This window comes from Pseudomonas lijiangensis, assembly GCF_018968705.1.
Lineage (GTDB): Bacteria > Pseudomonadota > Gammaproteobacteria > Pseudomonadales > Pseudomonadaceae > Aquipseudomonas > Aquipseudomonas lijiangensis.
On sequence record NZ_CP076668.1, the window covers coordinates 2,338,445 to 2,569,130 of the forward strand.

Sequence of the window (230,686 nt, forward strand, 5' to 3'; positions counted from 1 at the left end):
TCTTAAAGACAAGATCGCAATCATCACCGGCGCCGCCTCTGCACGAGGCATCGGCCGAGCCACTGCCGCTACGTTTGCCCAGCAGGGCGCTCGCGTGGTCATTCTGGACCTGGACGAGTCAGCCGCCCGTGACGCCGCCGCTTCTCTGGGTGAAGGTCATCTGGGACTGGCTGCCAACGTGGCGGACGAAGCTCACGTCAGCCAGGCGGTGGCCCGCATTCTGGAACACTTTGGCCGTATCGATGTACTGGTCAACAACGCCGGTATCACTCAGCCACTCAAGACTCTGGACATCGGTCGCAGCGATTACGACAAGGTGCTGGATGTCAGCCTGCGTGGCACATTGCTCATGTCTCAGGCGGTGATCCCGGCCATGCGCAAGCAGGCCAGCGGCAGCATCGTGTGCATGTCTTCGGTTTCCGCCCAGCGCGGTGGCGGTATCTTCGGCGGCCCTCACTACAGCGCGGCCAAGGCCGGTGTACTGGGGCTGGCCAAGGCCATGGCGCGTGAGCTGGGACCTGACAATGTGCGGGTCAACTCCATTGCGCCAGGCCTGATCCATACGGACATCACTGGCGGTCTGATGCAGGATGAGCGTCGCCACGCGATTATCGACGGCATTCCCCTCGGACGTCTGGGCGTGGCTCAGGATGTGGCCAATGCGGCACTGTTCCTGGCCAGCGATCTGTCTTCGTACCTGACCGGCATTACCCTGGATGTGAATGGCGGCATGCTGATTCACTAAACCGGGCGGGCCCATCCTGCCCGTACTGTTCTGTATCGATGATACCGCCGGGTCACGAGCCTGGCGGTCAATAAAAACAAGAGATCAGACCATCATGACAACGACCACCTTGTCTGCGGACGCGGTCACCACCGTGCGCTCCAACGCTTATCGCAAGACCGCCTGGCGGCTGATGCCCTTCCTGATGCTGTGCTACCTGTGCGCCTATCTGGATCGGGTCAACGTCGGCTTTGCCAAATTGCAGATGATGAACGACCTGGCCCTCAGTGAAGCGGTCTATGGCCTGGGTGCCGGCATGTTCTTCATCGGCTACTTCCTGTGCGAGGTGCCCAGCAACATCATCCTGCACCGTGTCGGCGCAAGGATATGGATCGCCCGCATCATGATCACCTGGGGGATCATTTCGGCGCTGTTCGCCTTCGTCGAAACCGCCTGGCAGTTCTATGTGCTGCGCTTCCTGCTGGGGGTTGCCGAAGCCGGCCTGGCTCCGGGACTGCTGCTGTACCTCACCTACTGGTTTCCGTCCTATCGTCGTGCGCGCATGACGGTGCTGTGGTTTGTCGCCATTCCTCTTTCCGGAATGATTGGTGGGCCGCTGTCCGGCTGGATCATGAACAGCTTTGCCGGTTACCACGGCTGGGCGGGCTGGCAATGGATGTTCGTCATCGAAGCCATTCCCACCGTGGTGGTCGGCTTGATGGTCCTGGGCTATCTCAAGGACGGCGTGCATCAGGCCACCTGGCTGAATGACGAGGAAAAAGCGCTGGTCCAGCGTGAGCTTGAAGAAGACAACAGCCAGAAAGTCGTCCATGAATCCACAGGTGCCTTTATTCGCGACCGACGTCTGTGGCTGCTGGCGGGCATCTACTTCTGCGTGGTCATGGGCCAGTACGCGATCACCTTCTGGTTGCCGACGCTGGTGCGTAATGCCGGGGTGTCCGATCCCTTGCACATCGGCCTGCTGAGCAGCGTGCCTTATATCTGCGCCATCGTCGCGATGCTGCTGATGGGGCGCAGCGGTGACAAGCATCGCGAGCGGCGCTGGCATCTGGTGATCCCGATGATCGCCGGGGCGGCAGGCCTGAGCCTGGCAGCCTTGATGGGCGGCAATCTGCTGCTGTCGATCATGAGCCTGTGCCTGGCAGCCGCCGGAATCCTGTCCGCGTCATCGCTGTTCTGGATGCTGCCCACCACCTTGCTGGGTGGCGTATCGGCAGCGGCTGGCATCGCGGCGGTCAACAGCTTCGCCAACCTTGCCGGCTTCTGTTCCCCCTATCTGATCGGCTGGATCACGACCACTACAGGCTCCAGTGCCATTGGCATGTACCTGATTACAGGCGTGCTGATCTTTGGTGCCTTTCTGGTACTGCGTGTCCCGGCTGCACTGGTCAACCGCTAAGTTGAGGAGTTTCCCGAATGACTGCTATTGATACATCGACCGGCGCCCTGACCCTGGCGCAACGTGCTCTGAATATTCGCCGTAATGCTTTGCTCATGGGGCAGGTTCAAGGCCAGGGCTATGTCGGCCAGGCGCTGGGTGCTGCCGACCTGCTGGCGGTGTCCTACTTCCACTCCATGAACCATCGGCCCGAAGACCCGGAGTGGGAGGGCAGGGACCGTTTTTACCTGTCCATCGGCCACTATGCGATTGCTCTGTATGCCGCATTGATCGAGGCCGGAATCATTCCTGCCGATGAGCTGGAAACCTACGGTTCCGATGACAGCCGCCTGCCCATGTCGGGAATGGCGGCCTATACACCGGGCATGGAAATCACCGGTGGTTCACTGGGCCACGGGCTGGGTATCGCGGTAGGAGCCTGCCTGGGCCTCAAGCGCAAGCAATCCTCGTCCTTCGTCTACAACCTGCTGTCCGATGGCGAATTGAATGAAGGCTCAACCTGGGAAGCAGTGATGTCCGCCTCTCACTGGAAGCTCGATAACCTGATCGCCATTGTCGATGTGAACAACCAGCAGGCCGACGGCTATTCCAGCGAAATTCTGGCCTTCGAACCCATTGTCGACCGCTGGCAGGCCTTTGGCTGGTTCACCCAACGGGTGGATGGCAACGATCTTGACGCGCTGGTCAAGGCCTTCGATGCAGCGCGCAACCATAGCGGGACACAACCGCGGGTCATCATTTGCGATACCCGCATGGGCAAGGGCGTACCGTTTCTGGAAAACCGTGAAAAGACCCACTTCATTCGTGTGGATGAACATGAATGGAATATCGCACTGGATAATCTGGACGCTGGGCTGGAAGCCGGGAGAACCGTATGAGCACTTTGAAAAACACCACGCCTGGCAGCGAAGCGCCGAAGAAACGCCTCACCACCTCGGCCATGATCGCCTCGATTGCCTCCGAAGGGCAGGCGACCCGTTCGGCTCCTTTCGGTCATGCCCTGGCGGCCCTGGCCGATCAGCGTCAGGACATCGTCGGGCTGTCTGCCGACCTGTCGAAATACACCGACCTGCATATCTTCGCCAAGGCGCACCCCGAGCGTTTCTACCAGATGGGCATGGCCGAGCAGTTGCTGATGAGCGCCGCAGCGGGCATGGCCCGGGAAGGCTTCGTACCGTTCGCGACCACCTATGCGGTGTTTGCCTCGCGTCGTGCCTATGACTTCATCTGCATGGCAATTGCCGAAGAGAACCTGAACGTCAAGATCGTCTGCGGTTTGCCGGGCCTGACCACCGGCTATGGCCCAAGCCACCAGGCCACCGATGATCTGGCGATCTTCCGTGCCATGCCGAACCTGATGATCGTCGACCCTTGCGATGCCCTGGAGATCGAACAGGCAGTACCCGCCATCGCCGCGCATCAGGGCCCGGTCTATATGCGTCTACTGCGGGGCAACGTGCCTCTGGTGCTGGGCGAATATGGCTACACCTTCGAACTGGGCAAGGCGAAAACCCTCAGGACCGGTAATGATGTGTTGATCATTTCCACAGGCCTTATGACCATGCGCGCCCTGGAAGCGGCCAAGCAGCTTCAGGCCGATGGTGTGGACGTGGCGGTATTGCATGTTCCGACCATCAAGCCGCTGGACGAGCAGACCATCCTGGCCGAAGCCCGTAAACCGGGTCGACTGGTGGTGACGGCTGAAAACCACTCGATCATCGGTGGTCTGGGCGAAGCGGTGGCGGGTGTGCTGCTGCGTAACGGTGTGACCCCGACCTTCCGGCAGATTGCATTGCCGGATGCCTTCCTGGATGCCGGCGCCTTGCCGACCCTTCATGATCGTTACGGGATATCAACCAACGCTGTCAGCCAGCAGATAAAAGCCTGGCTCTAGGCACAAAAAAGGGGCGCCTGTTGAAGGCGCCCCTTTTTGTTTTCGGTGTCTGGTCAACTGCAGGCTTCGGCATGAATATCTTCAGCCGTTGAGTCTCGAATGATCGGGCCCATGCCGCTGACCGGGCGCGATTGTTCCAGGATCTCCAGCGTTGCTCCGGTACCCACCAGATTCACCGTACGGTTCTGGCAGTCATAGACGCGCTTTGAATACATCACGCCCAGAAAACCTTCACGTTTGGTGACGACTACACGCTTCCCGGCGTTTCCGCTTTTTTCTACCAGAGCGTAGTTTCCGTTCGGATCGCTGGGAACGATAATGTTTTTCTCGGCGGCATGGGCAGAGAAAACGGGGATCAAGAGTGCCAGCAAACAAGATTGAATTTTCATCGGTGCTCCTGCGGATGAACTGCACTTTCATTGGATCCAAAAGTACTCCTGCGGAACTTTTCTGAATAGCACCTGACTAGACCTTTCGTCGCTTTGAGGGGGAACAGAGGCTGCCGTTTGTCGCTTTTGGGTGTCTGGCGTTCAGATGTGGAAAGCTGGCGGCTCAGTGAGTACCGGTCTCACGACCTGTGCCCACTGAGCCCGATGAGATTTTTCAAGTCTCTTTCGAGGTATCCGGCAGTGCTGATTCAGGGCTTCGCTTGCCATGGAACAGTTGCGACACCATCACGTAAAACAGCGGAACGAAGATGATCGCCAGGATCGTCCCGGACAGCATGCCGCCAATCACCGCTGTTCCCAGGGCATTTTGTGCGCCTGATCCGGCACCGTTGCTCATGACCAGAGGCACACAGCCGAGGATGAAAGCAATCGATGTCATCAAGACCGGTCGCAAGCGCATGCGGGCGGCTTCGAGTGCGGCTTCCACAAGACTCTTTCCGGCCTCGTGCTGCTCTTTGGCAAACTCGACGATCAGAATGGCGTTCTTTGAAGCCAGGCCGATGGTAGTAAGCAGGGCGACCTGGAAATACACGTCATTGAGCTTCCAGGTCAGCATTGCGCCCAGCAGTGCGCCGAATACGCCCAAAGGAATCACCAGAAGCACCGAGACCGGGATCGACCAGCTTTCATAAAGTGCTGCCAGACAAAGGAACACGATCAGGATCGACAGGCTGTAGAGCAGTGTCGTCTGGCCGCTGGAGGCTTTTTCCTGAAGGGAAATGCCGGTCCACTGAAAACCTATACCTGCTGGCAGCTTTGCGATTGCCGCCTCGACGATCTGCAGGGCTTCGCCGCTTGAGGCGCGTCCGGGCATGCCCATACCGAGAATTTCCACCGACGGTACGGCGTTGTAGCGTTCGAGGCGTGGAGAAGCCAGCATCCACTCGCCTTTGGAAAAGGCATCGAACGACACCATGGTGCCGGCACTGTTTCGCACATACCAACGGCGGATGTCTTCCGGCAGCATCCGGTAAGTGGCTTCACCTTGCAGCATCACCTTCTTGATGCGGCCCTTGTCGATAAAGTCGTTTACATAGCTGCTGCCCCAGGCATTGGAAAATACCGTATTGATGTCATCAATCGAAACGCCCAGGCTTTCAGCCTTGTGCGTGTCTATCTCCAGTTTGAATTCCGGAGCATCTTCCTGACCGTTGGGGCGTATGGCGACCAGTCGATCATCCTTGCTCAAGTCGGCCAGCAACTGGTTGCGCGCCTGCATGAGTGCTTCGTGACCGAGGTTGGCCTTGTCCTGGAGCATCAGATCGAAGCCCGATGCGTTGCCCAGTTCAGACACGGCAGGTGGCGCGAAGGCAAACACCTTGGCGTCACGGATGCTGGCAAAGAAAGCACCGGCCTTTGCCGCCACAGCCGTGACGCTCTGATCCTTGCCGGTTCGCTGGTCCCATGGACGTAGCTTGACGAAAGCAAAGCCGACGTTCTGCCCGCTGCCGGCAAAGCTAAAGCCCATGACGGCAAACATGCCCTCGACCGAGTCTTTCTGATCCACCAGGAAATGGTGTTCGACCTCTCGCAGGACCTCGTTGGTACGGGTCTGTGTCGCGCCTGGTGGCAATTGGACCAGAGCGAACAAGGTGCCCTGGTCTTCTTCAGGGAGAAAACCGCCCGGAAGCTTGCTGAATCCGAACACGACAGCGGCCAGCAGCACCGCGTAGACGAGCATATATCGGCGTCCCTTGCCCAGCATGTGCGTCACGACGCCCTGGTAGCGCTTGTTGCCCCGGTCGAATGTGCGGTTGAACCAGCCAAAGAATCCTTTGTTGGTCAGGCCGTGAGAGGGTTTGAGCATTGTCGCGCAGAGTGCGGGAGTCAGTACGAATGCCACCAGCACCGACAGGGTCATGGCCGAAACGATGGTGATGGAGAACTGGCGATAGATCACGCCGGTCGAGCCCCCGAAGAACGCCATCGGAACGAACACCGCGGCCAGAACCAGAGCGATGCCGACCAGCGCACCGCTGATCTGTGTCATGGATTTGCGTGTGGCCTCCTTGGGAGGCAGGCCTTCTTCCTCCATGACCCGTTCGACGTTCTCCACCACGACAATGGCGTCATCCACCAACAGACCAATGGCCAGGACCATGGCGAACATGGTCAATGTATTGATGGTGAACCCGAAAACCGCCAGTACACCAAAGGTGCCCAGCAACACCACAGGCACCGCGATGGTCGGGATCAATGTGGCGCGCAGGTTTTGCAGGAACAGAAACATCACCAGGAAAACCAGCGCCACGGCTTCGACCAGCGTCTGGACGACCTGCTTGATCGAGATCCTCACGAAAGGCGTCGTGTCATAAGGCTTCTGCACTTTCATGCCGGGCGGAAAAAACTTCTCCTGCTCTGCGAGGCTGGCATCGATTGCCTTGACCGTGTCCAGTGCGTTGGCGCCCGGAGCCAGCTTGATGGCCAGACCTGTCGCCGGTTTGCCGTTGTAACGACTGGAGGTCGTGTAAGACTCGGCTCCCAGCTCGATTCGGGCAACATCCTTGAGGCGTACCTGAGAGCCATCGGTCTGGGTGCGCAGCAGAATGTTTCTGAACTCCTCGGCGGTCTTCAGCCGGGTCTGGGCGGTGATGGTCGCATTGATCTGCTGGTTCGGAGCCAGTGGCAAGCCGCCCAACTGGCCCGCCGAGACCTGTGCGTTCTGTGCCTTGATCGCATTGGAGACATCAATGGGTGTAAGCCCGAAGTTGATCAGTCTGTTCGGATCGAGCCAGATGCGCATGGCGTATTGAGAGCCGAAGAGGGTGGTGTCGCCGACCCCATCCAGACGACTGATCGTTTCCTGCACGTTGGCCGCGACATAGTCGGCGAGGTCCGTATCGCTCATGCTGCCGTCTTCGGAAGTGAAGGCGAGCACGTTGAGGAAGTTGGTTGCCGACTTGGCAACGGTGACACCCTGTTGCTGGACTTCCTGTGGCAGCAGTGGCGTTGCCAGCGAAAGTTTGTTCTGCACCTGGACCTGTGCGGTGTCGGGGTCGGTGCCGTTTTCGAATGTCAGGGTAATGGTGGCAGTGCCCGAGGATTCACTGGTCGACGCCATATAGCTCAGTCGATCCAGGCCCTTCATCTTCTGCTCGATGACCTGGGTGACGCTGTCCTCCAGGGTTTTCGCCGACGCGCCGGGGTAGGTGGCAGTGATGGCGATTGCCGGCGGGGCAATGCTGGGGTACTGCGCGATGGGCAAGGTGAGGATCGACATGACGCCCGCCAGCATCACGATAATGGCAAGCACCCAGGCAAAAATGGGGCGGTCAATGAAAAAACGCGACATAGGGGACCGTCCGGCTTAGTTCGAGGCGCTGGCTGGCGCTGATGAGGGAGCGTTCGCAGTAACAGCCTTGGGCTGCCAGGGCGTCGTCTTGACTTCGGCACCCGGCTGGGCACGCGGGATGCCGTCCACCACAATCTGCTCGCCAGGTTGCAGGCCTGACCGGACCAGCCATTGGTCGCCAACGGTGCGATCGGTATCCAGGGCACGGAGTTCGAGTCTGCTGTCCTTGCCGACGACATAAACAACGGGCTTGCCTGCACTGTTGCGCGAAACAGCCTGTTGCGGGATCAGGATGCCGTTTTGTTGAGTGCCTTCCTGCAGCACCGCACGCACATACATGCCCGGCAGCAGTTCTGCCTGAGGGTTGGGGAAAACGGCCCGCAAGGTGATGGAGCCGGTATTCTGGTCCACTGTGACGTCCGAGAACTCCAGTCGCCCCTCGAACGGATACTGACTGCCGTCCTCCAGCATCAACCGGACTCTGGCAGCGGATTCACCGGACTTCTCCAGTTCGCCACGTGCCATGGAGCGCTTGAGGCGCAGCAGCGACATGCTGGGCTGAGTCACGTCTACATAGATGGGATCGAGTTGCTGAATGGTGGTCAGCGCCGTGGTCTGACTGTCGGTCACCAGTGCGCCGGGGGTGACGGCCGATTTACTGATGCGCCCGGATATAGGGGCTGTGACTCGGGTATAGGCGAGCGTGATGCGAGCACTTTCGACGTTTGCCTTGGCGGCATTGACCTCGGCATTGGCCTGTCCCAGCTCGGCGTCGGTGTCATCGTATTCCTGCTGACTGACGGCCTTGATGGTAATCAGCTCCTTGTAACGTTCTGCCTTGAGGCGCAAGGAACGCTGATTGGCCTGGGCCTTGCCGAGGGTGGCCAGGTAATTGTCGTAACTGGCCTTGTAGGTGGCCGGGTCAATCCGGTACAGCGTTTCGCCTGCCTTGACGTCAGCCCCTTCGCGGAAAGTACGTTCCTGAATGATGCCGTTCACCTGAGGACGAACTTCTGCGATCAGGTACGGAGTCGTGCGTCCGGGAAGCTCTGTGGTCAGGTCGACGGGCTGGGACTTGACCGTCGTGATGCCCATCACCGGAGTACCTTCTGCGGGTGGAGGCCCGCCGGGCGGGTTGCCGCACGCCGTCAGCAGCAAGGGTGATGCAAGCGCAAAAACAATACAAAGACTCAGGCTGTGACGGCTGGCTACAGGGCGCAAGGGCGTTCTCCGGGCGAGTGAGGAGGCGGTTGATTTTTAAAACGGTACTGGTCGGTATACTAATAATGGCTTTTCGGGGCGTCAACCTAAACTGCCCAGTCTGGTGTACTATTGGCGACCGTTTATCAGGAGTCTCATATGCGCGTCAGGACAGAAGCCAAGCGCGAAGCCATCCTTGAAGCGGCTTCTCAGGTTTTTCTGGAGGCCGGTTTCGAGGGTGCATCGATGTCGCAGATTGCTGCCCGGGTCGGCGGCTCGAAACGCACGCTTTACGGTTACTTTGCCAACAAGGAAGAGCTTTTCGTCGCGGTTGCACACAGCGCTGCCGAGAGTCTGCTAGGCCCGCTGTTTGATTCGCTGGGGTCTACCGAGGAACCGCTGGTAGTGGTTTTGGCGAGAGTCGGCTACAGCTTGAGCAGGCTGATGACCGATGAGCAGACATTGCAGATCATGCGAACGATGATTGCCATCTCCGGGCGAAGCGACATCGGTGAAATGTTCTACGCGACGGGGCCGGCCAAAGGGCTGAAGGCGCTTGCCTCTTACCTGGAAGGGCAGATGGAAGCAGGCACGCTCACCCGCAGTGATCCAATGATCATGGCCCAGCACTTCCATGCGTTGCATCAGGCTGAAATCCTGTTGCCGGGCTTGCTCGGGGTCCTCAAGAGCCCCACCAGTCAGTATCTCTGCGAGTCAACAGCCCGGGCATTGGGGGCTTTTTTCAATGCCTATGCGGTACTCGATCAGCCTTTGTCGGATGAGGAACTGGCGCAGGTGCTCAAAGGGGTTTCGCAGGCATAAGGAATAAATTGTGGTGTCGGTCTGGTTCGGTTTCTTCCCGTGCGATTTAACTACATAGCACTACAGGTGTAGGACTCGCACCGTGTTATGAGTCTCTGCCTGCCTGTATAGTGCGCGAAACTGCCCCCTGTTACGGCCTCTTCAAGGAAGATCCATGCTGGATATCACTGGCGATCATGTCGCCGCACTTAACGACACTGACCTCAGGGCGTTGGTTGGTCTTTTGTGTGAAGCCGAATTGGATCTGACAGGGCATTCAACTGCAGCGGTGACATGGGGAGGCTCCCAGACAGCCCCCGATGGCGGGATCGATGTGCGGGTTGAGTTACCTGTTGGTGCGCTCGTCGATGGCTTTATCCCTTCGGTCTCGACAGGTTTTCAGGTCAAGAAGCCTGATATGCCAAAAGGTGAAATCATCACCGAAATGCGGCCCAAAGGTGTCATCCGTGAATCCATTGTCAAGTTGGCGGCTGTGGGCGGTGCTTACATTATTGTGAGCAGTAGCGGCTCGACAGCCGATAGTGCTCTTACCGAGCGCAATGACGCTATGCGTGATGCGCTTTCCGGTGTGGCGAATGCCGATCAGCTCACAACGTTGTTTTATGATCGAGGCCAGCTCGCTACTTGGGTGCGTAGGCATCCTGCGCTGATAGTCTGGGTTAAGGAGCGAATCGGTCAGGCGGTTTCTGGCTGGCATCCCTTTGGTTCATGGAGCGCCAGCGATCGGGACGTGAAAGAGGAGTATTTGCTTGATGACGAACCCAGGGTGACGATTAACGACCCTGAGGATGCTTCGGCTTTGTCGGTCATGGAGGCGATCGCGAGGCTTCGGACTGCCTTGGGTACGCCGCGCAAGGTTTTGCGGATGGTGGGTCTTTCAGGGGTAGGCAAGACCCGCTTGCTGCAGGCGCTATTCGATAAGCGGGTCGGGCAGGATGCTCTTCCAGCATCGCGTGTGTTCTATACCAACTTCTCGAATCATCCTGATCCACATCCACTGCGGGTGATATCGGACTTGATCGCCCGTCGCCGTTCGGCAGTGGTTATTGTCGATAACTGCCCGCAGGATGTGCACCGTGGCCTATCCGCCCTTTGCCAGGCCCCAAATGGTCTAGTCAGTATCATCACGGTCGAATATGACGTGCGTGATGATCAGCCCGAGCATACTCAGGTCATCAAGCTGGGGCCTGCGTCATACCATCTGACGGCACAGTTGGTACGGCTTCGCTGCCATAACATCAGGCAACAGGGCGCCGCGACCATCGCGCAGGCTTCCGGCGGCAATGCAAGGATTGCACTGGCCCTTGCGAGCACCTTTAAGTCGTCCGAGCATATTGCCGGGATTTCCGATGATGAGCTTTTTCAAAGGCTGTTCGTGCAGAAACACCAGCCTGACGTAGCGTTGTTTCGCGCCGCCCAGGCGCTTTCAATAGTCTACTCGTTTCAGTGGGAGTCATTGGCTGGGGAGGAGTCCGAAATCCCTTTACTGGCTGAGCTGGTCGGGCAATCCGCTCAAGAAATTTACCGGCATGCCCAAGAGTTGCTAAGGCGCGATCTGATTCAGAAACGAGGCAAATGGATGGCGGTGTTGCCCCATGCTCTGGCCAATCGGCTGGCGTTAGGTCTGCTCCGGGATACTTCAGCGCCAATTCTTGAGCAGCAAATGAGTCGTTTCAGTGCGCGGATGCTTGTATCGCTCTCCACACGATTTTCGTTTCTTCACGCAGATGCTCAGGCGCTCGGAATCATCAAGCGCTGGTTAGGTACGGGCGGTTACCTTGCAGACCTGACAGCGTCAACGGACGAGCAGCTAGCAATGTTTCTCAATGTTGCGCCACTGATGCCTTCACTGGCCATACGTGTGCTTGAGCGAGGCGATTATTCGCCCCGCATCTTGGGGCGATATGCCGCCTCTATTCACCGGCTGGCCTGTTGTGACGGGCTTTTTGAGCGCGCTTTCGATTTGCTGAAAAACGTTGCGGTGGACTCTTCTGATGCTGAGGTGGCAAAAAACGCTGCAGAGCTTGCTGCTTCGTTATTTTTCATGGGCCGAGGAGAAGTGTCTGTCCCTTGTGCGGGAAGGCTGCTGGTCGTCGAGCCCCTACTGATGTCTCAGGTGGTTGAATTCCGGACTCTGGGGTTTAAATGTCTGGATGCCATGTTGGGTAGCGTAGGCCCTAGCACAACTGCTGCTATGAATTTCGAGGCATCATCCGTGAGCGAGGGGTTTGTCCCTCTGAGTGAAAAGGATCGTCAGGGCTGGCTGGACTCAGTGTTGGGATTCATATGCCAGTGCGCAGAAAACGAGGTGTTGAAGGCGGGATTGCAGGATTGTTTCGTTTTTGCGTTGCGCCGGCTATGTGGTCGGGAGCAATTGCTAGACACACTATTTTCATCCGTGAAAGTACTGCTTTCAGGGCGCTTTCATCGTGACGCTTGGGTCGCCGGCGAGCGGGCTCTGTTGAATGATGGAGAAAGCTTCAGCACAGCTCATCGAAAAAAACTGCGAGCGCTCATCGATGAAATGGGGCCGGTTACGCTGGAAGATCGGCTGCTTGCGATTGCTGGCGACGAGTCGATTGAGTTTTTTTGCGTTATGAAAGATGCCGGGCGTGGGCCTGATCCCTTGCAGGTCGGCGCTGATTTGGCAATGCATAGCTCTGCATTTACTCGCCTATCTTCAATGTTGTTCAGCGGTGGTCTGAGCACTTGGCAAGTCGGTGAGGGTATTGCAGGGGCTTCTACGGATTTACCCGCGACATGGAGCGCGCTTGTCGAGAGTTTCAAGCTCGCGCCGGTGGCACCTGTCAGCGTTCGACTGCTGAAAGGCTTTTTGCATAAGGTAGAGCTTAACGACAAATCGCTTGTTCAGGATCTACTGGACGGTGCTCTCCATGAACCGGCGTTACTGCCATTCATAGCGCAACTGCAAAACGCCAACAGTTTTGATGAGCGTGAGTTTCAGCGGATTATGACTGGGCTTGCAACGCACGGCATTCCGGTATCGAACCTAGCGCATCTAGCGCATTCACCGGTTGTTCTATCTATGTGGGCGGCAGATTTGAGTCGTCTGTTGCTGGCGCTCATCAAACAACCCGATAGCTTTCTTTTGGCGATGCAAATTCTCTCCTTGCGCGTCAATTTTGATTTAGGGAATGACAGGCAAGTTGACCCGTTGCTGCTGGAAGCCGGTCGCACGGTTCTCGACCACAGCCAGTTCGTGAGCAATGCAGACTACAGCGATGCGCCGTTAAGCAGGTTGATCAAGCTCTGCCTGTCGCAACCGGAGCATGCCAGTACCGCCAGGGTTGTGTTCGAGCGCTTGAAGTGTGCTGTCATGCACAAAATCGTTCATCCACTTGCTTACAGGCAGACAATAAGCGCCCTGATAACAGCGTACCCACACGTCACTCTGGATGTTTTGTTTGAAGGGGGAGCAAGTGGGCGTGATGAACACGCCTCAATACTGTATGTCTTCGATGAGGCCGAAAACACTCCGACTGACGGGTTTGCTACTGATGATGTCATTGATTGGTGTCAGCACGAGCCTGTTTCTCGATATCCCTTTGCAGCCCTGATCGTTCCGTTATTTCAGTATTCTGCCCTCAGTCAGCCAGAGTCATGGACGCCGCTCGCGTTGAGAGTTTTGAATCGTGCACCCGACCAGATCGCAGTGTTAAAAGCGTACGGGTTACGTTTAGGGCCACGTGGTCTGTTCTTGCGTGATGAATTGATGGGAACGTACGCATGCCTACTTGGCAAACTTTCACTCCAAGTGAAACCCGAAAGCCACTCAACGATCCGCACGTTGCAGTTGCATTTACAGCAATCTGCGCAAGACCAGCGAGATGAGGAGGAGCAGTATCGTGAGTCTGAGGAGGGATTCGAATAACCTGATGTAGGGTCGTACACCTATACCCAAATGCGCCAGATCCATCGACCTGGCTCATCCAGCCCTTACCACTGCAGGTTTGTCGCGACTCAGCATACGGGCACCAACCAGCTCCAGAACCAGCACGAGCACAAGTGCGACATAGGCGACCATCAGCAGTGGCGCATGATGACCGACTCCACCGAAGTGCGCACAACTCGGGCCTCATCAGGTGCTGGCAAAAAAGGAAGTCTGAAGAACCCGAAGATCATGCGTGAAGGCATAGTCGCGGAGGTTTGACGACCAAAATCTACATGCTTTGCGATGCAAGCGGTATACCGCTCTACTTCGAGCTGTCGGTTGGTCAGCCAGCGATATTGCTTATGCTCATCTACTAGTCGCTGTGGTCGCCCTCGTAGACAACGAAAGCAAAAAAACGCGCTTCCCCGGCTGTTCGATAAGCCCAAAATACATACAGCGCAACATCATTGGACGCATGTTTGGCTGGCTCAAAGAGAGCAGAAGGGGTGGGACACGTTATGACAAGCTGGCGAAAAGTTTTGAAACAATGACATCACTCGCCTGCGCCATGAGATGTTTGCGACTTTACTTTTCGTAAAGAGCCTAAGCCGCCAGGCACTCCTGCCAGAGTTCACCGACCAGGCGTTTGAGCAACAGCGCTTCGGCCCAGCGGTCGGTGATGTCGCGTCCGTCTGCGCCGGTGATGGCGTAGGGCGGCGGACCCAGTTCGCAGGTGAAGGACAGGCTGCCTGTTTCGTTGACCGGGCGGCTCAGCCAGTCCTCCATGCCGTAGCGCCAGAGCTTGAGGAAGTAGTCCAGCCAAGGCTGATGCTGGGCGAAGGTGATGGGAATCTGCACCTGTTCACTGCTGGCAACCCGGCCATGAAACCCCCAACTGTGACGCAGGATGGTCTGCAAGTGTTCTTCATCTTCCGGGGCAGGCGGTACGGGCAGTTCCCGACCCACCACGTAATGGGACAGGTCGGCCAGAAGTTTGAGATCCGGCATTTCGGCGAGGATATCCAGGGTGAACAGCAAGTCGCTGGTGATGCGATAGCGATGGGTTTCCACCAGAATCGGGAAGTCTGCCTGTTCGGCCAGCCGCTGCCAGCCTTCGAGCAGGTCGATGGCCTGGCGCAAGGTGCGTGGCTGTACATCCGCTTGCAAGGTGAGGTGATGGCAACCATAAGGTGAAATCACATCGATTGCCCTGGCCAGATCATCCACGGTTCGCGGGAACAACTGGCCTTCGATCTGCAAACCCTGAGCCCTGGCTGCCGATGACAGGCGCTGGACATGCTCGGTTACCCAGAAGTGATCGGTCACTCCGTCGAATCCGGCTGCCGCTATTTTCTCCAGTTGTGCCTCCAGAGAGAGGTCGCACCGGCCTCTGTGATCGAGCATTGCCCAGAGCGACTGGAAGATCAGGAATTCACGCATGTCAGCTCCTCAGCAGTTGCTTGAGCGGGGTCTCGGGATTGGCCAGTTGCCCGGCATCCAGACGAATCCGGCTGCCGATCAGTCGTTCGCAGATCTTGATGTCTTTGGCAACACTATTGCCCGGTCCCCAGCCGCAGGCTCCTGTCAGGCATTGGTGTTGATCGAGATAGAACAGCACGAAGCCACCTGTCGATATCAGGCGCGTGGCGTCGGGCCGGGCATTTGAAACCTGGCCGATGGTCTGCAGTCCCCAGTCGTACTGATCGGACCAGAAGCCGGGCGTGTCCTGAAAGGGCAGTTCGCGGCCCAGCAGATTCAAGGCCGCATGCCGTCCCTGGGCTTCGGCATTGCGCCAGGTTTCCTGACGCTGGAAGTCGCCATCGGGCTGCAAGCGAAACTCGCAGACATCCCCCGCGGCATAGATATCCGGGGCGCTGGTGCGCAGCGTGTCATCGACACGTATGCCTTGACCGACTTCGAGACCGGCAGATCTGGCCAGTTCGATATTGGGTTGCATGCCGATGCCGACGACCAGCAGATCGCAGGCAAGCTGTTCGCCGCTGACCAATTGCACGGCTTCGGCACGGGTCTCGCCTTGCAGGGCTTCAATGCTGACGTTCAGACGGACGTCCACACCGTTGCGCACATGCAGTTCCAGCAGGGCAGCGGACAGTCTTTCCGGTAGCACACGTCCTGCCAGCCGCGGGCCGGCTTCCAGCAATGTCACCTGACAGTTGAGTGCGCGTGCAGTGGCCGCGACCTCCAGACCAATGAACCCGCCGCCGATGACCACCAGCCGGGTTCCGGGCTTGAGCGCTGAACGCAAGGCAATGGCTTCGTCATGGGTGCGAAGGTAAAGCACATTGGCAAGCCGGGACGATACGTTGGGCAGCAGTCGTGCCCGGCCACCGGTGGCGATCAGCAGACGGGCATAATCCAGCCATTGCCCGTCGGCCAGTTGCAGACGGTGCCCGGCTGGGTCCAGCACCGTTACCGGATTGCCTGCCATATGCTCGATATCCAGCTCGGCCAGCCGCAGCGGATCACAGAGGCTGCAAGCCGCAAGATCCATGCTGCCTTTGAGCAATTCCTTGGACAGCGGCGGGCGCTCGTAAGGCAGGTGGCGCTCATCACCGATCAGCACCAGGCGCCCGTTGTATCCCTCGGCCCGCAAGGTCAGGGCCGCACGACCACCGGCATGACCGGCACCTATTATCACCAGTGGAGCAGACATGACGGACGCTCCTTTCACTGGCCGAGGTCGAGCAGAACACGTCCCGCTTCGACCCTGACCTGATAGGTCTTGAGGTTGATGCAGACCGGAGCCCCGAGCGCCTTGCCGGAGCGGTAGTCGAAGCGTCCGTTGTGCTTGGGGCATTCGATCACATGATCCATCACCAGACCGTCGGCCAGGTGAATGGCTTCGTGGGAACACAGCCCGTCGGTGGCAAAGAACTCACTGTCGGCAGAGCGGTAAACGGCGTAGGTACGCTGGGCGTGGTCGAAGCGAATGACATCTTCTTCATCTATATCGTCCACGGCGCATACATCGATCCATTGTTCGGTCATGGCAATCTCTCTTGTTATTTTTGAAAGCTGGAACCTTTCAGGACTCGGCAAGCACCTGTTCGGTGGCTGGCGGTTGGGGGCGCAAGGGGCGACGAACGAAGTAGGTCGGGTCCTTGCGCTGCTTCAGGACCGTGGGAATGATCTCTTTGTAGGCCTCGAACAGGGAACGATAGGGCGGCGGGCAGTCGTCGATTATTTCGGCATGAAGTTGGGCAAGTGCGTGATAAGGCACCATCGGGAACATATGGTGTTCCAGGTGATAGTTCATATCCATGTATAGGAAGCGAAGAACCGGATTCATATAGATGGTTCGGCAGTTAGTTCGATGATCCAGCGTATCTTCAGCCAGCCCTACATGTTGTGTAATACCGAAAATATAGGAGAGCCATCCGCCATAAATGGACGGAAGACCGATAAACATCAACGGCAGCCAACTGTGCAGATAGAGCGCGGACATGATGACCAGTGCATAGATCACCAGCCAGATGCGGGCTGTACGAAAGACCTTGTGCAGTTCGGACTCGGGGATGAAATCCCGTTCCTCGTCACTCGCCCGGCCCTGAGCGTGACGCAGGACGGCACGCAGGGTATCCAGCGCACGGGGCAGGCTGCACAGGTTCAGAAACATCTTCAACAGACTGGGCGGACGCGGTTCGACGATTTCCGGGTCCCGGCCGACAATGATGGTGTCGGTGTGGTGCCGGGCATGACTCCAGCGCCAGACATGGGGTTCGAACAGGCACATGAAACTGGAGACATGATAAAGGGCATCGTTCATCCAGCGGGTCTTGAAGGCCGTGCCATGCCCGGTTTCATGCCAGCGGGCATTGGAGGCGGAGCCATACAGCACGCCATAGACAATGAAGAACGGTACGCAGGCCCAGCTACCCCAGAACCAGTAACCGCCCAGGCCGGACAACCCCAGCGTCAGGAACCACAGCGCGGTATCGCGCAAGGCAGGGCCATCGCGGCGTTGCATCAACTCTTTCATGCGCTTGCGAGAAACAGGGCATTGATACCAGGTGGCCGATACCAGGCCTTTCTCTGCAGCAAGTGCTGCTTCGGGGCCGGTCAATCGATAATCCCGACGCCGGTATTGCAAGTCCTGCTCAAAGGCCGAATCGTGTTCAGGCATTTTATTATTCTCCGCAAGTATGTCTATTGTTGGAACTTGCCGCGATATGTGCTGGACAGCATCGCTGGAGAAAAGAGTAGGCAGTTGCAATAAGTCACTCAATCCCTTGAATACATTCTCTATCAAGCTATCATCCAGAGCCTGAGTGGCATGATAGTTTTCTATCAAGGGATCAACGATGAATAACAAGAAACGTCCTACCATTGCCACCGTGGCCGAACGCGCCGGATTGAGTGTTGCCACCGTTGACCGGGTGCTCAACGATAGGGCTCCGGTCAGCCCGCAAACCGCCGAACAGGTGCTGCAGGCCGCCGAGGCCGTCGGTTATTTCGCGGCCCGGCTGATCGGCCAGCGGCTGCGCGAGCGTCGTCCTCACTACCGTTTCGGCATTCTGCTGCTGGGCACCGCCCAGGAGTTCTACGCCAACCTTGCTGCTGCCATTAATGAAGCCGCCCGTGCCTGGACCGATGCCAATCTCAGCTGCCACTTCGAGTACATCACCGACCGTACCCCGGCTGTTATTGCAGGCCAGATCGAACAACTGGCAGTGAAATACGACGGGCTGGGTGTCGTCAGTTTCGCTCATCCGCTGATCAACCAGACCATCCTGCAGATACGCGCAGCGGGTGTGCCGGTGGTGGCCCTGTTGTCGGACTTTCACGATACCCCGCAAGGGCCTTATGTCGGCCAGGACAACCATGCATTCGGGCGCACCATGGGCTGGCTGGTCGCCCATATCTCGGGTGCCCGCGAAGGATGCGTCGGGGTGCTGATGGGCGGCCATCGCTTTCTCGGGCATCAGGCCCGCGTCGACGGCCTGCGCAGCTACCTCACGCAACACGCACCGCACCTCCGCCTGCTGGAGCCGCTGGTGAACATGGATAACGACGACATCACCGAAGAAGCCACCCTCGACCTGCTGGCCCGCCATGACGACCTGCGCGGACTGTGCGTAGTGGGCGGGGGCGGCGACGGCATCATCAAGGCACTGGCCCAGTTACCCGAACGGCCGTCGATCTGCAGCATCCTGCTGGAGTCGACGTCCAGCTCGCATCGGGCGCTTGAGCAGGGTGTAGTCAGTCTGGTGATCGATTCGCAGCCACTGCTGATCGGTACTTCCCTGATCCGGCTGCTGGTTGAGTTGCAGGAGGCCCCCGTCTTTGATCCAAAGCGGCATTGTGTTCATGTGCCTTTGCAGATAGTGACGAGTGAGAATAGTGGGGTTTTGGGCTGTTGAGGTATGGCCGATGCTTTTGGTTTTTGGAGTGGCATCGGCGTTTTTGCTGGCATACCAACCTGACTAGGTTCTGTACGAAAAGTCGTCGAGCGAAGGTCAGGCAAGGCAAAAACAGGCGAGGAACGGTCGGAGTCGCGCCCGACTTTACTTGAGTAAATGAGCATTCCGATCGGACTCGCGCACGAGCCGGTTTTTAACGCAGCATGGCCGAGCGCAGGCACTTTTCGTACAGAACCTAGAGAGCCGAAACTCGGGTCCACACAGTAGCCGCCAAGATAGACAGCTCTAAACCATGATGGCATTGGTAGCGGAAGCCGCTAGCGCACTTTCACGCTATGCCTGCTAGCGGAATTCGCGCCATGGGCTATTGTTCGTACTGGCATATTGGAATCGCCAGCTGAAGCGCATGCTGATTTCGAGCCATTAAGGATGGGCTGCGGTTTTTTCAAAAGCTGATGGCTCGGTACAGCTGCTGCTTAACCTTCTTGGGCGAGCAGCTACAAATGTAAGGTTTACGACATGTCTAGATGTACAGCACCGGTACATGGTCATCGTTCGGCAAGCGCCAGAGCAGCGTGTCCCGCATGTGGCGGCGGATATAGCGGTTACGGATCGCGATCATATTCTTCCTCGTCCTACGCTCCGTCCTATTCGTCAGCGTCTCATGGTGGGGGTAGTCGCAGCAGCGGCGGTTCATCCGGCAGCGCAAAGCCGCGCTGGTCGAAACCCGGATCCGTTGTGGTCTACACCTCCGCCGAGGTACGGACACTCACACCGGTACGCGAAAATGTCGAGCGACGTGCGACTGTACCTGATCTACGTGACATCTTTCTTTGTCACGCTTGGGACGACCGGAAAGGATGCGCGAAGGAACTGCATGATGTGCTCGAGTCAATCGGCGTTTCAGTTTGGTTCAGCGAGAAAGACGTCCTTCTAGGTTCTTCGTTACTGCGAGAAATTGATAAGGGGTTAGTGAAGTCTCGAGTAGGGATTGTGCTGGTAACCCCCGCTTTGCTGCGCCGTCTAGCAGCCGAAGGCATCGCCGACAAAGAGCTTTCCGCGCTCCTAGCAAGGGATCTGCTGGTTCCCATCATTCACGATACAACATACGAATCGCTGCGCGAGGTCAGTCCTCTACTCGGTTCGAGAAGCGGCCTGAGCACTGCTGAAGATACGTTTGACGATATCGCGGCCAAGCTTGCCGAGTTGGTCGCCCCGTAACTTCACTGTCCACGAATACGGCTTTACTAACAGACCTGTTATCAATCAAATGAGTTGAAATCATGAGTATTAAACCCGGCCCCAAACCGATTGCCGAATCCACTGGAAAAAAGGACCAGCGTCGTCGTGTTACTGAAGAAAATAAAGGCAAACATCCTGATCTGGAGGTTCATAAACACAAGAAAGGTGACTGACCTTAAACGAAGCGAGAGGGGGCGAGTCACGTTAATTAGGCTGCTTCTTGGCCGCTAGCTGCCCTCCCCAGAGGGCGGTATCCACTTGTAATGCTTCAACCAATTCGCAGCGGATACCGTGGGTCTCTATTTAAAGAACTTCAGGCATGCGAACCCGGTCTTGATTTTCAGTTGTTGAATGGGTTCGATATTTTCCTTGTCGCCGACTTTCTTGATGACGCCTATGCCGCAGAAATGTTGCTCGCGGTTGAAGATCGGAAAAATGCCTGTCTGGGGCTTGCTCCAGAAGCCTTGAGTCAAGGTATAGGTGGCGCCGTTCTCGGGCGTAAAGGAGAACGGTATCTTGCAAACGCTGCCTCCTACGGTCTGCCAATAGGTCAGGATCAGATCCTTGTTCACGGCAACTCGGGATTCGATTTAGTCGCCGTCAGAGGGCTGGATTGTGTAACCCGCATGGCATCCATTGTCGCTGAATGTCATGGCATATAGTCTCGCGCCATTGCCAGCCTTGAGGTGAGCCGTTGCAGAGGGTTCTTCATTCCTAATCACATTTTCAGTCTTTGCTCTCTTACCCCAGCCTTGCCAGGCATTGGTTCGGTGTCTTTAAGATTTGCTGTACGGACCGGAAACATTTTCGTCGTCGGACCGGATAAGCAGCGCATTACCTAATCCGGTCCCACACTTTCACTACAGCTTCAACGCAGCTCCACCCGCTCCAACGATCGATCCAGTTCAGTCCTGGCCATGCCGATCAGATGCACGACTGAAAAAGCCAGATCACGTTTCGGTCCATTGAGGCTGTCGCCGGATTCGTAGGCGGTGGCGGCTGCGCAGCGCAGCAGTTCGGAGATGTGCAGCAGGGATTCTTCGAGCGATGGAGCAGGTGAGGCGGGTGTTAGCTTTTTCATGGTAAGTATTCCTTATGGGGCCACCTTTCACTCGCTGCTAAACGAATGAGGGTGGCGGCTTTGTCGCGGGTTAGCAGACCGGGAATACTCACCAAAAACCGGCGCACCCGAAGGTGCCCCACGCAAAGCCGCCATAAGCAGTACCTTGCATGGTGAGTAATTAACGCAGGCTGCTAAACCCGATCACTGATGAGCAGTGACCGGCACAGCCTAGAGAGCCAAAAACACCCACGCAAGGGGCTGGAATTTTCTAGGAAACTTCGTGCGGATGATAGGGACAAGTCCGTAAGAAATGCCCTGCAAGCAGGACATTTTCGTTAGCTCAAGTAACACCGATCACCCACAAAGCCATCAAACCATCACGGAATCCTGAACCGCGCACTGACCTTTGTCTTGCCATCCGCCAGGGTCAGCAGGGCGCTGATCCGTGAACCCGACTGGTAACTCACACCCTTGCTTTGCAGTTGATTGCCGCTGAGCGCGACGATGTCGGTTTTAACCCGTTTATGGCGGGTGGTGATGGTCAGTACCCCGGTGACATTCGCGGCACTGACGGGCTCATCATGGTCGGTCAGGTACAGATCGACCGTATCGCCCCGGGCAACCATTTCAATGGCGACCAGCCCGGCATCTTCGATCAGGCCGCCGTGCTGTGACTGAGGAACGCCATGGGCACTGGCTTGGCTCATGAGCAGGGCGCAGGTGGCGGCCAGAAGGGTCTGGAAAAAGGCTTTCATCACAAAACTCCCTCTATCACTTCTTGTTCAGACGAGCGATTTCCGACGCTGGCAGAGTTGATTGCGCGCGGGGCAAAGGTGCCAGACCGGTTGCCTTGTGGAACGAGAGCGACGAGCTGTAGGCCAGGATGTCGTATTTTTCCTTGTTGCCATCGATCCCGACACGCTCACCGCCCTCCGAGCGGTCGCGATATTCGATGCCCAGCACATAGGTGCCTTTCCACGGCAGCTTGAAGCTGACCTTGCCTTCGCCATCGGTATTGGCCAGTAGCACCCATCCTGAGCCGGAAGACAGTTTCACCGGAACATTGCCCAGCGGGTCGTGCAGGTGAAAGACCTGGAACTCCACTTCATCGCCCTTTACGACACCGGTCGGCACGATATCCAGGTCCAGCTCGGGCTCGCGGGCACGAAAGTCACTGACCCAGCGGGTGGCTGGCGTCCAGTAGGCGCTGACGGTCTTGCCTTCGTCCTTGACCTGAAAGATCGGGTACTGCTTGTCGAAGGCCAGCCATGAATCATTCTTGCCTGGCTTCTGAGCAACCGAAAAATGGTCGCGTTCGAGTTTCATTTTCAGCGGAGTCGTGCCTGAAGCGCTTGTCCACTGAGCTTCCAGGGCCTTGAAACGATCCATGCCGCCGGGAGTGACCTCCAGCATATTGCTGTCATATTCGCCGTAGTAGAAAGTCATGCTGCGGTCCGGGGCCTGCTCGAACCAGATCTGGTGAGCCTGTGCCGAGTGGGCTGCAAGCAGCAGTGCCGAGGCGGTAAACAAGGTGCTCAGGGTTTTCTTCATGACGGTTTCATGTCCATTGGGTCAAGCCGGCCAGAATACCCAGCGAAAGCTTCGGTGTCAGGCTTGTGGGAGCTTTTTCGAAGGCAAGGTCATGATCCGATTTCCCGTTTTTTTCGTATGGGCTCAAAGGTTTTTCCGTTCAAGGTCGGAACACGTCTACTGTTCCCATAAGGAAATATGGACACGGGATGCGAGCAAATCTTGGAAATGATGGCAAAAGAGTGGTACAGGGTGGGGGCAAATCATGAGTACACAGGTTCAATGATGAATCCGTGTGCGTCGAACATGTTTTCAACCTGCCTTGGAGGCTGCCTTTGAAGAGTGATCTTCGACTTGCCTCGTTACTGATTTTTGTTGTGTGTCTGTGCGTTGTGTTACTGACGGCATGGCAGATAGTGACGGTGCGCCAGAACACGCTGGTGAATATCGAAACCAACACTGTCAACCTCACCAGCGCCCTGAGCAACTACACCGAGGGGATGTTCAGACAGAGTGAGCTGATGCTGGTCGGCCTTATCGAAAGGGTCGAGAAAGAGGGCGTCGGCGAAAAGCAGATCGAACGCCTGAGGTCGGTGGTTGCCCAGGAAATGGCCACACTGAAACCCTTGAACAGCGTGGTGCTGTATGACGCGCAAGGCAATGGCATTTTCCTGAGTAACCGGCATATTCCGAGAATGGGAGGTGAAGACCGCGAGTTCTTCATCTACCACAAGGAAAACCGTGACCGCGGAGTGTTCATCGGGCCTGCCTTTCGCAGTCGCGTCACCAATGCCTGGCTGGTTTCGATCAGTCGGCGGATCGACAATCCTGACTCGAGTTTTGCCGGCGTCATGCTGATCACCATCAGCATCGATCATCTGCTCAAGTTCTACTCCAATATCGATGTTGGCCATACCGGTGTCATCAGCCTGAGTTCGTCCCAGGGACGACTGTTGGTCAGGTATCCCTTCCGCGAGGCGGATATAAACCGCGACCTGTCCTCGGCACCGATCTTTGCCATGATCCGCAAGGAACTGTCAGGTACGGCCGAGTTCATTTCCAATGTGGATGGCGTCAATCGTCTTTATGCGTTCAAGAGAAGCGAGCATTACCCGCTGGTGACCACCGTTGCCGTGGGACGAGAGGAGGCCATGCAAGTCTGGTGGAACCAGGCCCGCCAGTCGATAGTGGTGGTGCTGGTGCTATTGGGATTGCTGGTTACGTTGGGTGTTCGCCTGATCAGTCATCTTCATCGTCGCATACGGGCCGAAAACGAATTGCTGGTTTCCCAGGCCGCGCTGATCGAACTGAACCAGAGCCTGGAGCTTTTGGCTTCCCAGGACAAACTGACGGGCCTGGCGAACCGCAGGCGCTTCGATCAGTTTCTGGATATCGAATTCAAACGGGCCCGGCGTGACCGGCGCGACTTGTCGCTGATCCTTATCGATGTGGATTACTTCAAACTCTATAACGATCATTACGGCCATCTGGCGGGTGACGATTGCCTTAAAGCCATCAGCCGGATCATCGAGCAATGCATAAGACGTCCCGGCGACATGGCGGCCCGTTATGGGGGAGAGGAATTTGCGGTGGTGATTCCGGATACTGACGAGGCGGGTGCCTGCGCGGTGGCGCAGGCCATTCTGGAGCAGATCCGTACTCGGTGCATCGAGCACATCTCCAGTCCGTTCGACATCGTGACCATCAGCCTGGGTGTTGCAACCCTTGGGCATCGCAACGAGCCTGTGGACCAGAAAGGTCTGATCGAACTGGCCGACCGGGCGCTCTATTCGGCCAAGTCCCAGGGCAAGAATCAGGTGAGCGTGGCGTCGAAATTCCTTCTCGACGCCAGTCCGGCCTGGTCACAGATCACAAAACACAAGTAGGAATAATGCCGATCAGTCAAGGCCGATGAATCACTTTGTGGGAGGCAGCTTGCTGGCGACTTTCACGTACAGACACAGAATATATGTCGTTTTCAAGGCCTTTTTCGCCAGCAAGCTGCCTCCCACTTCCCTTACTCCTTCTCGATTGCATCAGGCTTGCGACGCAACACCGACAGCACCCAGACGAAGAAGATCGGCACCAGAATCACCCCCAGCAGTGTCGCGCTGAGCATGCCGCCGATCACGCCGGTACCGATGGCACGCTGGCTGGCAGCACCTGCACCGGTGGCGATGGTCAGCGGGACGACGCCCAGGATAAAGGCCAGTGACGTCATGACGATCGGGCGGAAACGCAGGCGTGCAGCCTGTAGCGCCGACTCGCGCAGGGAATGACCCTGTTCCCACAGCTCCTTGGCAAACTCGACGATCAGGATCGCGTTCTTCGCTGCCAGACCGATGATGGTGATCAGGCCAACCTTGAAGTACACATCGTTGGGCATGTCGACCAGGGTTACAGCCAGCACGGCTCCCAGGGCCCCGACCGGCACGATCAGCATGACCACCAGCGGAATCGCCCAGCTTTCATAAAGCGCAACCAGCAACAGGAACACCACCACCAGCGCCAGGGCGAACAATACGGTTGCCTGACCGCTGGCAACTTTTTCCTGGTAGGAGAGGCCGGTCCACTCATAGCCAATGCCCGGCGGCAACTCGGAAACAATCCGCTCGATCTCGGCCATCGCCTCGCCGGTACTGACACCCGGTGGTGCATCGCCCGATATCTTGAACGCCGGGTAGCCGTTGTAGCGGGCGATCTGCACCGGGCCTTCTTCCCAGTGAGTGGTGACGAAGGCGCCCAGCGGAACCAGTGTGCCGCTGCTGTTGGGGACATGCAGTTTCAGGACACTTTCAGGTGTCATGCGCGACTCTTGATCGGCCTGCACCACGACGCGCTGCTGACGACCGGCGTTGGCGAAGTCACTGATGACCGAGGAACCGAATGCCGTGGACAGGGCATTGTTGATCGACTCGAAACTCACACCCAGGGCGCGGGCTTTTTCCCGGTCGATGTTCAGGCGCAACTGGGGCGCTTCCGCCAGGCCTTCCATCATGGCGTAGAGGATTTTCGGGTTGCCGTTGGCCTTGCCCAGCAATTCGTTGCGTGCGGCCAGCAAGGCTTCGCGGCCCAGACCGGCACGGTCCTGCAAGCGCAATGCGAAACCGCCCGAAGTGCCGAGGCCTTCGATCGGCGGTGGCGTGACCGCCATGACCGTACCGTCGCTCAGGCCTGCGAAATGCTGGTTGAACGCTGCCGCTTCGTCGCCGGCCGACTGCCCCTTGCCGCGCTCGGACCAGTCCTTCAGGGTCGGGAAAGCCAGACCGGCGTTTTCGCCCATGCCGGAGAAACTGAAACCCAGCAGCATCGTCACCGAGTCGGTGCTCTCGCGGGACATCAGGTACTTTTCCAGTAACTGTGCCGTTTCATCGGTCCGCGCACGGGTCGCACCGGGCGGCAGTTGCACGTCGACGATCAGGTAGCCCTGGTCTTCGACCGGCACGAAGGATTCCGGCAGGCGCAGATAAAAGAAGCCCAGCAGGCCGACGATGCCGACATACACCAGCATGTAGCGGCCTGCACGCTTGAGCATGCTTGAACTCAGTCGCTCGTAGCGGTGGGTCAGCTTTTCGAACAGGCGGTTGAAGCCACCGAAGAAACCGCGTTTTTCGTGATGCCCGGCCGGAATCGGCTTGAGCAGGGTGGCGCACAGCGCGGGTGTGAACGTCAGGGCCAGGAAGCCGGAGAACAGGATCGACACCGCCAGCGACAGCGAGAACTGCTGGTAGATCACGCCGACCGAACCGCCCATGAAGGCCAGCGGCAGGAACACGGCAGCCAGTACCAGAGTGATGCCCAGAATTGCCCCCGACACCTGACCCATCGCCTTGATCGTCGCGGCCGCCGGGGAAAGGCCTTCTTCGGCCATGATCCGCTCGACGTTCTCCACCACCACAATGGCGTCGTCTACCAGGATACCGATGGCCAGGACCATGCCGAACATGGTCATCATGTTCACCGAGAAGCCCAGCAGGTACATGATCGCCAGCGTACCGGCCAGACAGACCGGAACCACGATGGTCGGAATCAGGGTGTAGCGGATGTTCTGCAGGAACAGGAACATCACCAGGAACACCAGCACCATGGCTTCGATCAGGGTGTAGATCACCTTGTCGATGGCCACATCCACAAAGCGCGAAGTGTCATAAGGAACGGAAAATTCGACGTCGTCCGGGAAGTTGACCGACAGCTCGGTCAGGCGCTGCTTGACGGCCTTTACCGTTTCGATGGCGTTGGCGCCCGGCGAGAGCTGGATGGCGGCTGCCACGGCACGCTTGCCGTTCAGGCGCGACTCGAAGTTGTAATCCTGGCTGCCCACGGCAAGGCGTGCGACATCGGCCAGATGCACGGTGGAGCCATCCTGATTGGCGCGCAGCACGATACGTCCGAACTCTTCGGGGTTGTCCAGCGTGCCCTTGACCGCCAGGGTTGCCGTCAGCTCTTGCAGCGACGAGCCGGGCGTACTGCCGAAGCTGCCGGCAGGCACCTGAACGTTCTGACCTTGAATCGCCGTATTCACGTCATCGATGGACAGGCCGAAACCCACCAGTTTCTGCGGGTCGATCCAGACGCGCATGGCCGCTTCTGCGGCAAAGAACTGCAGCTTGCCGACGCCGTTCACACGGCTGATTTCATTGTTGACGTTACGCGCCGCATAGTCGGCCAGGGCAACGGTGTCCTTGTTGGTCGAGTCGCCCTTGTAGCTCAGGGCGAAAATCATCAGGAACCCGGAGCTGGCCTGTTCCACCTGCAAACCCTGGCTCAGCACCGGCTGCGGCAGGCGCGCTTCGGCTTTCTTGATGCGGTTCTGCACTTCGACCTGAGCCATGTCCGGGTTGGTCCCCGGATTGAAGGTCACGTTGATTTCGGCAGAGCCGGTGGAGTTGCTGGTCGACTCGTAATACAGCATCCCCTTGGCGCCGTTGAGTTCGTCCTCGATGACGCTGGTGACCGAATCCACCAGCACCTTGGCGGAAGCGCCGGGGTAGGTGGCGGTCACGGTGATCTGCGGCGGCGCCACGACCGGGTATTGCGCCACCGGCAACGACGGCAGCGCCATCAGGCCCGCCAGCAGGATGAACAAGGCAACGACCCACGCGAAGTTGGGGCGCTTGATAAAGAACAGTGACATAGAAAGTTATCCTTGATCGCGCTGAGGTCGGCCTTACTGGGCCTTGGCCTGCTGTTGAGCGGGTTGCGATTTGGGGACTACCTTGTCACCAGGATTGAGACCGGTCATGTTGCCGACAATGATCTGCTCGCCCGCATTCAGGCCCTCGGTGATCTGCCAGCGCGAGCCCTGCATCGCACCGGTTTTCACCGGTCTGGATTCCACTGTCCCGTCCTTGCCGATGACCAGCACCTGAGCCGCGCCGTCGCTGGAGCGCTTGATGGCGCGCTGAGGAACAAGGATGGCGTTATCGTTCGTGCTCTGTGGTGTACGAACCCGCACATACATGCCCGGCAGCAGAATGCCGTCAGGGTTGGGGAAGCGGGCACGCAGGGAAACCTGTCCGGTGGTGGGGTCTACGGCGATATCGGTGAACAGCAGGGTGCCGCGGCTCTGGTAATCGGTGCCTTCGACACTCAGGGTCAAGGCGTCTTCACCGCCCTTGGGCAGGTTGCCGTTCTGTATGGCGGTACGCATGCGCAGGGCATCGGCCACCGGCTGGGTGAAGTCGGCATACACCGGGTCCAGTTGCTGGATGGTCGCCATCAGCGTGGTTTCGCCCTGTCCGACCAGCGCGCCTTCGGTGACGGTGGCGCGGCCGATACGACCGGAGATGGGCGCCTTGACGGTGGCATAACCCAAGTCCAGCCTGGCTGTTTCGACATCGGCCTGGGCCGAGCGTCTGGCGGCGCTGGCGTTCTGCAGTGCGGCTTTGGCGGTGTCGTAATCCTGCTGGCTGACCGCTTCGATTTTCACCAGGGGTTCATAGCGTTTGACGGTGGCCTGAGTCTCGTAAAGCGTGGCTTCGGTACGTGCCAGCTCACCTTGGGCTTTGGACAGTGCGGCCTTGAAAGGGGCAGGGTCGATCTGGAACAAAACATCGCCAGCCTTCACATCAGCCCCTTCGACGAAGTTGCGACTGAGCACGATGCCCGCCACCCGGGCCCGCACCTGGGCAACCCGAACCGGCTCGATGCGCCCCGGCAGTTCGTTGACCAGCGTGAACGCTTCGGCCTTGACGGCAACGGACTCCACTTCTCGCGGCGCGCCTGACGCTCCCCAGCCTTCCTGGGCCTTTTGATCACAACCTGCCAGACCCAGAGCTGCCAGCAGCGTGACAACCGGAATAACACGCCATTCGCGCAACGTACTCATGCTTTCACCCGGGCAGCGCCCATTAATCGCTAAAGTTGCGAATGATCTGTTTTGTACTAATGTGAGTCAATATTGCCTCATATGAATCTTTTGTGAGCAATTGTTAATGTTCTTTGAGGACACGGGCTTTTTCTGCACAATGCCCGCCATGCAATCTTGACGAGTGAAAGAACACCCAATGGATTTACCCGCTGCTGATGAAAAACTCCTGAAAGCCCTGGCGGTTGCGCTCGTCGAGCATCCGGCGGGTACGTTCAAGGACATCGCCCAGGCTGCAGGCGTGAGCAAAGCCACCCTCAATCGCTTCTGTGGAACACGCAGCAACCTCATCGAAATGTTGCTCAACCACGGCTCGTCCCTGATGAATCAGGTCATTGACGCGTCCGATCTGGAGCATGCTCCACCGCTGGAGGCATTGGGCCGCTTGATCGAAGGGCACCTGACTCACCGTGAAATACTGGTTTTCCTGTGCTTCCAGTGGCGTCCGGATTCCATGGACGAACGCTGTGGCGGCACCCGCTGGATGCCGTATTCGGGGGCGCTGGACGCCTTCTTTCTGCGCGGCCAGCGCGAAGGTGTTTTCCGGATCGATATCGGCGCGCCGGTGCTGACAGAAATCTTCGCGTCCCAGTTGTTCGGGCTGGTGGATGCAGAGCGACGCGGCCGGGTGGCACGTTCTGGGATGGCTGCGTTGTTGCAGCAGTTCTTCCTGCAAGGGGCAGGTGTGAAGTAAAGCTGGCTGAATCACAATCCGTGGGAGGGGCCTTGGCCGCGACAGCCGACTTTCAGGCGCTGAAAATATGCTGCTTGTAAGCAGGTCGTCGCGGCCAAGGCCCCTCCCACACGTGACAGGTATCTCCTGCCGCTTGCCTATCCTTGTAACGCCTCACGCATGGTCTGCATCTTCAGATCACTCTCCCGATACTCGCTCTCCGGCTCCGATTCACTGACCAGCCCGCACCCGGCAAACAGGGTCGCTCTGTGGCCATCCAGCAGCGCAGAGCGCAAGGCGACGGCAAATTCGCAACTGCCTCGATCATCCAGCCAGCCCACCGGTCCGGCGTACCAGCCACGGTCCAGATGCTCGTGATTGCGGATGTAATCCAGCGCCTTGCTTCGCGGCAAACCGCCCACCGCCGGGGTGGGGTGCAGGCTTTCGGCGATGCCCAGCAGGCTGGTGGTGGGTGCCAGCGTGCCCTGGACCGGTGTCAGCAGATGCTGAATATGCGGCAGCTTGTGCAGGCGCGGCTGCGGGGCGATATCCAGTTCCAGGCAATGCTGGCTCAGACACTCCTTCAGGCTGGCGACCACCATCGCATGCTCGGCATTGTCCTTCTGACTGGCCAGCAATTGCTCGCCCAGCCTTGCATCGTCAGCCGTGTTCCGACCGCGAGGTGCGCTGCCGGCCAGGGCCATGGTTTGCAGCCTGTTGCCCTGCACGGTCAGCAGGCATTCGGGCGAGGCACCCATGAAGCAACTGTTCTGCCGGGCGAATGCAAACAGATAGGCATTGGGCTGTTTGTGCAACAGACGCTGCATGACCTGATGCAAGGGCTGTGCTGCCGGTATGTTCTGCGAGCGGGCCAGCACGACCTTTTTCAGATCGCTGCGCCGGATCTGACTGACGGCATTGCTCACGTCCTGTTTCCAGAGGTGCGCCATGGACAGGCGCACATAGTTATCGACCGGCACAGGGTCGCCCGGCACCGGGCGGGCGAGCACCGCAGTCCATTCCTCTACCAGCCTTTCAGCCAGTTGCTCACAGGCTGTGCCTTGCTCCACCAGCACATTGACGATCAGGCGTGTCCGGCCTTCGTTTTCGTGCAGTTCGAAACGCGGGAGGGTCATCGCAGCATCGGGAAAGTCGCGCCACAAACGGGTTCGGTGATGCTGCCGGTCGAAGGCAAAACCACCGAACAGCACCGGCCGGTGGGGACCATGCACAACGGCATCGGCCGCCAGACTTTGCCAGCGAGTTTCGAGCGTTTGCCAACTGTCGGTGCTGTCGGCATTGAACTCATGGGCAAGCCCCAGCCCAAGGCGGTATTGCGCCTGAGCCTTGACGTGCCACAGGCTGGCCGGTTGCAGATGCTGCCGGTTGGCGCTGAACAAGGTCAGCGGTTCGACTTCCGGTGAAGGCGTGGAGAACGACGCCAGCACCCGAGGCCGCTGCGGGCTGACCCGCTGCCGGGCTTGCTTCAAACACTCCAGAAGCCCGTCGAACGAGGGAAGTGAGTTCATTGTTCACCAGCCTCCGGATGCAGGGTGCGCCAGTGAGTGATCTGCTGATTGATGAACCAGTGGATCAGGTCCTTGAAGAAATCTTCGGTCTGATCCACCGGCAGGCCGACTTCTGCAGCCCATTGCCGCCGTTCTTCAAGCATGGCCGCGACCCGCTCCGGGGCCGGAATGCTCTGTTCGTCGGCCTTGAAACGGGTCGCGGCCTTTACATAGGTCAAGCGTCGGGCAAGCAGGTTGACGATCTGCTGGTCAATGCTGTCGATGCCCAGGCGTATGTCGCCCAGGTTCTGACAATCGGGCGCGGACTTGATGGCATTCATGGAAAACTCCGGATTCACTGAGCCATGACGGCGAGTTGGCGTTTGTCGATCTTGCCCACGGCGGTCAGGGGCCAGGCCCCGATCCACTCGAACTGATCGGGCAGCTTGTCTTCGCCCAGCCCGCATTGACGCAACTGTTCACGCACCTGTTGAGCCGCGCCCGGAGGTTGTTCGCCAAGAATGAAGGCACAGATGCGCTCGCCCAGCAGAGTGTCCGGCACGGCAACCACAACGGCTGCCTCGACTTCAGGCAAGGTATTGAGATGGGATTCGATCAGTGCGGCAGAGATCTTTTCCCCGCTGCGCTGGATCTGCTCCTTGATCCGGCCTTCGACGATGATGTTGCCTCCCGGCGTCCAGCGCGCCAGGTCGCCGCTGCGGTAAAAGCCATCCGGGGTAAAGCTGACGGCGTTGTGAGCATCGGCCCGGTAGTAACCGGAGATGGTGTAAGGGCCGCGGGTCAGCAGCTCTCCGGTCTGGCCTGGTGCGACGTCCTGCAGATCGGCGTCCACCAGCCGCACTTCATCGAAGGGCGACAGCGGACGACCCTGGGTGTTGATCACCACATCCAGCGAGTCCGAGGGACGGGTGTAGCACAGCAGGCCTTCGGCCATGCCGAATACCTGTTGCAGCCTGCAGCCCAGAGCATCCAGCAATTGCTGCGCCAGAACCGGATCGAGCCGCGAACCGCCGACCTGCAACAGCTTCAGGCTCGACAGGTCGCTGTCCTCCCATTCCCGGCCCTGTGCCCAGAGTTGCGCCAGTGGCGGTACCAGCGCCACATGGGTGACACGCTCGCGCTCGATCAGCGGCATCGCCTGATCGCAGCTGGCGCTTTCTCCCAGAATGACTGTCGCGCCTGCCGCCAGACTGCCCAGTATGCCGGGGCAGGCCAGGGTGAAGTTGTGGGCGGTCGGCAGGACTGCGAGGTACACGCTGCTGCTGTCGATTTCGCACAATTGTGCCGAAAGGGAAAAGTTGTAGGCATAGGCCGCATGGCTGCGCGGGATCAGTTTGGGAGTTCCTGTGGTGCCGCCGGAAAGCAGCAACAGCGCCGTGTCTCGCGGATCGATGACTGGCCATGGCGGGCAGGGCGCATCCAGGGAAGACAAGGCAGTGAAGGCTTCCGCCTCGCCATCGACAATGACATGGCGCAGCGAGGGCTGGCGTTCGACGATGCCTGCGGCCATTTCCCGGTAATCGAAGTCACGGATGCGATCGGGGATCAGGTAGGCCACCGGCTCGGCCAGTTGGCACAGCGCCTCGATATCCTGGGCTCGCTGGGTGGGCATGGTCAGGATCGGCAGCGCACCAAGGCGCATCACGGCGAAAAAGGCGCTGACAAAGGCCAGGCTGTTGGGCAGTTGCAGCATGACCCGGTCACCGGCCTCGATGCCCAGTGCCGCCAGCCCGCCTGCCAGGCGTTCGACCCGTTGCTGGAGTTGCGTGTAACTCACGCGCAGCTCGCCCGCGACCAGAGCGGTGCGCGAGCCGTTGGCCTGAGCCCAGTGTTGCAGGCGCTGGGGAAGCGTCAGGTCGAGATAGGGTTGCAGCGGGTCATTGGCCAATCTGTGTTCTGTGTTCATGTCCGGTTCCCGTTAATGATGGAAAAGGCTGATGCTGTTCTCGATGAAGCCGAGAATCCGGGCCGCAAAGGCCCTGGGACGCTGAGTCAGATAAAAGTGATCGCCTGCCATTGCATGTTGCTGGTAGTCGCCACACAGCCATTGGCTCCAGGCGGCGACTTCTTCGGCATTTGCCTCGGGGTCATGGCTGCCGTGCAGCAGCAATGTCGGGGTTCGTAGCCGCTGGCGCTGTGGGTCAAGCGGGCGGTGATAGCTTTCGGTGGCCTGGAAGTCGGCGCGTAGCAACGGCATGAACAGCATCAGCAGGTCGCGGTCGGCCAGCAGCGCTTCGCTGCAACCCCCAATGGCGACCAGTTGTTCGATGAAGCGCTGGTCATCCAGATGGCTGAGCAGGCGTCTGCCGCTCAGATGCGGTGCGTGGCAGGCAGACAGCACCAGTCCCGCAGGCGGTTTACCGGCTTTTTCCAGTAACAGGCAGGTCTCGAAAGCTACCTGGGCGCCCATGCTGTGCCCGGCCAGAATCAGCTTCTGGCGCTGCGGATTGGTCAGTGCCTGGATTTCCTCGGCAAGACTTTCGGCCAGTGGCTGGACCTGACGCACACAAGGTTCGTGCATGCGCTGGTCGCGTCCCGGATAGACCGCCAGCGACAGGTCCATGCCCGGCTCATCCAGGCCGCGCCAGCTGTGGAACGCACCACTGCTGGCCCCGGCGAACGGGCAGAGCAGCAGATGAGTGTCGCAGTGGTCGGCCTGAATATAAGGTCGCAACATCCCCATGACGTCAGACCTCCGCCCGCAATTGTCCGGCATCGATGATGCGCGGCGGCGCAGCCGAACGCTGCTCGGCAGGCCCGGCGCAGCGCAGGGTTTCCTGCCAGAGCCGGGCCAGCGCCAGTTGGTAGTCGCCGCTCAGGCCGGCTGCGACAGGCTCGCCCTGAATACAGGCTTTCAGGCGCTGCAACAGCCAGGCGACGCCCGCCGGTCCTTCGATTTCATGGGCACTGCGCCAGTGGCTGGCCGCCGGATGCAGCGGCAATGCTGTAGCCCGCTCCAGATAAGTTGCGGTGCTGGCATAGAGCGTTTGCCGATCATCGCCATGGCTGTCGTCATGCAGCGTGGGTGTCCAGTTGACCGGGCCATAGCTGGCGTCCAGCGACAGATAACCGCTGCTCCAGGCCAGGTTCAACTGGTGCATGACCAGGCTGTGCAGGTCCGGGTCGTCGGGGTCCATCCAGCTTTGCAGGCGCAGCAGCACACGGCTGCCGGGCAAGTTGAGCGACAGGGTGTGGAAGTCCGAATCGCGATCCAGCAGGCTGACGCTGGCCTGGGCCGCCAGCTCACAACCCACGGCTTGCAGCAACAGGTCCAGGCTCGAATAGAGCAACTGGCGACTGGTGGTCAGTTGCGCCAGTTGCGGTTTCTGGCCGTCGAGCAACTCACTGACACGTTGCGCCGCACCGGTCCAGCAACGACCGGCTTCAGTGTGCGGGTAGAAGCTGTTGACGATGTAATGCAACCCGGACTGCGCGGCCAGTTGCTGGTGACGGGCGATTTCATCCGGGTGAACCGGGTGTTCCTGAATGACATGCAGGCCACGGCGCAACAGTTTTTCCGTGAGCTGACCGCCGACACCGCCAACAATGGCCGATCGCACCACGACACAGGCAATGTCCAGATCGCCGGGCAATTGCCCGATGTCGGTGTACAGCGGGATGCCGAAGGCATTGGCCAGCGACCGTGAGCGCGGGCTGCCATTGGCCAGCAGGCCAGCCAGTTGCAGGCCCGGCTGTTCGTCCAGAAAACTATTGAGGTACAACTCGCCGAATTTGGCCCCGACTATCAGGACCTTCAAAGGTGTACTCATTGCTGATGCTCCTTGTGGGTCGCGGCCAGCCAGGCGTTGATGGCGGCAGCGGTGCGCTCGACCTGTTGCGGTTCGAGCAGCAATTGCCAGTGATCGCAGGCCATGGATTGGCGACTGGCCTGTGCAGCCCAGTCCTGCCAGTCCTGTTCGGCGGGTTGCCAGTGCTGCGGGCGTCCTTCGGCGGTCAGCCACAGGCACGGCAGGTTGAGGTGCTGAGGACGCGAATGGCGGGTGAGCAGCTTCATCAGGTGCTCGATGCGTTGCAGCCACTGTCGGGCCTGCTCCGGCTCCGGTGGGTTCTTCAGGACTCCGGCCTGTGTGGCGTTGCCCATGAACACTTCCAGTTGTCTGGACGGGGAGAGCTGTTCCAGATCATCCGGCAGTTCAACGGTCTTCGCGCCCTGGGCCATCAGGCGCAGAAGTCCCGAACGGTTCTCGAAGTGGAAGTCCTCACGGCAGACCGGATCCAGCAGGATCAGGCGCACCTGTTGACCCTCACGCTGCAACAGATGAGCTGCGGCCTCGGCCACGAAGGTCCCGTAGGACCAGCCCAGCAGCACGTACGGCCCGCTGGCCTGTTGACGGCGAATGGCGCGTACGTAATTCGCCGCCAGCTCCTGCAATGACTGAGCGCCCAGCGCATCGGCGGCCTGAAGGCCGAAGACCTGCAGATCCAGCGCCTGAGCCAGCGACAGGTAAGCCCCTATCTCGCCATCGGACGCATGGAACACAAACATCGGCAGCGTGTTGCGCCCACGGGCCAGGGCCAGCGGATTGTCGTCGGAGCGGATTTCGGTGGTCTGCAAGGTGGCGCAGAAATCGCCCAGGCGCGGGTTGTCGAACAGATTGCGCAGGCTGCTGCCGGGGTAACCCATGCGGTTGAGGCGCGCGATCATGCGGGTCGCGATCAGGCTGTCGCCGCCACTCTGGAAGAAGTCGCTCTCGGCATCCAGGGTTTGCCCGAGCAGTTCCTGCCAGAGCTGGGCGACCGCATTCAACGTTTGCGGGCTCACGACGGCGGCGGGACGGGACTCGCTGCTGTCTGCTTCGGCTCGCTGGTTTTCAGCTTCGGTCAACAGGTGTTCTACCTGCCGCAATGCCAGTGGCCAGCGTGTCTGTTGTGCGAGATCGGCCTGCATGGCTGCCAGATCCAGATGACTATTGCCTTCGGCACGGGCCAGCATGAAGTGCTGACGCATGCTGTCCTGTGCCTGTTGCGGCCAGTTCATCACCCAACTGAAACCCGACTCCTGCACGGCATTGCGCCAGCGCGGCAGGTCCAGCATGGCCTTGTCGTCCTCGCTGCGCTCGTCTTCAAAGTTGCTCAGGCCTTCGATGAACCCGATGCTTGCCAGTTGCAGGGCGCTGTCGCGCTCGGTGGCCTCCAGCAGCAACAAGTGCCCGCCACTGCGCAACAGGCTGTGCAAGCGCTTGAGTGAGCGCTTCACATGGGAAGCGTCGTGCATCACGTTGACGGCCACGACCAGGTCGTAGCCTTGTGCCGGATGCTCGCTGAAGTCCACGGGCCTGTTCAGGTCCAGAATCGAGCTGGTCAGTTGCGGCCAGGCTGCGAAGCGTTCCTGCGCCTGCTTGAGGAACAGACTGGAGACATCGGTAAAACGGTATTCGCTCAGATGGCTTTCCAGCATCGGCAGCAAATGATGGGTGGTGGCGCCGGTACCGGCACCCACTTCCAGCACCCGCAGGTCCCGACGGTTTCCGGCCAGGGCCTTGGCGGTCAGTGCCAGTGTGCTGTTCAGGCAATGGAGAACCGGGTTGTTGCTGTACAGGGCTTTCACGACCTCGTCACTGTTGCCGAACAGCAGGCTCAGCGGTGAGCGATCACCACGCAGCAGTTCCCCGTGCAACTCGATACAGGCATCCAGATAGGTGGAAAGTGTCTGGCTCCAGTCAGCAGCTGGCAGCGTCTGCACTGTGGTTGGTGTGACTTCCGGGTGCAGGGTCTGGAAGTGTTTGCCTTCTTGTCTGATCCAGCCTTGCTGGCAGAGCATGGCCAGCCATTGGCGCAGCAGCCCGCCAAATTGCGGCAGTGCTCCCAGGCGGGCCATCACCTGAGCCAGATCATGGGTCTGGCCGGCTTCAGTGAACAGCCCGTGCTTTTGCAGTGTCGCCAGGATCCCCTGACGGGCGCGACTTTCAAGGGCCTGCCAGGTCAGGTCCACTTCCTGGCGCTGAGCCTCGCTCAGGTCCGGCAACTCGTTCAGCGGCAGTGGCAGCGGGGCGAGGATGCTGTCATCGCGTGCAGCCGACTCCCGGGCGACCAGTTCGCCCAGCAGGGTGCGGCCGTCGCTGTCCACCGTGACTCTTGCCGTCTGCACGCCGGGAGCCAGGCGCAACTGCGCCTCAAGGGCTTGCGGATCGAAGCGTTCGCCGTCCAGATTGACCGACCAGTCGTGACGCGGTAGATCGGGCTGGCCATCGAAACCCTGGGGCTGGCTTGCCAGCTTCTGCAACAGCTCGCCATAGGCCTGGAACAGGTTGTCGATCAAGCTGTCGGCCAGCACGTCTTCCATGCAGTACCAGCTGAACACCAGCTCACCGTCGATCTCCATGACCTGATGGTCGAGCCAGACCTGTGGCGTCTGGGTAAAGACATGCACCGGGTCGCCCAGGGTCGAGGTCATGGCCTGATCGATGGCCTTACCGTCCAGAGACAGGCCGAGCATGCTGGTGAACACCACCGGCATGGCGGGTTGACGACTCTGGCCCTGACGGCGTCCTAGCTCGCGCATCAGTTCCACGCCGTTGACGCTGGTGTGGGCCAGACGCTGCCAGAGACGTGCCTGGGTACTTTCCATGACCTGGCGCAGGCTGTCGCCGCGTCCCAGCTGGAAGTCGATCAACAGCACCGACGTAAAGTCGCCGATCAACTGCTGAACCTGCGGATGCAGCGGACGGCGGTTGAAATAGGTCAGGTTGAGGGTGAAATCCGGCGTGCGGCTGACGCTTTCCAGGGTCTGGGCGAACAGCGCCAGCAAGGCGGCCGAGGCGGTGACGCCCGATTGCTGGCATTGCGTCTTGAAGCGGCTCCAGTGCCCGGCACCCAGAGTGGCCTGCAGGGTACGGAAACGTGGCTGACCCTGTTGCGGCACGGCGGCCATGGGCAACTGCGGTGCAGGCGGCAGGTGCTCCAGGGTGTCCTGCCAGTAACGCCAGGACTGCCGCCATTGCAGGCTGTCGCGCTGGGCCAGATCGGTCAGCACGTAGTCGCGGAAGGTCAATTGCAGAGGCGCGAGGTCCTGACCGGCATACGCGGTGGCCAGATCATCCATCATCACCTTGAAGCTCTGTACATCGAACAGCAGCAGATCGAGGTTCATGTGCAGGCGGCAGTTGCCGGCATCCAGTTCGCTGACCGTGACTTCGAACAGCGGCCAGCGGTCGGCGGGCAGTACCCGATACGACATCTCTTCGCGAATGCCCAGCAAGCGTTCCTGCTGTTGCGCTTGAGGCAGGTCGCGCAGGTCATTGCGTGGCAGTCTGTACCAGGGCGTCTGCTCCAGAATGCGTTGCCGACCGTCACTGTCCACTACCATGCGCAGCATGTCGTGGCGTGCGATCAGCGCATTCCAGGCCCGCTCGAAACGGTTCAGGTCAAAGTCGGCATAGGCCTTGTCCCACTCGAACAGCACATGGCAGGCCACGCCGCCGTATTCGATCAGGTCGGTACGGCCCAGCCAGTAGGCGTGCTGAATCGGTGTCAGCGGGAAGGGTTCAAAGCGGGCCTTCGGATCGGGCACGATTTGCAGATCGTTCGAGGCCACTTGTGCTTTTCCGGCATCGGCCAGCAAGAGGGCGCTCAGGCCGCGGATGCTCAGGTCGCGATAGGCCTGTTCGGCGTCCAGGCGGATGCCCAGCTGGCGCTGGATATCGCTGCTCAGTTCCAGAAACAGCAGAGAGTCCAGGCCCAGTTGCATCAGGTCCTGATTTTCCGCCGGTGCAGAGTCGGAACCCAGGCGCAATTGTCGGCAGATCGATGCGCTCAGCCACTGGCTCAATGCCTGACGATCGGCCTGCGCTTCGCCGGTCAGGATCGGTGCCGCAATGGCATCGGTCTGCCGCGTGTTCCTGGCCTGTGGTCGGGCCGCAGGTTGCTCGTCCTGCTGCGCGAACAGCTTGCGACGTGGATCGATGCGTGCCTGATTCACACGCATTGCCAAGTGCCATGGCGCACCGCGCATGACCGCCTGTTCCAGATGCCAGAGGCCTTCGCCGGTTTGCAGCGTGCCCATTCCGCCTTCAGCCAGCCTGGCATGCAGGTTGTCTTTGGCGGCGCGACCGATTTCACCCCAGGCGCCCCAGGCAATGCTGATGGTGCGCAGGTTCGAATCTGGGGTAGCCTCGGCCAGACCGTCCAGATAGGCACTGGCCAGTGCATGGGCACCTTGGCCCGGCGCACCGAGGCTGGCGGCGGCCGAGGAGTAGAGCAGCAGGTAGCGGCCCTGATCGGCCAGCGCGGTCTGGAGCTGGCGGGCGGCCGAACATTTGACCTGCAACAGCGGTTGCATGCGGCTGTTGTCGAGGTTGGCCAGCGGCGTATCGTCCAGCAGTCCGGCGCTATGAATGGCACCGTTCAGGCCGCCGTCCAGTTGCAGGTCTTCCAGGCACATGCCCAGTGAAGCCGGGTCGCTGACATCGCAGTCGAGCCAGCGCAGTTCGCAGTTGTGCTGTTGTTGCAGGCGGGCGAACCATTGCCCGGCATCTTCAGGGCAACGAGGGGCGAGCAGGGCGATGCGGCGGGCACCATGATGAGCCAGCCACTCGACACTCAAGCGACCCAGCCCGCCAAAGGCACCGGTCACGATATGCCAGCCATTGCCGGTAAAGCTTTGCGCGGGCAGGTTGGCGGTACTCTGGGGCTGGATGGCCAGTGTCTGGATTTGTAGCTGGCCATTGCGTATTGCGAACCATGAGGCACCGCCGTCGCGGGCAAGCCCCCTCCCACTGGGAGCAGAAACGGCGCTCAGTGCAGGCAAGAGCTGTTGCCATTCCTCACGGCCCTCCAGATCGATAGCTGCCAACGCCCGCTCCGGTTGCTCGGCACTGGCAACCTTCAACAGGCCCCAGATTGCACGTTGCTCCGGATTCACGGAGGTCGTTGCCCAGGCATTGCGGGTGACCACCAGCAAGGGTTGATCCGTGTTGCTGTTCAGGGTGTCGAGCACGTCGGTGGTGATGGTTTGCAACTCGCCGTTTTCCACGATCAGCAGGCAGGCCTTGGCGTCAGGATCGTGAGCGATGCCCACGGCGGCCAGCGCCGGTCGTGCGCTGGCCGGTTCAATGCGCAGCGACGGTATCGCGGTGTCCTGCACCTTCAGGGGTTGCCACTGCCAGGCGTAATGAGTGCCGGGCGCTGCCTTCAATGCTGCCTTCAATGCTGGCAGAGAAGCGTTGGCGGATTGCTGGTTATCGGCACTTGCCAGCAGGAGCCATTGCCCTTGCTCATTGCGCTGCTTGAGTGTCACGCGAGCGATGCCGAACGGGCTTGCACACCATTCCAGCGACAGACCGTCCAGCCGTTCCGGCAGCGCGACAGGCTGAGTGAATACTGGAACCTGACGTGTATCTCCATGCCGGGCGGCCAACTCATTGCATGCCTGCTGAAGACGCGTCTGCCAGCGCTCGGTTTGTCCGGCGCAGTCTCTCCAGTCGGGCTGATAGAGGCTTTCACCCAGTTGCCGACCCAGAACGGCGCTGCCACTGTCGTGTCCGGCACTGGCCGTGCTGGCAATGACGCTGGAGGCCTCGGTGCGGGCCAGCAAAATATGTTCGCTGATATTGGCGGTGGCGCTGCCATCGTCCGGCAGCCAGTCCAGGCGTTCGAAACCGCTTTCCCGGCATTGCTGCTGCCAGTGCTCGGTGGACAGGAACAGTTCGCCGCCACGGGCCTGTTCGTCGTGCAGCGGCAGTACCAGCGGGCCGAAGACGAAATCGAAAAGCCGCATCGGGCGGGTGATTTCACGCATCAACAGACCGCCACCGGGTTTGAGCAACGGGCGCAGGTTCTGCAGCGTCTGGCCCACATGCTGGGTGGCGTGGATCACGTTGGCGGCGACGATCAGGTCATAGTGGCCGGCCTGGAAACCTTGCTCGCTGGCGGGTTTTTGCAGGTCGAACTGGGCGTAATCGACAAAGTCGTATTCGCTGAATTTTTCTTCGGCACGGCGGCTGAACAGCGCGGAAATATCGGTGAAGCAATACCGCACATCCGCCACGTCCTTGAGTTCCGGCAACAGCCAGGCGGTGGTGCCGCCTGTACCGCCACCGACTTCCAGAATGCGCAGCGGGCCACCACCGTTCTGCCGGTTCTGGTTGATCAGCCCGGTTATCACGCCTGCGGCGATCTGGTTGAAATAGCGACCGAAGCTGAATTGCTGATACAGCACTTCCACGCCGCTCGATGCACTTTCCGGGAAGATCACTGCCACGGGTTCGACGGAGCCGTTCATCATTGCGAAAAGCTGCTCGCCAGCGCGCTCGACCGTTTCGGCGATCACGTCCAGGCCTTCGCAGCAGTCGCGCAGCTCCTTGAGCAGGGCTGCACGTTGCTCGTAAGGCACGGGAATGGCAGTGCGATAGCGGCCTTGTTCCAAGGTGTAGTAACCGTCCTCCACACAGGCATTGAGCAGGCGTACCAGCAGTTGCCGGTGACGAGGCAGCAGGCGCCCGCCACGCAGGATATCCAGCGCGGGAGCGCCGGCATCGATGCGTTCACCCATGCACTGACGAACCATCTGATCGACATAGATCGCGTGCAGCCTGGTCACGCATACATAAAGGCGTTCCAGACGCGGCATGTCCAGGCTCGCGCCTTCCTGCACGACGACCTTGCGACCGGCTTCCAGCAATGGGTCCTGTTGCTCCACCGCCAGTGCCCGGGTCGGGGTATCGCACCAGTAGCGCTGTTCATCGAAGGCATAAAGCGGTGCCTGGATGCGTTGCCCGCTGGCGGGCAACAGTTCGCGCCATGGCAGGCTGGCTCCGGCGGCGAACAGGCGCAGCAGGCTGTCCTGCAACACCGTCTGCGCAGGCTTGTGGCGTCGGGCGCTGGCGATCCAGGACACGCCCGGTTGTTGCAGGCGAGTGCCGATGCCAGTCAGCGGCGCATCGGGGCCCAGTTCGAGGCTGATGCCGACGCCGGTTTCCAGTGCCTGTTGCAGCGCCTGATGGAAACGCACCGGCTCGCGCATGTGCCGACGCCAGTAATCGCCGCTTTCCAGTTCGGCCTGAGTCAGTGGCTGGCCGGTCAGGGTCGAGATCAGCGGGGTTTTTGCGGGGTTGGCGTGTAGGCGGGCGCAGGCTTGCTGGAACTCGTTGAGGATCGGGTCGAGCAGGCGGGAGTGCGCTGCACCGGCCACGCTCAGGCGGTTATGGCGAATCTGCTGCTCTTGCAGCGTCTGGGTCAGCGCCTCGATGCCATCACGATTGCCCGAAGCCACCAGATGCTGTTCGGCGTTATGCACGGCAATTTCGACGCCATGCTGGCGAGCCAGAGGTTCCAGGGTTGCGGCGTCGCAGAAGACGGCAAGCATCGCGCCGTCGGCGGCGCTCTGGTTCATCAGGCGACCACGGGTAATGACCAGCGGCAGCACGTCTTCCAGACGATAGATCCCGGCGATCACCACGGCCGCGAACTCACCCACCGAATGACCGATCAGCAGATCCGGTGTCAGGCCTTGTTCACGCCAATGGGCAGCCATGGCCACGGCAAAGGCGACGATGGCCGGTTGCGCGTAATCCATGCGGTCGATCAGTGCCTCATGCTCGCCGAACATCACCGATTGCAGTGAAGGCTGAAGGTGCGCGGCGCAGGCTGCGAAGCTGCGGTCCAGACTTTCGGTAAAGGCCTTGGACTGGCCGTAGAGACTTTTGCCCATGCCTGCCCATTGGCTGCCCTGGCCACTGCACAGCCAGAGCTGTGCGGCCTGTCGGGCATGGCCTTCATGCAGCAATGCATCGCTGTTGCCCTGGGCAAAGGCTTCGAGTGCCGGTGCCGTTTCATCGTGCAGCGGCACGGCAAGGCGGTAAGGCAAATCCAGCTGGCGGCCATGCAGTGCGGTATGGGCCAGATTGGCCGCAGCGTCGCTGTTCTTGAGTTGCAAGGCGTAGCGGCCGGCCAGTTGCCGCAGCGATGCCTGGCTGGCAGCACTGAGCAGCAGGGCGCTGGCTTCTGGCTTCGGGCGGGTGTTGCGCAAGTGTTCGGGTATGGCTTCGACGACCACATGGCAGTTGGTGCCGCCGATCCCGAAGGAGGACACACCGGCTCGACGTGGTCCGGCTGGCCACTCACGAGCCTGGGTCGGGACCCGGAACGGGCTGTTTTCCAGTTGCAGTGCAGGGTTGGCCTGTTCGAAGTTGATGCTGGGCGGAATGCGCCCATGGCTGACGGCAAGTACGGTCTTGATCAGGCTGGCGATACCGGCTGCCGTGTCCAGATGGCCGAGGTTGCCCTTGACCGAACCCAGGGCACAGCCACCGATATCGCTGCGCTGGGCGAATACGTCGCGCAGCGCCTGCACTTCGATGGGGTCGCCCAGTGGCGTGCCGGTGCCGTGGGCCTCGATCATGCCGATGCTGGAGCATTCGATATCGGCCAGCAGCAGCGCATCGCTGATGACTTCACGCTGACCGACCACCGATGGCGCGGTGTAGCCGACCTTGTGATGACCGTCGTTATTGATCGCACTGCCGCGCAGCACCGCAAGAATCGGATCGCCGTCGCGCAGGGCATCTTCCAGGCGGCGCAGGGTCACTGCACCGACGCCGTTGCCGGCAAAGGTGCCCTGGGCGCTGGCGTCGAAAGGGCGACAGCGACCATCCGGCGAGAAAATCATGCCCGGCTGATAGAGGTAACCGGCCTGTTGCGGAAACGACACCGCAACACCACCGGCAACGGCCATGGAACATTCGCCGCTGCGCAGGCTTTCACACGCCATGTGCACGGCGACCAGGGAGCTGGAGCAGGCTGTCTGCACCGTCATGGCCGGACCGCGCAGGTTGAGTTTGTAGGCGGCGCGGCTGGCCAGGTAATCCTTGTCATTGCCCATCAGGGCTTGCAGCCCCTTGACCTGCGCCACTTCGGTCACGCGGATGTTTTCGCGGCCCGGATAGGTGCTCATGCGCCCGGAAGCGAACACCCCGGTTTTGTGAGGTACGTCGCGAGGTGCAAAACCGGCATGTTCCAGAGCGTGCCAGACGGTCTGCAGAAACAGGCGCTGCTGAGGATCGATGGACTCGGCTTCCTGACGCGAGTAGCCGAACAGCGCAGCATCGAACCGGTCAGGGTGGTCGATGGTGGAGGCCACATTGACGAAGTCAGGGTTGTCGATCAGCGCCGGGTCCAACCCGGCGGCCAGCAGTTCTTCGCGGCTGAAACGACGGCTGCATTCGCGACCGTCCAGCAGGTTTTGCCAGTACTCGGTACTGTCACTGGCTCCAGGGAAACGGCAAGCCAGACCAATGACTGCAATGGGTTCACTGGTGCCGTAGAACTCTTCAACGGTGTGCATGAATGACCTCTTGGGCAGGAGTGGCAGAAGTAGAAGAAGTGGATGAGGTGCGTTCAAGGCGGTGGCGCAGTCGCAGCGCGGGCCACAGACACAGGCAGGCAATGGCCGACAGAATGGTCAGCAGCGCTGGATAGCCCAGGTAGTGGGCGACTTGCAGGGCGGCCATTGAGCCGAGCATGGCGATGGCCGCATCCACCGATTGCAGCAGGGCATAGTCGGAGGCCGGTTGATGGGCACGCACAACGCCCATCAGCAGGTTGTAGAGCGTGACGAAGCTGATGGCCGCTGCGACATTGACCAGCGCGAACAGCGCCAGCCAGGCCGTGAGGTTGTAGAGCGTGGCACCCAGAGCGGCTGCAACGGCAATCGCGGCGTGGATGCCCATGGCAGGCAACAGGCAGTGCCAGGCACCGAAACGCCTGGCCATCCAGCCTCCGAGGAATACGCCAATCGCGCTGGCAACGGTGCCGTACAGTGCTGTTACAAAGCCCAGATCCCCGAGGTTCAAACCCTGATCCAGCAGCAGAACGGTTTGCACGGCCATCAGTCCGCGCATGGCCAGGTAGTAGATCGCAGTCAGGCACAGGGCAGGCCACAGGGCGGTGAAGCTGCTGAGGTCCAGCCTCGGGCGCCGTGTCGGCTCGGTCCCGGCCTTGCTGGCAGGCAGCAGGCCCACCGGCAGCAACAGCAGCAATGACACGGCTGCCATCCCGATGAAACCCGCACGCCAGCCCCAGCCCTCGGCCAGATACAGAAACACGAAAGAGCCGAACACCACGCCCAGATAACTGCCGCCCACTTGCGCGGTATTGGCAAACGGGCGGCTGGCAGCATCACAGGTGGTAATGGTGATGCCGTCTGCATAGATGTCGTGACTGGCCGACAGCAACGCCAACAGCATCAGGCCTGCCATGATCGGGTAGATCGAGTGTTCCGGTGCCAGAAAACCGAGCACCAGCAGGGTCACCGCCATGCACAGTTGCAGGATCACCAGGCTGCCCAGATAGCGATTGCCACGCAGCGCAATGCTGTGGCGTTCACACCAGGGTGCCCAGAGAAACTTGCCGACCCAGGGCAGGAACGTCAGCGACAGCAGACTGAGGCTGGCAAGGTCCAGCCCCTGATGACGGAAGTAGCCGACCACCCCTTGCAGCATCAAGGCAGTGAGCATGCCTTGATGCAGGTAGTAGCACCAATAAGGCAGATAGCGGGTCATGAAACACTCCCGATGCGGCGCAGACGCCTGGCATTGCGCTGGGTCAGTTGCGAGCGGCGGGCCTGTTCCAGATCCTCGATGACCGGTGCGCTCTGGCTCAGGTGCAGGGCCAGCGCGTGGGCATTGGGGTAGCCGAACAGGTCCGTGACCTGCAATTGCGGATAACCCTGCCGGGACAGACGGACATGCAGTTGCACCAGCTTCAGAGAACTTGCGCCAGCATCGAAGAAGTTCTGCCGGGCATCGTGCAGTTTCAGCCCGGTGACTTCGCTGAAGCTCTGGCGGATCTGCTCGACGATCCGTTCATCCACCTGGCCGCCGGTGTCCACCGGTTGCTGCACAGGCAGTGCCCGGGGCAGGGCGCTGACCGAATCGCTTGCCTGTTGGCGGATGACCAGTTGCTCCAGAGGCAAGGCCCAGGCCTGTGGCTGTTCGGCCAGTTGACGCAACAGACCAACGTACTGCGCGAACATGGCGTTCAGCATGGCGGGCTCGAACAGCGCCTCGACCGCGTCCCAGTTCAGGCACAGATCGCCTTCCGACTCGTAGACCTGATGGTCCAGCCAGATCTGCGGCGTCTGGGAAATGCCCCAGACCGGCTTGAGCCAGGACGATTCGGCCATGAAGCGGCCTTTGTCGAAGCCCAGCGCACTGGTGAACACTACCGGCATCTGCGCGGCGGCCATGCCGTTGCGTCTGGCCAGTTCACGCATCACCCGGATCGCCGAATGATCGCGCTGGGCCAGGTCGCGCCAGAGTCGTTGTTGCAGGCGCTGCGCACTGCCAAGCCATTGGCCGGTGGGTTGCCAGGCCAGTAGCAGCAGGGAAGTGAAGTCGCCCAGTACCCGGTCGATGTGCGGGTGCAATGGCTGACGGTCGAAGAGCGTCAGGTTCAGGGTCAGCTCGCGCTCGCTGCTCCAGGCCGACAGCACGGCGGCAAAGGCACTGAGCAGCAGGCCCGAAGGGGTCAGCTGATGCTGGTGCGCCTGAGTTTTCAGGCATTCCCAGGTGGCTGCCGGAATCCGTTCGGCCAGACGCACGAAACGCGGTGTACCGACTTCGCTCGGGTCACGGCGCAACGGCAGGCGTGGCGCTGGTGGCAGGCTGTCCAGGCGACGCTGCCAGTAAGCCTGAGCATTGACGGCCTCGGGTTGTGTGGCACGCAGGCACTGGTAATCCCGGAAACCGATCTCGATGGGCTCCAGTTCACGGTCGGGTTGCTGATACAGCACTTCCAGCTCGGCCAGCAGAATCTGCATGCTCATACCGTCCAGCAGCAGGTTGTCCAGACTGATGAAAATGCTGCTGTGGGTGCCGCCATCTTCGGCAATCTGTACATCGAACAGCGGCCACTGTTCCGGGTCGAGCACCTGATGGGACAGACGATCACGCAATGCCAGGGTTTCGGGAGCCTGCAACGAGCTGACGCGGTGACGCCGCGGCACAAAGGCCGGAACCTGCTCCAGGACTTGCAGGCGACCGTCGCGCACCACCGCGCGCAGGATGTCGTGGCGGGTAATCAGCTGTTGCCAGATTGCCTCGAAACGCGGGATATCCAGATGCTCGACACTGAACTCCACAAAGAAATGTGCGCCCACGCCACCCAGCACGAAGCCGGGCTGCCGGCCTACCAGATAGGCTTCCTGCACATCGCTCAACGCAAAAGGTCGATAGCGGCCTTCGGGATCATGTTGCAGCTGTGTCGCGGGTGCGCCTTGGTCGGCCACCAGTGTGGCGGCGAAGGCTTGCAGGCCGGGGAAGTTGAACAGGTCATCGAGTCGGGCACGATAGCCATGCTTGCCCAGTTCGCCGATCAGTCGGGTGGCCAGCAGTGAATCGCCGCCAAGCTGAAAGAACTGGCTCTGGCAATGCACCGGGCCGGTCTGCAACAGCTCTTCCCAGAGACGGGCCAGCAATCGTTCTCTGTCGGTGCCGGGTGCCTGGGTGTCATCGAGGGTTTCGACGGCTGGCTTGCACAGTTGGGCCAGCGCCTTGTGGTCGATCTTGCCATTGGCGGTCAGGGGCAGGGCATCGAGAAAGTACAGGCGCTGGGGGACCATATAACCGGGCAGTTCGCTGGCCAGGGCTTTGGCCAGTCGTGCAGCGTCGGGTTTTTGCAGCGTGTCGCTGGCGCGCAGCACCAGCCGTTGCATGTCGCCCAGATGATCGGCATGACCGTTGCTCAGTCCGGCCTGAGCCAGCAGGGTTTGCCAGTGGTCCGTATCGCGCAGTTGTTGCGCGGCGCTCTGACCTTCACTGAGCAGGTCGGCACTGACCAGCGCCAGCGGGGATGCCTGGGCCAGCTCCAGCACACAGACGGCGGCGCCCGGTGCACAGAGTTTCAGCCAGCGCTGGAGCGCCAGTTCCGGCTGCTCGATGCGATGCAGCTGGTTGTTGATCAGCAGCACATCGGCGCTGTGGCGCAGGGTCTGGAGTTCGGCATCGGTGTCGCGACAGACTTTGCCATGGGCAAAGCGGGCCAGACGTTCCCGGGCTTTGAGGACCAGCGCCTGTGACGCCTCGACAGCCGTGTAGTGGACCAGGTCGGCGCTCAGTCGCTCCAGCAGATGAACGGCACCCACCGCGCTGCGGGCACCGGCTTCGATCAGGCGCACCGGGCGTTGCAGGCTCTGGCTCAAGCTGGCAATGGACGTCGCCAGATGTTCGAGGGCTGCGTGGCTGCCAGCGCTTTGCATCAACAGGTGTTCGGGCGACCAGTACGGATGATCGAGCAGGGTCCGGGCATTCCGCTGGCCGCGCAGGATATCGCCGAGTGCGTCGTGGTGAGCGTTCAGTGCTTCCTTGAGTGTGTAAGTCGAATCGTTGTCGGCGCTGCCGAGCGATCCGGCAGCCTCTGCGCGCTGCCATAGCCCATCGGCGTTGCAGCGCAAGTGGCCCTGGGCACTCAGCCAGTCCAGCCAGCGACCCATCAGCCCGTGCCATTGTTCCTGAGCACCATAGGCTTGCAGCGCAGCGTCAAGGCTGACCGGTGTGCTGAAATCCAGACCGTTGAGTGCCAGATGCTGGATCAGGAAGTCAGCCAGTAGAGCGTCTGGCGATGCCGACATGTCAGTGGCCCAGGAAGACGCCAGCCAGTGCGCATAGTCAGCCGGTGTGCGCGGGTCGGCTTCTACCGGGCTGCACAGGCTTGTGCCCTGAGGCACGACAAAGGCCACCAGGCTTTTTTCCCGCTCGCCCAAGGCCATGCTGATGGCGCTCTTGACGCCATCCAGCCGATTGAACGCGGCGTCGATCTCGCCCAGTTCGATGCGATAGCCGCCGACCTTGACCTGCTTGTCGCGACGGCCGAGAAATTCCAGGGTGCCATCGGGCCAGTAGCAGCCCATGTCGCCGGTGCGATACCAGGGCTCGCCGTTCACTTCGACAAACTGCCGGGCGCTGCGCTCGAGGTCGTTGAAGTAGCCCTGGGCGACGCCGATCCCGCCGATCCACAGTTCGCCTGCAACCCAGTCCGGGCAGTCGCGACCCAGTTCATCCACCACGCGATAGCTCTGGTTGGCCAGCGGCGTGCCGTAGGGAATCGAACGCCAGTGGGGCTCGACACGGGCCACGGTACAGGTGTTGGACCAGATCGCCGCTTCCGTCGCACCGCCCATGGCCACGAACTGGCCGTCGGCACGGTACTGGTGATAACGATCCGGCAGATCCAGGCCGATCCAGTCGCCGGACAGCATGACCACCCGCAGATGCGCCGGGCTGTTCAGCTCGAAACCTTCGCTGTAGGTCAGCAGCATGTCGAACAGTGCCGGCACGCTGTTCCAGAGCGTGATGCCATGCTTCACGATCAGGTCGCACCACAGCGCCGGGTCGCGACGTTGCTGCTCGTTGACCAGCACGATGGAGGCGCCTGAACCGAGTACCCCGAAGATGTCATAGACCGACAGGTCGAAATGCAGCGCCGAGAGGGCCAGTACCCGGTCGTTTGTGCCGACCTCATGACGCTGGCTGATATCCACGCAGGTGTTCAGGGCGCTGCGATGGCTGATGACCACGCCTTTGGGTTCGCCGGTGGAGCCCGAGGTGTAGATGATGTAGGCCGGTTGTTGCTCATCGACCGGCACTTGCTCCAGCAGCGGTTCGCCAAGGATTGCCTGTTGCCAGTCGAGACGATTGTCGATCTCGGTTTCCCGGGCTTCTTCGGCGCTGGTCAGCACGCATTTTACCCCGGCACCTTTATAGATCCCCAGGCGTCGCGCCAGTGGTTGATCGGGCGGGACGGGCACGTAAATGGCGCCGGCCTTGAGGATGCCCAGCACGGCGATGATCTGGCCGATGTCCTTGAACATGCTCACCGCGACCGTATCGCCTGCCTTGACGCCTCTGGCCTGCAGGCTGCCCGCCAGGCGGCTGGCCTGGTCGATCATCTGCGCGAAGCTCAATTGGCGTTCGCCCTGAATCAGCGCGATGGCGTCAGGTGTGGCTTGAGCCTGAGCGAAAACCGCGTCGTGCAGCAGACCTTCGGGCACCGGTTGCGCCGTGTCGTTCACCTGCTCGCGAACTTCTCGTTGCGTGGCGGGCATCAGCTCCGGCAGCGGACGTGACCAGCCAGCCGGGTCTGCAATCAGGGCCAGGACCTGTTCGAAATAGACCTCGAACAGCGTGTCGGTCAGTCCTTCGGGGAACAGGTCGTTGTTGCTGTCCCATTGCAGCATGATCTGGCCACGGTGCTCGAACGCCAGGTGGTCGATCCACACTTGCGGGGTCTGGGAAATGCCCCAGCCCAATTCACCGATGGAGGTTTCTTCGGCTTCGCCATACAGCGGACGTCCCAGGTTGCTGGTAAACACCAACGGCGCGCCGTGGGGATGGCGCTGATGCTTCTTGAGTTCGCGCAGCACCTCGACGCCGGACCATGCGCTGTGCTCATGGACTTCGGCAAAGGTCCGCTGGTTGGCCAGTGCCAGTTCGGCAAAGGTCTGGCCGTGACAGGCCACAGGCAGCGGCAGGATATTGGTGAAGTCGGCAATCATGCCGGATACCGCCGGATGCAGCGGCTGGCGGTCGAACAGGGTCAGGTTCAGCAGCAGTTTCTGTTGGCCGCTCCAGCGACCCAATACCGCGCTGAACAGCGTGGCCAGGGCCATGGTCGGGGTGACGCCGTGGTGGCCTGCATGTTCTTTGAATATTTGCCATTGCCCGGCGTCCAGTTGCCCGCGACGGCGACTGATACGGACCTGCTCGATACGCTCGGGCTCCTGGGCCAATGGCAGGATCGGCGCCAGCGGCAAGTCATCCAGACGCGCCATCCACCAGGCTTTGGCCTGTTCGATTCGGGTCTGATCGTTGCGCCCGACTTGTGCCAGATAACTGCAGAAGTCGTAGTCGGTGGAAGAGGGCGGCAGCGGCTGCTCGCCGATCAGGGCAATCAGTTCCTCGAACAACTGGTTGAAACTGGCGGCATCGCAGACCAGCAGGTCGATATTGACTAACAACCGGTGCTTGCCTTCGGGCAGCAGGCACAGCTGGAAGTCGAAGGTTTCGCCAGTCTCGACCTGCAGACGGCGATGGCCCAGTTGTTCACGCAATTGCAGCAGGCTTTGCTGGCGCGAAGCTTCGTCGTGCTGACGCAGGTCGTGAACCTTCAGGCCCGGCCACGAAGAGTGCGGCTGCCATTGCTGAAGACCATTGGCCAGAAAGCGGGTCTTGAGCATCGGATGGCGTTCGATCAGTTGATAGATCGCAGGCTCCAGCACCTGTGCGGTCAGCCCGTGACCATCGAACTCCTGATACAGATGGCAACCCACGCCGCCCAGTGGCTGCTCGCTGGAGCGACCGACCAGATAGGCGTGCTGCACGGCGGTCAGCGGGAATGGCTGGCCATCGCTCATGCGCGGCAGGGGTTCGGCTGTCTGGGGTGTTGTCGTCGCAGCCCTGGCGCGGGCATTGGCCAGCAGGTTTTGCCAGCCTTGCAGCGTCGGCTGGTCGTAAAGCTCGCTCAGGGTCACCTTGAAGCCCAGGCGCCGAAAGCGATTGAGCCAGGCCATCAGGTGCATCGAGTCAAGGCCCAGCCGCAGAAGGTTTGCATCGCCTGGCAGCTGTTCTACAGGCAGGCGAAGTTGCTTGGCGATGTCCTCGACCAGTGCTGCCGGGTCGAAGTCTTCAAGCGTTGTGCCGCGCGTAGTCGAGGCTTTTCTGGTCGATGTGTACATGGTAAGACTCCATCCAGACAAGTACTCGTGCCGCGCAGGGTTTGCGCGGCGCGTAAGGGTTCAGGTGTTCAGGTTCCAGTGCCGTGCCCGGCTCTGCTGATGCCATAAATGTGCGTAGAGACCGTTGAGCTCCAGAAGCTCGTCATGGCGGCCTCGTTCGGCGATGCGCCCGCGATCCATGACCAGAATCTGGTCGGCGTGCTGGATGTTGTGCAGGCGGTGAGCGATGACCAGCACCGTGCGGTCACGGACCAGCGCATCGAGCCCGCGCTGGATAGCGGCTTCCGAGGACGGATCGACGCTGGAAGTGGCTTCATCGAGCAGCAGGATCGGGCTGTTCTTGAGCAGGGCGCGGGCGATCGACAGGCGTTGGCGTTCGCCACCGGACAGCCAGCCGCCACCTTCCCCGATCCGCGTGGCATAGCCGTCGGGCAGGGCTTCGATGAAATCGTGGGCCTGGGCAAGACGTGCGGCATGGATGACTTCCTGCTCGCTTGCGTCGGGCTTGCCCACCAGCAGGTTGTCGAGCACGGTGCCGGAGAACAGCGTGACGTCCTGGAAGACCATGGAAATGTGTTCCTGCAGGTACTGGCTGCCGATGTCACGGGCTTCGATGCCGCCAATACGCAGGTGACCACTGTCGATGTCCCAGAGCCGGGCGACCAGATGCGCCAGTGTGCTTTTGCCGGCTCCGCTGGGGCCGACCAGCGCGGTCAGGGTGCCAGCAGGTAGATGGCAGGAGAGGCCGTCGATAACCGTTGCTTCGCGCTCGGCATAGCTGAAATGCACATTGTCGAGTTCGATATCGAAGTAGCCGGGTTTGCGTGGTGCCGATGGCTCCGGCATGGGAGCCTGTTCCAGCAACTGCTCGGTGCGGGTCAGGGCCAGATGACCGAAGCGCAGCAGCAGCGTGGAGAAACCCAGGTCGATGGCCTGGCGGTAGAGCGGCAGAGACAGCACGGTAAAGATCAGCAGGTTCTCGATACTCAACTGCCCGTTGAGCAGCAGGTTGCAGCCCAGCAACACCATCAGGATGTAACCGGCTTCGATCACCAGCCCGAACAGCCCGACCCAGGGTGCCGGTTTGAGTTCGATGCTGACCATCGCCTGATGTTGAGCATCCATGACCTTGTTCAAACGCTGCAGGGCGCTGCCGAAACGACCGAAGCTGCGAATCACCGCAATGCCCTGGATATATTCCTGTAACGCCGCCTGGGTGCGGTTGTGGGTGCTGAGCATGCGGCCGGCATGGACCAGGGTCTTGCGTATCGCTACATAGATTGCAAGACAGGCCAGTGGCAGCATGGCCAGCACGGCGCAGGCCAGCACGGGTTCCAGCCAGAACAGGAAGATCAGGAGAAAGGCCAGCTTCGCCAGCGAAAGGGCAAAGACGCCGAGAAAGTGCGACCAGAGATGCTCCACCAGGGCCAGGTCACCGGTGACACGGGCGCTGATTTCGCCGCTGTGGGTCTTGCCGAACCAGCCCAGAGGCAGCTTTTGCAGATGGTCCACGAGGCGAATGCGGGCGTTGGCCATCATGGCGTAGGCCCCGGTGAAAATCAGCGGCGTGCCGATTGCGCCTGTAACGATTCGGGCAATCAGGCAGGCGAGCATCGCCAGTGCCAGCCCGGTCACGCTCAAGGTGCTGGCCGTGCCCTTGAGCAGGCTGTCGAGCAGCCAGTACAGCAAGGGATAAGGCGCGGCGCTCAGCAGGCCTTCCAGCACGGCCAGGCGCAGGCCTTGATTCAGGTGAGGGTCGCGCTGGCCGGCCAGGCGTTCACCGGCGCGCATCAGATGGGCGATCATGCCGATACTCCTGTACTGCTCAGTTGCCATTGGCGAATACGTGTGTGGTCCTGCCAGAGCTGTTGATACAGCGGGCAGTCTGCAAGCAGCTCTTCATGACGACCGATCCCGCGCACCTGACCCTGGTCCAGCACGACGATGCGCTGGGCGGCGGTCACGGTATGCAGGCGGTGGGCGATCATCAGAACCGTGCGGCTCCGGCACAGATTGGCCAGCGCTTCCTGGATCAGCGCTTCGTTTTCGCTGTCGGCATAGGCGGTTGCTTCATCCAGAATCAGCACCGGTGCGTTCTTGAGCAGGGCACGGGCAATGGACAGGCGCTGGCGTTCGCCACCGGACAGTTGCGCGCCGCCTTCCCCGATCCGGGTCTGATAACCCTGGGGCAGACGCTGAATGAAATCGTGAGCGCAGGCGGCGCGGGTTGCGGCTTCGACGCTGGCCTGATCGGCATCGGGCCTGGCCAGCAGCAGGTTGTCGAGCACAGTGCCGTCGAACAGATGAACCTGCTGGAAAACCGAGGCGACCCGTTCCAGCAAGGGCTCCAGTGGCCAGTCACGCACATCCGTGCCGCCCAGGGTGATACTGCCGCTGTCGGCATCGAACAGGCGGCAAACCAGTTGCGCTATGGTGCTCTTGCCGGAGCCGCTGGGGCCGACCAGCGCTGTCAGCTGGCCTGCCTGGGCGCTGAAGCTGACCTGATCCAGCGCTTTTCTTTCGCCATAGGCGTGACAGACGTTTTCCAGGCGCAGGTCCAGCGGCGCATCGGGGATGCGGGCATCCGGGTTCTCGCTCATCGCCGGGCTGAGTAACACCTCGTTGATACGGGCCAGCGCCGCATTGCGCTGCACCTGATCGCCGAGCATGTAGGTCAGGCGCAGCAGGGGCATCAAGACCGCCGGCGCCAGAAGCAGAAACAGCAGCAGGGTTTCCAGGGTGATCTTGCCTGCCAGCAGCAACCCGGCGCCCAGCGGCGCAACGATGATCAGATTGGCGCTGAGCAGGCCCGAGAACACCACCCAGAACAGTGAGCTCTTGCGGGCAAAGCCGGCGACCCATTCAGCGGCACCGCGAATGTCCTTGCTCAGCGTGCCGAAGCGCAGGCTGGTCAGGCCGAAGCTTTTCACGACCTGGATACCTTGCAGGTACTCGCTGAAGCTCTGGGAAATCTGCTGTTGCAGGCTTTGCCATTTGGCCATGCGTTCGGCCGAGCCCTTGACCATCAGCATCTGCGCCAGAAAAGCCAGGGGCAGCGGGGCAATACAGGCCAGCGCCAGTCGCCAGTCGATGCAGAACAGCACGATCAGGGTCAGCGGCGGCATGACTGCGGCGGCTATGGAGTCGGGGAGCGAGTGAGCAAAAAAACCTTCCAGAGAGCCGACGTCGTCGTTGATCGTGCGACGCAGGTCCGTGCTGCTGTGGCGGTTGAAAAAGCTCAGGGGGACTTCGCCCAGATGACGGGCAATGCGGCTGCGCAACTGGCGCAACAGCTCGAAGGCTGCCAGGTGGGCTGTCACATGGCTGACGGTCATGATCAGCCAGCGCAATATCACGGCTCCAAGTGCTGCCAACCCCCAGTTCAGGGCTGTCAGGGCATCGGGTTCGGTACTCAGCAGTGTCTGCGCGATCTTGTAGATGCACCACAGCGGCACCAGGCTGAGCAGGGTCGAGACCACGGCGCAACCGATGGCGATGGCAAACATGGCAGGTGCCAGTTTCAGTAGCCCGGTATGGCTCAGGGGCTCGGCTGTGGTGGTGCCGACAGCATCATGTTGTGGGTTCATTCAGAACTCCTATGGTTTTCCGTGCCTTTCAGGAGGGTGCACGGGGCCGGGCTGACGGCTGAAAGGCCGTGGCCGTGGATGATTCCGTTGAAAGAGCGAAGCGCTTTTCGGCTTCGCCCGTTACACCTGTCCCGACGTGTCTCGCGTCAGAAGGTTATTTTGGTGCTCACGCCCAGCTCGCGGCCTTGGCCGGGTTGACTGAACTGGGCACCGGAGGTGATGTAGGAGTAGGTGCGATAATCCTTGTCACCCAGGTTGTTGCCGTACAGCGCCAGTTCCAGGTCAGGTTTGGGCAGCCAGGAAAGGCGGGCGTCCACCAGGCTGTAGCCGCCTTGTGAAACTTCGTTGTCCACATCGAAGTAATGCTGGCCGGTGTAGCTGATGCCGACACTCGGGCGCAGCTCGCCCAGCAGGTTATCGAAGTAGAAACTGCGTTCGGCCGACGCGCGCAAGGTGCGACCGGGGGTGTAGGTCAGGCTGTTACCCTGGCGATCGGAATCCAGCAGGCGGTTGCGGTTGACGGTACCGGCCAGACGAATCAGGGTGGCTTCGTCGGCGCGCCAGTCCAGAGACATTTCCGCGCCTTCGCTGCGGGCCTTGCCGATGTTGCTCAAGGCCTGAGTACCGGTGCCGGCAGCGCCGATGAACTGTTGCACATCATCGATATCGATGCGGTACAGCGCGGCATTGAGCCAGACACGTTTGTCCAGCAGGCTGGATTTGACGCCGACCTCCATGTTCAGGGATTTTTCCGGCGAGTAGGCCACGGAGTCTGAGGTGATCGAACCGATGCGGTTGTAGCCACCGGCCTTGAAGCCTTTGCTGACCGACGCGTACAGGCGCGTATCTGGCGTGGCCTGAAAGCCCAGGGCCACTTTGGGCGTGGTGCTGGTGAAAGTGTCATTGCCTTTATAGACGAAGCCCGGCGTGAACAGCGCGTCCACTTGGTTGTAGGTGGTTTCGGCCTTTTCCTCGCTGTGGCGTGCGCCCAGTGTCAGGTCCCAGCGCGGTGCCAGGTGCCAGATGAATTCGCCGAATACGGCTTTTTCGGTGTTCTCGATACGGCTGTCGGCTGCGCCATATACGCCGAACAGCGGGGCGCCCGCGTCCGGGGTTCGTTCTGAATGGCTGCGGCTCTTCTGCCAGTACAGGCCGCCGACCGCATCCCAGGCACGGTCTTCACCCTGGGTGGAGAGGCGCAGTTCCTGGCTGACGGTGCGCTGGGCTTCCGGCCAGAGAAAACCCATGTCGCCGAACAGGCGCTCATGACGGTAATTCTGCAGGGAAGTGATGGACGTCAACTTCAGCGAATCGCTGAGGTTCCAGTCAATGCTTGCGCTGCTGGTTTCCACCCGTCGCACATAGACCGACTCCATGAGCGGCACGCTGGCACGGTGTTTTTCATAGGTTTCGTCGGCCAGGTATTGCTCGTTATAGGAGGTCAGCCGGTCGCGGGCATAGGCCAGTTTCAGGCTGAAGTCTTCGTTGGGCCTGAAGGTCAGCGCCACATTGCCGCCACCGTTGTCGCTGTCGCCATGGTGCTCGCTACGGGTCAGTTCGCCGTCAGTGTCATCGTGGTAGACCGTGCCCTGAATGAACAGCTTGTCCGCAACCAGTGGTGCCGAGCCGCTGGCGGCGACCTGTTGATGCAGATTGCTGAAGCGGCTTTGTAGGGTTGCCGTCGGCGTGTTGTCCGGCTGGCGGGTGATGATGTTCAGCGCACCGGCGTGGGCGTTGCGGCCGTACAGGGTACCTTGGGGGCCTTTTAGCAGCTCGATGTGTTCGACATCCAGCAGTTGCTGATTGAAGGTGCCCAGGTACTGCGGGACGCCATCGACGTAGATCGCTACCGGGGCGTTGTAAGGGTCCGAAGACGAAATGCCGCGCATGCTCAGGCTCGGGAATACACTTGCACCGGTATTACGCACCAGCAACTCGGGGAATACTCTTTCCAGCTCGCCACTGTTGTAGACGTTGGCGCGCTCAAGGTCAGCCTCGCTGGCAACCGAAAGCGCCAGATCGGTCTGATCCTGGGCCTGGGTTCGTTTGCTGGCGGTCACTTGCATTTCCGGCAAGTTGAGAACATCGTCCGCCAGAACCTGGCCGGATGTGGCGATCATGATCGCCAGGCTGAGGATAGAGCGCTGCATGGGAAGACTCGGCTGTAAGTTGAGCCGCTATCTTCTGGTTATGGTTATGTTGTTGCGCGTGCGATCGGGGTATAAATGCGCGCAATCGGCACTATAGTTGATAAGTGTTATCATTTGAGTCTGATTCCCAAAAGAGTGTGTGCCCATGAGCCTTAATCATTACCGCGCTGATTATGAATTGCCCAAGGTGCTCACCGAGGAGGTAGGGGACGAACTCGATATCCGCCTGATCGAATGGCAGGTCGATGAAGACCGGCATCTGGATGCCTCATGCGAAGCGTCGCTGACGGTGTCCTATCACGCCAATTGCGCGGGCTGGCGAAGTTTTGCCGATACCTCGCCCTTGAGCTGGCGCGAAGATCATTGCTGCCTCTTTCACTCTACGGTGCCGCTGCAGGGCGTGGGTTTTGTACCGGCGGGGACGCGCTGGCGCGGGGTGAATATCAGCTTCGCCGCTCACCGGCTGGGCATGCTGGACCTGGCCACGCAACTGTTCGAGTACGACGGCCCGTGGGAGAAAACCCGCACGGTGGACAGCGCTGCACGCCTGGCACAGTTTCCGGCACCTCACGTCGTCAGGCGTATCGGCCAGGAAATGCTGGGCTGCCGGCTGGAGGGTGTTGCCAGGGACTTGCTGTTGCGGGGCAAGGCCTATGAAATGCTCGGCCAACTGACTGCGCATATCCAGGATCTTGCGCGCTTCACCGGGCTCAGTGCCGGAGGCCGTGACCTGGCTCGCGTGGAACGGGCGCGCAAACTGCTTGAGGCTCATCCTGAACAGGAGTGGACCATCGAGTCGCTGGCCCAGTGCGTCGAACTCAACACCAAGAAACTCAAGCAGGGTTTTCGTGACGTCTACGACAGCGGCGTGTACGGCTATCTGCAGAAAGTCCGTATCGAGCGGGCTGCGCAACTGCTCAAGCAGCGGGGATCGGTCAGCGAAGTGGCTGCGGCAGTCGGGTATTCCAACGCCAGCCACTTCGCCAAGGTTTTTCGCCGTTACTACGGCATCAACCCGCTGCACTTCAGCACGCTGGCTGCCAATGGCATCGATGAAGTGGCGATCCGGGCCGGTGTCGATCCATTCTGATCTGCACGACGCTCCTCAGAAGTCATAAGCGATCTTGCTGTACCAGAACCCGCCACCCGGATAGAACGGTGGGTTGCTATAGAGGTTCAGGCCATTGGCCGACGGGATTGCGTTCTTGTCCGGGCGCACATTGAAAATGTTCGTGCCGCCCAGGCTGACCGTGATGTTCTCCTGAAGGGTGTAGGACAGGTCCAGATCGGTAATCCATTTGGCGCCGAAACTGCGGTCGCCACTTTCCAGTTGTTGCAGCGTCTTGACCTTGCCGTAACGGGTGGTCTGCAGGTTCACGCCCAGGTCGCCGAGGGTCCAGTTGGCACCCAGTACCCATTTGGTTTTTGGTTGCGCGTCGGTCAGGTCGCCTTCCCGGGCACGGCCGACCCAGGTCAGGCTGCCGCCGGCGTTGTCGCCCAGGCCTTGCAAGGCTGAGGGCTCGCTCTTGACGTCGGTGATGATGGTCTTGTTGTAGTTGAACCCGGCGCTCCAGCGCACATCGCCAAAGGCACCATAACGGCTGGAGTGATCGAGCACGATATCCAGGCCACGGGTGCGGGTGTCGAAAGCGTTGGCGTAATACGAGGTCCAGGTGCTGGTGTCGACGTTCTGGGCGGTGAGAATCGGAGCCAGTGCCGGGCCGTAAAGGCTTTCGGTGCGGGCGATGCGATCGGCGATCTCGATCCAGTAGGCATCGACGGTCAGGCTGGTGCGCGGCGCCGGTTGCCAGGTCAGGCCCAGGCCCAGGTTGCGGGACTTTTCCGGGTCCAGAGGGGTGGCGCCCAGTGCCTGGGCCAGAGACGAATTGACCGGCGCGATGCGGGTCACGGCGGGCACGACGGTCCCGTCAGGGGCTGTACCCACCCGATTATCGGAGATGCTGTAGCCGATCTGGGTCAGGGAAGGCGCCCGGAAGCCGGTGCCGACAGTGCCGCGCACCGCGAAGGTGTCGGTGAGTTCATAGCGGGAGTTGAGTTTGGCGCTGAGGGTGTTGCCCGAGTCGTCATCGAAGTGCTCTGCGCGCAGGGCCAGGTCAATGAACAGGGGCTTGATGGGCGTGATGCCGAAGTCCACATAGGCTGCATAGTTGTTGCGTTTGATGCTGGTTGCATCCTGAGGCGAGATGACCGCCGCAGCCTGGGCGGCAATCGAAGCCAGTTGGCCTGCCAGAGGATTGGGCTGGCCATTGGGCAGCGTGGCCGGGAAACGATAGCCGCCCACCTGATAGGCCTGTGCATCACCGGCGAAGGTCCGGAAGCGCTCCCAGCGATGTTCCAGCCCTGCGGAAACCTGCAACGGCACACCGAACACGCCGTCGAAGGCGCGTGTGATATCCAGGTTGTTGACCCACTGCTCGAAGCGGTAGGTCGCCAGGTCATCGAACGACGTCGGTGAGGCCGGTCCCAGTGACGGGTTGATGGTCAGGTCACTGTATTGATGATTGTTGTTGCGTCCGTAGGTGGTGCTCAGGTCCCAGTTCCAGCCCAGGGATTCGCCTTTGGCACCGATCAGGTACTGGTAGTCGGTGTCGTCCAGGTTGTTCAGCGGGTAGTAGCCGTCGGGGAACAGTTCCGGGATGTTGGCGTTGCCATTGGGGTAGCGGAAGTAGTTATTGATGATGGCGTCGCGTTGGCCATAGGTGCCGTAGGAATACAGCCGGGTCTGATCATCCAGTGGCAGTTCGGCGTTGTAGGCCAGGTTGAAGGCTTTGATCTGCGGATCGCCATTCTTGACGCCAACCCGGTCCCAGGTCGCTTCACGAGGGTCGCCGGGGAAATAGGCCGTATTGGTGGCTTTCTCATTCCAGCTGGCATCGCCGCGTTTGCGTGCATCGGCGGACAGGTGCAGGAAACCTCCATCCCCCAGCTCAAAGCCCTTGTCGCCCTCAAACTTGGTCACTTCACCTTCGCCACTGTAGAGCTTGCCGTAGGTCACGCCCAGATGGCCGCCTTGTGCGCTGGACTTGAGGATCACGTTGATCACGCCTGCGATGGCATCGGAGCCATATTGAGCGGCGGCGCTGTCTTTGAGGACTTCGATGCGCTCCACCGCGCTGACGGGGATCATGTCGATGTCCACCGAGTTGGCGCCGCTGCTGTCGGTGGAGCCGTTGGCGGGCAGGGCGCTGTTATGGCGTCGCTTGCCGTTGACCAGCACCAATGTATAGGCCGGTGCCAGGCTGCGGTTGGACAGCGGGCGGATGGTGGAGTTGTAACCGGCGACGTTGGTGCCGTAGTTGAACGAAGGCAGCAGCTTGGCGATGGCTTCGGTCAGATCGGCGCGGCCGGTCTTGAGCAATTGTTCGCTGGTGACGATATCGATGGGCGCCGGGCTGTCGGTCACCGTGCGTTCGGTGCCGCGAATCCCGGTGGAGATGACCGTGACCTTGTCCAGGCGGGTGTCATTGCCGGCTTCTTCTGCTGCCTGGACGGGCGTTATCAGACCCAGGCCGGCAAAGGCGATGCCTTTCAACAGGTGAGGGGGCAGGGGCTTTCTGGCTGCGCGAGCAGTGGAGGCCATGGTGAGCGATCCTTGTCAGTTTCGGGAAGTTTTTCTGAGCCTCCACTGGTAAGGGTCGGTCTGTAAGCGGGAATATATGGTTATGAAACAATCCTGTGAAAGTTCTTTTAGGTATAAGCTAATTATGAATTATTTGAATTTATTAATTGATATTAGATAAATAAATTGCATTTTAGTCGTAGGGAAAGAATCCTTCCCGAACGGTTCTGGCACCCCAGTTGCACTGCCTGCGCCACTTTGTCGCACCTCGGGCTGTGGCCCGTAACCGCACGCTTCATGCCTTTGCCTGCATGCCGTCCGTGGATTCGCGGTGTTCGAGAGAGCGTGAGAGTGGTAGATTCGCCGCCATGAAATTCGTCCGAACCCACCGCTCGCTCATTGCCTGGATGCTGTATGGCTTCATCCTGTTCAATGGGTTCATGTGCAGCATCAGCCATGGGCAGATGCTGGGGACGTTTTCCTCTGTAGCCGCCGCCGATATCTGTGGCGATAACCCGGACACTTCCATGTCGATGGAAGGCCCGGACGAGGCCAGGCATTCGCTGGTCATGCAACTGGCCATGCTGGACTGCACCTTTGCCGGCAAGCTGACCGGTTTCGTGGTGTTCTTCATCGGACTGGGCTGGCTGCTGCGCTCGCGCAATGTCAGGCTGCGTATCCCGCCGGGCCTGATGCGCGAGTCCTCCCGTCACACTTCGCCGGGGCTGGTGCCGCAGGCGCCCTGAAACCCCGTCTTGCGTTCACTGGTTGTCTGCAGCGCATCCGGCATGTGACGTGCTGCATGCCTTGCCTGTTTTCCTTCAAAGGACCGTAATGCATGACTCAATACCTGACCCGTCGCGAAGTGGTCGCGGGCCTCTCCTTGCTGAGCCTTGGCGTTCTGACCGGTTGCGATAACTCCAATGCCTTGCCGTTCAAGTACGGCAAGGACCTGAGCAACAAGATCATCGGGCGCAACTTCAGGCTGCGCAACGCTCATGGCGACGTGCTGACCCTGTCGAGTTTCCGGGGCTACATGCCGATGGTGTTTTTCGGCTTCACCCAGTGCCCGGCGGTCTGCCCGACTGCGCTGGCCCGTGCCGCGCAGATCAAGAAGCTGATGGGCGCCGATGCCGATACCTTCCAGGTGGTGTTCATTACCCTGGACCCTGAGCGTGACACGCCGCAAGTCATCGAATCCTATGTAAAGGCCTTCGATCCAAGCTTTGTGGCACTGTCCGGCACTCTGGAAGAAACCGCGGCCACGGCCAAGGAATTCGGCGTGTTCTACGAGAAGGTGCCGCTGGGCGACACTTATACGATTTCCCACACCTCCACCAGCTATGTGTTCGATACCCGCGGCGTGTTGCGCCTTGGCCTGTCTCACTCGCTGTCCGCGCAGCAATGCGCAGAAGATCTGCTCACTTTGATGGAAGTATGCTGATGACTACTCTGATCCGTAATGCCCTGATCGCTACCCCGTGCAAAAGCCTGCTGCTGGCCCTGTCCATCCTGGGTGTCAGTCTTCAGGCCCATGCGCAGACCACCGTGGACGATGCCTGGGTACGTGCCACGGTTGCCGGTCAGCCAGCGACCGGCGCTTTCATGAACATCACTTCGACCACTGGCGGCAAGCTGGTTGAAGTCAGTTCGCCTGTCGCGAAAGACGTGCAGATCCATCAGATGAGCATGAAGAACGATGTGATGAACATGCAGCAGGTCAAATCCATCGATCTGCCGGCTGGCAAGACGGTGGTACTGGACTCCAACGGCTATCACGTGATGCTCATGGGTCTGGTGGCTCAGGTGAAGGAGGGCGATCAGGTGCCTCTGACCCTGACCGTCGAAGACGAAAAGGGCGTCAAGGAGTCGATCAAGGTCAGTGCGCCTGTCAGGGCTCTGACGGCTCAGGGGCATTCCGGCCACGGTGACCATAGCGGTCATTGATTGAGGTTTACTCCAGTCTGCTCCAGGCCCCGCCATGCTCGTGCATGCCGGGGCTTTTTAATGGATGCGGTTTTATATTCAATTTATGAATAACAGGAGAACTAAATATTCTTTTCAGGAACAAGCGCGATCATGGATGATTGCCTGGCGCTATCAACTTGGAAAGGTGACTGATACCAACAGAACCTGGATTTTTATTGAAAAAATGCAGGAGTGTATCAATGGGCAATGTCCAGACCGCAGCCAGTGCGCACGAAGTGCCTTGGCGCCAAACGCCGAGCGGCGAATTGGTCGATCTGGGGCGTCCTTTTCGGGGACCCTTGGCGCAGTCGCGGTTGCACCGTACGCCCAAGCCTGTTCTTGGACGCCGGGAAGCCGTTCTGCTCGGTGCATTTGCTCTGGTGCTGCATGGTGCGGTCATCTACTGGCTGAGCCAGACTCAGACACCTGTTCTGCCGGTCGTCCCGCCGGAAATTCCGCCGATGACCATCGAATTCTCCCAGCCCGCACCGCCCGTGGTTGAAACGCCGCCACCGCCGCCGGAGCCCATCGTTCAACCTGTGGTCGAGCCGCCGCCTCCCGTGGAGGATGAGCTTGCCGTCAAGCCACCACCGAAGCCCAAACCCAAGCCGGTCGTGAAGCCGCCGCCTCCCAAGCCGGTTGCCAAGCCTGTGGAGCAACCGCCTGCGCCACCGGCTCCGCCACAACCGGTTGCAGCACCAGCGCCCCCCGCGCCGCCTGCACCGGCCCCTGTGACTCCGGCTTCGGCCAGCGCCGGTTACCTGCGCAACCCGGCCCCGGAATACCCGTCGCTGGCCATGCGCCGCGGCTGGGAAGGGACGGTTCTGTTGCGGGTGCATGTACTGGCCAGCGGCAAGCCCGGCGAAATACAGATTCAGAAAAGCAGTGGTCGTGATTCGCTCGACGAAGCCGCCGTAACGGCAGTCAAGCGCTGGAGCTTCGTTCCCGCCAAGCAGGGCGATGTCGCCCAGGACGGCTGGGTCAGCGTGCCCATCGACTTCAAGATCAAATAACGGTTTCAACGATTCAATGCGGGCCACCTGACAAAAGGAGCATCGCGACACCAGAACCTGACGTATCAGCACGAGAGCACAGATCATGAACTTACTGGCATCCCCTTTTGAATCCATCGAACACGCGGTCATCTGGCTGCTGGTGGTCTTTTCCGTCGCGACCTGGGGCCTGGCCTTGCTCAAGGGCGTACAGTTTTCACGTCTGAAATCCCAGGATCGCAAGTTCCACAAGCAGTTCTGGGCGGCCTCCAGCCTGGATTCAGCCGCTGAACTGGCTCAGCAACAGCCTGGCGCTGCTGCTCGTGTTGCCCAGGCCGGTTATGCCGCCATCCAGGTTCATGAAGGTGGTCAGCAGACCGACCTGAGCCAGTCGATCAACCATCAGGATCGTCTGGAGCGTGCCCTGCGTCAGCAGATCGTGCGTGAACGCCGTTCGCTGGAAACCGGCCTGGCTATCCTGGCCAGTATCGGCAGCACTTCGCCCTTTATCGGTCTGTTCGGTACGGTGTGGGGCATCATGTCGGCCCTCAAGGGGATCAGCGCAGCAGGTTCCGCCAGCCTGGAAACGGTGGCCGGTCCTATCGGTGCGGCACTGGTTGCAACCGGTGTCGGTATCGCGGTCGCGGTGCCTGCGGTGCTGGTTTACAACTACTTCCTGCGTCGCCTGAAGCTGACCGCTGCCGACCTGGACGACTTTGCCCATGACTTCTACAGCCTGGCGCAGAAAAACGCCTTCCGTGTCCTGCTGCACCCGGTCCTGACCAAGAATGGCGCAGGCGCTGGCCAGAAAGTGAAGGAGGCTTCCTGATATGGCCTTCTCCACTCAAGACAATGATGAAGTACTCAGCGAAATCAACGTAACGCCTCTGGTGGACGTGATGCTGGTACTGCTGGTGGTGTTCATCGTGACCGCGCCACTGCTGACCAACTCGATTCCGATCAATTTGCCCAAGACCGAAGCGGTCGCCCCGGCAGAGCAGAAGGACCCGCTGGTCGTGAGCATCGACGGGCAGGGCAAGGTGTTCATCAACAAGGACGAGATTCAGGCAGACCTGCTGGAAACCAACCTTCAGGCCGCCAAGGCCAAGGACGCGCAGGTTCGTGTGCAGCTTCAGGCAGACAACGACGTGAACTACGGAGAAGTGGCCCGCGCCATGGCCTCGATCGAGCGTGCAGGCATCACCAAGTTGTCGGTGATCACTGCCAAATAGAGCAATACCCCTTCAAGACAGTGAAGCCTTTAAGGTCGTACCCTCAGGTAGGTACGGCCTTTTTTTTGTGTGTGGGGGTGAGGTTTTCGCGAATGAATTCGCTCCCACTGAATGAATAGTTGTGGGAGAGACTTCAGTCGCGAAAGCGGACTCAGTGTGCCCCAGCCGCCTTGTTCAGGTCGCTGTCGACCCATTGGGTGTAGATGCAGGCATCGGCTGTGGCCCAGCGAACGCGGACGGTATCACCGGCTTTCAGTTGCAGGCCGGTGGCTGACAGGGCCTTGACGGTCATGGCGGTACCGCCTGAAGTGACGACTGCGCAGGTCTGGCTTTCGCCCAGGAACAAGACTTCCGTCACCTTGGCCGTGACTTCGTTCCAGCCATGCTCCAGCGGAGTGGCTTCGGCCTGTTGAGTGCTCAGGGCCTGGGCTTTCTCCGGACGGATCATCAGCAACACATCCTGATCGGTTTTCAGGCCTGAAGTCAGCCGGATCGACAGCGGATGGCCTTCAAACGTCGCCACCGCATTGCCCTGTGCCTTGAGCTTCAGGAAGTTCGAGTTGCCCAGGAACGAGGCGACAAAGGCATTGGGCGGGTTCTGATAGAGGTCATAGCCGGTGCCCAGGCCGACGATCTTGCCGTGGCTGAAGATCGCGATGCGTTGAGACAGGCGCATGGCTTCTTCCTGGTCGTGGGTCACGTAGACGATGGTGATACCCAGGCGACGATGCAACTGCCGCAGTTCATCCTGCAGGTCTTCACGCAGTTTCTTGTCCAGCGCGCCCAGAGGTTCATCCATCAACAGAATGCGTGGTTCGTAAACCAGCGCCCGGGCAATGGCCACACGTTGCTGCTGGCCGCCGGACAGTTGCGAAGGGCGGCGATGGGCGAATTGTTCCAGTTGCACCAGCTTGAGCATGGCGTCCACGCGCTTGTCGCGTTCGGCCGCCGGCAGTTTGCGGATGGCCAGCGGGAAGGCGATGTTGTCGCGTACCGACAGGTGAGGAAACAGCGAATAACGCTGGAACACCATGCCGATATCCCGCTTGTGGGGCGGCACGTTCACCAGGGATTTGCCACCCACCAGGATTTCTCCCGAGCTGGGTGTTTCGAACCCGGCCAGCATCGACAGTGTGGTGCTCTTGCCAGAGCCGCTGGAGCCCAGGAAGGTCAGGAACTCGCCGTCCTGGATATCCAGGTCGATATTGTCCACTGCAGCGAAATCGCCGTAATGCTTGTTCAGGTTGCACAGGCTGACCAGGGTTTTCGGGTCGTGTTGTGCGCTGTCTTTGATCACTGCACTCATGAGGTACTCCTGGCTTCGTTGCGGCGACGCAGGGTCGCGGCGATGAACATGACCAGCACCGACAGGGCGATCAGCAGCGTCGAAGCGACTGCAATGACCGGGGTCAGATCCTGACGCAAAGTGGTCCACATTTTGACGGGTAAGGTTTGCAGGGTCGGGCTGGCCATCATCACGCTCAGCACCACCTCGTCCCACGACACCAGGAACGCGAACAGTGCACCGGCGATCATGCCGGGGCGAATGGCCGGGAAGGTGACCTTGATCACTGCCTGGATGCGCGATGCGCCGCAGATCACGGCGGCATCCTCGATGGACTGATCGAACAGTTTCAGCGAGTTGATGATCGAGATGATGGTGAACGGCAGCGCCACGATCACATGGCTGACCACGAAGGAAAACAGCGTGCCGGTGTAGCCGAGCTTGAGGAACAGCGCATACACGGCCACGGCAATGATCACCAGCGGCACGATCATCGGCAGGGTGAAGAGGCCGTACAGCATGTCACGTCCCGGAAAGCGTCCGCGCACCAGAGCAAAGGCGGTGGGCAGGCCCAGGGCGACGGCGCTGATGGTAGTCAGCACGGCGACCTTGAGGCTGGACATCGCCGCTGCCATCCATTCCGGATTGGAGAAGAACTGCTGATACCACTTCAGGGTCCAGCCCGGTGGCGGGAAGACCAGCCACTGGGATGAGCCGAACGAAAGCAGCACGATGAACAGGATCGGCAGCAACAGAAACAGCGCGATCACCCCGGTGGTCAGGTACAGACCGACCCGCAGGCGTGTGCTCATGGCATTGGGAGTCAGGAGCATGGCTTACCTCGCATTGCTGGCGCCGACCGGGGATTCCGGCTGGAGCTTGAGATAGAAGTAGAACAGCACCAGAGTAATCAGGATCAGCAGTGCGGCTGCGGCACTGGCCAGTCCCCAGTTCAGGAAGGACTGCACCTGCTGGACGATGAACTCGGGCAGCATCATGTTCTGCGCGCCACCCAGCAGAGCGGGGGTGACGTAGTAACCCAGGGACATCACAAACACCATCAGGCCACCGGAGAACAGCCCCGAGCGGCACAGCGGCAGAAACACCCTGAAGAAGTTGGTCCACGGGCTTGCACCGCAGATGGAGCCGGCCTGTAACACCATCGGGTCAATGGCCTGCATGGTCGCCTGCAACGGCAGCACGATGAACGGAATCATGATGTAGCTCATGCCGATCACCACGCCTGTGAGGTTATGCACCATCTCCAGCGGCTGATCGATGATACCCATGGCCATCAGTGTCTTGTTGACGACTCCGGAAGCCTGGAGCAACACCAGCCAGGAATAGGTGCGGGCCAGCAGGCTGGTCCACATCGACAGCAGCACGATATTGAGAATCCAGCGGCCCCAGCCGCGTGGCACCAGGGTGATCGCCCAGGCCAGCGGGAAACCCAGCAGCACACTGAACAGAGTGACCAGACCCGCCACCGAGAACGTGTTGAACAACACCCTGGCGTAGGCGGAGTTGGCGAACAACTGTTCGTAGTTGCCCAGGCCCGGAGTGGGTTCCAGCACACCGCGAAGCAACAGGCCTATCAGAGGTGCGAAGAAAAAAAGCCCCAGAAAGAGCAGTGCCGGGAGCAGGTTGCGACTGCCGCGCCAGCGTTGTGACAAAGACGTTTTTGGCTGCATCTTCACTGCCTTGGTGCAAGCCGCGCCAGCGGTGCTTGACGCACCACCGGCCGGGTTGGGTTGACGGGAAGCAATAGCCGTCATTTTTACTTGACCAGCCATTCGTTCCACCGTGTCGCAATGTCAGGACCGTTCTTGGCCCAGTATGCGAAGTCGAGAGTGATCTGGTCCGGGGCATAGGCGGTCGGCAGGTTCGGCGCCAGCGTCGAATCCAGGCGCGGTACGCTGTCCAGGTTGACCGGTGCATAGGCGCTGAGGTTGGAGAAGTCGGCCTGGCCTTTGGGGCTGGTCGCTTCGGCGATGAACTTCATGGCAGCTTCCTTGTTCTTGGCGCCTTTGGGGACGACCAGGAAATCAGCCATGACCAGGTTCTGCTTCCAGCTCACACCCACTGGAGCGCCATCCTGTTGCAGGGCGTAGACGCGACCGTTCCACATCTGGCCCATGGACGCTTCACCCGAAGCCAGCAGTTGCTGGGATTGAGCGCCGCCGCCCCACCAGACGATGTCTTTCTTGATGGTGTCGAGTTTCTTGAAGGCGCGGTCCAGGTCCAGCGGGTAGAGCTTGTCAGGGGCAACGCCATCGGCCAGCAGTGCCAGTTCAAGCACACCAGGGCTTGGCCATTTGTAGAGGGCGCGCTTGCCGGGGTAGGTCTTGGTGTCGAACATCGCAGACCAGTCTTGCGGGGCCTTGGCGCCTACCTTGCTCTCGTTGTAGCCCAGCACGAAGGAGAAGAAGAATGAGCCTGCGCCGTGATCCGAGACGAAGCGCGGGTCGATCCGGTCGCGTTTGATGGTGTTGAAATCAAGGGGCTCCAGCAGGCCCTCGCTGGCGGCACGCAGGGCGAAGTCGGCTTCCACATCCACCACATCCCATTGCACGTTGCCGCTTTCCACCATGGCCTTGAGTTTGCCGTAGTCGGTAGGGCCGTCCTGCACAACGGTAATACCGCTGGCTTTGGTGAAAGGCGCTGCCCAGGCCTGCTTCTGTGCGTCCTGGGTAGAACCACCCCAACTGACGAAGTTGACGCTTTCGGCGGCCATGGCTGTGAGACTCGAGATAGCCAGAATGCCCGCAGCAAGAGCTGCAGTTGCTCGTTTGTTCAACACCATTTTCACGCCCTCATTTGTTGTGTTTTGAGCGGGCTTTTTGTGCCCGCGTATTCGGGAGCAGTAGGTCCAGAGGACCGGAGAAACTGGCGACCGTGTCGGGTGCTTTTGTTGGCCTTATCCCTTGGCTGGGGGCACCTGACAAAACCTTCGGTCTACGGAATGTCATATTATGGTATTCCAAGCTTTGTGCAAGTATTTTGCCCTGTCGGAACCCGCTCATTTTGCTTTTTTTACCGGTGAAAGCCTTGTTTTACGGGGGTAAACGTCTCTTCTTGAGCCTTGCTGCCTGCCTCCTTTCAGGGCTGAAATCAGCCAGTAAAGGGAATACTTTCAACCACTTCCAGATCGTATCCGGTCAGACCGGCGTATTTGAGAGGAGGGCCCAGATGGCGCAATTTGCCCACGCCAAGGTCTTGCAGAATCTGTGCGCCAGTGCCGACTTCCGAATAGATACGTGACTGCGAACGGGTGTACTGGCGCGGCGGCTGGGTCAGTTGCGGGATACGCTCCAGCAGTGCCTGGGAGGACTCGTGATTGGCCAGTACCACGACCACGCCGCGTCCTTCTTCGGCGACTTTCTGCAGGGCGGCCCACAGGGTCCAGTTCGCCGGGCCCGTGTACTCGGCACCTACCAGGTCGCGCAGTGGATCAACCACGTGTACTCGCACCAGGGTCGGGAAATCGCGCTGGATGTCGCCCATGACCATGGCCATGTGTACGCCACCTTCGATCCGGTCCTCGTAGCTGAACAGGCGGAAGGTGCCATGAACCGTTGGCAGCTCGCGTTCGCCGATGCGCACCACAGTGTGTTCGGTGCTCAGGCGGTAATGGATCAGGTCGGCAATGGTGCCGATGCGGATGCCATGTTTTTCGGCGAACAGCTCAAGATCGGGGCGGCGGGCCATGGTGCCGTCATCGTTCATGACTTCCACGATCACCGATGCAGGCGTCAGGCCTGCCAGGCGAGCCAGGTCACAGCCGGCTTCGGTGTGACCGGCGCGGGTCAGCACGCCGCCTTCGCGGGCGCGCAGCGGGAAAATATGGCCAGGCTGCACCAGATCGTCGGCACAGGCCTGGGGGTTGACGGCAGCCTGGACGGTGCGGGCTCGGTCGGCGGCAGAAATGCCGGTGCTGACGCCCGTTGCGGCTTCGATGGAAACCGTGAACGCCGTGGCGAATACGCTGCCGTTGCTGGGTACCATCTGCTCCAGTCCCAGGCGCTGACAATGTTCGTCGGTCAGAGTAAGACAGATCAGGCCGCGTGCTTCGCGGGCCATGAAGCTGATGGCCTGAGGTGTACAGAGGTCGGCAGCAAGCAGCAGGTCACCTTCGTTTTCCCGGTCTTCGTCGTCCACCAGCAGGACCATCTTGCCCTGACGGTAGTCTTCAATGATGTCTTCGATGCGATCGAACGCCATACTCAGGATCTCGGTGTTATGGATGAAAAATCGTGGTATACCATAAGACAGAATATTTCACAGATTCCCTATCATTGAAACAGTGAGATCGCGATGAAGGCTTATTGGATTGCAAACGTGGACGTAACCGACCCTGAGCAGTACAGCGAATATACCCAGCGAGCGCCAGCGGCATTTGAATTATTTGGTGGCAAATTCATGGCGCGCGGCGGACGTTCCGAAGCCGTCGAAGGTCGCGACACGCCGCAACGCACCGTTGTGATCGAATTCGAGTCGTATGAGCAAGCCTTGGCCTGTTATCGCTCGCCTGAGTACCAGGAAGCGATGAGTCATCGCCATGGCGTGGCCCATGCCGAGATCGTGATTGTCGAAGGTATCGCGCAGCAGTAGTGCCGATCAGTCAAGGCATATGAAGTCACTTGTGGGAGGGGCCTTGGCCGCGACGACCCAGCTTACAGGCAACACATCTTCAGTACCTTCAAACTGGCTGTCGCGGCCAAGGCCCCTCCCACGGATGGTTCCTATCGGATGAAATGCACCTTGCCGGTGTCATCATTGCCCATGTACAGGCCATACACCCCGGCTTGGCGCTCGGTGATGTAGCGTTCGAGGATTTGCCGGATGGCGGGGTAGTAGATGCTGTCCCACGGGATGTCTTCGGGGGCGAAGAATTTGTAATCCAGGGTCTCCGGCCCGAACTGGCCGGTGATTTCCAGGGCTATGGCGCGGAAGACGATATACACCTCGCTGATCTTCGGCACGCTGAAGATGGAGTAGGGCGAGATGATTTCTGCGCGTACGCCGCTTTCTTCCCAGACTTCCCGCAGGGCGGCCTGTTCGGTGGTTTCGCCACTCTCCATGAAGCCGGCCGGTAGCGTCCAGGTGCCGGGGCGTGGCGCGATTGCCCGCTGGCACAGCAGGTATTTGCCTTCCTGCTCGATGATGCAGCCGGCAATGATCTTCGGATTGACGTAGTGAATGTAGTTGCAACTGCCGCACATCAGCCGCGCATGGGTATCGCCCGGTGGCACACGCTGATCGAGATCGGCACTGCCACATTGCGGACAAAAGCGCGGCGCGGGCATGTCAGCGTCCTATTCGGGGTTCTTTGATGGCAATCGGAGCAACGATGTCGCGGACCTTGGCGTCATCGTCCTGCTTGGATTTCAGATATTCCAGCGCCACAGCGGCAGCGTTGCGCACGTGATCGACGGAAGCCTTGTGGGCCGCCAGCGGGTCGCCGCTCTTGATGGCTTCGACGATGTGTTCCATTTCCTTGCTGCTGGCACCGCGGCGGTTGATCTGTGACACCGAAGTGGCCCGCAGGTAGCTGATGCGCGCCTGCAACTGACGCAACTGGGTAGCGGCGATGTGATTGCCCGAGCCTTCGAGCAGTACGTCGTAGAAGCTTTGCACCGAATCGATGACCTGTTGTAACTCGCCATCTTTGAGTGCCTTGCGGTTTTCTTCAAGGGCCTTTTCCAGGGCACGGATATCTTTCGCCTTGGCTCGCAGGGTGAACAGCTGCACGATCAGCCCTTCGAGCACGCAACGCAGCTCATAGATATCGCAGGCATCTTCCAGAGTAATGATGGCGACCCGTGGCCCCTTGGCGTCGGCGAACTCCACCAGACCTTCGGACTCCAGATGGCGCAAGGCTTCACGCACGGAGGTCCGGCTGACCCCGAGACGATCACACAGATCTCGCTCGACCAGACGATCCCCCGGCAGAAGCTGGAAGTTCATGATCGCGCTGCGCAGTTTGTCCAGCACGATTTCGCGCAGGGTAACGGGGTTGCGATTGACCTTGAAGTTGTCGTCGAGTGGCAGGCGTTTCATCGGGTGTGCTCGGAGTGGGGCTGTCTATGTGAAAAACACGGCCAGAACAAGGCGGTCGCGTTCATGGCGTCAGCCTGAAAACCGGCCGGGCTGACGCATGACCGGGCCTGAATCGCCCGGAGAGACGCCGAGTTTATCACGCCGTTGCTCTTGACTACCAAGAACCCCGTCTCAAGCAAAAGGTGGCAGAGCCCCCAGTTTGCCTCGGTGGTAGAGCATCGGTATGGCAGGTGTTTCGGGCAGGATCAGGTTTTTCACCGCGCCGACGATGATAGCGTGATCGCCGCCGTCATATTCGCGCCACAGTTCGCACTCGATGATCGCCGTCGCCTTGCTCAGCAACGGGTTGCCGAGCTCGCTCAGGTGCCATTCGATACCCTTGGTCTTGTCCTTGCCCTTGCTGGCGAACGCATAGGCTTCAGCCTGTTGCTCGGCAGAGAGCAAATGGATCGCGAACTTTTTACTGTCGCGCAGCACAGGGTAAGTGTCGCTGGCGTAATTCGGGCAGAACAGCACCAGTGCCGGGTCGATGGACAGTGCGCTGAAGGCGCTGGCGGTGATGCCTACCAGACTGCCTTCGGCGTCCAGTGTGGTGACGATGGTGACGCCCGAAGGAAAGGACGCCATGACTTCTTTATAAATGCCGGGTTCTATCATTGCCGCCGCCTCACTCAACGCATTACAAAAGGATCAGGCATGGGGGCCTGCGATAGATTGATCCATACCGTTTTCAGTTCGGTATAGGCCAGGACCGAGTCGATGCCGCTTTCCCGGCCATAGCCGCTGTTCTTGAACCCGCCGATGGGGGCCATGGCAGATACGGCTCGATAGGTGTTGACCCAGATGATACCTGAACGGATGTCCCGTGCCAGACGGTGCGCGCGGCCAAGGTCCCGGGTCCAGATACCTGCTGCCAGGCCAAACTGCGAATCGTTGGCAATCGCCAGGGCTTCGGCTTCATCCTTGAAACGGATCACCGACGCGACAGGACCAAAGACTTCTTCCTGCATGATCTTCATGGAGTTGCGGTCGCACTCGAACAGGGTCGGCTCGTAGAACCAGCCTTCGCTGGCTGTTTCGGGCCGCTTGCCACCCAGTCGCAGGCGTGCGCCTTCGGCCAGTGCATCAGCCACCAGGCCTTCGACCACGGCCAGTTGCTGGGCAGTGGCCATGGGGCCCATTTCAGTGGTTTCGTCCTGCGGGTTGCCGATGCGGATGCGGCTGGCGCGTTCGGCCAGGCGCTCGACGAATTCGTCGTAGATCTCGTCCTGGACCAGCAGTCGCGAGCCCGACACACAGCTTTGCCCCGAAGCGGCATAGATGCCAGCGACCGCGCCATTTATGGCGCTGTCCAGATCGGCGTCGGCAAAGATGATGTTGGGGGATTTGCCGCCCAGTTCCAGGGACAGCTTGGCGAAGTTTTCGGCGCTGCTGCGCACCACATGGCGCGCAGTCGCGGCGCCGCCGGTAAAGGCTATCTTGCGCACCAGCGGATGACGGGTCAGGGCGGCACCGGTACTCGGGCCGTACCCGGTCACGACATTGACCACGCCCGGCGGAATACCGGCTTCCAGCGCCAGACGCGCCAGTTCCAGAAGGGTGGCCGAGGCGTGTTCGGAAGGCTTGAGCACGATGGTGTTGCCCGCTGCCAATGCCGGAGCCAGCTTGATGGCTGTCAGGTACAGCGGGCTGTTCCAGGGAATGATTCCGGCGACCACGCCCATGGGTTCATGGACCGTGTAGGCAAACAGGTCGGGCTTGTCGAGGGGCAGGGTGCCGCCTTCGAGCTTGTCCGCAAGGCCGGCCGTGTAGTGGAAAAACTCCGGCAGATAGCTCACCTGGCCACGTGTTTCGCGGATCAGCTTGCCGTTGTCGCGGCTTTCCAGTTGGGCCAGTTGCTCCTTGTTCTCGGCGATCAGGTCGCCCAGCCTGCGCAGCAGCTTGCCTCGTGCCGTGGCTGTCAGCCCGCGCCAGGCCTTGCCTTCAAAGGCTTTTTGTGCGGCCTGGACGGCGCGCTCCACGTCCGCTTCATCTGCGTCGGGCAACTGCGCCCAGGGTTCGGCCAATGCAGGGTTGAGACTGTCGAAGGTCTTGCCGGAAAGTGCGTCGACCCATTGGCCGTCGATGCACATCTGAAAGCGCGTGAGAGTCATGCAACGATTCCCTTTGCCGGATTATGTAGAGCTGCCGACTTGTCGAGAAAGTCCAGCAACACCTGATTGACCAGACGCGGCGATTCCACCGGCATCATGTGCCGCTGCTCGGGCAGTATCGCAACCTCTGCGCCATGGATACGCATCGCCAGTTGACGAGCCATGTCCGGTGTCGAGCCGGGGTCCAGCTCGCCGGTGGCAATCAGCGTCGGTGCGCGAATATCGCCCAGATCGTCGGCGCGGTACATATCCTGTGTGGCAAACAGCTTGTAAGTGGTCAGGTAGCCCTGTGGATCGTTGCTTGCCAGGTTCTGGCGGATGGCCGCGATCTGCGCGGGGTTGGCGGCCTGGTATTCCTTGCTGAACCAGCGCGACAAGGCCTCGGCGGCATTGGCGTCCGGCCCGTGTTCGGCGGCCTGGCTGGTGCGTGCGATGACACCGGCACGCTGCTCGGGCGTGCGATTGAACACGCTGTTGAGGATGACCATGCCGGACAGGTACTGCGGGAAGTGCAGGGCAAAGGCCCGGGCAACCAGTCCACCCATGGAGAAGCCGATGATCGTGGCCTGAGGTAGGCCCAGATGATCGAGCAGTTCTCGCAGTTGTTCTGCATAACCGGGCAGGCCGGTATCCGGGTCCGGGCGCGGACTCGAACCATGACCCAGCATGTCGTAGGCAATGACTCGGTAATGCGGGGCCAGGCCGACAATCTGACCGCCCCACATTTCTTTGTTCAGACCCACCCCGTGAATCAACACCACAGGGTGGCCCTGGCCGGTGGCCAGATAACTGGTTCCGGCCGGGGTGCGTTCAGCGGTGAGCTGAATCATGGATCGCTCCTGCGCAGACATTATTGTCAGGGATGGATAATTACTGCGCCTTCTCGGCAGCCAGCTCTTCCAGGTCGATATAACGGTTGCCGATGCGCGGATGCAGGCGGCCACCGTTGGCAGCGCCCAGCACAACGATGATTTCGTCGGCGCGTGGGGCGTCTTCGATCTGCATTTCCAGGGTGATGTAGTGCGAACGCAGACCTTCGTCATCCTTGTGCATCATCGGAATCTGGATGGAAGTGCCCGGGCCGCCGCGCTTGTTGGTGAAGCTCAGGTAGCTCTTGGCCTTGACTGCTTCACGGTAGTGGTTGCCGAAACGCAGGGTGTGAATCACCGCCGAAGCGTGTTCGATCTCGCCTTCGGCACCGACCACTGCGGCCTTGCCGTAGGCTTCGATCTTGTCTGCACCACCGATGGCCGCCGTCAGGCGCTTGACCATCAGTTCGCCCAGCTCGGAGCAGTTGGCGCGGATTTCAGGCTTGAGGTCTTCGACAAAACCACGACCGAGCCAAGGGTTCTTGATCACGACAGCCAGGCCGACCATGGTCACCGGTTTGTCGGTCGCCTTGCCGCCTTCGATGAAGGTCTCTTCGGTGTAATTGACGATCTTGCGAATTTCAAAGCTCATGTAGGACTCCCGGATCGAGCACTGTTGTATTTCGTATGATGGTATACCATAAGATTGTGCGCGCAAGTGCTTTATTCGAGCGGGTTGCAAAAACCTTCCTCGGCGACCATTCGTCAGTGGTGTCCTGTGGTTCTTTGAACGTGTCCGGCGCTGGCAGGCCAGATATTTCATGGGCCATGGACGGTTTTCCTCTCCTCCAGCCCACACCAGGAGAAAGAAATGACTGACTACCCAAGACCTCCTTTCCCGCAACAGGCGCAATCGGTGCCTGGTTCACAAGCGAAAATGGAGCCCTATCCCGATTGTGGCGAGCAGAGCTACCGCGGCTCTGAGCGGCTGCAAAACAAGATTGCCCTGATCACAGGCGCGGACAGCGGCATTGGCCGTGCAGTGGCCATTGCCTTTGCCCGTGAGGGTGCCGATGTCGCGCTCTCGTACCTTGATGAGCATGAGGATGCTCAGGAGACCGCTCGTTGGGTCGAACAGGCTGGCAGGCAGTGTCTGTTGTTGCCGGGCGATCTGGCGCAGAAAGAGCAATGCCGCCACATTGTTGAAGAAACCGTTGGGCGATTTGGGCGTATCGATGTGCTGGTCAATAACGCCGCCTTCCAGATGACCCACGAAACCTTCGAGGAAATCCCCGACGAAGAATGGGTGAGGACCTTCGATATCAATATCACGGCGATATTTCGTATCTGTCAGGCGGCAGTGCCACACATGGCTCAAGGCAGTTCGATCATCAATACCAGTTCGGTGAACGCCGACATGCCCAAGCCGACTCTACTGCCTTATGCCTCCACCAAGGGCGCCATTGCCAATTTTTCCGGCGGTCTGGCGCAACTGTTGGGCGAGCGTGGAATCCGGGTCAACAGTGTCGCTCCGGGTCCGATCTGGACACCCTTGATCGTGTCGACCATGTCCGAGGAAGAAGTCCGCAACTTCGGCAGCCAGACGCCGCTGGGGCGTCCGGGTCAGCCTGTTGAGGTGGCACCGATTTATGTGCTGCTGGCTTCCGATCAGTCCAGCTATACCTCCGGTGCGCTGTATAGCGTGACGGGCGGCAAGCCGATTTTGTAGCGAACATTCTGCTTTCGCTGTACTCCCATGCAGTGACGGCCTGTCGATGAGGTGCTGGCAGGCCGTTGCTGTTTGCGTCTGTCATTCATTCTTGACTGTGCCTTGACTCTTGCGGGGATATCCCCGTAAGTTGGTCGACTCAGTCATGCAACAACTTCAGGAGAAATGCCATGTATCCCGATGTTCAGCTCTATATCGATGGCCAATGGCGTGCAAGCCGCGATGGCCGCATCTTGCCGGTCATCGATCCTGCCACCGGCCAGTCGCTGGGAACGGTGGCCCATGCCAGCATTCCCGATCTGGACGAAGCCCTGGCGGCAGCTGAACGTGGTTTTGCAACCTGGCGCGCCACTTCGGCCTATGACCGCTACAAGATCATGCAAAAGGCTGCGCAATTGCTGCGCGAGCGCGCCGACAGCATTGCCCGCATCATGACTCAGGAACAGGGCAAGCCGCTGGCCGAAGCGCGCATGGAAACCCAGTCCGCTGCCGACATCATCGACTGGCTTGCCGAGGAGGGGCGCCGCAGCTATGGCCGTCTCGTGCCGTCGCGCAATCCCTCCATCGAGCAGAAGGTGATCAAGGAGCCGGTCGGCCCGGTTGCCGCGTTCACGCCCTGGAACTTCCCGATCAACCAGGTGGTGCGCAAGCTGTCGTCGGCACTGGCCGCCGGTTGTTCGATCATCATCAAGGCCCCGGAAGAAACCCCGGCATCGCCTGCCGAACTGGTCCGTGCCTTTGCCGATGCCGGTGTCCCGGCTGGCGTGATCGGGCTGGTGTATGGCGTGCCTGCCGAGATCTCCAATTACCTGATTCCGCATCCGGTGATCCGCAAGGTGACCTTTACCGGCTCCACGCCGGTTGGCAAGCAGTTGGCGGCCCTGGCTGGCCAGCACATGAAGCGCGCCACCATGGAACTGGGCGGTCATGCGCCTGCATTGGTCTTCGACGACGCCGATCTGGATCTGGCTGCGCGAGTGCTGTCCACCGCCAAGTTCCGCAATGCCGGTCAGGTCTGTGTTTCACCGACGCGGATTCTGGTACAGCGCAAGGTATTCGAGGCTTTCACCGAGAAGTTCGTGGGGCTGACCCGTGAGGTCAAGGTCGGCAATGGCCTGGAAGCGGGCACCACCATGGGGCCGGTAGCCAATGAACGTCGCATTCCGGCACTGACGGATCTGATCGAAGATGCAGTGGGTGCCGGTGCGAAGCTGGAAACGGGCGGCAAGGCCGTTGAAGGCGCTGGCTATTTCTTCGAGCCAACCGTATTGAGCGGTCTGACCCCTGAAATGCGCATCATGAACGAAGAGCCTTTCGGCCCTGTTGCGCTGTTGGTGCCGTTCGACACGCTGGAAGAGGTCATTGCCGAGTCCAATCGCGTGCCGTTCGGTCTTGCGTCCTATGCCTTCACCACCTCGATGAAGACCGCTCAGGCGCTGAGCAATGGCATTGAAGCCGGTATGCTGTCGATCAACCATCAGGGTATCGGCTTGCCAGAAGTCCCGTTTGGCGGGATCAAGGACTCAGGCTACGGCTCCGAAGGCGGCACCGAAGCCATCGAGGCCTACCTCAATACCAAGCTGGTCACACAGTTCAACTAAGCAAACTCTGTGGGAGCGAATTCATTCGCGAATAGACGGTTCATACCTTCTTCGCGGATGAATCCGCTCCTACAGAGGTGGATTTTATTCCCGCGCCTGCTGAATACCGTTCTGTTTCATCACCAGATTCTTTTCCTTCTTGTACTGCAAGGCGACTTCCGGCGCAGGACCGCTCTCGCCGGTTTCCATCCAGCGGCGCAGGCGGCTGGCATCGGCGAAGTGGGTGTATTTGCCGAAGGCATCGAGAATCACCACGGAAACCTGACGGTTAGCCATGGTGGTCAGCAGCACCAGGCAGTGACCTGCCTGATTGGTGAAGCCGGTCTTGGTCAGCTTGATGTCCCAGTTGTCCTTGCGCACCAGGTGGTCCGTGTTGCTGAAGCCCAGGTTGTAAGTGGGCTTGCGGAAGGTCACGGTCTTTTCCGCCGTGGTACTCAGCTCAGTGATCATCGGGTATTTGCGAGCCGCCATGATCAGCTTGGTGAGGTCGCGAGCCGTTGAAACGTTATAGACCGACAGCCCGGTAGGCTCGACATAGGCCGTATGTTTCATGCCCAGCGCCTTGGCTTTTGCATTCATGGCCAGGATAAAGGCCGGGTAGCCGCCCGGATAACTGTGGGCCAGGCTTGCGGCAGCACGGTTTTCCGAAGACATCAGCGTGATCAGCAGCATGTCCTTGCGGTTCATTTCGCTGCCCAGTTTTACGCGGGAGAACACGCCTTTCATTTCCGGAGTCTGGGAAATATTGACGGGGATGACTTCATCCATCGGCTGCTTGGCGTCCAGCACGACCATCGCGGTCATGAGCTTGGTGACCGACGCGATGGGAACGATAACGTCAGGGTTGTGTGAATACAGAACCTTGTCGGTCTGCACATCAATGACCAGTGTGCTGCCGGAAGCCAGATGAAGCTTTGATGGATCCCGGTTCAGAGCCGCGATTTCGTTTGCAATGGCGTGGGTGGAAACTACAGGGCCCGTAAGTGCAAATAAAAGACCCAGAAGTGGCAGACGAATTTTCAAGAACAGGGCTCACTCGATAAATGTGCAGTTTTGCACGTGGTTATAGGAAAAACGCTGCATTTTAGGAGCGGACTTTGCCCAAAGTCGATGGGGTGAGCAGGGCGTTTCGTCAATTAATTCACGAATCATGGTTTTATTAAGTTGCTGTTAAGTAGGAAAGCTACGAATTGGCGGTGTGCTTTCAATATTCGTGGTGTCTGCGGCTCGCACCGATTAGCATCCACGCCATCAATGCTCATCGATTTAAGGAAGCGTGCAATGCTCAAGGGGTTTATCAGCAAGGATTACGTTGTTCTGGTGATCGCTGCATCTCTGGTCGCGGTCGTACTGCTTGTCAGCGGCTTTTTTTCACGGCCTGCCGACTGGGCGGGCTGGGTCCAGGCGACCGGGCTGATCGTCGGCATGATGGTCGCGGTGGGGGTTCCGTGCATCCAGCGCAAGCAGGAAGCGGCAGTGGCCCACAAGCAATTGCGTGAGCGCGAAACCGGTTATGCCCGCCGCATTCAATACCTGTGCGGCGAGTTGACCGAACTGCAGGCCAGAACCAGTCTGAACCTTACCCATTTGCGCGCCAGCGACCGGCATCGCCTGAAATACACGTTGCAGGATTATCTGCACCGCCTGTTCGAGTCCCATAAACACGATTTGAATGATGATCGTGTAGTGCTGGCTTATGAACTGCGCCAGGTGGCCAACGACCTGATCGATGAACTGGACAGCGGTCGCACTGATCGTGTCGTGTTCATCGCCCTGGAAAAGCGCCTGCAAAAACTGGCTCATCGCTGCCAGGTGAATGCGGCAATGGCTGAGCGTGTCTGAGACTTTTTCGAACCCATAAAAAAGCCCACATCAAAGGATGTGGGCAAGGGGATGTGCGGAGCAAACGCACGAAGACTGTGAAACCGGGTGCTGCACTCAGCCGTTGAGCTTGTGGCTTTCCAGCTTGTCGGAGCTGGCCTGGGCTGCAGGCAGTGAGGCGAAAGGGCCGCTGACGGGTTCGCCGTTGTGCATCAGATACCAGCAAGCCAGAAAGCCGCGTTCTCTGAGTGTCGCCGGGACGGCGCTGCCAACTACTGACATGATCTGAACCTTGTTCATGGCTGTCTCCATCAATCGATGGCGCTACTTTACTCAGCCATCGTCTCTGGCAGAAATCATCGTTCTCGATAGTGGTCATTGATGATTGCGAGGGTTGTGCGTCTTGACGGGCAACCTCCGTTTGATGACAAAGCAACGAAAAGCCCCGCACTTGGCGGGGCTTTTTGTCGGTTACCAGTGGCCGCGTGGCGGGCCATAGTAGGCTGGCGGTGGTCCATAACGACGGTAGTAGCCCGGTGGCGGAGCCGGGTAGCGTTCCACAACCTCATAAGCGGGAGCCGGCTGGTAGTAAACCACTGGCGGAGGCGGCGGTGCGTAGTAAACCGGCTGCGGTTGAACATAGACCGGCTGGCGTTCTACATACACTGTCCTGTCACGGCTGGACGAAACTGCGGCTCCAACCACGGCAGCGCCGACGATTGCACCCAGTACGGCTGGCCCACCCCAGCCACGATCAGCGTTGGCCTGGCCTGCCAATGCCAGGGCACCTATAAACAAGGCAATTTTGGGGATATGACGAATCATGACTGTTCCTCGCTCTCAACCCGTTGTCGCGGGCCTGCATTACGCTCAAGCACTGCCACGGGATAACTCTAAGACATCGTAATCGGAGAAAACTGCGAAGCCGTTAGGTAAATTTTGTGTAAGGGGGCCGACGATGTTTGTACAACCTTTTCATCGGTGGGGCTCGGAGCCGATTCTACGCCTGCTCCGAGGGGTTAATCCAATACCGTTTGGTAGGAAGTAAAAGTCATCAGGCAAGCCTTCCCGGCGCCACTCGACTATTGCTCCAGCCTCGCCAGCCGCTCTTCAAGCGCAGCAATCCTTGCTTCCAGCTCATCAATCCTCTCGCTCGATGCGGATGCCGACTGCCGCTCCGGCTGGTTTTGCCGGGCTGCAAGGAGGTCTTGCAGGTCTGCCGGGTCTCCCAGTGAATGCATGTAGCGATCTTCGCGCTGACCGGGCTGGCGTGGCAGCAGGGTTGCCAGGCCTCGGGCGATGAGGCGGTCCAGTTGGTGGACGACCTGTTCGCTGTCTTCAAAATCGTGCATGCGATTGCTGCGGGTCAGCAGTTCGTTGCTGGTTTGCGGGCCGCGCAGCAGTAGCAGGCCGGTCAGGATCAACTGGGCTGGCACCAGCTCCAGGTGCTTGTCGACCTTGTGCTCCCAGCGGTCGGCGCGGCTGCCCATGACCAGGCGGGCAAGGCCCCGATTTTCCAGAGCGCGCAGGCTTTGGCCAACCTGGCCCTGAGTCAGATTCATCACCGGATCGCGGCTGGTTTTCTGGTTACAGGCAATGACCAGTGCATTGAGGGTCAGCGGATAGGTTTCCGGGCTGGTGGCCTGTTTTTCGATCAGGCAGCCGAGAATGCGAACTTCGGTGCTGTTGAGTTGCAGCGACTCGGTGTCATCGGCCGATTCGGTTGAAGAATGTTCGGTGGTCATTACGCTTTCCCTGAGCGATGGCGGGGGTGTCAGCCTAGGGGCTGCGCTGAATTATTGCCAGTGCGCCGATGACTCGCGCCAGGGCATGGAGAAAAGACTCGCCATCTTTCCTGAAGAGCATGTCTATAATTCCTGACTTTCACTTTCAGGATTTGTCATGTCTATTTCCCTGTACGCCGCTTCCGTTCCTGTATTCCAGCAAATGCTCAACGCGCTGAATGACGTTCTGGTCAAGGCCGAGGCCCACGCGACCGAGAAGAAAATCCAGCCTGAAGCCCTGTTGCAGGCGCGTCTGTTCCCGGACATGTTGCCTTTCACTCGTCAGATTCAGATTGCCGTGGATTTCGCCAAAGGCGCTTCGGCCCGTCTGGCAGGCGTCGAGATTCCAAAGTACGAAGACACCGAAACCACCTTTGCCGATCTGCAAGCCCTGATCGCCAAGACCCTGGCCTTCATCGCCAGCATCAAGCCGCAAGATGTCGACGGCAAGGAAGGCATCGAGATCGTTCTGCGCCCAGGTACTGACAAGGAGAAGCGCCTCAACGGCCAGGCTTACCTGCTCAGCTATGCCTTGCCGCAGTTCTTTTTCCATGTCACCACCGCTTATGACCTGCTGCGCCACAATGGCGTGGAAATCGGCAAACGCGATTACATGGGCAAGTTCTAAGCTCAGTCGGTAAACAGCTTGTTTCGGGCACTCTCGGTAATGGCGACAATACCGGGGTGCTTGACCTTTCGTTCGACGGTAATTGCATAGAACGATTCGGTCACCGATTCTGTCTGGCCGATGATTTTCACGTCATATTGGCTTTGTACTTCATCGGCGATCACGCTGGGCGCGACGAATACGCCGCTGCCTGATTTGCCGAATGCTTTCATCAGGGCGCTGTCGTCGAACTCGCCAATGATCCGCGGCTGTATTTTCTGTTCGGCGAACCAGCGCATCAACCTGCCGCGCACCACGGTGTCCTGCCCGGGAATCAATAGCGGTGCTCCATGCATGCACTGCGGAAAGTCACCCCACAGACTTTCAGCCACGCCCTGGGTCGCGAAGAAGCTGACGCCACACTCTCCCAGTTTCTGGTTGTAGCCTTTGATGTCCAAATGTGGTGGCATAGGGCTGTCAGATATCACCATGTCCAGTTTCTGGATTGCCAGGTCGGCCAGCAGGCGTTCGAGCTTGTCTTCGCGGCAGGTAATGCGGATCGATTCGTCGAGCTCCATGGTGGGCGCGATCAGTCGGTAGACGATGGATTTGGGCACGACATCTGCCACGCCGATGCGAAACAGGATCTGTTGTTCGTCGGGCTGTGAGCGCAGCATGGTTTCCAGCTCATTGCCCAACTGGAACATCTGTTCGGCATAGGGCAGCGCCAGGCGACCGGCTTCGGTCAGCTCCAGTTGCCGGCCTACACGGCGGAAGAGATCGACGCCCAGGGTTTCCTCGAACAGGCTGATCTGGCCGCTGATGGTCTGGGGGGTGAGGTTCAATTGTTCGCAGGCGCGCACGATGCTGCCGGTTTTGGCCACGACCCAGAAATAGTGGAGTTGACGATAATTGAGCATAGAGATTGTCGATTCGGTAAAACCGAAGTATACACCTTGAAAAATCGAATTTTTCTGATGTTTCCATGTCCTTAGAATGCTTCGCTGACGCCGGACCAAAGGTGATGTCCGGCCTTGCATATCGAGGGAAACATGATCAAACCCGTTTACGCCGCATTGCTGGTATCTTCGCTGGTTGTAATGGCTGGCTGTGACCAGGTAGAGACATCGACCAAGCAAATCCTGGACACCGCTGCCAACACAGCCAAACAGGCGATTGACGATACTCATGAAGCTGCAACCAAGGCGCTGGAAGATACCCGCAAGGATCTTTCGGTACTTGAACCCAAAAAACAGCCCGAGTCTCCCGAAGAGAAGTCTGGTAAAGAAATCTAACGCCCAACATTGGCTCAAGCAGGACACGATCTATGGAATACCTTTTGGAACTCGCTACAAGTCCCGCCGCCTGGATTGCCTTGGCCACGCTCGTGGTCATGGAAGTCGTGCTGGGTATCGATAACCTGATCTTCATTTCCATTCTCACCAACAAGTTGCCTGAGCATCAGCGAGCCAAGGCCCGTCGTCTGGGTATCAGTGCTGCCTTGATCATGCGTCTGGGCCTGCTCAGTACCGTGGCTTTCATTGTCCAGTTGACCGAACCTGTGCTCGACGTGTTCGGCCAGGCGTTCTCCTGGAAAGACATGATCCTGATCGCGGGTGGCCTGTTCCTGGTCTGGAAGGCGACCACGGAAATCCATCACAGCATGGACACCAAGGCTGAAGCTGAAAAGACTATCGGCTCCGCTGTAACCCTGAGCATGGGCGCGGCAATCTTCCAGATCCTGCTGCTGGACCTGGTGTTCTCCATCGACAGCATCATCACGGCTGTGGGCATGACTGAACACTTGCCGATCATGATCATCGCTGTGGTATCTGCTGTGATTGTGATGATGGTGGCTGCCAACCCGTTGGCCAAGTTCATCAATGACAACCCGACGGTGGTCATGCTGGCCCTGGGCTTCCTGATCATGATCGGTATGACGCTGATTGCTGAGGGCTTCGGTGCCCATGTACCTAAAGGCTACATCTACGCCGCCATGACGTTCTCTGCAGCGGTCGAGATCCTCAACATCCTGGCTCGCAAGGCCAAGCGTAAAAAGGCTGCTGCTGAAGCCGCCAAAGCCTGATCTCCCGATCAGCGAAGCAAAAAAATGGTCGGCCCTGTAATGGGGCCGACCATTTTGCATTTCATGAGCGCTGATCAGTGAGCGACTGCAGGCTGTCCTTTTTCCAGGCGGACCCTTGGGGTCGGTCGCACGACGCGAGGTTGGTGACGACGGGAAATTCTCAGTACTCCCCAAAGCATGGCGCCTGCAACCATCAGCCATGCCACGATCAGCATCACGATTGTCATTTCCAGGCTCATAAGTGCCTCCGTATTTACCGCATCTTCTTGCTGTCTGAATAACTGACAGTCTAGTCCCTCACATGTTTCGATTAATTGACGGCTATGACCAATTTGATCTATCCAGTCACTCTGACTGTGTCAGAAGGCTATACCCAGGCTCTGCGCGGCTCTATGATCGGTGTCCGAGTCGGGTCGTGTGGTGCCTGACACCCGTTGAAGTGAGTGAAAATGCTGCCGGTATCTTTCTTGTTCAACGCCGCCAGAATCCGGCGGCCGTGGTGGGTGGTTGTTCTGATATTGAGCCTGACCGCCTGCGCTTCTATGGTTACGCCAGAAATTCAGCGCTTGCCGGACCGGGTTGAACTCAACTCTGTGCCGTTCTTCCGTGGCAACGCCTATCAAAGCGGACCGGGAGCACTGGCGGGCATGCTGGCCAACCGTCAGGTGCTGATTACGCCGGGGCTGCTCGATAAACCCCTGCAATTGCCGGGCGGCGAGGGGAAGCTTGAAAGCACTATGCAGAATGCGGCGCGCCAGTACGGTTTCATGGTTTACCCACTCGATGGCGAGTTGCACGCTTTGCTGGAGCAGGTCTCGGCGGGCTATCCGGTGATGCTGCGGCTGTCCGAAGGCTCGGCCTGGTGGAAAGGGCCTCGTTATGGCGTGCTGGTGGGCTATAACCGCATCAAGCAGACCGTTTTGCTGCAGGTGGGCATGAATCGTCGGCAGATGATGAGCTTTGGCAGCTTCAGCTCGGCCTGGAAGGATGCAGGCAGTTGGGCGGTCCTGATTCAGGGGCCACGGCAACTGCCTGCCAAGGTGGATCAGCAGCGCTGGCTGAAAGCTGCCAATGAACTGTCTCAAGCCGGGCAGGAGCAGGCGGCCGGTGAAGCCGTGAAGGCATTGGCCCGCCAGGGTGTTAAATAAGTTTGGTCTGAAGCAGTGAAAACCCCGATCTGCAGGGTTTTCACGCTATCCATCAAAAGCCCAGTCTGTCGCGCAGGCTGTAATACCAGGCGCCCAGTGCAGTAAGCGGCGTGCGCAGCAACTGGCCGCCGGGGAATGGATAGTGGGGCAGGTCGGCGAATGCATCGAAGCGCTCGGCCTGGCCGCGCAAGGCTTCGGCGAGCACCTTGCCTGCCAGATGGGTGTAGGTCACGCCATGCCCGCTGCAACCCTGGGAGTAATAGATGTTGTCGCCCAGTCGACCGACCTGGGGAAGGCGTGACAGGGTCAGCAGGAAATTGCCGGTCCAGGCGTAATCGATTTTCACATCCTTGAGCTGCGGGAAGGCCTTGAGCATCTTGGGGCGAATGATGGCTTCGATATTGGCCGGATCCCGGGCGCCATACACCACGCCGCCACCAAAGATCAGGCGCTTGTCGGCACTGAGGCGATAGTAGTCCAGCAGGTAGTTGCAGTCCTCGACACAGTAATCCTGAGGCAGCAGGGATTTGGCCAGTTCTTCACTCAGCGGTTCGGTGGTGATGACCTGGGTGCCGCATGGCATCGACTTGGCCGCCAGCTCCGGTACCAGGTTGCCCAGATACGCATTGCCGGCCACGATGATGAACTTGGCGCGGACTTTCCCTTGTGCGGTATGCACGACCGGGTTGGCGCCTCGCTCTATGCGGATCGCCGCCGACTGTTCATGGATCACGCCGCCCAGCGACTCCACGGCAGCAGCTTCGCCCAGCGCAAGGTTCAGCGGATGAATATGGCCGCCGGTCATGTCCAGCATGCCGCCGATGTATTGCTCGCAGGCCACGACCTCTCTGATGCGACGCTTGTCCATCAGCTCAAGATGCGTATGCCCGTAGCGCTCCCACAGACGCTTCTGCGCCTCCAGATGTGCCATCTGTTTGTTGGTCAGGGCTGCGAATACGCCGCCGTCCTTCAGGTCGCATTGAATGCCGTAGCGTGAAACCCGATCACGAATGATCGCTGCGCCTTCGAACGCCATCTGGCCCAGTAATTGCGCCTGTTTTGGACCAACGCTACGCTCGATGACATCTATATCGCGGCTGTAGCTGTTGACGATCTGTCCGCCGTTTCGGCCCGAAGCCCCAAAGCCGACCTTCGCGGCCTCGAGCACTGTGACCCTGAAGCCGTGCTCAAGCAGGAAGAGGGCGCTGGAAAGCCCCGTATAGCCTGCGCCGATGATGCAGACATCGGTCTCCACTTCACCCTGCAAGGCAGGGCGTTCCGGTGCCGGATTGGCTGAGGCGGCATAGTAGGACTGCGGATAGAGCGTGTTCGCCATCCTGAAGCTCCGTTTAAAATTCTTGACGAGTGCGGTGATCCTACCCGAGTTGAAAAACCTCTGCCAGCCACCCGAGAAAACATATTCGCCCGCTCACCATTTAAAAGCGTTGCTAATTCATAGGCTTAGCTGAAAAAGAGATTGACAGGGCAGTCAGTATCCGTAGAATGCGCTCCCACAGCAGGCACGTAGCTCAGTTGGTTAGAGCACCACCTTGACATGGTGGGGGTCGTTGGTTCGAGTCCAATCGCGCCTACCAGACAAAATCCGCTCTGCTGGGCGGTGAAGAAGGGCGATCCGAGAGGGTCGCCCTTTTTTCGTTCCGCTCAAGGAAGTTTGAAAAGCGCTCGTGAAGTGCATGATGCTTGTTGCTGACGGGTATTGCGCCAGCGCTTTATGTCTAGAGTCGGATTACCACATGTACGATGCTCTGCTTCTGAATGTTGTAATCGCTCAAGGTTCTCTGGTCTTCAAGCTGTTTCCCGGAAAAGATAAGTCTTTGTGCTTCGGCGTTAATGCCCGATTTATCCTGAATCCTTTGTTTCAAGTTACTGATCGTATCTGAGGCTTCAACCTCTACCTCCCAGAGTTCTCCGGTCAGTTTCTTTGCGTAAATAATCATTTCGTCACCTGGTGTGAATGGCATAGGTGGCGCGAATAGGGTTGCCTTGAACGTATTCGTGCAGATATCTACATCCGCTTACGCGCGTTTTTACAGGTTAAAAGCGAAGGGGAATGACGGGAACTGACAGAAATGTCAGCGTCGTGCGCTTTCAGACCGTTGGCCTGATGCTCTTGCCGGACTTGCGCCTGATGGCATTTGCTGAATTCAGAGCTAAAAAATCGAATATATCAGTGGGTTAGTGCGAAAAGCCGTTGACACCTCTTTCAATATCCGTAGAATGCGCTCCCACAGCAGGCACGTAGCTCAGTTGGTTAGAGCACCACCTTGACATGGTGGGGGTCGTTGGTTCGAGTCCAATCGCGCCTACCAGACAAAATCCGCTCTGCTGGGCGGTGAAGAAGGGCGATCCGAAAGGGTCGCCCTTTTTGCGTTTGCGGGGTTGAAACCCGTCCTCTATTTGTTGGGGCGGGCAAAGGACTTGACGATGGACTTGGTCGCCGGGCTGGCCTTGAGGTCGCTGAGGTTTCCGGTGGCGAGCCACTTGCAGGCGGAAATCTCGTTGCGGGGTGAAGGTTCGCTGGAAGCCGGGATCATGGTTGTGAAGATGTGGTGAATGACCCGGTCCTTTTCATATTCATCCACGTACAGCAATTCCAGGTTCTCAAGCCCTGTTTCTTCGCTCAGTTCGCGTACGGCTGCCTGGGCGGGTGTTTCCCCCGCTTCGATCTTGCCGCCAGGTAGCGCCCATTTCGATTTTGGTTTGCGAACGTAAAGGACCTGATCGTCACGTTTGCAGATGACTGTCGCGCGTTCTTTCATCTTTCCCACCTGTTAACTAACGTCCAGTCATCCTTGATATCTGCACGACTGCCATGAAACTTGAGACTGCTACTGGAAAAGCCTCAATTCATAAAAATGAAATAAAAATGTAATCTATGCATAAGCATAATCGGTGCCAGAACGGTTATGGAAAGAATAGTCTGCTGTAAAGAAAGAGCCCGGCGCATGGCCGGGCTCTTGTCGGGTATCTGGTGCTTTACATGAAGTCGGATACGGGGATGTGTTCTGCCATCTTTCTGTAGGTGTTTTCATCGGTGGCAGCCAGCATGCTTCTGCCGTCCTTGAGCGTTGCCACGAAGGTTATTTCCTTTTCTTCGTTCGCCAGAAGCATGCCCGCTGCAGCGCCTACGGGGCCAAGCACCAGCGCGCCTGCAATGCCTTTTCCTATTGCGTCGTCCATTCTCCTGTTGGTGGCTTTACTGGCAATTTCCACTGACTTGATGTCGTCCTGCTTGAAACAGATTCCAGGCCATGGGAAGAGGGGGGTTACAAGCGTAATGGTGCCAGAGTGGAACTCTCCATTACCTTGAAGAAAATCACCCGCTAAAACATTGATCTTAGCCATATGTGTTTCCCCATCGTTTCATCCAATACCTATTGCGCGCTCCATAAAAGGGCATGTCAACCGACGACGGGTATGGATAGAGGCTTTATGACGAATGGTTTGGGGAAGTTTGCAGTTATTTGCAGCAAGATATTTCAACTATGAAACTTGATGTGCAGATGCTCTGAATCGAGACTTTCTGTCATAAGGGTTATGACTGCAAGAGCGGGCTGTCCCACAGTGGGGACAACCCGGATTCCAGCATCAGGCGGCAGAGGCTTCCTGTTTCAGAGTGGCCATGTCGATGACGAAGCGATATTTCACATCACCCTTGAGCATGCGCTCGTAGGCGTCATTGATGTCCTGCATGGCGATGATTTCGATATCCGAAACGATGCCGTGCCTGGCGCAGAAATCCAGCATCTCCTGGGTTTCCTGGATGCCGCCTATCAAGGAGCCGGCCAGGCTGCGACGCTTGAAGATCAGCCCGAAGACGGCTGGCGATGGGTGAGGTTCGGCAGGCGCGCCCACCAGGGTCATGGTGCCGTCACGCTTGAGCAATCCCAGGAAGGCGTCAAGATCGTGAGGTGCAGCGACGGTATTGAGGATGAAGTCCAGACTGTTGGCCTGTGCGGCCATTTCGTCTGCATCCTTGGAAACCACGACTTCATCCGCGCCCAGGCGCAGGCCGTCTTCGCGTTTGTTGGGTGAGGTGGTGAACAGCACCACATGTGCGCCCATGGCGTGGGCAATTTTCACGGCCATATGGCCCAGCCCGCCAAGGCCGACGATGCCCACTCGCTTGCCTGGCCCGACTTTCCAGTGATGAAGAGGGGAATAGGTGGTGATGCCGGCGCACAGCAGCGGCGCGACAGCGGCCAGATTGTCGCTGTGGGAAATCCGCAGGACGAACTTCTCCTTCACGACGATGTTGTCGGAGTAGCCACCGAAGGTGTTCTCGCCGCCAAAGACCGGGCCGTTATAGGTGCCGGTAAAACCGTTTTCGCAGTACTGCTCTTCACCTTCGGCGCAGGAAGCACAATGCTGACAGCTATCGACCATGCAGCCGACACCCGCCAGATCGCCCACTTTGAAGTTCTTGACGTCGGCACCCACGGCAGTGACCCGGCCGACGATTTCATGACCCGGTACCGAAGGGTAGAGCGTGTTGTGCCATTCGTTACGGGCGGTGTGCAGGTCCGAGTGACAGACTCCGCAGTACAGAATATCTATCTGTACATCGTCGGCACCGGGAGTACGGCGCTCAAAACGATAGGGTTTCAGGGTGTCGGTCGGTTTCTGGGCGGCGTAACTGTAAGTCTTGACCATTGCGATCACCTTTTCGAAGGGTTGAAAGAAGTCGTAAGCCAGCATAGTGGTTGAACAGGCTTCGATTATTGCAACGTGACCCGATTTGACCTGCTCAAGAACCGGATAGTGCCGATTGTGTGTCAGCTTTTCTGTCGTCTGGAGTGCTTGATGCACTTCGTAATACACACTTTCTGGCCTTCAATCACATATGCTGCTTGCCACCCTCGGGCGCTGCCGCCGAAGATAGCCGCAGCCAGTTACAGGATTTGGTGTTTCTCATGCAGGTTCCTCCTTTGTCCCCGGCTTTGTACCAATCCACTGATGATTCCGTTGCATCGCCTGCGCTTTCCAATGAAGCGCTCATGGAAGCCTTGCTGCGCGAGACTCGCAGCAGCATGCCCGATGTGGCCTGGGCGGCTTACGGTGCCGGTACGCACAAGCGCCTGCTGGGGAGTGGATCTGCACAGGCCGATTGGCCTGGCGAGATTCCCTGCGACGGTTTCGATGGTTTCTGCAACAGGCGCCAGTTGCATCGCTGGGTCGTGGGCATGGGTGAGGCACCGCTGGGCTGGCTGCTGGCGCCCAAGGCCGAGTCGGCCAATCCGGCACTGGCCGACCTGGCCTTGAAACTGGGTTATCTGCTGCAAAGTATCGCGCTGGTAAGGGCGCAGAATACCCAGCGCGTGCTGTATGAAATCAGTCATCTGGCCAGTTCGACACGGGATCGCAGCACCTTCCTCAAGGGCATCCACAAGCAACTGGCGACGCTGATCGATGCCGAGAACTTCTATCTGGCACTTTATGACGACCAGAGAGAAAAGATCACCTATCCCTATTACATCGATGTAGCCGATCACGAGGCGATGGAGCCGGAAAGTTTCGAGTACCTCGACCGTTCACGGCTGACCATGACGGGCTATGTGCTGACCACGGGCCAGCCATTGTTCGTCGATGCCACGGCTATCAAACAGGCTCAGGCTCAGGGGCTGTTCTTCTGCGAGGGGCGTCTTTCCGAGTTCTGGATGGGCGCACCGCTGAAGAAATCATCCGATGAAGTCTTCGGCATGCTGGCCATGCAGGTATACGACGTCTCGCGCATCTACAGCGTCGAAGACCGTGCGCTGTTTCTGGTGGTTGCCCGGCATGTGGCGATGGCGCTGGACCGGATTCTGCACCGGGCTGACCTTGAGCATACCGTGCTGCTGCGCACCCAGCAGTTGTCGGCTGCCAACGACGCTCTGAGGCAAGAGGTGGCCGATCGCGAAAGGGCGGAGCACCTGCAGAGTGCGCTGTTCCAGATTACCGAACTGTCCAGCCAGCCGGGTGACATGGCGGAGCTGTTCCATAGCCTGCACATGATCGTCGGCGAGTTGCTGGTGGCCTACAACTTCTATATCGCTCTGTACGATGGCTCCACTAAAGAAGTGACGTTCCCCTATTACAGTGATGAGCGACTGGCAACGCCTCCGCGGTCAAGGCGTGGTCAGCGTGGCTTTACCGAGTATGTCATCCGCCAGCGCCGTCCTTGTCTGATTGACCGTGAGGATGCCTACAGGCTGGAAAGGGAAGGCGAGATCGAGATTCAGAATGACTCCAATCGGTCCTCATCCTGGCTGGGCATACCTTTGTTCGAGGGGGATGATGTTCGCGGCGTGCTGGCGGTGCAGAGCTATTCGCAGAATGTGAGTTACACCCTGCGGGATCAGGAACTGTTGACCTTCGTCTCCCGGCATATCGATACGGCGTTGTCCCGGCGCAGCGCTGCCGAAGCGATCCATACCGCCAATCTGCGGCTGGAGGCGCGGGTTCAGGATCGGACTCGTGAACTGGATCTGGTCAATGCCCGTCTTCAGCATGAAAACTCCCATGACTCGCTGACCGGTCTGCCTAATCGCAGCCAGTTGCAGCAGAGCCTGAAGGAGGCCTGGCAGGCTTTCTGTGGTCGTGATCAACAACTGGTGGTCATGTTCATTGATCTGGACCGCTTCAAGGTGGTCAACGACAGTCTGGGTCACCACTTTGGCGACATCCTGCTGGTCCAGGCGGCAGCGCGCCTGCGCAGTTGTATTCGTGATGGCGACCTATTAGCGCGCCTGGGAGGCGACGAGTTTGCGATTCTGGGGATCGGGGCGCCGCTAGCGGTTGGAGTCGACATTGCCGAGCGCATCCTTGAAGCCTTCGATCTGCCGTTCTTTATCAGCGGCCAGGCCGTGTTTTCTTCATGCAGTATCGGCGTAGTCGGCGCTGACCGTCAGTTTCATCAGGAGCCAGCCGAGTTGCTGCGCGATGCCGATACGGCCATGTACCGGGCCAAGAATGGCGGGCGTGACAGCTTTGTGGTGTTCAATCAGGAGTTGCGCCGCGAGGTTTCCGATCAGGTCGAGCGTGAGGGCGCACTGCGCAAGGCGCTCAAGCACACCCATGAGCTGATTCCCTATTTTCAGCCGATTATCTGCATCAATACCGGCAAGCTGTTTGCCCTCGAAGCCCTGATTCGCTGGCGTCAGCCCGATGGCCGGGTCATCGCTCCGGGCAGTTTTCTGCCAGCTCTGGAAGGCTTGCGCCTTATCGGGCGCCTGGACATTTACATGTTGCAGCGCGTCATTGCCATTCTGGCCGATCCTGCCAATGCCCACTGGCCGCCGGTGCATGTGAACTGCTCCAGTTACAGCATCACTCGCCCTGAATTTGTTGCAGAGGTGCTGACCCTGCTGACGGAATATGGCGTTGCGCCTTCGCGCCTGTGCCTGGAACTCACCGAGGGGGCGCTGGTGGCCGATCCCGCGCAGGCTCGTGAGTCCATGAAACAATTGGCCGACAAGGGCATGTCAGTGGTGCTCGACGACTTCGGTGCGGGTTTCTCGTCGCTCAGCTATGTGCATCAGTATCACTTCAGCGGCCTGAAGATCGACAAATCCTTTGTTCTGGAGCTGACTACCAGCGCCAGAAGCCGGGCGATTGTTCGCGCCATCGTGCGGATGGCCGAGTCTCTGGATCTGACCGTGGTAGCGGAAGGCGTTGAGGATCACGCGACTCTGGAATTGCTGCGCGGCATGGGGGCTGGACAGGCTCAGGGCTATTACTTCGCAATGCCGTTGCCCCTTGAGCAGCTTGATCTGAGCAAGGATATCGAGCTGGGTTTGCACTGGACCCAGACCGGCAATGACTTGCCATGATCGGCAGCGTTTCTCCGTTTTCTTCAGGTCGTTGTTCGTTGCCCCTTTTTAAAGCCTTTTAAAAACAGTGGCTTGTCGGTTTTTTAGGCGGCTGGCACTGGTTTTGCTGCGTAAGGGTCGCACCCACCGCAGGAGGTGAATGATGATTATCAACAACGGCACGCTCGAAGGTCTGGTTTCCAGATTCGTCGGGCGCAAGACAGTGGATGAGGTTTCCCAGAACTCATTCAGTACTGTTGCGGCTGCTGAGAGTCTGGTTCCGGCTGTTAATCCGGTGACCGCCAGGGCTGACAGTTCCGCGTCCCAGGACAGTACCAAGAGCAACAATGGCTATGACGAATCCTTTGCCCGGATGATGTTCAACATCAAGACCCTGGCCGAGAAAACCCTCTCCGAGAAAACAGCTGACAGCGACAATGGCGTGATCGCATCGAACGGTTCGGGCAGCACGACCGGCACCGGTAGTTCGACCAGCTCGATTCAGCAGGAATTCATGGATTACATGAAGCAGACTGCCGAAGAGAAAATGCGTGAAAAACTCACGGGCGTCAGCAAGGCTGAATATGAGGCCATGAGCCCTGAAGAGAAGCTGGCCGTGGACAAGAAAGTCCAGGAAGCCCTCAAGGAGCATCAGACCGCGGCTGTTGATGACATCAATGCGAGAATCAATGGCATCAAGGCCGGGATGCTTGCGTAACCTTTTCGCGAATGAATTCGCTCCCACTCAAGGAGCGAATTCATTCGCGAAGATCACACCTTAATCCAGCTGATGCCGATACGGCAGATCCGGTCCCACTCTGGTGCAGGTCAGTGCCGCCGCCCTGACGGCAAAGCCGAGCATTTCATCCAGGGCTTCCCGTGTCAGTGAACCAAGACTTTGCGGCGTATCCAACTGGCGCTCGCTGAGAAACGTCAGCAATGCCGCCTGGAATGTATCGCCTGCGCCCACCGTGTCCACGGTCTTGACGCTTTGCGCCGCCACCGACCAGCTCCCGTGCTGCCGGGTAAAGATGCTGGCACCTTCCGAGCCCCGGGTCAGAATCACGAACTCGCAGCGTTTGCTCAGCCACTGCTGGGCAATGTCTTGCGGGTCGCTGTCCGGGTAGAGCAGGTGCAGGTCTTCGTCGCTGACCTTGATGATGTGCGCGTGTTCGGCAAAGGCGCGAATCTGGGCGCGCCAGCGTTCTATGTCCGGCTCCGGGTTGAGCCGCACGTTGGGGTCCAGGCTGATAAGCCGGTTGTTGCTTTCCCGGGCGACCAGCGCCAGCAAGGTATCGGCAATCGGTTGCACAACCAGCGAAAACGAGCCTACATGAATGCCGCGCACCTTTTCATCCAGAGCGGGCAGGTGCTCCAGACGCAGTTGCCGGTCGGCACAACCCTCGCCGCGAAAACTGTAGGTGGGTGAGCCGTCGGCACCGACCGCCACCATCGCCAGTGTCGTCGGTGCTGCAAAGTCGATCAGGTAATCGGGGTTGACCGCTTCCTGATCCAGGACGGCACGCAGGCGGCGACCCAGGTAGTCGGTGGACAGCCCGGCGAAAAAAGCGGCCTCGACCCCGAGGCGTCGCAAACCGATCGCCACGTTGAAAGGTGACCCCCCGGCAACGGCTTCAAGGCCCAGCCTGTTGAGCGAACCGTTGTCGTCCGCTCGGGTGAAAATATCGAAAAGAGCTTCGCCGCAGACAAGAAACATAAGTGCTCCGTGAAATGGCAGGGATCAGACTGCCCGCAATCGATCCTGATAACGTGCGTAGACGCGCTCGTAAGCGGCCACATTTTCTGCGACAGGCCAGGTTTCGCTGTCGGGGTCGAGCCTGACGCAGCGTTCGCAAAGTGCCTGCAGATCCTTCTCGCCAGAGTTGCACCAGGCCGCCTGAATAGCAGCGCCCAGGGCCGCCGCTTCGGCGTACTCGGTGCAAATGACCGGAGTATCCATGATGTCGGCAATCATCTGCCGCCAGATGGCGCTTTTCGAGCCACCACCGATCAGGCGGATGGTCTGGCTCTTGATACCGCTGGCCCTCAACAGGTCCAGTCCGTAGCGTAACCCGAGGCTGGTCCCTTCAACCACGGCCCGGCACAGATTGGCCTGAGTCAGGTTGGTGCTGTTGAGACCCAGAATGCTGCCGGTGGCATCGGGCAGGGCAGGGACGCGTTCGCCGTTGAGGAACGGCAGCATGAGCACGCCTTCCGCTCCGATGGGCGCTTGGGTGACGGCCTGATTGAAACCGTCGATATCCAGCGTGAACAGCTCGCGAATGGCACTGGTGGCGTTGGTCAGGTTCATGGTGCAGATCAGCGGCAGCCAGCCATCGGACGAAGAACAGAAGGTTGCCACCGAAGCCTGCTCGCTGACAAAGGGCTGATCGGCAAAGGCATACACGGTGCCTGATGACCCAAGGCTCATGGTGATCAGGCCCGGCTTGATATTGCCGGTGCCGATGGCGCCCATCATGTTGTCGCCACCGCCGCTGGACACTACCGCGTCCGGGTTCAGGTCAAGCAGGCTGGCGATTTCGCCTCGAATCGTGCCGACCTTGTGCTGTGCGGGCAGCAACTCAGGAAGCGCCTTGCCCAGACGCCCCGTCGGATCGATATGCGCCAGCAACGAAAGATCCCATTCACGGGTGCGCACATTGAAGTAACCGGTCCCCGAGGCATCGCCATAGTCTGTGCAGCAACGCCCGGTCAGCCAGTAGTTGAGGTAATCGTGAGGCAGCAGGATTCTGTCGATACGCTCGAACAGTTCCGGGTGTTGCTCCTTGGTCCATAACAGCTTGGAAACCGTATAGCCCGGCGCAATGACCAGCCCCAGACGTTGCAGCGAACCTTGCTCGCCTCCCAGATAATCCAGCAGGCGCTGGTTCTCGGGAGTGGTTTCGGTGTCGCACCATAATTTGGCCGGGCGCAGCACCTGGCCCTGGGCGTCCAGCAGCACCAGGCCGTGCTGCTGGCCGGAAACACCGATGCCCTTGATCTGCTGGCCTGAAATGCCAGCCTTGGCCAGCGCACTGCGGGTCGCCAGCGCCAGTGCATCCAGCCACTGCTGCACATCCTGTTCGCGTCGGCCATGGGCGTTGCTGATCAGGCTGTGCGGGGCAGAACCCTCGCCCAGTACCTGACCGCTATCAGCATCCAGAACGATGGCTTTTGTACCTTGGGTCCCGCAATCGATTCCAAGAAACATGGTTGCCTCTCAAAGGCCGTTGGCCAGGATTTTTTCCAGTGTGCCGCTGACTCCCAGGTCCCGCAGATTATTGACGTTCTGCTCGAAAGCGGCGACGAATTCGGCAGAGCGCGGGATTGCCAGGCCAAAGATCTCTTCCACGTCCAGCAAGCGCTGGGTCAGCAATGCATCGTCGGCGACCAGCGCCTGACAGAAGTCAGCCCGTGGGTCGGGAATCCGGTAGGTGGTGCCGTTCTCGTCCACGCCCTTGAGGTACAAGGCCCAGGCCGCCACCACCAGTGAAGCGCGCTCCAGGTTGCCTTGGTCGAGAATCAGCCGGTTGATGGTCGGAATGGTGAACTTGGGAAATTTCGAGGAGCCGTCCGAGCATACTCGTTCCAGCTGGTCGGCAATCGCCTGATTGGAAAAACGCTCGATCAGGGTGTCCTTGTAGCCCTCCAGATCGATACCCGGCACCGAAGCCAGTTGCGGGGTGACATCCAGGTCCATGTAAGTACGGATATAGCGCACGAACAGCGGATCGTTCATGGTTTCGTGAACGAAGCGATAGCCTTTCAGAAAGCCCAGATAGGTCAGGGCCAGATGGCTGCCGTTGAGCAGCTTGATCTTCATTTCTTCATAAGGCGTCACGTCGTCGGTGAACTGCACGCCGACCTTTTCCCAGGCCGGGCGACCATTGACGAACTTGTCTTCCAGTACCCATTGCACGAAAGGCTCGCACACCACTGGCCAGGCGTCGTCGATATGTTTTTCATCGGCCAGTTTCAGGCGATGGGCCGAGCTGGTCATGGGCGTGATGCGGTCGACCATGGCATTGGGGAAGCTGACGTTTTCGGCAATCCAGTCATGCAGGTCGGCGTCGCGCAGGGCGGCAAAGGCCAGCAGCGCCTTGCGGGTCACGGCGCCGTTGTGGGGCAGGTTATCGCAGGACATCAGGGTAAAGGCCGGTATGCCGGCTGCACGCCGACGGGCCAGTGCAGCACACAGAAAGCCGAATACCGTGCTCGGGGTATTGGGGTGGCTCAGGTCATGGCGGATCTGTGGCAGATGGGCCATGAACTGGCCGTTGCTGTCATCGATGCAGTAGCCGCCTTCGGTGATGGTCAGGGAAACGATGCGGATGTCCGGGCTGGCCAGTTTGTCGATCAGGGCCTGGGGATCGTCTTCGGCCAGCAGCATGCCGCTGATGGACGCAATGATCCGGGTTTCGGTGTCCGGTGTGTCGCCCAGCTCATACAGGGTGTACAGATAATCCTGGCCGGCCAGTGCATCACGCACGCTACGGTCTTCGGGACGCAGGCCGACGCCGCAGATGCTCCAGTCCAGCCCTTCGCCGCTGTTCATCAGCGCATCGGTGTAAAACGCCTGATGCGCCCGGTGAAAACCGCCGACGCCGATATGGGCGATGCCCTGGCGGGTTTCGCTGGCGGAGTAGGCGGGGCGGGCAATATCGGCGCCCAGTTGTGACAGGTTCTGTTTGTTCAGTTTCATGTCAGAGGCTCTCCAATAAGTCAGGCAGCGGCCAGGGCCTTGGCAATCACCAGCCCCTGATCGTCGAACAGATGGCAGTGGTCGCTATCGAGATGCAGGCTCAGGGTCTCGCCGTACTGGCTGGCCAGGTCGCCACGGATACGCATGGTCAGGGCTTCGCCCGAGCGCGTGCGGACATGGCAATAGGTATCGCTGCCCAGGCGCTCGCTGACATCGGCGGTGACCTGCAACTGACACTCGCCACTCTGGGCAATGTTCAGATGCTCGGGGCGAATACCCAGCGTGACCGGAGCCCCGACACTCAAGCCGGCACGGCTCACTGGCAGGGTGATGCGTGTACCGGCATCCAGTTCGACTTCGCACTCATGGCTGTCGACCCGGCTGAGCCGGCCCTTGAGGAAGCCCATTTTCGGCGTGCCTAGAAAGCCTGCGACAAACAGGTTGGCCGGGTGGTGATACAGCTCCAGTGGCGAGCCCACCTGTTCCACCTTGCCGCCATTGAGCACCACCACCTTGTCGGCCAGGGTCATGGCCTCGACCTGATCGTGGGTGACGTAAATCATCGTGGCCTGCAGCTCCTTGTGCAGGCGCGACAGCTCAAGCCGGGTCTGCACCCGCAAAGCGGCGTCGAGGTTGGAAAGGGGTTCGTCGAACAGGAAGATTTTCGGGTTGCGCACGATGGCCCGGCCGATGGCGACCCGTTGGCGCTGTCCGCCGGAAAGCTGTTTGGGCTTGCGCTCCAGCAGCGGTCCAAGCTCCAGGATGCGTGCCGCTTCATCTACTTTCTTCTTGATCTCGGCCTTGTTGCCTCCCGCCAGGTCCAGGGCGAAGGACAGGTTCTTGCCCACGGTCATGTGCGGATACAGGGCGTAGGTCTGGAACACCATGGCCAGGTCGCGCTTGGCCGGAGTGACCTGGGTGATCTCACGGCCATCGAGTTCGATGCTTCCGGAGGTGACTTCTTCCAGGCCTGCGATCAGGCGCAGCAGCGTGGACTTGCCGCAGCCCGAAGGGCCGACGAAAACCACGAACTCGCGGTCGTTCACATCCAGGTCGATGCCTTTGATGATCTGATGGCCGTCGAAGCCTTTTTGCAGATTTCTGATACTGAGATTAGCCATGCTTGACTCCGTTTTTATTCTTGAATTCGGGGCTATTTGACGGCGCCGAACGACAGGCCGCGGACCAGTTGTTTCTGGCTGATCCAGCCGAAAATCAGGATCGGTGCGCAGGCCAGGGTCGAGACGGCCGAAAGCTTGGCCCAGAACAACCCTTCGGGACTTGAATAGGAGGCGATGAGCGCCGTGAGCGGTGCGGCATTGGAGGACGTGAGGTTCAGGGACCAGAACGCCTCGTTCCAGCACAGAATCAGTGACAGCAGCGCCGTGGATGCCAGGCCGCCTTTGCAGATCGGCATCAATACCCGGAATATTTCCTGTCGGGTGCTGGCACCATCAAGGCGCGACGCTTCGAGGATTTCTCCCGGAATGTCCTTGAAGTAGGTGTAAATCATCCAGACCACGATCGGCAGGTTGATCAGCGTGTAGATGATGATCAGCGCCAGACGTGAATCCAGCAGACCAAAGGTCTTGGCCAGCAGGTAGATCGGCATCAGCACGCCCACCGGCGGCAACATCTTGGTGGAGAGCATCCACAGCAGCGTGCTCTTGGTGCGCTTGGTTTCAAAGAAGGCCATGGAGTAGGCCGCCGGGATTGCCACCAGCATGCACAGGATCGTGGCGCTGAATGAGATCAGCACCGAGTTCCAGGCAAAGTGGAAGTAATCGCTGCGCTCCTGGATGTGCAGGTAGTTTTCCAGCGTCGGCGTGAAGAACAGTTGCGGCGGTGTCGCAAAAGCGTCGATCTCGGTCTTGAAGCTGGTCAGCACCATCCAGAAGATCGGGAAGAATATCAGTGCGGCGATAAGCCAGGACAAGGCCCCGAGCAGCAGGCTTTGCAGGCGTCGTGATTGTTTGAGCGTCATCATGGCAAGGCCCTCATGACTTGTCGGTGAGGTTTTTGCCGATCATCCGGATCAGGATGATCGCCGCGATATTGGCAATGACGACCGCAATCAGGCCGCCCGCCGAGGCCATGCCGACATCGAACTGCAGCAATGCCTGGATGTAGATCAGGTATGCCAGGTTGGTCGACGCGAAGCCCGGCCCACCATTGGTGGTGGTAAAGATTTCGGCAAATACCGAGAGCAGGAAAATCGTCTCGATCATCACTACCACGGCAATCGGCCGGGCCAGGTGGGGCAGGGTCAGGTGCCAGAAAATCGCAATGGGGCCTGCGCCATCGAGTCGCGCCGCTTCCTTCTGTTCCTGGTCCAGCGACTGCATGGCGGTCATCAGGATCAGGATGGCGAACGGCAGCCATTGCCAGGAGACGATGATAATGATCGACAGCATCGGGTAATGGGCGAACCAGTCGACGGGCTCTGCACCGAAGAAGCGCCAGACGGCGGCCAGCACACCGGACACCGGGTGAAAGATCAGGTTCTTCCAGATCAGGGCACTGACGGTGGGCATGATGAAGAAGGGCGAGATCAACAGCACCCGTACGATGCCGCGACCAAAGAACTCGCTGGCTTCCAGCAGGGCGGAAATCAGCACGCCCAGGATCACGCTGATCGCCAGCACGCTGCCCACCAGCAGCAGGGTATTGCCGGCACCGGGCAGGAAACCGCTGTCGGTGACGAAGTAAGTGAAGTTTTCCAGCCCGACGAATTCGTTTTCACCGGGGCTCAACAGGTTGTAGCGAATCAGCGAGAAGTAAATGGTCATGCCCAGTGGCACGATCATCCAGACCAGCAAGAGCGCCACGGAAGGGCTGACCAGAAACCATCCGGGTTTGAACTGGCTGTTTCTGGCTTTTGGGGTCTCGCCGGATAAATCCGGGCGAGCAGGAGTGGCTGAGGTCTTCATGGGGAACTCCGAACCGGGATTTGCCTGTCAGCGGGAGTCGAGGGGCTGGCGCCCCCCGGCTTGAGTCACGCGGTCTACTTTTTCGGGTAGCCGGCTCGTTTCATGTCGCGCTCGGTGGAGTTCTGCGCCATTTTCAAGGCGTTCTCCACGGTCGACTGGCCGATCAGGGCTGCCGAGAACTGCTGGCCGACACTGGTGCCGATGGCCTGGAACTCGGGAATGGTCACCAACTGGATCCCCACGTAAGGCACCGGTTTGAGGGTTGGCGTTTTGGGTGTCACAGCCATCAGGGATTTGAGGGTGATGTCGGCGAACGGTGCGGCTTTCTTGTATTCATCGGTGTAGGTCGACGCACGTGTGCCTGGTGGCACGTTGGAAACGCCGTCTTTCTCGGCAACCAGCGCGGCATATTCCCTGGACGTTGCCCATTGAGTGAAGGCCTGTGCGTCCTTGGTGTTCTTGGCACTGGTCGGGATCGCCAGCGACCAGGAATACAGCCACGACGAGCCTTTTTCCGTCACTTGATGAGGCGCATAGGTGAAGCCGACATGGTCTGCCACCTTGCTCTGGCTCTTGTCGGTGACAAAGGAGCCCGCCACGCTGGCATCGACCCACATGGCGCACTTGCCGCTGTTGAACAGCGCCAGGTTTTCGTTGAAACCGTTGCTCGATGCGCCCGGTGGCCCGGATTGCTTCATGGTGTTGACGTAGAAGTTGAGGGCGTCTTTCCATTCCGGCTGATCGAACTGGGGTTTCCATTGTTCATCGAACCAGCGTGCGCCGTAGGCGTTGGCCACCGTGGTAATCAGCGCCATGTTCTCGCCCCAGCCGGCCTTGCCGCGCAGGCAGATGCCGTATTGCTCCTTGGACTTGTCCGTCAGCTTGCCCGCGAACTCGGCAATCTGGGTCCAGGTCGGACGCTCCGGCATGGTCAGGCCGGCGTTCTGGAACAGGTCCTTGCGGTAGTAGGTGATCGAGCTTTCCGCATAGAACGGCAGGGCGAACAGCTTGCCATCCACCGACAGCCCGTCGCGCACGGAAGGGAATACATCATCGAGCTGGTAGCTGGCAGGCAGGTCTTTCATTTCCTGCAGCCAGCCCTTGGCGCCCCAGAGTGAAGCTTCGTACATGCCGATGGTCAGCACATCGAACTGGCCGCCCTTGGTGGCAATGTCGGTGGTCAGGCGCTGGCGCAGGACGTTTTCTTCCAGCACGACCCAGTTGAGCTTGATGTCGGGATGCTGTTCTTCAAAGGTTTTGGAGAGGCGTTGCATGCGGATCATGTCGCTGTTGTTGACCGTGGCGATGGTCACGGTTCCTGCAGCAGCGGTGCCGCCGAACAGGAAACCGGCGCTGAGGACTGAACTGGCAAGCAGGAATTTTGCTGAGGTCTTCATGGGTCACTCCTCTTCCATGCTCGGAGAGCCTGGAGGGTCGGTTATTGTTTTTGTCTCTTCCGGAGGTAAGGAAGATGTGAGCTGATTACACCGGCCTTGAGGCGCGATGACAAATCCTGCGCCGCACTTCAACTGATACTTTTTTGCAGTCGGCAAGGATGTGAAAACCCACTGCAGCCGCGCCAAGGCAGGCTGCAATGCAGAAACAGCGTAGACGAGCAGGGTGAAAGCAGGACGAATCAGTACAGGTTCTGTTCGGTGAGGCGCTGGACGGCAAGGCGTCGGTAATGGGAGGGCGTCATGCCTTTGAGTTGCTGGAAACGTCGGTTGAAGTTGGAAATGTTGTTGAAACCCGACTCGAAACAGATGTCCGTTACCGGCTTGTCGCCGTCGGCCAGCAGCTCGCAGGACTTGCTGATGCGCAGGCGATTGACGAACTCCACGAAGCAGCGTCCGGTGGCCTGTTTGAATACTCTGGAAAAGTACGTGGGTTTCATCCCCAGGTACTCGGCGACCTCTTCAAGAGGCAGTTCGCGCCCGTAATGGGCAAAGATATAGTCCACCGCCCGGTTGGTACGCTCCACGCTGTGCTCGTCGGCCATGTGCGACACCGTGGTGCCTGAGAGCAACTGGAAGTCATCGCTGGCTGCCAGCAGTTCCAGCAGGATCAGAAAGTGCCCGAGCCGGGTGATGCCTCTTGAATCGGCGATCTTTTGCATCAGCTTCATGGCCTGGCGGATTGTGCGCTTGCAGCGAAACTCGATACCGTACTGAGCGCGCTCCAGCAGCGGGGCCAGGCTCTTGAGTTCGGTAAACACCTGATTGCCGCTTTCCAGCAGCTCATCGGTGAAGTTGACCAGCATGTCGCGCTTGGGCACCACTTCATCGTCCTGGATCTGGCTGATCCAGTTGTGCGGCAGGTTAGGCCCGGTGAGAAACAGGCTGCCGGGATGGAAGTTGCCGATATAGTCGCCGACGAATACCTTGCCGGAGCTGGCGACGATCAGGTGTAGTTCGTACTCCTTGTGGAAGTGCCAGCGCACCAGCGGGCAGGGAAAGCCGTGTTCGCGATAGATGATCGACAGACCATTGTGGTCGTCCATCAATTCGTAGGAAGGGTCTGTAATTCTTGCTGTTCGTGTCATGGTCTGACCGCCTCCAAAGGTACCAGCCTGTTAATGTGCCTCAATTGTTCGATTCATGCCCAGTCGTCTCGTGCAAATAGCCAGTTGGCTGTTTGCAGCGAAACCGGAGTCATTGCCTGATGAAACAGATCCTCCTGATCGGAATTGGTGCCGGAGATCCTGAACATATTACTGTGCAGGCCATCAATGCCCTGAACCGTGCCAGGGTGTTCTTTCTCCTGGACAAGGGCTACGCCGAGGATGATCTGCTGCGCCTGAGAAAAGACATCTGCCAGCGTTATATCGAGGGTGACGACTATCGGCTGGTGCAGGTTCGCGATCCGCAGCGCGAAGACGACCCTCAAGGCTATGAGCGCAGCATCGAACACTGGCATGAGCAACGGGCTGTGCTGTTCGAGCGGCTGATCGCCGATGAGCTTGAGGGCGGGGAGGTGGGCGCCTTTCTGGTCTGGGGTGATCCGTCGCTCTATGACAGCACCCTCAGGATTCTCGATCGGGTGCTGGCCCGGGGCCGGGAAATTTTCGACTATCAGGTCATTCCCGGCATCACCAGTGTCCAGGCGCTGGTGGCGCAGCATCGCGTGCCGTTGAACCGGGTTGGCGAGCAGATTCGTATCACCACCGGCAGGCGACTGGCGGGTATGGCGGCAGATGAAGTGGACAATGTGGTGGTGATGCTCGATGCGCACTGCACCTTCGAACGTTTTGTCGGGCAGGGGCTGGATATCTATTGGGGGGCTTATCTGGGGACGCCGGAGGAAATCCTGCTGTCCGGCCCGCTCGATGAACTCTGCGGGCAGATCAGGCGGCTACGCGAAGAGGCACGTAGCCGCAAGGGCTGGATCATGGATACTTATCTGTTGCGCAAGGGCTGATTCAATCCTTGCGATTCTTCGCCTCGATCCACTGCGCCATGTACTGGGTGCTTTTGTGGTGGTGATGGCGAAGCATTGCGCCGGTGAAATTGGCGATGCGATGGCGGGGCAGGTCCTGACGCAAGGTTTCGATACGTTCGATCAGGCTGTCGCAGTGCTGCCTGTGCTGGAAGCGCGCCTGCAGAATTGTCCGTCCTGCGGCCTGGGCTTCTTCCCACAAGGTCTGATCCTGATACAGGCGCACCGCCGCGTCGGCTATTTCACTGGCGCTGCTGGCAATGGTCCCCGGCCAGGGCAGGTCGCCGCTCATGGCCTCGGCGCCCACGGGAGTCGTCACCGAAGGCGTGCCGCTGAGCATGGCATCCATCAGCTTGCCCTTGATGCCGGCACCGAAACGTAGCGGTGCCAGGCAAATACGCGCGCCGGACATCACCTGCAGGGCGTCTTCAGCCCAGTTCATGATATGAAAACCCTGCGCCGCGTTATGCAGTGCGGTGGCCTTGGGCGGCGTATAAGCGCCGTAGATATGCAGTTGTGCAGTGGGCAACTGCTGGCGAATCAGCGGCCAGATGGCGTTTTTCATCCAGAGGACGGCGTCCCAGTTGGGTGCATGGCGGAAATTGCCGATGCTGAGAAAGTGCGCCCGCTGCTCGAACGGTGCCACGCTTTCCGGTACGCCATCGAGCATCAGCGGGCACCAGTGCAGCAGGGACTTCGGCACGCCAAACTGATCGCTCAGCAAGTCGATTTCGACATCCGAAACCATCAGGTTCAGGTCGCAGCGATAGAGCGAGGCCACTTCCCTCTGCGCCAGATCGCTGCTGGCGATCCGGGCAAAGAGTTTCGAGTTATCGGTATCGAAAAAACCATTTAAATCATCGGGTTCCGACGATTCGTTCAAGTGATCTTTAAGCAGTTGATGGCGCGTGTGGCGCAGGCTCTGAAAGTCGCAGGTCTCCAGAATCCGCAAGGCATCGGGGCAATGCTTCTCGACCCGCCAGCCAAACTGTTCTTCGATCAGAAACTGGTCGAACAGCACCACATCGGGCTGAAGCTCGCTGACGAAGGTATCGAAGCTGCTGCTGTTGAGTTCGATATGAACTTCATCGATACCCAGGCTCTTCAGATCGGCCCGGTGTTCGCCTTCCGTTGCCGGGCTGGCGAACGTGATGTGCCAGTCCTGTTCGAGAAAACACTGGATCAGTTGCATGACATGGCCGCTGGCCGCCGAAGAACGGGGCTCGGGCCATACATAGCCAATGATCAACAGTCGGGTTTTTGCTCGGGACGGAGTCTGGGCAGGGTGAATGTCAGTGTTAACCAAGGATGCTTTTTACCTTGTCGCGCAGATCGTCAATGGAAAACGGCTTGCCGATCACATGCATGTCATCTGGCACTTCTATGTTTTCCGAGTAGCCGCTGGCGAACAGGATCGGCAGTTGCGGGCGCAGTTGCCGTGTCTGTCTGGCCAGTTCCGTGCCGCGCATGTCAGGCAAGCCCTGGTCCGTCATCATCAAGTCAATGTGGGTGGCCTGGTTTTCGATATGAGCCAGCGCTTCCTGGGCGTCCGAAGCTTCGAGTACCTGATACTCCAGTTCTTCAAGCACATCGATAATCAGCATGCGCACGATGCTGTCATCTTCGACCACAAGAATGGTGTTGGCTGCGTCAGGCATGGTTATTTCCTAAAAAATGGTAGTGAAGCTACGCACAAGGCGCAGCCTGCGGGCTTTTATACGAAAAGTCACTGCATTTGGATCATGTTGCCTTGAAAACAGGCCAATCTGATCGATAACAATCGACTCTGTGCCCGTGTCTATCCATCAGTAAATAAAACACAACCAGAAGTTCCATCTGATTTTAGTAGGTAGCTATCCTTTGCCAGGAGGCTTTACTTGCTGGAGGTGGCGAGCTTATCGCCGATTTATGTGTGAAATTTCAATCCTCTATGCGAGAAAAGTGAGTCTTTTTCTTGCTGTTACGGCAAACTCTACCGTTTTGATATCACGCCAGGGACTTTTCATGAACCGGACGTCTGTCGTCGATGAGCAGCGCTTTCGTAAATTACTGGTCCGCAACATCAGTCTGCCGCTGGGTGTAGGCGTTTTAAGTGCGCTTTTCTTTGCCATTCTGATCGGCTATCTGCTTTCGGTCATTCAATGGGTGGAGCATACGGACCGGGTGCTCAACAGCACCAACCGTGCCATGAAGCTCTCCATTGACATGGAAACCGGCATGCGCGGTTTCCTGCTGACCGGGCAGGAAAACTTTCTTGACCCCTATGAAGTCGCCAAACCCCTGCTCAAGGCCGAGTTGAAAAACCTGGAGGAGCTGGTTGTCGATAACCCGACGCAAGTGGACCGTTTCCGCCGGTTGTCCACCTTGCAGGAGGAATGGGGACATTTCGCTCAGGAAATGATCGAGATGCGCCGTCAGAACGGTGATTTCGTCCTTGCCACTCGCGCCGGACGCGGCAAGCGCATTACCGATGAAATCCGTACCGAGTACGATCAGGTCATCTCCATGGAGCAGCAGTTGCGCCTTGCCCGCAACGCCGACGTGACCCGCACGACCATTGCGTGCGTGGTGCTCTATATGCTGTTTGTGCTGGTGGTCAGCGGCATCCTGGCTTATTTCGGAAGGCGTGACCTGCTTTCCCTGTCCACGACCTACAGCGCCAACCTGAATCAGCTTGAAGATAACGCCGAGCGTCTGCAGAAAGTCGCCTGGTTGCGCAATGGCCAGAGCGAACTGGCCGAGCAGGTGCTTGGCCAGTTGACACTCAACACCCTCGGGCAGCATATCCTGCAGTTCTTCGCCCAGTACCTGGGCGCAGTGGTGGCAGCCGTCTATGTCCGCCAGGAGCATGGTGGCCTGTTGCGTGTCGCCTCTTACGGGTTCTCCCGGGAGCATGAGCAGCAGGAACAGACAATCTTCAGTGGCGAAGGTGTCATCGGTCAGGCTGCACAGCAGAACCGCATCGTCACCCTTGATGGGGTGCCCGGCGATTACTTCAAGTACAGCTCCGGCCTGGGCGAAGGTCTGCCGGGCAGTGTCGTGATCGTGCCGACCAGCAATGACGATCAGGTCAATGGCGTGGTCGAACTGGGCTTCATGCGCGTACTCACTGAAAAGGACGTCGAGTTTCTGGAGCTGGTGGCCGCGAATGTTGGCACCTCCATTGAAGCGGCGCGTTATCGTCAGCGCCTTCAGGAAGTCCTGACCGAAACCCAGCAGCTCAACGAAGAATTGCAGGTCCAGCAGGAAGAGCTGCGCACCGCCAACGAAGAACTCGAAGAACAATCGCGGATCCTCAAGGAATCCCAGGCGCATCTGGAAACCCAGCAGGCCGAGCTCGAGCAGACCAATACCCAGTTGGCCGAGCAAAGCCAGGCCCTGGAAGACCAGCGCGATATCCTGGACAGCAAGAACGAAGAACTGAGCCTGGCTCAGGTGGAGTTGCAGGCCCGTGCCGATGAGTTGCAGCGTTCCAGCAAGTACAAGTCCGAGTTCCTGGCCAACATGTCCCATGAGCTGCGCACGCCGCTCAACAGTTCGTTGATCCTGGCCAAGCTGCTGGCAGAAAACCCGACCGAGAACCTGACCCAGGAGCAGGTCAAGTTTGCCGAATCGATCTACTCGGCCGGCAATGACCTGTTGAACCTGATCAACGACATCCTGGACATCTCCAAGGTCGAGGCGGGCAAGCTGGAAGTCCGTCCCGAGAACAGCAGCGTGTCGCGTCTGGTGGATGGCCTGCGTGGCATGTTCCAGCCATTGGCGAGCGAAAAGAATCTGGACTTCGTCGTGGAAGTGCAGCCTGGCACGCCAACCATGCTGTTCACCGACCGTCAGCGTCTGGAGCAGATCCTCAAGAACCTCTTGTCCAACGCCATCAAGTTCACCGAGAGCGGCACCGTGAGCATGATCGTCTCCCGTCAGCCGGGTTCAGGCATTGTGTTTACCGTGCGTGATTCGGGTATCGGTATCGCCCCGGAGCACCAGCAGAGCATTTTCGAGGCCTTCCGTCAGGCCGATGGCACCACCAACCGCCGTTACGGCGGCACCGGTCTGGGCCTGTCGATTTCCCGCGATCTGGCAGCCTTGCTGGGTGGCTCCATCAGCGTCACCAGTGCACCGGGGCAGGGCAGTATTTTCTCTCTGGTATTGCCAGAGCAGTACGTCGAGCAGGAGCGCGAAGAGGAGGGCGGCGAGCGGTCGGTGATCGTTTCCTCGCCTGTGGTCACGCTGCCGCTGGCCACTCAGCCAAGCCTGCCGGTTGCCGAGCCCAAGCCGATGATTCCAGTGCCAACCTTTGCCGATGATCGCCACAAGGCGCCGTTCAGCGGGCGCTGCATTCTGGTCATCGAAGATGAAGTGCGGTTTGCGCAGATCCTTTTCGATCTGGCCCACGAGCTGGGTTACAGCTGTCTTGTTGCCCACGCCGCCGACGAAGGCTTCAACCTGGCCGCGCAGTACACTCCCGACGCCATCCTGCTGGACATGCGCCTGCCGGATCATTCGGGCCTGACCGTGCTGCAACGCCTCAAGGAGCTGGCGCCTACCCGGCACATTCCGGTGCATGTGATTTCTGTCGAGGATCGTCAGGAAGCCGCTCTGCACATGGGGGCTATCGGCTATGCGGTCAAACCGACCACCCGTGAAGAACTCAAGGATGTATTCGCCAGGCTCGAAGCCAAGCTGACCCAGAAGGTCAAGCACATCCTGCTGGTGGAGGACGATGCCCTGCAGCGCGACAGTATTGCGCGCCTGATTGGCGACGATGATATTGAAATCACCGCCGTCGGCTTCGCTCAGGAGGCGCTGGACCTGCTGCGCGAAAATATCTACGACTGCATGATCATCGACCTCAAGTTGCCGGACATGCTGGGCAATGAACTGCTCAAGCGCATGTCCACCGAAGACATTCGTTCCTTCCCGCCGGTGATCGTCTACACGGGGCGCAACATGACCCGTGACGAAGAAACCGAGCTGATGAAGTACTCGCGTTCGATCATCATCAAGGGCGCCCGCTCGCCTGAGCGCCTGCTGGATGAAGTCACCCTGTTCCTGCACAAGGTCGAGTCGCAGCTCTCCAACGAGCGCCAGAAAATGCTCAAGACGGCCCGCAGCCGTGACAAGGTCTTCGAGGCGCGCAAGATCCTGGTGGTCGATGACGATGTGCGCAATATCTTCGCCTTGACCAGTGCCCTGGAGCACAAGGGCGCGGTGGTGGAGATCGCCCGTAACGGCATCGAGGCGATTGCAAAGCTCAATGAGGTCGAAGATATCGACCTGGTGCTGATGGACGTGATGATGCCGGAAATGGATGGCTACGAAGCGACCGTTGAAATTCGCAAGGACCCTCGCTGGCGCAAACTGCCGATCATTGCCGTGACCGCCAAGGCCATGAAGGACGATCAGGAGCGTTGCCTGCAGGCGGGTTCCAACGACTATCTGGCCAAGCCCATCGATCTGGACCGGCTGTTCTCTTTGATTCGGGTCTGGCTGCCGAAAATGGAACGTATTTGAGTGATGGCGGCCCAAACGATTTATTTTTCCAGGTTTTTCCATGGCACTTGATCGAAGCGCTGATATCGAGCTGCAACTGCTGATTGATGCGATTTATCTGAAATATAGCTACGACTTTCGGGACTATTCCGGCGCGTCTATCAAGCGCCGGGTGAACCATGCCCTGCGTCAGTTCGACTGCAGCACCATTTCTGCCTTGCAGGAGCGTGTGCTGCACGATCCTGCGGCGTTCATGCAGTTGCTGCAATTGCTGACCATTCCGGTCAGCGAGATGTTTCGTGATCCTTCGCATTTTCTGGCCATTCGCCAGGAAGTGGTGCCGTTGCTCAGGACCTATCCGTCGATCAAGGTCTGGATCGCCGGTTGCAGCACGGGGGAAGAGGTCTATTCGACGGCGATTCTGTTGCGTGAAGAAGGGTTGCTGGAGCGCACCATCATTTACGCCACCGATATCAACCCAAGCTCCCTGGAAAAAGCCAAGCAGGGGATCTTTTCCATGGAAAGCGTGCGCGCCTATGCCGAAAACTACCGCAAGGCCGGTGGTCAGCGCGAGCTCTCGGATTACTACACCTCGGCCTATGATTACGCGATTTTCGACAAGACCCTGCGCGACAATGTCACGTTCGCCGATCATAGCCTGGCCACTGACAGCGTCTTCTCCGAAACGCAGCTCATTTCATGCCGTAACGTGCTGATCTATTTCAACAAGAGTCTTCAGAACCGAACCTTCGGGTTGTTCCATGAGTCATTATGCCATCGCGGATTTCTGGCATTGGGCAGCAAGGAAACTCTGGATTTCTCCGAGTACAGCAATGCTTTCGAAACACTGGTGAAACCGGAACGGATCTACCGGAAAAAATGAAAACGACCTTCAGTGTCGAGTCGGCCGATTGCATGCTGCCGGCAGTGGATGCCATTGTCGTCGGTGCGTCGGCGGGCGGTGTGGAAGCGTTGCTGAAAATATTCGGCATGCTCAGGCCCGGTTTCCCTCTGCCGATCATTGCCGTCCTGCATCTGCCGGAGTCGCGGCGCAGCCAGTTGGCTCATGTATTCCAGAATCGTCTGGCGATACCGGTCAAGGAAGCGGACGACAAGGAGTCGATTGTGCCCGGCACGCTGTATTTTGCGCCTGCCGGTTATCACCTGTCGGTGGAGAACGATCACAGCTTTTCGTTGAGCCAGGAAGAGCGCGTATTTCATTCGCGGCCCAGCATCGATATTTTGTTCGATTCGGCTGCGGATGCCTTTGGCTCACGCCTTGCAGGCGTATTGCTGACCGGTGCCAATAACGATGGGGCACTCGGGTTGGCGCAAATAAAGAGATACGGTGGTTTTACCGTGATTCAGGATCCGGATCAGGCCCTGGCGCGCACCATGCCCGAGGCGGCTCTGGCGCTCCATTCGCCTGATTACCTTCTGCCTTTGAATGAAATAGGCCAACTGCTGGTCAAGCTGGAACGAATCACATGCTAAATGAAATCCAGGCAAAACTGCTCATAGTCGACGATTTGCCGGAAAACCTGCTTGCCCTCGAAGCGTTGATCAAGCGCGATGACCGCACCGTATACAAAGCCTTGTCGGCAGATGAAGCCTTGTCCCTGCTGTTGCAGCATGAGTTCGCCCTGGCCATTCTCGACGTGCAGATGCCCGGCATGAACGGTTTCGAGCTGGCCGAGATGATGCGCAGCACCGAAAAGACCAAGAACATACCCATCGTGTTTGTCAGTGCGGCGGGGCGGGAACTCAACTATGCCTTCAAAGGCTACGAAAGCGGAGCCGTGGACTTCCTGCACAAGCCGCTGGATATCCACGCGGTCAAGAGCAAGGTCAACGTCTTCGTCGAGCTGTATCGCCAGCGCAAGGCGGTGAAAATGCAGGTCGAGGCGCTGGAACAGAGTCGCCACGAACAGGAAATACTGCTCAAGCGTCTGCAGGCGACCCAGGGCGAGCTCGAACATGCCATCCGCATGCGCGACGACTTCATGTCCATCGTCTCCCATGAAGTGCGCACACCGCTCAATGGCCTGATCTTGGAAACCCAACTGCGCAAGTTGCATCTGGCCAAGGACAACACATCGGCTTTCACACTGGACAAACTGCGGGGCATGGTCGAGCGCGACGAGCGTCAGATTCAGAGCCTTATCCGGCTGATCGAGGACATGCTCGATGTGTCCCGTATCCGCACCGGCAAGCTGTCGATCCGGCCAAACGCCTTTGACCTGAGCGAACTGGTGGGCCAGTTGCTGGAAAACTTCGCTGCCCAGATTGCTGCGACCGAATCCACCGTCACCCTGTTTGCCGATGAGACGGTCATCGGAGTCTGGGACGAGTTCCGGATCGAGCAGGTGGTGGCCAACCTGTTGACCAATGCCATGCGCTACGGTGCCCGCAAGCCGATCGAGGTGCGTGTGTATTGTGCAGACGGCGAGGCGCGGGTCGAAGTGACCGACCAGGGGATCGGGATTTCCGAGGAAAACCAGAAGCGCATCTTCCAGCAGTTCGAGCGGGTAACGGCCAAGCATGCGGTGGCCGGCCTGGGACTTGGGTTGTTCATCTCCGAACAGATCGTCCTGGCCCATGGCGGCCGGATTGTCGTGGAGAGCGAAGAGGGCAAGGGCTCGACATTCCGCGTATGCCTTCCGCTGTAGGAGCGAATTTATTCGCGAACGGGTGGCCTTCGCGAATAAATTGGCTCCCACGAGGTTGTGCCGATCAATTAAGGCACAAACAACACTCGTGGGAGGCAGCTTGCTGGCGAAAAAGACCTGAAATCGACAGACATTCTGCGTCGTACGCTGAAGTCGCCAGCAAGCTGCCTCCCACAAATTGACTTCATTGACCTTAACTGATCGGCATTACTCCCACAGAGTTGTGCGAAGTTTCAGAAAGATTTGCGCAACCTCTACCAAGCGCTGTGGTCGTATTGGCAGCTATTTACAGAACAAAAGGCAGTTCCATGAGCGCTGATGCAGAAAACGTCGTACTAATCGTCGAAGACGAACCCTTGATCCTGATGCTGCTGGCTGATTATCTGTCGGGCGAGGGCTATCGGGTCTTGCAAGCCTCCAACGGCGAGCAGGCGTTCGAGATTCTGGCAACCAAGCCCCATCTGGACCTGATGATCACCGACTATCGCCTGCCGGGCGGGTTCTCTGGTGTGATGATTGCCGAGCCGGCCGTCAAGTTGCGACCTGAACTGAAGGTCATCTTCATCAGTGGTTACCCGGCAGAAATCCTCGATTGCGACAGCCCGATCACCCGCAAGGCACCGATTCTGGCCAAGCCGTTCACCATGGAAACCCTGCACACCCAGATCCAGCGTCTGCTGGCCTGAGACTTTGGCGATTCAGGCCTCGATCATCTCTCTCACCTTGGACGTCAGGTGATCGAAGGCAAAGGGCTTGGTGATCATCTGCATGCCGGTATCCAGAAAACCCGAGCGAGCGGCTGCATGCTCGGCATAACCGGTAATGAACAGCACTTTCAGCTCAGGCCTTAGCTGCCGCGCTATCTCCGCCAGTTGCCGCCCGTTCATGCCGGGCAGGCCGACGTCGCTGATCAACAGGTCGATGCGCTGATCGGACTCCAGAACCGGCACCGCACCTCGTGCGTCGCCTGCCTCTATATAGGCATACCCCAATTCGCTGAGTACCGAGCTGACCAGGGCCCGCACGGAGGGGTCGTCTTCGACTATCAGGACGGTTTCGCCTGCTTTGGCCTGAATGGTATCGCCCCGATAACTCTGTTCGTTTTCGGGCTGATCGCCCTGGAAGCGCGGCAGAAACAACTGCACGGTGGTGCCGCGACCGACTTCGCTCTGGATGGCGACATGGCCATGAGACTGCTTGCTGAAGCCGTAAATCATCGACAGACCCAGCCCCGTGCCCTGGCCGATGGGTTTGGTGGTGAAAAACGGGTCGAAGGCGCGATTGACTACGGCTTCCGGCATGCCGCAACCGTTGTCGCTGACGCTCAGGACCACGTAGTCGCCCGGCAGGAGGTTTTCATGGGCGTTGGTGAACGACTTGTCCAGCCGCTGATTGAAGGTCTCGATCTGCAACTGTCCGCCATCGGGCATGGCGTCCCGGGCATTGAGCACCAGGTTGAGCAGGGCATTCTCCAACTGGTTGGGATCGGCTTCGGCCGTCCATAGATCTGCATTGAGGTGCATGTCCAGGCGAATGCTTTCATTGAGGCTGCGCTGGATCAGTTCCCCCATGGAGCTGACCAACTGGTTCATCTCCACAGGCTTGGAGTCCAGCGACTGGCGTCTGGAAAACGCCAGCAGTCGATGGGTGAGGGAGGCTGCCCGGTTGGCGGAGGTCACGCCCAGGTCAATCAGTTTATCCAGGTCGTCGAGTCGGCCTCGCTCCAGGCGGCGCCTGATCATTTCAAGGCTGCCGATGATGCCCGTGAGCATGTTGTTGAAGTCGTGAGCGATGCCGCCGGTCAATTGGCCGACGGCCTCCATCTTTTGTGACTGGCGCAGGATCTCTTCTTTGTTGCGCAGTTGTGATGTTCGCTCTTCAACCTGCTGCTCAAGGGTTTCGTTGAGGCTGCGTAGCTGGGCTTCGGCCTGCTTGCGCTCCGTGATGTCGGATGTCACCCCCACAAGGTTACTGACCTGGCCGTTCTTGGCGCGGGTGGCCCGGGCGCGCACATCGACCCAGTTGACCGAGCTGTCGGGCCAGATATCACGGAATTCGATGATGAAATCGACGCCGGTATCCAGGCTGCGCTGCAAGGCCGATTGCATCCGAGGCTGATCTTCGGGGTGAACGGTGTTCAGCCAGTCGTCATAGCTGAAGCTTTCATGTTCTTCCCGGCCATAATGGGATTTGCTGATGGCCGAGCAGGTGAGTTCGAGAAATTCGGCTTCCAGTTGCCATGAGCCGAGGCGGCCTGCCTTGAGGGCGTTCTGCAGGCGCCTTTCGCCCTCCAGCAGATCTTCCATCCTCGCCCTGGCTTCATACTGACGCCTTCGGCCACGCACGGCCGTGGAAACCAGGCTGACCAGCGTCATGGGGTGGAAAGGGCGTTCCAGAAAAGTGACATTGCCCAGCAGGCTGCCCAGGCGGGCAGATGGCGACTGGTCCGTACCGCCATGATGGGTGAGCAGGACCACAGGCAGGTCTGACCAGGCAGGCTGGTTGGCCAGGATGCTGAGCAACGGGTTGATATCCCCGCCGCGCAGAGCCTCGACGGCAATCACTGCAAGTCCGGCACCTGCACTGAGTTCCTGAACAAGTTCATTGAGGTCGCGGGCGATCGTCGCCCGAAAGCCCGCTTCCTCAAGGATCATTACCGCAATCTGGCTGTCACGCCCTCTGGGGGCCAGAATGACAGCCCGTTCCGATAACAATCCGCTGACACTCACTCGTCTTCATCCTTGAGCAGTGGCTTGCTTTCGCCAAGGTAATCGGGCGCACCCCGCAGGATTCCCTGAAAGGCTGCCAATGGATCGCCTATTCGCAGGCCGCTCCTGCCGATGCGGTATTCGCGAATCGTCGATTCGTGAGTCCCGGTCCGTTTCTTGATGATGGATATGGCCCTGCGTATCTGGCCGAGTGCCTCGAAGTAGCGCAACAATATCACGGTGTCCGCCAGATAAGTAATGTCTACCGGCGCTTGCATGTCGCCCACCAGACCATGTTGTGCCACGGTCATGAAGGTGGAGGCACCTTGTCGGTTGAGATAAAGCAGAAGTTCATGCATGTGCAGAACCAGCGAGTTCTCTTCCGGCATCGCTGCCTGATAGCCGTTGATGCTGTCGATGACTACAGTCTTGATCTGTTTGTCATCCACGCAGCGGCGCACCCGGTAGGAGAACTCTCCCGGTGACAACTCGGCTGCATCCACCTGCTCGACCAACAGGTTGCCCGACTCCTGCAGAGCCTTGAGGTCGATACCTATCTTGCTCATCCGCTCGAACAGCAGGCCCAGCTCTTCATCGAAGACGAACAGGCCGACCCGCTCGCCACGGGCCACGGCTTCGGCAGCAAACACCAGGGCGATCAGGGATTTGCCCGTGCCGGCAGGGCCCAGGATCAGCGTACTCGAGCCCCCGTCCAGGCCACCGCCCAGCAGATCGTCGAGCTCTGTAATGCCGCTGCTGAGTTGTGTGCGGACATAGTCGTTGCGGTGTTCTGCCGCGACCAGCCGTGGGAAGACGTGGACGCCGTCCGACATGATGGTGAAGTCATGGAAGCCACCGCGATACTTCTGGCCGCGATACTTGACGATTTTTATGCGTCGCCGCTCTGCGCCGTAATCGGGCGTCAGTTCCTGCAGGCGGATCACGCCATGGGCGACGCTGTGCACGGTTTTGTCCATGCTTTCTGCTGTCAGGTCATCAAGCAGCAGGACCGTGGTTTGGTAACGCGCGAAATAATGTTTGATGGCCAGGATCTGCCGTCTGTAACGCAAGGAACTCTGCGCCAGCAGGCGAATCTCCGAAAGGCTGTCGATGACTACGCGAGAAGGCTTGATGCGTTCCACCACATCAAAGATCTGCCGCGTTGCTTCACCCAACTCAAGGTCGGAGGAATACAGCAGACTCTGATGCTGCTCTTCATCAAGCAGGCTTTCAGGGGGAGTCAGCTCGAAGATTTCGATATGCTTATCCAGCTCCCAGCCATGGGAACGTGCGCCTTCACGCAATTCCAGTTCGGTTTCCGAGAGTGTGATGTACAGGCAGACTTCGCCCGCTTGGGCTCCCGCCAGCAGAAATTGCAGCGAGACGGTTGTCTTGCCGGTTCCGGGTTCTCCTTCGAGAAGGAAAACATGATTGCGTGAAAGGCCACCCGAAAGGATGTCATCCAGACCTTCTATGCCGGTTACTGCTTTTGAATTTTCCAAGTATTGCCCTCTTGTTTCCGATTACAGGCAATGAATCTGGACCCCTTTTGACCGGTCCGGTTCAGACTTTTTCTCCCGCAGGCACTGGGGCGGGGCTGATTTGTGGTCCGGGAAATGTCACAAAAGTCGCCTTACGACAGCCGTGAAGGGCTTGGTATAGTCCGCCTCAGACAGACAATAACCACCCTGAGGATGATGCCGTGTCCGACTACCAAACCTTTCTTGTCGAGCTGACTGATCACATCGCTCATGTGCAGATTAATCGACCGGATAAGGTCAATGCCATGAATGCCGCTTTCTGGACCGAAATCATCGAGATATTCCAGTGGGTCGAGGAAAACGACGAGGTTCGCGTCGTGGTCCTGAGCGGTGCGGGCAAGCACTTTTCCTCGGGGATCGATCTGGCGTTGCTGGCCGCCATCGCGGGTGAAATGGGCAAGGATGTGGGGCGCAATGCGCGTATGTTGCGGCGCAAGATCCAGCAGATGCAGGCTTCGTTCACTGCCGTGGACAACTGCCGCAAGCCTGTGCTGGCGGCGATTCATGGTTACTGCCTGGGCGGTGCCATTGACCTGGTTTCCGCGTGTGACATGCGTTATGCCGCAGCCGATGCGCAATTTTCGATCCGCGAAATCGATATGGGCATGGCAGCCGATGTCGGCACCCTGCAACGCCTGCCACGAATCATTGGCGATGGCATGATGCGGGAACTGGCCTATACCGGGCGCACAGTCGGTGCCGAAGAAGCCCAGCGCATCGGTCTGGTCAACAGCACTTTTGCCGATGCGCCGAGCCTGCTGGAAGCTGTCTTTGCCATCGCCCGTGAAATCGCCGCCAAATCGCCGATTGCCATAGAGGGCACCAAGCAGATGATCGCCTACATGCGCGATCATAGTATCGACGATGGCCTTGAGCATGTTGCCATCTGGAACTCTGCCATGCTGCAATCGGTCGATCTGAGGGTGGCTATGGCTGCGCACATGAGCAAACAGAAGCCGGTTTTCGACAATTAAGGAGTTCTTGTCATGACACGCCCGGCGCGTTGGACAACTGCAGTTCTGGATACCTCGGCCACAGGTGGCCTGGCCGTGGTTCATAGTGATCAGGGTTTTCTGCTTGACGGCAATGGCGTCATGTTTCCCAGGGAGTGGCTCAAGCGCCAGGACCTGCCGGTGCAAAGTGAGCACGGCATCGGCCACTTCGATGGCGAGCCGGTCTATTTGCTGGTACTCGATCGCTCGGTGGAGGTCGAAGGCTGTACCTGGCAGGGACTGCGCCAGTTCATGTTGCAGGGGGATTTTGCGGTCTATCAGAAACTCGGCTATGCGGCGCAAGTCAGCACCTGGGCGCGCGAGCATCGATTCTGTGGGGCCTGTGGCCGCCCGACGGTGCAGATTGCCGGTGAACGGGCCATGTACTGCGAGCATGACAACCTGCGTCTCTACCCTCGCATCTCGCCAAGCATGATCGCGCTGATTACCCGTGGCGATGAAATCCTGCTGGCGCGTTCACCGCGTTTCGTGACCGGCGTCTACAGCGCTCTGGCAGGCTTTGTCGAACCCGGCGAGTCGGCCGAGGACTGCGTGCGTCGGGAAGTGATGGAAGAGGTGCAGATCCGCATCCGCAATATCACCTACGTGGGCAGCCAGTGCTGGCCGTTTCCGCATTCGATGATGCTGGGGTTCCACGCCGAATATGAAAGCGGCGAAATCGTGCCGCAGGTCGATGAGATCGAAGATGCGCGCTGGTTCCATATCGACGATCTGCCGCCGTTACCGGCCAGTCGTTCCATTGCGCGTCATCTGATCGACTTGTATCTGGCTCGTCGTTCAGGCGCCCCCGAACCAGTGTTGCCAGGCTAGGCGTACGGTCAGGCCGAGTACCACGATGATGAATACCGGACGAATGAATTTGGCGCCGCCCTTGATGGCGGTGCCTGCGCCAAAGTAGGCACCGAGCATCACCGACAGGCCCATGCTCAGGCCGATGACGAAGTCCACCTGGCCCGAAAAGATGAATATCGACAAGGCCACGGCATTGCTGACAAAGTTCATGCTGCGTGCCACGCCGCTGGCCTTAACCAGATCCACCGGGTACATCATCAGCGTGCTGACGGTCCAGAAAGCGCCGGTGCCCGGGCCAGCCACGCCGTCATAGAAACCCAGCGACAGGCCTTGGGGCAGTTGCCATTTCTTCCTGACCGGTGCATTGCTGTCCAGTGGAGCCTTGGGGGTGCCGCCGAACAGCAGATACAGACCGCAACCGAACACAATCACGGGCAGCATCTGATTGATCCATTCGGCAGGCAGGTAATGGGCGATCACCGCGCCGATTGCAGCGCCCACGGCAGTGCCCACCAAGGCATGAGCCCATTGCCGGGGATGGAAAAGCTTGCGACGGTAGTAGGTGAAGCTGGCGGTTGCCGAGCCGAAGGTCGAGCTGAGTTTGTTGGTGCCCAGCACCAGATGCGGCGGCAGGCCGGCCGTCATCAGGGCAGGGGTGGTCAACAGCCCGCCGCCTCCGGCAATGGCATCGATGAATCCGGCAATGAAGGCAACAACGATCAGAATGGCGAGGGTGGCAAGGTCGACACTGAGTTCAAAAGGCATGATCGGTACGGCTTATAGGGCAGGGGGCAGAATGGCTGCCCGAAGGCGCGCATTCTACTCCCCTGTTTGCCCTGTGTCAGACAATGGTCGAAGGCGTTTTTCAGATTTCACCCAGTCCGACCCAGCGCTGTTCGCGTGCTGCAAGACGAATCGCGGCTGCCAGGCGTTCGATCTGCCAGGCCTCTTCAAAGTCCGGCCCTCGCTTGCCAACGCCGCACACGGCCTGAATCAGTGAATGCACTTCCAGCGCCTTGAGCTCGTTGTACCCCAGTTGATGGCCGGGCGCAGGGCAGAAGGCGGCATAGCCTGCCTGGGCTGGTCCTGCGAGTATCCGCTGGAAACCATCGCGCCCGGTTGCGCCGCTGCGATAGATGCGCAGCTCGTTCAAGCGCTCCTGATCGAAGGCCAGAGTGCCGCGGGTGCCGCTGATTTCAAAGCTCAGATGGTTCTTGTAGCCGTGCTTGAGCCAACTGCTGCTGAAAGTGCCGCGTGCGCCACTGGCAAAGCGCAGCAGGGCGTGGGTCTGATCATCCACTGCAATCGGACGCAGCTCGTTGCTGCCACGGGTGGCGGGGCGCTGGCGATGCACTGTGCTTGAATCGGCGCATACCGCTTCGATATCGCCCAGCAGGTAGCGGGCCATGGCCAGCAGATGGCTGCCAAGATCGGCCAGTGCGCCACCGGCATGCCCGGCTTCACAGCGCCAGGACCATGGCGATGCCGGGTCGCCCATGAAGTCTTCGCTGAACTCTCCCTGGAAACTGATGATTTCCCCCAGCTCACCCGCTTCGATCATTTCTCTTGCAAGGTCGATCATCGGGTTGTGCTGATAGTTGTAACCCACTTGCGTCACGACGCCTGCGGCCTCGGCACTGCGGCGCATTTCATCCGCCTGGGCCAGGCTGACTGCCAGAGGCTTTTCGCAATACACTGCTTTTCCTGCGGCGATGGCAGCCATTGCCATGGGGAAGTGCAAATGATTGGGCGTGGTGATCGCGACGATCTGTACCTGAGGATCGTCGATCAGTTGTTGCCAGTCACTGTGGCTGCGCTCAAAGCCCCATGCCTGAGCACATTGTTCGGCGCGGGCACTGTCTGCATCGGCCAGGGCTGCGAGGTGAATAGGGGCAGGTAATTCAAAGGCAGCACTGACATTGCGAAACGCCAGGGCGTGGGCACGGCCCATGAAACCGGTGCCGATCAGACCGATACCCAAGGGTGCGGCGAGGGGGTTTTTCCGCATGACAATCTCCGTGATGGATTATTGTTTTCGGAAAATATATTCCACAAATTATAATTATGGAAATTTAATTCTTGAATTTATGCTGATCAGTTAAGGTGCACGGAAACTTGTGGGAGGCAGCTTGCTGGCGAAAAATATCTGAAAACCGGCAGATATTCTGCGTTTGTACGTGAAGTCGCCAGCAAGCTGCCTCCCACAAAGTGATTAATCCTGTCTCAGGAAAGAAACCCGCCATCCACATTCAGCGCAACGCCGGTGGTGTAACTCGACGCTTCACTGGCCAGATACAGCACCGCGCCCGCCATTTCACTGGGAGCAGCCACGCGCTTGAGGGGGATCTGGGCCAGTGCCATGTTGAGGATGGCGTCGTTCTTGACCAGCGCCGAGGCGAATTTGGTATCGGTAAGGCCCGGCAGCAGGGCGTTGCAGCGGATGCCGAACGCTGCGCATTCCTTGGCGAACACCTTGGTCATATTGATGACCGCCGCCTTGGTTACCGAATAGATGCCCTGGAATTGCCCCGGCGAGACGCCATTGATCGAGGCCACATTGATGATGCTGCCGCCACCGTTGTCGCGCATCAGCTTGCCGGCTTCCACCGACATGAAGAAATACCCGCGAATGTTCACGTCCACGGTCTTCTGAAAAGCCCCGAGGTCCGTATCCAGCACATTGCAGAACTGCGGGTTGGTGGCTGCGTTGTTGACCAGCACGTCCAGACGCCCGAACTGTTGGCGAATCTGCTCGAACACGCTTTGAATCTGTTCCATTTCACCGATATGACAGGCGATGGCTGTCGCCTTGCCACCTTCGGCAACAATGGCATCTGCAACCTGCTGGCAGCCCTCGATCTTGCGGCTGGAAACAATCACGTGTGCGCCTTGCTGGGCCAGCAGTCTGGCGATGGCTTCACCAATGCCGCGACTGGCGCCGGAAACGAAGGCGACTTTGCCATCAAGGTCGAATAACTGGGTTCTGGACATGGTGGTTTCCTTGGGTCACTGCACTCAAAGGCTGGATTTTTCGATCACTTGCAGGCTCATGCGCTCCAGCAGCAGGTTCATCTGGATGAACTGTGCGAAACGTTTGTCCTGGGTCTGGCCATGGAAGAAACGATAGTAGATCTGCTGCACGATGCCCGCCAGACGGAACAGGCCATAGGTGTAATAGAAGTCGAAATTATCAATACGAATGCCTGAGCGTTCGGCGTAGTAGTCGACAAACTGCTGACGATTCAGCATGCCTGGGGCATTGCTGGGCTGGCGACGCATCAGTTGCACGGGCGCAGGGTCGTCGGCCTGAATCCAGTAAGCCAGGGTGTTGCCCAGGTCCATCAGCGGATCGCCCAGCGTGGTCAGTTCCCAATCCAGCACACCGATGATGCGCATCGGGTTGTCGGGGTCGAGAATCACGTTGTCGAAACGGTAATCGTTATGCACGATGGCCGGTTTCGGATGGTCGGCGGGCATTTTCGCTACCAGCCAGTTCCTGACCTTTTCCCAGGCGGGAGCATCGGGAGTCATGGCTTTCTCGTAGCGCTCGCTCCAGCCCAGAATCTGCCGTTCCACATAACCCTGCGGCTTGCCCAGGTCCGCCAGGCCGCAGGCCTGATAGTCGACCTGATGCAGCTCCACCAGTTTGTCGATGAAGCTTTTGCACAAGGCTTCGGTCTGCCCGGCATCCAGGTTCAATTCCGGCGGCAGGTCCGAGCGCAGGATGATGCCCTTGACCCGCTCCATGACGTAGAAGTCGGAGCCGATCAGGCTTTCATCGGTGCAGTGTGCATAGGCTTTCGGGCAGTAGGGGAACGCATCCTTGAGGCCGTTGAGAATGCGGTACTCGCGGCCCATGTCGTGAGCCGACCTGGCTTTTTGCCCGAATGGCGGGCGGCGCAGAACGAACTCCTGTTCGGGGTAGCGGACCAGATACGTGAGGTTCGAGGCACCTCCCGGAAACTGGCTGATCTGCGGCAAACCGCTGAGACCGGGAATCCGGGTTTTGAGGTAGGGATCGATGAGATGTGCGTCCAGCTCTTCACCGGGACGAATATCCGTGGACTGGTCGGTTAGCGCCATGCTTATTCCTGCTTATTATGGTCTGTCAGGATCATTGGCTAATCTAATGAACGACGTCTTTGCGAACAACCCTGGGCGAGCCTTATAGGCTAGCGTGTTGCCCGTCGATCAGCCGGTTTGATTCAGGCGAAAAAAAAACCGAAGCCCTGAAGCTTCGGTTTTTTGTGCATGGCAAGAAGCAACTCCGGATCAGACCGGAAAGAGGTCGCTCAGCTTCATGGCCAGCATCATGTCGCCTTCGGCGCGCAGCTTGCCGCCCATGAAGGCCTGCATGCCATCGGTTTCGCCGCTGACGATGCCTTTGAGGGTTTCGCTGTCCATGATCAGGGTCACGTTGGCGTCAGGGTTCTCGCCTTCCTGCAGTTCGCAGGTGCTGTCCTTGACGATCAGGGCGTAGTGCTTGTCTTCGTCAGTGATGTTGAATCCGAAAACCAGGTCCAGGCCCGCAGCGGCGCCTGGGTTGAACTTGGCTTTCATGGTTTGGACAGCTTCGGCTACTGAGGTCATGGTTTTATCCTTTTATGGTTGGTTCTGGCGCCGGTCAGGGCGCGATTGGCCGGACTCAGCGGTAAGTGATGAGTTCCGGCGCCTTCAGCAGTTGCAGGTGTGTGTCACTGTTGAAGGAAGCCAGGGTCACCTTGCTGCCACTGAATTCCAGCCGGTTCAGCGAGGTGTTGACGATATGCCAGTTAAGCTCGAATGCCTGCTGTGCGGGCATTCCGGTGACAAGGTGCAGCAAGGCCGTAATGGTGCCGCCGGAAGTGAACACGGCGATGCGCTCACGTTTGCCGGCAGTTTCGATGATTCTGTCCAGGCCAGCCTTTACGCCAGCGACGAATGCCAGCCAGCTTTGCATGCCCGGTGTGTCGTGTTTGCCGCCCAGCCAGCGGCTGACGATCTGCGCAAACAGGCGCTGGAACTCGGCCGGGGTATGGCCGGCATTGCGCAGGATGTTCAGGGCGTCGGGTTCATCGGGCAGCATCGCGGGTATAAGGGCACGCACGACACCTTCGGCATCGAATTCATTGAAAGCGCTGTCGATTTCCAGTGCGGGCGGTTCAAGACCGGCCTCGGCCAGTTGGGCCAGGGCATTTTGCGCGGTGTCTTTCTGGCGTCGCAGACTGCCGGACAGGCAACGGTCCAGGCGCAGGCCCAGCTGTGCCAGATGCGCGCCCACTACCTGAGCCTGACGAATGCCGACAGGCGACAGCACGTCGTAATCGTCTGCACCGAATGAAGCCTGGCCATGTCGTATCAGATAAATGCTGCCCACGTCCGTGTCGTCTCGGTACGTTGAAGGTCCGGCGAGGTTATGGGGGATCGCCGGGGGCTGTCAACGAAAAAACATACGCTCGTTTGAAATTGCTGTTTTAACTATTTGCAATATGTAGCGCGCTGGTGAACCTCCTGGCTCGTCGGTATGCTGGAGTCATCGCAGCCCTTGACTGGAAAGGGCGCAACGCAAGTGAGGAGTATCTGTGGATTTTGTCGCTGATTACGCAAGTTTTCTGGCCAAGACGGTTACGCTGGTCATTGCCATCGTCATCGTGCTGGTGGCTATTGCGTCAGTACGTGGAAAAGGCCGTCGCAAGTCGGCAGGACAGCTTCACGTCACCAAACTCAACGAGTTCTACAAAGGTCTGCGCGAGCATCTGGAACAATCGTTGCTGGACAAGGATCGCCTCAAGGCCTTGCGCAAAGAGCAGGCCAAGGCTCTGAAGAAAGAGAAGAAACAGGTCGAGCCCGAGGTCAAGCCACGGGTCTACGTTCTGGATTTCGATGGCGACATCAAGGCTTCTGCCACCGAAAGCATGCGTCATGAAATCACCGCATTGCTGACCATGGCCACTGAAAAGGACGAAGTGGTCCTGCGCCTGGAAAGCGGCGGCGGCATGGTTCACAGCTATGGCCTGGCTTCATCGCAACTGGCGCGTATCCGTCAGGCGGGGATCCCACTGACCATCTGCATCGACAAGGTCGCGGCCAGCGGCGGTTACATGATGGCTTGCATCGGCAACAAGATCATCAGCGCACCGTTCGCGATTCTCGGTTCCATCGGCGTCGTGGCGCAGTTGCCCAACGTCAACCGTCTGCTGAAAAAGCACGATATCGATTTTGAAGTGCTGACCGCAGGCGAGTACAAGCGCACTCTGACCGTGTTTGGCGAAAACACCGAGAAGGGCCGCGAGAAGTTTCAGCAGGATCTGGACATCACCCATGATCTGTTCAAAGGCTTCGTCGCCAGCTATCGCCCGCAGTTGTCCATCGATGAAGTGGCCACCGGTGAAGTCTGGCTGGGCATGGCGGCTATTGAGAAACAACTGGTCGATGAGCTGCAGACCAGTGATCAGTATCTGGCCGGGCGGGCCAATGAAGCCGAGGTCTTTCACCTGAATTACGCCCAGCGCAAAAGCCTGCAGGAGCGGGTAGGGCTGGCGGCTGAATCATCGGTGGATCGACTGGTGACCGGCTGGTGGAGTCGGTTGACCCGGCAGCGGTTCTGGTGATGCCTTCGCGAATGAATTCGCTCCCACGGCAGGGGTGAATTCATTCGCGAAACACTGCCCGTCAGCGACGACGGAACAGCGGCAGAGGCTCGTCGGTGGCGGCCTGGTAAGTCACCGAGAAGTCCTTGAGGCCTTCGAGGGCGTCGTACGGGTCCTTGTCGGCGCGCACGGCAAAAGCATCGAAGCCACAGCGACGCAGGTAGAACAACTGGTCGCGCAACACATCGCCAATTGCCCGCAATTCGCCCTTGTAGCCATAGCGATCACGCAGCAGGCGTGCATTGGAGTAGCTACGGCCATCGGTGAACGCCGGGAAGTTCAGGGCAATGACCTGAAACTCATCGACGTGTTCGCCGATTTCCTCGGCTTCTTCATCACTGTCCAGCCATACGCCCAGGCCGCCATCGCGGGCCTTGAGTGCATGGCCGTGTTCACGCCACAGTGCCAGAGGGACGATCAGGTCATCGCAGTTGGACAGGCTGTCAAAGGTCGTTTCCTTGGGCAGCAGGTGCCAGGTCTCGTCGATGACTTCGTTGTTCTTAATGATTCGCTGCATAGACGCGCTCCTTGAAAGGGTCAATGCCAATACGCTGGTAGGTGTCGATGAAGCGTTCGTCTTCGGTGCGTTTCTCGACGTAGACGTCAATCAGCTTCTCGATCACGTCCGGCATCACGTCCTGAGCGAAGGACGGGCCGAGGATCTTGCCCAGGCTTGCATCACGGCTGGCACTGCCGCCGAGGGAAACCTGATAGAACTCTTCGCCTTTCTTGTCCACGCCCAGAATGCCGATATGACCGACGTGGTGGTGACCACAGGCGTTCATGCAGCCGGAAATGTTCAGGTCCAGTTCACCGATGTCAAACAGGTAGTCCAGGTCATCGAAGCGGCGCTGGATGGATTCGGCGATCGGGATCGACTTGGCGTTTGCCAGGGAGCAGAAATCACCGCCAGGGCAGCAGATGATGTCGGTCAGCAGGCCGATGTTCGGTGTGGCGAAGCCGCTTTCACGCAGTTCGTTCCAGAGAGTGAACAATTCCGATTGCTCGACGTCGGCCAGAATGATGTTCTGCTCGTGAGAGGTGCGCAGCTGGCCGAAGCTGTAGCGGTCGGCCAGGTCGGCAACGGCGTCCAGCTGTTTGTCGGTCAGGTCGCCAGGGGCAACGCCGGTTGGCTTGAGTGACAGTGTCACGGCAACGTAGCCCGGCTTTTTGTGGGCCAGGACATTGCGGGTACGCCAGCGGGCGAAGCCGGGGTGTTGAGCGTCCAGGGCAGCCAGCTCATCGTGCTGGTCGCTGAGCGCCTTGTATTGTGGATCGACGAAGTGCTTGGCGACACGCTGTACTTCGGCTTCGGTCAGAGTGGTCTGGCCGCCGCGCAGGTGAGCCATTTCGGCCTCGACCTTTTCGGCGAAGACTTCAGGCGTGAGTGCCTTGACCAGAATCTTGATCCGGGCCTTGTACTTGTTGTCGCGACGACCATAGCGGTTGTAGACCCGCAGGATGGCGTCCAGGTAGCTCAACAGATCCTGCCATGGCAGAAACTCGTTGATGAAGGCGCCAACCACCGGGGTGCGGCCAAGGCCACCGCCGACAAGCACGCGGAAACCCAGCTCGCCGGCAGCGTTGTATACCGGCTCCAGGCCGATATCGTGCACTTCAATGGCAGCGCGGTCGCTTTTCGAGCCGTTGATCGCGATCTTGAACTTGCGCGGCAGGTAGGCGAATTCCGGGTGGAAGGTGGTCCACTGGCGAACGATTTCACACCATGGACGCGGGTCGATCACTTCGTCGGCAGCAACGCCGGCGAACTGGTCTGTGGTCACGTTGCGCAGGCAGTTGCCGCTGGTCTGGATGGCGTGCATCTGCACGGTAGCCAGTTCGGCCAGAATATCCGGCACGTCTTCCAGGGCTGGCCAGTTGAACTGTACGTTCTGGCGGGTACTGATGTGCGCATAACCCTTGTCATAATCACGGGCTATCTTGGCCATCATGCGCGTCTGACGCGACGTCAGCTGGCCGTAAGGCACGGCAACGCGCAGCATCGGCGCGAAACGCTGGACATAAAGACCGTTTTGCAGGCGCAACGGTCGAAACTCTTCTTCGCTCAGTTCCCCCGCCAGATAGCGTCGGGTCTGGTCACGGAACTGCTTGACGCGGTCCTCGATGATCCGCTGATCGTACTCGTCGTATACGTACATATAGGTCCTGTTCTCAGGCTTCGTAATGAAGCAAGGGCTGCTGCGTCAGACACGACTGTTGTCAACACAGTCAGCCTTCGCCTGCCAGGCCTTGCGCCATCCAGACAATTCTGCGCGCACGGTCGCGCACTCCCTACGGAGCGCGGCGAAGATAACAGTTTGCAGATATCGGTAAAAGTGATGTTTATATATATGCAAATCGTTAAAAGCGATAAGCAAAATCCGCTGGCCCTATGACCTTGCTTGCCGTGTGGGAAATTATCGACTTTACTCAATGCCTATCGATGCCTGATGAGGGCGCGACCTGATTTTTTTCATATGCAATCACCTATAAAACCGACAAGAGGCGATGCGATGAGCAAGCACCCGAAGACCACCCGGTCCGATAGTCATGTGGATGCCTGGGCCATTTCTTTCATCATCCTATTGGCAGTAGGCGCTGCTGTTTTCTGGGTCAGCGGGCAATAACCGCAACCTGACTTCCTGAAAGGCGGATTGCGCGACTCTCCAGTATTTGGAGAGGGTGGCCGATAACCATTCATTGCTTGGTTGTTCCAAGGCTTTGTGAATATGAATGGTTTTATCTGTCGCTGCCTGATCATTCTCGCCTGTACATGGAGCGGTTCGCTTCTGGCCGCTTCCGTCATTTTTCTCAGCCCGGGCTTTGCGGCCGATGGCTACTGGCAGAGTTATGCCCGTGTCATGCAATCGGCTGCCGAAGGCACCGACATGTCGCTCGAAGTGCTTTACACCGATCGCGATACCCGGAAGTTGCTGTCCATGGCTCGAGAAGCGCTGCAGGGCGCTGGTGAGCGTCCCGATTATCTGGTGTTCTCCAATGAGCTGAATGTGGCCCCTGAGGTGCTGCGTCTTTCCGAGGGCAGTGGCGTCAAGCTGCTGGCCGTCAACAACACATTGACCGAGGATCAGATGCGGATTCTCGGTGATCTTCCCGCGCGATACCCCAATTTCCTCGGCAGTCTGGTCGGTAATGACGAGGAGGGCGGCTATCTGACGGCAAAACGGCTGATCAGCCAGTATCCCGGGCTCGCCGACGGTAAGCCCGTCGAGATGCTGGCATTTTCCGGCACCAACTCCACCCCGGTTTCCCTGGAGCGTGAGCGTGGTATGCGCCGTGCGCTTGCCGAGTTTCCGCAGGTTCATCTGCGCCAGATCGTGCTGGGTGGCTGGCGTCGGGACAGGGCGCAGGAGCAGGCTCGTGTACTGCTCAAGCGTTACCCGGATATTCGCCTGATCTGGTCTGCCAATGAGCAGATGGCTTTCGGTGCCATGGATGCGCTGCGCGAACGTGGTGGCGAACCGGGCAAGGACATCCTCTTCAGTGCGATCAACGGCACGAAGATTTCGTTGCAGGCACAGTTGAATGGTCATCTGAGCGTGGTGGCGACAGGGCATTTCACCATTGGCGGCTGGGCGATGCTTCTGTTGCATGACTATGAGATGGCTGACGTACAGACACGCAAGCGAATCGGCGACCGCTGCGTCCGCGTGCTGGAGCTGGTCGAGCGACATGATGCCAGGCGTTTTCTGGAGGCGGCCAAAGTCGAACGCTACTACCTGGACAAACAGGCATTCAGTCGTGAGCCGGTGGACGATAATTCGCCGTTTGCCCTGAGAAACATGCTGCCGCTGGCTCATCCCGAGGCGAAATAAAGCACCAGTTGCACGATGCCGAACAAGGTCAGGGCGAAGAAAACGGTAAACAGCAGTCCCAGCAGCAGAAAGTGGGAGGGTTTGCCGTGGGTAAAGTCGCGCTGGCGATTCCTGTTGCTTTGCACGCCAAAGGCTGCAGCCATGATGCTGTGCAGCATTTGCCAGAAGGTTGGCGGTTTGCCCTGGTCTTTTGGCGAGTCATCGGATGGATCGTCCATAAGCCCTCGCTGACCGGCATTCAAGTGATCGGGTCACTTGCAGCATAGTCAATGCCGCCTTTCCATGAACGGCGATGCGTCCATGAAAAGGCGGCAGGCGACGGATTACTCGTCGTAACCCAGGTTGGGTGCCAGCCAGCGCTCGGTCACGCTGAGGTCCTGACCTTTACGAGCGGTGTAGCTTTCGACCTGATCCTTGTCGACCTTGCCCACGGCGAAGTATTGCGCCTGCGGGTGAGCGAAGTACCAGCCACTGACAGCGGCTGCCGGGAACATGGCGTAGTGCTCGGTGAGGAATACGCCGCTCTTGCCCGGAGTATGGATCGGCGTGCCTTCAGGCAGCGGGTCGAGCAGGGCGAACAGGGTGCTTTTCTCGGTGTGATCCGGGCAGGCCGGATAACCCGGTGCCGGACGGATACCCACGTATTGCTCCTTGATGAGCGCTTCGTTGTCCAGGTGCTCGTCCTTGGCGTAACCCCAGTACTCCTTGCGCACCTGCTGGTGCAGCCATTCGGCGCAGGCTTCGGCCAGACGGTCGGCCAAAGCCTTGACCATGATCGAGTTGTAGTCGTCGCCCTTGTCCTGATAAGCCTTGGCCACTTCTTCGGCACCGATGCCTGCGGTGGTGATAAAGCCACCTACATAGTCGGTGATGCCGCTGTCCTTGGGCGCCACGAAGTCGGCCAGGGAGAAGTTCGGCTTGCCATCGGTCTTGATGATCTGCTGGCGCAGGTGATGCAGCTTCGCCAGTGGCTGGCCGTCGTCGCCGTAGACTTCCAGGTCATCGTCATTGACCTGATTGGCGGGCCAGAAACCGAATACCGCACGGGCGCTGATGAGTTTCTCGTCGATGAGCTTGCGCAGCATCTGCTGGGCATCGGCAAACAGCGTGGTCGCAGCCTCGCCAACCACTTCGTCGGTCAGGATGCGCGGGTATTTGCCGGCCAGGTCCCAGGAAATGAAGAACGGCGTCCAGTCGATGTATTCGGCCAGCACGTCCAGATCGATATCTTCAAGAATGCGCGTGCCGGTGAAGGTCGGTTTGGCCGGCTCGTAGCTGCTCCAGTCGAACTGCGGCTTTTTCGCTACGGCCGCGCCATAGCTCAGGCGTTCGGTGCGGGCGCTGCGGGCCGAGGTGCGTTCGCGGACTTCGACGTACTCGCGGCGGGTCTTCTCGATAAAGCCGGCTTTCAGTTCCTTGGACAGCAACTGGGTCGCAACACCCACGGCACGTGAGGCGTCGGTGACATACACCACGGCGTCGTTGCTGTACTTGGGCTCGATCTTGACAGCGGTGTGGGCTTTGGAGGTGGTGGCGCCGCCGATCATCAATGGCAGATGGAAGTCCTGGCGCTGCATTTCCCGGGCAACATGGACCATTTCGTCCAGCGACGGGGTAATCAGGCCGGACAGGCCGATGATGTCGCACTTCTCGTCGCGGGCCACTTGCAGGATCTTCTCGGCAGGCACCATGACGCCCAGGTCAACGATGTCATAGCCGTTGCAGCCCAGTACCACGCCGACGATGTTCTTGCCGATGTCGTGCACGTCGCCCTTGACCGTGGCCATCAGGATCTTGCCCTTGGCTTCGGGCTTGTCGCCTTTTTCCAGTTCGATGAACGGGATCAGGTGCGCCACGGCCTGTTTCATCACGCGGGCGGATTTCACCACCTGCGGCAGGAACATTTTCCCGGAGCCGAACAGATCGCCCACCACGTTCATGCCGGACATCAGCGGGCCTTCGATCACTTCGATCGGGCGCGAGAAGGACAGGCGGGATTCTTCGGTGTCTTCGACGATATGGGTGGTGATGCCCTTGACCAGCGCATGTTCCAGACGCTGGTTCACTGGCCAGGTGCGCCATTCTTCGGTTTCGGCTTCTTTTACGCTGCCGTCGCCCTTGAAGCTGTCGGCAATGGCCAGCAGTGCATCGGTGCCTTCAGGCGTGCGGTTGAGCACCACGTCCTCGACCCGGTCGCGCAACTCGGCGGGGATCTGGTCGTAGATTTCCAGCTGACCGGCGTTGACGATACCCATGCTCAGGCCGTTGCGGATCGCATGCAGCAGGAACACCGAGTGAATCGCTTCGCGCACCGGGTTGTTGCCGCGGAACGAGAACGACACGTTGGAAACGCCGCCGGAAGTCAGGGCGTAGGGCAGTTCATCGCGGATATAGGCGCAGGCGTTGATGAAGTCCACAGCGTAGTTGTTGTGTTCTTCGATACCGGTGGCGATGGCGAAGATGTTCGGGTCGAAGATGATGTCTTCCGGCGGGAAGCCCACTTCGTTGACCAGGATGTCGTAGGAGCGCTTGCAGATTTCCTTCTTGCGCGCTTCGGTATCGGCCTGACCGGCTTCGTCGAACGCCATGACCACCACTGCCGCACCATAGCGCTTGCAGAGTTTTGCATGGTGAATGAACTGCTCGACGCCTTCCTTCATGCTGATGGAGTTGACGATGCCCTTGCCCTGGATGCATTTGAGGCCGGCTTCGATCACGTCCCACTTGGAGGAGTCGATCATGATCGGCACGCGGGAGATGTCCGGCTCGCCTGCGATCAGGTTGAGGAAGGTCACCATGGCCTTCTTCGAGTCCAGCATCCCTTCGTCCATGTTGATGTCGATCACCTGGGCACCGGCTTCGACCTGCTGCAGGGCGACTTCCAGGGCTTCGGTGTAGTTGTCTTCACGGATCAGGCGGGCGAAACGGGCGGAACCGGTGATGTTGGTGCGCTCGCCGACGTTGACGAACAGCGACTGCCGATCGATGGTGAACGGCTCAAGGCCCGACAGGCGGCAGGCCTTCGGAATATCCGGGATCTGGCGCGGCGCGTAGCCCGACACGGCTTCGGCAATGGCCTTGATGTGCGCAGGCGTGGTGCCGCAGCAGCCGCCGACGATGTTCAGGAAGCCGCTCTGGGCGAATTCCTCGATGATTTTTGCCGTCTGGCTGGGCAGCTCGTCGTATTCACCGAAAGCGTTGGGCAGGCCTGCGTTCGGGTGCGCGGAAACGTAAGTGTTTGCCTTGGTAGCCAGTTCCTGCAGGTAAGGCCGCAGGTCGCTGGCACCCAGGGCGCAGTTCAGGCCGACGGAGATCGGTTTGGCGTGGCTGATGGAGTTCCAGAAGGCTTCGGTGGTCTGGCCCGACAGGGTGCGGCCCGACGCATCGGTGATGGTGCCGGAAATCATGATCGGCAGCTCGAAGCCGATTTCCTCGAAGACGCCCTGCACGGCAAAGATCGCTGCCTTGGCGTTGAGGGTGTCGAAGATGGTTTCGATCAGGATCAGGTCGGCGCCGCCCTCGATCAGGCCGCGAGTGGCTTCGGTGTAGTTTTCGACCAGTTCGTCGAAGGTCACGTTGCGGTAGCCGGGGTTGTTCACGTCCGGCGACAGGGAGCAGGTGCGGCTGGTCGGGCCAAGCACGCCGGCGACAAAACGCGGTCTGTCCGGGGTTTCGAGGGTTTTTGCATCGGCGACCTTGCGCGCCAGACGTGCACCTTCAACGTTCAGCTCGTAGACCAGCGCTTCCATGCCGTAATCGGCCTGGGAAACCTGGGTGGCATTGAAGGTATTGGTTTCCAGAATGTCTGCGCCGGCATCCAGATAAGCCTTCTCGATGGCACCGATCACATCGGGGCGCGTCAGGACCAGCAGATCGTTGTTGCCTTTGACATCGCTTGGCCAGTCGGCGAAGCGTTTGCCACGGTAATCCTCTTCCTCGAGCCTGTAGCTCTGGATCATGGTGCCCATGCCGCCATCGAGGATCAGGATCCTCTGTTTCAGAGCATTGAGAAAGGCTTGATGGCGGGCGCTGCGGTCAGACATGGGATTACCCTGGAAAGGTCGATACAGAAAGGTCGAGATAATACCAAACCGGAGCGCTTTTGGTGTTGGTGGCGGCTTTGCATGAAAATAGCTCATGTTGAAACCCGCTATACGCTGTAGAATTGCGCGTTTTTTCCTTTCAAGGCCCCGGATATGCCGTACCGCTTGCCAAGCCTCTTGTTGCTGTTGTGGTGCTGCGCTGTCCAGGCCCAGGGAGCGCCTGCATCACCTGTACCGAATATTTCCTATGTACGGGATATCCAGCCGATCCTGACCCAGAAGTGCGTGGCCTGCCACGCCTGCAATGACGCGCCTTGCCAGTTGAACCTGGGCAGCGGCGAAGGCATGAGTCGCGGGGCCAACAAGACGCCGGTCTATCAGGGCGAGCGCAGCGCTGCGATGACGCCGACCCGGTTGTTCTACGACGCCAGCGGTACTGATGCGTGGCGGAGCAAGGATTTCTATTCGGTGCTCGATGCCCAGGGCAGCCAGGCTTCCCTGATGGCACGCATGCTGGAGTTGGGCCACAGTGCGCCATTACCGCCCAACAGCAAGATCCCCGACGATATCGTGCTGGGCCTGAACCGGGAAAACCTCTGCCCGTTGCCGGGGGAGTTCCCGGCTTATGCCAAGGCGCATCCCACCGGTGGCATGCCGCTGGCAGTGGCCGGGCTGAGCGATGCCGAGTACCAGACCCTGCAACGCTGGCTGGCTGCCGGTGCGCCGGTGGAGCAACAGCCCATCATGCCCAATGTCGCCGAAGCGGCTCAGATTGCCGAGTGGGAAGCCTTGCTCAATCGTCCGGGCTCCAGAGAAGCGCTGGTAGGCCGCTGGCTGTACGAGCACCTGTTTCTGGCACACGTCTATTTTGAAGGCGGCGATACCGGGCATTTCTTCCAGTGGGTTCGCTCGCGCACCCCGAGCGGTAAGCCTGTGGATCTGATTGCCACCCGGCGCCCCAACGACGATCCGGGCAATGACTTCTATTACCGGTTGATTCCCGTCCAGGGCGTGATCGTTCACAAGACCCATATCACCTATCCGATGAGCCCCCAGAAGCTCAAACGGGTCAAGGACCTGTTTTACGGCTCCAACTGGAGCGTGAATGCAATGCCGGGCTACGGCCCGGGGCATCGTGCCAATCCGTTTCTGACCTTCGAGGCGATTCCGGCGCAGGCGCGTTATCAGTTCATGCTCGATAACGCCGAATACTTCGTACGCACCTTCATTCGCGGGCCGGTATGCCGCGGCCAGATTGCGACCGACGTGATCCGCGACCATTTCTGGGTGCTGTTCCAGGAGCCGGGGCATGATCGTTACATCACCGATGCCCAGTATCGTGGGCAGGCTACGCCTTTGCTGGCCATGCCGGGGCAGAACGATCAGGTCGGCAGTATTCTGAGTTTGTGGCTTTCCTACCGGGACCGCCGCAACGCCTATGAAGACCTGCGTCGTGACAGCTACGCCAGCATGACGCCACCGAGCTGGTCGACGCTGTGGGCCGGCAACGATAACTCGCTGCTGACGGTGTTCCGCCATTTCGACAGCGCTTCTGTGACCAAAGGACTGATTGGCGATGTGCCGCATTCGCTGTGGTTATTCGACTATCCGCTGCTGGAGCGCACCTATTATCAACTGGCGGTGAACTTCGACGTTTACGGCAACATTTCCCATCAGGCCCAGACCCGGCTCTATTTCGACCTGATTCGCAATGGCGCAGAAATCAACTTCCTGCGCCTGATGCCGGCCGACAAGCGCGAGAAGATGCTGGGCGACCTGTATCAGGACTCCGGCAAGTTCAAGATGTGGCTGGACTACCAGCGTATTGATGACGATACGGCCAGCGGCCTGAAGCTCGATGGGCATCATCCTCGTCAGGACTTCGCACGGCAGTTGATTCAGCGCTCCGGCACGCTCAATGCTGCGCCGGACCCGATCAACCGCTGCCAGGGCGCCTATTGCTCACGGTCCGGCATCAGCCCGGTTTTTGCCCAGGCAGAGCAATCCCTCAGTCGACTGGTTTCACGGCCTGCTGCGGGCCTCAAGGTCATCGATCAGTTGCCCGAAGCGACCATGTTGCGCGTGGAGGACGCCAGCGGCAAACGCATGATGTACAGCATGCTGCGCAACCGTGCTCACAGCAACGTGGCCTTCCTGCTGGGCGAGTCGTATCGCTATCAACCGGGTCTGGACACCCTGACCATTTACCCGGGCGTGCTCAGCAGCTATCCGAACTTCATGTTCAACATCCCGGCTGGTGAAGTGCCGGTTTTCGTCGATGCCATGCAACAGGTCAAGGATCAGGCCGGGTTCGAGAAAATCGTGGAGCGCTGGGGCGTCAGGCGTACCCATCCGCTGTTCTGGACCTACTTCCATGACATCAATCGTTATATTCAGGAGACCGAGCCGCGAGAGGGCGGTGTGCTGGATATGAACCGCTACGAAAACCTCTAGAAGTCGACGCAGGCCACGTAGGTCGTGGCCTGCGGCCACTACTGTTTCCTGAACGAAACAGGATTTTCCTGATCTTTTTTGTCATCTCACTGTCCGACCCCATGCGCGTCCGGCTCACTTCGAGTGTCGGGCTTGGTTGAAAAGGCAGGTGACAAGAGGTTTTGTGGATGTTGATTTCGGTTCAGGCTTTACGGGCTTTCGCCGCGTGGGTTGTTGTGTGTCATCACTTCATGCAGATTTTTTTCGATTTCAAGGCCAGCGGTCCCGTTGGCGAATTCTTTGTTTCAAAGGGCGCAGTGGGCGTCGATATCTTCTTTGTCATCAGCGGGCTGGTGATCTACCTCTCGACCCATAACAGCGACATGCCCGCCGGGCGTTTCATCCTGCACCGTCTGATCCGTATCGTTCCTGCCTACTGGCTGTACACCGCCGCCATGGGGCTGTTGCTGCTGGTTGCGGCTCCCTGGCTGCCTCATCAGGTGATCGGCTGGCAGAACTTCCTGCTGTCGCTGTTCTTCATTCCTTCGGAAAACCCCGGCGGTTACGGCCTGTATCCCACGCTGAATGTCGGCTGGACCCTGAACTACGAGATGCTGTTCTACGTGCTGTTCTCCATGGTGTTTCTGTTCGAGCAGCGCCATCGGCCCTTGATCATCGCGGCAGCACTCTTTGCCGTGACCGAGATTCTGGCTCGCAGCGGCCTGATCAGCCGGTTCTACGGTAACGACATTGTCTACGAGTTCCTGTTGGGGATCGGTATCGGCATGCTCTATCGCCGTGGCTGGATCAAGGAAGGGTTATGGATGCCATTGGCGGGGATAGTGGCTGCCATGCTGGTGATTCATCATCTGACCAACGAGCAGCGCCTGCTGAACTGGGGGCTGCCAAGCGCACTGATCGTGTTCTGCGCCATCTCGCTTGAACCCTACCTGCGCGGCAGCCGTTTGCTCAAGACCATGGGCGATTGTTCCTATTCGGTCTATCTGCTGCATGTGCTGGTGCTTTACGGCGGCCTGCTCATGGCCCAGCGCTTTGCCTTGAACCCGTATCTGGTCTTTGCCTTCTGCGTGCCGATCATAGCCATCGGAGCATGGTGCAGTTACGAGTGGATCGAGAAGGGCTTGTATCAGCGGATGCGTCGCAGCCTGGATGCTCGTCAGGAAGGAAGAGGCGCCGCTGCGCTTTCCTGACAAAAATACTAGGACTTTGTATGCGCATCCGATTGGCGTAAACTGCCGGCAAGTCTGCGAGGAACGTTCATGACCGCTATCACTATTACCGATGCTGCCCACGATTATCTGGCCGATCTGCTGGAAAAGCAGAACACTCCAGGTATCGGCATCCGCGTGTTTATCACCCAGCCTGGCACTCAGTACGCTGAAACCTGCATTGCCTACTGCAAGCCGGGCGAAGAAAAACCTGAAGACAAGGCCATTGGCCTCAAGAGCTTCACGGCCTGGATCGATGGTTTCAGCGAAGCCTTTCTGGATGACGCCGTGGTCGATTACGCCACTGATCGCATGGGTGGCCAGTTGACCATCAAGGCACCAAACGCCAAGGTGCCGATGGTCAATGCCGACAGCCCGATCAACGAGCGCATCAACTACTACCTGCAAACCGAGATCAACCCGGGGCTCGCCAGCCACGGCGGTCAGGTGACCCTGATCGACGTGATCGAGGAAGAAGAGCGCAATATCGCCGTCCTGCAGTTCGGCGGTGGTTGCCAGGGTTGCGGTCAGGCCGATGTCACCTTGAAGGAAGGTATCGAGCGTACCTTGCTGGAGCGTATTCCTGAGCTGTCGGGTGTGCGTGATGTAACTGACCATACCCAGAAAGAAAACGCTTATTACTGAGTGGTTTTCTTCGCGAATGAATTCGCTCCCACCCCCCCCTGTGGGGGCGAATTTATTCGCGAACATCATCAAGGCCTGAACAAATGTGCATGCCCGGCGCGATACAGCGATGACTCGCCAAACGTATCGTCAGCCAGTACACGCCCGACCAGAATCAGCGCCGTACGCTTGAATCCCTTCTCCAGCACCTTGTCGTGAATGTCGGCCAGGGTGCCCAACACCCAGTCCTGATCCGGCCAGCTTGCGCGATGGACCACGGCTGTCGGGCAGTCCGCCCCGTAATGCGGTGTCAGTTCTTCCACGATTTTCTGCAGATTGTTGACCCCCAGGTGAATGGCCATGGTGGCCCGATGCTGGGCCAGGCTTGCCAGTTCTTCGCCTGCCGGCATCGACGTCTTGTCGGCGTAACGGGTCAGGATCACGCTCTGGGAAATGTCCGGCAACGTCAGTTCGGTACCCAGCAAGGCGGCGCAGGCAGCCGTGGCCGTTACACCGGGAATGATTTCAAAGGGAATGCCCAGCTCACGCAGGCGACGAATCTGTTCGCCAATCGCGCCATACAGGCTCGGGTCGCCTGAGTGCACCCTGGCTACATCCCGGCCCTGTTCATGAGCAGATTTCATCAGGGAGATGATCTGTTCCAGATGCAGCTCGGCACTGTTGACCACCTGAACGGCATGATTGCCATCCAGTACGGCCACCGGCACCAGTGAACCGGCATAAATGATGACCGGGCAGTAATGGATCAGTCGCTGCCCCTTGACGGTGATCAGGTCCGGATCGCCAGGGCCTGCGCCGATGAAAAAGACGGTCAATGAAATCTCCTGAATCAAACGGTATTAATGAGCCGCGTATTATCGACACGGCTCGCCAAGGCAAAGGTTGCCCGGGCGTTCTTCTGGCGTGCGATCACCAGTGTTGCCGGGCTTTTGCCCAATTGGCTGGCCAGTGCCAGCGCTGCGCTTTCGGCAACCCCGTGGCAGCCCGTGTGCTGGAAGGCCGTTGGCGAGCGGTGGGTCAGTTGCGGTTCGTATTCTGCCATTTGCGACGCGCTGAAGAAGATCAGCGGCACGGACAGTTGTTCGGCCAATTCCAGCAAGCCCGGTTCGTCCTGCTTGAGGTCGATGGAGGCGAGGGCAGTGATGGCGCCGATTTCCAGGCCATGGGCTTTCAGGCTGCTTTCGATGAGCTCCAGCAGGCTCGCGGCCGGGCAGCCGCGCTGGCAACCCAGGCCTGCCACAAGGGCAGGGCCGGATTGCCCGGTGCCGTGATCAGGCGTGCAGGTCGGCATTGCTGCGACGGAACAGCCAGGCGCTGATCAGGCCCAGAGCGACCCAGAACAACGCATTGGTCAGCAGCGAAGCCAGGATGAACTGCGATTCCAGCGCTTCGGGAGCCAGGCTCTCATGAGTCAATGGCTGTGGCGCGCCAATCAGATGCGGCACAACCACAATGGCCGCGCCCAGCACCTTGAGCAGCCCGTTCTGGCCGAAGGCGATCAAGGCCAGACCGGCAGCCGTGGAGGCCGCCGTTCCGATCCACCAGTACTGGCGCAGGTTCAGGTCGGCAGCCGCAGTACCCGGCAGTTCAGGCGGCAGGCCCAGTGTCGGCGCCAGGACGAAGACCGCAAAACCGGCCAGCCCCCATAATGCGCCCTGAGAGGTGCGGCCCGGTGCGCGCAGCGTGTAGAGCGCCACCAGCATCAAGGCAAAACCCACCGCGACCACCAGATTGCCGCCGGTCGTGGAGAGAATGCGCTGCCAGCCGTCTTCCGGCTCCCAGGCTTCTTCGTCGTGGCTGTGCCCTGCGGCGGAAGCATCGGCGTGGTCATGTTCATGCACGTGCTCGGCGGGTGCCTTTTCGAAGGTTTCGGCCTGAAGAATCAGGGGCGAGACCCAGAAGCTTTGCAGCAGGGTCAGCAGCAATGCCGCTAGCAGACCGCTGAAACCTGCCGTCTGAATGATTCGCTTGAACATGGCGTCAGGTCTCAATGGCAAGGGAAGGCGGCGCTGTGGCGGGTGTCGTGAGCAGCGTTGTGAACGGCGGCGATGTGCGAGAAACCGGCGAAGTACACCAGGCAGGCGCCAAGAATCGCAGCGCTGATGGCGGCTGTCAGGCGCTGGGCCTGGGTGGACGTGGTGGTGTTCGACTGGCTGCTGCTGATGGTGGACATGGCGCTTCCCTCTGGTTTCGACAGGCAGGCATGCGCACAGGAACCTGCTGACGGACGTCAGAAGGCTTCAACTGCGCCCGCCCACCGCGGGTGTGTCATTGAGTCAGTATCGGGCCGGTCTCCGGGCTCGCGAGGGGTGTCGATATTGTGCCTCGACGCCTTCAGGATCACCTTCCCATGCCGTGGCACAGTGGTTCTGATCCTCTCTCGCTTACCGTTGCGGGGGCAGCACCGGACTGACTCATGGACAAATGAGCGCACCGGTTTCCCGTTTCACCCCGTGAGGGGCACCCGTAACAAGTCGTGTAGGAGAGCATGGCGGCCCGTGAACGTCAATCTGAACGATTGACCTGCCTTCGACCTCTGCGTAGCCTTGCGCACTTGAGGTTCTCGACCTTGTGCAAAAGGTCGGGCTAAGACGGGAATGCGGTCCAAGCCGCAGCTGCCCCCGCAACTGTAAACGGTGATTTCATTGCATGGCCACTGCGCGAGCGGGAAGGCGCGATGAATGCCTGTCCTGCCGACACGCCGCCGTAAGCCAGGAGACCTGCCTCGAACCGGGCCACAGGCCCACGAATTCTCACTACAACCGGGCGGGGTGATCCGGTGGCGAATCGATCCGTGCGCAGCGCACGGTTCTCGTCCTGCTTGCCCGCCGTATTGCCAAAGGGCATCCGATGAAAACACTGGCCAAACTTCCCGTCACCATCGTTACCGGCTTCCTGGGCTCGGGCAAGACCACCCTGTTGCGGCACATGCTCGATAACGCCGAAGGGCGTCGCATCGCAGTGATCGTCAATGAGTTCGGCGAGCTGGGAATCGACGGCGAAATCCTCAAGCAGTGCACCATCGGCTGTACCGAAGAAGAAGCCAACGGTCGCGTCTATGAGCTGGCCAACGGCTGCCTGTGCTGCACGGTGCAGGAAGAGTTCTTCCCGGTGATGCGTGAACTGGTGGCGCGTCGCGCTGATCTGGACCATATCCTCATTGAAACCTCGGGCCTGGCACTGCCGAAACCTCTGGTCCAGGCGTTCCAGTGGCCGGAAATCCGCAATGCCTGCACCGTCGATGCCGTTATCACGGTGGTAGACAGCCCGGCCGTTGCAGCCGGTACTTTTGCCGCCTTCCCGGATCAGGTGGATGCCCAGCGCAAACTCGATCCGAACCTGGACCACGAATCCCCGCTGCATGAACTGTTCGCTGACCAGTTGGCCAGTGCCGATCTGGTGATTCTGAACAAGGCCGACATGATCGACGCCGAAGGTCTGGCTGCTGTACGCGCCGAAGTCGCCGAAGAGCTGCCGCCCGCGGTCAAGGTCATCGAGGCCAGCAATGGTCGTCTGCCAATCAATGTACTGCTGGGCGTGGGGGCCGAGTCGGAGCTGCATATCGACGGTCGCAAGACTCACCATGACCATCACGACGATGAGGATCATGACGACCACGATCATGATGTTTTTGATTCGATCTCTATCAAGCTGCCCCCAGCCGAAGAGGCTTTTCTCATGAACGTGCTGAACCGTATGGTGGTCCAGCACGGTATCCTGCGGGTCAAGGGTTTTGCCGCCATCCCCGGTAAACCGATGCGTCTCTTGATTCAGGGTGTAGGGACCCGTTTCGACAAGCACTTTGATCGTGCATGGAAGGCTGATGAAGAACGTGCCACCCACTTGGTATTGATCGGCCAGGAGCTGGATGCTGTAGCGTTGGAAAAACAACTCTACGATGAGCTAGAGCGTGAAGTTTATGTTGCTCTGGAAGCGAAGCTCAATGCTGCGACTGCCGGCTGATTCATGCATTTACTGAGAACCCAGCCGGGCGGTTTCGTACCCGACGACAGCATTGCCGACCTGGGGCAGACTCCGGCCGAGCTGGTGATTCTCTGCAGCGGCGATTCGAGCCTGGCCCTGCTGGCCGAAGCCGCGCAGCAACTGCCCGATGACTACCCGAGCCTGCGTCTGGCCAACCCGATGCAGGTGCAGAATCACGCCTCGGTGGACTTGTACGTCGATGAGGTGTTGCGCCACGCCAGGGTCATTCTGATTTCCCTGCATGGCGGTATTGGCTACTGGCGCTATGGCGTCGAGCGCTTGATGGAGCTGGCAGCCCGTGGCGTGCAGGTGATTCTGGTGCCGGGGGATGATCGTCCCGATCCGGAGCTGAGCGACCTGAGCACCGTGCCTGCCGAGGAGCGCGACCGACTCTGGCAGTTCCTGCGTCAGGGCGGCTTGCAGAATGCGCTGGACCTTTATCGTTGCATGGCCAGCAGCTGGCTTGAGCGCGATTACTCATGGGCTGAGCCCCAGCCACTGCCACGCACGGCCATCTATCACCCGCGCAAGGCGACGGCCACGCTGCCGGACTGGCAGGCAGACTGGACACCGGGGCATCCGGTGGTCGCGTTGCTGTTCTACCGCTCCCACTTGCAGGCAGCCAACACCGGTTTCATCGATGTGTTCTGCGAGCGCTTGCAGGCTCAAGGGCTCAATCCCTTGCCGATTGCGCTGGCGAGTCTCAAGGAGTCGGGTTGCCTGACCATGGTCGAGGACTGGCTGGATGAAGTCGAAGCCGAGCTGATCCTCAATACCACGGGCTTTGCCCAGTCCAGCCCCGAAGCGCCGCATCTGCGACCGTTTCGTCGCAATGTGCCGGTGATCCAGGCCATCTGCGCCCAGGACAACCAGCCCGCCTGGCAGGCCAGCGAGCAAGGCCTCGGGGCGCGGGATCTGGCGATGCACATTGCCTTGCCGGAACTGGACGGGCGCATCATCAGCCGGCCCATCAGTTTCAAGGACCTGGCCTGGCGCAGCGAGCGCAGCCAGTCGGACGTGGTGTGCTATCGCGCCCATCCCGAGCGCATGGACTTCGTCGCGCAACTGGCACGACGCTGGATCGAACTGGCGCGACTGCCCAATGCCAGCAAGCGGGTAGCGCTGATTCTGGCCAACTACCCGACCCGCGATGGCCGGATCGGCAACGGGGTAGGGCTCGACACGCCTGCGGCGGCGCTGAATATCCTGCGCGCCATGCAGAGCGAGGGCTATCCGCTGGCGCTGTTGCCTGAAAGCGGCACTGCGCTGATTCAGCAACTGCTGGGCGGCGTCACCAACGATCTGGAGAGCATCGACCTGCGCCCTTGCCAGCAAAGCATGGCGCTGGACGAGTACCTTGATGCCTTCGATGACTTGCCCCAGGCCAGCCGCGATGCGGTGAATGCCCGCTGGGGTGCGCCACAGAACGACCCGATGTTCCGCAGCGGGCGGATGATGATTGCCGGTATCCGCTTTGGCCTGACCTTTGTCGGCATTCAGCCTGCCCGTGGTTATCAGGTAGACCCCAGTGCGGTCTATCACGACCCCGATCTGGTGCCGCCTCACGGTTATCTCGCGTTCTACTTCTGGCTGCGCAAGGCGTATGGCGCCCATGCGGTGCTGCATGTGGGCAAGCATGGCAACCTGGAGTGGCTGCCGGGCAAGGGCGTCGGTCTTTCTCAAGACTGCTGGCCCGATGCAGTGCTGGGCGCGATGCCGAATATCTACCCGTTTATCGTCAACGATCCGGGCGAGGGTGCCCAGGCCAAGCGCCGCACCCAGGCGGTCATCATCGATCACCTGATGCCGCCCCTGACTCGCGCCGAAACCTACGGCCCGCTTCGCAATCTGGAGCTGCTGGCCGACGAATACTACGAGGCGCAACTGCTGGACCCGCGCCGGGCGCAGGAACTGCAACGGGACATTCTCAAGCTGGTGCGCGAAACCCGCATCGACCGGGAGCTGGCGCTGGACGAATCCATCGACAGCGACGCCGATGCCGCCATCTGGCTGCCGCGTCTGGACACCTATCTGTGTGACTTGAAGGAGTCGCAGATCCGCGATGGCCTGCATGTCTTTGGTCAATCCCCGCAAGGCCGTCTGCGTATCGACACGCTACTGGCACTGCTGCGCATTCCCCGTGGCGATGGCCGTGGCGCGCAGTCGAGTTTGCTTCGGGTGCTTGCCAAGGCTCTGGCGCTGGACTTTGACCCGCTGGATTGCGAGCTGGCCGAGCCCTGGAACGGTCCGCGTCCGTCCGTCTTGCTGGCAGTGAGTGGCGACCCATGGCGCACCACGGGCGATACCCGGGAGCGGCTTGAGCTGTATGCCGCGATTCTGATCGAACGCATCGTTGAGGCAGAGGCGATCGACGATCTGCCGGATCATCCTGAACTGGTGCTGGTTCTGGAAAGCCTTCGCGAGGTGGTCGCTCCGCGTCTGGATGCCTGCGGTCCCGAAGAGATGCGCGGTCTGCTGGATGCCCTGAATGGTCGTTTCGTACCTGCCGGGCCGAGCGGTGCGCCGAGTCGCGGGCGGCTGGACGTGCTGCCCACGGGCCGCAACTTCTTTACCGTGGATGTGCGCAACCTGCCGACCACTACGGCCTGGCGAATCGGTTTTCACTCGGCCAATCTTTTGCTGGAGCGCCATCTTCAGGATCATGGCGACCACTTGCGCCAGCTCGGCCTGTCGGTCTGGGGCACGGCCACCATGCGCACCGGTGGCGACGATATCGCCCAGGCCATGGCCTTGATGGGCGTGCGTCCGGTCTGGGCGACCGGTAGCCAGCGGGTCGATGACTTCGAGATTCTGCCCCTGAGCCTGCTGGATCGCCCCCGTGTTGACGTGACCTTGCGTGTATCCGGGTTCTTCCGTGATGCCTTTGCCAACCTGATCCGTCTGTTCGATGCCGCAGTACAGGCCGTTGCCGCTCTGGATGAACCGGACGATCAGAATCCGCTGGCGGCCCGTGTCCGTGAAGAGCGCCGCAGCTTTCAGGAGGCCGGCCTGAGTGAAGACGAAGCGGCGCGTCAGGCGGGCTGGCGCATTTTCGGCGCCAAGCCCGGTGCTTATGGCGCGGGTGTGCAGGGTGCCATCGATGGACGTCTGTGGCAGAGCCGTGAGGATCTGGCCGAGGTCTATCTGAACTGGGGTGGTTATGCCTACGGCGCGGCTGATGAAGGCACGCCTGCCCGGCAGAACTTCGCACAGCGCCTGTCCCGGGTTCAGGCCGTGGTGCAGAACCAGGATAACCGCGAGCATGACCTGCTGGATTCCAACGATTACTACCAGTTTCAGGGTGGCATGCTCGCTGCCGCCGAAAGCCTGAGCGGCCAGAAAACCGCCAGTTACCATGGCGACAACAGCCAGCCGGATCTGCCCAGGATTCGTACCCTGAAGGAAGAGCTGAACCGTGTGGTCCGCAGTCGTGCGGCCAATCCGAAATGGATCGAAGGCGTCAAGCGTCATGGCTACAAAGGTGCGTTCGAAATGGCTGCGACCGTGGACTTTCTGTTTGCGTTCGACGCCACCACTGAACTGATCGACGACCACCAATATGCATTGCTGGCCGATGCCTACCTGCTTGATCCGTCGACCCGCGACTTCATTCGCGAGCACAACCCCGATGCCCTGCGCGACATGACCGAGCGTATGCTCGAAGCCCAGCAGCGCGGCCTCTGGCAGGAGCCGGGTGACTATCGTGAAGCGCTGGAAGACCTGTTGCTGGATATAGAAGAGAGCTGATGACAAGCATGACCGATACCCCGCATTTTCCCCTGGCAGCAGTGGTCGGCGCCGATGACTTGAAACTGGCGCTGTGCCTGACGGCCATCGACCCGAAAATCGGCGGTGTGCTGATCGAAGGGCCGCGTGGCATGGCCAAGTCGACCCTGGCCCGTGGGCTGGCGGACTTGCTGGCCAGCGGTCAGTTTGTCACCTTGCCGTTGGGTGCCACTGAAGAGCGGCTGGTCGGCACTCTGGATCTGGATGCGGCGCTGTCCGAAGGTCGTGCGCAGTTTTCCCCCGGCGTTCTGGCCAAGGCAGACGGTGGCGTGCTGTATGTGGATGAGGTCAACCTGCTGGCTGATCATCTGGTGGACCTGTTGCTGGATGTCGCCGCCAGTGGCACCAATCTGGTGGAGCGCGATGGCATTTCCCACCGTCACGCGGCGCGCTTCGTGCTGATCGGCACCATGAACCCTGAAGAGGGCGAGTTGCGTCCGCAACTGCTGGACCGTTTCGGTTTGAATGTGGCCCTGAGTGGGCAGACGTTGCCGACCGAGCGCAGCCAGATCATCCGCCGTCGTCTGGATTTCGATGCCGACCCTCAGGCTTTTTGTCTGGCGTGGCAAGATCAGCAGCAGGCTTTGCAGCAACGTTGCGAGCAGGCCCGTGCGCTGTTGCCTGCCATCGAGCTTGATGATCGTTCGCTGGGTCTTGTGACGGAGCGCTGTTTTGCGGCGGGCGTCGATGGCATGCGTGCCGATCTGGTCTGGCTGCGTGCTGCGCGAGCCCATGCTGCATGGCGTGGCGTGGGTGTGATCGAAGAGCAGGATATCGACGCGGTGGCCGAGTTTGCCTTGCGTCATCGGCGTCGCGATCCAGCGTCCTCGGCACAGAATCCCGAACCGCCAGCGCCCGGCCAGGCCACACCACAGGAACCTCAACCTCAGAACGGGCAGGGCAGTTGGGGTGAATTGCCTGCCCGGCCTGTGCCCACCGGTGCGCGCCGCGAAGTGCCGAGCTGGCCAAAAAAGCCCTAGGCATCCGCCCTCGTTCGGCAAAGGGGGCGGATGCCAGTCCCCGTCCTGGCAGGCTGACTTCCGGGCGTCATGGTGCGGCGCGTTCAGGCATCGATGGTGCGATTGCCTGGCTGCCGACGCTGTTGCGCGGTCGTCCACAAAGCCGCCGCGACCTGGTACGCCAGCCTCGCAGCAGTCGGCCGACCGAGTTGTTGCTGGTGATTGTCGATGCCTCGGCCTCGACACGTCGTCATCAGGCATTGAGTCAGGCCAAGGGCGTGCTGGCTCAGGTCTTCGACGAGGCCTATCGCCGTCGTGCCAGACTGGCGCTGCTGACTGCCAGTGGCAATGTTCCCCGGTGGAAACATCAAGGCCTCAAGGCTTCGGCGGCATTACGGCCATGGCTGGATGCGTTGGGTGCGGGGGGCGGAACGCCGCTGTTCGCAGCCATCGAGCAGGCAAAAGACTGGTTGAAAATGCGACACCAGCGTTATCCCGCTGAACATTTGCGTGTGCTGATCCTCACCGATGGCCGGGTCAAGGATATGCCTCCGTGTTCAGGGTTCGACTGCGAGAGTCTGCTGATCGATATAGAGAAAGGGCCTATCCGGCTTGGCCGGGCGCGGGAACTGGCGCTAAGGCTGGGAGCCGGTTACCGGCATCTTGAAGAGCTTCGCGAATAAATTCGCTCCCACAAATCCTGTTGGAGCGAATTTATTCGCGATAAAGGATCAGGCCGGCATGGTCCACGGCTGAAGGCTGTAACCTTCATTGCTGATTTCTTCGCGAGCTTCTTTCAGAACACTGGCAAGTTGTGCAGGGTCGGAGTAAGCGCTGCTCGGGATCTGTTTACGACCGATAAGTGCGCAGGTGCGATCGATCACTGTAAGGCTCAGTTCTCCGCTTCCGGCCTGGGCTGCCCAGGCAACACACTGGAAAGGTGCAAAAGCGTTTCCAGCGATCAGAAGTGCATCGTTGAAGCGCAGTGGGGCGTTCATTTTCAATTCCTCAAAATGCCCATATCAGTCCAGGCACGTCGGCGGGCTTTACCGTTCGGCTGGTTACCTGTGTTGATGCCGAACAGGGTGGGGTGAGTCACACCGCTTGCCGGATATTTTCAATTTTTTTACATCCGTGCCGTATTCGGCTTGATCTGAGGCAACTTTTACGGTGTTCGGTTCAATGACCGGCAGAATTTTCTGACTGTAAAAACGTTACAACCTGTTTAATTACTTTTCGTTATGACCGATATATTTAAACGGTACAAGGGTGTGTCAAATATTTGCTAACGTAACATTCGGGCTCGTCAACTTACTGTTTATAAAAAGATTTTAATAACTCCACTCCATGTCGGGCGCCAAGGGAATCTACTATGCATGAAGCGGCCCAAACACGACGTTTATTGATTGTTGACCCCAGTGACGATTGTCATCAGTTGATCCCTGTCTTGCAGGCTGCCGGGTGGGCGGTGGACAGCAATACGCTGGAAGCGGCGCTTAACCAGCGTTGCGATGTCGGTCTGATTCGTCTCATGCCTGAGCATTTCGAGCACCCCGAAGCGGTCAAGGAGCTGATTACCCGCAGCAACACACAATGGATCGCCGTGCTTGCACCCAATGATTTGCGGCGCGAGAAAATCGGTGATTTTGTCTGCGAATGGTTCTTCGATTTCCATACCCTGCCTTTCGATGTGGCTCGCATGCAGGTCACTCTCGGGCGGGCTTATGGCATGGCGCGTCTGCGTGCGCAGGGTGCTAACCAGGTGTCCAGCGGCGATCACGAGATGCTGGGCGAGAGTCGTCCTATCCGGGAGCTGCGTCGGCTGCTGGGCAAGCTGGCACCTACCGAGTCGCCGGTATTGATCCGCGGCGAACGGGGCACAGGCAAGGAACTGGTGGCGCGTACCCTGCATATGCAGTCGCAGCGCCGTAACAAGCCCTTCGTTGCGGTCAATTGCGGGGCCATTGCCGAGCATCTGTTGCACACCGAACTGTTCGGCTATGAGAAGGGTGCCTTCAATGGTGCTCTCGAGCGCAAGATCGGTCGCATCGAGGCGGCCAACGGCGGGACGCTGTTTCTGGACGATATCGGTGATCTGCCACTGGAAACCCAGGCCCATCTGTTGCGCCTGTTACAGGACCGGCATATCGAGCGCTTCGGCGGCAACGAGGCCATCCCCGTGGATGTCCGGGTACTGGCCGCGACCCATGTGGACCTTGAAACAGCCATTCGCAAGAAGCGATTTCGAGAAGATCTGTACTATCGCCTCAATGTCCTGCAGGTCGGCACCGCACCACTGCGGGAGCGGCACGGAGATCTGGCCATGCTGGCCAACCATTTTGCGCATTTCTATAGCCAGGAAACCGGTCGACGCGCCCGCAACTTCAGTCAGGACGCGCTGATTGCCATGGGCAAGCATGACTGGCCCGGCAATGTGCGGGAACTGGCCAATCGGGTGCGGCGCGGGTTGGTGCTGGCCGAAGGGCGGCAGATCGAAGCGGCGGATCTGGGGCTGCTCGGTGAAGAAGACATTGCCAGCAGCATGGGGACGCTGGATGACTACAAGTCACGGGCCGAGCGTCAGGCGTTGTGCGATGTATTGACTCGCCACAGTGACAACCTCAGCGTTGCGGCCAAGGTTTTAGGTATTTCGCGGCCGACTTTCTACCGACTGTTGCACAAGCATCAAATCCGCTGAGTCAGCCAGTAGCTGCGTGACGGCCTCCAGTGCCTGTTCGCGGCGTGCCTCCCAGTTACCTCCGATAACCTGATAGTTCTGTCCATGGCGCTCCAGCCATTGTCGACTGTCCTCGAAGAATGCCTGCCGCTCGCTCAGTTGCGGCTGGCAGCGCTGTCCGTCACTGATCCAGTCGACGCCCTCGGGAGAAAGCAGCAGATGCAGGTCATAGTGCCTGTTGAGCAATTGCTGCTCGATCCACTGCGGGCAATCGCCGAACAGGGTCTTGCTCCAGAGCATATTGCTCAGCAGATGAGTGTCGAGGATCAGCAGCGGCGGGGCGGTAGCGCGGGCCGCGTCCTCCCAGGCCAGTTGGCCCCGGGCAATGTCGGGAATATCGCTGTAGACGGTGTCACGGCCTTGTTGCTCGATGAAGTGGCGCACGTACTCGCCCACCACCAGACCGCCGAAACGTTTGTGGATTTCGCCGGACAACCAGCTTTTGCCGCTGGATTCGGGGCCTGCCAGAACCAGTACTTTCATCGCGCCAGCGCCAGATCGTTGCGCCATTCACGCCAGCCTTGCACGGCCAGCAGGGTAAAGAGCCCATACAGCGCCGCAGTCAGGTACAACCCTTTGTAGATGAACAGGCCGACGAAGATGACATCCAGCACGATCCACAAGGGCCAGCACTGGAGCCGCTTTTGCGCCATCCACACCTGAGCCACAAGGCTGAAACCGGTCAGCGCGGCATCGAGCCAGGGCTGGGCAGCATCGGTCAGGTGAGCCATGAATGCACCGAGCACCAGGCTGATCAGCGCGCCGATTGCCAGGCCGCTCATGACCGGAACGCCCGGCAGAACCGTGACTGCCCGCACCGGCAGGCCATTGCCGTGGCGGGTCCATTGCAGCCAGCCATACACCTGCAGGCCGGCGTAGATCACTTGCAGCAGCATGTCCGAGTAGAGCTTTACGTCGAAGAAGATCCAGATATAGATCACCACCATCACCAGACCGATTGGCCAGCACCAGGGGTTCTGCTTCACTGTAAGCCAGACTGCTATCACGCCGAGGGCGGCAGCGAAGAGTTCAAGTCCGGACATGGCGGCTCCCTGAGAGTGGTCGAGATGAGTGGGCGCGCGATTGTAAGCGCTTCTGTGCAAGACCGGGAGACTCATCGACAAGTCGCGTGAGGCTTTACCTGCGCAGGTCTGCTAGCATCTCGGCGCTTTTACGCATCCTCTTCAAGAATTGTTCAGGTTCGGGTGCCCATAGTTACAACCTTTTTGCAAAACAACACGAATGAGCGAGCCACTGGCAGCGCTTTATGGGGGAATGATGGATCTTTGGACCGCCGCTCAGGCGTTGATATTGGGTATTGTCGAGGGGCTGACGGAATTTCTGCCGATTTCCAGTACGGGGCATCAGATCATCGTCGCCGACTTGATCGGCTTTGGTGGCGAACGGGCCATGGCGTTCAATATCATCATCCAGCTCGGTGCCATTCTGGCCGTGGTCTGGGAGTTTCGGCGCAAGATCATCGACGTGGTCGTTGGCTTGCCCAAACAGCAACAGGCGCAGCGTTTCACCATCAACCTGCTGATCGCTTTCCTGCCGGCCGTGGTGTTGGGGGTGATTTTTGCGGACCTGATTCACCACTACCTGTTCAACCCCATCACCGTCGCGACCGCTCTGGTGATTGGCGGCGTGATCATGCTCTGGGCCGAGCGTCGCCAGCATGTGGTACGTGCCGAAACAGTTGACGACATGACTTGGGTCGATGCCTTGAAAGTGGGCTGCGCCCAGTGTCTGGCAATGATTCCGGGGACTTCGCGCTCGGGCTCGACCATCATCGGTGGCCTGCTGTTCGGCCTCTCGCGCAAGGCTGCGACCGAGTTCTCGTTCTTCCTGGCCATGCCGACCATGGTCGGTGCTGCCGTGTATTCGGGCTACAAGTACCGTGAGCTGTTCCGCCCCGAAGACTTTGCAGTGTTCGCGGTAGGTTTCGTTGTCTCGTTCATCTTCGCCATGATTGCCGTGCGTGGCCTGCTCAAGTTCATCGCCACCCACAGCTATGCCGTGTTTGCCTGGTATCGCATCGTCTTTGGCCTGCTGATCCTTGCCACCTGGCAGTTTGGCTGGATCGACTGGGCTGCGGCCAAGGGATGACCTTGCCACGGCAGCGCTCTTCGACTCAGAGACCGAACCGGGGCGGTGCTCCGGTTCAGAACCTGAATCTCAAGGTGTGCATCCTTGCGCTGTTGTGTGTGATGCCTGCCTATGGCGCAGGCATGTCCTGGTTCAAGTCAGGCATGCCAATTGTGCTTGCAGCTTATGTGCTCGTGAGTCTGCTGGCATTCCTGATTTACCGGCATGACAAACGTCAGGCCGGTAATGGCGGCTGGCGTACTCCCGAAAACGTTCTGCACCTGACTGAACTGTTGGGTGGCTGGCCCGGTGCTTTGCTGGGCCAACAGGTGTTCCGGCACAAGACGCGCAAAGTGTCTTTCCAGCTGGTGTTCTGGCTGATCGTGCTGGGGCATCAGTTGTTCTGGATCGATCAGCTGTTTCTCGACAGTGGCTGGTTCAAACCCTGGTTTTCACAGCTTGAGCGCCACTTGCAGGCGCTTCGGTAGCTTGCTGACCACCAGTTGATGGGAGCGGGTCAGCAAGTCCCTGATTTCTTCATCGCTCAAGGCATGGGGCTGCTGGACACTGATCCAGTGGGCCCGCGCCAGATAAGGTGCCGGGCGAATCCCCGGGCGATCCACATAGCCCAGGAACAGATCCGGATTGACCTTGAACGACAAGCCCTGGCCTGCAAGGTCCATCACCGCGAACATCTTTTTCTCGGCAATGGAGAACACGCGTACGCCACCCCATTTGTAGTCTTCACGGGCTCCGGGCAGGCTCAGGCAGAAACGGGCGATATCTTCGGTTTGCATGGTTCGGGCAGCCTCCATTTCTAAATTGTTCGATAGTCGCACGAATAATCCCCGAGTGGATTGTCTGCCCGTGCGGCTGTGTCTACTGTGCATCTTTTGTCTTGTCGGGAGCCTGAAATGTCTACTGTGCAACTCTCTGAAGGTGAACTCAATTATCTGCTGGAAGGCCCGACCGATGCGCCCGTGCTGGTGTTGTCCAACTCACTGGGCACCGATCTGCACATGTGGGATGCGCAGATGCCGGCATTCACCCGGCATTTTCGCGTACTGCGTTACGACACTCGCGGCCATGGCCGCTCTCTGGTCAGCGAAGGCCCTTACAGTATCGAACGCAATGGTCGTGATGTGCTGGCGTTGCTGGATGCGCTGCATATCGACAAGGTGTCTTTCTGCGGTCTGTCCATGGGCGGGCTGATCGGTCAATGGCTGGCGATCAATGCGCCCGAGCGTCTTGAGCGTGTGGTGCTGTGCAACACCGCATCGAAGATCGGCACGCCTGAGGTGTGGAATCCACGCATCGAGACCGTACTGCGCGATGGCAAGAACGCCATGATCGCGCTGCGGGATGCCTCGATTGCGCGCTGGTTCACGCCTGAGTTCGCTGTGGCCGAGCCTGAAAAAGTCGAAAGCATCGTTGGCATGCTGGCGCAGACCTCGCCCCAGGGTTATGCCGCCAACTGCGCCGCTGTGCGCGATGCCGATTTCCGTGACCTGATTGCCTCCATCGGCCTGCCGGTTCTGGTGGTGTGCGGCACTCAGGATGCCGTGACCACACCGGCAGACGGGCGCTTCATGATCGAGCGTATTCAGGGCGCACAGATGATCGAGCTGCATGCGGCGCATCTGTCGAACGTCGAGGCAGGGGAATTGTTCATGCAGCCCGTGCTGGCATTTCTGACTGGCGAATGACTCACGCTGTCCCCACCCCCGTAGCGCTGCCATAATCGCCACTCAGAATGCGAGGGTGGCGCGGTGTTTGATCTCAATGATCTGTTCTATTTCGTTCAGGTGGTCGAGTGCCAGGGATTTGCGGCGGCCAGTCGCAAGCTGGGTATTCCCAAGTCCAAGCTCAGTCGCCGGGTGGCAGGGCTTGAAGAGCGCCTTGGGGTCAGGCTGATTCAGCGCTCCACACGCAAGTTTGCCGTCACCGAAAGCGGCCGTGATTACTACGGCCACTGTGTCGCGATGATGGTCGAGGCCGAGGCTGCCGAAGAAGCCATCGCCCGTTCCAGGGCCGAGCCTCAAGGGCGAGTGAGCATCAGTTGCCCGCCGGGGCTGGCAGCCATGGGCGTCAGTGAAACCATTGCCCGTTTCATGGTGGCCCATCCCAAGGTTCAGGTGCATGTCGAAAGCTCCAATCGGCGCGTCGATCCCTTGACCGAAAACATCGATATCGCCTTGCGCGTTCGCTTTCCGCCTCTGGAGGATGACGGGCTGGTGGTCAAGATTCTCGGGCACAGTGCCCAGCGTCTGGTTGCGCATCCGGCACTGGCCAGCCAGTTGTCCGCCACGCCCACTTTTGAAGAGCTGTCGGCCATGCCCAGCCTTGATTTTCCGTCATCGACTCACGAGCATCGCTGGGTGCTGATTACCGGGGCTGGCGAGTATGCCGAGGTGCGACACACGCCCAAACTGATCTGTTCCGACCTGACAACCATTCGCGAGGCTGCGTTGCATGGAGTAGGGGTTGCGCAACTTCCGGAGATTCTCGTACGGGAGGCTTTGCAGGATGGTCGGCTGGTGGAGCTGTTCGCCGGGTCCCCGCCCAAGTGTGGCATCGTGCATGCCGTATTCGCATCGCGTCGTGGCTTGCTGCCCGCAGTCAGAGGGTTGCTGGATGCGCTGGATGAGGATTTCAAGGTATTACAGGCCGACCTGGGAGATGCTCGCTGTCCTATAAGTGGAACGAAGCATCATGTTTTTGCCGACTAATTGATAATTGGAATTGCATATAGGATGACCGCCATTGATCGCCCGATGGCGATTCTCATTAGGGAAGTCCGTTATGACAATTCTGCACATCGATTCCAGCATTCTTGGCGACCATTCCGCTTCACGTCAGCTCAGCCGTAGTGTTGTCCAGGCTTATCAGGCCATCAATGCCGATAGCCAGGTGATCTACCGCGACCTGGCCAGCGATGCCCTGAGCCATTTCTCGGCTGCCACTCTGGCTGCTGCAGGCACTCCGGCTGAAAGCCGTGATGCCGCACAACAGCAGGAAGTCGATGCAAACGAGGCGATCTTGCAGGAGTTTCTGGCTGCTGATGTGTTGATTCTGGGCGCACCGATGTACAACTTCACCATTCCCAGCCAGCTCAAGGCCTGGATCGACCGGATCACCGTTGCCGGTCGCACTTTCCGCTACAGCGAGGCTGGCCCCGAAGGCCTGTGCGCCGGCAAGAAAGTCATCGTCGTTTCCACCTCCGGTGGTTTGCATGTCGGCCAGCCAACGGGCGTCGGTCATGAAGAGCTGCTCAAGGCTTTGTTCGCCTTCATCGGTGTGACCGATCTGCAATTCGTACGCGCCCATGGCCTGGCTTATGGCGAAGAGCCCCGCGCCAATGCCATGAGTGCCGCACAACAGCATATTGAAGAGAGCCTGTTCGCAGCGGCCTGATCGCCACGATTTGCTCTTGAACCCGACAGCCCGGCGCATGGATTTGTGTCGGGCTGTCGGGTTTTTGCTGTCTATACGCTGCAACCCGAAACCTTGACAGCTTCCTTACAGGTAAGCGGAACTGTCCGGCAGTAATATGGCCCTCAGTCGGAACGCAGACGTCCGATAAAATAGTCTGGCCCGGCTTATGCACTATTTAGTGTTTAAAGACTCTCATTTCCTGTGAGAGCCGGGTGGCCGGGGCATGAAGCCCGATATCGGCGCAGAAACGGAATGTTCGGGACTACAAAGGATGAGTCTTCAAATGGTACGTCTTTGTGCAGCGATGCTGGTTATTCTGCTCAATGGCCTGATTTCAGTGCAGGCGCAGGCAGATGAGGAGTGGAGCGCAGGCTTTCATGAGCTGAGCTTTCCCGACCCTCTGGATTCGCAACTGATGCAGGCTTTTGCTTTCTACCCGTCCACGGGGTCAGAGCAGGTGAGCGTGCTGCAGGGGTACAGGGTCGAAGCCGGTGAAGATGCACCGATTGCCATGGGGCGTTTCCCCTTGCTGCTGTTGTCTCACGGCAACACCGGTAATCCGCTGGCACTGCATGATCTGGCGACGTCTCTGGCCCGTCAGGGTTTTGTGGTGGTGGCCGTGATGCATCCCGGCGATAACTATCGCGATCACAGCCGTCTTGGCAGCCTGAGCAACCTTTACGGTCGCCCGCTGCAGATTTCCGAAGCCATCAGCGCAGCCTTGCTTGATCCCATGCTGTCGCCTTATCTCAATTCCCGTCAGGTCGGTGTGATCGGTTATTCGGCCGGTGGCGAAACCGCGTTGATCCTGGCCGGAGCCCAGCCCGACCTCAAGCGCCTGCGCCAGTACTGCGTGGAGCGCCCCGACGATCGCGATGCCTGCAAGACTCAAGGGGAACTGGTGGCTGATCGGGATGACCTGCATGCCCAGGCCGATCCGCGAGTGGGTGCGCTGATGCTCATGGCACCCCTTAGCCTGATGTTCGGTCGTCACACCCTGAGCGATGTGCATGTGCCGGTGCTGATGTATGCCGGAGACGACGATCAATTGCTGCCCATCGACAAGAATGCCGAGGCGCTGGCGCGCAAACTGCCGCAAGTCTCGGATTACAAGTTGCTGGCGGGTGCAGGGCACTTCGTGTTCATGGCGCCGTGCAGCGATGAGCAGCGGGCAACCATGCCGCTGCTGTGCACCGACCGTGAAGGCGTGGATCGCGAAGATATCCATCGCACCCTCAGTGCCGAAGCGGTGCGGTTTTTCAGCAGCACGCTGGGCTCATCCGATGAGGATCGTTCCGGTATGCAGACAGCCCATCATCAATGGCCCGACTCGCTGCTGCCTTCTGCCAGCGATCTCAGGTAGTCGCCAAAACCGCCTCTGGCCCGTGGGTCGAGGCGGGTGCTGGTGGTGACTCTTGGTCTGCAACTCCAGGCGATGCGGGCACCGCTGAGTTCCAGCTGGCGGACAAGGTGAACATCCTCATGGCAGGCCAGCAAGGGAAAACCTCCGGCCCGCAGATAGGCAGCGGCACTCACGCCCAGATTGGCACCATGAATGTGCCGATGCCCGTCGCGATGCTGATAGTGCTGCTCAAACAGCGTCTGCACGGCGGCTGACAGGCCATTTTCCTGCACGGGGAGTGTGATGGTGCCACAGACGGCGTCGGCATCCAGTGCCAGTTGTTCCACCAGCCAGTCGGCGGCCACGTTGCTGTCGCCATCGGTGCTGGCCAGCCAGCGGGCACCTTTTTCCAGCAGATAGCCTGCGCCTGCCGCGCGTGCCTGCCCGACATTGCGTGCGGCCAGATCAAGGGTGATGACGCCATGCTTCAGGGCGATATCGGCCGAATGATCGGTGCAACTGTCCAGCACCACCAGGATGGTGACCTGCTCGCCATTCAAGCCCGGGTGCCTGCTGGCCTGGAGCAGGCTTTCAAGGCAGGCTCCGAGCAGTTTTTCTTCGTTGTGTACCGGGATCAGAATACCTATCAACGGAGATTTTCCCGAGTGGCCACTGAGACTGGATCGTGACTCCAGAGGTCCAGCAGAAAGTCATCTTCGTGATGACTGAACAAGCGGTGCATCTTCAAGCGCTCGTCCAGCACCTCATGAACCCGCTCGGCATTCAGGGGGCAGTCTTCTATGTCGGGTCGCCAGTGACAGGCCAGTAACTGGCCGCCGGACTTGAGTGAGGCCAGCGCGCAGTCGATCCAGCGCTGCAGGTCTTCGAGATCCAGGTAGTAGCCCAGTTCGCTGAATACGATCAGGTCGAACTGCCCCTCTGGCCATTGTTGCGGAAGCCTGGCGTGCAGCACCCGGGCGTGCTGGAAAGGTGCAAGGCGTTCACGGGCAAGGTCCACGGCCAGGGCCGAAGTATCGCAGCACAGTAAATGGTCGCAGCGCCCGGCCAGTCCGGCGCTCAGTTCGCCATTGGCGCAACCGGGTTCGAAAATCGCGGTATATCGCTCGCGGGGCAGGGCGGCCAGGGTCAGGGCGCGTTTGCGGCGCTCATACCAGCGTTGCCGGAAAGCCCATGGGTCGTTGTTGTCGCGGAAAATTTCATCGAAGTACTGCTCCGTGACACTCATATGAAAACCACCTCGAAGGGTTGCAACAATCGTTCAAGAATCCCGGCAGGCAGTATCGGCGAGAGGCCGATGTCCGGGTCGCCCTGCAACTGGCTGGCAAAGGCATGGGCCGCATGACGCTTACGGGCAATGGTCATGGGGTCAAGCAAGACCTTGCGGGCGCGATCCCAGGGCAGGCGGTCATCCTCGGGACTTGCCCAGTGCCAGGCCCAGACCGGTACTTCATTGAGGCTGGCGCCGACCGTGGCGCAGGCACGTGCGCAGGCCCGACCGACCGCCTCATGATCGGGGTGACCATCTTCGGCCCAGGTGGTGAACACCACATCGGTGGGCAACAGATAGCGCTCGATGAACTTCTCCAGTTTTTCCTCCTGGATGGCGACAGCACCGTCAGGGAAGCCGCCACGAATCCATTGCAGGCGATGCAGTGGCAGGTCGAGACGGCGCAAGGCTTCGGCGCTTTCCTGAGGACGGATTACACTCAGGCGCTCGCTGGGCCACAGTTGCGAGCCGGGATGGCTGGCACTGCCGTCGGTGACTGACAGCAGCTTCAGACTCCGCTCCAGTTGCGCCAGCTGGCACATCAGGCCACCGCAGCCCAGGACTTCATCATCCGGGTGAGGAGCGACAATGACGGCCCGTGAGTGGGGCGGTACCAGCAAGTCGGCACTGATGACGGGTACTGCGGCCAGTTTCTGTGAGGCATTCCAGGCTTTGAGGCTGGTGCCGCGACCGGCTATCAGTTTTTTCTTCATGGTTACCAGGCTGCACCCCATGGGCTGTTCAATGTCTTGCCTGCCAGTTGCCCGAGCACCGCCAGGTCTTTCTCGGCGTGGCTCTGGCGCAGGAAGACCGGAAGGTCGGCCATCAGGCGGGCGAAATGGGCGTCCTTGCAGTAAGGCGTTGCTCCCAGCGCACGCCCTACATGATGGATGACCTGTTCGGCGGTGTTTTCAACATGGGCACGGCAACGTCGGGCCAGTTGTTCGGCATTCTCGGCTGGTGCCCGATCCAGACTTGCAGCGGCTGCCTCGAGAAGTTGGCCAGCACTGTACAAAGCCACATCCACTGCACCCAGATGGGCGAGGGCATGGGGTTCTTCCTTGCCGGCCTGTGATAAAAGCCGCTGCGCCAGTGCGCCCGAAGCGCCATACCAGCAAGCTGCAATGCCGATGCCTCCCTGCCAGAAGCCTGGACGTGACAGGTACGCACCGGGCGTGCCGACCAGCGAGACCCTGGCATGCTCGAATTGAACGTCGATACTGCCCGTTGCTCCCATGCCGACGGCGCGCCATCCGGCGGCCGCGATATGAATGCCGGGTTGGTCGAGAGCAACGGCAACCAGTTGCTGTCGATTGTCCTCATCCCAGGCGGTGATCAGAGCGTGGCTCAAGACTGCTGCGCCCGAACACCAGGCCTTGCGTCCATCGAGTCGCAACGAATCGGCCTTGCCGCTGAGGTTGACCCTGGCATTCGGTGGCTCTGCAGCCCACATGCCCCAGGTGGTGCCGGGACCGGGCGGCTCGGCACCCAGTTCCTGCATGATCGCCAGTGCATCGGTATGGCCTTCGTAGAGTTTGCACAACCCCAGATCATGAGCGGCTACACACGCCAGCGCCTGCCAGCGCTCCAGGGTCCTGCCACTGGCGGGCATCGGCAGACGATCGAGACCTTCGTTCACCAATGCCCGCAGGCACTCGCCCAGCGCCTGCGTATCGGCATAGCCGTGCCTGCGCCAGTCGAGAAACTCCTTGAGTGCCTGGGTCATGACTGATCTTCACGTTGCAGCTCGAACAGCAGCAGCGAGCGTGGGGTCACGGTGTAGCGGGAACCGAAGTCGAATTGCTCCTTGCTGCGCAGGTCCTCCTGATTGGTATCGATCAGGCAGGTGAAGTGCGTGCCTTCCGGGACTTGCGGGAAGGTGAAGTCCACACCTTCATGGTGAGCGTTGACCATCAGCAGCAGGGTGGCATCGGCACCCGGGCGACGAATGCCGGTTTCCTGGGCGCGACCATCCATCAGCATGCCCAGGCAGCGGGCGTTGCTGTCATGCCATTGCTCGACGCTCATTTCATTGCCGTCCGGTGCCAGCCAGGTGACATCCTTGACCCCGATTTCCTCGTTGTAGTCACCCACCAGGAAGCGACTGCGGCGCAGGATCGGGTAGCTCTGGCGAAGCTTGATCACACGCTTGACGAACTTGAGCAGCGCCTTGCCATCGGAATCCAGGTCCCAGTTGACCCAGCCGATCTCGCTGTCCTGGCAGTAGGCATTGTTGTTGCCATGCTGGGTGCGGGCGAATTCGTCGCCGGCCACCATCATCGGCGTGCCCTGGGCCAGCAGCAGCGTGGCGAAGAAGTTGCGCATCTGGCGCAGGCGCAACTGGTTGATTTCAACGTTGTCCGTCGGGCCTTCGACACCGTGGTTCCAGGACAGGTTGTTATTGCTGCCGTCCTGATTGTTCTCGTCGTTGGCTTCGTTGTGCTTGTCGTTGTAGGACACCAGGTCATGCAGGGTGAAGCCGTCGTGGGCAGTGATGAAGTTCACCGAGGCCTGAGGGCGACGTCCGCGCTGATTGAACATGTTGCCCGAGGCGGTCATACGCCCGGCAAAGTCGGCAAGCTGATTGTCGTCGCCTTTCCAGAAAGCGCGCACGGTGTCGCGGAACTTGTCGTTCCATTCCATCCAGCCCGGCGGGAAGCCACCGACCTGATAACCGCCGGGGCCGCAGTCCCAAGGCTCGGCAATGAGTTTGACCTGACGCAGGACCGGGTCCTGGCGACAGGCGACCAGGAAGCTGTGGCGCTCATCGAAACCGTCGTGGTAGCGGCCCAGAATGGTCGCCAGGTCGAAACGGAAACCGTCGACATGCATCTCCGACGCCCAGTAGCGCAAGGAGTCGGTGACCATCTGCAAAACGCAAGGGTGGCTCAGGTCCAGAGTGTTGCCTGTGCCTGAATCGTTGATATAGAAGCGCTTGTCGTCCGGCATCAACCGGTAATACGAGGCGTTATCGATGCCGCGCATGGACAGGGTCGGCCCCAGCTCGTTGCCTTCTGCGGTGTGGTTGTAGACCACATCGAGAATGACCTCCAGCCCGGCATGGTGCATGTGGGCGATCATTTCCTTGAACTCGGCGATCTTGCCGTGTGCCAGGTATCGCGGGTCCGGGGCGAAGAAGGCGATGCTGTTGTAGCCCCAGTAGTTGGTCATGCCTTTTTGCAGCAGGTGCTGGTCATTGACGAAGGCATGCACCGGCAGCAGCTCGACCGCAGTCACCCCCAGCTTGCGCACGTGATCGATGACTTCCTCGACCATCAGCCCGGAGAAGGTGCCGCGCAATTCTTCCGGTACGGCAGGGTGGCGCATGGTGAAACCGCGTACGTGGGTTTCATAGAGAATGGTCTTGTCCCAGGGCGTGCCGACCCGCTGGTCGCGGCCCCAAGTGTAGGCCGGGTCGATGACTTTGCTCTTGGGCACGAAGGGTGCACTGTCACGCTCATCGAAACTCAGGTCGCCATCCGGGTGGCCGATGGTGTAGCCGAACAAGGCTTCCGACCATTTCAATTCGCCGACCAGTTGTTTGGCATAGGGGTCGATGAGCAGTTTGTTATGGTTGAAGCGATGGCCATTCTTCGGGTCGTAAGGGCCATAGACCCTGTAGCCGTAGATCAGGCCGGGATGCGCGTCGGGAAGGTAGCCGTGAAAGATTTCATCGGTGTACTCCGGCAGCTCGATACGCTCCAGCTCCACCTCGCCGCTGGAGTCGAACAGGCACAGTTCTACCTTGGTCGCGTTGGCGGAGAACAACGCAAAGTTGACCCCCAGACCGTCCCAGCTGGCGCCGAGGGGGAAGGGCAGTCCTTCACGAATGCGTGAGGTCGAGCCGGCCGGTGTTTCGTGAGTCGTCGAAGTATCGCTTTTCACGGTTTTGGACTTTGTATTCATGATTCCTTCCTGACTCGATGATGACTTTGCAGGCAGCCGAAACCGCTATCGAAACCTGACAGCTTCAATACTGCTGAAGAGAGATGCCGGGGTTGCCGCAGGTCACGTCTCGATCTGGCGCGACATCTGCGGCAGTGGGCAGGTACTGGACCTGTAGGGTTTCAGGTTGTCGGTGGCTTGCGGGGTTTCTTCGCCGCAGGCTTGGGCGGTTGCTCTGCCTGTGCGGGGGTGGACTTGGGTTTTGCAGCGGGTTTTGGCTTGGGTGCTGCTGCCGGCTTGGCTGCAGGTGCTGCCTTGGCGGCCGGTTTGGAAGGCGCAGTCTTCGGTGCTGCGTCTACCTTGGGCAGCTTGGGCTTGTTGGCTTTGCTGGCACTGGTTTTATCCGGAGCCAGAGCTTCGGCTTCTGCCAGTTTGCGTGCCATTTCCCAATGGCGCTGCTCATGCCCAACAGGCTTACCTTCCGATTCCCATATCTGATAGGCAAATTCGCGGATTCTTTTTTCGTCGGCACTCATCTCGACACTCCCAGGTATCACATAGTTTGAATAAGCAGGTTTACAGAAAATTCCTTGAGCGCTGCACTGAGCTGTATTTCCCTGTCATTTATGGCTACGACGTCAGAAAAGAGGCCCTTCCAGTCTGGATGTGAATCAGCGAATGGCAGAATGATTCGTGTATCGCCCCAATTGGCAGCATTAATGAATGGAGTTTGCGCAGTGCCCAATAGTTCACTGCTTGTGCGTGGAACAACAACGATGGCGCGCTCGCCCTCCCATACACGAGCGAAAGCCACTACATGCTCTGCCTGACTGCCCGTTACTTTCAGGGGCAGATACTCCCCGTGACTGAACAGCTCCGAATGTCCGGCGCGCAGATTCAGCACCTGCGCGATCAATGCCTGTTTGACTCTGCCGTCCTGCCAGTCGCTCAGCAGGTCGCTGGCTTTTGCAGACTCGGCCAGTGCCTGTTCGCGGGCCTTGTAGTCCACCGGACGACGGTTGTCCGGGTCCACGAGGCTGAAATCCCAGAACTCGGTGCCCTGATACAGATCCGGCACGCCTGGCACGGTCATGCGCAGCAAGGTTTGCGCCAGGCTGTTGAGGGCTCCGGCGGCTGCGATACGATTGGCAGTGGCGCCCAGAGACTGGCGCAGCGCCAGGGCTTCGGGTGCCAGCAGCAGGCGTTGCAGGAATTCCCGGCAGGCACTTTCGTAGGCCTGATTGGGTGCGCCCCAACTGCTTTGCAGTTTGGCTTCGCGCAGGGCTTTTTCCTGCCACTGAACCATACGCCGGGCATAGGCTTCGTGAGCTTCTTCGCCTTCCAGTTCCAGCGGCCAACTGCCCAGCAGGGCTTGATAGAGCATCAGCTCGTCGCCCGCGCTGATGGTCGGATCCTCACCCTTGAGTGGCACCGCCAGTTGCCGCCAGCGCTCCACCTGTTCGGCATACCAGCCCGCACATTCACTGAGCACGGCCAGTCGTGTGCGGGTATCTTCCCCACGTTTGTGGTCGTGGGTCGCGGTCGCCAGCAGGTTGTTGGCGAACTTCTCATGGCGTTGCTGGCAGGCCTGATGGAAGGCTTCCACCGGGGCACTGAAGTGTTGGGGATGAAAGCCCACGTCGTTACGCGACAGCAGCACTGCCGAGCGATAGAACGCAGTGTCCTCCACGGACTTGGCAGCCACGGGGGAGGTGAGTTGCTGAAAGCGTACGCAGGCCTTGCGGTGCAGATCGCGCAGGCGTCCGCGTGGCAGCTTGCGCCAGGGTTCGCCACCCAGCCAGCGTTGCAGGTAATCCAGCACTGGCCAGTCGCCTTCGTTGAGGCTGGTGCGTGCGCCCTGCATGGCTTGCTGGAAGAAACGATCGTCTTCTGCCGAGCGCCCGCAGGCGCTGATGTAGGTCCGGTAGATCGGGAAGTTCACCACCAGCGCCAGCAGCGCACGGCGAATGGCTCCCAGCGTCAGGTCGCGACTCATCAGGTCGCTGCGCGCCACCTGTAGCAGTGCCTGGGCAAGATTCTCGAAATCTCCGGCAAGGGTGCCATGCAACACAAGATCACGGGCCACCAGGACTTCCTGATCGAAGTCGGCCGTGCGCTCCGTCAGCCGGTTCCAGAGCTCGGCCAGAGGGGCCTGACCCTTGGGATCGTGCTGGAGCAGAGACACCTGATTCATGAACTCGTAACCAGTGGTCCCGTCCACGCTCCAGTCGTCGCGCAATGGTTCATCGGGGCCGAGGATTTTCTCGACGAAAATCGGCAGGTGTTCCAGTTGCGCATGGGCAGGGCGATGTTTGAGCAGCCCTTGCACCCGGCGATGGAGTTTTCGGCCATAGCCGCGAGGGTCGGCGAGCCCGTCGATATGGTCGATACGCAGGCCGTCCACCAGACCTTCTTCGATCAACTGGAAAATCTTGCCGTGGGTGGCCTCGAAAACCATGGGCCGCTCGACCCGCAGGCCGCCCAGTTCATTGATGTCGAAAAAGCGCCGCCAGTTGATGTCATCGGCAGCGGTGCGCCAGCTTGCCAGTCGGTAATGCTGACGCTCCAGCAAGTGATGCAGACGCTCGAAGCCTTCTTGCTCTTTTGAATCGAACCGGGCAATCCCTTGTTCGATGGCTTGAAGGATCTCCGGGACTCTGGCCAGTTCCGCCAGTTCGGCCTTGGCCTGCCGGGCGCGTTCGTAGGCCTGGGGGTATTGATTCAGTGCGCCGAAGCGCTGGCCCAGTTCGGTCAGTTGCGGGTGGCCGCTGGCATGCAGCAGTGGACCGTAGGTGGTGGGTGTCACCGGAAAATGATGCTGATAGTGTTCGATGTGAAACGAGCCGTGCTTCGCATCGAAGCGCAACGGAATCTCACCGGCCTGTAGCACCGCGCCATAATCGCTGCTCAGGAAAGGCAGCAGCAACTGGCCTTCCAGCAACGGGTCGGGAGAGTTCCACTGAATATCGAAGAAGCTGGCATAAGGGCTGCCGCGTCCCCATTCCAGAAGGTCGAGCCACCAGGGATTGTCGGCGCCACCGACGGCCATGTGGTTGGAAACGATATCGAGGATCAGGCCCATGCCGTGGGCGCGCAGGGCTTCCACCAGACGGCGCAGCGCCGGTTCTCCACCCAGTTGCGGGTTGATGATCGTCGGGTCGACCACGTCGTAGCCATGCATGGAATCGGCACGTGCCTTGAGCAGTGGCGAGGCGTAGATATGGCTGATGCCCAGGCTGGCAAAGTAGGGCACCAATGGCACGGCGTCGTCGAGGGTGAAGTCCTTGTGGAATTGCAGGCGCTGGGTGGCGCGCAAGGGTTGAAGGGTCATGCTCATCGGTCACGCTCCGCAGCTTGCAGCCGGGATTGGGACAGCAATTCCAGTCGTCGTGCAGCGTCTTCATTGTCGAGCAGGGCGGCGCTTTCTGCATTGAAGCGGCGCCGCCAGTTTGGATGACTGTCGATGGTGCCAGGCAGATTGGCCTGTTCATGAACGCCCAGTGCATCTTCCATGGGCAACAGCACCAGCGGCGCCCGGGTATGACCCAGATAACGGATCCCGGCATCGATGATGCGGGTGAAGTCCTCGGTATCGGCAGGCAGGTTGTCGTTGTTCTGGCTCAGGGCGCGGCGCAGGCCGTCATATTCACGGGCGCGCTCTTCACGCCAATGCCGCTCGCTCTGCTCGTCGAGATGACCGAGGCGCGAATGCCACTCGATGTCCAGTTCGCTCAGCCAGCCTGACAGGGTTGGCAGGTCGTGGGTGCTGGTGGTTGCCAGTGCTTCATCCGACCAGTCGAGGATAGGCTTGAAATGGCCGTTATTCTGCTCGAACAGCAGGACGCGCATGCCCAGAATCGCCCGGGCCGAGAGTTTTTCATGCAGGCCTTCAGGGACCGTGCCCAGGTCTTCTCCGAGTACGATTGCCTTGTGCCGCCAGGATTCCAGGCTCAGCAGGCGCAGCATGTCGTCCAGGGGATAATTAAGGTAGGCACCTTCGCTGGGAGGCGAGCCCAATGGCACGACCCACAGGCGTTGCAGGCCCATCACGTGGTCGATTCGCAGGCCGCCGGCATGGGCGAAGTTGGCCCGCAGCATCTCGATGAAGGCCCGGAAGCCGTTGCGCTTCAGCCCTTCGGGAGAAAAGGCCGAGATGCCCCAGCTTTGTCCCGAGCGATTGAGAATATCCGGTGGTGCGCCAACGGTCAGCGCCGACAGCAGTTCGTCCTGGCGACTCCAGGCCTGACTGCCGGCGCCGTCCGCGCCCACTGCCAGGTCCGCGATCAGGCCGACACGCATGCCGCTGCTGCGTGCAGCCACCTGCGCACGTTCCAGGCTGCGCGCAATCAGCCACTGCGCGAAGGCATGAAAGCTGATCAGCGGACCATGGGCGGCAGCGAACAGGGCAATGGCTTCACTGCGCGGCTCTTTCAGCTCGTCCGGCCATTCATGCCAGTTGTCACTGATGCCCATGTTCTGGCTTTCAGCGCGCAGGGCTTCGAAGCGGCAATGGTTTTCCAGGGCTTCACCGCCGGTATGGCGGAAACTGTTGAAGTCTTCATGCAGCGGATGCGCACCGGTGCTGAACGCTTCATAGAGTGCGTGAAGGGCTTTCCATTTGGCACTGGCGGCGGCAGGCCAGTCGATCAATTGCAGATCTTCCAGGCGCTTGAATTCATCGCTCACACCGGCGTCTTCAATAGCCTGTCGCCAGGCCCGTTCGCCAAGGATCATGCCTGGCGAAGCGTAAAGACTGTTGAGGAACAGGCGGCTGGAAGGGGAATAAGGACTGTAGCGTTGCGGGTCGCTGGCGAACATGGCGTGGATGGGGCTGATCGCCAGGGCATCGGCGCCTCTTTCGCCCGCCGAACGCACCAGGGCTTCAAGCGCCTGGGTGTCGCCGAATCCGCCATCACCTTCACGACGCAGACCGTACAGCTGTACCGTCAGGCCCCAGGTGCGAGGCGTCTTGACATCGGTGGCCATGGACATGCTGAAGCAAGTGTCTGGCGCGACAGCAATGGTCAGGTGCTGACCGGCTATCTCCAGTTGTTGATAGCCGACGGTTGCCAGGGCCGGTAGTTCGGCGTTGGAGGTGAGTCTGGCGGCCAGTCGCGAACCGTCTTCCAGGTGCAGGACAAAAGGTGTCTCGGGCTCGAACCACTCCGACAGGTCCAGATTCTTGCCATGATCCACAGTCAGCAGCGGCGGGGCGCTGGCACCGTGGCGGGCGGTCTGCAACTGCAGCATGCTGGCGTCGATGGCTTCGCTGCTGTCTGCCCGATAACCGAGGGCTTCAAGAACCTTGCGCAAGACCTGAGGGCTGACCGTCTGCGGGCGAGCGTTGGCATCGACCCAGTGCACCGACAAGCCTGCTTCAGTGGCAAGTCTCTCCAATTGCTCATTGCTCATCCTGTTCCTCCAGAACATCACTTGCTGTCAGGCTGACAATGGCCATGTAAGGATTGAGGGTGCCCTGTGGGGAAAGTTCTACCGGATGTGACTGAGTGGTAAAGAGAATCGTAGCGCTCTTCTGTTCAGGCGCCAGTACCGGGTGTTTGCCCAGATTCAGATCGATGCGCAGGACACTGCCGTCGCCCATTCGCCACCGGGCACTGACTGCACCATCGCCCAGCACTTCGCAGCCCAATGGGCGTGTGCCCGGCAGGCGAGGAACGATCTCGCGATGGCGGATGCTCAGCAATTGCCTGTAGAGCTGCAGCCAGTTTCGGTGCTCGCTGCCTTTATCGGTTTGCGGTTCGATGGCCTCGAAGTCGGGACGCGAGGCCATGAAGGTCTGCGGATCGTTGGGATCGGGGATGTGCTCGCGGCGTTCTTCATCGGCAAAGGCTGCGAAAGCGGCGAACTCTTTTCGTCGTCCTTCGCGAACGGCGTCGGCCAGTTCGCCATGGTGGCTGGTGAAGAACAGAAAAGGCTCGCTGGCTCCCCATTCATCGCCCATGAACATCAACGGGATCATCGGGGACAACAACAGCAGTGCGGTTGCCGCCTTGAGCGCTGGGGCAGGGCAGAGCTGAGTCAGTCGCTCGCCCAGGGCGCGATTGCCGATCTGGTCGTGATTCTGCAGAAACAGGACGAAGGCGCTGGGTTCGAGGTGCCCGCTGGGCTCGCCACGGTTGTGGCCATGCTGGGTCGCTTCGCCCTGATAGACGAAACCTTCGCTCAGCAGGCGCGCCAGCTTGCGGGTCGGTTCCTGGGCGAAATCCGCATAATAGGCATCGGTTTCGCCGGTCAGCAGGACATGCAGCGTATTGTGCCCGTCATCGTTCCACTGGGCATCGAAGCCTTGTTGAAGCAGCTGTGCCTGATTGAATTCGTTTTCCAGATTCAGCCAGACATGCCGGTCCTTGCTGATCTGCTGGCGTACACGACGGGCAAATTCGGGCAGAAAGGTGTCGTCCTTGATGGCATGCACCGCATCCAGTCGTAGCCCGTCGAAACGGTAGTCGAGCAGCCACATCAAGGCGTTATCGATGAAGAAGTCGCGAACTTGTGGCCGACGAAAATCGATGGCATCGCCCCATGGCGTCTTTACATCGCTGCGAAAGAAGCTTTTGGCGTAGCTGCCCAGATAATTACCGTCCGGGCCGAAATGGTTGTAGACCACATCAAGAATCACCATCAGACCAAGGCCGTGGGCCGTGTCTATCAGGTGCTTGAGTTGGTCCGGGGTGCCATAGGACGACTGGGGTGCATAAGGCAGTACGCCGTCGTATCCCCAGTTGCGATCACCGGGAAACTGCGCCAGCGGCATCAGCTCGATGGCGGTGACACCCAGCTCTGCAAGACGTGCCAGATGGCTCTCTGCTGCGGCATAGCCGCCCAGTGCGCCCACATGAACTTCCTGGATGACGGCTTCATGCCAAGGCCGACCCTGCCAGTGGTTGTGTTGCCACTGGTAGGCCTGATGGTCGATCACGATGCTCCGGGAGTGCACATCATCGACCTGGGCGCGGGAGGCCGGGTCGGGCACCTCCAGCTTCCTGTCGATCCTGTAGAGGTACCGAGTGCCCGCTGTACAGCGGGCCTCGACGGCAAACCAGCCGTCCTCCTGTGCTTCCATGCTCAAGGATCGCCCATCACCCAGTTCGACACTTACATCCTGGGCATCCGGTGCCCAAATGGCGAACCGGGTGTGTTCGGGGTTCAACAAAACGGCGCCGTGGCGCCCGCTATCGTCTGTACGCACAGGCATCCAGTAACCCCTTCTCCTCAATAATAAGTTGCAACACCTGCATTCTTTTTCAGCAGGTCCTGATAAAGCTCCGCATAGGGTTCCACAGCCTGTTGCCAGTTGAACGGCGCTGCCATGGCACGGCAACGCATGGCATTGAGCAGTGCTGTGTTGGCGAACACCTTGAAGGCACGATTCAGGGCTTCGGTGTAGCTTTCTACGGTGGAATCATCGAAGAGGAAGCCGGTCACTCCGTCTTCAATCGTGTCCGCCAGACCGCCGGTATTGCGTGCGACCGGCAGTGAACCGAAACGCTGGGCGTACATCTGGCTCAGGCCGCAAGGCTCGTAGCGGGATGGCATCAGCAGGAAGTCGCTCCCGGCGAACATGCGGCGGGCGTCGGTTTCATTGAAGCCGATACGTACACTGATCCGGCCGGGGAAACGTGCCGCCAGGGCGCGCATGGCTTCCTCTTCCTCAGGCTCGCCACGACCGATGATCGCGATTTGCCCACCCTTATTGACGATGTGCTCGGCCACGCCAATGGTCAGGTCCAGTCCCTTCTGGTACACCAGCCGCGAAACCACGGCGAACAGCGGACCTGTAGACGGGTCGAGCTCGAACAGCTCGCGAACGTAGTCGGCGTTGATTTCCTTGCGCAGCCATTCATTGGGTGCGAAATGGCAGATCAGGTGCTCGTCGGTGCTGGCATCCCAGCTGGCGTCGATGCCGTTGGGGATCCCGCTGAGCTGACCTTTGTCGGCCTTGCTTTGCAGGAAGCCTTCCAGGCCGCAGCCGAAGTCGGCGGTGGTGATTTCCTTGGCGTAGGTGGCGCTGACCGTCGTGATATGGCTGGCGTAGGCCATACCGGCCTTGATGAAGGACAGCTTGCCGTAGAACTCCATGCCGTTGCTGCTCAAGGCTTCGTCCGGAATCCCCAGTTCACGACTCGACGCAGTACTCACGGTGCCTTGGTAAGCCAGGTTGTGAATGGTGAAAATGCTTGGCGTGGTCTGTCCGCGCCAGCGCATATAGGCTGGAGCCAGACCGGCAGGCCAGTCGTGGGCATGGACCAGTTCCGGGCTCCACTGGCTTTTTACTGCGCCAGCGGCGAAATCGGCTGCTGCCAGGCCCAGGCGGGCGAAACGGATGTGGTTGTCGGACCAGTCGCGGCCGTTGGCGTCACCGTAAGGGGTGCCTTCGCGTTCGTACAGTTCGGGGCAGATCAGTACATAAATGACCAGACCGTCCTTCATGTCCATGCGACCGATCTTGCAGGCTGGCAGGGCGGCATAGCCTCCCAGTTCGCTGATGACGTGGATCGGGTTGCCACTATTGAGCACTTGCGGGTAGCCCGGGATCAGCACGCGCACATCATGAAGATGACGCATGGCCCGTGGCAGGGCAGCAGATACATCGCCCAGGCCGCCGGTTTTTACCAGATCAGCCAGTTCAGAGGTCACGAACAGCACTTTGCGTCTGTTGACCGGGGAGATCATGGGCTGTGCGGTTGAAGTGGGTAGTTGGAGCTGAGGAACAGTGGTTGTAGCAAATGATGGTAGATGAGTCAGCTCGTTGGCCAGCTGATTAAAACTCTCTCCCTTCTGGGTTTTGACCGCGGCGCTAATCATCGTTTTCTCCCATTCAACACAGTGTTGGTACGGCATTGGCGTTTTATGAGCCATTTCCTATGGCTGGCGTTATTGCACTACGCAAAATCAGTACCTGTTTTGCAGCTTGCGCAGTGATGGAGCATTGGAAGCAGGCCCAATGCTTATTGGTCAGCCAATAGCATAGGCGCTCTAAGCAGATGACCCGGCCGTTTTGGAGAAGTTTCGACTTTTTTATGGCGAAATGTCTGGCATGGGCGTCAGGCGTAGATAACGCTCGTGTCTTGGGAGCCCGCAAAGGCAGGGGTGCGTCTTTATGGTGCGGATTCTGGAGGGAAAAAAGCCCTGATGACCGGTCGTCGGATAGCCTGATGGCGGGTGCAGAATCGAGCGAATTCAATGACAGATGCCATTATTTTGCGCAATTTTCCGGCAGCAAACAGGTTGTATGCCTCTTCCGGGTGCGTCAGGCGTTTTATCTTTGGGCGTCTGAAGAAATTTCCTACGTTAAGGCTGGAACATTTTGGGGTGATGCGCGATAGAATCTGCCCTCTTTGGCTTGCCTTCCTGCGTGCTCGCCATATGGAATCAAACTGTGTTGTCGTAATGAAGAGGTTGGAAATGGAAGCCCCAGAGGTGCTGGTACTGCAAGCGAGCTACACCAATCCTGTGCATGCCGAAGCGATTGGGTTCGTCTTGAATCACTATGCCGAAGATGTCATGGGCGGTGGCGAGTCACTATCGGTCGATACTCGTCAGCAACTGGCAATCGAACTGGCCAAGCGACCTCATGCTTTCAGTGTGCTGGCTTTTATCGCTGGGGAGCCGGTAGGACTGATCAACTGCTTTGAGGGTTTTTCGACTTTCGCCTGCCGCCCGCTGGTCAACATCCATGACGTGGTCGTGCTTGCCCAATACCGTGGCCGAGGCATCTGCCAGAAAATGCTCGCCAAGGTCGAAGAAATCGCTCGTCAGCGTGGCTGCTGCAAGCTGACACTCGAAGTGCTGGAAGGTAACGCGGCGGCGCAGGCCGTCTATGCAAGGCAGGGATTTGGCAGCTATGAGCTGGATCCGAAAATGGGACGTGCCATGTTCTGGCAGAAAACGCTTTAAGCTACGCTCATCGCGGGCAAGCCGGATATCAGGCTTGCCACTGAGCGTTGGGGCGGGGTATGCAGGTCAGGCTTGCAGGGCTGTGCCAGGACCGGCCAGTTGTGCTTGCTGCAGAAGCAGGCTCAAGTGGGCTACCTTGCTGAGCAATTGTTCACGCTCTTCTTTGAGGGCGCGCAGTTCGTCGCGACGGATAGTGACGTACAGGGTTTGTGGTGCAAGTGCTGGTAGTACAGTGCCCATTGCTCACCTCGCAAATGGCGGATTCAACGTCGGAAAGACCTCTGCATTGACAATCACTCCTTGAATCGCCACTGCTTATCTCTCTATCGGCTCCGATTTTGATTTCTTTTGCACGAAATTGGAACTTTTTTATTTTTAATTGTCGCGAACCTTTCGCGTTAACGCCAAAATGCAGTACCGGGCGGATGTAAATGCTGCTGTCCCTACCTTGGGGAACCGATGCCAGAGCTTTCTTGACTAACCAGCATGTGTCACTGAATCAAGTGCTGGAACCGAGAAAGTGAGGCACCTTTTTACAGATTGAGGAGCACCTTTTCATGCAACTTGGGATTGTTGGACTGGGCCGCATGGGCGGCAATATTGCACGGCGACTGATGCTCGATGGCCACAGCACTGTGGTCTATGACCGCGATGAAGCCTCTCGCAATACCCTGGCCAACGAAGGTTCGACGGCTGCCGACGACCTCGCGTCACTGGTCGCCGCGCTCGAAAAACCACGTGCTGTCTGGGTCATGCTCCCGGCCGGTGCTCCGACCGAAGACACCATTCAGGTGCTGAGCCAGTTGCTGGAAGCCGACGATGTGATCATCGATGGCGGCAACACCTTCTACAAGGACGACATCCGTCGCGCCAAGGAGCTGACCGAAAAAGGTCTGCACTACATCGATGTCGGCACTTCCGGCGGTGTGTGGGGCCTGGAACGCGGCTATTGCATGATGATCGGTGGTGAAAGCGCCATCGTAGAGCGTCTGGACCCGCTGTTCGCCACTCTGGCTCCGGGCTATGGCTCCATCGAGCGCACCAGGGACCGCAAATCCAGCGATGATCGTGCCGAGCGCGGCTATATCCACTCGGGCCCGGCCGGTTCCGGTCACTTCGTGAAGATGATTCACAACGGCATCGAGTACGGAATGATGCAGGCCTTTGCCGAGGGCTTCGATCTGCTCAAGCAGAAGAACTCCGAGCACCTGCCGCCCGAGCAGCGTTTCGACCTCAACACTGCCGACATCGCCGAAGTCTGGCGTCGTGGCAGCGTGGTTTCGTCCTGGCTGCTGGACCTGACCGCCGATGCCCTGGCAACTGATCCTGATCTTGATGCATTCTCCGGTTCCGTGGCCGACAGTGGCGAAGGCCGCTGGACCATCGAAGCCGCCATCGAGCAGGCCGTGCCGGTTCCGGTGTTGTCCAGCGCGCTGTTTGCCCGCTTCCGTTCGCGTCAGACCAGTTCTTACGCTGACAAGATGCTTTCCGCCATGCGCTTCGGGTTCGGTGGTCACAAGGAACCCAAGTAATGGGCCTGTCACGCGGCAAGGCCGCACACAAGGCTGAGGTTGCTCCTGCTACGACATTGTTTCTGTTCGGTGCTCACGGTGACCTGGTAAAGCGTTTGTTGATGCCGGCGCTCTACAACCTGGCGCGTGACGGACTGTTGGATGAGGGGCTGCATATTGTCGGTGTCGATCACAATGCGATCAGTGACACCGACTTTGCCCTCAAGCTGGAAAACTTCATCCGCCAGGAGGCCTCCAGCAAGGTCTCCGAGGCGGGTGGGGAAGCCCTGGACCCTGAGCTCTGGGGCAAGCTGGCCAAGCGCATCAGCTATGTGCAAGGCGACTTTCTCGACGATTCGACCTATCAGGACATTGCCAGCAAGATCGAGGGCAGCGGCACGGCCAATGCCGTTTTCTATCTTGCTACGGCGCCACGCTTCTTCAGTGAAGTGGTTTCGCGACTCGGTTCCTCGGGCCTGTTGACGGAGGCCGAGGGCAGCTTTCGCCGGGTGGTGATCGAAAAACCGTTCGGTTCGGATCTGGCCAGTGCGGTTGAGCTCAATGCCTGCCTGCTCAAGGTCATGACCGAAAAGCAGATTTATCGCATCGACCATTATCTGGGCAAGGAAACGGTACAGAACATTCTGGTCACCCGTTTCTCCAACGCCTTTTTCGAGTCGTTCTGGAACAACCACTACATCGACCACATCCAGATTACGGCAGCTGAAACCGTGGGTGTCGAAACCCGTGGCAGCTTTTATGAGAATACCGGGGCATTGCGCGACATGGTGCCCAATCACCTGTTTCAGTTGCTGGCCATGGTCGCCATGGAACCACCGGCAGCGTTCGGCGCCGATGCGGTGCGTGGCGAGAAGGCCAAGGTCATCGGCGCGATTCGGCCGTGGAGCAAGGAAGAGGCACTGAGTAACTCGGTGCGCGGCCAGTACACCAAAGGCCGGTCGGGTGATCGTGACGTTGTCGGCTATCGCGACGAAGAGCGCGTTGATGCTGACAGCACGACCGAAACCTATGTGGCCCTCAAGGTGCTGGTGGATAACTGGCGTTGGGTCGGGGTGCCGTTCTATCTGCGCACCGGCAAGCGCATGAGCTCCCGTGATACCGAAATCGCTATCTGCTTCAAACCGGCGCCTTATGCCCAGTTCCGGGATACCGAGGTCGACCGGCTCAAGCCCAATTACCTGCGAATCCAGATTCAGCCCAATGAGGGCGTCTGGTTCGATCTGTTTGCCAAGCGTCCGGGGCCGACCCTGGACATGGAAGACATCGAACTGGGTTTTGCTTACAAGGACTTTTTCGAGATGCAGCCATCGACCGGCTACGAAACCCTGATCTACGACTGCCTGACGGGCGACCAGACGCTGTTCCAGCGCGCCGACAATATCGAGAATGGCTGGCGCGCCGTGCAGCCGTTTCTGGATGCCTGGGCCGACAAGCCCGAAGTGCAGTTTTACAAGGCCGGTGAAGACGGGCCTGAGGCTGCGCAAGACCTGCTGATCCGTGATGGCCGCGAGTGGCGCCAGATCGATGACTGAGCGCTCGAAGTTACTCATCCGCTTCCTGTTGTCCGATATCGATGGCACCTTGCTGCTCCCCGATCACAGCCTCACTTCGGCTACTGTCGAGGCCGTGGGGCGGCTGCGCGATGCCGGGATTCACTTCACCCTGGCCAGCAGTCGGCCGCCACGGGCCATGGGGCAGATCATCGAAGCATTGGGCGTCGATCTGCCGACCGTCTCTTTCAACGGCGGCACTATCACTCATCCCGATGGCAGCCTGCTGGCGGCCCATCGAATCGAGCCAGAGGCTGCGCGCACTTGCCTGGAGCTGTTCGCCACTGAAGAGGTCGCGGTCTGGGTCTTTGCCGATGACCAATGGCTTCTGCTCGATCCTCACAGCGCTTATGTCGATCACGAGCGTCATGCGCTGGGTTATGAGCCGCTGCTGGTGGACAGCTTCGAGCCGTATCTGGATCGCATCGACAAGATCGTGGCCTCCAGCACTGACTTCGATTTGCTCGAAACCCTGGAAAACCGGCTCAACCCCTTGATTGAAGGGCAGGCCCTGGCGGCGCGTTCGCAATCCTATTACCTCGATGTCACGGCTTTGGCGGCCAACAAGGGCACGGCCCTGATGACGCTTGCCGAGTATCTGGGTGTCGAACTGGTGAATACGGCTGCCATTGGCGATGGTGGCAACGATGTCGCCATGTTCCAGGTGGCTGGGCTCTCCATTGCCATGGGTCAGGCCGATGCGAGTGTGCGAGGGCAAGCCTATATCGTCACCGAAAGCAACCTTCAGGACGGTGTGGCTCAGGCCATCGACCGTTATATCCTGCCGCGCTGAGGTCTGCTGTTCCCGGCGCGGCTTCACGATAGGGACGGACATTCTCGAATGGCTGCACTGATTGAAGACTACGCATTGCTGGGTAATTGCCGGACTGCCGCTCTGGTTGCCCGGGATGGTTCACTGGATTGGCTGTGTTTTCCGCGTTTCGATGCACCTGCCTGTTTCGCGGCCTTGCTGGGCGACAGTGATAATGGTCGCTGGAAGATTGCACCGGCAGAAGAGGTCATATCGGTCGAGCGTAGCTATCGCGACGGCACTCTGATTCTGGAAACCCTGTTCAGGACAGCGAGCGGCCGTGCAATGCTGATCGACTTCATGCCCATGGGGGCTGACAATCAGGTGGTGCGGATCGTGGTCGGCCTTGAAGGGAAGGTCCGGTTCAGCATGGACCTTGCCATTCGTTTCGATTACGGCAGTACGGTGCCGTGGGTCGAGAGAAAAGACCCTCATACCCTGACCGCTGTTGCCGGACCTGAAATGCTGGTGCTGCGCAGCCCGGTTTCCCTGCAAGCTCATGATCACCACACCGGCAGTGACTTTGATGTGGCTGCTGGCGAACGCAAGGTCTTTACCCTGGCTTACCAGCCTTCCTACGAGCCGATACTTCCCGAAACCGATGCCGGGCAGGCGATGGTCCGCACCGAAGCTTTCTGGCGAGCATTTTCCGATCGCTGTCCTGATGTCGGGCCGTGGACGGCACAGGTCAAGCGCTCGCTGATTACCCTCAAGGCCATGACTTACCAGCCTACGGGCGGCATCGTTGCCGCAGTGACGACTTCGTTGCCCGAGCAGTTGGGAGGTGAGCGCAATTGGGATTACCGCTATTGCTGGCTACGGGATGCGACCATGACGCTGCTGGCGTTCATGAACTTGGGCTATTTCGAGGAAGCGACAGAATGGCGTGACTGGCTGCTGCGTTCGGTGGCGGGTAATCCCGACCAGATACAGATCATGTACGGGCTGGGCGGTGAGCGGCGGCTGCTGGAGTATGAATTGCCCTGGCTGAGCGGTTACAAGGGATCGCAACCGGTGCGCATCGGCAACGGTGCCGCAACCCAGATGCAGCTGGATGTCTACGGCGAAGTGGCCGATGCCATGATCCAGGCCCTCAAGGGCGGCATGCCGCGACACCCGCGCAGCATTGCCATTTCCAAGGTGGTGATGCCGTTTCTGGAGACGGTCTGGCATTTGCCGGATGCCGGTATCTGGGAGATTCGTTCCGAACCCCGGCACTTTACCCATTCCAAGGTCATGGCCTGGGTGGCGTTCGATCGCAATGCCACGCAGATTGCCCAGGCTGCGGACAACGACGAAGACCGGGCGCTGGCGCGGCACTATCGGGATGTGGCGGATCGCATCCATGCCGATGTCTGCCTCAATGGCTTCAATGAGCAACTGGGCTGTTTCGTGCAGACCTATGGCGCCACCGAAATGGATGCCAGCCTGTTACAGATTGCCCTGACCGGATTCCTGCCTGCCACCGATCCCCGGGTGGTCGCTACCGTGGACAGGATCGAGCGCACCCTGATGCAGGACGGCCTGTTGTTGCGTTATGACAATGAACGCAGTGTCGACGGCTTGTCGGGAACCGAAGGGACTTTCCTGGTGTGTTCGTTCTGGCTCGCCGATGTGTACGTCCTGCAGGGCCGTGCGCGGGAGGCCAGAGAACTGTTCGACCGCTTGTGCGGCCTGTGCAACGACGTAGGACTGCTGGCCGAGCAATACGAGCCCCAGGGCAAGCACATGCTGGGTAACTTCCCCCAGGCGTTCAGCCATATCGGCATCATCAATACCGCGCTGAACCTGCACCGTGCGGAGTGCCCGCTCAAGGCGCGTACATCGGCTGGTTTTGAAAGCATTGCGGGGTAGCTTGTTCGCGAATAAATTCGCTCCCACAGGATGGCTGTGTGCGAATTCATTCGCGAAAAGGAAGTGAGCGATGGCTGGCAATCGATCCCGCAAAGAGGCTGCTACGGTTAAAGAGCCTTGCTGACTTTCACATCGCTGATCTGGTCATCGCTCTGGCCGTGCATTTTTTCCAGTGCAGCCCTGGCTTCTTCTACCGAGGCCGATTGCAGTTGTGCGAATTCGAAGCGGCGCTCGCCATTGAGTTTGTAGCTGACGGCGTACTTGGTGGTGCTGGCAGGGTTGTTCACATTGGCTCCTTGGGCATCAGCTCAGGCGAGAGGTCGAACGGCGGACGATCTTGATCGAGTGGGTGAACTGCGGTTTTCGGCCAGGAGTCGCGCTCGGCTTGCGGCCGGTGGTATCGATGGTGATATTCCAGAAACCGGTGCTGGGCGCTGCGATCTTGGCCGGGAACTTGTCGAAAGCACCGCCGTGGTAGGTATGGCGTCCGCCGTTCTTGAAGCTGCGAAAGTTGGCATCGTTCATCAGGCGAATATTGCACGTTTGCGAGCATTCGATGACGACCAGATCGTCCTCGTTCAAGTGCTCACGCTGGTGTACGAATTTCATGGGTGTCTCCGAAAGCAGTGGCTTTTTCTGAAAAATCAAAACGATAGCATGCGGGGCGTGCCATTTGCCGTTGTTTGGGCGTCAATTGCGCTCTTTCTGGTAAAAAGTGTCCCGTTCGGGATCTAATTGCGCCTGTGCTTGTCGTAGCACCTTTAAATTGGAGGGGATTGTATGAAACTGGCCGTTGTAGTCATGGCTTTGGCGATGAGCGGATGTGCGACCGTTGCTGATATCGAGCACTCGCCTGCAACCCTGAACGTGATTTCCGGCAAGACGCCTCAGCAGTATGCCGACTGTTTCGCCGGCAAGATCAGCGAGAGTCGCAAGCCCCCGCTCATCGAGCCTCATCGTGACGGCCTGCGCCTGATCGTTGCGCAAAGTTTCAGCAGTGACCCCGCAGCGGTGATTTATGTCGAGAATCGCTCCGGAGGCAGCACGATCAAGGTCCATGAACGTCTTTCCAACCTGCCTTTGCGTTTCAAGGATGTGCGCAACGCTGCCGAGGCCTGCATTTCAGGCTGATCGCCCTCTATTTGCACACCACCAGAACGCTACGGCTCTTGTAGTTGCCCACGTCCAGGCCAAGGGTTTTCTCGCTCTCGGCGGGGCGGGGCGTGCCATCGGTGCCGACGATCTCGTAACCGGTGCCCGCACAGGAAGCATCGGCCTTTTCATAGCAGCTGGCCCATGACATCGCTTCACCCGAGCAATCGATGCTCAGGCCTTGCTTGCCATTTTTCAGGTAGGTGTTGGAGGCGGTGGCGCAGCCAGTCAGGCCCAGTACAGCAATAATGGACAGAACTCTGATCATGTTTTTCGCTTCAAGATAAGGCCGGGGGAAGTTTGCAATACGAGGCTTGGACTGATCGCCGGTGCCATCGTTCCGCCATGTGATCCATGATAATTCTTCTGTCATGTGTCTGTCGTCATGTCATCACCGTGCTGCAATCGGTTTGCGTTGCAATCGTCGCAAATCCGAATGGAGAGGCGACTCATGCGACTGTGCATAATCGGTGCCGGATACGTGGGGCTGGTAACGGCGGCCTGCTTTGCCGAAATGGGCAATCAGGTGCTGTGTGTCGAAACCCGCCTGCAGAGAATCGCCGCCTTGCGGCGTGGTGAGTGTCCCATTTACGAGCCAGGTCTTGAGCCCATGCTCAAGGAACATCAGGCCAGCGGGTTGCTCAGGTTTACCTCAAGCCTGGAGGAGGGCGTACGCCAGGCCGAGATCATTTTCATTGCCGTGGGCACGCCGGGCAACGAGGACGGTGCGGCGGACCTGTCCCAGGTACTGAAAGTCGCCGATCAGTTGGGGCAATACCTGAATCGGGCTTGTCTGGTGGTCAACAAGTCAACCGTACCGGTGGGCACTGCCGAAGCGTTGTCCCTGCGCATCAACGGGCATCTTTCGCGACGCGGTCTGACAGCTCGTGCAAGGGTGGCGAGCAACCCCGAGTTTCTCAAGGAAGGCGCGGCCATCGAGGACTTCATGAGGCCGGACCGGGTGATTCTGGGCTGTGCGGAGGCTGAGTCCGCGCAACTGTTGCAACGTTTGTACGGGCCGTTTCTGCGCAACCGCGAGCGCGCGCTGGTCATGGACATACGCGCCGCAGAGTTCAGCAAATACGCCGCCAATGCCTTCCTGGCGACAAAGGTTTCCTTCATCAACGAAATGGCCGGCCTGTGTGCTCATCTGGGCGTGGATATCGAGCAGGTGCGGCGCGGTATCGGCAGTGATAAACGCATCGGTACGCATTTCATCTACGCCGGTTGCGGCTATGGCGGTTCGTGTTTCCCCAAGGATGTGCGGGCACTGATTCGAACGGCCGAGCAGCAGGGGTTCGATCCGCAGATTCTGCGTGCCGTTCAGCAGCGCAATGCAACCCAGAAGACCTTGCTGTTCGAGGCCTTGCACCAGCATTTTGGCGGTTATATGCAGGGGCGGGTGGTTGCGTTGTGGGGGCTGGCCTTCAAGCCCGGCACGGACGACATTCGTGAAGCGCCAAGCCTGGTGCTGATCGATGCCTTGCTGGCGGCGGGTGTCAAAGTGCAGGCCACGGACCCGGCGGCCATGGGACCGGTGGCCGAATATTATTGCGGCGCAGTGCAAAGTGGTCAGCTACGCTTGAGCGAGTCGCTGTACAACTGTGTCGAAGGCGCAGATGCAGTGGTTCTGCTGACCGAATGGAAGCAGTTTCGTCAGCCGGATTTCATCCGCGTACGGGGCCTTATGCGCATGCCCGTGATTTTCGATGGGCGCAATATCTATGATTTTGCGGAACTATCTGCTCATGGATTCCTCTACCATGGCATCGGACGGCCAGTGGCGGGGCATTGTAAGGTGACCGCCGCCTGATTAGACTGCGCCGCTAACACCAACAGCCCTTACCAAGGACTTTTATGATCAAGAAATGCTTGTTCCCAGCAGCCGGTTACGGCACTCGCTTTTTGCCAGCGACCAAGGCCATGCCCAAGGAAATGCTGCCGGTGGTCAACAAGCCACTGATCCAATACGGTGTGGAAGAAGCGCTTGCAGCTGGTCTGAATGAGATCTCCATCGTCACCGGTCGCGGCAAGCGCGCACTGGAAGACCATTTCGACATCAGCTACGAGCTGGAACACCAGATCAAGGGTACGGATAAAGAGAAGTACCTGGTTGGTATTCGCAAGCTGATCGACGAGTGCAGCTTCTCCTACACTCGCCAGACCGAAATGAAAGGCCTGGGTCACGCGATCCTCAGCGGTCGTCCTCTGATCGGCAAGGAAGCGTTCGCCGTTGTTCTGGCGGACGACCTGTGTGTGAACCTCGATGGCGACGGCGTACTGGCCCAGATGGTCAAGCTGCACAACCATTACGGCTGCTCGATCATCGCGATCCAGGAAGTCGATCCGCAGGAAACCAACAAGTACGGCGTCATTGCCGGTGACGAAATCAAGCCGGGCCTGTTCCGTGTCACCGACATGGTCGAGAAGCCGAAGCCTGAAGACGCTCCATCGAACATGGCGATCATCGGTCGTTACATTCTGACGCCGGACATCTTCGAGAAAATCGAACAGACCGCTCCAGGCAAAGGCGGCGAGATCCAGATCACCGACGCCCTGATGAAGCAGGCTGCCGAAGGCAACGTGCTGGCCTACAAGTTCAAGGGCCAGCGTTTCGACTGCGGCGGCGCAGAAGGCTATATCGAAGCAACCAACTTCTGCTTCGAGCACTTCTACAAAACGGGCAAGGCTTACTGATTCACGCTCGCACGCTTCAAGACAAGGCCACCTTCGGGTGGCCTTGTCGTTTTCTGACTGACCGTTTAGCGGTTATGCTGGCCCATCGCTAAGGAGACAGTAATGGCTTACGACTTCGATCTTTTTGTAATTGGTGCCGGTTCCGGCGGTGTCAGGGCGGCGCGTTTTGCCGCCGGTTTCGGTGCGCGAGTGGCCGTGGCCGAAAGTCGCTATCTGGGCGGCACATGCGTCAATGTGGGCTGCGTGCCCAAGAAGCTTCTGGTGTACGGTGCGCATTACTCCGAAGATTTCGAGCAGGCCAAAGGCTTTGGCTGGTCGCTGGGCGAGGCGCAATTCGACTGGGCCACGCTGATCGCCAACAAGGACCGCGAAATCAATCGCCTCAACGGCATCTACCGCAATCTGCTGGTCAACAGCGGCGTCACGCTGCTGGAAGGTCATGCCCGTATCACCGGGCCGCAGCGCGTTGAAATAAACGGCCAGAGCTACAGTGCCGAACGCATTCTGATTGCGACCGGTGGCTGGCCACAGGTGCCTGACGTGCCGGGGCGCGAGCATGCCATTACCTCCAATGAAGCCTTCTATCTCAAGGAACTGCCCAAGCGCGTGACCGTGGTCGGCGGTGGCTACATTGCTGTCGAGTTCGCTTCGATCTTCAACGGTCTGGGTGCCGACACCACGCTGCTCTATCGCGGCGATCTGTTCCTGCGCGGTTTCGATGGCGGCGTGCGTGCTCACCTGCATGAAGAGCTGGTGAAGCGAGACATGAATGTGCGTTTCAACAGCGATATCGAGGGTATCGAAAAGCAGGCCGATGGCAGCCTGTTGTTGTCCCTCAAGGATGGCAGCAGCCTGGAGACGGACTGTGTGTTCTACGCCACGGGTCGCCGCCCCATGCTCGACAATCTCGGGCTGGAAAGCGTCAACATCAAGCTGGACGAGCGCGGCTACATTGAAGTCGACGAGCATTATCAGAGCAGCGAGCCTTCGATCCTGGCCATTGGCGATGTAATCGGTGGCGTGCAACTGACGCCGGTTGCGCTGGCCGAAGGCATGGCCGTGGCCCGTCGCCTGTTCAAGCCTGAGCAATATCGCCCGGTGGATTACAACCATATTCCGACGGCGGTCTTCAGCCTGCCGAACATTGGTACTGTTGGCCTGACCGAAGAAGACGCCATCAAGGCCGGGCATCAGGTGCAGATTTTCGAGAGCCGTTTCCGCCCCATGAAACTGACCCTGACCGACGTTCAGGAGAAGACGTTCATGAAACTGGTGGTCGACGCCCAGACCGACCGCGTGCTGGGTTGCCACATGGTAGGGCCGGATGCTGGCGAGATCGTTCAGAGCCTGGCAATCGCCCTGAAGGCAGGCGCGACCAAGCAGATCTTCGACGATACCATCGGCGTACACCCGACCGCCGCGGAAGAGTTTGTGACGATGAGGACGCCGGTTTCGCGGGCGCTGTAACACCTCTTGCAGCTTGGAGCTTGTAGCTTGGCGCCCGCTACAAGCCGCAAGCTTCAAGCTGCAAGCTGCAAGCGATTTTGCGGCGCGCCTAATATTCGCATTTTTCATAATTAGCTTATAAGAAAATGTGCTTTTTAATGATTTTGTTATGCGCTTAGTCTTGTCTGACAGGTTTCAAGTCATTCAGGAGCAATACCATGAGCAACGTCAGCGCTTTGCCAGTCCAGCAAGGGACTCCAGGCCCGGAAAAGTCAGGCAGTGTCCGGGATCGGGTTTCGCCAGAGGAGTGGGAAGTGCGGGTCAAGCTGGCGGCGGCTTATCGTCTGGCAGCCCTCAAGCGCTGGACCGATCACATCTACACCCATTTCTCCGCACGGGTTCCAGGCCCGGACGAGCACTTTCTGATCAATGCATTCGGTCTGTTGTTCGATGAAATCACGGCCTCGAATCTGGTCAAGGTCGATCTCGATGGCACCATCGTCGACGATCCCACAGGACTCGGCATCAACTACGCCGGTTACGTGATTCACAGCGCAATCCATGGCGCACGCCCCGATCTTCAGGCGGTGCTGCATACCCATACCCGTGACGGCATTGCGGTGTCTGCACAGAAGGACGGCCTGTTGCTGATTTCCCAGCATTCGCTGGCTTTCTCGGGTCGAGTGGCTTATCACGGTTATGAAGGCATCGCCTTGAACCTGGACGAGCGTGAGCGGCTGGTGGGCGACCTGGGCGACAAGAGCGTGATGATCCTGCGCAACCACGGTTTGCTGACGGCCGGGGTGAGTGTCGAGCATGCCTTTCAGCAACTGCACTCCCTGGAATACGCCTGCAATATTCAGATCGCCGCCCAGGCCGCAGGCAATGCGGAACTGGTCTTCCCGCCCGCAGAAGTGATCGCCACCGTCGAGAGTCAGGCCAAGGCCATCAAGGATGGTAACGGGCCGGGTGTGGCCAGGCACTGGAATGCGCTTATCCGTCAGCTTGAGCGCACCGATACCGACTACAAGACCTGATGTCGTGTGCTGACTGCAAATCACGGGACATTGCCCCTCTTGGGTGATGCTCGTTTTCAATTGTTGGTGTAGTGTGCGCACCCAAAACAAGGGGCGCATGCATGCAAAACCTGCTGAACGAAATTCTTGATGAAGTCAGACCCTTGCTCGGCCAGGGCAAGGTCGCCAATTACATTCCTGCGCTGGGTGAAGTTCGCCCCGATCAATTGGGTATCGCGGTCTATAGCAACAGCGGCGAAGTGTTCCATGCCGGTGATGCTGCCACGCCGTTTTCGATCCAGAGTATCTCCAAGGTCTTCAGCCTGGTGCAGGCCATCGGACATTCCGGCGAGGACATCTGGAAGCGCCTGGGGCATGAGCCTTCCGGTCAGCCTTTCAACTCGCTGGTCCAGCTGGAGTTCGAGCGGGGCAGGCCGCGCAACCCGTTCATCAACGCCGGGGCGCTGGTGATCTGCGATATCAATCAGGCGCGCTTCGCTGCCCCCGCGCTGTCCATGCGTGACTTCGTGCGACGTCTGTGCGGCAACCCGACCATCATTTCCGATGCCAAGGTCGCGGAGTCCGAATACCAGCACCGTTCCCGCAATGCGGCTGCGGCCTACCTGATGAAGTCCTTCGACAACTTCAATGGCGACGTCGAAGACGTGCTGCGCAGTTATTTCCATCATTGCGCCCTGAGCATGAACTGCATCGATCTGGCGCGTGCCTTCGGTTTTCTGGCCAATCAGGGTTTCTGTACCCACAGCGGCGAGCAGATTCTGACGGCACGCCAGGCCACGCAACTGAACTCGATCATGGCCACCAGCGGTCTTTACGACGAAGCCGGCAACTTTGCCTATCGGGTCGGCCTGCCGGGCAAGAGTGGCGTGGGTGGTGGTATTGTTGCCGTGGTGCCGGGACGTTTTTCTGTTTGTGTCTGGTCCCCGGAATTGAACGCGGCGGGCAATTCGCTGGTCGGTATGGCAGCGCTGGAAAAGCTGAGTGCGAGGATTGAATGGTCTGTGTTCTAGACCTGTATCGAGAGAGGTAAGCAATTGAAGGGAGTGAAGTCTGGAACGCTCATGATGAGCCTTGCATTGGCGCTTGCCGGATGCAGCAGCCAGCGGGTTCAAGAGCCGGAATTGAGCCCTGATCAGGCGCGGGCGCAGATCGTGCGCCTGATGCCGCCCAAGACTCCGGATCGTCAGGAGTGGGCAGGCGATATCTATGCCGCGTTCGTGGCGCAGAGAATCGATCTGACCCCCGAGAACCTGTGTTCCGTGCTGGCGGTGACCGAGCAGGAATCCACTTATCAGGTTGATCCGACAGTGCCGGGAATGGCGAAGATCGCCCGTGCCGAGATCGATCGGCGTGCCTCGCGGCTGCATATTCCGGCGGCGCTGGTCAACGCAGCCCTGCGGATCCGTTCGCCCAGTGGCAAAACCTATGGCGCGCGGCTGGATGCGGCTCGTACCGAGAAGGAACTGAGCGCCATTTTCGATGACTTCATCGGCATGGTGCCCCTTGGGCAGACCCTGTTCGGCAATTTCAATCCGGTGCGCACGGGCGGGCCGATGCAGGTCAGCATTGCCTTCGCCGAAAAGCAGGCGGCCAATTATCCCTATGCGGTCGATGGTTCCATTCGCCGGGAAGTCTTCACCCGTCGCGGCGGCATGTACTTCGGTATCGCCCATCTGCTGGGTTACCCGGCCAGCTACACGCAGTCGATCTACCGTTTCGCGGATTTCAATGCCGGCTGGTACGCCAGCCGCAATGCCGCTTTCCAGAATGCGGTCAGCCGTGCCACGGGGATCGAGCTGGCGCTGGATGGCGACCTGATTCGCTATGATTCGACGTCTCCGGGCGCTACGGAGCTTGCGGTTCGCACGTTGGGTGATCGCCTGGACATGAGCAATTCGGCCATCTGGAATCAGCTCAAGCAGGGCGACACGTTCGAGTTCGAGGAAACCCGGCTTTATACCCGTGTCTTCGAGCTGGCCCAGAAGACTCAGGGCAAGCCGCTGCCCCGCGCCGTATTGCCCGGCATTGTCCTGAAAAGTCCGAAGATTACCCGCAAGCTGACAACGGCCTGGTTTGCCGAGCGCGTCGATGAGCGACGCGAACGCTGCATGCAGCGTTCTTCGGCAGGCGTTTGAAGCGTTCAGGGAAAGGCTTGCAGTTTCTCAATGGTCATGGCGTCCGGCTCACCCTCGAAGAAGGTGTCCAGCACCTCCTGGAACAAGGGATGTTCCGGTGCCGCGGCTGCAAACAGGGTCATGCTTGAATGCAGCTTGAGATCATCCGGGGAGCCGAAAATCTGTCGGGCCGAACGCTGCACCTGAGGTGCGATGGTTTTTGCACACAGCTCCAGACGCGGCCCCAGCAGCGGGTGCCGCAAATAGGCCCGGGCTTCATCGAGGCCGCTGATGGCATAGCGCTGCGCCATGGCGCTGTGTCCAAGGCCCCTGATCTGCGGAAATACAAACCACATCCAGTGACTGCGCTTTCTGCCGGCTTCGAGTTCGGCCAGTGCCTGCCGGAAAACCGGCTCCTGAGCGTCGACGAAGCGTTGCAGGTCGTAAGCATCGTGCATGATGTGCCTCTTTTTCACGTTGGGCCGGGGCCGTTTTGTGATATCAGGCCTGCTCTCAATCCATTCCTGTTTCAAGAGTTCCTGTACGCATGTCCCTTGTCCCTCGTTTGACTTCCTTCCTGCAACAGGCCGTCCGTGCCATGCAACTAGTCTGGACCACTTCACGAGCCTTGTCCCTCGGGCTGGTGCTGGCGACTCTGATTGCCGGTCTGCTGCCTGCACTGGCCGCCTGGCTGGGCCAGCGCATCGTCGACTCGGTGCTGGCTGCCATCGAACTCAATACGGCCACCGGCGATGCGCCGCTGTGGCCGGTCTTGCGTTATGTCTTGCTTGAGGCGGGCGTGCTGGCGCTGCTGGCCGCTGCTCAACGGGCGTTATCGGTTCAGCAGGCCTTGTTGCGGGTGCAGCTTGGGCAGAAGGTCAACACCCTGATTCTGGAGAAGGCCCAGACCCTTTCGTTGTTGCAGTTCGAGGATTCGGAGTTTTACGACAAGCTGGTGCGGGTCCGGCGCGAGGCGTCGGTGAGGCCGCTGGCGCTGGTTACCAAATCCCTCGGGTTGATGCAGAACCTGATTGCCCTGATGGGCTTCGCTGTGTTGCTGGTGCATTTCTCGCCCTGGGCTCTGTTGATTCTGGTGCTGGGCGCATTGCCGGTGTTCTTTGCCGAGGCGCATTTTTCGGGCAATGCCTTCCGGCTGTTTGCGCGCCGCGCCCCTGAAACCCGCAAGCAGAATTACATCGAAGCGCTGCTCTCCAATGAGGTTCACATCAAGGAGGTCAAGCTGTTCGGTTTTGCGCCGCTGCTGCTCAAGCGCTACCGGGATACCTTCGAGCGCCTGTATGCCGAAGACCGACAACTGACCATCCGCCGCGATGGCTGGGGTTTCCTGCTGGGATTACTGGGCACCGCAGCTTTTTACCTGACGTATGCCTGGGTGATTGTCGATGCCGTGCACGGGCGTATCACGCTTGGGCAAATGACCATGTATCTGGTGCTGTTCAAGCAGGGCCAGACTGCTGTGAGCAGCAGCCTGATGGCAATCAGCGGTCTGTACGAGGATGGGCTGTATCTGGCGGACCTCTACGAATACCTGGGGCAGCCGGTCCAGCCAGCTTCCGGCAGCCTGACCCAGGGCGTTTTGCCCGGCGATGGCCTGCGTTTCGAAGCGGTGAGCTTCAGCTATCCGGGTGCAAGTCAGGCGGCGCTGGAGAATATCGATCTGCACCTGGCGCCCGGTCGCAGCGTTGCGCTGGTGGGGGCCAATGGTTCGGGCAAGACTACGTTGATCAAGCTGCTGACTCGCCTTTATCGACCGGATCAGGGCCGCATCCTGCTCGATGGCAGCGATTTGCAGGAGTGGGACGAAGATGCCTTGCGTACCCGTATCGGGGTGATCTTTCAGGATTTCATCCGTTATCAGTTTCTGGTGGGCGAAAACCTTGGCGTGGGCGATATCACGGCCTTCGATGACGAGAGTCGCTGGAAGGAGGCGGCCTCTCAGGGAATGGCGGCCTCTTTCATTGCGCAGCTCGACAAGGGGTATGCCACCCAGTTGGGTCGCTGGTTCAAGGGCGGTCAGGAGCTGTCCGGAGGGCAATGGCAGAAGATCGCCTTGTCCCGCGCTTACATGCGGCGCGATGCCGACATTCTGATTCTCGATGAGCCGACCGCCGCACTGGATGCCGGAGCGGAAGCCGCGGTATTCGATCGTTTTCGCGAGTACGCCAAAGGGCGCATGACGCTGTTGATCTCCCATCGTTTTTCCAGCGTGCGCAACGCCGAGCATATCGTGGTGCTGGAGCAGGGGCGTGTGCTGGAACGTGGCGATCACGACAGTCTGATGGCGGCCGGTGGTCACTACGCAACGCTGTTCGATCTGCAGGCCGAAGGCTATCGCTAAGCGCTCTGCCATGCAGGTGTTGGCCGGCGGACACCAACAAAACACTTGCAGCGCCTGGGCTGAGGGCGTTTTATAGGGCCTCTTTGCCAGGCGCCGGAGCGCGCTCGTTTTTATCTGAACCAGACGGAGACATCGATGCAATTTCGTTCATTGGGCAAGACCGATATCTCGGTCAGCGCCATCGCGCTGGGCACCATGACCTGGGGCGAGCAAAACACCGAAGCCCAGGCTTTCGAGCAGATTCAGCTGGCCAAAAAGGCTGGCGTCAACTTCATCGACACCGCCGAGATGTACCCGGTGCCGCCACGCGGGGAAACCTACACCAAGACCGAAAGCATCATCGGCGAATACTTCAAGAAGTACGGTGATCGCAAGGATTGGGTGCTGGCCAGCAAGGTGGCCGGTCCTGGCCGCATGGAGCATATCCGCAATGGCAACCCGCGCCTGGATCGCGCCAATATCACCGCAGCGCTGGAGGGCAGCCTCAAGCGTCTGAACACCGATTATCTGGATCTGTACCAACTGCACTGGCCGGATCGCAAGACCAATTTCTTCGGCGTGCTGGGCTATCAGCATGACCCGGACGATTCGGCGGTGGAAATCGAAGAAACCCTGTCGGTGCTGAACGACCTGGTCAAGGCTGGCAAGATCCGTCATTTCGGTCTGTCCAACGAAACCCCGTGGGGCACCCAGCGGTTCCTGCATCTGGCCGAAACCCATGGTCTGCCGCGTGCCGTTTCCATCCAGAACCCGTACAACCTGCTTAATCGCAGCTTCGAAATCGGCCTGGCGGAAATCGCGATTCGCGAGCAGATCGGTCTGCTGGCCTATTCGCCACTGGCGTTTGGTGTGCTTGCAGGCAAATACCTCGACGGCGCGCGTCCGGCTGATGGTCGTCTGACGCTGTTCGAGCGTTTCCAGCGTTACAACAATCCGCAGGCCGTGGGTGCTACCGCGCAGTACGTGGCACTGGCTCGCCAGCATGGCCTGGACCCGGCACAAATGGCCCTGGCCTATGTCACCAGCCGCCCGTTCGTGACCAGCAACATCATCGGTGCGACCACGCTTGAGCAACTGGCCGTCAACCTGGCGAGCATCGATGTCTCGTTGTCCGATGAGGTTGTTGCCGGTATCGAAGCTATTCATGTCGGGCAACCCAACCCGGCACCGTAACATTCAGCCCCCTCCCGGCCTGTGGAAGTAATGCCGATCAGTTAAGGCAATAAATCACTTTGTGGGAGGCAGCTTGCTGGCGACTTCAGCGTATAGACGCAGAATATCTGCCGGTTTTCAGGCCTTTTTCGCCAGCAAGCTGCCTCCTACAAGTTTGTGTGCGCCTTAACAGATCAGCATTGACGATTCGCTTGTGCGCGTGAAAACGCATTTGTAGCTTCTTATGCATTAATGGTATTTAAAAACTTACAGTTAATGGCATTAAGCTATAAGGCATCGGACCACCGGAGAACCTAATTACGTATCGATGAACGCTACCGTCCGCCGCACGGATCGCTCGTTGTTACCCGGGCAGAGAGGCCCGGGTCAGGGATTTAAAAGGGGAGCGGTATGGGGAGCTTTAAACGACACGTGCTGGGGACGGCCATTTTGTCAGCCAATTTGCTGACTGCCGGAACCTGGAGCGCCGCAGCACTGGCCGAGGAGGCCAAGGAAGAAAGCAAGACGCTCGATGCCGTCATCGTGACCGGTACGCGGGCTCAGGAGCGTACTGCAAGCGCTTCGTTGTCACCCATCGATGTCATTTCCGGCGACAGCCTGCGCAATTCCGGTTCTGGAGAGCTGGGTGCGGTACTGGCTCGTCTTATTCCTTCGATCAACTTTCCACGTCCCAGTCTGGTGGATGGCGCCGAGCTGACGCGTCCTGCGCAATTGCGTGGCCTGTCGCCTGATCAGGTGCTGGTGCTGGTCAATGGCAAGCGTCGTCATACATCGGCCTTCGTCAACCTGGGTGGCGCGGTCGGGCGCGGTTCGGCGCCGGCCGATCTGAACGCTATTCCTTTGTCGGCCATCGATCACATCGAAGTGCTGCGTGACGGTGCCTCGGCACGTTATGGCTCGGATGCCATCGCCGGGGTTATCAACGTCATCCTCAAGGAAGGCGACCATGGCGGTTCGATTTCCACTCAGTACGGCCAGTACAAGAAGGGTGACGGGATCAAGCGCAATATCTCGGGTAACACGGGTTTCGCCCTGGGCAGCAATGGCTTCCTCAACCTTTCCGGTGAGGGCGCAAACAACGACTATACCGACCGTGCCGGCAATGACCTTCGCCCTGCAAGCGTCGGCTCTACCACCTACGGCCAGCATGTCTTCCGTCAGGGTGAGCCGGAAACCGAAGAGGGCAAGATCCAGTTCAATGGCGGCTACAGCTTCAGCGATGCTGCCGAGTTCTACAGCTTTGGTGGTTACAGCAAGCGTCGCGGAGAAACAGCGGCGTTCTACCGGGCCAGTAACGCCTCGAACAACATCCCTGCCATTTTCCCCAATGGTTACCTGCCGCTGATTCACGGCACTCTGGAGGACACTTCTCTGGTGGCGGGCCTGCGTGGCGAGCTTGCCAATAACTGGCATTACGACCTGTCCGCCAACTACGGCAAGAACTCCTACGAGTTGCGCACCAAGACCATCAACACCTCTCTGGGTCTGGCCACTCCTCGATCGTTCTACAACGGCACGCTGACCAATGACCAGAAGCAGCTCAGCCTGGATCTGTCCCGTGAGTTCAGTGCGGCTTGGTTGCCATATCCGGTGTCGGTGGCATTCGGTGCCGAGTATCTGCATCAGGGTTATCAGATCGAGGCGGGGCAGGCCGAGTCCTATTTCCAGACCGGCAGTTCCGGGCTTGGCGGTTTCCGTGCGGCGGATGCGGGCAGCTATTCGCGGCATAACTTTGCCCAGTACCTGGACCTGGAAACCAATATCACCGAGAAGCTTGGCGTTTCGGCGGCCGTACGTCGCGAGGACTACAGCGACTTCGGCTCCAATACCAGCGGTTCGGTTTCGGCGCGTTATGATTTCACGCCGCAGGTCGCATTGCGCGGCAGTATTTCGACAGGGTTCCGTGCGCCGTCGCTGGCTCAGCAGAACTTTACCTACACGTCGTCACAACTGATCGGTAACACCATTCAGGAGGCGGGAACATTCCCGGCCAGCAGCAATGTGGCGCAACTTCTGGGTGCCGAAGACCTCAAGGCCGAGAAGTCCCGCAACTACAGCCTGGGGTTGGTGCTCAAGCCGCTGGACAACCTGACCGTGACGGCGGACGTCTACCGTATCGACATCCGTGACCGTATCTCGCTGTCCTCAAACCTGGTCCTCAACAACGCTGCAACCAGCTATTTGCAGGCCAATGGCGTCACTGACATCAATTACACCAGCGTTCGCTACTTCACCAATGCCACCGACACCAGCACCGATGGTGTCGATCTGGTTGCCAACTACCGCTACCAATTCGATAACGGTGTGGATTGGAACAGCACCCTGGGCTACAACTACAACCACACCAAGGTCACCAGCGTAAAAGCCAACCCTTCGGTGCTGGACCAGTTGGGTGTCAACCTGGTGCGTGTAGACCGTCGCGAGCGAATCGGTCTGCTGGGGGATACCACGCCGGAGCACAAACTCACCCTGGCCAACGATTTCACGATCGGCAACTGGACGCTGCACTCCAACCTGGTGCGTTATGGCGAGTTCACCAGCTATCAGGCTGCTGAAGTCAACGACCAGACCTTCAAGGCGGCCTGGCTGCTGGATCTGGCAGTGGATTACAAGCTCAAGAACTGGGTCTTCACAGTGGGTGGCGACAATGTTACCGATGAATACCCCGAGAAGCTGAACGAGTTTGCGTCCAGTGGCGGCAACCTGGCTTACAGCACCTTTTCACCTTATGGGTATAGCGGCGCGTTTTACTACGCACGTGCCACCTACAACTGGTAACAGTTGAGTTGTAAAAAAAACGCTCCCGCTTATGGCGGGAGCGTTTTTTTGTAAGGGATTTACCCCTGCCGGACGACAGGGGAACGTGAAGGCTGTCAGCTACCTTGAAGCGGCTTGGCATCCTGGAAGAAGTAGTCTTTCCACGACTCCGGCTTGTTCTTGATCGCACCGACGCGATACAGGAATTCGGCCAGCGGATACGTGTTCTTCGGGGTGATGGTGAACTGGAATTCCGGTTTGTCGATGATCTGCAGCAGTTCTGCACGATCGATCTTTGCCTTGGTGACGCGGATGTAGGTATCGGCCGCAGCGCCGATGTCCTTGCGAACGAATGCTTCGGCTTCCGACAGGGCTTCAATGAAGGCCTTGTAGGTCTTCGGGTTTTCCTTGCGGAATTTCTCGGTGGCGAACAGTACGGTCGGCGAGTTGGGCCCCAGCAGGTCGTAGGTGTTGAGTACGACATGCACGCCGGGGTTTTTCAGTTCCTGTTCCTGGAAGGGCGGGTTCGAGAAGTGTCCGGTCAGTTCGGTGCCTCCGGCAATCAGGCTGGCAGCGGCGTCTGGATGCGGCAGGCTGACGGTGTATTTGTCCAGGCGGGCGTATTCCTTGTCACCCCATTGTTTGGCGGCTGCATATTGCAGGTAGCGCGACTGTACGGAAACGCTCACGGCCGGCACGGCAATGCGGTCCTTCTCCGTGAAGTCGGCGATGGTCTTGACTTTGGGATTGTTGCTGACCAGGTAATACGGGAAGTTACCTAGCGAAGCGACGGCCTTGACGTTCTGTTTGTCTTTGGTGCGGTCCCAGATGGTCAGCAGCGGGCCGACACCGGCACCTGCGATATCGATGGAGCCTGACAGCAAGGCATCGTTTACCGCCGAGCCACCGGAGAGCTGGGTCCAGTCGACCTTGATCTCCAGACCTTCTTCCTTGCCGTGCTTCTCGATCAGGTTCTGGTCGCGCACGACGTTGAGCAGCAGATAGACGATGCCGAACTGCTCGGCGATCCGTATTTCACCTTCGGCCTGCGCGGTGGCAGGCATTATCAATGCGCCGGACATCAGTGCTGCACCCAGGCCGATGGCGGTTGCCAGGCGAGACAGGCGTTTCGTGGGTTTGTGCATACAAGGCTCCAGCTTCCAGGGATTTATTCGGATGTGGAGTGAGCTTATATGCATAAAAAATGTTAATTAAATAACATTTAAGAATAATTATATGATGAATAAATAGTGGCTATTTATAATCGTTGCGCATGTGGTCCGGTGTTTTTCATTGACCTGGCGACGGCTTGCCCGAAGCCTTCTTCGGCTTTGGTTTTTCGCCGGGCTCGCGCAGATGTTCCAGCGCCGCTTCCTTCTTTATCAGCAGCAATTCCAGCATGCGGTTCTGTTGGCGAGTGTCCGTGAGGCTTTGCTTGAGTTCGGTGTTCTCGTCCTGACTGGTGCGCAGCCGTTCTTCGAGCAGGGCGCATTGGGTGTGTGAGTGTCGGTACTGCTCGCTGGTGCTGGCAACTTGTTGGGTGGCCTGGCTCAACAGGTCCTTCTGGTCGTTCAGTGCCCTGGTCACGTTGCGGCTTTCTGTCAGCAGCCTTTCGTTGTCCCGGTTCAACAGGGTGATTTCTTCCTGACGCATTGCCAGGCTCTGCTGGGCCTGGCGCAGCTCCATCTGGACCTGTTGGAGCTGGCCTTCGTGGCGTTGTTGCTCGCGGGTGCGCTGCTCCATGATCGAGTTGCGATAGTGCTCCAGCGCTTCCCGGGCGTGCCGGTGTTTTTCTTCCAGTGACTGAATCTGCGCGTCCTTGTCTTGCAGGCGCGCTTCCAGATCGCTGTTGGCCTGTTGCAGCCTGGCATTTTCCGTCTGCTCGCCTTGCAGCGCTTGTTGGGTGTGGAGCAGGGCGGCGCTCTGTTGTTCGAAGGCTTCGGTCTGGCGTGTCAGTCGCTCTTGCAGCTCATCGATGCGCTGCTGCGCTGTGGCGAGGTCCTGCTGCATGGCGTTGCGATGAGCGTCGTGCTCGTCGCGGGCCAGATCGATACGTTCCTGGGCCTGTTCCTGCAGGCGCTGGGCAAGCCTGCTTACCAGATCCGTCAGTTCATCGTTGATGGCGGGCGGCGCGGTGTCGGTCTCATCCAGCTCCCTGAGATAGCGGTGGATGGTGGTTTTCGAGCCGGTATTGCCCATTTCAACCCGTACAGCATCGATGCTGGGGTTTTCCCCGCGAGAGAGCAGGGCAAGCCGTGCCTTGTTCACCAGCGCTTTGTTTACACCGCCGCGAGCCATGCTGTCTCCTACGATTTCGTACTGTGGTATGTATCCTGTAATTACATACTATATGAGATTGAAAATCAGCGTTGAATTTGTAATCAATTAACCCGTGATATTGGCGTATTATCCCTTGTCATACGCTTTTCTGGCCGGAAAAGGCAGCATGCGCAGTACACAAGGGGGTAAAGCCATGAATGACGTTGATCGCTACATCGAGGCGGCGACCCGGGACAACACCCGGCGCAGCTATCGAGCGGCCATCGAGCATTTCGAGGTGACCTGGGGCGGGTTTCTGCCGGCCACCAGTGAGAGCGTGGCCCGTTATCTGGCGGCCTATGCCGCGACCCTGTCGGTCAATACCCTGAAGCTGCGCATGTCGGCACTGGCGCAATGGCATAACAGCCAGGGTTTTGCCGACCCGACCAAGTCCGCGATGGTGCGCAAGGTGCTCAAGGGCATACGCGCCTTGCATCCCGTTCAGGAGAAGCAGGCCGAGCCTTTGCAGTTGCAGGATCTGGAGCGTGTGGTTGCCTGGCTTGAAGCACAGGCGAATGAGGCGCTGGCCCGGCACGATCAGGCGCAGTTGCTGCGCTGTCGTCGCGATGCGGCGCTGATCCTGCTGGGATTCTGGCGAGGGTTTCGCAGTGACGAGCTGTGCCGCCTGCAAGTCGAAGACATCAAGGCGATCCCCGAATCCGGGATCAGTCTCTATCTGCCGCGCAGCAAGGGTGACCGGGATAATATCGGCAAGACTTACCAGACCCCGGCCCTGCAGCGCCTGTGCCCGGTGCAGGCTTACATCGAGTGGGTCAATTGCTCGGCGCTGGCACGTGGCCCGGTGTTTCGCTCCATCGATCGCTGGGGCAATCTGGGCGAGGAGGGCCTGCATGTCAGCAGTGTCATTCCCTTGTTGCGTCAGGCCTTCGAGCGTGCCGGCATCAGCGCCGATCAATACACCAGTCACTCGTTGCGCCGCGGGTTTGCCACCTGGGCGCATCGCAACGGATGGGACCTCAAGTCGCTCATGGCTTACGTGGGGTGGCGGGACATGAAGTCTGCGATGCGTTACATTGAGCCGGTTTCGTTCAGCAGTCCTTCCGGGGACCTGAGCGACGTGAAGGTTTCTTCTATTAATAAGCTTCGCCGATAGGCAAAACTAATAAGCAACATCAGGTTTGCCAATGAGCCTTTGTCATCAATCGTGCGTAAGCTTCACTCCATCGAATTCACAACCCATCAGGAGATTCACCGATGCCTATTATCAACAGCCAAGTAAAACCGTTCAAAGCAACCGCATTCAAGAACGGTGCTTTCGTCGACGTTTCGGAAGCTGACTTCAAAGGTAAATGGTCTGTCGTATTCTTCTACCCAGCCGACTTCACCTTTGTCTGCCCAACCGAGCTGGAAGACCTGGCTGACAACTACGCCGAGTTCCAGAAGCTGGGCGTCGAAATCTACAGCGTTTCCACCGACACCCACTTTGCCCACGCTGCATGGCACAACACTTCGCCAGCAATCGGCAAAATCCAGTACACCATGATCGGCGACCCGACTCTGCAGATCTCCCGCAACTTCGACGTGCTGATCGAAGAAGCCGGTCTGGCTGACCGCGGTACTTTCGTGGTCAACCCTGAAGGCCAGATCAAAATCGTTGAACTGAACGATGGCGGCGTTGGCCGTGACGCTTCCGAGCTGCTGCGCAAGATCAAGGCTGCTCAGTACGTTGCTGCTCACCCGGGCGAAGTCTGCCCAGCCAAGTGGAAAGAAGGCGAGGCTACTCTGGCTCCGTCTCTGGACCTGGTCGGCAAGATCTGAGTCGTATGAAACGGCTAGGGGCTTTGAGCTCTTGAGCAAGTAAACCGCATCGCCCCAAAAAACGCCCGGGCGGTCATCGCCTGGGCGTTGTTTTTTCTACCTTCGTAAAATAGGAAGTCGCCACATGTTGGACGCCAATCTTAAAGCCCAGTTGAAATCCTACCTGGAGCGGGTTACTCGCCCCATCGAGATCGTTGCGTCCCTTGATGACGGCGCCAAATCCCAGGAAATGCTGGCTCTGCTGAACGATGTACTCAGTGTTTCCAAAGACATCACCCTGCAGGACAACGGCACCGATGCACGCAAGCCATCGTTCTCGTTGAACAGCCCTGGCCAGAATATCAGCCTGACTTTTGCCGGTATTCCCATGGGGCACGAATTCACCTCGCTGGTCCTGGCGTTGCTGCAAACAGGCGGCTACCCACCCAAGGTCAGCGCGGAAACCATCGAACAGGTTCGCGCCCTGCAAGGCGAGTTCCATTTCGAAACCTATTTCTCGCAGTCTTGCCAGAACTGTCCGGACGTCGTTCAGGCCCTGAACCTGATGGCGGTCCTCAATCCGAACATCAAGCACGTCGCCATCGACGGTGCGCTGTTCCAGGATGAAGTGACTGACCGCAAGATCATGTCGGTACCGAGCATCTACCTCAATGGCGAACTGTTCGGCCAGGGCCGCATGGGCCTGGAAGAAATCCTCGCCAAGATCGACACCGGCGCCAGCGCTCGTCAGGCTGAAAAACTCAATGCCAAGGACGCCTTCGACGTTCTGGTCGTCGGCGGTGGTCCAGCCGGTTCGGCCGCTGCGGTCTACGCAGCCCGTAAAGGCATTCGTACCGGTGTTGCGGCAGAGCGCTTCGGCGGTCAGGTGCTGGACACCATGGCGATCGAGAACTTCATCTCGGTACAGCACACCGAAGGCCCTAAACTGGCCGTTGCGCTTGAAGAGCACGTCAAGCAATACGACGTCGACATCATGAACCTGCAGCGCGCCGACAAGCTGATTCCCGGCAAAGAGGGCGAGCTGCATGAAGTGAAGTTCGCCAGCGGTGCGAGCCTCAAGGCCAGGACCGTGATTCTGGCCACCGGTGCCCGCTGGAGGGAGATGAATGTCCCTGGCGAGCAGCAATACCGCAACAAGGGTGTTGCCTACTGCCCGCACTGCGATGGCCCGCTGTTCAAAGGCAAGCGCGTTGCAGTGATCGGTGGTGGTAACTCGGGCGTTGAGGCAGCCATTGACCTGGCGGGTATCGTGTCCCACGTGACCCTGCTGGAATTCGATGTGCAATTGCGTGCCGACGCAGTCCTGCAGCGCAAGCTGCACAGCCTGCCGAACGTCACCGTGATCACCAGCGCCCAGACCACTGAAGTGACTGGCGACGAGCAGAAGGTCAATGGCCTGCGCTACAAGAACCGTGTGAATGGCGAAGAAGTGACTGTCGAGCTGGAAGGTATCTTCGTACAGATCGGCCTGCTGCCTAACAGCGAATGGCTCAAGGGCGCCATCGAGTTGTCACCACGTGGCGAGATCATCGTCGATGCACGCGGCGAGACTTCGGTTCCAGGTATCTTCGGTGCCGGTGACGTGACGATTGCTCCTTACAAGCAGATCATCATCGCCCTGGGCGAAGGTGCCAAGGCTTCCCTGAGCGCCTTCGATCACCTGATCCGCACATCTGCTCCGGCCTGATTGGCGGTCGGATACAAAAAAGCCCCATGAGTGATCATGGGGCTTTTTATTGTGCTTGCGGGTCAATGCCAAGGCATACCTGTCACTTGTGGGAGGGGCCTTGGCCGCGACGACTTACTTACAGGCAACCCATTTTCAGCGTCTGTGAGCTTGCTGTCGCGGCCAAGGCCCCTCCCACGGATAGGGTGCAGCCAAATGGTTGTAGGTTACAGCGGCGTCGGCTGGATGATTTCCACCCAGTAGCCATCCGGGTCCTTGATGAAGGCCAGGTTGTTCATGCGGCCATCGGCCAGGCGTTTCTGGAAGTCCACACCGAGCTTTTCAAAACGTTCGCAGGCTGCATGCACATCCGGTACGGAGATGCAGATATGTCCGAAGCCACGCGGGTCGCTGTTGCCGTTGTGGTAGCTGAAAGCCGGATCTTTTTCAGTGCCGTGGTTGTGGGTCAGTTCCAGGATGCCGGGGATGGATTTCATCCACTCGTGGCGAGCCTTGTCGTCGGCAGGGATCTGGGACTTGTCCACCAGTGCCAGGAAGTACAGGCTGAACTCGGCTTCCGGGAAGTCGCGCTTTTCTACCAGGCTGAAACCCAGTACACGGGTGTAGAAGTCCAGCGAGGCGGTGACGTCCTTGACGCGCAGCATGGTGTGGTTGAACACGAAGCGCTGGGTGGCCGCTTCGGGTTCAGCGGTCACGCCAGGGAAGGTATTGAGTTCTTGCAGGCTCATGGGGATCTCCAACAGAGTGTTCAAAAATTGCCAAATGATACGGGGCAGGGCGGCCAGTGCCAAACCTTGCGCTGATCAAAAAGTGCTTCGGCCCTTGCTCGTGGCGGGCGACAGGCTCAGAATTTCCAGTTTCCTGTACTGAGTAGCTCCGATCATGACGTTCTTGCCATGCAGATCCTTGTTCATCAGCCTGTGCCTGGCTGCAGCAGGTGCACATGCCGCCGATGCAATGATCATCTGGCCGGCGGGCTGGGAGGTGGAATCGCTGCCGGCAGCGGACCCCGCCACTCAACCGTCCGTGCAAGTCAGACAACGCGCAGTCAAAAACGATCAGGCCGGTAATCCGAGCATGGTGATGGAGCTGACCCAGTCACGTCTGGTGCCTGGCCATGAGGTCAATGTTCAGGCTGTTTTGCTGGAGATGCGCAAGTCGATTCAGGTCAATTTCGCTCGTAGCGGCATGCAGAGTGTGTGCACCCATGTGCGCGAAGGGCAGCTTAGTGTGATTCCGTCGCTGGAAACCACCTGCACGGTGACCCAGAACGGCGTGCATGTGATGACCCAGACCCTGGTGGCAGCAGCGAACAAGGAGATGGCATGGTCGTTGTCCTATGCCGGATCGGTTGATGGTTATGCGGCTAACAAGGATGAGGTTTTGCGTATCAGGGAAGGGCTGAAGCTCGACTCTGCGCCTTGATGCTTTCCTGCAGGCAAAAAGAAGCCCGCCGAGGCGGGCATGGGGCGCTATTCCTTTAGCGGCCTTCATCTTGTAAGAAGACGTGTGAAAAAAATGTGAAGTCCTGACTTGATGCTTATTGCCTCGAGGGCAGGGTGCAAATCATTTGAACCGGTCTTTTGCACAATCCTGTCGGACACTATTCGCGACTCGTCAAAAAGTTAGCGTTTTTGCGTGGTCACTGCTGAAAAGGGGCATGACTCTTCGGTGAAACGCAGGTGTAGTGGTGCGAGCAAAATGATGCACTTCATATTGAGTTACACATCGTAATGAAGCTGTCGGAATGCTGAACGAGGGTGTGGATTTCTCAAGTTGCAAGAGTGACTGCTATGTTGGGTTGCGGAGATTTTATTGGCGTCATTATTTTAACGTGAGCAGGGTCTGCGGTATGTCATCAGGTGTTATATGCAAATCGTGCCGAAGTAGGCGCCTTGTATATGAATTACTCATGCTTCCCTATTCATATATATGAGTGGTGCCTGTGCAATAAAAAGCCCTGCAGATGCAGGGCTTGCCTTGACGACAAAGTACGATCAGGCGCGCAGCCAGGAATCGACAGTCTCGACGCCGTATTGCTCTTTCCAGGCTTTGAGGCCGCGGTGGTTACCGCCTTTGGTTTCAATCAGCTCGCCTGTGTGCGGGTTCTGATAGACCTTTACAACCCGCGCGCGACGGCGTTTCGGGCCGGGGGCCGGGGCAACCAGGGACGTGGAACTGACAGGGTCGAGGATGGCAATGATGTCGCGCAGGCTTTTGCCGTAGCTGCCCATCAGGTCCTGAAGCTTCTGCTCGAATTCAATCTCTTTTTTCAGTCCGGCATCATTCTTCAGGGATTCCAGCTGTGCAAGCTGTTCTTGAAGGGCTTTCTCTGCTGCGCGGAACTCGGCAAGTCTGGACAAATAAAATACTCCAACGGTGTAGTGGCTGTTGATAGCCCGATAAAGCGATATGACAAAAACGTTAGGCCGACTCGCTCATTTGGTTTCCTACCCGGCCCCGCATTTTGAATGATGAAACTAAAGGTTCCGTCAGGCGTGCGGGAGTAGTGGGTAGTTATAATCAGTTGCCCGTAAATAATGCACGTTTTTTACGAGTTAGAAAATAGTAATCTTGAAAATGATTAAATGAAACTGCGTTCATCAGTTGGCGGTTTCTATCACTGCTTGTGATATCGGACGAAGCACGTTGTAAGTTATTTCCGATATTAGGGTTGGCGTGAAGAAGTGTGAAATATGTCGGAACAGGTTAAAAAAAGACGCGAAATGCTTACTTTCAGGCAGGTAAAAAGCCTGCCTGCCAAGCGTCTAGAGCCCCTGCTGAAGGGCTGGATCATCGGGATTCTGCTGCTCCAGCTCAGCCAGCAATACCTGTACGTTCTGCAATTGGCCGTTTTCTTTCCAGTACTGGATCAGTAAAACCCGGGCCCGTCGGTTGGCAGGCTGATTCTGGAGTATCTGGGCCAATTGTTTTTGCGCGGCTTCCAGTTGATCCAGATCATGCAGCGCTACTGCCAGGTCATAGCGGTAATCATTGTTCCCCGGTTCAAGTTCTACCGCTTTGGCCAGGCTGAGCAGTGCGTACTCGCTCTGTCCATGGTGCAGCAGCCACATGCCTAACGCGTGTTGCAGCACGGAGGAGTCCGGGTTGCGTTCCAGTAACTTCGCGAAAAGGCTGCGGGCCTGATCCGCCTGGCCCTTCTTGTCCAGCAGTTCGATATGCGCCAGGGCGGCTTCGATGTTATCCGGGTCCAGGGCAATGGCGTTCTTCAGGGCTGAAAGCGCAGGCTCCAGATCTCCGGTCTGCAGATAGAGCTTTGCCAGTTGTAACTGGTTCTGCGCTGTCTGTGGCTGGGTTTTCAGGGCTTCCTGCCAGGTTTCGGCGCTTTGTTGCAGAACAGCGAAATACAGGCCCAGATCATCCGCAGAGAGCCCCAGCAATGCGCGGGTGGCGCTGAATCTCACGGATTGTTCGGCATCTTCCAGCAGGGGGCCCAGCAACAGGCTGCGCTTGTTGTCGGGTATCAGATCCACACTGGCTTCGATAGCTGCCTGACGCACCTGGGGTGATGAGTCCTTGAGGCTGGCATTGAGTAACTTGAGTGCCTGAGGGCTCGGATAATTGCCCAGTTCGGCCAGCAGGGCCATGCGATGGGTGGGTGAAAGGTCCGTACGCGCCAGTTGCTGATAAAGCATGCGCGCTGCGCCGGGCTTGCCGTCATGGGCCTGTTGCATTGCCTGAGCGTAGGTGTGATTCAGTTTTGCGGCGGGTTGGGCAGGTGGACTGCGCCATGACCACACGACCAATGACAGCGCCACCAGCATGGCTGATGCAACTGCGATACCGACCAGCCTGCGGCGTCGGGTGCCAGGGTGGGGCGATGAGCCCTGTAAAGGCATTTTGGGCATACCGTGTTCCAGTTCCAGACGGCATGAAGCTTCGGGCAGTGACTGGCTGCTGTCAAACCTCAATCGTGTATAGCCTGTAAATACGGGACGGAAAAAAGCCCCGCGCTCAGAGAACGCAGGGCTTTCAGGGCTTGTCAGGCGATCAGGCCTGGGGTTGCCACCCGCCGCCCAATGCCTTGTAGATGGCCACGATTCCGCGATAGGTCTCGATTTCTGCCTGGGCCTGGGAGTCTTCGGCTGCCAGGCGCTCCCGCTCGGCATCCAGCAGAACCAGGAAGTCTGCCGTACCTTCGCGGTACTGGATGGACGCCAGCCTCGCTGCGGCACGACTCGATTCACTCTGGCGAATCAGGGCCAGCAGGCGTTGCTGGCGTTTGTCGTAGTCGCTGAAAGCGTTTTCCGATTCTTCGAGGGCCAGCAGTACTTGCTGTTCATAGTTGGCCAGCGCGCCTTCGGCATCGGCATCGGCGCTGCGGATCCGGGCACGGACGCTGCCCAGATCGAAAGCGGCCCATGTGATGTTCGGGCCCAGCGCCCAGGCTCGGGCAGCCGAGGAGCCTATCTGCGAGCCACGTCCGGCCGTAAAGCCCAGGAAGCCGCTGAGGCTGACCCGTGGGAACAGATCGGCGGTCGCCACCCCGATACGGGCGGTGGAGGCGGCCAGTTGCCGTTCGGCTGCACGGATGTCAGGACGTTGGCGCAAGACCTGCGCCGGATCGCCAATCGGCAAAGCCTTGGCAATGGCGGGCAGTTTTGCCGGACTCAGGTCCACGCTGAGACTTTCGGGGCGTTCGCCCAGCAAAGTCGCGATGCGGTTGCGCTGACGCACCTGCTCGGCCTGCAATTGCGGCACGCTGGCTTCGACAGCGGCGAGGCGGGCGTCGGCGCGTACCACGTCCAGTTCGTTGCCGACACCGGCATCGCGCAACTGGGTGGTCACGCCTCGGGAGTCCTGCTGGTTTTTCAGGTTGTCCCGGGCAATGGCCTCACGCAACTGAGCGCCACGCAACTGGCCATAGGCATCGACCACTTCGGCAATCAGCGTCACCTGAAGCTGATACAGGTCGGCTTCGGCGGCTTCCTGATCGGCTTCGCTGGCTTCCAGTTGCCGTTGAATGCGTCCGAACAGATCCAGCTCCCAGGCCATGTCCAGACCCAGGTCATAGCGTTCCGTGTTGACCCGGCGCTCGGTGGTGCCTGGTTGCTGGCCTTTGCCCAGATCGCTGCTGGCACGGCTGGTGATCACGGGCATGGCGTCGTTGCTGACGTCATCGCGAATCGCCCGTGCCGATTTCAGGCGGGCAAAGGCGACGCGCAGGTCACGGTTGCCTTCCAGGGAGCGGCTGACCAGCGTGTTGAGGGTCGGGTCGTCGAACTGCTGCCACCACAGGGTATCCACCTTGCTGCGGTCGTGGTTGCCCAGTGATGCCGAAGCGAGTTTTGCCGGGGCCGTTTCGGGGGCCTTGTAGTCCGGGCCGACGGCACAAGCCGCCAGCGCCAGAACCAGCAGGCTCGGAGCGAAAAGTTTAAGCGCGCTCATCAATGCATCTCCGCAGGCAAGGTGTTCAGTTTCTGTGCCCTGGCTGCCTTGCGGGCTTCCTGGCGCTCGACATAGTTACGGATCAGCACATAGAACACCGGCGTCAGCAGCAGACCGAAGAAGGTCACCCCGAGCATGCCGGAGAACACCGCCACGCCCATGGCATGACGCATCTCGGCACCGGCACCGCTGGACAACACCAGTGGCACGACACCCATGATGAAGGCGAACGAGGTCATCAGGATCGGGCGCAGACGCAGGCGGCAGGCTTCCAGTACCGCATCCAGCGGGCTCATGCCTTCTTCCTGTTTATCCTTGGCGAACTCGACGATCAGAATCGCGTTCTTGCATGCCAGGCCCACCAGTACGATGAGTCCGATCTGGGTAAAGATGTTGTTGTCGCTACCGGCAATGATGACCCCGGCGATGGCCGACAGCAGCGTCATCGGTACGATCAGGATCACGGCCAGTGGCAGGCTCCAGCTTTCGTATTGGGCCGCCAGTACCAGGAAGGCCAGCAGTACGCAGAGCGGGAAGACAAAGAGCGCAGTATTACCCGAAAGAATTTGCTGGTACGTCAGGTCTGTCCACTCGTAGACCATGCCGTTGGGCAGTTCTTCCTTGAGCAGTTTCTCGATGGCAGCCTGGGCTTGACCGGAGCTGTAGCCCGGCGCAGCAGCACCATTGATCTCGGCGGTGATGAAACCGTTGTAGTGCATCACACGGTCGGGGCCGGCGGTGTCGCTGATCTTGACGAAAGTCGCCAGCGGGATCATTTCACCCAGATTGTTGCGCACCTTGAGTTGCCCGATCTGGTCAGACTCCTGACGGAACTGCTGCTCGGCCTGGACGTTGACCTGGTAGGTACGACCGAAGCGGTTGAAGTCGTTGGCATACAGCGAACCCAGGTAAACCTGCAGGGTGTCGAATATGTCGCTGATTGCAACGCCGTGTGTCTTGGCTTTTTCACGGTCGATGGCAGCATCGACCTGCGGCACGTTCACGGTGTAACTGGTGAACAGGCCTGCCAGTTCCGGCACGCTGCGGCTCTTGGCGATGACGTTCTGGGTTTCCTTGTACAGCTCGTCATAACCCAGGTTGCCACGGTCTTCGACCTGCAGACGGAAGCCGCCGATGGTGCCCAGCCCCTGTACCGGCGGTGGCGGGAAGATCGCCATGTAAGCATCCTGAATGGAGGCGAACTTGCCGTTCAGTGCGCCAGCGATGGCATTGGCCGACTGACTCGGATCCTTGCGCTGGTCGAAGTCCTTGAGGGCAACGAATACCACGCCATTGTTGGGGCTGTTGGTGAAACCGTTGATCGACAAGCCCGGGAAGGCGATGGCGTTTTCCACGCCTGGCTGTTGCAACGCCAGATCGGACATACGCTTGATGACATCTTCGGTGCGATCCAGGCTGGCGGCGTCCGGCAACTGAGCGAAGGCGACCAGATACTGCTTGTCCTGGCTCGGTACGAAACCGGTCGGCGTGCTGGAGAAGCCCATCCAGGTCATGACCATCAGACCGGCGTAAACCACCAGTGCGATACCGCTGCTGCGGATGACGCGGGCGACGGTGCCGACATAGCCATGGCTGGCTTTCTCGAAGAAGCGGTTGAACGGACGGAACAGCCAGCCACCGAGTATCCGGTCCAGGAACAGTGAGAACCTGTCTTTTGGCGCACCATGAGCCTTGAGCAGGACAGCTGCCAGAGCGGGCGACAGGGTCAGGGAGTTGAATGCCGAGATCACCGTCGAGATGGCAATGGTCAGGGCGAACTGTTTATAGAACTGACCTGTCAGCCCGGAAATGAACGCCGCCGGTACGAAGACCGCACACAGCACCAGCGCCGTGGCGATGATCGGCCCGGTCACTTCGCCCATGGCCTTGTGGGTCGCCTCCATGGGCGACAGTCCCAGCTCGATATTTCGCTCGACGTTTTCCACCACGACGATGGCATCGTCCACCACGATCCCGATGGCCAGTACCAACCCGAACAGCGACAGGGCGTTCAGGGAGAAACCGAACATGTGCATGACCGCGAATGTACCGATCAGCGAAACCGGTACGGCCACCAGCGGGATGATAGAGGCGCGCCAGGTCTGCAGGAACAGGATCACCACCAGAACGACCAGGATGAGCGCTTCGAACAGGGTATGGATGACCGCTTCGATGGAGCCGCGCACGAAAATGGTCGGGTCATAGACGATGCTGTAGTCCATGCCTTCGGGGAAGCCTTTTTTCAGCTCGGCCATTTTGCTGCGCACGTCATTCGAGATATCGATGGCGTTGGAGCCTGGGCGCTGAAAGATCGGCAGGGCGACCGCGGGCTTGTTGTTGAGCAGCGAGCGCAATGCGTACTGGTTGGAGCCCAGCTCTACACGGGCGACATCCTTGAGGCGAGTGATTTCACCATCGGCGCCAGCGCGAATGACGACGTTTTCGAACTCTTCTTCACTGACCAGACGGCCCTGAGTGTTGATCGACATCTGGAAGCTGGTGGCGCTCGGGGAGGGCGGTGCACCCAGTTGGCCGGCCGCAACCTGGCGGTTCTGCTCACGAATGGCATTGACCACATCGGTGGCGGTCAGATTGCGTGAAGCAGTCTTGTTCGGGTCCAGCCAGACACGCAGCGAGTAGTCGCCCATGCCGAACAGTTGCACATCACCGACACCGCCCAGTCGTGCCAGCTCATCCTTGATGTTGAGCACAGCATAGTTGGACAGATACAGCATGTCGTAGCGGTTGTCCGGTGAGGTCAAGTGCACAACCATGGTCAGGTCGGGAGACGCCTTGTCCACGGTGATACCGATGCGCGTCACTTCCTCGGGAAGCTTGGGTTCGGTACGGGTCACGCGGTTCTGTACCTGCACCTGAGCGTTGTCCAGGTCAGTGCCCAGTGCAAAGGTGATGGTCAGGGTCAGCTTGCCGTCGGCCGTGGACTGCGAGGACATGTACAGCATGTTCTCGACGCCGGTGATGGCCTGTTCCAGTGGTGAGGCAACGGTTTCACCGATGACCTTGGGGTTGGCGCCGGGGAAGCTGGCACGTACCACGACTGTGGGCGGAACCACTTCTGGGTATTCGCTGATCGGCAACTGGAACAGCGAGATGGCACCGGCGATCAGGATCAGCAGTGACAGCACTGCCGCGAAGATCGGCCGCGTGATAAAGAATTTGGAGAAGTTCATCGGACGAGTCCCTTAGCCACGAGGCGCAGTTGCGCTGGCGATTTTGACGGCCGCCTTGGGCGCCACTTGTGACAGATTGCTGGCTTCGAGGGCCTGGCGTTGTTTGAGCAGTGCAGCCAGTGTTTCGCTGGAGGCCATTGGCGTCACTTCAGGGTCTACAGGCTGTCCAGGGCGAACGCGCTGCAAGCCTTTGACGATGATGGTGTCGTCCTTGCCCAGGCCGCTGCGCACGATGCGCAGACCTTCAACCTTGGGGCCCAGCTCGACGAAGCGATAGGTCGGCTTGTTGTCCTTGTCCATCACCAGTACGAATTTCTTGCCCAGATCGGTGCCCACGGCTTCGTCGTTGATCAGCACGGCCGAATAGGTGCCGCTGCCCACCAGCTTGAGGCGTGCGTACAGGCCTGGAGTGAAGCTGCCGTCGGTGTTGTCGAACACGGCGCGACCGCGAATGGTGCCGGTACGCGGGTTGACCTGGTTATCGACGAAGTTCATCTGGCCCAGGTGAGGGTTGCCCGCTTCGTTGGACAGCCCCAGATAGACCGGAGTGGTCTGGCCACGCTGGCCCTTGCGTGCCAGTTCGGTGTACTTGAGGAATACGCGCTCGTCGGCGTCGAAGTAGGCGTAGACCTTGTCGGTGGAAACCACACTGGTCAGCGGCGTGACATCGGCAGTCACGATGTTCCCGGCAGTGATCTCGGCACGGCTGACGCGCCCGCTGATGGGCGCAGTGACGCGGGTGAAGCTCAGGTTGAGCCTGGCCACGTCCAGTTGCGCCTGAATCGCCGCGACGCCGGCTTTTGCTTCCTGGGCCGAGGTGGTGCGCGAGTCGGCCAGTTCGGCGGAAATCGCATTGTTGGTGCGCAGGCGCTCACCGCGTTCGGCTTCGTTTTCACTGCGGTTGGCCACGGCGCGAGCCTGTTGCAGTTGAGCTTCAAGACGACGGACTTCGGCCTGGAAAGGACGTGGGTCGATCTGGAACAGCAGGTCGCCTTTCTTGACCAGTGAGCCATCGGTAAAGGCCACCTGATCGATCTGGCCGGAAACCCGTGGACGAACTTCGACGGTTTCCGGCGCTTCGAGGCGACCCGTGAATTCATCCCATTCGTTGATCGGTTGTTCCAGCACTTTGGCGACGCTGACTTTGGCCGCTGCTGGAGCCATGATGGCCTCTGGTGCGCGTCCGCAGGCACTTATCAGGACCAGTGCCAGGGCGGTTAGGGGATAGCGCAAATGAGAGAGAGACTGAGACATGGGAAATCCGCCGATAGTGTGAGATGGACGGATTCTGTTGCGAGGGGGTTCTATTAACGAATCGAATAAACCGAAGGTTATTATCAGCAGGAATGATAAATGGAACCTTTGCCTCTTTCAGGGTTCGTTCCATTCGTTGCAGGAGCCGTGGAGAGGGGGCTGCGGGGTAATGTTTATCAGTGAAGTCTTGTGGGAGGGGCCTTGGCCGCGACAATTGACTGTCGCGGCCAAGGCCCCTCCCACGGATTGTCTATCAGGTCTTGAACTTGCGTACCAGGGCATCCAGCTCGTTGGAGAGGGTAGCCAGGCTGTGGGAGTCATTGCGGGCAGAGTCGGACAGTTCGGCAATCAGTTGCGCATCGCCATGGATCTGGCTGATGTGGCGGTTGATGTCTTCTGCCACCTGATGCTGTTCTTCGGCCGCCGTGGCGATCTGGGTGTTCATGTCGCGGATCACGTCCACCGATTCGCGGATCTGCCCGAAGCTGCTGCGAGCCTGACCGATCTTGGTGACCGATTGCTGCGAGACATCCAGGCTGGCGTGCATCTGTTGCGCCACGGACGCGGTGCGTCTGGCCAGGTTGCCCAGCAGCGTATCGATCTCGGCCGTTGAGTCGGCCGTGCGTTTGGCCAGGGCGCGAACTTCGTCGGCTACTACCGCAAAGCCACGACCCTGTTCGCCGGCACGAGCGGCTTCGATGGCGGCGTTGAGCGCCAGCAGGTTGGTCTGTTCGGCGATGGAGCGAATGGTGTCGAGGATCGACTGAATGTCGTTGCTGTCTTTTTCCAGGTCCGACATGTCCTTGGCCGAGCGGGCGATTTCCGAACTCAGCTTGTCAACGCTGCTCACCGCGTCGTCGATCTGCCGCTGGCCTTCGCGGGCCTGCTGTTGACCGTTGTCGGCCGATTCCGCGGCCTGGCTGCAGGAGCGGGCGACTTCGTTGGCAGTGGCAACCATTTCATGGAACGCCGTTGACACCATATCCACCGCTTCACGCTGACGGCCTGCCGCTTCGGCCATGTCATTGGAGACACGGGTAGAGCTTTGCGAGGTGTCGAGAATCTTGTGAGCGGCTTGCCCGATATGCTGGATCAGGTTGCGGATCGCGGTCAGGAACTGGTTGAACCAGCCAGCCAGTTGAGCCGTTTCGTCCTTGCCACGTACCGCCAGGGTTTGCGTCAGGTCGCCTTCGCCCTGGGCAATGCCTTCAAGGCCGCTGGACACGCTATGGATCGGACGCACGATCACGCTGGCGAAGCTGGCGCCGACGATGGCGAAGACGATGGCCAGTACCGCAGCGATGATGCCTATCAACCAGGTCAGGCGAGTGGCCGAGGCCATGACTTCATCCTGTTTGATCAGGCCGATGAAGTTCCAGCCCAGTTCTGGCGACGGATAAACGTTGGCCATGTAGCGCTCACCGTTGAGCTGCACTTCAACCAGGCCTTTTTCGGTCTTGGCCAGTTGCGCGAAGCCATCGCCCAGGTCACCGAGCTTCTTGAAGTTATGCTCCGGCTGCTTGGGATCGACCAGCACGTTGCCGTTCTTCTCCATCAGGATCAGGTAGCCGCTTTCACCCAGCTTGATTTCCTTGACGATGCTGGTCAGTTGCTTGAGCGATACGTCGATGTTCACGACACCGCCGGGGTTGCCCAGGGTGTTGGGGATCGCTCGGATGGTACTGACCAGCACGGCGTCATCGTTGGCCCAATAATAGGCATCGCTGCGCACGGTCTTGCCCGGATTAGCCATCGCGGTCTTGTACCAGGGGCGAACGCGGGGGTCGTAGTTGCTCATCTTCGGGTCTTCCGGCGTCATGACGTAGCTGCCGTTGATCAGACCGTAGGAGACGTAGGAGTAGGCGGGATGGCTCTTGGCAATGCTGGCAAAGAGAGCGGTGGCCTGTTTGTCGTTTTCCGACTGTGGCGTAGGGGCGGCACCCATGTAGTTTCTCAGGTCGTCACCGGCCCCGGCGATCAGCGGATGCGAGGCGATATAGTTGACGTTCTGGGTGATGCCATCAAAGAACAACTGCATGGCGTTGTCGACCTGACGAATTTCGCGGCTGCTGCTGTTCACGAAGTTGTCAGTCGCATTTTCTCGCAGGTTCACGATAACGATAATTGCAACGACGACGATGGGCAGGCATGCAATGACTGCAAAAGCCCATGTCAGTTTTTGTTTGATGTTCATCCATGCTCCAGATTTTTTTATAAATCGTTATCTGACGACAGCACGCACAAGCAGAACCCGCGCTAAAAACCAGCCGCAACTCCTGTCTCATGGCATACCGAGACTTTCGGCCGTCCCGGGATAATCTTTAGCAAACGCAATGCCATCATTTTCATGAGGGGTCTGTGTCACTTTTATGACCGAGTTCGCGGCTGATGGTGGAACTGCACTCAAGCAACAAGGCCTGAAAACGCTCTTTTGCACCTTCCGGGTCCATGACTGCATCCGGACCTGAGAGGTTGATCGCGGCGGTGACTTGCCCCGTGTGATCCTTGATCGAAGTGGCAATTGCTGTCGAATAATCGGAGCGATGCAACACCCAGCCACGCTCCCGATCGCTCTGGATCAGGGCTTGCAGCTCGGGCAATGTGCGCGGGGCAGGTGACGGGTAATCGTCCAGGCGGATGTGCTGATAGAGTGCGCCCAGTTGCGCTTCGTTCAGGGCTGTGAGCAACATGCGCCCCATTGCGGTGCAGTGGCAGGCGATGCGGGTACCCACCGGGATATTCACCGACAGGCGTTGCGCCGCGAAGGCGCGGTACAGGTACAGGCTGTCGGTCTGTTCGCGAATGCTCAGGTGACACGACAGCGAAGTACGGTCGCGCAACTCGTTCAGGTGCGGCATGGCGACCTCGACGATATCGCGGCTGGCCAGGTAGCTGAAACCGTCGCTAATGACCCTGGCGCCCAGCTCGTACTGGCTGTTGACCTTGTTCAGGTACCCCATGTCGGTCAGGGTAAACAGGATTCTGTAGACCGCCGAAGTGCTCACTTCCAGGCGTTCGGCGATCTCATTGATGCTGAGCGAGCGCGTCCTTGCGTTGAACATGCCCAGTACACTCAGGCCCCGGGCGAGAGCCGGGACGTTGTAGTCGGTGTCCTTATTAAGGGGGGCAAGATTCTTCATGAAAGGTTAACCATTGAACTCGTTCATGGCATCCAGCACTGCGCCCTTGAAATATTCCAGTGAAGCGCGGTCGCAGAGAATCTGGAAACAGGGCGTCGTGCCCAGGCCGGTATTGATCACGATCACGTTGATACGCGCCGCCGACGTCTGGGCCACCGCACCCTGGCCGAAGGCCTGAGTGCGCAGGTCAACACCACACAGTTTGGCCATCACCTCTGCAATGCAGGCGCCGCTCAGTTGCAGCCAGGCGTGGCTGTCCTGGCGCGGCAGCAGGTAATTGGCGCTATGGTCCAGTTCCCAGCGGGCTTCTTCGTCGGCAATCCGTTCGCCCCGATCGTTGAGGCTGCCCAGGATCAGGTATTCGGTCTGCGACAGGCGTGCGACATGGCTGCCGTCCGCCTGGGGTACTGCCCGGTTCGGTACATCCGGCAACGTGAAGCCACGGGCCTGAAGGTACTCGGCGCTTTGGGTTCCGCGAAAGCCCACACGCGGGGTATCGGTCAGGTCCACCAGCGTGCACAACTGGACAGGGGGATTTTCGATGTTGAGGCTGGACATGATCAAAGCTCCTGGCGCTGGTTTTCAGGATCGAAGAAAGGCAGTTTCACCACGGTGGCCTGGACCACGACGCCGTCCTCGACCCGGATCGGAATCTGCTGGCCGGGCGTGCTCTGATCAAAGGCGGCGTAGGCCAGGCCAATAATCTTGCCCAGGCTCTGTGAGTATTCGCAGGAGGTCACGTTGCCGCTGATGTCCGGCCCCTTGAGTACCAGATGGCCTTCCAGTGGTTGCGGGCTGGCCTTGGGCAGGGTGAAACCCACCAGCTTGCGGGTCTGTGGCTGGGCTTCAAGGATGTCCACCGAGCGGCGGCCGACAAAGAATGGCTTGGTACGGCTCACCGCCCAGCCCATGTCGATCTCGCCGGGATGGGTCATGCCGTCGGTGTCCTGGCTGATGATCACGTGGCCTTTTTCCAGACGCAGCAGGCGCTGGGTTTCGACCCCGAAAGGACGTATGTCGTAAGCCTTGCCGGCCTCTATCAGGGCGTCCCAGAGTTGCAGGGCATGGCGCGCCGGAACGTGGATTTCATAACCCAGCTCACCCACGAAACCCACTCGCAACAGACGGGCCTTGATCCCGGCCACAGTGCCTTGACGCACTGCCAGATACGGGAAGCCTTCGGCGGAAAGATCCAGGTCGGAGCAGACTTTTTCCAGGACCTTGCGCGAGTCCGGCCCGGCCACGTTGACGGCTGAAATCGCCGCAGTGACGTTGGCGATATCAACGTTCAGACGCCATTGGGCGTTCCACTTCAGCATCTGCTGATAGATACGATCCACGCCGCTGGTGGTGGCGGTGACGTAGAAATGGTTGTCGGCGAAACGTGCACAGACGCCATCGTCGATGACCACGCCATGCTCGTTGGTCATCAATGCATAACGCGAACGGCCCACCGGCTGCTTGAGAAAGGCAAAGGTGTACATGCGATTGAGCAGTTCGGCGGCGTCCGGGCCGCGTACATCCAGCCCGCCGAGCGTCGAGACGTCGATGATGCCGACCTTGTTACGCACGTGCAGGGCTTCTGCCTGCATGCAGGTGTCACGTTCGTTCGGCTTGCCGTAGTACGCGGGACGCTGCCAGATGCCAGCGGGCATCATCTTCGCTCCCGCTTCTACGTGCCGTTTGTGCATCGGTGTCTGCCGGTACGGATCGAAAGCCCGCCCTGCGACGTGGGCCAGCTTTTCGGCCTCGAAAGGCGGGCGGGCAGTGGTGACGCCGGTTTCGCTGATACTGCGTTGTGTCGAAGACGCGACCAGACGGGCTGTCGGCAACGCCGAGTGCCGACCTTGGGACGGCCCCATGCCGACCGTGGAATAGCGCTTGACCAGTTGCACATCGCGGTAGCCGATGCGCGTGGCATTGATGATGTCGCGCACTTGCAGGTCTTCGTCGAAGTCGACGAAATCCTTGCCCTTTGGATGAGGAAAGATAGGCCAGGCAAAGTTGACGCGGGCTTCGGTGCGCAGAGGCTGCGGGCTGGTGTCGAGTTCCAGGCCCAGCGCGGCAACCACTTCGGCGCTGGCATGGATGGCATCGGCCAGCACGTTGTCCAGCGCATGATAGCCATGCACCGAACCGGCGACATTCAGGTTTTTCGGCAGGCCGCTCAGGGTGAATTCCGACAGTTGATCGTCATAGCTCAACTTGCCGCCTGCCTGGCACAGCAACTGATAGACCGGCATGTAGCCGCCGGACATGCACAGCAGATCGCACTCGACGGTCAGGCCGTTATTGGCGACCTGACCCTGGCCGGTGATTTTGCGCAGATCCGCGCCGCTTACATGGCGCATGCCTTTTTCATGCAGCGCTTCATAAACAGTTGTGCTGGGGTGGCAAGGGATACCGCGTTTTTTCAAGGCATCGAGAAGGGCTCTGTCTACAGGGTTGGCGCGCATGTCGGCCACGGCGACGACTTCCACGCCCTGATCATGCAAGTCCAGAGCAGCCAGATAACCGTCATCGTTACCGGTCAGGATCACGGCGCGTTTGCCGGGTTTGACGGCATACAGCTTCATCAGGCGCTGGGCGGCGCTGGTCAGCATCACGCCGGGCAGGTCGTTGTTGCGGAAAATCACCGGCTGGTCGAACGAGCCGCTGCACACCAGGCAGTGGGTCGCCCGTACTTTGTACATGCGCTTGCCCTGAATGACCGGCAGGTAGTTATCGGTGAACCAGGCGTTGCAGGTGGCTTGCTTGAGCACGTGAATATTGGCGTGACCTTCCACCGCATCGACCAGGTTGCGCCGCAGCTTTTCGCCACGCTGGCCTTCGATGTCAAAGCGGGCATAGGTCAGCGAGCCACCGAGAATAGGCTGCTGTTCGATCAGCAGGACTTTGGCACCGGCATTGGCGGCAGTCAGTGCCGCCTGCAGGCCAGCCGGACCCGCGCCGATAATGGCCAGATCGGTGAACAGGTAAGCCTTGTCGTAATACTCGGGCTGGAATTCAAGGTCCAGCACACCCAGCCCGGCTTTCTTGCGGATGATCGGCTCCCAGACCTTCCACATGCCCCTGGGCTTGTAGAACGAACGGTAATAGAAGCCCACCGGCATGAATTTCGAGAACTTGCCCAGATAGGCGTCCTTGTCGTTGTCCAGCGAGCCGTTGAAATTCTGCCCGGTCACTTGCAGGCCGGCTTCGAGTGCATGGGTATCGGCCAGCACGTTGGGTTCGCTGGGCAACTGGATCAGCGTATTGGCATCTTGGCCGGCCATGGTCAGCGGGCCACGCGGGCGGTGGTATTTGAACGAGCGCGACAGCAGGAAGCGACCGTTGGCGAGGAGGGCGCTGGCGATGCTGTCGCCTTGCAGGCCCTGATAGGACTTGCCGTCAAAGCTGAAGGTCAGCGGCTGATTGCGATCGATCAACAGGCCCATGGGGGCCGGCAGGCGGGTCAGGGTGCTCATCCTGCGATCTCCTTGGACGGGGCCGGTGTGAAATCGACACGGGCAGTAAAGATTTCCCGTGGGTCGAAGGTGCGGATGATTTCGTCACTGGCGGTATGGCGCTCGGCCAGGAACCAGTAGCTGGACGGATTGTGCATCCACCATTCGCGTACCACGCCCAGGGTGTCCTCGCTGTTGAAGACGTAATCGGCCCATTCGGCATCGGTGCAGGTCTGGGGATCGGGCATGAGCTTGAACTCGCCACCGTAAGTGAATTCGCTGATATTGCGTGGCCCGTTGAGCGGGCATGTCATGACTTTCATGTATCGCTCTCCGTCAGTGGCTGGCCGCTGTCGCGCCCATTTCGTTGACTTGCCGGAAGGTCGAAAAACGTTCCAGGCCAAAGGGTTTGATCAGGTCCGGCACCTTGCCGCCGCTGGCCACGAGTTCGGCCATGGTCTTGCCGCAGATGGGCGTGGCCTTGAAACCCCAAGTGCCCCAGCCTGCATCCAGGTAATAATTTTTTACCGGCGAAAGGCCCATGATCGGGCTGTAGTCCGGGGTCATGTCGGTGATCCCGGCCCATTGGCGCATCAACTTGGCATTGGCCAGGAACGGGAACATCTCGATGGCGTGGGCCAGCAGGCTTTCCTTGAGGTCCAGGGTGGAACGGGTGTTGAACAGCGGATAAGGATCGGAGCCGCCGCCAAACACCACTTCGCCGCGACTGGTCTGCTGCACGTAACAGTGCAGGGCCGAAGAACTCACCAGCGGGTCGAGGAAGGGTTTGAACGGTTGGGTCACCATGGCTTGCAGCGGAAAGGTCTGGATCGGCGAGCGAATCCCGGCCTTTTTCATCAGTTGCGAACTCATGCCCGCCACCGCCTGCACCGCGCAGCCGCATTTGATGGTGCCGCGATTGGTCTTCACGGCAGTAATGGTGCCGTTTTCGATGACCAGTTCCTGAACCTCGGTGAGCTGATGGATCTCCACGCCGCGCTTGGCCGCCTGCTTGGCGTAACCCCAGGCCACAGCGTCGTGCCGGGCGGTGGCGCCGTCGATGTGCCACAGACCGGCGATCACCGGCAGATGGCCCGGATCGAGGTTGAGGGAAGGCACCAGCTCGCGGATCTGCTGGCGGTCGATCATCTCGGTACGACCGCCGAAGTGCTTGTTGACCTCGGCGCGCTGGCGGAACGAACGCACGGTCGCGTCGGTATGCGCCAGGGTCAGTTGCCCGCGATGGGAGTACATGATGTTGAAGTCGAATTCGTTGGACAGGCCTTCGAACATCCGCACCGATTCGGCGTAGAAACGCACGCCTTCGCTGGTGAGGTAATTGGAGCGGATGACGGCTGTGTTGCGCGCGGTATTGCCGCCGCCCAGGTAGCCTTTTTCCAGCACGGCGATATTGGTGATGCCGTGGTACTTCGACAGGTAGTACGCAGTGGCCAGACCGTGCCCGCCACCGCCGATGATCACCACGTCATAAGAGGGCTTGAGTTCCTTGGGGGCGGGCAGATCCACCTCGACCGGATACTCCGAGCTGAGCCCGTACTTCAATAGATTGAAAGGCATACGGCCTCCGATTGGCTACGTTGCGCTTGGGCCTGCTGACGGGCAGCGGTCACGGTGTTTTTCATGAGAAAAGCAATGGTCATGGGGCCGACGCCACCCGGCACGGGCGTAATGGCCGAGACTCTGGACAGCGCGCTGTCGAAATCCACATCGCCGACCAGGCGGCTGCGGTCGTTGTCCTGGATGCGGTTGATGCCGACGTCGATCACCACGGCACCGGGCTTGAGCCAGCTGGCATCAATCATTCGCGGGCGACCGACTGCGGCGACCACGATATCGGCCAGTTGACACAAGGCCTTGGCGTCGCGGCTGCGCGAATGCACGACCGTGACCGAGCAATGAGCCTTGAGCAGCAGGGCGGCCATGGGTTTGCCGACGATATTGGAGCGGCCGATCACCACTGCATGCTTGCCGGTGAGGTCACCGCAGGCGTCCTCCAGCAACTGCATGCAGCCGCTGGGCGTGCAGGGCGTCAGCACATCCCGGCCCTGACTCAGGCCGCCGACGTTTTCACTGTGAAAACCGTCCACGTCCTTGCACGGATCGATGGCCTCCAGGGCCAGGGTTTCTTCTATATGGGAGGGCAGAGGCAATTGCAGCAGAATGCCGTTGACCTTCGGGTCTGCATTCAGCTCGGCGATCAGCGCCAGCAAGCGTGCCTGCGAGCTGTCCGCAGGCAGCCGGTATTCCAGCGAGTGAATACCGGCTTCCTCGGCACGCAGGATCTTGTTGCGCACATAGACCTGACTGGCCGGATCTTCACCCACCAGAATCACCGCCAGCGCAGGCTCGATGCCCTCGGCCTTGAGTCGCAGGACATCGGCTTTGACCTGTTGCAGCACCCGACCTGCGGCGGCTTTGCCATCAATCAGTTTTGAAGTGTTCACCGGAAGATCACCGTTCTGTCCGTGTTGAGGAACACACGATGCTCAAGGTGGTATTTCACCGCCCTGGACAGCGCAATGGTCTCGGTATTGCGGCCGGCGGCCACCAGATCGTCGGGCAGGTAGACGTGATCCACACGTTGCACTTCCTGCTCGATGATCGGCCCTTCGTCCAGGTCGCTGGTGACGTAATGCGCGGTTGCGCCGATCAGCTTCACGCCACGCTCATAAGCCTGGTGATAAGGCTTGGCGCCCTTGAAACCGGGCAGAAAGGAGTGATGGATATTGATTGCCCGGCCCGACAGTTGCTGGCACAGGTCATCGGAAAGGATCTGCATGTAGCGGGCGAGCACCACCAGTTCGGTACCGGTTTCATCCACCACTTTCATCAGCGCCGCTTCCTGCTGGGCCTTGGTTTCCTTGGTGACCGGCAGATAGATGAAGCGAATGCCTTCGCGCTCGGCCATCGGGCGCAGGTCCAGGTGGTTGGAAACGATGGCGGTGATGGTCATGTCCATCTCGCCTTTGTGGTAGCGATACAGAAGGTCGGTCAGGCAGTGGTCGAACTTGCTGACCATCAGCAGTACGCGCATGGGTTGGCGCGTGTCGTGCAGTTCCCACTGCATGGAAAAGTCGCTAGCGACGGCATCGAAACCGTCCTTGAGCTGCTGGATATCGCCTTGATGGCCATCGTTGAAGCGAAACACCGCACGCATGAAGAATTTGCCGCTGAACTCGTCATCGAACTGGGCCATTTCACCGATGTAGCACTGGTTGTCTGCCAGATAGGAAGTCACCGCCGCGACAATGCCCGAAGTCGCCGGGCAACTGATCTTGAGGATGAAATGGTTCTTTTCGTGTTGCATGGCTTGTCCTCTGGAAAGTGGCGGCAGCTCAGCGCAGGGCGAAATATTTGGGGGTGAACATTATTTTTGCGGGTGAATAAAATTTCCTGATGGGAATTAAATATTCACGATTGGCGTTTTATAGGCGAAAGGATTTGCAGCGTCCAGAGATTTCTGGAAACTTTTTTTACTGATAGGAAAATTTTGTGGAGGGGGTTCGCGAATGAATTTGCTCCTACACCGATCCTGGTGGGAGCGAATTTATTCGCGAAAAGAGATCACTCGCCCTGCGCCCCATAGTTCATGATCGACAGCAGACGAATCGGCACTTGCACCAGTTGTTCCGGCCCATGAGGAATTTCGCCGTCGAAGGTCAGGCTGTCTCCAGCCTCCATGCGATACACCTGATTGCCATGGCGATAGATCAGCTCACCTTCCAGCAGGTGCAGGAATTCGGTGCCGGGGTGGGAGAAGGTCGGGAACTCTTCGCTGGCGTCGTCCATGGTCACCATGTATGCCTCGAAGCTCTTCTTCGGCCCGCGGGTATGGTTGAGCAGGTGGTAGGTGTGGCCTTTCTCGGTGCCGCGCCTGACAACTTCAAGCCCGTCATCGGCCTTGACCAGCAGTGCGCTGCTGCCTTGCTGGTCGTACTGGCTGAACAGCTTGGACATGGGCATGCCCAGCACGTCGCACAGGCGGCTGAGGTTATCCAGGCTGGTGGAAACCTGGGCGTTCTCGATCTTGCTCAGCATGCCCTGGCTGATCCCGGCGATACGGGCCACGTCGGCCAGTTTCAATTCCTGGGCCTGACGCTGGCGCTTGATCTGGATACCCAGGTATTGCTCCAGTTTCAGTTTGGGCTGTGGTTCGTTCGGCGTATTCATCGGCTTTGCACGGTTTCCGCTCAATAATTTTTATTTCGCACCACGAATGTGCGATGTCCATCTCTCCGCAGGCAGTGGCGGCGGATTATTCCCTGAAGGAAATCGAGTTTCCCATATATACAGAGGAAATTCCGCCTTTAGCTGAATTCGACTTTTGGTATACCAAGCTGGCAAGCGCTTTGCATTCCTGTTGAGAAAGTAATTTTCCTGATCGGAATAAGTGTTCCGGCAGGAAGTGAACAGCGGTCCCCACCTCAACGTTTTGCTTTCGCCAGGAGACAAGTCTCATGTTGCCAACAGAAACACAGCGTCTGATCGAGGAGCACGGCATCAAGTACGTGCTGGCTCAGTTCGTGGATATCCATGGCTCCTCCAAGACCAAATCGGTTCCTGTCTCGGGCCTGGAGATGGTGATCGAAGATGGCGCCGGCTTTGCCGGTTTCGCCATCTGTGGCATGGGCATGGAGCCTCATGGCCCGGATTTCATGGCCAAGGGCGATCTTTCTTCGCTGACGCCGGTGCCCTGGCAGCCGGGTTATGGCCGGGTGGTGTGCATCGGCCACGTCGAAGGCAAGCCCTGGCCTTATGACAGTCGCTACGTGTTGCAACAGCAGGTCGAGCGTCTCAGCCAGCGGGGCTGGACCCTCAATACCGGCCTGGAACCTGAATTCAGTCTGTTCAAACGCGATGCGGCGGGCAGTCTGCAACTGGTGGACAACAGCGATAGCCTCGACAAGCCGTGTTACGACTACAAAGGCCTGTCACGTTCTCGTGAGTTTCTTGAGCGCCTGACCGAAGCCTTGCAGCCAGTCGGTTTCGACATCTACCAGATCGACCACGAAGACGCCAACGGCCAGTTCGAGATCAACTACACCTACAGTGATGCCATGGAGTCGGCGGACCGTTTCACCTTCTTCCGCATGGCGGCCGGCGAGATTGCCAATGACATGGGCATGATCTGCTCGTTCATGCCAAAGCCCGATCCCAAGCGCGCCGGTAACGGCATGCACTTCCACCTGTCGATCAGCAGCGCGACCAACAAGAACATGTTCCATGACGCCAGCGACCCGAGTGGCATGGGGCTGTCGAAAATGGCTTACCACTTCGCCGCCGGTCTCCTGGCCCATGGTCCGGCCTTGTGTGCCTTCGCGGCGCCGACGGTCAACTCCTACAAGCGTCTGGTGGTGGGCAATTCACTGTCCGGCGCGACCTGGGCACCAGCCTTTATCGCCTTCGGTGCCAACAACCGCTCGGCCATGGTGCGCGTGCCTTACGGCCGCCTCGAATTCCGTCTGCCGGATGCCGGCTGCAACCCGTATCTGGTCAGCGCCGCGATCATCGCCGCAGGCCTGGACGGCATTGACCGCAAGCTGGAAGTCGATCAGGTCTGCAATGAGAACCTCTACAAACTGAGCCTGGAAGAGATCGCCGCACGGGGCATCAAGACCCTGCCGCAATCCCTCAAGGAAGCCTGCGACGCCCTGGAAGCCGACCCGCTGTTCGCCGAAGTGCTGGGCAGCGAAATCGTCGGCGAATTCATCAAGCTCAAGCGCATGGAATGGGTGGAATACAGCCGCCACGTCAGCGATTGGGAAGTGAAGCGGTATACGGAATTTTTTTGAATTCAGCTGCAAGTTTTTAGCTGCAAGCTGCAAGTAAAAGCAGTTTGGAGTGAATGCAGAATTTGTCATCAACGCAGTCAGCTTGCCGCTTATAGCTTGCCGCTTGCTACTGCCGAACAACGTGAGACTGCCCTTATGTGCGGAATTGTTGGTTTGTATCTGAAAAACCCTGCGCTGGAATCCCAGCTTGGCAAACTCTTCGAGCCCATGCTCGAAGCCATGACCGACCGTGGCCCGGACAGCGCCGGGTTTGCCATTTATGGGGATGAAGTGACCGATGGCTGGGTCAAGCTGACCTTGCAGGCCACCACCGAAGGGTACGACTTCAAGGCGCTGATCGCGGCGCTGGAAGGCAAGCTCGGCGCGTCGCTGGACTGGTTTCAGAATGCGAGCGCCGTGGTGCTGAAGGTCCAGGCTGAAGAAGCCGTCGTGCGTACGGCACTGGGTGAGCTGGCACCGACCGTGCGGATCATGAGCGCGGGCAAGAGCATCGAAATCCTCAAGGGCATGGGTTTGCCGAAAGAGATTTCCGAGCGTTTTGGCCTGGGCAACATGAAAGGCAGTCACATCATCGGCCACACGCGCATGGCCACTGAAAGTGCCGTGACCATGGAAGGCAGCCACCCGTTTTCCACTGGCGCCGACCTGTGCCTGGTGCATAACGGCTCGCTCTCCAACCACTTTCGTCTGCGTCAGGAACTGCGCCGCGAAGGGATCAACTTCGACACCGAGAACGACACGGAAGTCGCCGCCGGTTACCTGGCCTGGCGCCTTCAGCAGGGCGACTCCCTGAAGACCGCGCTGGACAGTTCGCTGGAAGCGCTGGATGGCTTCTTCACCTTTGCCATCGGTACCCGCAACGGCTTTGCCGTGATCCGCGACCCGATTGCCTGCAAGCCGGCGATTCTCGCCGAAACCGACGATTACGTCGCCATGGCTTCGGAGTATCAGGCGCTGTCGAGCCTGCCGGGGATCGAGAAGGCCAAAGTCTGGGAACCTGTTCCCGCCACCATGTACATCTGGGAACGCGAGTCGGCTTAAGGAGCACGCACATGAAAACCATCGATCTTTCCACTGCCAGCGTGCGTGACCTCAATCAGGCGCTGCACGATCAAGTCAGACAACTCGAAGAACGTGAGTGGGTCGTGACCCATCCCAACGGCGCTCACAACCTGGCGGTCGGCGTCAACGAAGCGGTGTCCGTGGACATCCAGGGGCACGCTGGCTATTACTGCGCGGGCATGAACCAGAAGGCCTCGATCACCGTGCACGGCAACGTCGGCGTCGGGTGCGCCGAAAACATGATGTCCGGTTATGTGCGGGTCAAGGGCAGCGCCTCACAAGCTGCGGGCGCGACGGCTCACGGCGGCTTGCTGGTCATCGAAGGCGATGCGGGTGCCCGCTGCGGTATTTCCATGAAGGGTATCGATATCGTGGTCGGCGGCAGCATTGGCCATATGAGCTGCTTCATGGGCCAGGCCGGTCGGCTGGTGGTCTGCGGCGATGCGGGCGATGCACTGGGCGATTCGCTGTACGAAACGAAGATTTTCGTCAAAGGCAGCGTGGAGTCCCTGGGCTCCGACTGCATTGAGAAAGAGATGCGCCCGGAGCATCTGGAAGAGCTGCAAGAGCTGCTCAATCGCGCCGGTTTCAATGAAAAGGCCGCCGATTTCAAACGCTACGGCTCGGCCCGTCAGCTCTACAACTTCAAAGTCGATAACGCCTCCGCGTACTGATCCAGGAGCATCATCATGAGTGACAAACCAACTCCAGTCCTGCGCGAGTCCGCGACTTTCGACCGCCTGACCATTCAGGAAATCCAGCGCGCCGCGGAAACCGGCATCTACGACATTCGCGGCGGCGGCACCAAGCGTAAGCTCCCGCATTTCGATGACCTGCTGCTGCTCGGCGCCAGTGTTTCCCGCTACCCGCTGGAAGGCTATCGCGAGAAGTGCGGGACCGATGTCATCCTCGGCAACCGTTTCGCCAAGAAGCCGATTCACCTGAAGATTCCGGTGACCATCGCGGGCATGAGCTTTGGTGCCTTGTCGGCCAATGCCAAGGAAGCTCTGGGGCGTGGCGCCACCATCGCGGGCACCAGCACCACCACCGGTGACGGCGGCATGACCCCGGAAGAGCGCGGTCAGTCCCAGCATCTGGTCTATCAGTACCTGCCATCGCGTTACGGCATGAACCCGGACGATCTGCGTAAGGCCGATGCCATCGAAATCGTGCTGGGGCAGGGCGCCAAACCGGGTGGTGGCGGCATGCTGCTGGGCATGAAGGTCACTGAGCGCGTCGCGGGCATGCGGACGCTGCCCATCGGTGTCGACCAGCGTTCGGCCTGCCGTCACCCGGACTGGACCGGCCCGGACGATCTGGCGATCAAGATTGCCGAGATCCGCGAAATCACCGACTGGGAAAAGCCGATCTACGTGAAGATCGGTGCGAGCCGCCCGTATTACGACGTCAAGCTGGCGGTCAAGGCCGGGGCCGATGTAATTGTGCTCGATGGCATGCAAGGCGGTACGGCGGCGACTCAGGAAGTGTTCATCGAACATGTGGGCATTCCGATTCTGCCGGCGATTCCTCAGGCCGTTCAGGCGTTGCAGGAAATGGGCATGCATCGCAAGGTGCAACTGATCGTGTCCGGCGGCATTCGTAACGGTGCCGACGTGGCCAAGGCCATGGCACTGGGTGCCGATGCGGTTGCCATTGGTACGGCGGCGCTGATTGCGCTGGGCGACAACCACCCGCGTCTGGACGAGGAATTGAAGAAGATCGGCTCGGCGGCCGGCTTCTACGATGACTGGCAAAACGGCCGCGACCCGGCAGGTATCACCACTCAGGACCCGGAACTGTCCAAGCGTCTGGATCCGGTCGAAGGTGGGCGTCGCCTGGCAAACTACTTGCGTGTCCTGGTGCTGGAAGCCCAGACCATGGCCCGCGCCTGCGGCAAGTCGCACCTGCACAACCTCGATCCCGAGGATCTGGTGGCGCTGACGGTGGAATCTGCAGCCATGGCGCGAGTGCCATTGGCCGGAACCAGCTGGATTCCCGGTCAGCAGTACTGATCATTTAAGGCACACACAAACTTGTAGGAGGCAGCTTGCTGGCGAAAAGGCCTTAAAGCCGACAGATATTCTGCGTCTGTGCGCTGAAGTCGCCAGCAAGCTGCCTCCCACAATAATTCGTGATGCCCCTATAACGAGGCCGCAAAGGCCCGCAGTTTCAAGCCACTCTGCTTTCTGCCCGACACTTTCCATTCCCATGCAGGAGCTTTGATAATGGTTAATCGTCCTATCGGCAAATCCCTTCTGGCGTTACTGGCAGTCGGCGCTTTTTCTCCTCTGGCCCTGGCGGCCGAAACCCCTGTTCTCAATACCGGCAGCACCGCCTGGATGATCACCGCCGCCGTGCTGGTGCTGTTCATGTGCCTGCCTGGCCTGGCGCTGTTTTATGGCGGTCTGGTGCGGGCCAAGAACATGCTTTCGCTGTTTACCCAGTGTTTTGGCATTGCGGGGCTGGTGGGTGTGTTGTGGATCATCTACGGCTACAGCATGGTGGTCGACACCAGCAACATGGTTGAAGGTGAAGTGACCTTCAACAGCTTTGTCGGCGGCCTGAGCCGTGTCTTTCTGGCGGGCATGACGCCGGACAGTCTGGTGGGCGAGATTCCTGAAGGGGTGTTCGTGACCTTCCAGATGACGTTCGCCATCATCACCCCGGCGCTGATTGCGGGTGCCTTTGCCGAGCGCATGAAGTTCTCGGCGGCACTGCTGTTCATGGCGATCTGGTTCACCCTGGTTTACGCGCCGGTTGCGCACATGGTCTGGGGCGGAGCGGGGGCCTTGATGCATAACTGGGGTGTGCTGGATTTCGCGGGCGGCACCGCGGTGCATATCAATGCCGGTGTTGCGGCACTGGCGGCTTGTCTGGTGCTGGGCAAACGCAAGGGCTATCAGAACACGCCGATGCCTGCGCACAACCTGAGCCTCACCATGGCGGGCGCGGCGATGCTGTGGGTCGGCTGGTTCGGTTTCAACATCGGTTCAGGCGGCGGCCTGAGCGGCACGTCGGGCATTGTCATGCTCAACACCCAGGTAGGCGCTTGCGCCGGTATTCTGGGCTGGATGTTTACCGAGTGGTTCAAGGTCGGCAAGCCCAGCGCACTGGGTCTGGCCAGCGGTGCATTGGCCGGTCTGGTGGGGATTACGCCGGCTTGCGCCTATGTCGGTGTCGGCGGAGCCCTGGCAATCGGCTTGTTGTGTGGCGTGTTCTGCTACCTGAGCGTGACCGTCCTGAAGAAGCGCCTGGGCTATGACGACAGCCTGGACGTATTCGGCTTGCACGGTGTGGGCGGCATGATCGGTGCGGTACTGACCGGTGTGTTCTGTGTACCGTCGATGGGCGGTCTGGTGCCGGATGTGAGCATGGGCGCTCAGGTCATCGCGCAGATCAAGGGCGTGCTGTTCACCACGGTTTATTGCTTCGTGGTCAGTTGGGGGATTCTCAAGCTCGTCAACGCCCTGATCGGCTTGCGTGCTCATGAATCGGTGGAAGAGATGGGGCTGGATCTGGCCGAGCACAATGAGCGTGCCTATAACCATTGAGTGAAACTTTGTCGCGGCCAAGGCCCCTCCCACATTGACCGTGGGAGGGGCCTTGGCCGCGATGCCTTCATCAACGAAACGCTGGCACTACATGCTTGATAAACAGTTCCAGCGATTTCTTCTTCTCGGCGTGTGACAGGCTGTTGTCACACCAGAAGCTGAACTCGTCGACCCCAAGCTCCTGGTAGTAACGGATGCGCGGAATGATTTCTTCCGGGGTGCCGATCATGGTGTTCTTGCGGATGTTTTCCAGCTCGAACTCCGGGCGCTCCTTGAATTTCTCTTCCGGGCTTGGCGCCAGAAAGCCATTGACCGGTGTCTGCTTGTTGCCGAACCAGGCATCGAAAGTGCGGTAGAACTTCGAGATCGCGGTCGCGCCCACTTTCCAGCCTTCGGGCTCGTCGGCGGTATGGACGTGGGTGTGGCGCAGCACCATCAGTTGCGGGCGAGGGACGCTTGGGTTGTTGTCCAGCGCGGCCTGGAACTTGTTCTTCAGGTCCAGGACTTCTTCATCGCCTTTCATCAGCGGCGTGACCATCACGTTGCAGCCGTTCTGCACCGCAAAGTTGTGGGAATCCGGGTCGCGGGCGGCGATCCACATCGGTGGCGTCTTGACCGGTTTCGGCACACAGGTGGAGGTGGGGAATTTCCAGATATCGCCGTCGTGCGCATAGTCGCCTTGCCACAGGGCCTTGACCACGGGGACCATTTCACGAAGGGCCTTGCCGCCTTCAGAGGCTGGCATGCCACCCGCCATGCGATCGAACTCGACCTGATAGGCGCCGCGAGCCAGACCCACTTCCATGCGCCCATTGCTGATGACATCCAGCAGCGCGCATTCGCCGGCTACCCGCAACGGGTGCCAGAACGGAGCAATGATAGTGCCTGCGCCCAGGTGGATAGTGCTGGTTCTGGCAGCGAGATAGGCCAGCAGCGGCATCGGGCTTGGAGAAATGGTGTATTCCATTGCATGGTGTTCGCCGATCCAGACGGTGCTGAATCCGCCTTTTTCGGCCAGCAGCGTCAGTTCGGTCAGGTCCTCGAACAACTGGCGATGGCTGACTTGCTCATCCCAGCGTTCCATGTGCACGAACAACGAAAATTTCATGACACTCACCTCGGTTCAATCGTGGCGCCTCAGAAGGGCGGAGCCGATATTTTTTTTGGTATACCGCAATGCTGTGTGGTGATGCAGCTCAGACGTGTGGGTTAGCTTGTTCTGTCTGATGGTATACCGTAATACTTTCTGTGCAAGTATTTTTTGGTGAGGGTCGGCTTCTCCACCAGGAAACTCACTTCATGTGCAGCGTATAGCCTGGCGTCCAGCTTTCCAGCCGGTATTGCTCGGCAATCATGGCGCAGTAGCTCAGGCGGGTCAGGTACGCGCCGCGGGCGTCGAGGTAGGAATGGATCTGCGCGGCTTCACTGCATATCGCCAGTTTGCGCCCGCGCAGCAGGCCGAATGACTGGGCCGAACGCATGGCACCCATGGGCTCTGGGTCGGCAATCAGCAATGCGCCTTCGGGCACCGAGGCTTCATAGACCCGCACGAAGCGCTCGGCGGATCGATCCGGCAGGTAAGGCGCCATGAAGTAATGAATGTCATCGCGAAACGGCAGCGCCTCGATATGCGTCGGCAAGCGGATCAGGCCACTGCTGTAGAGAAAGTAGACGAACAGAATCACGATGGGTGAGGTCAGTGTCGACAGGTTCAGCAGGGCAGTTCTCATGCGACAGCGGGCCAGTAGCGCCTGAAGCTGAATCACGCCCAGGATGCTGAACAGCACCACGCCCGGCAGGAAGAAGACAAAGCGATCGGTCACGTTGTATGAAGCCGCGAACACCAGATTCAGCAACCCTGCGCTCCACAGCAGTCGCAGCCTTTTGCCACGGGGAAAGACGAGCAGCCCCAACAGTTGCGGCCCCAGCAATGAGAGCAGCAACAAGCCTACGGATTTTTTCTCGTACCACATGATATCGAAGCGCAGCAGACTGCCTTCCCGGTTGATGTCACCCACAATGGCGGACGAACCGGTGAAGTAGCGGCGGCCTGTTTCCAGCATGCTCATCGGGACCTGCAGGTCATGGACGATGGCTGGCATGGCGACAGCGATACCTGCAATGAAACCTGGCAGGGTCATCAGAATGCGCAGCCTGTGCCGGTACAGCAACTGGATGTAGAGCGGCAGCAGCACCACAAAGGTCAGTTGGTGAGTCGCCGCACCAAGCCCGGTCAGCAGGCCGATCACAAGCAGCTTCCTGGAATCGCCCAGGCGCGGTCCTGCACTGAACTGCACCCAGTAGGCCATCAGCATCAGCAAGGTATGCAGCACATACACATCTGCCTTGGTCGATACCCAGAACACGGCATGGGACAGCACGCTGACCACGGCGGCGAGCATGGCCTGCCGTGAGGTGGCGCCTGCGCTCGTGGCCAGCCGATAGATGATCCAGGCCAGCGGCAGCAGAAGCATCGAGTTGAGCAGGCTCAAGGTCTGAGGGCCGAATAACTGGAAGAACAGCGTCGTGACGAACCGATAGAGGGGATGTTCCACCGGGCCAAGTGACTGGCTGAAGTACTGACCCTGACTGGCATCGACCAGCAAAAGGCCGTTGTCCCGCCACTGGATCGGGCCGCTGGAGGCGACAAAGCTTGCGGCAATCGCGGCACATACCAGCAGCAGGGGAATGATAGGGAGCAATGACGAGGCGCGCTGGTTTTTGTCCGGGCTCATGGAGGGTTCTCGGGGGCAAGTGAGGGATGGCGCTTGAGTTACAGATCGAGCCTTTTGAACAGTGGCTGGGGAATCGAACGGATCACCCACATGAGCAAGGCCCAGAAACCCGGTGCATAGAGGACCGTCGTCTTGCGCTCGATACCGCTGACGATGCGTTCAGCGACCTGTGCGGGTTGCGCGACCAGTGCCGCAGGTAGCGACATGCCACGGGTCATGGGCGTATCGACAAAGCCTGGTTTGATGATCATTACATGCACGCCGACCTTGAACAGGCGGGCCTGCAGACCTTCGCTGAATGTCGAGACGGCTGCCTTGGCCGAGCCGTACAGATAATTGGAAGGCCGGCCCCGGTCACCCGCCACGGAAGAAATCACCGCCAGACTGCCGTTGCGCTGCAATTCGAATTGCCTGGCCAGCAAGGTCAGCAGGGCAATCACCGTCGCGGCATTGGTGATGAACTCCTGGAGCATCAGCCCCACATTCTGCTCGCAGGCTTGCTGATCGGGCAGGGTGCCATGGGCAATCAGGGCCACATCGATCTGGCCCAGCGCCGTGAGGCAGTCGATGAGCATTTTCGGGTGTTCGGCAAAATGCGTGGCGTCCATTTCATGCAGCGTGATGTTCTTTGCGCCTCTGGTTCTGAGGTCGGCTGCGGTGGCGTGCAGCTTGCTGACATTGCGTCCCACCAGAAAGAAATCACAGCCTTGTACGGCCCATAGCCGGGCGCAGGCAATGGCGATGGAGGATGTAGCGCCGATAATAAGGATTCGTTTCATAGAGCCACTCGTTTCCAGAGGCGGGAGATCAGCGGACATGGCAAAGCAACGCCTGATTTAATAAAGCGCTCTTCAAGATCCATAACTAAAGGCGTAACTAGCAAGGGGTCGCCCTTGAATGACGGGCATGGAGAGCACTTTGTTAAGCTTTGTGAACACTATGGAACTAAAGTGAACGAATGCCACTTCAATAAAGTTAAAGGGGGTATAGCCATTTCGTCATCGGGCTGGCGTCAGAAAATCCTGGAGAAAAATGGCCTGGTATAACGGCTGAACTGTTTCAGCTATTTAACATTTATTCCCATCCATAGACGTTAGTTGTAAAGGGAAAGAGACGTCCTGTTATGGAATATAAATGGCGCATTAACACTGCGAGGAGTCATAATGACCCGTTTTCGGCCATGGTTCAGGAGTCGTAATGACCAATCTCTTGCTGTCGGCGTTGGTGCCTCTGGTGGCCGACCTCACCCGCGAGCTGCCGCAAGAGGAGCGCTATCGACGCCTGTTGCATGCCTTGCGCCAATGGCTGCCTTGCGATGCCGTGGCATTGCTCAGGCTTGAAGACGATGTACTGATCCCGCTGGCTGTCGATGGTTTGAGCCCTGACACCCTGGGGCGCCGGTTCCGGGTGCAGGAGCATCCCCGGCTCCGGATCCTGCTGGAAAGCCCGGGACCGGTGCGTTTCTCCATGGATTGCGACCTGCCTGACCCTTATGACGGTCTGGTGGAAGGGCATGGCCAACTGGAGGTGCATGATTGTCTGGGATGCGCGCTGTATTTTCAGGACAAGCCCTGGGGGCTTATCACGCTGGACTCTCTGGACCCTTCCAGTTTTGGCAGTGTGGACCTTGAGAATCTGCAGGCATTTGCCAGCCTGGCTGCTGCAACCGTCATGGCCAGTGACCGAATCAGCCAGTTGGGCCGCAACTATGAAGAGCAGCGGCAACTGGCCGAGGTCTACAAGCGGGCAGCAGGCGGTCGGGCTCCGCGTGAACTGATCGGCCAGAGTGCTGCGCACAAGCGCATGCAGCAGGACATCCAGGTAGTCGGCAACAGCCCGCTGACCGTGCTGGTCACCGGCGAAACCGGGGTCGGCAAGGAACTGGTCGCCGAGTCGATCCACATGCATTCCTCCAGGGCGCACAAGCCCTTGATCAGCCTCAACTGTGCGGCCTTGCCTGAAACTCTGGTGGAGAGCGAGCTGTTCGGGCACGTCAAGGGCGCGTTCTCCGGCGCGGTCAATGGTCGTAGCGGCAAGTTCGAGCTGGCTGATGGAGGCACGCTGTTTCTGGATGAGGTGGGCGAGTTGCCGCTGTCTGTGCAGTCAAAACTGCTGCGCGTGCTGCAAAGCGGCCAGTTGCAGCGGGTCGGTTCGGATCAGGAGCATCACGTGGATGTGCGCATCATCGCCGCCACCAACCGCGATCTGGCAGGGGAAGTCCGAGCAGGGCGTTTTCGCGCCGATCTCTACCATCGGCTGAGCGTCTATCCCCTGCATGTGCCGCCTCTGCGCGAGCGAGGACGCGATGTGTTGTTGCTGGCCGGTTTTTTTCTGGAAGAAAACCGCATGCGTATGGGCTTGCGCAGCCTGCGGCTCAACGCCGATGCCCAGAAACTGCTGCTTGCCCATACATGGCCCGGCAATGTGCGTGAACTGGAGCACCTGATCAGCCGTGCGGTTCTCAAGGCCTTGTCCTCCCACCCGGACAGGCCGCGCATCCTGACCATCGAATCCCATGCCCTGGGGCTCGATGATCAAGTGCCGGCCACACCGATGCTCAGTGTGCCGGACGCTGGCCTTGCGATCACCGCAGGGCAGGGACTCAAGGAGGCTGTGGACGCTTATCAGCGAGCATTGATTGTCGACGCTCTGGAGCGGCATCAAGGCAAATGGGTCGAGGTGGCGCGGGAATTATCGGTGGATCGGGCAAACCTGAGTCGTCTGGCCAAACGTT

General features: G+C 59.3%; 189 protein-coding genes, 2 tRNA genes, 2 pseudogenes and 2 riboswitches (2 of these 195 cut by a window edge). Of the genes and pseudogenes, 81 read left to right on the forward strand and 112 right to left on the reverse strand.

The features are described from left to right. From KQP88_RS10245 to KQP88_RS10260, 4 genes are all read left to right on the forward strand, one after another. A protein-coding gene (locus KQP88_RS10245; protein WP_198725896.1) for an SDR family NAD(P)-dependent oxidoreductase crosses the window boundary here: on the forward strand, window positions 1-745 show its 3' portion. 5 nt of this gene lie to the left of the window's left edge; 745 of the gene's 750 nt are visible here — the last part of the coding sequence; its start codon lies beyond the left edge, outside the window; the stop codon is at window positions 743-745. Between the two features lie 94 nt (window positions 746-839). Further along, complete coding sequence (locus KQP88_RS10250; RefSeq protein WP_200992984.1) at window positions 840-2,144, forward strand: MFS transporter; 1,305 nt, start codon at window positions 840-842, stop codon at window positions 2,142-2,144. A gap of 17 nt (window positions 2,145-2,161) precedes the next feature. Next, window positions 2,162-3,022: a transketolase gene (locus tag KQP88_RS10255; RefSeq protein WP_216705582.1), complete on the forward strand. Its 861-nt coding sequence runs from the start codon at window positions 2,162-2,164 to the stop codon at window positions 3,020-3,022. Continuing rightward, window positions 3,019-4,038 (forward strand): transketolase family protein, encoded by a 1,020-nt coding sequence (locus tag KQP88_RS10260; RefSeq protein ID WP_216705583.1) that lies wholly within the window; start codon window positions 3,019-3,021, stop codon window positions 4,036-4,038. The genes KQP88_RS10255 and KQP88_RS10260 overlap by 4 nt, the downstream gene beginning before the upstream one ends. Before the next feature lie 53 nt (window positions 4,039-4,091). On the opposite strand, the gene KQP88_RS10265 is transcribed toward KQP88_RS10260, so the two are convergent. The 3 genes from KQP88_RS10265 to KQP88_RS10275 form a co-directional block, all read right to left on the reverse strand. Continuing rightward, window positions 4,092-4,427, reverse strand: coding sequence for a hypothetical protein (locus KQP88_RS10265; protein WP_095067620.1), 336 nt, complete (start codon window positions 4,425-4,427; stop codon window positions 4,092-4,094). Between the two features lie 214 nt (window positions 4,428-4,641). Then, window positions 4,642-7,779, reverse strand: a complete 3,138-nt coding sequence (locus KQP88_RS10270; protein WP_216705584.1) for an efflux RND transporter permease subunit — start codon at window positions 7,777-7,779, stop codon at window positions 4,642-4,644. 15 nt (window positions 7,780-7,794) lie between these two features. Further along, window positions 7,795-8,874 (reverse strand): efflux RND transporter periplasmic adaptor subunit, encoded by a 1,080-nt coding sequence (locus tag KQP88_RS10275; RefSeq protein WP_407681835.1) that lies wholly within the window; start codon window positions 8,872-8,874, stop codon window positions 7,795-7,797. A 264-nt stretch (window positions 8,875-9,138) separates the two neighbouring features. Here KQP88_RS10275 and KQP88_RS10280 point away from each other — a divergent pair, with 264 nt between their 5' ends. The 3 genes and pseudogenes from KQP88_RS10280 to KQP88_RS25240 all read left to right on the forward strand — a co-directional run. Beyond that, window positions 9,139-9,801, forward strand: coding sequence for a TetR/AcrR family transcriptional regulator (locus KQP88_RS10280; RefSeq protein ID WP_216705585.1), 663 nt, complete (start codon window positions 9,139-9,141; stop codon window positions 9,799-9,801). A 154-nt stretch (window positions 9,802-9,955) separates the two neighbouring features. Continuing rightward, window positions 9,956-13,693, forward strand: a complete 3,738-nt coding sequence (locus KQP88_RS10285) for a hypothetical protein (protein ID WP_216705586.1) — start codon at window positions 9,956-9,958, stop codon at window positions 13,691-13,693. A 168-nt stretch (window positions 13,694-13,861) separates the two neighbouring features. Continuing rightward, window positions 13,862-14,291, forward strand: a pseudogene (locus tag KQP88_RS25240) (transposase); the annotation flags it as partial. 5 nt (window positions 14,292-14,296) lie between these two features. Here the strand turns inward: KQP88_RS25240 and KQP88_RS10295 are convergent. The 4 genes from KQP88_RS10295 to KQP88_RS10310 are packed head-to-tail and all read right to left on the reverse strand — an operon-like array spanning window position 14,297 to window position 17,837. Further along, window positions 14,297-15,133, reverse strand: a complete 837-nt coding sequence (locus KQP88_RS10295; protein ID WP_216705588.1) for a sugar phosphate isomerase/epimerase family protein — start codon at window positions 15,131-15,133, stop codon at window positions 14,297-14,299. A 1-nt stretch (window position 15,134) separates the two neighbouring features. After that, a complete protein-coding gene (locus KQP88_RS10300; RefSeq protein ID WP_216705589.1) occupies window positions 15,135-16,367 on the reverse strand; it encodes an NAD(P)/FAD-dependent oxidoreductase in 1,233 nt (410 codons plus the stop codon). 14 nt (window positions 16,368-16,381) lie between these two features. Beyond that, complete coding sequence (locus tag KQP88_RS10305; RefSeq protein WP_095067613.1) at window positions 16,382-16,702, reverse strand: MocE family 2Fe-2S type ferredoxin; 321 nt, start codon at window positions 16,700-16,702, stop codon at window positions 16,382-16,384. A 37-nt stretch (window positions 16,703-16,739) separates the two neighbouring features. After that, on the reverse strand, window positions 16,740-17,837 hold the full coding sequence (locus tag KQP88_RS10310) for a fatty acid desaturase family protein (RefSeq protein WP_216705590.1): 1,098 nt from the start codon (window positions 17,835-17,837) through the stop codon (window positions 16,740-16,742). A gap of 178 nt (window positions 17,838-18,015) precedes the next feature. Between KQP88_RS10310 and KQP88_RS10315 the strand changes: the two genes are divergently transcribed. The 3 genes from KQP88_RS10315 to KQP88_RS25380 all read left to right on the forward strand — a co-directional run bounded on the left by KQP88_RS10315 (window position 18,016) and on the right by KQP88_RS25380 (window position 20,489). After that, the gene (locus KQP88_RS10315) at window positions 18,016-19,074 is read left to right on the forward strand and encodes a LacI family DNA-binding transcriptional regulator (RefSeq protein ID WP_216705591.1); all 1,059 of its coding nucleotides are present in this window, start codon (window positions 18,016-18,018) and stop codon (window positions 19,072-19,074) included. A 738-nt stretch (window positions 19,075-19,812) separates the two neighbouring features. Then, entirely contained in the window at window positions 19,813-20,295 is a 483-nt protein-coding gene (locus tag KQP88_RS25245; protein WP_264302373.1) for a toll/interleukin-1 receptor domain-containing protein, read from the forward strand. A gap of 62 nt (window positions 20,296-20,357) precedes the next feature. Next, entirely contained in the window at window positions 20,358-20,489 is a 132-nt protein-coding gene (locus tag KQP88_RS25380; RefSeq protein ID WP_260409917.1) for a hypothetical protein, read from the forward strand. Window positions 20,490-20,615: 126 nt separating this feature from the next. Here KQP88_RS25380 and KQP88_RS10325 read toward each other — a convergent pair whose 3' ends face one another. The 4 genes from KQP88_RS10325 to KQP88_RS10340 form a co-directional block, all read right to left on the reverse strand. Then, window positions 20,616-20,888 (reverse strand): hypothetical protein, encoded by a 273-nt coding sequence (locus tag KQP88_RS10325; protein WP_216705593.1) that lies wholly within the window; start codon window positions 20,886-20,888, stop codon window positions 20,616-20,618. A 296-nt stretch (window positions 20,889-21,184) separates the two neighbouring features. Then, entirely contained in the window at window positions 21,185-21,397 is a 213-nt protein-coding gene (locus tag KQP88_RS10330) for a DUF6124 family protein (protein WP_216705594.1), read from the reverse strand. A 359-nt stretch (window positions 21,398-21,756) separates the two neighbouring features. After that, on the reverse strand, window positions 21,757-22,134 hold the full coding sequence (locus KQP88_RS10335) for a hypothetical protein (protein ID WP_216705595.1): 378 nt from the start codon (window positions 22,132-22,134) through the stop codon (window positions 21,757-21,759). 16 nt (window positions 22,135-22,150) lie between these two features. Next, window positions 22,151-22,930: a DUF4198 domain-containing protein gene (locus KQP88_RS10340; RefSeq protein WP_200992971.1), complete on the reverse strand. Its 780-nt coding sequence runs from the start codon at window positions 22,928-22,930 to the stop codon at window positions 22,151-22,153. 314 nt (window positions 22,931-23,244) lie between these two features. Between KQP88_RS10340 and KQP88_RS10345 the strand changes: the two genes are divergently transcribed. Beyond that, window positions 23,245-24,795, forward strand: a complete 1,551-nt coding sequence (locus tag KQP88_RS10345) for a sensor domain-containing diguanylate cyclase (RefSeq protein ID WP_216705596.1) — start codon at window positions 23,245-23,247, stop codon at window positions 24,793-24,795. A gap of 131 nt (window positions 24,796-24,926) precedes the next feature. On the opposite strand, the gene KQP88_RS10350 is transcribed toward KQP88_RS10345, so the two are convergent. Both KQP88_RS10350 and KQP88_RS10355 read right to left on the reverse strand, forming a co-directional pair. After that, the gene (locus KQP88_RS10350) at window positions 24,927-28,043 is read right to left on the reverse strand and encodes an efflux RND transporter permease subunit (protein ID WP_216705597.1); all 3,117 of its coding nucleotides are present in this window, start codon (window positions 28,041-28,043) and stop codon (window positions 24,927-24,929) included. A gap of 33 nt (window positions 28,044-28,076) precedes the next feature. Beyond that, window positions 28,077-29,237, reverse strand: coding sequence for an efflux RND transporter periplasmic adaptor subunit (locus KQP88_RS10355; RefSeq protein ID WP_200992968.1), 1,161 nt, complete (start codon window positions 29,235-29,237; stop codon window positions 28,077-28,079). A gap of 178 nt (window positions 29,238-29,415) precedes the next feature. Here KQP88_RS10355 and KQP88_RS10360 point away from each other — a divergent pair, with 178 nt between their 5' ends. Continuing rightward, window positions 29,416-29,970: a TetR/AcrR family transcriptional regulator gene (locus tag KQP88_RS10360; RefSeq protein WP_216705598.1), complete on the forward strand. Its 555-nt coding sequence runs from the start codon at window positions 29,416-29,418 to the stop codon at window positions 29,968-29,970. A 137-nt stretch (window positions 29,971-30,107) separates the two neighbouring features. Here KQP88_RS10360 and KQP88_RS10365 read toward each other — a convergent pair whose 3' ends face one another. From KQP88_RS10365 to KQP88_RS10415, 11 genes are all read right to left on the reverse strand, one after another. Next, complete coding sequence (locus KQP88_RS10365) at window positions 30,108-31,478, reverse strand: isochorismate synthase (RefSeq protein ID WP_216705599.1); 1,371 nt, start codon at window positions 31,476-31,478, stop codon at window positions 30,108-30,110. Next, a complete protein-coding gene (locus KQP88_RS10370) occupies window positions 31,475-31,798 on the reverse strand; it encodes an isochorismate lyase (RefSeq protein WP_095067601.1) in 324 nt (107 codons plus the stop codon). Before KQP88_RS10370 ends, KQP88_RS10365 begins: the two co-directional genes overlap by 4 nt. Before the next feature lie 14 nt (window positions 31,799-31,812). Then, window positions 31,813-33,384, reverse strand: coding sequence for a (2,3-dihydroxybenzoyl)adenylate synthase (locus KQP88_RS10375; protein ID WP_216705600.1), 1,572 nt, complete (start codon window positions 33,382-33,384; stop codon window positions 31,813-31,815). A 12-nt stretch (window positions 33,385-33,396) separates the two neighbouring features. Next, on the reverse strand, window positions 33,397-34,161 hold the full coding sequence (locus KQP88_RS10380) for a thioesterase II family protein (RefSeq protein WP_216705601.1): 765 nt from the start codon (window positions 34,159-34,161) through the stop codon (window positions 33,397-33,399). Between the two features lie 4 nt (window positions 34,162-34,165). Continuing rightward, complete coding sequence (locus KQP88_RS10385; RefSeq protein WP_216705602.1) at window positions 34,166-35,248, reverse strand: Gfo/Idh/MocA family oxidoreductase; 1,083 nt, start codon at window positions 35,246-35,248, stop codon at window positions 34,166-34,168. Then, complete coding sequence (locus KQP88_RS10390; protein WP_216705603.1) at window positions 35,245-44,778, reverse strand: type I polyketide synthase; 9,534 nt, start codon at window positions 44,776-44,778, stop codon at window positions 35,245-35,247. Before KQP88_RS10390 ends, KQP88_RS10385 begins: the two co-directional genes overlap by 4 nt. Further along, window positions 44,765-45,994 carry an MFS transporter gene (locus KQP88_RS10395; protein ID WP_216705604.1) on the reverse strand — a complete coding sequence of 410 codons (1,230 nt, stop codon included), beginning with the start codon at window positions 45,992-45,994 and terminating at the stop codon, window positions 44,765-44,767. Before KQP88_RS10395 ends, KQP88_RS10390 begins: the two co-directional genes overlap by 14 nt. Beyond that, a complete protein-coding gene (locus KQP88_RS10400) occupies window positions 45,991-52,164 on the reverse strand; it encodes a non-ribosomal peptide synthetase (protein WP_216705605.1) in 6,174 nt (2,057 codons plus the stop codon). The genes KQP88_RS10395 and KQP88_RS10400 overlap by 4 nt, the downstream gene beginning before the upstream one ends. 60 nt (window positions 52,165-52,224) lie before the next feature. Continuing rightward, window positions 52,225-53,970, reverse strand: coding sequence for an ABC transporter ATP-binding protein (locus tag KQP88_RS10405; protein ID WP_216705606.1), 1,746 nt, complete (start codon window positions 53,968-53,970; stop codon window positions 52,225-52,227). Next, window positions 53,967-55,751, reverse strand: a complete 1,785-nt coding sequence (locus KQP88_RS10410) for an ABC transporter ATP-binding protein (protein WP_216705607.1) — start codon at window positions 55,749-55,751, stop codon at window positions 53,967-53,969. The genes KQP88_RS10405 and KQP88_RS10410 overlap by 4 nt, the downstream gene beginning before the upstream one ends. Window positions 55,752-55,897: 146 nt before the next feature. Further along, window positions 55,898-57,901: a TonB-dependent receptor gene (locus KQP88_RS10415; RefSeq protein WP_216705608.1), complete on the reverse strand. Its 2,004-nt coding sequence runs from the start codon at window positions 57,899-57,901 to the stop codon at window positions 55,898-55,900. A 145-nt stretch (window positions 57,902-58,046) separates the two neighbouring features. Here KQP88_RS10415 and KQP88_RS10420 point away from each other — a divergent pair, with 145 nt between their 5' ends. After that, window positions 58,047-58,991 (forward strand): helix-turn-helix transcriptional regulator, encoded by a 945-nt coding sequence (locus KQP88_RS10420; protein ID WP_200992955.1) that lies wholly within the window; start codon window positions 58,047-58,049, stop codon window positions 58,989-58,991. Between the two features lie 15 nt (window positions 58,992-59,006). Here the strand turns inward: KQP88_RS10420 and KQP88_RS10425 are convergent, their stop codons facing one another. Further along, a complete protein-coding gene (locus KQP88_RS10425) occupies window positions 59,007-61,502 on the reverse strand; it encodes a TonB-dependent receptor plug domain-containing protein (protein WP_216705609.1) in 2,496 nt (831 codons plus the stop codon). Between the two features lie 347 nt (window positions 61,503-61,849). Between KQP88_RS10425 and KQP88_RS25250 the strand changes: the two genes are divergently transcribed. From KQP88_RS25250 to KQP88_RS10455, 6 genes are all read left to right on the forward strand, one after another. Continuing rightward, window positions 61,850-62,227 (forward strand): DUF2946 domain-containing protein, encoded by a 378-nt coding sequence (locus KQP88_RS25250; RefSeq protein ID WP_025259806.1) that lies wholly within the window; start codon window positions 61,850-61,852, stop codon window positions 62,225-62,227. A gap of 92 nt (window positions 62,228-62,319) precedes the next feature. After that, the gene (locus KQP88_RS10435) at window positions 62,320-62,925 is read left to right on the forward strand and encodes an SCO family protein (protein ID WP_200992953.1); all 606 of its coding nucleotides are present in this window, start codon (window positions 62,320-62,322) and stop codon (window positions 62,923-62,925) included. Continuing rightward, window positions 62,919-63,428, forward strand: a complete 510-nt coding sequence (locus KQP88_RS10440) for a copper chaperone PCu(A)C (protein WP_216705610.1) — start codon at window positions 62,919-62,921, stop codon at window positions 63,426-63,428. Before KQP88_RS10435 ends, KQP88_RS10440 begins: the two co-directional genes overlap by 7 nt. A gap of 221 nt (window positions 63,429-63,649) precedes the next feature. Next, entirely contained in the window at window positions 63,650-64,462 is an 813-nt protein-coding gene (locus KQP88_RS10445) for an energy transducer TonB (protein WP_200992952.1), read from the forward strand. Between the two features lie 85 nt (window positions 64,463-64,547). Next, window positions 64,548-65,270, forward strand: coding sequence for a MotA/TolQ/ExbB proton channel family protein (locus KQP88_RS10450; protein ID WP_198729055.1), 723 nt, complete (start codon window positions 64,548-64,550; stop codon window positions 65,268-65,270). Between the two features lies 1 nt (window position 65,271). Then, window positions 65,272-65,673 carry an ExbD/TolR family protein gene (locus KQP88_RS10455; RefSeq protein WP_200992951.1) on the forward strand — a complete coding sequence of 134 codons (402 nt, stop codon included), beginning with the start codon at window positions 65,272-65,274 and terminating at the stop codon, window positions 65,671-65,673. 151 nt (window positions 65,674-65,824) lie between these two features. On the opposite strand, the gene KQP88_RS10460 is transcribed toward KQP88_RS10455, so the two are convergent. The 5 genes from KQP88_RS10460 to ribBA form a co-directional block, all read right to left on the reverse strand. Beyond that, window positions 65,825-66,979: an ABC transporter ATP-binding protein gene (locus KQP88_RS10460; RefSeq protein ID WP_216705611.1), complete on the reverse strand. Its 1,155-nt coding sequence runs from the start codon at window positions 66,977-66,979 to the stop codon at window positions 65,825-65,827. After that, the gene (locus tag KQP88_RS10465) at window positions 66,976-67,791 is read right to left on the reverse strand and encodes an ABC transporter permease (RefSeq protein WP_200992949.1); all 816 of its coding nucleotides are present in this window, start codon (window positions 67,789-67,791) and stop codon (window positions 66,976-66,978) included. Before KQP88_RS10465 ends, KQP88_RS10460 begins: the two co-directional genes overlap by 4 nt. A gap of 3 nt (window positions 67,792-67,794) precedes the next feature. Beyond that, window positions 67,795-68,751 (reverse strand): ABC transporter permease, encoded by a 957-nt coding sequence (locus KQP88_RS10470; protein WP_216705612.1) that lies wholly within the window; start codon window positions 68,749-68,751, stop codon window positions 67,795-67,797. After that, window positions 68,736-69,761, reverse strand: a complete 1,026-nt coding sequence (locus KQP88_RS10475) for an ABC transporter substrate-binding protein (RefSeq protein WP_216705613.1) — start codon at window positions 69,759-69,761, stop codon at window positions 68,736-68,738. Before KQP88_RS10475 ends, KQP88_RS10470 begins: the two co-directional genes overlap by 16 nt. A 308-nt stretch (window positions 69,762-70,069) precedes the next feature. Further along, on the reverse strand, window positions 70,070-71,179 hold the full coding sequence (ribBA, locus tag KQP88_RS10480; protein WP_216705614.1) for a bifunctional 3,4-dihydroxy-2-butanone-4-phosphate synthase/GTP cyclohydrolase II: 1,110 nt from the start codon (window positions 71,177-71,179) through the stop codon (window positions 70,070-70,072). Between the two features lie 93 nt (window positions 71,180-71,272). Here ribBA and KQP88_RS10485 point away from each other — a divergent pair, with 93 nt between their 5' ends. Then, window positions 71,273-71,569, forward strand: a complete 297-nt coding sequence (locus tag KQP88_RS10485; RefSeq protein ID WP_216705615.1) for a DUF1330 domain-containing protein — start codon at window positions 71,273-71,275, stop codon at window positions 71,567-71,569. A gap of 131 nt (window positions 71,570-71,700) precedes the next feature. Here KQP88_RS10485 and KQP88_RS10490 read toward each other — a convergent pair whose 3' ends face one another. The 6 genes from KQP88_RS10490 to KQP88_RS10515 form a co-directional block, all read right to left on the reverse strand. Beyond that, window positions 71,701-72,264 (reverse strand): NUDIX hydrolase, encoded by a 564-nt coding sequence (locus tag KQP88_RS10490; protein WP_200992944.1) that lies wholly within the window; start codon window positions 72,262-72,264, stop codon window positions 71,701-71,703. A 1-nt stretch (window position 72,265) separates the two neighbouring features. Beyond that, on the reverse strand, window positions 72,266-73,018 hold the full coding sequence (locus KQP88_RS10495) for a GntR family transcriptional regulator (RefSeq protein ID WP_200992943.1): 753 nt from the start codon (window positions 73,016-73,018) through the stop codon (window positions 72,266-72,268). A gap of 171 nt (window positions 73,019-73,189) precedes the next feature. Beyond that, the gene (locus tag KQP88_RS10500; RefSeq protein ID WP_216705616.1) at window positions 73,190-73,675 is read right to left on the reverse strand and encodes a flavin reductase family protein; all 486 of its coding nucleotides are present in this window, start codon (window positions 73,673-73,675) and stop codon (window positions 73,190-73,192) included. A gap of 14 nt (window positions 73,676-73,689) precedes the next feature. Further along, on the reverse strand, window positions 73,690-75,171 hold the full coding sequence (locus KQP88_RS10505) for an aldehyde dehydrogenase (protein ID WP_216705617.1): 1,482 nt from the start codon (window positions 75,169-75,171) through the stop codon (window positions 73,690-73,692). After that, window positions 75,168-76,001: an alpha/beta fold hydrolase gene (locus KQP88_RS10510; RefSeq protein ID WP_216705618.1), complete on the reverse strand. Its 834-nt coding sequence runs from the start codon at window positions 75,999-76,001 to the stop codon at window positions 75,168-75,170. The genes KQP88_RS10505 and KQP88_RS10510 overlap by 4 nt, the downstream gene beginning before the upstream one ends. A gap of 40 nt (window positions 76,002-76,041) precedes the next feature. After that, on the reverse strand, window positions 76,042-76,632 hold the full coding sequence (locus tag KQP88_RS10515; RefSeq protein WP_095067590.1) for an amino acid synthesis family protein: 591 nt from the start codon (window positions 76,630-76,632) through the stop codon (window positions 76,042-76,044). 219 nt (window positions 76,633-76,851) lie between these two features. Between KQP88_RS10515 and KQP88_RS10520 the strand changes: the two genes are divergently transcribed. Then, window positions 76,852-77,709 (forward strand): SDR family oxidoreductase, encoded by an 858-nt coding sequence (locus KQP88_RS10520; RefSeq protein WP_200992940.1) that lies wholly within the window; start codon window positions 76,852-76,854, stop codon window positions 77,707-77,709. A gap of 170 nt (window positions 77,710-77,879) precedes the next feature. Beyond that, window positions 77,880-79,310 carry an NAD-dependent succinate-semialdehyde dehydrogenase gene (locus KQP88_RS10525; RefSeq protein WP_216705619.1) on the forward strand — a complete coding sequence of 477 codons (1,431 nt, stop codon included), beginning with the start codon at window positions 77,880-77,882 and terminating at the stop codon, window positions 79,308-79,310. Window positions 79,311-79,394: 84 nt separating this feature from the next. On the opposite strand, the gene pbpG is transcribed toward KQP88_RS10525, so the two are convergent. Continuing rightward, entirely contained in the window at window positions 79,395-80,339 is a 945-nt protein-coding gene (pbpG, locus tag KQP88_RS10530) for a D-alanyl-D-alanine endopeptidase (protein WP_216705928.1), read from the reverse strand. A gap of 252 nt (window positions 80,340-80,591) precedes the next feature. Here pbpG and KQP88_RS10535 point away from each other — a divergent pair, with 252 nt between their 5' ends. Further along, complete coding sequence (locus tag KQP88_RS10535) at window positions 80,592-81,152, forward strand: hypothetical protein (RefSeq protein ID WP_200992938.1); 561 nt, start codon at window positions 80,592-80,594, stop codon at window positions 81,150-81,152. Between the two features lie 96 nt (window positions 81,153-81,248). On the opposite strand, the gene KQP88_RS10540 is transcribed toward KQP88_RS10535, so the two are convergent. The 3 genes from KQP88_RS10540 to KQP88_RS10550 all read right to left on the reverse strand — a co-directional run bounded on the left by KQP88_RS10540 (window position 81,249) and on the right by KQP88_RS10550 (window position 82,876). Next, the gene (locus KQP88_RS10540; RefSeq protein ID WP_025259828.1) at window positions 81,249-81,431 is read right to left on the reverse strand and encodes a hypothetical protein; all 183 of its coding nucleotides are present in this window, start codon (window positions 81,429-81,431) and stop codon (window positions 81,249-81,251) included. 171 nt (window positions 81,432-81,602) lie between these two features. Next, window positions 81,603-81,956 (reverse strand): hypothetical protein, encoded by a 354-nt coding sequence (locus tag KQP88_RS10545; protein WP_200992937.1) that lies wholly within the window; start codon window positions 81,954-81,956, stop codon window positions 81,603-81,605. Between the two features lie 257 nt (window positions 81,957-82,213). Continuing rightward, complete coding sequence (locus tag KQP88_RS10550) at window positions 82,214-82,876, reverse strand: YceH family protein (RefSeq protein ID WP_200992936.1); 663 nt, start codon at window positions 82,874-82,876, stop codon at window positions 82,214-82,216. Between the two features lie 157 nt (window positions 82,877-83,033). On the opposite strand from KQP88_RS10550, the gene KQP88_RS10555 reads away from it, so the two are divergent. After that, window positions 83,034-83,543, forward strand: a complete 510-nt coding sequence (locus tag KQP88_RS10555; protein ID WP_198729071.1) for a DUF1993 domain-containing protein — start codon at window positions 83,034-83,036, stop codon at window positions 83,541-83,543. Between the two features lie 2 nt (window positions 83,544-83,545). Here the strand turns inward: KQP88_RS10555 and nhaR are convergent, their stop codons facing one another. Then, window positions 83,546-84,442, reverse strand: a complete 897-nt coding sequence (gene nhaR, locus KQP88_RS10560) for a transcriptional activator NhaR (protein WP_216705620.1) — start codon at window positions 84,440-84,442, stop codon at window positions 83,546-83,548. A 132-nt stretch (window positions 84,443-84,574) separates the two neighbouring features. Between nhaR and KQP88_RS10565 the strand changes: the two genes are divergently transcribed. From KQP88_RS10565 to KQP88_RS10575, 3 genes are all read left to right on the forward strand, one after another. Continuing rightward, a complete protein-coding gene (locus KQP88_RS10565; RefSeq protein ID WP_216705621.1) occupies window positions 84,575-84,817 on the forward strand; it encodes a hypothetical protein in 243 nt (80 codons plus the stop codon). 32 nt (window positions 84,818-84,849) lie between these two features. Next, window positions 84,850-85,608: a TerC family protein gene (locus KQP88_RS10570; protein ID WP_200992934.1), complete on the forward strand. Its 759-nt coding sequence runs from the start codon at window positions 84,850-84,852 to the stop codon at window positions 85,606-85,608. A 449-nt stretch (window positions 85,609-86,057) separates the two neighbouring features. Further along, window positions 86,058-86,756 (forward strand): peptidase C39 family protein, encoded by a 699-nt coding sequence (locus KQP88_RS10575; protein ID WP_407681819.1) that lies wholly within the window; start codon window positions 86,058-86,060, stop codon window positions 86,754-86,756. 52 nt (window positions 86,757-86,808) lie between these two features. Here KQP88_RS10575 and KQP88_RS10580 read toward each other — a convergent pair whose 3' ends face one another. Beyond that, entirely contained in the window at window positions 86,809-88,092 is a 1,284-nt protein-coding gene (locus KQP88_RS10580) for an NAD(P)/FAD-dependent oxidoreductase (protein WP_216705622.1), read from the reverse strand. A 182-nt stretch (window positions 88,093-88,274) separates the two neighbouring features. Between KQP88_RS10580 and KQP88_RS10585 the strand changes: the two genes are divergently transcribed. Beyond that, window positions 88,275-88,351, forward strand: a tRNA-Val gene (locus KQP88_RS10585). Window positions 88,352-88,492: 141 nt separating this feature from the next. Here KQP88_RS10585 and KQP88_RS10590 read toward each other — a convergent pair. Further along, window positions 88,493-88,714 (reverse strand): ubiquitin-like protein, encoded by a 222-nt coding sequence (locus KQP88_RS10590; protein WP_216705623.1) that lies wholly within the window; start codon window positions 88,712-88,714, stop codon window positions 88,493-88,495. A 295-nt stretch (window positions 88,715-89,009) separates the two neighbouring features. Here KQP88_RS10590 and KQP88_RS10595 point away from each other — a divergent pair. Then, window positions 89,010-89,086 (forward strand) — tRNA-Val (locus tag KQP88_RS10595). Between the two features lie 84 nt (window positions 89,087-89,170). Here KQP88_RS10595 and KQP88_RS10600 read toward each other — a convergent pair. From KQP88_RS10600 to KQP88_RS10610, 3 genes are all read right to left on the reverse strand, one after another. Then, entirely contained in the window at window positions 89,171-89,536 is a 366-nt protein-coding gene (locus KQP88_RS10600) for an NUDIX hydrolase (protein WP_216705624.1), read from the reverse strand. A gap of 217 nt (window positions 89,537-89,753) precedes the next feature. Beyond that, window positions 89,754-90,122, reverse strand: coding sequence for a hypothetical protein (locus KQP88_RS10605; RefSeq protein WP_216705625.1), 369 nt, complete (start codon window positions 90,120-90,122; stop codon window positions 89,754-89,756). A gap of 243 nt (window positions 90,123-90,365) precedes the next feature. After that, a complete protein-coding gene (locus KQP88_RS10610; protein ID WP_216705626.1) occupies window positions 90,366-91,430 on the reverse strand; it encodes an NAD(P)-dependent alcohol dehydrogenase in 1,065 nt (354 codons plus the stop codon). A 344-nt stretch (window positions 91,431-91,774) separates the two neighbouring features. Here KQP88_RS10610 and KQP88_RS10615 point away from each other — a divergent pair, with 344 nt between their 5' ends. Both KQP88_RS10615 and KQP88_RS10620 read left to right on the forward strand, forming a co-directional pair. Next, window positions 91,775-94,588, forward strand: a complete 2,814-nt coding sequence (locus KQP88_RS10615; protein WP_407681820.1) for a sensor domain-containing phosphodiesterase — start codon at window positions 91,775-91,777, stop codon at window positions 94,586-94,588. Window positions 94,589-94,730: 142 nt separating this feature from the next. Then, a complete protein-coding gene (locus KQP88_RS10620) occupies window positions 94,731-95,285 on the forward strand; it encodes a hypothetical protein (RefSeq protein WP_200992931.1) in 555 nt (184 codons plus the stop codon). A gap of 60 nt (window positions 95,286-95,345) precedes the next feature. Here the strand turns inward: KQP88_RS10620 and KQP88_RS10625 are convergent, their stop codons facing one another. The 8 genes from KQP88_RS10625 to KQP88_RS10660 form a co-directional block, all read right to left on the reverse strand. After that, the gene (locus KQP88_RS10625) at window positions 95,346-96,284 is read right to left on the reverse strand and encodes a carbohydrate kinase family protein (RefSeq protein ID WP_216705628.1); all 939 of its coding nucleotides are present in this window, start codon (window positions 96,282-96,284) and stop codon (window positions 95,346-95,348) included. A gap of 24 nt (window positions 96,285-96,308) precedes the next feature. Further along, entirely contained in the window at window positions 96,309-97,778 is a 1,470-nt protein-coding gene (gene xylB / locus KQP88_RS10630) for a xylulokinase (protein ID WP_216705629.1), read from the reverse strand. Window positions 97,779-97,787: 9 nt separating this feature from the next. Next, on the reverse strand, window positions 97,788-99,269 hold the full coding sequence (locus KQP88_RS10635; protein ID WP_216705630.1) for a mannitol dehydrogenase family protein: 1,482 nt from the start codon (window positions 99,267-99,269) through the stop codon (window positions 97,788-97,790). 20 nt (window positions 99,270-99,289) lie between these two features. Continuing rightward, window positions 99,290-100,390, reverse strand: coding sequence for an ABC transporter ATP-binding protein (locus tag KQP88_RS10640; protein WP_216705631.1), 1,101 nt, complete (start codon window positions 100,388-100,390; stop codon window positions 99,290-99,292). A gap of 32 nt (window positions 100,391-100,422) precedes the next feature. After that, window positions 100,423-101,256: a carbohydrate ABC transporter permease gene (locus KQP88_RS10645; RefSeq protein WP_216705632.1), complete on the reverse strand. Its 834-nt coding sequence runs from the start codon at window positions 101,254-101,256 to the stop codon at window positions 100,423-100,425. Between the two features lie 10 nt (window positions 101,257-101,266). Further along, window positions 101,267-102,199, reverse strand: a complete 933-nt coding sequence (locus tag KQP88_RS10650; protein WP_216705633.1) for a carbohydrate ABC transporter permease — start codon at window positions 102,197-102,199, stop codon at window positions 101,267-101,269. 74 nt (window positions 102,200-102,273) lie between these two features. Further along, entirely contained in the window at window positions 102,274-103,596 is a 1,323-nt protein-coding gene (locus KQP88_RS10655; protein WP_200992925.1) for an ABC transporter substrate-binding protein, read from the reverse strand. Window positions 103,597-103,835: 239 nt separating this feature from the next. Next, window positions 103,836-104,741, reverse strand: coding sequence for an AraC family transcriptional regulator (locus tag KQP88_RS10660; RefSeq protein ID WP_200992924.1), 906 nt, complete (start codon window positions 104,739-104,741; stop codon window positions 103,836-103,838). Between the two features lie 119 nt (window positions 104,742-104,860). Between KQP88_RS10660 and cobF the strand changes: the two genes are divergently transcribed. Next, entirely contained in the window at window positions 104,861-105,616 is a 756-nt protein-coding gene (gene cobF, locus KQP88_RS10665; protein WP_216705634.1) for a precorrin-6A synthase (deacetylating), read from the forward strand. 1 nt (window position 105,617) lies between these two features. Here the strand turns inward: cobF and KQP88_RS10670 are convergent, their stop codons facing one another. Then, window positions 105,618-106,940 carry a glycosyltransferase gene (locus tag KQP88_RS10670; RefSeq protein ID WP_216705635.1) on the reverse strand — a complete coding sequence of 441 codons (1,323 nt, stop codon included), beginning with the start codon at window positions 106,938-106,940 and terminating at the stop codon, window positions 105,618-105,620. Then, a complete protein-coding gene (locus tag KQP88_RS10675; RefSeq protein ID WP_198729091.1) occupies window positions 106,933-107,292 on the reverse strand; it encodes a response regulator in 360 nt (119 codons plus the stop codon). The genes KQP88_RS10670 and KQP88_RS10675 overlap by 8 nt, the downstream gene beginning before the upstream one ends. A 346-nt stretch (window positions 107,293-107,638) precedes the next feature. On the opposite strand from KQP88_RS10675, the gene KQP88_RS10680 reads away from it, so the two are divergent. From KQP88_RS10680 to KQP88_RS10700, 5 genes are all read left to right on the forward strand, one after another. After that, entirely contained in the window at window positions 107,639-111,148 is a 3,510-nt protein-coding gene (locus KQP88_RS10680; protein WP_216705636.1) for a response regulator, read from the forward strand. A gap of 40 nt (window positions 111,149-111,188) precedes the next feature. After that, window positions 111,189-112,010 carry a CheR family methyltransferase gene (locus KQP88_RS10685; protein WP_216705637.1) on the forward strand — a complete coding sequence of 274 codons (822 nt, stop codon included), beginning with the start codon at window positions 111,189-111,191 and terminating at the stop codon, window positions 112,008-112,010. Further along, the gene (locus KQP88_RS10690) at window positions 112,007-112,621 is read left to right on the forward strand and encodes a chemotaxis protein CheB (RefSeq protein ID WP_200992920.1); all 615 of its coding nucleotides are present in this window, start codon (window positions 112,007-112,009) and stop codon (window positions 112,619-112,621) included. The genes KQP88_RS10685 and KQP88_RS10690 overlap by 4 nt, the downstream gene beginning before the upstream one ends. After that, complete coding sequence (locus KQP88_RS10695; protein WP_216705638.1) at window positions 112,615-113,796, forward strand: hybrid sensor histidine kinase/response regulator; 1,182 nt, start codon at window positions 112,615-112,617, stop codon at window positions 113,794-113,796. Before KQP88_RS10690 ends, KQP88_RS10695 begins: the two co-directional genes overlap by 7 nt. Window positions 113,797-114,104: 308 nt before the next feature. Then, the gene (locus KQP88_RS10700) at window positions 114,105-114,482 is read left to right on the forward strand and encodes a response regulator (protein ID WP_025259857.1); all 378 of its coding nucleotides are present in this window, start codon (window positions 114,105-114,107) and stop codon (window positions 114,480-114,482) included. A 12-nt stretch (window positions 114,483-114,494) separates the two neighbouring features. Here the strand turns inward: KQP88_RS10700 and KQP88_RS10705 are convergent, their stop codons facing one another. Further along, window positions 114,495-116,525, reverse strand: coding sequence for an ATP-binding protein (locus tag KQP88_RS10705; RefSeq protein WP_216705639.1), 2,031 nt, complete (start codon window positions 116,523-116,525; stop codon window positions 114,495-114,497). Next, window positions 116,522-118,006 carry an ATPase domain-containing protein gene (locus tag KQP88_RS10710; protein ID WP_216705640.1) on the reverse strand — a complete coding sequence of 495 codons (1,485 nt, stop codon included), beginning with the start codon at window positions 118,004-118,006 and terminating at the stop codon, window positions 116,522-116,524. Before KQP88_RS10710 ends, KQP88_RS10705 begins: the two co-directional genes overlap by 4 nt. Before the next feature lie 200 nt (window positions 118,007-118,206). Here KQP88_RS10710 and KQP88_RS10715 point away from each other — a divergent pair, with 200 nt between their 5' ends. Together KQP88_RS10715 and nudC are read left to right on the forward strand one after the other, a co-directional pair. After that, window positions 118,207-119,019: a crotonase/enoyl-CoA hydratase family protein gene (locus KQP88_RS10715; protein WP_216705641.1), complete on the forward strand. Its 813-nt coding sequence runs from the start codon at window positions 118,207-118,209 to the stop codon at window positions 119,017-119,019. 12 nt (window positions 119,020-119,031) lie between these two features. Further along, entirely contained in the window at window positions 119,032-119,868 is an 837-nt protein-coding gene (gene nudC, locus KQP88_RS10720; protein ID WP_216705642.1) for an NAD(+) diphosphatase, read from the forward strand. Here nudC and KQP88_RS10725 read toward each other — a convergent pair. The 6 genes from KQP88_RS10725 to KQP88_RS10750 all read right to left on the reverse strand — a co-directional run bounded on the left by KQP88_RS10725 (window position 119,836) and on the right by KQP88_RS10750 (window position 125,206). Next, the gene (locus tag KQP88_RS10725; protein ID WP_216705643.1) at window positions 119,836-120,615 is read right to left on the reverse strand and encodes a TSUP family transporter; all 780 of its coding nucleotides are present in this window, start codon (window positions 120,613-120,615) and stop codon (window positions 119,836-119,838) included. The genes nudC and KQP88_RS10725 overlap by 33 nt on opposite strands. Window positions 120,616-120,715: 100 nt before the next feature. After that, window positions 120,716-121,858, reverse strand: a complete 1,143-nt coding sequence (locus KQP88_RS10730; RefSeq protein WP_216705644.1) for a Gfo/Idh/MocA family protein — start codon at window positions 121,856-121,858, stop codon at window positions 120,716-120,718. Between the two features lie 215 nt (window positions 121,859-122,073). Next, window positions 122,074-122,841, reverse strand: a complete 768-nt coding sequence (locus tag KQP88_RS10735; RefSeq protein WP_216705645.1) for an SDR family oxidoreductase — start codon at window positions 122,839-122,841, stop codon at window positions 122,074-122,076. A 24-nt stretch (window positions 122,842-122,865) separates the two neighbouring features. Beyond that, on the reverse strand, window positions 122,866-123,933 hold the full coding sequence (locus KQP88_RS10740; protein ID WP_216705646.1) for a phosphotransferase family protein: 1,068 nt from the start codon (window positions 123,931-123,933) through the stop codon (window positions 122,866-122,868). Window positions 123,934-124,122: 189 nt separating this feature from the next. Further along, window positions 124,123-124,440 (reverse strand): SCP2 sterol-binding domain-containing protein, encoded by a 318-nt coding sequence (locus KQP88_RS10745; RefSeq protein ID WP_216705647.1) that lies wholly within the window; start codon window positions 124,438-124,440, stop codon window positions 124,123-124,125. A gap of 55 nt (window positions 124,441-124,495) precedes the next feature. Next, a complete protein-coding gene (locus KQP88_RS10750) occupies window positions 124,496-125,206 on the reverse strand; it encodes a histidine phosphatase family protein (protein ID WP_216705648.1) in 711 nt (236 codons plus the stop codon). Between the two features lie 205 nt (window positions 125,207-125,411). Here KQP88_RS10750 and sohB point away from each other — a divergent pair, with 205 nt between their 5' ends. Next, the gene (gene sohB, locus KQP88_RS10755) at window positions 125,412-126,440 is read left to right on the forward strand and encodes a protease SohB (protein WP_216705649.1); all 1,029 of its coding nucleotides are present in this window, start codon (window positions 125,412-125,414) and stop codon (window positions 126,438-126,440) included. 61 nt (window positions 126,441-126,501) lie between these two features. On the opposite strand, the gene KQP88_RS10760 is transcribed toward sohB, so the two are convergent. Together KQP88_RS10760 and KQP88_RS10765 are read right to left on the reverse strand one after the other, a co-directional pair. Next, entirely contained in the window at window positions 126,502-126,996 is a 495-nt protein-coding gene (locus KQP88_RS10760) for a DUF934 domain-containing protein (RefSeq protein WP_216705650.1), read from the reverse strand. Then, window positions 126,980-128,638, reverse strand: coding sequence for a nitrite/sulfite reductase (locus KQP88_RS10765; protein WP_216705651.1), 1,659 nt, complete (start codon window positions 128,636-128,638; stop codon window positions 126,980-126,982). The genes KQP88_RS10760 and KQP88_RS10765 overlap by 17 nt, the downstream gene beginning before the upstream one ends. A 570-nt stretch (window positions 128,639-129,208) precedes the next feature. Here KQP88_RS10765 and KQP88_RS10770 point away from each other — a divergent pair. Beyond that, complete coding sequence (locus KQP88_RS10770) at window positions 129,209-130,312, forward strand: ABC transporter substrate-binding protein (protein WP_216705652.1); 1,104 nt, start codon at window positions 129,209-129,211, stop codon at window positions 130,310-130,312. Here the strand turns inward: KQP88_RS10770 and KQP88_RS10775 are convergent. Together KQP88_RS10775 and metH are read right to left on the reverse strand one after the other, a co-directional pair. Continuing rightward, window positions 130,294-130,530 carry a DUF2970 domain-containing protein gene (locus tag KQP88_RS10775; protein WP_216705653.1) on the reverse strand — a complete coding sequence of 79 codons (237 nt, stop codon included), beginning with the start codon at window positions 130,528-130,530 and terminating at the stop codon, window positions 130,294-130,296. The genes KQP88_RS10770 and KQP88_RS10775 overlap by 19 nt on opposite strands. A gap of 105 nt (window positions 130,531-130,635) precedes the next feature. After that, complete coding sequence (metH, locus tag KQP88_RS10780) at window positions 130,636-134,355, reverse strand: methionine synthase (RefSeq protein ID WP_216705654.1); 3,720 nt, start codon at window positions 134,353-134,355, stop codon at window positions 130,636-130,638. A gap of 321 nt (window positions 134,356-134,676) precedes the next feature. On the opposite strand from metH, the gene KQP88_RS10785 reads away from it, so the two are divergent. From KQP88_RS10785 to nfuA, 3 genes are all read left to right on the forward strand, one after another. Then, on the forward strand, window positions 134,677-136,809 hold the full coding sequence (locus tag KQP88_RS10785) for a fatty acid cis/trans isomerase (protein ID WP_253950602.1): 2,133 nt from the start codon (window positions 134,677-134,679) through the stop codon (window positions 136,807-136,809). Window positions 136,810-136,976: 167 nt separating this feature from the next. Beyond that, window positions 136,977-137,999: an acyltransferase family protein gene (locus KQP88_RS10790; protein WP_200994849.1), complete on the forward strand. Its 1,023-nt coding sequence runs from the start codon at window positions 136,977-136,979 to the stop codon at window positions 137,997-137,999. Between the two features lie 69 nt (window positions 138,000-138,068). After that, complete coding sequence (nfuA, locus tag KQP88_RS10795; protein ID WP_025259876.1) at window positions 138,069-138,662, forward strand: Fe-S biogenesis protein NfuA; 594 nt, start codon at window positions 138,069-138,071, stop codon at window positions 138,660-138,662. Window positions 138,663-138,730: 68 nt separating this feature from the next. Here nfuA and cobM read toward each other — a convergent pair whose 3' ends face one another. Genes cobM through KQP88_RS10815 form a run of 4 tightly spaced genes read right to left on the reverse strand, consistent with a single transcriptional unit; the run spans window position 138,731 to window position 140,835 of the window. Beyond that, complete coding sequence (gene cobM / locus KQP88_RS10800; RefSeq protein WP_216705656.1) at window positions 138,731-139,477, reverse strand: precorrin-4 C(11)-methyltransferase; 747 nt, start codon at window positions 139,475-139,477, stop codon at window positions 138,731-138,733. Between the two features lie 14 nt (window positions 139,478-139,491). After that, window positions 139,492-139,953 (reverse strand): cobalamin biosynthesis protein, encoded by a 462-nt coding sequence (locus KQP88_RS10805; protein ID WP_216705657.1) that lies wholly within the window; start codon window positions 139,951-139,953, stop codon window positions 139,492-139,494. Beyond that, the gene (locus tag KQP88_RS10810; protein ID WP_216705658.1) at window positions 139,934-140,638 is read right to left on the reverse strand and encodes a CbtA family protein; all 705 of its coding nucleotides are present in this window, start codon (window positions 140,636-140,638) and stop codon (window positions 139,934-139,936) included. The genes KQP88_RS10805 and KQP88_RS10810 overlap by 20 nt, the downstream gene beginning before the upstream one ends. An 11-nt stretch (window positions 140,639-140,649) precedes the next feature. Continuing rightward, complete coding sequence (locus KQP88_RS10815; protein ID WP_216705659.1) at window positions 140,650-140,835, reverse strand: CbtB domain-containing protein; 186 nt, start codon at window positions 140,833-140,835, stop codon at window positions 140,650-140,652. 95 nt (window positions 140,836-140,930) lie between these two features. Then, a riboswitch (cobalamin riboswitch) is annotated at window positions 140,931-141,145 on the reverse strand. A 57-nt stretch (window positions 141,146-141,202) separates the two neighbouring features. After that, window positions 141,203-141,404, forward strand: a riboswitch (cobalamin riboswitch). 108 nt (window positions 141,405-141,512) lie between these two features. On the opposite strand from KQP88_RS10815, the gene cobW reads away from it, so the two are divergent. From cobW to KQP88_RS10835, 4 genes are read left to right on the forward strand one after another with little or no spacing between them, the layout of a single operon-like run. After that, complete coding sequence (cobW, locus tag KQP88_RS10820; protein WP_253950578.1) at window positions 141,513-142,625, forward strand: cobalamin biosynthesis protein CobW; 1,113 nt, start codon at window positions 141,513-141,515, stop codon at window positions 142,623-142,625. 3 nt (window positions 142,626-142,628) lie between these two features. Further along, entirely contained in the window at window positions 142,629-146,393 is a 3,765-nt protein-coding gene (gene cobN / locus KQP88_RS10825) for a cobaltochelatase subunit CobN (RefSeq protein ID WP_216705660.1), read from the forward strand. An 8-nt stretch (window positions 146,394-146,401) separates the two neighbouring features. Next, complete coding sequence (locus tag KQP88_RS10830; protein ID WP_216705930.1) at window positions 146,402-147,412, forward strand: ATP-binding protein; 1,011 nt, start codon at window positions 146,402-146,404, stop codon at window positions 147,410-147,412. 53 nt (window positions 147,413-147,465) lie between these two features. After that, window positions 147,466-148,074, forward strand: a complete 609-nt coding sequence (locus KQP88_RS10835) for a vWA domain-containing protein (protein ID WP_216705931.1) — start codon at window positions 147,466-147,468, stop codon at window positions 148,072-148,074. Between the two features lie 48 nt (window positions 148,075-148,122). On the opposite strand, the gene KQP88_RS10840 is transcribed toward KQP88_RS10835, so the two are convergent. Further along, entirely contained in the window at window positions 148,123-148,389 is a 267-nt protein-coding gene (locus KQP88_RS10840) for a hypothetical protein (RefSeq protein WP_200994853.1), read from the reverse strand. Between the two features lie 374 nt (window positions 148,390-148,763). Here KQP88_RS10840 and KQP88_RS10845 point away from each other — a divergent pair, with 374 nt between their 5' ends. Then, entirely contained in the window at window positions 148,764-150,089 is a 1,326-nt protein-coding gene (locus tag KQP88_RS10845; protein ID WP_198728874.1) for a sigma-54 dependent transcriptional regulator, read from the forward strand. Here KQP88_RS10845 and KQP88_RS10850 read toward each other — a convergent pair. Together KQP88_RS10850 and pnuC are read right to left on the reverse strand one after the other, a co-directional pair. Then, a complete protein-coding gene (locus KQP88_RS10850) occupies window positions 150,033-150,611 on the reverse strand; it encodes an AAA family ATPase (protein ID WP_216705661.1) in 579 nt (192 codons plus the stop codon). The genes KQP88_RS10845 and KQP88_RS10850 overlap by 57 nt on opposite strands. Further along, window positions 150,608-151,171: a nicotinamide riboside transporter PnuC gene (gene pnuC, locus KQP88_RS10855; protein WP_216705662.1), complete on the reverse strand. Its 564-nt coding sequence runs from the start codon at window positions 151,169-151,171 to the stop codon at window positions 150,608-150,610. Before pnuC ends, KQP88_RS10850 begins: the two co-directional genes overlap by 4 nt. A gap of 235 nt (window positions 151,172-151,406) precedes the next feature. On the opposite strand from pnuC, the gene KQP88_RS10860 reads away from it, so the two are divergent. Both KQP88_RS10860 and KQP88_RS10865 read left to right on the forward strand, forming a co-directional pair. Then, window positions 151,407-152,237 (forward strand): undecaprenyl-diphosphate phosphatase, encoded by an 831-nt coding sequence (locus KQP88_RS10860; RefSeq protein ID WP_216705663.1) that lies wholly within the window; start codon window positions 151,407-151,409, stop codon window positions 152,235-152,237. A 2-nt stretch (window positions 152,238-152,239) separates the two neighbouring features. Next, complete coding sequence (locus tag KQP88_RS10865) at window positions 152,240-152,704, forward strand: DUF1294 domain-containing protein (protein WP_407681836.1); 465 nt, start codon at window positions 152,240-152,242, stop codon at window positions 152,702-152,704. Here KQP88_RS10865 and KQP88_RS10870 read toward each other — a convergent pair. Continuing rightward, the gene (locus tag KQP88_RS10870) at window positions 152,669-153,031 is read right to left on the reverse strand and encodes an MmcQ/YjbR family DNA-binding protein (protein WP_374011519.1); all 363 of its coding nucleotides are present in this window, start codon (window positions 153,029-153,031) and stop codon (window positions 152,669-152,671) included. The genes KQP88_RS10865 and KQP88_RS10870 overlap by 36 nt on opposite strands. A gap of 99 nt (window positions 153,032-153,130) precedes the next feature. Here KQP88_RS10870 and pcaD point away from each other — a divergent pair, with 99 nt between their 5' ends. The 4 genes from pcaD to KQP88_RS10890 all read left to right on the forward strand — a co-directional run bounded on the left by pcaD (window position 153,131) and on the right by KQP88_RS10890 (window position 157,014). Then, the gene (pcaD, locus tag KQP88_RS10875; RefSeq protein ID WP_216705665.1) at window positions 153,131-153,922 is read left to right on the forward strand and encodes a 3-oxoadipate enol-lactonase; all 792 of its coding nucleotides are present in this window, start codon (window positions 153,131-153,133) and stop codon (window positions 153,920-153,922) included. A gap of 63 nt (window positions 153,923-153,985) precedes the next feature. Continuing rightward, a complete protein-coding gene (locus KQP88_RS10880; RefSeq protein ID WP_216705666.1) occupies window positions 153,986-154,945 on the forward strand; it encodes a LysR substrate-binding domain-containing protein in 960 nt (319 codons plus the stop codon). Between the two features lie 73 nt (window positions 154,946-155,018). Further along, window positions 155,019-155,630, forward strand: coding sequence for an FMN-dependent NADH-azoreductase (locus KQP88_RS10885; protein ID WP_200994861.1), 612 nt, complete (start codon window positions 155,019-155,021; stop codon window positions 155,628-155,630). Window positions 155,631-155,934: 304 nt separating this feature from the next. Further along, a complete protein-coding gene (locus tag KQP88_RS10890) occupies window positions 155,935-157,014 on the forward strand; it encodes an alpha/beta hydrolase family protein (RefSeq protein ID WP_200994948.1) in 1,080 nt (359 codons plus the stop codon). Here KQP88_RS10890 and KQP88_RS10895 read toward each other — a convergent pair. The 10 genes from KQP88_RS10895 to glgA form a co-directional block, all read right to left on the reverse strand. Next, window positions 156,969-157,643 carry a glycosyltransferase gene (locus KQP88_RS10895; protein WP_216705667.1) on the reverse strand — a complete coding sequence of 225 codons (675 nt, stop codon included), beginning with the start codon at window positions 157,641-157,643 and terminating at the stop codon, window positions 156,969-156,971. The genes KQP88_RS10890 and KQP88_RS10895 overlap by 46 nt on opposite strands. Beyond that, the gene (locus KQP88_RS10900; RefSeq protein ID WP_216705668.1) at window positions 157,640-158,239 is read right to left on the reverse strand and encodes a class I SAM-dependent DNA methyltransferase; all 600 of its coding nucleotides are present in this window, start codon (window positions 158,237-158,239) and stop codon (window positions 157,640-157,642) included. The genes KQP88_RS10895 and KQP88_RS10900 overlap by 4 nt, the downstream gene beginning before the upstream one ends. Continuing rightward, window positions 158,236-158,994, reverse strand: coding sequence for a PIG-L deacetylase family protein (locus tag KQP88_RS10905; RefSeq protein WP_216705669.1), 759 nt, complete (start codon window positions 158,992-158,994; stop codon window positions 158,236-158,238). Before KQP88_RS10905 ends, KQP88_RS10900 begins: the two co-directional genes overlap by 4 nt. A gap of 2 nt (window positions 158,995-158,996) precedes the next feature. Beyond that, window positions 158,997-160,007, reverse strand: a complete 1,011-nt coding sequence (locus KQP88_RS10910) for an acyl-CoA dehydrogenase family protein (RefSeq protein WP_216705670.1) — start codon at window positions 160,005-160,007, stop codon at window positions 158,997-158,999. After that, window positions 160,004-162,187, reverse strand: a complete 2,184-nt coding sequence (gene glgX / locus KQP88_RS10915) for a glycogen debranching protein GlgX (RefSeq protein ID WP_253950579.1) — start codon at window positions 162,185-162,187, stop codon at window positions 160,004-160,006. Before glgX ends, KQP88_RS10910 begins: the two co-directional genes overlap by 4 nt. Before the next feature lie 161 nt (window positions 162,188-162,348). Further along, a complete protein-coding gene (locus KQP88_RS10920) occupies window positions 162,349-162,702 on the reverse strand; it encodes a DUF2934 domain-containing protein (protein ID WP_216705671.1) in 354 nt (117 codons plus the stop codon). A gap of 17 nt (window positions 162,703-162,719) precedes the next feature. After that, the gene (locus tag KQP88_RS10925; protein WP_216705672.1) at window positions 162,720-165,503 is read right to left on the reverse strand and encodes a malto-oligosyltrehalose synthase; all 2,784 of its coding nucleotides are present in this window, start codon (window positions 165,501-165,503) and stop codon (window positions 162,720-162,722) included. Beyond that, a complete protein-coding gene (malQ, locus tag KQP88_RS10930; protein ID WP_216705673.1) occupies window positions 165,500-167,578 on the reverse strand; it encodes a 4-alpha-glucanotransferase in 2,079 nt (692 codons plus the stop codon). The genes KQP88_RS10925 and malQ overlap by 4 nt, the downstream gene beginning before the upstream one ends. Continuing rightward, window positions 167,568-169,382: a malto-oligosyltrehalose trehalohydrolase gene (gene treZ / locus KQP88_RS10935; protein WP_216705674.1), complete on the reverse strand. Its 1,815-nt coding sequence runs from the start codon at window positions 169,380-169,382 to the stop codon at window positions 167,568-167,570. The genes malQ and treZ overlap by 11 nt, the downstream gene beginning before the upstream one ends. A gap of 17 nt (window positions 169,383-169,399) precedes the next feature. Continuing rightward, the gene (gene glgA, locus KQP88_RS10940) at window positions 169,400-170,992 is read right to left on the reverse strand and encodes a glycogen synthase GlgA (protein WP_216705675.1); all 1,593 of its coding nucleotides are present in this window, start codon (window positions 170,990-170,992) and stop codon (window positions 169,400-169,402) included. Here glgA and KQP88_RS10945 point away from each other — a divergent pair. Together KQP88_RS10945 and KQP88_RS10950 are read left to right on the forward strand one after the other, a co-directional pair. Next, a complete protein-coding gene (locus KQP88_RS10945; protein ID WP_198728923.1) occupies window positions 170,924-171,109 on the forward strand; it encodes a hypothetical protein in 186 nt (61 codons plus the stop codon). The two genes, glgA and KQP88_RS10945, sit on opposite strands and share 69 nt — an antisense overlap. A gap of 483 nt (window positions 171,110-171,592) precedes the next feature. Continuing rightward, window positions 171,593-172,084, forward strand: a complete 492-nt coding sequence (locus KQP88_RS10950) for a GNAT family N-acetyltransferase (protein ID WP_216705933.1) — start codon at window positions 171,593-171,595, stop codon at window positions 172,082-172,084. Between the two features lie 66 nt (window positions 172,085-172,150). On the opposite strand, the gene KQP88_RS10955 is transcribed toward KQP88_RS10950, so the two are convergent. Then, window positions 172,151-172,324, reverse strand: coding sequence for a DUF6026 family protein (locus KQP88_RS10955; protein WP_200994869.1), 174 nt, complete (start codon window positions 172,322-172,324; stop codon window positions 172,151-172,153). Between the two features lie 317 nt (window positions 172,325-172,641). Here KQP88_RS10955 and gnd point away from each other — a divergent pair, with 317 nt between their 5' ends. Genes gnd through KQP88_RS10975 form a run of 4 tightly spaced genes read left to right on the forward strand, consistent with a single transcriptional unit; the run spans window position 172,642 to window position 177,831 of the window. Continuing rightward, entirely contained in the window at window positions 172,642-173,616 is a 975-nt protein-coding gene (gnd, locus tag KQP88_RS10960) for a phosphogluconate dehydrogenase (NAD(+)-dependent, decarboxylating) (RefSeq protein ID WP_216705676.1), read from the forward strand. Continuing rightward, complete coding sequence (gene zwf / locus KQP88_RS10965; RefSeq protein WP_200994871.1) at window positions 173,616-175,148, forward strand: glucose-6-phosphate dehydrogenase; 1,533 nt, start codon at window positions 173,616-173,618, stop codon at window positions 175,146-175,148. The genes gnd and zwf overlap by 1 nt, the downstream gene beginning before the upstream one ends. After that, window positions 175,141-175,959: an HAD family hydrolase gene (locus KQP88_RS10970; RefSeq protein ID WP_216705677.1), complete on the forward strand. Its 819-nt coding sequence runs from the start codon at window positions 175,141-175,143 to the stop codon at window positions 175,957-175,959. The genes zwf and KQP88_RS10970 overlap by 8 nt, the downstream gene beginning before the upstream one ends. Before the next feature lie 48 nt (window positions 175,960-176,007). After that, window positions 176,008-177,831 carry a glycoside hydrolase family 15 protein gene (locus KQP88_RS10975; protein ID WP_216705678.1) on the forward strand — a complete coding sequence of 608 codons (1,824 nt, stop codon included), beginning with the start codon at window positions 176,008-176,010 and terminating at the stop codon, window positions 177,829-177,831. Window positions 177,832-177,938: 107 nt separating this feature from the next. On the opposite strand, the gene KQP88_RS10980 is transcribed toward KQP88_RS10975, so the two are convergent. Both KQP88_RS10980 and KQP88_RS10985 read right to left on the reverse strand, forming a co-directional pair. Then, window positions 177,939-178,118 carry a hypothetical protein gene (locus KQP88_RS10980; protein ID WP_198728896.1) on the reverse strand — a complete coding sequence of 60 codons (180 nt, stop codon included), beginning with the start codon at window positions 178,116-178,118 and terminating at the stop codon, window positions 177,939-177,941. Window positions 178,119-178,134: 16 nt separating this feature from the next. Beyond that, window positions 178,135-178,440, reverse strand: a complete 306-nt coding sequence (locus tag KQP88_RS10985; RefSeq protein ID WP_200994874.1) for a DUF1883 domain-containing protein — start codon at window positions 178,438-178,440, stop codon at window positions 178,135-178,137. 171 nt (window positions 178,441-178,611) lie between these two features. On the opposite strand from KQP88_RS10985, the gene KQP88_RS10990 reads away from it, so the two are divergent. Then, a complete protein-coding gene (locus tag KQP88_RS10990; protein ID WP_198728897.1) occupies window positions 178,612-178,962 on the forward strand; it encodes a hypothetical protein in 351 nt (116 codons plus the stop codon). A gap of 7 nt (window positions 178,963-178,969) precedes the next feature. On the opposite strand, the gene KQP88_RS10995 is transcribed toward KQP88_RS10990, so the two are convergent. Next, window positions 178,970-179,251, reverse strand: a complete 282-nt coding sequence (locus KQP88_RS10995) for a hypothetical protein (protein WP_025259914.1) — start codon at window positions 179,249-179,251, stop codon at window positions 178,970-178,972. 183 nt (window positions 179,252-179,434) lie between these two features. On the opposite strand from KQP88_RS10995, the gene KQP88_RS11000 reads away from it, so the two are divergent. The 6 genes from KQP88_RS11000 to KQP88_RS11025 all read left to right on the forward strand — a co-directional run bounded on the left by KQP88_RS11000 (window position 179,435) and on the right by KQP88_RS11025 (window position 186,298). Continuing rightward, a complete protein-coding gene (locus tag KQP88_RS11000; RefSeq protein WP_216705679.1) occupies window positions 179,435-180,796 on the forward strand; it encodes a UDP-glucose dehydrogenase family protein in 1,362 nt (453 codons plus the stop codon). A 44-nt stretch (window positions 180,797-180,840) separates the two neighbouring features. Further along, window positions 180,841-181,680 (forward strand): UTP--glucose-1-phosphate uridylyltransferase GalU, encoded by an 840-nt coding sequence (galU, locus tag KQP88_RS11005; RefSeq protein ID WP_025259916.1) that lies wholly within the window; start codon window positions 180,841-180,843, stop codon window positions 181,678-181,680. Between the two features lie 102 nt (window positions 181,681-181,782). Beyond that, window positions 181,783-183,147, forward strand: coding sequence for a glutathione-disulfide reductase (gene gorA / locus KQP88_RS11010; RefSeq protein WP_216705680.1), 1,365 nt, complete (start codon window positions 181,783-181,785; stop codon window positions 183,145-183,147). A gap of 197 nt (window positions 183,148-183,344) precedes the next feature. Further along, a complete protein-coding gene (locus tag KQP88_RS11015) occupies window positions 183,345-184,163 on the forward strand; it encodes a class II aldolase/adducin family protein (protein ID WP_216705681.1) in 819 nt (272 codons plus the stop codon). 101 nt (window positions 184,164-184,264) lie between these two features. Next, window positions 184,265-185,173 (forward strand): glutaminase B, encoded by a 909-nt coding sequence (glsB, locus tag KQP88_RS11020; protein WP_025259919.1) that lies wholly within the window; start codon window positions 184,265-184,267, stop codon window positions 185,171-185,173. 51 nt (window positions 185,174-185,224) lie between these two features. Beyond that, entirely contained in the window at window positions 185,225-186,298 is a 1,074-nt protein-coding gene (locus tag KQP88_RS11025; protein ID WP_216705682.1) for a DUF1615 domain-containing protein, read from the forward strand. Between the two features lie 5 nt (window positions 186,299-186,303). Here the strand turns inward: KQP88_RS11025 and KQP88_RS11030 are convergent, their stop codons facing one another. Beyond that, on the reverse strand, window positions 186,304-186,735 hold the full coding sequence (locus tag KQP88_RS11030) for a DUF1810 domain-containing protein (RefSeq protein ID WP_200994879.1): 432 nt from the start codon (window positions 186,733-186,735) through the stop codon (window positions 186,304-186,306). An 89-nt stretch (window positions 186,736-186,824) separates the two neighbouring features. Here KQP88_RS11030 and KQP88_RS11035 point away from each other — a divergent pair, with 89 nt between their 5' ends. The 3 genes from KQP88_RS11035 to KQP88_RS11045 all read left to right on the forward strand — a co-directional run bounded on the left by KQP88_RS11035 (window position 186,825) and on the right by KQP88_RS11045 (window position 192,587). Further along, complete coding sequence (locus KQP88_RS11035; RefSeq protein ID WP_216705683.1) at window positions 186,825-188,636, forward strand: ABC transporter ATP-binding protein; 1,812 nt, start codon at window positions 186,825-186,827, stop codon at window positions 188,634-188,636. Window positions 188,637-188,771: 135 nt separating this feature from the next. Further along, a complete protein-coding gene (locus KQP88_RS11040) occupies window positions 188,772-189,809 on the forward strand; it encodes an NADP(H)-dependent aldo-keto reductase (RefSeq protein WP_200994881.1) in 1,038 nt (345 codons plus the stop codon). 390 nt (window positions 189,810-190,199) lie between these two features. Next, complete coding sequence (locus KQP88_RS11045) at window positions 190,200-192,587, forward strand: TonB-dependent receptor plug domain-containing protein (protein WP_200994882.1); 2,388 nt, start codon at window positions 190,200-190,202, stop codon at window positions 192,585-192,587. A gap of 95 nt (window positions 192,588-192,682) precedes the next feature. Here the strand turns inward: KQP88_RS11045 and KQP88_RS11050 are convergent, their stop codons facing one another. After that, window positions 192,683-193,711 carry an ABC transporter substrate-binding protein gene (locus tag KQP88_RS11050; RefSeq protein WP_200994883.1) on the reverse strand — a complete coding sequence of 343 codons (1,029 nt, stop codon included), beginning with the start codon at window positions 193,709-193,711 and terminating at the stop codon, window positions 192,683-192,685. Between the two features lie 145 nt (window positions 193,712-193,856). After that, complete coding sequence (locus KQP88_RS11055; RefSeq protein ID WP_216705684.1) at window positions 193,857-194,864, reverse strand: DNA-binding protein; 1,008 nt, start codon at window positions 194,862-194,864, stop codon at window positions 193,857-193,859. A 175-nt stretch (window positions 194,865-195,039) separates the two neighbouring features. Here KQP88_RS11055 and KQP88_RS11060 point away from each other — a divergent pair, with 175 nt between their 5' ends. The 3 genes from KQP88_RS11060 (at window position 195,040) to ahpF (ending at window position 198,351) form a co-directional block, all read left to right on the forward strand. Next, window positions 195,040-195,999, forward strand: coding sequence for a site-specific integrase (locus KQP88_RS11060; RefSeq protein WP_216705685.1), 960 nt, complete (start codon window positions 195,040-195,042; stop codon window positions 195,997-195,999). A gap of 101 nt (window positions 196,000-196,100) precedes the next feature. Continuing rightward, window positions 196,101-196,664: an alkyl hydroperoxide reductase subunit C gene (gene ahpC / locus KQP88_RS11065; protein WP_025259928.1), complete on the forward strand. Its 564-nt coding sequence runs from the start codon at window positions 196,101-196,103 to the stop codon at window positions 196,662-196,664. Between the two features lie 124 nt (window positions 196,665-196,788). Continuing rightward, the gene (gene ahpF, locus KQP88_RS11070) at window positions 196,789-198,351 is read left to right on the forward strand and encodes an alkyl hydroperoxide reductase subunit F (protein ID WP_216705686.1); all 1,563 of its coding nucleotides are present in this window, start codon (window positions 196,789-196,791) and stop codon (window positions 198,349-198,351) included. 206 nt (window positions 198,352-198,557) lie between these two features. Here the strand turns inward: ahpF and gloA are convergent, their stop codons facing one another. After that, window positions 198,558-199,079 (reverse strand): lactoylglutathione lyase, encoded by a 522-nt coding sequence (gloA, locus tag KQP88_RS11075; RefSeq protein WP_216705687.1) that lies wholly within the window; start codon window positions 199,077-199,079, stop codon window positions 198,558-198,560. Window positions 199,080-199,233: 154 nt separating this feature from the next. Between gloA and KQP88_RS11080 the strand changes: the two genes are divergently transcribed. Continuing rightward, a complete protein-coding gene (locus tag KQP88_RS11080; RefSeq protein WP_198728910.1) occupies window positions 199,234-199,776 on the forward strand; it encodes a DUF4946 domain-containing protein in 543 nt (180 codons plus the stop codon). Between the two features lie 572 nt (window positions 199,777-200,348). Here KQP88_RS11080 and KQP88_RS11085 read toward each other — a convergent pair. From KQP88_RS11085 to KQP88_RS11150, 15 genes and pseudogenes are all read right to left on the reverse strand, one after another. Then, a complete protein-coding gene (locus KQP88_RS11085) occupies window positions 200,349-200,714 on the reverse strand; it encodes a histone-like nucleoid-structuring protein, MvaT/MvaU family (RefSeq protein ID WP_025259931.1) in 366 nt (121 codons plus the stop codon). A 405-nt stretch (window positions 200,715-201,119) separates the two neighbouring features. Continuing rightward, window positions 201,120-202,220 (reverse strand): tetratricopeptide repeat protein, encoded by a 1,101-nt coding sequence (locus KQP88_RS11090; protein ID WP_216705688.1) that lies wholly within the window; start codon window positions 202,218-202,220, stop codon window positions 201,120-201,122. Between the two features lie 142 nt (window positions 202,221-202,362). Beyond that, entirely contained in the window at window positions 202,363-203,760 is a 1,398-nt protein-coding gene (locus KQP88_RS11095) for an efflux transporter outer membrane subunit (RefSeq protein ID WP_200994889.1), read from the reverse strand. Continuing rightward, window positions 203,760-206,951 carry an efflux RND transporter permease subunit gene (locus KQP88_RS11100; RefSeq protein ID WP_216705689.1) on the reverse strand — a complete coding sequence of 1,064 codons (3,192 nt, stop codon included), beginning with the start codon at window positions 206,949-206,951 and terminating at the stop codon, window positions 203,760-203,762. The genes KQP88_RS11095 and KQP88_RS11100 overlap by 1 nt, the downstream gene beginning before the upstream one ends. A 12-nt stretch (window positions 206,952-206,963) precedes the next feature. Continuing rightward, window positions 206,964-208,205 (reverse strand): multidrug efflux RND transporter periplasmic adaptor subunit MexE, encoded by a 1,242-nt coding sequence (gene mexE / locus KQP88_RS11105; protein WP_216705690.1) that lies wholly within the window; start codon window positions 208,203-208,205, stop codon window positions 206,964-206,966. Window positions 208,206-208,458: 253 nt separating this feature from the next. Next, window positions 208,459-209,226 (reverse strand): methyl-accepting chemotaxis protein, encoded by a 768-nt coding sequence (locus tag KQP88_RS25595; RefSeq protein ID WP_374011521.1) that lies wholly within the window; start codon window positions 209,224-209,226, stop codon window positions 208,459-208,461. A 90-nt stretch (window positions 209,227-209,316) separates the two neighbouring features. Further along, window positions 209,317-210,399: pseudogene (locus KQP88_RS25600) on the reverse strand (cache domain-containing protein); the annotation flags it as partial. 151 nt (window positions 210,400-210,550) lie between these two features. Continuing rightward, window positions 210,551-211,345 carry an IclR family transcriptional regulator gene (locus KQP88_RS11115; RefSeq protein ID WP_216705691.1) on the reverse strand — a complete coding sequence of 265 codons (795 nt, stop codon included), beginning with the start codon at window positions 211,343-211,345 and terminating at the stop codon, window positions 210,551-210,553. A 6-nt stretch (window positions 211,346-211,351) separates the two neighbouring features. Further along, window positions 211,352-211,903, reverse strand: coding sequence for a sarcosine oxidase subunit gamma (locus KQP88_RS11120; RefSeq protein ID WP_216705692.1), 552 nt, complete (start codon window positions 211,901-211,903; stop codon window positions 211,352-211,354). A gap of 2 nt (window positions 211,904-211,905) precedes the next feature. Beyond that, window positions 211,906-214,812, reverse strand: coding sequence for a 2Fe-2S iron-sulfur cluster-binding protein (locus KQP88_RS11125; RefSeq protein ID WP_216705693.1), 2,907 nt, complete (start codon window positions 214,810-214,812; stop codon window positions 211,906-211,908). Continuing rightward, window positions 214,809-215,114 carry a sarcosine oxidase subunit delta gene (locus KQP88_RS11130; protein ID WP_025259939.1) on the reverse strand — a complete coding sequence of 102 codons (306 nt, stop codon included), beginning with the start codon at window positions 215,112-215,114 and terminating at the stop codon, window positions 214,809-214,811. Before KQP88_RS11130 ends, KQP88_RS11125 begins: the two co-directional genes overlap by 4 nt. Before the next feature lie 13 nt (window positions 215,115-215,127). Continuing rightward, a complete protein-coding gene (locus KQP88_RS11135; protein ID WP_198723715.1) occupies window positions 215,128-216,369 on the reverse strand; it encodes an FAD-dependent oxidoreductase in 1,242 nt (413 codons plus the stop codon). Further along, window positions 216,351-217,256: a bifunctional methylenetetrahydrofolate dehydrogenase/methenyltetrahydrofolate cyclohydrolase FolD gene (folD, locus tag KQP88_RS11140; protein WP_200994897.1), complete on the reverse strand. Its 906-nt coding sequence runs from the start codon at window positions 217,254-217,256 to the stop codon at window positions 216,351-216,353. The genes KQP88_RS11135 and folD overlap by 19 nt, the downstream gene beginning before the upstream one ends. Continuing rightward, on the reverse strand, window positions 217,253-218,119 hold the full coding sequence (gene purU, locus KQP88_RS11145; protein WP_200994898.1) for a formyltetrahydrofolate deformylase: 867 nt from the start codon (window positions 218,117-218,119) through the stop codon (window positions 217,253-217,255). The genes folD and purU overlap by 4 nt, the downstream gene beginning before the upstream one ends. 257 nt (window positions 218,120-218,376) lie before the next feature. Beyond that, entirely contained in the window at window positions 218,377-218,982 is a 606-nt protein-coding gene (locus KQP88_RS11150) for a cupin domain-containing protein (protein ID WP_200994899.1), read from the reverse strand. Between the two features lie 287 nt (window positions 218,983-219,269). Here KQP88_RS11150 and glnT point away from each other — a divergent pair, with 287 nt between their 5' ends. The 5 genes from glnT (at window position 219,270) to KQP88_RS11175 (ending at window position 225,217) form a co-directional block, all read left to right on the forward strand. After that, window positions 219,270-220,604 (forward strand): type III glutamate--ammonia ligase, encoded by a 1,335-nt coding sequence (gene glnT, locus KQP88_RS11155; protein WP_216705694.1) that lies wholly within the window; start codon window positions 219,270-219,272, stop codon window positions 220,602-220,604. Between the two features lie 135 nt (window positions 220,605-220,739). Then, entirely contained in the window at window positions 220,740-221,645 is a 906-nt protein-coding gene (locus tag KQP88_RS11160) for a class II glutamine amidotransferase (RefSeq protein ID WP_216705695.1), read from the forward strand. An 11-nt stretch (window positions 221,646-221,656) separates the two neighbouring features. Beyond that, complete coding sequence (locus KQP88_RS11165) at window positions 221,657-222,340, forward strand: GltB/FmdC/FwdC-like GXGXG domain-containing protein (protein ID WP_025259946.1); 684 nt, start codon at window positions 221,657-221,659, stop codon at window positions 222,338-222,340. Window positions 222,341-222,355: 15 nt separating this feature from the next. Further along, window positions 222,356-223,678 carry an FMN-binding glutamate synthase family protein gene (locus tag KQP88_RS11170; protein ID WP_025259947.1) on the forward strand — a complete coding sequence of 441 codons (1,323 nt, stop codon included), beginning with the start codon at window positions 222,356-222,358 and terminating at the stop codon, window positions 223,676-223,678. Between the two features lie 213 nt (window positions 223,679-223,891). Further along, the gene (locus KQP88_RS11175; RefSeq protein ID WP_198723729.1) at window positions 223,892-225,217 is read left to right on the forward strand and encodes an ammonium transporter; all 1,326 of its coding nucleotides are present in this window, start codon (window positions 223,892-223,894) and stop codon (window positions 225,215-225,217) included. A gap of 70 nt (window positions 225,218-225,287) precedes the next feature. Here the strand turns inward: KQP88_RS11175 and KQP88_RS11180 are convergent, their stop codons facing one another. The 3 genes from KQP88_RS11180 to KQP88_RS11190 all read right to left on the reverse strand — a co-directional run bounded on the left by KQP88_RS11180 (window position 225,288) and on the right by KQP88_RS11190 (window position 228,731). Further along, window positions 225,288-226,325: an LLM class flavin-dependent oxidoreductase gene (locus KQP88_RS11180; RefSeq protein ID WP_216705696.1), complete on the reverse strand. Its 1,038-nt coding sequence runs from the start codon at window positions 226,323-226,325 to the stop codon at window positions 225,288-225,290. A 184-nt stretch (window positions 226,326-226,509) separates the two neighbouring features. After that, window positions 226,510-227,952, reverse strand: coding sequence for a glycosyltransferase family 39 protein (locus KQP88_RS11185; protein WP_216705697.1), 1,443 nt, complete (start codon window positions 227,950-227,952; stop codon window positions 226,510-226,512). A 38-nt stretch (window positions 227,953-227,990) separates the two neighbouring features. Continuing rightward, window positions 227,991-228,731, reverse strand: coding sequence for an SDR family oxidoreductase (locus tag KQP88_RS11190; RefSeq protein ID WP_200994903.1), 741 nt, complete (start codon window positions 228,729-228,731; stop codon window positions 227,991-227,993). Between the two features lie 418 nt (window positions 228,732-229,149). On the opposite strand from KQP88_RS11190, the gene norR reads away from it, so the two are divergent. Then, on the forward strand, window positions 229,150-230,686 hold the 5' portion of the coding sequence (gene norR / locus KQP88_RS11195) for a nitric oxide reductase transcriptional regulator NorR (RefSeq protein ID WP_216705698.1). Its footprint extends 14 nt past the window's final position; only the first 1,537 of its 1,551 coding nucleotides appear in the window; it begins with the start codon at window positions 229,150-229,152; its stop codon lies beyond the right edge, outside the window.

Bases quoted from the DNA above. Each gene is read 5' to 3' on its own strand.
- KQP88_RS10250 (WP_200992984.1), top strand. From the start codon at position 840: ATGACAACGACCACCTTGTCTGCGGACGCGGTCACCACCGTGCGCTCC.
- KQP88_RS10255 (WP_216705582.1), top strand. From the start codon at position 2,162: ATGACTGCTATTGATACATCGACCGGCGCCCTGACCCTGGCGCAACGT.
- KQP88_RS10260 (WP_216705583.1), top strand. From the start codon at position 3,019: ATGAGCACTTTGAAAAACACCACGCCTGGCAGCGAAGCGCCGAAGAAA.
- KQP88_RS10265 (WP_095067620.1), bottom strand. From the start codon at position 4,427: ATGAAAATTCAATCTTGTTTGCTGGCACTCTTGATCCCCGTTTTCTCT.
- KQP88_RS10270 (WP_216705584.1), bottom strand. From the start codon at position 7,779: ATGTCGCGTTTTTTCATTGACCGCCCCATTTTTGCCTGGGTGCTTGCC.
- KQP88_RS10275 (WP_407681835.1), bottom strand. From the start codon at position 8,874: ATGGGCATCACGACGGTCAAGTCCCAGCCCGTCGACCTGACCACAGAG.
- KQP88_RS10280 (WP_216705585.1), top strand. From the start codon at position 9,139: ATGCGCGTCAGGACAGAAGCCAAGCGCGAAGCCATCCTTGAAGCGGCT.
- KQP88_RS10285 (WP_216705586.1), top strand. From the start codon at position 9,956: ATGCTGGATATCACTGGCGATCATGTCGCCGCACTTAACGACACTGAC.
- KQP88_RS10295 (WP_216705588.1), bottom strand. From the start codon at position 15,133: ATGCGTGAATTCCTGATCTTCCAGTCGCTCTGGGCAATGCTCGATCAC.
- KQP88_RS10300 (WP_216705589.1), bottom strand. From the start codon at position 16,367: ATGTCTGCTCCACTGGTGATAATAGGTGCCGGTCATGCCGGTGGTCGT.
- KQP88_RS10305 (WP_095067613.1), bottom strand. From the start codon at position 16,702: ATGACCGAACAATGGATCGATGTATGCGCCGTGGACGATATAGATGAA.
- KQP88_RS10310 (WP_216705590.1), bottom strand. From the start codon at position 17,837: ATGCCTGAACACGATTCGGCCTTTGAGCAGGACTTGCAATACCGGCGT.
- KQP88_RS10315 (WP_216705591.1), top strand. From the start codon at position 18,016: ATGAATAACAAGAAACGTCCTACCATTGCCACCGTGGCCGAACGCGCC.
- KQP88_RS25380 (WP_260409917.1), top strand. From the start codon at position 20,358: ATGAGTATTAAACCCGGCCCCAAACCGATTGCCGAATCCACTGGAAAA.
- KQP88_RS10330 (WP_216705594.1), bottom strand. From the start codon at position 21,397: ATGAAAAAGCTAACACCCGCCTCACCTGCTCCATCGCTCGAAGAATCC.
- KQP88_RS10335 (WP_216705595.1), bottom strand. From the start codon at position 22,134: ATGAAAGCCTTTTTCCAGACCCTTCTGGCCGCCACCTGCGCCCTGCTC.
- KQP88_RS10340 (WP_200992971.1), bottom strand. From the start codon at position 22,930: ATGAAGAAAACCCTGAGCACCTTGTTTACCGCCTCGGCACTGCTGCTT.
- KQP88_RS10350 (WP_216705597.1), bottom strand. From the start codon at position 28,043: ATGTCACTGTTCTTTATCAAGCGCCCCAACTTCGCGTGGGTCGTTGCC.
- KQP88_RS10355 (WP_200992968.1), bottom strand. From the start codon at position 29,237: ATGAGTACGTTGCGCGAATGGCGTGTTATTCCGGTTGTCACGCTGCTG.
- KQP88_RS10360 (WP_216705598.1), top strand. From the start codon at position 29,416: ATGGATTTACCCGCTGCTGATGAAAAACTCCTGAAAGCCCTGGCGGTT.
- KQP88_RS10365 (WP_216705599.1), bottom strand. From the start codon at position 31,478: ATGAACTCACTTCCCTCGTTCGACGGGCTTCTGGAGTGTTTGAAGCAA.
- KQP88_RS10370 (WP_095067601.1), bottom strand. From the start codon at position 31,798: ATGAATGCCATCAAGTCCGCGCCCGATTGTCAGAACCTGGGCGACATA.
- KQP88_RS10375 (WP_216705600.1), bottom strand. From the start codon at position 33,384: ATGAACACAGAACACAGATTGGCCAATGACCCGCTGCAACCCTATCTC.
- KQP88_RS10380 (WP_216705601.1), bottom strand. From the start codon at position 34,161: ATGGGGATGTTGCGACCTTATATTCAGGCCGACCACTGCGACACTCAT.
- KQP88_RS10385 (WP_216705602.1), bottom strand. From the start codon at position 35,248: ATGAGTACACCTTTGAAGGTCCTGATAGTCGGGGCCAAATTCGGCGAG.
- KQP88_RS10390 (WP_216705603.1), bottom strand. From the start codon at position 44,778: ATGCACACCGTTGAAGAGTTCTACGGCACCAGTGAACCCATTGCAGTC.
- KQP88_RS10395 (WP_216705604.1), bottom strand. From the start codon at position 45,994: ATGACCCGCTATCTGCCTTATTGGTGCTACTACCTGCATCAAGGCATG.
- KQP88_RS10400 (WP_216705605.1), bottom strand. From the start codon at position 52,164: ATGTACACATCGACCAGAAAAGCCTCGACTACGCGCGGCACAACGCTT.
- KQP88_RS10405 (WP_216705606.1), bottom strand. From the start codon at position 53,970: ATGATCGCCCATCTGATGCGCGCCGGTGAACGCCTGGCCGGCCAGCGC.
- KQP88_RS10410 (WP_216705607.1), bottom strand. From the start codon at position 55,751: ATGAACCCACAACATGATGCTGTCGGCACCACCACAGCCGAGCCCCTG.
- KQP88_RS10415 (WP_216705608.1), bottom strand. From the start codon at position 57,901: ATGCAGCGCTCTATCCTCAGCCTGGCGATCATGATCGCCACATCCGGC.
- KQP88_RS10420 (WP_200992955.1), top strand. From the start codon at position 58,047: ATGAGCCTTAATCATTACCGCGCTGATTATGAATTGCCCAAGGTGCTC.
- KQP88_RS10425 (WP_216705609.1), bottom strand. From the start codon at position 61,502: ATGGCCTCCACTGCTCGCGCAGCCAGAAAGCCCCTGCCCCCTCACCTG.
- KQP88_RS25250 (WP_025259806.1), top strand. From the start codon at position 61,850: ATGAAATTCGTCCGAACCCACCGCTCGCTCATTGCCTGGATGCTGTAT.
- KQP88_RS10435 (WP_200992953.1), top strand. From the start codon at position 62,320: ATGACTCAATACCTGACCCGTCGCGAAGTGGTCGCGGGCCTCTCCTTG.
- KQP88_RS10440 (WP_216705610.1), top strand. From the start codon at position 62,919: ATGCTGATGACTACTCTGATCCGTAATGCCCTGATCGCTACCCCGTGC.
- KQP88_RS10445 (WP_200992952.1), top strand. From the start codon at position 63,650: ATGGGCAATGTCCAGACCGCAGCCAGTGCGCACGAAGTGCCTTGGCGC.
- KQP88_RS10450 (WP_198729055.1), top strand. From the start codon at position 64,548: ATGAACTTACTGGCATCCCCTTTTGAATCCATCGAACACGCGGTCATC.
- KQP88_RS10455 (WP_200992951.1), top strand. From the start codon at position 65,272: ATGGCCTTCTCCACTCAAGACAATGATGAAGTACTCAGCGAAATCAAC.
- KQP88_RS10460 (WP_216705611.1), bottom strand. From the start codon at position 66,979: ATGAGTGCAGTGATCAAAGACAGCGCACAACACGACCCGAAAACCCTG.
- KQP88_RS10465 (WP_200992949.1), bottom strand. From the start codon at position 67,791: ATGCTCCTGACTCCCAATGCCATGAGCACACGCCTGCGGGTCGGTCTG.
- KQP88_RS10470 (WP_216705612.1), bottom strand. From the start codon at position 68,751: ATGGCTGGTCAAGTAAAAATGACGGCTATTGCTTCCCGTCAACCCAAC.
- KQP88_RS10475 (WP_216705613.1), bottom strand. From the start codon at position 69,761: ATGGTGTTGAACAAACGAGCAACTGCAGCTCTTGCTGCGGGCATTCTG.
- ribBA (WP_216705614.1), bottom strand. From the start codon at position 71,179: ATGGCGTTCGATCGCATCGAAGACATCATTGAAGACTACCGTCAGGGC.
- KQP88_RS10485 (WP_216705615.1), top strand. From the start codon at position 71,273: ATGAAGGCTTATTGGATTGCAAACGTGGACGTAACCGACCCTGAGCAG.
- KQP88_RS10490 (WP_200992944.1), bottom strand. From the start codon at position 72,264: ATGCCCGCGCCGCGCTTTTGTCCGCAATGTGGCAGTGCCGATCTCGAT.
- KQP88_RS10495 (WP_200992943.1), bottom strand. From the start codon at position 73,018: ATGAAACGCCTGCCACTCGACGACAACTTCAAGGTCAATCGCAACCCC.
- KQP88_RS10500 (WP_216705616.1), bottom strand. From the start codon at position 73,675: ATGATAGAACCCGGCATTTATAAAGAAGTCATGGCGTCCTTTCCTTCG.
- KQP88_RS10505 (WP_216705617.1), bottom strand. From the start codon at position 75,171: ATGACTCTCACGCGCTTTCAGATGTGCATCGACGGCCAATGGGTCGAC.
- KQP88_RS10510 (WP_216705618.1), bottom strand. From the start codon at position 76,001: ATGATTCAGCTCACCGCTGAACGCACCCCGGCCGGAACCAGTTATCTG.
- KQP88_RS10515 (WP_095067590.1), bottom strand. From the start codon at position 76,632: ATGAGCTTTGAAATTCGCAAGATCGTCAATTACACCGAAGAGACCTTC.
- KQP88_RS10520 (WP_200992940.1), top strand. From the start codon at position 76,852: ATGACTGACTACCCAAGACCTCCTTTCCCGCAACAGGCGCAATCGGTG.
- KQP88_RS10525 (WP_216705619.1), top strand. From the start codon at position 77,880: ATGTATCCCGATGTTCAGCTCTATATCGATGGCCAATGGCGTGCAAGC.
- KQP88_RS10535 (WP_200992938.1), top strand. From the start codon at position 80,592: ATGCTCAAGGGGTTTATCAGCAAGGATTACGTTGTTCTGGTGATCGCT.
- KQP88_RS10540 (WP_025259828.1), bottom strand. From the start codon at position 81,431: ATGAACAAGGTTCAGATCATGTCAGTAGTTGGCAGCGCCGTCCCGGCG.
- KQP88_RS10545 (WP_200992937.1), bottom strand. From the start codon at position 81,956: ATGATTCGTCATATCCCCAAAATTGCCTTGTTTATAGGTGCCCTGGCA.
- KQP88_RS10550 (WP_200992936.1), bottom strand. From the start codon at position 82,876: ATGACCACCGAACATTCTTCAACCGAATCGGCCGATGACACCGAGTCG.
- KQP88_RS10555 (WP_198729071.1), top strand. From the start codon at position 83,034: ATGTCTATTTCCCTGTACGCCGCTTCCGTTCCTGTATTCCAGCAAATG.
- nhaR (WP_216705620.1), bottom strand. From the start codon at position 84,442: ATGCTCAATTATCGTCAACTCCACTATTTCTGGGTCGTGGCCAAAACC.
- KQP88_RS10565 (WP_216705621.1), top strand. From the start codon at position 84,575: ATGATCAAACCCGTTTACGCCGCATTGCTGGTATCTTCGCTGGTTGTA.
- KQP88_RS10570 (WP_200992934.1), top strand. From the start codon at position 84,850: ATGGAATACCTTTTGGAACTCGCTACAAGTCCCGCCGCCTGGATTGCC.
- KQP88_RS10575 (WP_407681819.1), top strand. From the start codon at position 86,058: ATGCTGCCGGTATCTTTCTTGTTCAACGCCGCCAGAATCCGGCGGCCG.
- KQP88_RS10580 (WP_216705622.1), bottom strand. From the start codon at position 88,092: ATGGCGAACACGCTCTATCCGCAGTCCTACTATGCCGCCTCAGCCAAT.
- KQP88_RS10590 (WP_216705623.1), bottom strand. From the start codon at position 88,714: ATGATTATTTACGCAAAGAAACTGACCGGAGAACTCTGGGAGGTAGAG.
- KQP88_RS10600 (WP_216705624.1), bottom strand. From the start codon at position 89,536: ATGAAAGAACGCGCGACAGTCATCTGCAAACGTGACGATCAGGTCCTT.
- KQP88_RS10605 (WP_216705625.1), bottom strand. From the start codon at position 90,122: ATGGCTAAGATCAATGTTTTAGCGGGTGATTTTCTTCAAGGTAATGGA.
- KQP88_RS10610 (WP_216705626.1), bottom strand. From the start codon at position 91,430: ATGGTCAAGACTTACAGTTACGCCGCCCAGAAACCGACCGACACCCTG.
- KQP88_RS10615 (WP_407681820.1), top strand. From the start codon at position 91,775: ATGGAAGCCTTGCTGCGCGAGACTCGCAGCAGCATGCCCGATGTGGCC.
- KQP88_RS10620 (WP_200992931.1), top strand. From the start codon at position 94,731: ATGATTATCAACAACGGCACGCTCGAAGGTCTGGTTTCCAGATTCGTC.
- KQP88_RS10625 (WP_216705628.1), bottom strand. From the start codon at position 96,284: ATGTTTCTTGTCTGCGGCGAAGCTCTTTTCGATATTTTCACCCGAGCG.
- xylB (WP_216705629.1), bottom strand. From the start codon at position 97,778: ATGTTTCTTGGAATCGATTGCGGGACCCAAGGTACAAAAGCCATCGTT.
- KQP88_RS10635 (WP_216705630.1), bottom strand. From the start codon at position 99,269: ATGAAACTGAACAAACAGAACCTGTCACAACTGGGCGCCGATATTGCC.
- KQP88_RS10640 (WP_216705631.1), bottom strand. From the start codon at position 100,390: ATGGCTAATCTCAGTATCAGAAATCTGCAAAAAGGCTTCGACGGCCAT.
- KQP88_RS10645 (WP_216705632.1), bottom strand. From the start codon at position 101,256: ATGATGACGCTCAAACAATCACGACGCCTGCAAAGCCTGCTGCTCGGG.
- KQP88_RS10650 (WP_216705633.1), bottom strand. From the start codon at position 102,199: ATGAAGACCTCAGCCACTCCTGCTCGCCCGGATTTATCCGGCGAGACC.
- KQP88_RS10655 (WP_200992925.1), bottom strand. From the start codon at position 103,596: ATGAAGACCTCAGCAAAATTCCTGCTTGCCAGTTCAGTCCTCAGCGCC.
- KQP88_RS10660 (WP_200992924.1), bottom strand. From the start codon at position 104,741: ATGACACGAACAGCAAGAATTACAGACCCTTCCTACGAATTGATGGAC.
- cobF (WP_216705634.1), top strand. From the start codon at position 104,861: ATGAAACAGATCCTCCTGATCGGAATTGGTGCCGGAGATCCTGAACAT.
- KQP88_RS10675 (WP_198729091.1), bottom strand. From the start codon at position 107,292: ATGCCTGACGCAGCCAACACCATTCTTGTGGTCGAAGATGACAGCATC.
- KQP88_RS10680 (WP_216705636.1), top strand. From the start codon at position 107,639: ATGAACCGGACGTCTGTCGTCGATGAGCAGCGCTTTCGTAAATTACTG.
- KQP88_RS10685 (WP_216705637.1), top strand. From the start codon at position 111,189: ATGGCACTTGATCGAAGCGCTGATATCGAGCTGCAACTGCTGATTGAT.
- KQP88_RS10690 (WP_200992920.1), top strand. From the start codon at position 112,007: ATGAAAACGACCTTCAGTGTCGAGTCGGCCGATTGCATGCTGCCGGCA.
- KQP88_RS10695 (WP_216705638.1), top strand. From the start codon at position 112,615: ATGCTAAATGAAATCCAGGCAAAACTGCTCATAGTCGACGATTTGCCG.
- KQP88_RS10700 (WP_025259857.1), top strand. From the start codon at position 114,105: ATGAGCGCTGATGCAGAAAACGTCGTACTAATCGTCGAAGACGAACCC.
- nudC (WP_216705642.1), top strand. From the start codon at position 119,032: ATGACACGCCCGGCGCGTTGGACAACTGCAGTTCTGGATACCTCGGCC.
- KQP88_RS10725 (WP_216705643.1), bottom strand. From the start codon at position 120,615: ATGCCTTTTGAACTCAGTGTCGACCTTGCCACCCTCGCCATTCTGATC.
- KQP88_RS10730 (WP_216705644.1), bottom strand. From the start codon at position 121,858: ATGCGGAAAAACCCCCTCGCCGCACCCTTGGGTATCGGTCTGATCGGC.
- KQP88_RS10735 (WP_216705645.1), bottom strand. From the start codon at position 122,841: ATGTCCAGAACCCAGTTATTCGACCTTGATGGCAAAGTCGCCTTCGTT.
- KQP88_RS10740 (WP_216705646.1), bottom strand. From the start codon at position 123,933: ATGGCGCTAACCGACCAGTCCACGGATATTCGTCCCGGTGAAGAGCTG.
- KQP88_RS10745 (WP_216705647.1), bottom strand. From the start codon at position 124,440: ATGACCTCAGTAGCCGAAGCTGTCCAAACCATGAAAGCCAAGTTCAAC.
- KQP88_RS10760 (WP_216705650.1), bottom strand. From the start codon at position 126,996: ATGCAGCGAATCATTAAGAACAACGAAGTCATCGACGAGACCTGGCAC.
- KQP88_RS10765 (WP_216705651.1), bottom strand. From the start codon at position 128,638: ATGTACGTATACGACGAGTACGATCAGCGGATCATCGAGGACCGCGTC.
- KQP88_RS10770 (WP_216705652.1), top strand. From the start codon at position 129,209: ATGAATGGTTTTATCTGTCGCTGCCTGATCATTCTCGCCTGTACATGG.
- KQP88_RS10775 (WP_216705653.1), bottom strand. From the start codon at position 130,530: ATGGACGATCCATCCGATGACTCGCCAAAAGACCAGGGCAAACCGCCA.
- metH (WP_216705654.1), bottom strand. From the start codon at position 134,355: ATGTCTGACCGCAGCGCCCGCCATCAAGCCTTTCTCAATGCTCTGAAA.
- KQP88_RS10790 (WP_200994849.1), top strand. From the start codon at position 136,977: ATGTTGATTTCGGTTCAGGCTTTACGGGCTTTCGCCGCGTGGGTTGTT.
- nfuA (WP_025259876.1), top strand. From the start codon at position 138,069: ATGACCGCTATCACTATTACCGATGCTGCCCACGATTATCTGGCCGAT.
- KQP88_RS10805 (WP_216705657.1), bottom strand. From the start codon at position 139,953: ATGCCGACCTGCACGCCTGATCACGGCACCGGGCAATCCGGCCCTGCC.
- KQP88_RS10810 (WP_216705658.1), bottom strand. From the start codon at position 140,638: ATGTTCAAGCGAATCATTCAGACGGCAGGTTTCAGCGGTCTGCTAGCG.
- KQP88_RS10815 (WP_216705659.1), bottom strand. From the start codon at position 140,835: ATGTCCACCATCAGCAGCAGCCAGTCGAACACCACCACGTCCACCCAG.
- cobW (WP_253950578.1), top strand. From the start codon at position 141,513: ATGAAAACACTGGCCAAACTTCCCGTCACCATCGTTACCGGCTTCCTG.
- cobN (WP_216705660.1), top strand. From the start codon at position 142,629: ATGCATTTACTGAGAACCCAGCCGGGCGGTTTCGTACCCGACGACAGC.
- KQP88_RS10830 (WP_216705930.1), top strand. From the start codon at position 146,402: ATGACCGATACCCCGCATTTTCCCCTGGCAGCAGTGGTCGGCGCCGAT.
- KQP88_RS10840 (WP_200994853.1), bottom strand. From the start codon at position 148,389: ATGAACGCCCCACTGCGCTTCAACGATGCACTTCTGATCGCTGGAAAC.
- KQP88_RS10845 (WP_198728874.1), top strand. From the start codon at position 148,764: ATGCATGAAGCGGCCCAAACACGACGTTTATTGATTGTTGACCCCAGT.
- KQP88_RS10850 (WP_216705661.1), bottom strand. From the start codon at position 150,611: ATGAAAGTACTGGTTCTGGCAGGCCCCGAATCCAGCGGCAAAAGCTGG.
- pnuC (WP_216705662.1), bottom strand. From the start codon at position 151,171: ATGTCCGGACTTGAACTCTTCGCTGCCGCCCTCGGCGTGATAGCAGTC.
- KQP88_RS10860 (WP_216705663.1), top strand. From the start codon at position 151,407: ATGGATCTTTGGACCGCCGCTCAGGCGTTGATATTGGGTATTGTCGAG.
- KQP88_RS10870 (WP_374011519.1), bottom strand. From the start codon at position 153,031: ATGGAGGCTGCCCGAACCATGCAAACCGAAGATATCGCCCGTTTCTGC.
- pcaD (WP_216705665.1), top strand. From the start codon at position 153,131: ATGTCTACTGTGCAACTCTCTGAAGGTGAACTCAATTATCTGCTGGAA.
- KQP88_RS10885 (WP_200994861.1), top strand. From the start codon at position 155,019: ATGACAATTCTGCACATCGATTCCAGCATTCTTGGCGACCATTCCGCT.
- KQP88_RS10890 (WP_200994948.1), top strand. From the start codon at position 155,935: ATGGTACGTCTTTGTGCAGCGATGCTGGTTATTCTGCTCAATGGCCTG.
- KQP88_RS10900 (WP_216705668.1), bottom strand. From the start codon at position 158,239: ATGAGTGTCACGGAGCAGTACTTCGATGAAATTTTCCGCGACAACAAC.
- KQP88_RS10905 (WP_216705669.1), bottom strand. From the start codon at position 158,994: ATGAAGAAAAAACTGATAGCCGGTCGCGGCACCAGCCTCAAAGCCTGG.
- KQP88_RS10910 (WP_216705670.1), bottom strand. From the start codon at position 160,007: ATGACCCAGGCACTCAAGGAGTTTCTCGACTGGCGCAGGCACGGCTAT.
- glgX (WP_253950579.1), bottom strand. From the start codon at position 162,187: ATGAATACAAAGTCCAAAACCGTGAAAAGCGATACTTCGACGACTCAC.
- KQP88_RS10920 (WP_216705671.1), bottom strand. From the start codon at position 162,702: ATGAGTGCCGACGAAAAAAGAATCCGCGAATTTGCCTATCAGATATGG.
- KQP88_RS10925 (WP_216705672.1), bottom strand. From the start codon at position 165,503: ATGAGCATGACCCTTCAACCCTTGCGCGCCACCCAGCGCCTGCAATTC.
- malQ (WP_216705673.1), bottom strand. From the start codon at position 167,578: ATGAGCAATGAGCAATTGGAGAGACTTGCCACTGAAGCAGGCTTGTCG.
- treZ (WP_216705674.1), bottom strand. From the start codon at position 169,382: ATGCCTGTGCGTACAGACGATAGCGGGCGCCACGGCGCCGTTTTGTTG.
- KQP88_RS10945 (WP_198728923.1), top strand. From the start codon at position 170,924: ATGAGTCAGCTCGTTGGCCAGCTGATTAAAACTCTCTCCCTTCTGGGT.
- glgA (WP_216705675.1), bottom strand. From the start codon at position 170,992: ATGATTAGCGCCGCGGTCAAAACCCAGAAGGGAGAGAGTTTTAATCAG.
- KQP88_RS10950 (WP_216705933.1), top strand. From the start codon at position 171,593: ATGGAAGCCCCAGAGGTGCTGGTACTGCAAGCGAGCTACACCAATCCT.
- KQP88_RS10955 (WP_200994869.1), bottom strand. From the start codon at position 172,324: ATGGGCACTGTACTACCAGCACTTGCACCACAAACCCTGTACGTCACT.
- gnd (WP_216705676.1), top strand. From the start codon at position 172,642: ATGCAACTTGGGATTGTTGGACTGGGCCGCATGGGCGGCAATATTGCA.
- zwf (WP_200994871.1), top strand. From the start codon at position 173,616: ATGGGCCTGTCACGCGGCAAGGCCGCACACAAGGCTGAGGTTGCTCCT.
- KQP88_RS10970 (WP_216705677.1), top strand. From the start codon at position 175,141: ATGACTGAGCGCTCGAAGTTACTCATCCGCTTCCTGTTGTCCGATATC.
- KQP88_RS10975 (WP_216705678.1), top strand. From the start codon at position 176,008: ATGGCTGCACTGATTGAAGACTACGCATTGCTGGGTAATTGCCGGACT.
- KQP88_RS10985 (WP_200994874.1), bottom strand. From the start codon at position 178,440: ATGAAATTCGTACACCAGCGTGAGCACTTGAACGAGGACGATCTGGTC.
- KQP88_RS10990 (WP_198728897.1), top strand. From the start codon at position 178,612: ATGAAACTGGCCGTTGTAGTCATGGCTTTGGCGATGAGCGGATGTGCG.
- KQP88_RS10995 (WP_025259914.1), bottom strand. From the start codon at position 179,251: ATGATCAGAGTTCTGTCCATTATTGCTGTACTGGGCCTGACTGGCTGC.
- KQP88_RS11000 (WP_216705679.1), top strand. From the start codon at position 179,435: ATGCGACTGTGCATAATCGGTGCCGGATACGTGGGGCTGGTAACGGCG.
- galU (WP_025259916.1), top strand. From the start codon at position 180,841: ATGATCAAGAAATGCTTGTTCCCAGCAGCCGGTTACGGCACTCGCTTT.
- gorA (WP_216705680.1), top strand. From the start codon at position 181,783: ATGGCTTACGACTTCGATCTTTTTGTAATTGGTGCCGGTTCCGGCGGT.
- KQP88_RS11015 (WP_216705681.1), top strand. From the start codon at position 183,345: ATGAGCAACGTCAGCGCTTTGCCAGTCCAGCAAGGGACTCCAGGCCCG.
- glsB (WP_025259919.1), top strand. From the start codon at position 184,265: ATGCAAAACCTGCTGAACGAAATTCTTGATGAAGTCAGACCCTTGCTC.
- KQP88_RS11025 (WP_216705682.1), top strand. From the start codon at position 185,225: ATGATGAGCCTTGCATTGGCGCTTGCCGGATGCAGCAGCCAGCGGGTT.
- KQP88_RS11030 (WP_200994879.1), bottom strand. From the start codon at position 186,735: ATGCACGATGCTTACGACCTGCAACGCTTCGTCGACGCTCAGGAGCCG.
- KQP88_RS11035 (WP_216705683.1), top strand. From the start codon at position 186,825: ATGTCCCTTGTCCCTCGTTTGACTTCCTTCCTGCAACAGGCCGTCCGT.
- KQP88_RS11040 (WP_200994881.1), top strand. From the start codon at position 188,772: ATGCAATTTCGTTCATTGGGCAAGACCGATATCTCGGTCAGCGCCATC.
- KQP88_RS11045 (WP_200994882.1), top strand. From the start codon at position 190,200: ATGGGGAGCTTTAAACGACACGTGCTGGGGACGGCCATTTTGTCAGCC.
- KQP88_RS11050 (WP_200994883.1), bottom strand. From the start codon at position 193,711: ATGCACAAACCCACGAAACGCCTGTCTCGCCTGGCAACCGCCATCGGC.
- KQP88_RS11055 (WP_216705684.1), bottom strand. From the start codon at position 194,864: ATGGCTCGCGGCGGTGTAAACAAAGCGCTGGTGAACAAGGCACGGCTT.
- KQP88_RS11060 (WP_216705685.1), top strand. From the start codon at position 195,040: ATGAATGACGTTGATCGCTACATCGAGGCGGCGACCCGGGACAACACC.
- ahpC (WP_025259928.1), top strand. From the start codon at position 196,101: ATGCCTATTATCAACAGCCAAGTAAAACCGTTCAAAGCAACCGCATTC.
- ahpF (WP_216705686.1), top strand. From the start codon at position 196,789: ATGTTGGACGCCAATCTTAAAGCCCAGTTGAAATCCTACCTGGAGCGG.
- gloA (WP_216705687.1), bottom strand. From the start codon at position 199,079: ATGAGCCTGCAAGAACTCAATACCTTCCCTGGCGTGACCGCTGAACCC.
- KQP88_RS11080 (WP_198728910.1), top strand. From the start codon at position 199,234: ATGACGTTCTTGCCATGCAGATCCTTGTTCATCAGCCTGTGCCTGGCT.
- KQP88_RS11090 (WP_216705688.1), bottom strand. From the start codon at position 202,220: ATGCCCAAAATGCCTTTACAGGGCTCATCGCCCCACCCTGGCACCCGA.
- KQP88_RS11095 (WP_200994889.1), bottom strand. From the start codon at position 203,760: ATGAGCGCGCTTAAACTTTTCGCTCCGAGCCTGCTGGTTCTGGCGCTG.
- KQP88_RS11100 (WP_216705689.1), bottom strand. From the start codon at position 206,951: ATGAACTTCTCCAAATTCTTTATCACGCGGCCGATCTTCGCGGCAGTG.
- mexE (WP_216705690.1), bottom strand. From the start codon at position 208,205: ATGTCTCAGTCTCTCTCTCATTTGCGCTATCCCCTAACCGCCCTGGCA.
- KQP88_RS25595 (WP_374011521.1), bottom strand. From the start codon at position 209,226: ATGGCCGAAGCGGCAGGCCGTCAGCGTGAAGCGGTGGATATGGTGTCA.
- KQP88_RS11115 (WP_216705691.1), bottom strand. From the start codon at position 211,345: ATGAAGAATCTTGCCCCCCTTAATAAGGACACCGACTACAACGTCCCG.
- KQP88_RS11120 (WP_216705692.1), bottom strand. From the start codon at position 211,903: ATGTCCAGCCTCAACATCGAAAATCCCCCTGTCCAGTTGTGCACGCTG.
- KQP88_RS11125 (WP_216705693.1), bottom strand. From the start codon at position 214,812: ATGAGCACCCTGACCCGCCTGCCGGCCCCCATGGGCCTGTTGATCGAT.
- KQP88_RS11130 (WP_025259939.1), bottom strand. From the start codon at position 215,114: ATGAAAGTCATGACATGCCCGCTCAACGGGCCACGCAATATCAGCGAA.
- KQP88_RS11135 (WP_198723715.1), bottom strand. From the start codon at position 216,369: ATGCCTTTCAATCTATTGAAGTACGGGCTCAGCTCGGAGTATCCGGTC.
- purU (WP_200994898.1), bottom strand. From the start codon at position 218,119: ATGCAACACGAAAAGAACCATTTCATCCTCAAGATCAGTTGCCCGGCG.
- KQP88_RS11150 (WP_200994899.1), bottom strand. From the start codon at position 218,982: ATGAATACGCCGAACGAACCACAGCCCAAACTGAAACTGGAGCAATAC.
- glnT (WP_216705694.1), top strand. From the start codon at position 219,270: ATGTTGCCAACAGAAACACAGCGTCTGATCGAGGAGCACGGCATCAAG.
- KQP88_RS11160 (WP_216705695.1), top strand. From the start codon at position 220,740: ATGTGCGGAATTGTTGGTTTGTATCTGAAAAACCCTGCGCTGGAATCC.
- KQP88_RS11165 (WP_025259946.1), top strand. From the start codon at position 221,657: ATGAAAACCATCGATCTTTCCACTGCCAGCGTGCGTGACCTCAATCAG.
- KQP88_RS11170 (WP_025259947.1), top strand. From the start codon at position 222,356: ATGAGTGACAAACCAACTCCAGTCCTGCGCGAGTCCGCGACTTTCGAC.
- KQP88_RS11175 (WP_198723729.1), top strand. From the start codon at position 223,892: ATGGTTAATCGTCCTATCGGCAAATCCCTTCTGGCGTTACTGGCAGTC.
- KQP88_RS11180 (WP_216705696.1), bottom strand. From the start codon at position 226,325: ATGAAATTTTCGTTGTTCGTGCACATGGAACGCTGGGATGAGCAAGTC.
- KQP88_RS11185 (WP_216705697.1), bottom strand. From the start codon at position 227,952: ATGAGCCCGGACAAAAACCAGCGCGCCTCGTCATTGCTCCCTATCATT.
- KQP88_RS11190 (WP_200994903.1), bottom strand. From the start codon at position 228,731: ATGAAACGAATCCTTATTATCGGCGCTACATCCTCCATCGCCATTGCC.